General features: G+C 72.4%; 192 protein-coding genes, 1 tRNA gene and 12 pseudogenes (2 of these 205 cut by a window edge). 109 read left to right on the top strand and 96 right to left on the bottom strand.

Going from position 1 to position 225,578, the window contains the following annotated elements:
- Positions 1-1,264: the 3' portion of an NADP-dependent phosphogluconate dehydrogenase gene (gndA, locus tag ACYVMZ_RS09785; protein ID WP_461077689.1), read on the top strand. 176 nt of this gene lie to the left of the window's left edge; only the last 1,264 of its 1,440 coding nucleotides appear in the window; the start codon falls outside the window, past its left edge; it ends in the stop codon at positions 1,262-1,264.
- A 592-nt stretch (positions 1,265-1,856) separates the two neighbouring features.
- Here the strand turns inward: gndA and ACYVMZ_RS09780 are convergent.
- From ACYVMZ_RS09780 to ACYVMZ_RS09765, 4 genes are all read right to left on the bottom strand, one after another.
- Complete coding sequence (locus ACYVMZ_RS09780) at positions 1,857-2,201, bottom strand: GNAT family N-acetyltransferase (RefSeq protein ID WP_461077687.1); 345 nt, start codon at positions 2,199-2,201, stop codon at positions 1,857-1,859.
- Between the two features lie 37 nt (positions 2,202-2,238).
- On the bottom strand, positions 2,239-2,658 hold the full coding sequence (panD, locus tag ACYVMZ_RS09775; protein ID WP_461077685.1) for an aspartate 1-decarboxylase: 420 nt from the start codon (positions 2,656-2,658) through the stop codon (positions 2,239-2,241).
- Positions 2,659-3,025: 367 nt separating this feature from the next.
- Positions 3,026-3,205: a hypothetical protein gene (locus ACYVMZ_RS09770; protein ID WP_461077860.1), complete on the bottom strand. Its 180-nt coding sequence runs from the start codon at positions 3,203-3,205 to the stop codon at positions 3,026-3,028.
- Between the two features lie 132 nt (positions 3,206-3,337).
- Positions 3,338-5,467: a SpoIIE family protein phosphatase gene (locus ACYVMZ_RS09765; protein WP_461077683.1), complete on the bottom strand. Its 2,130-nt coding sequence runs from the start codon at positions 5,465-5,467 to the stop codon at positions 3,338-3,340.
- A gap of 261 nt (positions 5,468-5,728) precedes the next feature.
- Between ACYVMZ_RS09765 and ACYVMZ_RS09760 the strand changes: the two genes are divergently transcribed.
- Positions 5,729-5,962 (top strand): DUF3072 domain-containing protein, encoded by a 234-nt coding sequence (locus tag ACYVMZ_RS09760; protein WP_461077681.1) that lies wholly within the window; start codon positions 5,729-5,731, stop codon positions 5,960-5,962.
- Positions 5,963-6,065: 103 nt separating this feature from the next.
- Complete coding sequence (locus ACYVMZ_RS09755) at positions 6,066-7,760, top strand: RecQ family ATP-dependent DNA helicase (protein WP_461077679.1); 1,695 nt, start codon at positions 6,066-6,068, stop codon at positions 7,758-7,760.
- A gap of 114 nt (positions 7,761-7,874) precedes the next feature.
- On the opposite strand, the gene ACYVMZ_RS09750 is transcribed toward ACYVMZ_RS09755, so the two are convergent.
- Positions 7,875-12,614 carry a TIR domain-containing protein gene (locus tag ACYVMZ_RS09750; protein WP_461077677.1) on the bottom strand — a complete coding sequence of 1,580 codons (4,740 nt, stop codon included), beginning with the start codon at positions 12,612-12,614 and terminating at the stop codon, positions 7,875-7,877.
- Positions 12,615-12,743: 129 nt separating this feature from the next.
- Complete coding sequence (locus ACYVMZ_RS09745; protein ID WP_461077854.1) at positions 12,744-14,645, bottom strand: ABC transporter ATP-binding protein; 1,902 nt, start codon at positions 14,643-14,645, stop codon at positions 12,744-12,746.
- 336 nt (positions 14,646-14,981) lie between these two features.
- On the opposite strand from ACYVMZ_RS09745, the gene ACYVMZ_RS09740 reads away from it, so the two are divergent.
- The gene (locus ACYVMZ_RS09740) at positions 14,982-15,881 is read left to right on the top strand and encodes a lysylphosphatidylglycerol synthase transmembrane domain-containing protein (RefSeq protein WP_461077853.1); all 900 of its coding nucleotides are present in this window, start codon (positions 14,982-14,984) and stop codon (positions 15,879-15,881) included.
- A gap of 323 nt (positions 15,882-16,204) precedes the next feature.
- Here the strand turns inward: ACYVMZ_RS09740 and ACYVMZ_RS09735 are convergent, their stop codons facing one another.
- Positions 16,205-16,927, bottom strand: coding sequence for an SDR family oxidoreductase (locus ACYVMZ_RS09735; RefSeq protein ID WP_461077675.1), 723 nt, complete (start codon positions 16,925-16,927; stop codon positions 16,205-16,207).
- Between the two features lie 125 nt (positions 16,928-17,052).
- Here ACYVMZ_RS09735 and ACYVMZ_RS09730 point away from each other — a divergent pair, with 125 nt between their 5' ends.
- Positions 17,053-17,811: a crotonase/enoyl-CoA hydratase family protein gene (locus ACYVMZ_RS09730; RefSeq protein ID WP_461077673.1), complete on the top strand. Its 759-nt coding sequence runs from the start codon at positions 17,053-17,055 to the stop codon at positions 17,809-17,811.
- A 19-nt stretch (positions 17,812-17,830) separates the two neighbouring features.
- Here the strand turns inward: ACYVMZ_RS09730 and ACYVMZ_RS09725 are convergent.
- From ACYVMZ_RS09725 to ACYVMZ_RS09715, 3 genes and pseudogenes are all read right to left on the bottom strand, one after another.
- Positions 17,831-18,781 (bottom strand): annotated as a pseudogene (locus ACYVMZ_RS09725) (FAD-dependent oxidoreductase); the annotation flags it as partial.
- Positions 18,778-20,217: an FAD-dependent oxidoreductase gene (locus ACYVMZ_RS09720; RefSeq protein ID WP_461077671.1), complete on the bottom strand. Its 1,440-nt coding sequence runs from the start codon at positions 20,215-20,217 to the stop codon at positions 18,778-18,780. The pseudogene ACYVMZ_RS09725 and the gene ACYVMZ_RS09720, both read right to left, overlap by 4 nt.
- Positions 20,214-21,656: an FGGY family carbohydrate kinase gene (locus tag ACYVMZ_RS09715; protein ID WP_461077669.1), complete on the bottom strand. Its 1,443-nt coding sequence runs from the start codon at positions 21,654-21,656 to the stop codon at positions 20,214-20,216. Before ACYVMZ_RS09715 ends, ACYVMZ_RS09720 begins: the two co-directional genes overlap by 4 nt.
- Positions 21,657-21,984: 328 nt before the next feature.
- On the opposite strand from ACYVMZ_RS09715, the gene ACYVMZ_RS09710 reads away from it, so the two are divergent.
- Complete coding sequence (locus ACYVMZ_RS09710; protein ID WP_461077667.1) at positions 21,985-23,082, top strand: mechanosensitive ion channel family protein; 1,098 nt, start codon at positions 21,985-21,987, stop codon at positions 23,080-23,082.
- 15 nt (positions 23,083-23,097) lie between these two features.
- Here ACYVMZ_RS09710 and ACYVMZ_RS09705 read toward each other — a convergent pair whose 3' ends face one another.
- Together ACYVMZ_RS09705 and ACYVMZ_RS09700 are read right to left on the bottom strand one after the other, a co-directional pair.
- Entirely contained in the window at positions 23,098-23,292 is a 195-nt protein-coding gene (locus ACYVMZ_RS09705) for a hypothetical protein (RefSeq protein ID WP_461077859.1), read from the bottom strand.
- Positions 23,269-23,776: pseudogene (locus tag ACYVMZ_RS09700) on the bottom strand (M1 family peptidase); the annotation flags it as partial. The gene ACYVMZ_RS09705 and the pseudogene ACYVMZ_RS09700, both read right to left, overlap by 24 nt.
- A gap of 234 nt (positions 23,777-24,010) precedes the next feature.
- Between ACYVMZ_RS09700 and ACYVMZ_RS09695 the strand changes: the two are divergent.
- The gene (locus ACYVMZ_RS09695; RefSeq protein ID WP_461077665.1) at positions 24,011-26,230 is read left to right on the top strand and encodes an NADP-dependent isocitrate dehydrogenase; all 2,220 of its coding nucleotides are present in this window, start codon (positions 24,011-24,013) and stop codon (positions 26,228-26,230) included.
- A 97-nt stretch (positions 26,231-26,327) separates the two neighbouring features.
- On the opposite strand, the pseudogene ACYVMZ_RS09690 reads toward ACYVMZ_RS09695, so the two are convergent.
- Positions 26,328-26,635: pseudogene (locus ACYVMZ_RS09690) on the bottom strand (DUF5713 family protein).
- 82 nt (positions 26,636-26,717) lie between these two features.
- On the opposite strand from ACYVMZ_RS09690, the gene ACYVMZ_RS09685 reads away from it, so the two are divergent.
- Entirely contained in the window at positions 26,718-27,515 is a 798-nt protein-coding gene (locus ACYVMZ_RS09685; RefSeq protein ID WP_461077663.1) for an N-formylglutamate amidohydrolase, read from the top strand.
- Positions 27,516-27,524: 9 nt separating this feature from the next.
- On the opposite strand, the gene ACYVMZ_RS09680 is transcribed toward ACYVMZ_RS09685, so the two are convergent.
- Genes ACYVMZ_RS09680 through ACYVMZ_RS09670 form a run of 3 tightly spaced genes read right to left on the bottom strand, consistent with a single transcriptional unit; the run spans position 27,525 to position 30,108 of the window.
- Positions 27,525-28,043 (bottom strand): hypothetical protein, encoded by a 519-nt coding sequence (locus tag ACYVMZ_RS09680; protein ID WP_461077661.1) that lies wholly within the window; start codon positions 28,041-28,043, stop codon positions 27,525-27,527.
- Positions 28,040-28,678: an RNA polymerase sigma factor gene (locus ACYVMZ_RS09675; RefSeq protein ID WP_461077659.1), complete on the bottom strand. Its 639-nt coding sequence runs from the start codon at positions 28,676-28,678 to the stop codon at positions 28,040-28,042. Before ACYVMZ_RS09675 ends, ACYVMZ_RS09680 begins: the two co-directional genes overlap by 4 nt.
- Positions 28,675-30,108 carry a S8/S53 family peptidase gene (locus tag ACYVMZ_RS09670; protein ID WP_461077657.1) on the bottom strand — a complete coding sequence of 478 codons (1,434 nt, stop codon included), beginning with the start codon at positions 30,106-30,108 and terminating at the stop codon, positions 28,675-28,677. The genes ACYVMZ_RS09675 and ACYVMZ_RS09670 overlap by 4 nt, the downstream gene beginning before the upstream one ends.
- A gap of 169 nt (positions 30,109-30,277) precedes the next feature.
- On the opposite strand from ACYVMZ_RS09670, the gene ACYVMZ_RS09665 reads away from it, so the two are divergent.
- On the top strand, positions 30,278-32,845 hold the full coding sequence (locus ACYVMZ_RS09665) for a CHAT domain-containing protein (RefSeq protein WP_461077852.1): 2,568 nt from the start codon (positions 30,278-30,280) through the stop codon (positions 32,843-32,845).
- A gap of 36 nt (positions 32,846-32,881) precedes the next feature.
- Here ACYVMZ_RS09665 and ACYVMZ_RS09660 read toward each other — a convergent pair whose 3' ends face one another.
- Positions 32,882-34,681, bottom strand: a complete 1,800-nt coding sequence (locus tag ACYVMZ_RS09660; protein WP_461077655.1) for a LuxR family transcriptional regulator AbsR2 — start codon at positions 34,679-34,681, stop codon at positions 32,882-32,884.
- A 99-nt stretch (positions 34,682-34,780) separates the two neighbouring features.
- Here ACYVMZ_RS09660 and absR1 point away from each other — a divergent pair, with 99 nt between their 5' ends.
- The gene (gene absR1 / locus ACYVMZ_RS09655) at positions 34,781-35,866 is read left to right on the top strand and encodes a beta-glucuronidase AbsR1 (RefSeq protein ID WP_461077653.1); all 1,086 of its coding nucleotides are present in this window, start codon (positions 34,781-34,783) and stop codon (positions 35,864-35,866) included.
- Between the two features lie 157 nt (positions 35,867-36,023).
- Positions 36,024-36,632, top strand: coding sequence for a DUF7691 family protein (locus tag ACYVMZ_RS09650; RefSeq protein WP_461077651.1), 609 nt, complete (start codon positions 36,024-36,026; stop codon positions 36,630-36,632).
- Positions 36,633-37,056: 424 nt separating this feature from the next.
- Here the strand turns inward: ACYVMZ_RS09650 and ACYVMZ_RS09645 are convergent.
- From ACYVMZ_RS09645 to ACYVMZ_RS09635, 3 genes are all read right to left on the bottom strand, one after another.
- Positions 37,057-37,130 (bottom strand) — tRNA-Pro (locus ACYVMZ_RS09645).
- A gap of 362 nt (positions 37,131-37,492) precedes the next feature.
- The gene (locus tag ACYVMZ_RS09640; RefSeq protein WP_461077649.1) at positions 37,493-38,569 is read right to left on the bottom strand and encodes a maleylacetate reductase; all 1,077 of its coding nucleotides are present in this window, start codon (positions 38,567-38,569) and stop codon (positions 37,493-37,495) included.
- Complete coding sequence (locus ACYVMZ_RS09635) at positions 38,566-39,441, bottom strand: dioxygenase family protein (protein ID WP_461077647.1); 876 nt, start codon at positions 39,439-39,441, stop codon at positions 38,566-38,568. The genes ACYVMZ_RS09640 and ACYVMZ_RS09635 overlap by 4 nt, the downstream gene beginning before the upstream one ends.
- A 381-nt stretch (positions 39,442-39,822) precedes the next feature.
- Between ACYVMZ_RS09635 and ACYVMZ_RS09630 the strand changes: the two genes are divergently transcribed.
- On the top strand, positions 39,823-41,985 hold the full coding sequence (locus ACYVMZ_RS09630; RefSeq protein ID WP_461077645.1) for a protein kinase domain-containing protein: 2,163 nt from the start codon (positions 39,823-39,825) through the stop codon (positions 41,983-41,985).
- 8 nt (positions 41,986-41,993) lie between these two features.
- On the opposite strand, the pseudogene ACYVMZ_RS09625 reads toward ACYVMZ_RS09630, so the two are convergent.
- Together ACYVMZ_RS09625 and ACYVMZ_RS09620 are read right to left on the bottom strand one after the other, a co-directional pair.
- Positions 41,994-42,746: pseudogene (locus ACYVMZ_RS09625) on the bottom strand (amidohydrolase family protein); the annotation flags it as partial.
- A 423-nt stretch (positions 42,747-43,169) separates the two neighbouring features.
- Entirely contained in the window at positions 43,170-44,780 is a 1,611-nt protein-coding gene (locus tag ACYVMZ_RS09620) for a flavin monoamine oxidase family protein (protein WP_461077643.1), read from the bottom strand.
- 399 nt (positions 44,781-45,179) lie between these two features.
- Here ACYVMZ_RS09620 and ACYVMZ_RS09615 point away from each other — a divergent pair, with 399 nt between their 5' ends.
- From ACYVMZ_RS09615 to ACYVMZ_RS09605, 3 genes are all read left to right on the top strand, one after another.
- Positions 45,180-46,355, top strand: a complete 1,176-nt coding sequence (locus ACYVMZ_RS09615) for an MFS transporter (RefSeq protein WP_461077851.1) — start codon at positions 45,180-45,182, stop codon at positions 46,353-46,355.
- Between the two features lie 180 nt (positions 46,356-46,535).
- Positions 46,536-47,414: an SDR family oxidoreductase gene (locus ACYVMZ_RS09610; RefSeq protein ID WP_461077641.1), complete on the top strand. Its 879-nt coding sequence runs from the start codon at positions 46,536-46,538 to the stop codon at positions 47,412-47,414.
- 67 nt (positions 47,415-47,481) lie between these two features.
- On the top strand, positions 47,482-48,252 hold the full coding sequence (locus ACYVMZ_RS09605; protein WP_461077639.1) for a maleylpyruvate isomerase family mycothiol-dependent enzyme: 771 nt from the start codon (positions 47,482-47,484) through the stop codon (positions 48,250-48,252).
- Positions 48,253-48,291: 39 nt separating this feature from the next.
- Here ACYVMZ_RS09605 and ACYVMZ_RS09600 read toward each other — a convergent pair whose 3' ends face one another.
- Positions 48,292-48,687 (bottom strand): MarR family winged helix-turn-helix transcriptional regulator, encoded by a 396-nt coding sequence (locus tag ACYVMZ_RS09600; RefSeq protein WP_461077637.1) that lies wholly within the window; start codon positions 48,685-48,687, stop codon positions 48,292-48,294.
- Positions 48,688-48,753: 66 nt separating this feature from the next.
- Here ACYVMZ_RS09600 and ACYVMZ_RS09595 point away from each other — a divergent pair, with 66 nt between their 5' ends.
- Positions 48,754-50,235 carry an MFS transporter gene (locus ACYVMZ_RS09595; protein WP_461077635.1) on the top strand — a complete coding sequence of 494 codons (1,482 nt, stop codon included), beginning with the start codon at positions 48,754-48,756 and terminating at the stop codon, positions 50,233-50,235.
- Between the two features lie 457 nt (positions 50,236-50,692).
- Here the strand turns inward: ACYVMZ_RS09595 and ACYVMZ_RS09590 are convergent, their stop codons facing one another.
- The gene (locus ACYVMZ_RS09590; RefSeq protein WP_461077633.1) at positions 50,693-50,878 is read right to left on the bottom strand and encodes a hypothetical protein; all 186 of its coding nucleotides are present in this window, start codon (positions 50,876-50,878) and stop codon (positions 50,693-50,695) included.
- Between the two features lie 213 nt (positions 50,879-51,091).
- On the opposite strand from ACYVMZ_RS09590, the gene ACYVMZ_RS09585 reads away from it, so the two are divergent.
- The 5 genes and pseudogenes from ACYVMZ_RS09585 to ACYVMZ_RS09565 all read left to right on the top strand — a co-directional run.
- On the top strand, positions 51,092-51,583 hold the full coding sequence (locus tag ACYVMZ_RS09585; RefSeq protein WP_461077631.1) for a DUF2975 domain-containing protein: 492 nt from the start codon (positions 51,092-51,094) through the stop codon (positions 51,581-51,583).
- Positions 51,583-51,825: a helix-turn-helix domain-containing protein gene (locus ACYVMZ_RS09580; RefSeq protein ID WP_461077629.1), complete on the top strand. Its 243-nt coding sequence runs from the start codon at positions 51,583-51,585 to the stop codon at positions 51,823-51,825. Before ACYVMZ_RS09585 ends, ACYVMZ_RS09580 begins: the two co-directional genes overlap by 1 nt.
- Before the next feature lie 23 nt (positions 51,826-51,848).
- Positions 51,849-53,036 (top strand): FAD-dependent oxidoreductase, encoded by a 1,188-nt coding sequence (locus ACYVMZ_RS09575; RefSeq protein WP_461077627.1) that lies wholly within the window; start codon positions 51,849-51,851, stop codon positions 53,034-53,036.
- 29 nt (positions 53,037-53,065) lie between these two features.
- A pseudogene (locus tag ACYVMZ_RS09570) lies at positions 53,066-53,393 on the top strand (NF041680 family putative transposase); the annotation flags it as partial.
- Positions 53,394-53,420: 27 nt separating this feature from the next.
- Positions 53,421-53,549, top strand: a pseudogene (locus ACYVMZ_RS09565) (DUF6332 family protein); the annotation flags it as partial.
- Here the strand turns inward: ACYVMZ_RS09565 and ACYVMZ_RS09560 are convergent.
- Genes ACYVMZ_RS09560 through ACYVMZ_RS09550 form a run of 3 tightly spaced genes read right to left on the bottom strand, consistent with a single transcriptional unit; the run spans position 53,510 to position 55,661 of the window.
- Positions 53,510-54,175, bottom strand: a complete 666-nt coding sequence (locus ACYVMZ_RS09560) for a response regulator transcription factor (protein ID WP_461077625.1) — start codon at positions 54,173-54,175, stop codon at positions 53,510-53,512. The pseudogene ACYVMZ_RS09565 and the gene ACYVMZ_RS09560 sit on opposite strands and share 40 nt — an antisense overlap.
- Positions 54,172-55,413 (bottom strand): sensor histidine kinase, encoded by a 1,242-nt coding sequence (locus ACYVMZ_RS09555; protein WP_461077623.1) that lies wholly within the window; start codon positions 55,411-55,413, stop codon positions 54,172-54,174. Before ACYVMZ_RS09555 ends, ACYVMZ_RS09560 begins: the two co-directional genes overlap by 4 nt.
- Positions 55,414-55,466: 53 nt before the next feature.
- On the bottom strand, positions 55,467-55,661 hold the full coding sequence (locus ACYVMZ_RS09550) for a hypothetical protein (RefSeq protein WP_461077621.1): 195 nt from the start codon (positions 55,659-55,661) through the stop codon (positions 55,467-55,469).
- Between the two features lie 51 nt (positions 55,662-55,712).
- On the opposite strand from ACYVMZ_RS09550, the gene ACYVMZ_RS09545 reads away from it, so the two are divergent.
- Positions 55,713-55,913, top strand: a complete 201-nt coding sequence (locus tag ACYVMZ_RS09545; RefSeq protein WP_461077619.1) for a hypothetical protein — start codon at positions 55,713-55,715, stop codon at positions 55,911-55,913.
- A gap of 11 nt (positions 55,914-55,924) precedes the next feature.
- On the opposite strand, the gene ACYVMZ_RS09540 is transcribed toward ACYVMZ_RS09545, so the two are convergent.
- Complete coding sequence (locus tag ACYVMZ_RS09540) at positions 55,925-56,635, bottom strand: TetR/AcrR family transcriptional regulator (protein WP_461077617.1); 711 nt, start codon at positions 56,633-56,635, stop codon at positions 55,925-55,927.
- Between the two features lie 235 nt (positions 56,636-56,870).
- Between ACYVMZ_RS09540 and ACYVMZ_RS09535 the strand changes: the two genes are divergently transcribed.
- The gene (locus ACYVMZ_RS09535) at positions 56,871-57,320 is read left to right on the top strand and encodes a nitroreductase family deazaflavin-dependent oxidoreductase (protein WP_461077615.1); all 450 of its coding nucleotides are present in this window, start codon (positions 56,871-56,873) and stop codon (positions 57,318-57,320) included.
- Positions 57,321-57,406: 86 nt separating this feature from the next.
- Here ACYVMZ_RS09535 and ACYVMZ_RS09530 read toward each other — a convergent pair whose 3' ends face one another.
- Positions 57,407-58,642, bottom strand: a complete 1,236-nt coding sequence (locus ACYVMZ_RS09530) for a geranylgeranyl reductase family protein (protein WP_461077613.1) — start codon at positions 58,640-58,642, stop codon at positions 57,407-57,409.
- Between the two features lie 234 nt (positions 58,643-58,876).
- On the opposite strand from ACYVMZ_RS09530, the gene ACYVMZ_RS09525 reads away from it, so the two are divergent.
- Both ACYVMZ_RS09525 and ACYVMZ_RS09520 read left to right on the top strand, forming a co-directional pair.
- Positions 58,877-60,232, top strand: coding sequence for a M20/M25/M40 family metallo-hydrolase (locus tag ACYVMZ_RS09525; protein WP_461077611.1), 1,356 nt, complete (start codon positions 58,877-58,879; stop codon positions 60,230-60,232).
- A gap of 64 nt (positions 60,233-60,296) precedes the next feature.
- Positions 60,297-61,007, top strand: a complete 711-nt coding sequence (locus tag ACYVMZ_RS09520) for an MBL fold metallo-hydrolase (protein WP_461077609.1) — start codon at positions 60,297-60,299, stop codon at positions 61,005-61,007.
- Positions 61,008-61,013: 6 nt separating this feature from the next.
- Here ACYVMZ_RS09520 and ACYVMZ_RS09515 read toward each other — a convergent pair whose 3' ends face one another.
- The 8 genes from ACYVMZ_RS09515 to ACYVMZ_RS09480 form a co-directional block, all read right to left on the bottom strand.
- Positions 61,014-62,114, bottom strand: coding sequence for an ABC transporter ATP-binding protein (locus ACYVMZ_RS09515; protein WP_461077607.1), 1,101 nt, complete (start codon positions 62,112-62,114; stop codon positions 61,014-61,016).
- Between the two features lie 26 nt (positions 62,115-62,140).
- Positions 62,141-63,217, bottom strand: a complete 1,077-nt coding sequence (locus ACYVMZ_RS09510; protein ID WP_461077605.1) for an ABC transporter ATP-binding protein — start codon at positions 63,215-63,217, stop codon at positions 62,141-62,143.
- Between the two features lie 27 nt (positions 63,218-63,244).
- Complete coding sequence (locus ACYVMZ_RS09505) at positions 63,245-64,237, bottom strand: ABC transporter permease (protein WP_461077603.1); 993 nt, start codon at positions 64,235-64,237, stop codon at positions 63,245-63,247.
- A gap of 76 nt (positions 64,238-64,313) precedes the next feature.
- The gene (locus ACYVMZ_RS09500) at positions 64,314-65,981 is read right to left on the bottom strand and encodes an ABC transporter substrate-binding protein (RefSeq protein ID WP_461077601.1); all 1,668 of its coding nucleotides are present in this window, start codon (positions 65,979-65,981) and stop codon (positions 64,314-64,316) included.
- A gap of 78 nt (positions 65,982-66,059) precedes the next feature.
- Positions 66,060-67,091, bottom strand: coding sequence for an ABC transporter permease (locus tag ACYVMZ_RS09495; protein ID WP_461077599.1), 1,032 nt, complete (start codon positions 67,089-67,091; stop codon positions 66,060-66,062).
- A gap of 335 nt (positions 67,092-67,426) precedes the next feature.
- On the bottom strand, positions 67,427-68,470 hold the full coding sequence (locus ACYVMZ_RS09490; RefSeq protein WP_461077597.1) for an NUDIX hydrolase: 1,044 nt from the start codon (positions 68,468-68,470) through the stop codon (positions 67,427-67,429).
- 144 nt (positions 68,471-68,614) lie between these two features.
- A complete protein-coding gene (locus tag ACYVMZ_RS09485) occupies positions 68,615-68,830 on the bottom strand; it encodes a hypothetical protein (RefSeq protein WP_461077595.1) in 216 nt (71 codons plus the stop codon).
- Between the two features lie 318 nt (positions 68,831-69,148).
- Positions 69,149-70,102, bottom strand: a complete 954-nt coding sequence (locus tag ACYVMZ_RS09480) for an ROK family protein (protein ID WP_461077593.1) — start codon at positions 70,100-70,102, stop codon at positions 69,149-69,151.
- A gap of 189 nt (positions 70,103-70,291) precedes the next feature.
- Between ACYVMZ_RS09480 and ACYVMZ_RS09475 the strand changes: the two genes are divergently transcribed.
- Together ACYVMZ_RS09475 and ACYVMZ_RS09470 are read left to right on the top strand one after the other, a co-directional pair.
- The gene (locus ACYVMZ_RS09475; RefSeq protein ID WP_461077591.1) at positions 70,292-71,341 is read left to right on the top strand and encodes a LacI family DNA-binding transcriptional regulator; all 1,050 of its coding nucleotides are present in this window, start codon (positions 70,292-70,294) and stop codon (positions 71,339-71,341) included.
- A 7-nt stretch (positions 71,342-71,348) separates the two neighbouring features.
- The gene (locus ACYVMZ_RS09470) at positions 71,349-72,164 is read left to right on the top strand and encodes a hypothetical protein (protein WP_461077589.1); all 816 of its coding nucleotides are present in this window, start codon (positions 71,349-71,351) and stop codon (positions 72,162-72,164) included.
- Between the two features lie 15 nt (positions 72,165-72,179).
- Here ACYVMZ_RS09470 and ACYVMZ_RS09465 read toward each other — a convergent pair whose 3' ends face one another.
- Positions 72,180-73,481, bottom strand: a complete 1,302-nt coding sequence (locus tag ACYVMZ_RS09465) for a DUF6986 family protein (RefSeq protein WP_461077587.1) — start codon at positions 73,479-73,481, stop codon at positions 72,180-72,182.
- 222 nt (positions 73,482-73,703) lie between these two features.
- Here ACYVMZ_RS09465 and ACYVMZ_RS09460 point away from each other — a divergent pair, with 222 nt between their 5' ends.
- Positions 73,704-74,609, top strand: coding sequence for an endonuclease/exonuclease/phosphatase family protein (locus ACYVMZ_RS09460; protein WP_461077585.1), 906 nt, complete (start codon positions 73,704-73,706; stop codon positions 74,607-74,609).
- Positions 74,610-74,666: 57 nt separating this feature from the next.
- Here the strand turns inward: ACYVMZ_RS09460 and ACYVMZ_RS09455 are convergent, their stop codons facing one another.
- From ACYVMZ_RS09455 to ACYVMZ_RS09440, 4 genes are all read right to left on the bottom strand, one after another.
- Positions 74,667-75,629 (bottom strand): electron transfer flavoprotein subunit alpha/FixB family protein, encoded by a 963-nt coding sequence (locus ACYVMZ_RS09455; protein ID WP_461077583.1) that lies wholly within the window; start codon positions 75,627-75,629, stop codon positions 74,667-74,669.
- A 54-nt stretch (positions 75,630-75,683) separates the two neighbouring features.
- Positions 75,684-76,472 carry an electron transfer flavoprotein subunit beta/FixA family protein gene (locus ACYVMZ_RS09450; protein ID WP_461077581.1) on the bottom strand — a complete coding sequence of 263 codons (789 nt, stop codon included), beginning with the start codon at positions 76,470-76,472 and terminating at the stop codon, positions 75,684-75,686.
- 220 nt (positions 76,473-76,692) lie between these two features.
- The gene (locus ACYVMZ_RS09445; protein ID WP_461077579.1) at positions 76,693-77,202 is read right to left on the bottom strand and encodes a flavin reductase family protein; all 510 of its coding nucleotides are present in this window, start codon (positions 77,200-77,202) and stop codon (positions 76,693-76,695) included.
- 130 nt (positions 77,203-77,332) lie between these two features.
- Positions 77,333-77,746 (bottom strand): thioredoxin family protein, encoded by a 414-nt coding sequence (locus ACYVMZ_RS09440; protein WP_461077577.1) that lies wholly within the window; start codon positions 77,744-77,746, stop codon positions 77,333-77,335.
- A 74-nt stretch (positions 77,747-77,820) separates the two neighbouring features.
- Between ACYVMZ_RS09440 and ACYVMZ_RS09435 the strand changes: the two are divergent.
- Positions 77,821-78,235: pseudogene (locus ACYVMZ_RS09435) on the top strand (DUF4395 domain-containing protein).
- Positions 78,236-78,421: 186 nt separating this feature from the next.
- The gene (locus ACYVMZ_RS09430; protein ID WP_461077575.1) at positions 78,422-79,150 is read left to right on the top strand and encodes a lysophospholipid acyltransferase family protein; all 729 of its coding nucleotides are present in this window, start codon (positions 78,422-78,424) and stop codon (positions 79,148-79,150) included.
- Between the two features lie 141 nt (positions 79,151-79,291).
- Here the strand turns inward: ACYVMZ_RS09430 and ACYVMZ_RS09425 are convergent, their stop codons facing one another.
- The 6 genes and pseudogenes from ACYVMZ_RS09425 to ACYVMZ_RS09400 all read right to left on the bottom strand — a co-directional run bounded on the left by ACYVMZ_RS09425 (position 79,292) and on the right by ACYVMZ_RS09400 (position 84,875).
- The gene (locus ACYVMZ_RS09425) at positions 79,292-80,173 is read right to left on the bottom strand and encodes a PhzF family phenazine biosynthesis protein (RefSeq protein WP_461077573.1); all 882 of its coding nucleotides are present in this window, start codon (positions 80,171-80,173) and stop codon (positions 79,292-79,294) included.
- 56 nt (positions 80,174-80,229) lie between these two features.
- Positions 80,230-80,933: pseudogene (locus ACYVMZ_RS09420) on the bottom strand (B3/B4 domain-containing protein).
- Positions 80,934-80,947: 14 nt separating this feature from the next.
- The gene (locus ACYVMZ_RS09415; protein WP_461077571.1) at positions 80,948-81,520 is read right to left on the bottom strand and encodes a transglutaminase domain-containing protein; all 573 of its coding nucleotides are present in this window, start codon (positions 81,518-81,520) and stop codon (positions 80,948-80,950) included.
- 99 nt (positions 81,521-81,619) lie between these two features.
- Positions 81,620-82,690, bottom strand: a complete 1,071-nt coding sequence (locus tag ACYVMZ_RS09410) for a threonine aldolase family protein (protein WP_461077569.1) — start codon at positions 82,688-82,690, stop codon at positions 81,620-81,622.
- Positions 82,687-83,436, bottom strand: a complete 750-nt coding sequence (locus tag ACYVMZ_RS09405) for an SDR family NAD(P)-dependent oxidoreductase (RefSeq protein WP_461077850.1) — start codon at positions 83,434-83,436, stop codon at positions 82,687-82,689. The genes ACYVMZ_RS09410 and ACYVMZ_RS09405 overlap by 4 nt, the downstream gene beginning before the upstream one ends.
- Before the next feature lie 41 nt (positions 83,437-83,477).
- Positions 83,478-84,875 (bottom strand): DUF6421 family protein, encoded by a 1,398-nt coding sequence (locus ACYVMZ_RS09400; RefSeq protein ID WP_461077567.1) that lies wholly within the window; start codon positions 84,873-84,875, stop codon positions 83,478-83,480.
- A 258-nt stretch (positions 84,876-85,133) separates the two neighbouring features.
- On the opposite strand from ACYVMZ_RS09400, the gene ACYVMZ_RS09395 reads away from it, so the two are divergent.
- Positions 85,134-85,832, top strand: a complete 699-nt coding sequence (locus ACYVMZ_RS09395) for a glycerophosphodiester phosphodiesterase (protein WP_461077565.1) — start codon at positions 85,134-85,136, stop codon at positions 85,830-85,832.
- Here ACYVMZ_RS09395 and ACYVMZ_RS09390 read toward each other — a convergent pair whose 3' ends face one another.
- Positions 85,833-86,372 carry a GNAT family N-acetyltransferase gene (locus ACYVMZ_RS09390; RefSeq protein ID WP_461077563.1) on the bottom strand — a complete coding sequence of 180 codons (540 nt, stop codon included), beginning with the start codon at positions 86,370-86,372 and terminating at the stop codon, positions 85,833-85,835.
- Positions 86,373-86,627: 255 nt separating this feature from the next.
- On the opposite strand from ACYVMZ_RS09390, the gene ACYVMZ_RS09385 reads away from it, so the two are divergent.
- Positions 86,628-87,020, top strand: a complete 393-nt coding sequence (locus ACYVMZ_RS09385; protein ID WP_461077561.1) for a VOC family protein — start codon at positions 86,628-86,630, stop codon at positions 87,018-87,020.
- A gap of 109 nt (positions 87,021-87,129) precedes the next feature.
- Here ACYVMZ_RS09385 and ACYVMZ_RS09380 read toward each other — a convergent pair whose 3' ends face one another.
- Positions 87,130-88,044: an N-acetyltransferase gene (locus ACYVMZ_RS09380; RefSeq protein WP_461077559.1), complete on the bottom strand. Its 915-nt coding sequence runs from the start codon at positions 88,042-88,044 to the stop codon at positions 87,130-87,132.
- Positions 88,045-88,211: 167 nt separating this feature from the next.
- Between ACYVMZ_RS09380 and ACYVMZ_RS09375 the strand changes: the two genes are divergently transcribed.
- Together ACYVMZ_RS09375 and ACYVMZ_RS09370 are read left to right on the top strand one after the other, a co-directional pair.
- The gene (locus ACYVMZ_RS09375) at positions 88,212-88,973 is read left to right on the top strand and encodes a VOC family protein (protein ID WP_461077557.1); all 762 of its coding nucleotides are present in this window, start codon (positions 88,212-88,214) and stop codon (positions 88,971-88,973) included.
- A gap of 78 nt (positions 88,974-89,051) precedes the next feature.
- The gene (locus ACYVMZ_RS09370; protein ID WP_461077555.1) at positions 89,052-90,098 is read left to right on the top strand and encodes an aldo/keto reductase; all 1,047 of its coding nucleotides are present in this window, start codon (positions 89,052-89,054) and stop codon (positions 90,096-90,098) included.
- A 21-nt stretch (positions 90,099-90,119) separates the two neighbouring features.
- On the opposite strand, the gene ACYVMZ_RS09365 is transcribed toward ACYVMZ_RS09370, so the two are convergent.
- Together ACYVMZ_RS09365 and ACYVMZ_RS09360 are read right to left on the bottom strand one after the other, a co-directional pair.
- A complete protein-coding gene (locus ACYVMZ_RS09365; RefSeq protein WP_461077553.1) occupies positions 90,120-90,677 on the bottom strand; it encodes a MarR family winged helix-turn-helix transcriptional regulator in 558 nt (185 codons plus the stop codon).
- Complete coding sequence (locus ACYVMZ_RS09360; RefSeq protein ID WP_461077551.1) at positions 90,674-92,407, bottom strand: FUSC family protein; 1,734 nt, start codon at positions 92,405-92,407, stop codon at positions 90,674-90,676. The genes ACYVMZ_RS09365 and ACYVMZ_RS09360 overlap by 4 nt, the downstream gene beginning before the upstream one ends.
- 158 nt (positions 92,408-92,565) lie before the next feature.
- Here ACYVMZ_RS09360 and ACYVMZ_RS09355 point away from each other — a divergent pair, with 158 nt between their 5' ends.
- The 5 genes from ACYVMZ_RS09355 (at position 92,566) to ACYVMZ_RS09335 (ending at position 96,551) form a co-directional block, all read left to right on the top strand.
- Complete coding sequence (locus ACYVMZ_RS09355; protein ID WP_461077549.1) at positions 92,566-93,111, top strand: DUF5134 domain-containing protein; 546 nt, start codon at positions 92,566-92,568, stop codon at positions 93,109-93,111.
- Positions 93,112-93,197: 86 nt separating this feature from the next.
- Positions 93,198-94,130 (top strand): M56 family metallopeptidase, encoded by a 933-nt coding sequence (locus ACYVMZ_RS09350; RefSeq protein WP_461077547.1) that lies wholly within the window; start codon positions 93,198-93,200, stop codon positions 94,128-94,130.
- An 83-nt stretch (positions 94,131-94,213) separates the two neighbouring features.
- Positions 94,214-94,885, top strand: a complete 672-nt coding sequence (locus tag ACYVMZ_RS09345; RefSeq protein ID WP_461077545.1) for a phosphatase PAP2 family protein — start codon at positions 94,214-94,216, stop codon at positions 94,883-94,885.
- A 73-nt stretch (positions 94,886-94,958) separates the two neighbouring features.
- Positions 94,959-95,648 carry an HAD family hydrolase gene (locus ACYVMZ_RS09340; protein WP_461077543.1) on the top strand — a complete coding sequence of 230 codons (690 nt, stop codon included), beginning with the start codon at positions 94,959-94,961 and terminating at the stop codon, positions 95,646-95,648.
- Between the two features lie 216 nt (positions 95,649-95,864).
- Positions 95,865-96,551, top strand: a complete 687-nt coding sequence (locus ACYVMZ_RS09335) for a TetR/AcrR family transcriptional regulator (RefSeq protein ID WP_461077541.1) — start codon at positions 95,865-95,867, stop codon at positions 96,549-96,551.
- Here ACYVMZ_RS09335 and ACYVMZ_RS09330 read toward each other — a convergent pair.
- Positions 96,539-98,041, bottom strand: coding sequence for an LVIVD repeat-containing protein (locus ACYVMZ_RS09330; protein WP_461077539.1), 1,503 nt, complete (start codon positions 98,039-98,041; stop codon positions 96,539-96,541). The genes ACYVMZ_RS09335 and ACYVMZ_RS09330 overlap by 13 nt on opposite strands.
- 191 nt (positions 98,042-98,232) lie before the next feature.
- On the opposite strand from ACYVMZ_RS09330, the gene ACYVMZ_RS09325 reads away from it, so the two are divergent.
- Positions 98,233-98,892, top strand: a complete 660-nt coding sequence (locus tag ACYVMZ_RS09325; RefSeq protein ID WP_461077537.1) for a DUF305 domain-containing protein — start codon at positions 98,233-98,235, stop codon at positions 98,890-98,892.
- Positions 98,893-99,133: 241 nt separating this feature from the next.
- On the opposite strand, the gene ACYVMZ_RS09320 is transcribed toward ACYVMZ_RS09325, so the two are convergent.
- Positions 99,134-99,592, bottom strand: a complete 459-nt coding sequence (locus ACYVMZ_RS09320) for a DUF6214 family protein (RefSeq protein ID WP_461077849.1) — start codon at positions 99,590-99,592, stop codon at positions 99,134-99,136.
- 212 nt (positions 99,593-99,804) lie between these two features.
- Between ACYVMZ_RS09320 and ACYVMZ_RS09315 the strand changes: the two genes are divergently transcribed.
- Both ACYVMZ_RS09315 and ACYVMZ_RS09310 read left to right on the top strand, forming a co-directional pair.
- Complete coding sequence (locus ACYVMZ_RS09315) at positions 99,805-101,151, top strand: FAD-dependent oxidoreductase (RefSeq protein WP_461077535.1); 1,347 nt, start codon at positions 99,805-99,807, stop codon at positions 101,149-101,151.
- Positions 101,152-101,430: 279 nt separating this feature from the next.
- Positions 101,431-102,819: a nucleobase:cation symporter-2 family protein gene (locus ACYVMZ_RS09310; protein WP_461077533.1), complete on the top strand. Its 1,389-nt coding sequence runs from the start codon at positions 101,431-101,433 to the stop codon at positions 102,817-102,819.
- On the opposite strand, the gene ACYVMZ_RS09305 is transcribed toward ACYVMZ_RS09310, so the two are convergent.
- Positions 102,739-103,098 (bottom strand): ArsR/SmtB family transcription factor, encoded by a 360-nt coding sequence (locus ACYVMZ_RS09305; protein WP_461077531.1) that lies wholly within the window; start codon positions 103,096-103,098, stop codon positions 102,739-102,741. The genes ACYVMZ_RS09310 and ACYVMZ_RS09305 overlap by 81 nt on opposite strands.
- 147 nt (positions 103,099-103,245) lie before the next feature.
- Here ACYVMZ_RS09305 and ACYVMZ_RS09300 point away from each other — a divergent pair, with 147 nt between their 5' ends.
- Complete coding sequence (locus ACYVMZ_RS09300; protein ID WP_461077529.1) at positions 103,246-104,325, top strand: NADH:flavin oxidoreductase/NADH oxidase; 1,080 nt, start codon at positions 103,246-103,248, stop codon at positions 104,323-104,325.
- A gap of 21 nt (positions 104,326-104,346) precedes the next feature.
- On the opposite strand, the gene ACYVMZ_RS09295 is transcribed toward ACYVMZ_RS09300, so the two are convergent.
- Positions 104,347-105,615, bottom strand: coding sequence for an extracellular catalytic domain type 1 short-chain-length polyhydroxyalkanoate depolymerase (locus ACYVMZ_RS09295; RefSeq protein ID WP_461077848.1), 1,269 nt, complete (start codon positions 105,613-105,615; stop codon positions 104,347-104,349).
- 95 nt (positions 105,616-105,710) lie between these two features.
- Complete coding sequence (locus ACYVMZ_RS09290) at positions 105,711-106,793, bottom strand: non-reducing end alpha-L-arabinofuranosidase family hydrolase (RefSeq protein WP_461077527.1); 1,083 nt, start codon at positions 106,791-106,793, stop codon at positions 105,711-105,713.
- A gap of 305 nt (positions 106,794-107,098) precedes the next feature.
- Between ACYVMZ_RS09290 and ACYVMZ_RS09285 the strand changes: the two genes are divergently transcribed.
- Positions 107,099-108,076 (top strand): pectate lyase family protein, encoded by a 978-nt coding sequence (locus tag ACYVMZ_RS09285; protein ID WP_461077525.1) that lies wholly within the window; start codon positions 107,099-107,101, stop codon positions 108,074-108,076.
- An 80-nt stretch (positions 108,077-108,156) separates the two neighbouring features.
- Positions 108,157-108,945, top strand: coding sequence for a pectate lyase (locus ACYVMZ_RS09280; protein WP_461077523.1), 789 nt, complete (start codon positions 108,157-108,159; stop codon positions 108,943-108,945).
- Between the two features lie 64 nt (positions 108,946-109,009).
- Here ACYVMZ_RS09280 and ACYVMZ_RS09275 read toward each other — a convergent pair whose 3' ends face one another.
- Positions 109,010-109,768, bottom strand: a complete 759-nt coding sequence (locus tag ACYVMZ_RS09275; RefSeq protein WP_461077521.1) for a PaaX family transcriptional regulator C-terminal domain-containing protein — start codon at positions 109,766-109,768, stop codon at positions 109,010-109,012.
- Between the two features lie 74 nt (positions 109,769-109,842).
- Between ACYVMZ_RS09275 and ACYVMZ_RS09270 the strand changes: the two genes are divergently transcribed.
- Positions 109,843-111,522 carry an acyl-CoA dehydrogenase family protein gene (locus ACYVMZ_RS09270; protein ID WP_461077519.1) on the top strand — a complete coding sequence of 560 codons (1,680 nt, stop codon included), beginning with the start codon at positions 109,843-109,845 and terminating at the stop codon, positions 111,520-111,522.
- 117 nt (positions 111,523-111,639) lie between these two features.
- Complete coding sequence (locus tag ACYVMZ_RS09265; protein WP_461077517.1) at positions 111,640-113,661, top strand: HEAT repeat domain-containing protein; 2,022 nt, start codon at positions 111,640-111,642, stop codon at positions 113,659-113,661.
- Positions 113,662-114,086: 425 nt separating this feature from the next.
- Here ACYVMZ_RS09265 and ACYVMZ_RS09260 read toward each other — a convergent pair.
- Positions 114,087-114,352, bottom strand: a pseudogene (locus ACYVMZ_RS09260) (hypothetical protein).
- 274 nt (positions 114,353-114,626) lie between these two features.
- Here ACYVMZ_RS09260 and ACYVMZ_RS09255 point away from each other — a divergent pair.
- The 4 genes from ACYVMZ_RS09255 to ACYVMZ_RS09240 all read left to right on the top strand — a co-directional run bounded on the left by ACYVMZ_RS09255 (position 114,627) and on the right by ACYVMZ_RS09240 (position 118,632).
- The gene (locus ACYVMZ_RS09255; RefSeq protein ID WP_461077515.1) at positions 114,627-115,724 is read left to right on the top strand and encodes a WD40/YVTN/BNR-like repeat-containing protein; all 1,098 of its coding nucleotides are present in this window, start codon (positions 114,627-114,629) and stop codon (positions 115,722-115,724) included.
- A gap of 73 nt (positions 115,725-115,797) precedes the next feature.
- Entirely contained in the window at positions 115,798-116,475 is a 678-nt protein-coding gene (locus ACYVMZ_RS09250) for a uracil-DNA glycosylase (RefSeq protein ID WP_461077513.1), read from the top strand.
- A 24-nt stretch (positions 116,476-116,499) separates the two neighbouring features.
- Positions 116,500-117,573: an N-acetylglucosamine kinase gene (locus tag ACYVMZ_RS09245; RefSeq protein WP_461077511.1), complete on the top strand. Its 1,074-nt coding sequence runs from the start codon at positions 116,500-116,502 to the stop codon at positions 117,571-117,573.
- A 135-nt stretch (positions 117,574-117,708) separates the two neighbouring features.
- On the top strand, positions 117,709-118,632 hold the full coding sequence (locus tag ACYVMZ_RS09240) for a sirohydrochlorin chelatase (protein ID WP_461077509.1): 924 nt from the start codon (positions 117,709-117,711) through the stop codon (positions 118,630-118,632).
- Between the two features lie 98 nt (positions 118,633-118,730).
- Here the strand turns inward: ACYVMZ_RS09240 and ACYVMZ_RS09235 are convergent, their stop codons facing one another.
- On the bottom strand, positions 118,731-119,759 hold the full coding sequence (locus ACYVMZ_RS09235) for a lactonase family protein (protein WP_461077507.1): 1,029 nt from the start codon (positions 119,757-119,759) through the stop codon (positions 118,731-118,733).
- An 87-nt stretch (positions 119,760-119,846) separates the two neighbouring features.
- Positions 119,847-121,337 (bottom strand): FUSC family protein, encoded by a 1,491-nt coding sequence (locus tag ACYVMZ_RS09230; RefSeq protein WP_461077505.1) that lies wholly within the window; start codon positions 121,335-121,337, stop codon positions 119,847-119,849.
- A gap of 301 nt (positions 121,338-121,638) precedes the next feature.
- Here ACYVMZ_RS09230 and ACYVMZ_RS09225 point away from each other — a divergent pair, with 301 nt between their 5' ends.
- The 4 genes from ACYVMZ_RS09225 to ACYVMZ_RS09210 all read left to right on the top strand — a co-directional run bounded on the left by ACYVMZ_RS09225 (position 121,639) and on the right by ACYVMZ_RS09210 (position 126,954).
- Positions 121,639-122,115 carry an Lrp/AsnC family transcriptional regulator gene (locus ACYVMZ_RS09225; protein ID WP_461077847.1) on the top strand — a complete coding sequence of 159 codons (477 nt, stop codon included), beginning with the start codon at positions 121,639-121,641 and terminating at the stop codon, positions 122,113-122,115.
- Positions 122,116-122,161: 46 nt separating this feature from the next.
- The gene (locus ACYVMZ_RS09220) at positions 122,162-122,857 is read left to right on the top strand and encodes an HAD family hydrolase (RefSeq protein WP_461077503.1); all 696 of its coding nucleotides are present in this window, start codon (positions 122,162-122,164) and stop codon (positions 122,855-122,857) included.
- Positions 122,858-123,193: 336 nt separating this feature from the next.
- Positions 123,194-126,031 carry a beta-L-arabinofuranosidase domain-containing protein gene (locus ACYVMZ_RS09215; RefSeq protein ID WP_461077501.1) on the top strand — a complete coding sequence of 946 codons (2,838 nt, stop codon included), beginning with the start codon at positions 123,194-123,196 and terminating at the stop codon, positions 126,029-126,031.
- Positions 126,032-126,195: 164 nt separating this feature from the next.
- Positions 126,196-126,954, top strand: coding sequence for a DUF4142 domain-containing protein (locus ACYVMZ_RS09210; protein WP_461077499.1), 759 nt, complete (start codon positions 126,196-126,198; stop codon positions 126,952-126,954).
- Positions 126,955-127,000: 46 nt separating this feature from the next.
- On the opposite strand, the gene ACYVMZ_RS09205 is transcribed toward ACYVMZ_RS09210, so the two are convergent.
- Positions 127,001-127,756 carry a LysR family substrate-binding domain-containing protein gene (locus ACYVMZ_RS09205; protein WP_461077497.1) on the bottom strand — a complete coding sequence of 252 codons (756 nt, stop codon included), beginning with the start codon at positions 127,754-127,756 and terminating at the stop codon, positions 127,001-127,003.
- Between the two features lie 82 nt (positions 127,757-127,838).
- Between ACYVMZ_RS09205 and ACYVMZ_RS09200 the strand changes: the two genes are divergently transcribed.
- From ACYVMZ_RS09200 to ACYVMZ_RS09165, 8 genes are all read left to right on the top strand, one after another.
- The gene (locus ACYVMZ_RS09200; RefSeq protein ID WP_461077495.1) at positions 127,839-128,231 is read left to right on the top strand and encodes a DUF5997 family protein; all 393 of its coding nucleotides are present in this window, start codon (positions 127,839-127,841) and stop codon (positions 128,229-128,231) included.
- A gap of 220 nt (positions 128,232-128,451) precedes the next feature.
- Positions 128,452-128,754 (top strand): hypothetical protein, encoded by a 303-nt coding sequence (locus ACYVMZ_RS09195; protein WP_461077493.1) that lies wholly within the window; start codon positions 128,452-128,454, stop codon positions 128,752-128,754.
- Positions 128,755-128,843: 89 nt separating this feature from the next.
- Entirely contained in the window at positions 128,844-129,155 is a 312-nt protein-coding gene (locus tag ACYVMZ_RS09190; protein WP_461077491.1) for an ArsR/SmtB family transcription factor, read from the top strand.
- A gap of 233 nt (positions 129,156-129,388) precedes the next feature.
- The gene (locus ACYVMZ_RS09185) at positions 129,389-129,877 is read left to right on the top strand and encodes a hypothetical protein (protein WP_461077489.1); all 489 of its coding nucleotides are present in this window, start codon (positions 129,389-129,391) and stop codon (positions 129,875-129,877) included.
- A gap of 184 nt (positions 129,878-130,061) precedes the next feature.
- Positions 130,062-131,291: an AfsR/SARP family transcriptional regulator gene (locus ACYVMZ_RS09180; protein WP_461077487.1), complete on the top strand. Its 1,230-nt coding sequence runs from the start codon at positions 130,062-130,064 to the stop codon at positions 131,289-131,291.
- 122 nt (positions 131,292-131,413) lie between these two features.
- Positions 131,414-132,931 (top strand): aldehyde dehydrogenase, encoded by a 1,518-nt coding sequence (gene adh / locus ACYVMZ_RS09175; protein ID WP_461077485.1) that lies wholly within the window; start codon positions 131,414-131,416, stop codon positions 132,929-132,931.
- Positions 132,931-133,335 carry a DUF779 domain-containing protein gene (locus ACYVMZ_RS09170; RefSeq protein ID WP_461077483.1) on the top strand — a complete coding sequence of 135 codons (405 nt, stop codon included), beginning with the start codon at positions 132,931-132,933 and terminating at the stop codon, positions 133,333-133,335. The genes adh and ACYVMZ_RS09170 overlap by 1 nt, the downstream gene beginning before the upstream one ends.
- A 37-nt stretch (positions 133,336-133,372) precedes the next feature.
- Positions 133,373-133,846: an SRPBCC domain-containing protein gene (locus tag ACYVMZ_RS09165; RefSeq protein WP_461077481.1), complete on the top strand. Its 474-nt coding sequence runs from the start codon at positions 133,373-133,375 to the stop codon at positions 133,844-133,846.
- A gap of 84 nt (positions 133,847-133,930) precedes the next feature.
- Here the strand turns inward: ACYVMZ_RS09165 and ACYVMZ_RS09160 are convergent, their stop codons facing one another.
- Positions 133,931-134,539: a chorismate mutase gene (locus ACYVMZ_RS09160; protein WP_461077479.1), complete on the bottom strand. Its 609-nt coding sequence runs from the start codon at positions 134,537-134,539 to the stop codon at positions 133,931-133,933.
- Positions 134,540-134,652: 113 nt separating this feature from the next.
- Positions 134,653-135,156 (bottom strand): hypothetical protein, encoded by a 504-nt coding sequence (locus ACYVMZ_RS09155; RefSeq protein ID WP_461077477.1) that lies wholly within the window; start codon positions 135,154-135,156, stop codon positions 134,653-134,655.
- Between the two features lie 210 nt (positions 135,157-135,366).
- Here ACYVMZ_RS09155 and ACYVMZ_RS09150 point away from each other — a divergent pair, with 210 nt between their 5' ends.
- The 12 genes from ACYVMZ_RS09150 to ACYVMZ_RS09095 all read left to right on the top strand — a co-directional run bounded on the left by ACYVMZ_RS09150 (position 135,367) and on the right by ACYVMZ_RS09095 (position 156,140).
- Positions 135,367-135,510 carry a hypothetical protein gene (locus tag ACYVMZ_RS09150; protein ID WP_461077475.1) on the top strand — a complete coding sequence of 48 codons (144 nt, stop codon included), beginning with the start codon at positions 135,367-135,369 and terminating at the stop codon, positions 135,508-135,510.
- A gap of 260 nt (positions 135,511-135,770) precedes the next feature.
- Positions 135,771-138,686 (top strand): glycosyl hydrolase 115 family protein, encoded by a 2,916-nt coding sequence (locus ACYVMZ_RS09145; RefSeq protein ID WP_461077846.1) that lies wholly within the window; start codon positions 135,771-135,773, stop codon positions 138,684-138,686.
- 421 nt (positions 138,687-139,107) lie between these two features.
- Positions 139,108-140,592: a cytochrome P450 gene (locus ACYVMZ_RS09140; RefSeq protein WP_461077473.1), complete on the top strand. Its 1,485-nt coding sequence runs from the start codon at positions 139,108-139,110 to the stop codon at positions 140,590-140,592.
- Positions 140,576-141,583, top strand: coding sequence for a (-)-alpha-amorphene synthase (locus ACYVMZ_RS09135; protein ID WP_461077471.1), 1,008 nt, complete (start codon positions 140,576-140,578; stop codon positions 141,581-141,583). Before ACYVMZ_RS09140 ends, ACYVMZ_RS09135 begins: the two co-directional genes overlap by 17 nt.
- 234 nt (positions 141,584-141,817) lie before the next feature.
- Positions 141,818-144,727, top strand: a complete 2,910-nt coding sequence (locus ACYVMZ_RS09130; protein ID WP_461077469.1) for an ATP-binding protein — start codon at positions 141,818-141,820, stop codon at positions 144,725-144,727.
- A 188-nt stretch (positions 144,728-144,915) separates the two neighbouring features.
- Entirely contained in the window at positions 144,916-145,284 is a 369-nt protein-coding gene (locus ACYVMZ_RS09125; RefSeq protein WP_461077467.1) for a VOC family protein, read from the top strand.
- A 230-nt stretch (positions 145,285-145,514) separates the two neighbouring features.
- Complete coding sequence (locus ACYVMZ_RS09120; protein WP_461077465.1) at positions 145,515-147,089, top strand: acyl-CoA carboxylase subunit beta; 1,575 nt, start codon at positions 145,515-145,517, stop codon at positions 147,087-147,089.
- Between the two features lie 71 nt (positions 147,090-147,160).
- The gene (locus ACYVMZ_RS09115; protein WP_461077463.1) at positions 147,161-148,909 is read left to right on the top strand and encodes a fatty acyl-AMP ligase; all 1,749 of its coding nucleotides are present in this window, start codon (positions 147,161-147,163) and stop codon (positions 148,907-148,909) included.
- Positions 148,906-152,847: a beta-ketoacyl synthase N-terminal-like domain-containing protein gene (locus tag ACYVMZ_RS09110; RefSeq protein WP_461077461.1), complete on the top strand. Its 3,942-nt coding sequence runs from the start codon at positions 148,906-148,908 to the stop codon at positions 152,845-152,847. Before ACYVMZ_RS09115 ends, ACYVMZ_RS09110 begins: the two co-directional genes overlap by 4 nt.
- A 228-nt stretch (positions 152,848-153,075) precedes the next feature.
- Complete coding sequence (locus ACYVMZ_RS09105; protein ID WP_461077459.1) at positions 153,076-154,020, top strand: alpha/beta hydrolase; 945 nt, start codon at positions 153,076-153,078, stop codon at positions 154,018-154,020.
- A 122-nt stretch (positions 154,021-154,142) separates the two neighbouring features.
- On the top strand, positions 154,143-155,363 hold the full coding sequence (locus ACYVMZ_RS09100; RefSeq protein ID WP_461077457.1) for a PucR family transcriptional regulator: 1,221 nt from the start codon (positions 154,143-154,145) through the stop codon (positions 155,361-155,363).
- A 135-nt stretch (positions 155,364-155,498) separates the two neighbouring features.
- On the top strand, positions 155,499-156,140 hold the full coding sequence (locus tag ACYVMZ_RS09095; RefSeq protein ID WP_461077455.1) for a cutinase family protein: 642 nt from the start codon (positions 155,499-155,501) through the stop codon (positions 156,138-156,140).
- Positions 156,141-156,203: 63 nt separating this feature from the next.
- Here ACYVMZ_RS09095 and ACYVMZ_RS09090 read toward each other — a convergent pair whose 3' ends face one another.
- The gene (locus ACYVMZ_RS09090) at positions 156,204-157,922 is read right to left on the bottom strand and encodes a hypothetical protein (RefSeq protein WP_461077845.1); all 1,719 of its coding nucleotides are present in this window, start codon (positions 157,920-157,922) and stop codon (positions 156,204-156,206) included.
- Positions 157,923-158,380: 458 nt separating this feature from the next.
- On the opposite strand from ACYVMZ_RS09090, the gene ACYVMZ_RS09085 reads away from it, so the two are divergent.
- The gene (locus tag ACYVMZ_RS09085; RefSeq protein WP_461077453.1) at positions 158,381-160,015 is read left to right on the top strand and encodes a cellulase family glycosylhydrolase; all 1,635 of its coding nucleotides are present in this window, start codon (positions 158,381-158,383) and stop codon (positions 160,013-160,015) included.
- Between the two features lie 80 nt (positions 160,016-160,095).
- On the opposite strand, the gene ACYVMZ_RS09080 is transcribed toward ACYVMZ_RS09085, so the two are convergent.
- A complete protein-coding gene (locus ACYVMZ_RS09080) occupies positions 160,096-161,577 on the bottom strand; it encodes an MFS transporter (RefSeq protein WP_461077844.1) in 1,482 nt (493 codons plus the stop codon).
- Positions 161,578-161,927: 350 nt separating this feature from the next.
- On the opposite strand from ACYVMZ_RS09080, the gene ACYVMZ_RS09075 reads away from it, so the two are divergent.
- A complete protein-coding gene (locus ACYVMZ_RS09075; protein WP_461077451.1) occupies positions 161,928-162,935 on the top strand; it encodes a trypsin-like serine peptidase in 1,008 nt (335 codons plus the stop codon).
- A 66-nt stretch (positions 162,936-163,001) separates the two neighbouring features.
- Here ACYVMZ_RS09075 and ACYVMZ_RS09070 read toward each other — a convergent pair whose 3' ends face one another.
- The 3 genes from ACYVMZ_RS09070 to ACYVMZ_RS09060 all read right to left on the bottom strand — a co-directional run bounded on the left by ACYVMZ_RS09070 (position 163,002) and on the right by ACYVMZ_RS09060 (position 166,224).
- Complete coding sequence (locus ACYVMZ_RS09070) at positions 163,002-164,195, bottom strand: esterase-like activity of phytase family protein (RefSeq protein WP_461077449.1); 1,194 nt, start codon at positions 164,193-164,195, stop codon at positions 163,002-163,004.
- Positions 164,196-164,286: 91 nt separating this feature from the next.
- Entirely contained in the window at positions 164,287-165,687 is a 1,401-nt protein-coding gene (locus tag ACYVMZ_RS09065) for a cytochrome P450 (RefSeq protein WP_461077447.1), read from the bottom strand.
- 114 nt (positions 165,688-165,801) lie between these two features.
- A complete protein-coding gene (locus ACYVMZ_RS09060; RefSeq protein WP_461077445.1) occupies positions 165,802-166,224 on the bottom strand; it encodes a YjbQ family protein in 423 nt (140 codons plus the stop codon).
- A 122-nt stretch (positions 166,225-166,346) separates the two neighbouring features.
- Here ACYVMZ_RS09060 and ACYVMZ_RS09055 point away from each other — a divergent pair, with 122 nt between their 5' ends.
- From ACYVMZ_RS09055 to ACYVMZ_RS09035, 5 genes and pseudogenes are all read left to right on the top strand, one after another.
- Positions 166,347-166,430: a putative leader peptide gene (locus tag ACYVMZ_RS09055; RefSeq protein WP_313884353.1), complete on the top strand. Its 84-nt coding sequence runs from the start codon at positions 166,347-166,349 to the stop codon at positions 166,428-166,430.
- A gap of 173 nt (positions 166,431-166,603) precedes the next feature.
- Positions 166,604-167,592: pseudogene (locus ACYVMZ_RS09050) on the top strand (ABC transporter permease).
- Positions 167,565-168,336: pseudogene (locus ACYVMZ_RS09045) on the top strand (ABC transporter ATP-binding protein). The pseudogenes ACYVMZ_RS09050 and ACYVMZ_RS09045 overlap by 28 nt, the downstream one beginning before the upstream one ends.
- A gap of 52 nt (positions 168,337-168,388) precedes the next feature.
- Entirely contained in the window at positions 168,389-169,414 is a 1,026-nt protein-coding gene (locus tag ACYVMZ_RS09040) for an ABC transporter substrate-binding protein (protein WP_461077443.1), read from the top strand.
- Between the two features lie 53 nt (positions 169,415-169,467).
- Positions 169,468-170,586, top strand: coding sequence for an NAD(P)-binding domain-containing protein (locus ACYVMZ_RS09035; protein WP_461077441.1), 1,119 nt, complete (start codon positions 169,468-169,470; stop codon positions 170,584-170,586).
- 12 nt (positions 170,587-170,598) lie between these two features.
- Here the strand turns inward: ACYVMZ_RS09035 and mltG are convergent, their stop codons facing one another.
- Positions 170,599-171,456 (bottom strand): endolytic transglycosylase MltG, encoded by an 858-nt coding sequence (gene mltG, locus ACYVMZ_RS09030; protein WP_461077439.1) that lies wholly within the window; start codon positions 171,454-171,456, stop codon positions 170,599-170,601.
- 43 nt (positions 171,457-171,499) lie between these two features.
- On the bottom strand, positions 171,500-173,428 hold the full coding sequence (locus tag ACYVMZ_RS09025; protein ID WP_461077436.1) for an ABC transporter ATP-binding protein: 1,929 nt from the start codon (positions 173,426-173,428) through the stop codon (positions 171,500-171,502).
- Positions 173,429-173,534: 106 nt separating this feature from the next.
- On the opposite strand from ACYVMZ_RS09025, the gene ACYVMZ_RS09020 reads away from it, so the two are divergent.
- Positions 173,535-174,032, top strand: coding sequence for a MarR family winged helix-turn-helix transcriptional regulator (locus ACYVMZ_RS09020; RefSeq protein WP_461077434.1), 498 nt, complete (start codon positions 173,535-173,537; stop codon positions 174,030-174,032).
- A gap of 84 nt (positions 174,033-174,116) precedes the next feature.
- Here ACYVMZ_RS09020 and ACYVMZ_RS09015 read toward each other — a convergent pair whose 3' ends face one another.
- Together ACYVMZ_RS09015 and ACYVMZ_RS09010 are read right to left on the bottom strand one after the other, a co-directional pair.
- Positions 174,117-175,487: a cation:dicarboxylate symporter family transporter gene (locus ACYVMZ_RS09015; protein ID WP_461077432.1), complete on the bottom strand. Its 1,371-nt coding sequence runs from the start codon at positions 175,485-175,487 to the stop codon at positions 174,117-174,119.
- A gap of 170 nt (positions 175,488-175,657) precedes the next feature.
- A pseudogene (locus tag ACYVMZ_RS09010) lies at positions 175,658-175,864 on the bottom strand (peptide-N4-asparagine amidase); the annotation flags it as partial.
- A 157-nt stretch (positions 175,865-176,021) separates the two neighbouring features.
- Between ACYVMZ_RS09010 and ACYVMZ_RS09005 the strand changes: the two are divergent.
- Complete coding sequence (locus ACYVMZ_RS09005; RefSeq protein ID WP_461077430.1) at positions 176,022-176,144, top strand: hypothetical protein; 123 nt, start codon at positions 176,022-176,024, stop codon at positions 176,142-176,144.
- A gap of 35 nt (positions 176,145-176,179) precedes the next feature.
- Positions 176,180-176,824 (top strand): DUF4253 domain-containing protein, encoded by a 645-nt coding sequence (locus ACYVMZ_RS09000; protein WP_461077428.1) that lies wholly within the window; start codon positions 176,180-176,182, stop codon positions 176,822-176,824.
- Between the two features lie 12 nt (positions 176,825-176,836).
- Here ACYVMZ_RS09000 and ACYVMZ_RS08995 read toward each other — a convergent pair whose 3' ends face one another.
- Positions 176,837-177,511, bottom strand: coding sequence for a L,D-transpeptidase family protein (locus ACYVMZ_RS08995; RefSeq protein WP_461077426.1), 675 nt, complete (start codon positions 177,509-177,511; stop codon positions 176,837-176,839).
- Between the two features lie 470 nt (positions 177,512-177,981).
- Here ACYVMZ_RS08995 and ACYVMZ_RS08990 point away from each other — a divergent pair, with 470 nt between their 5' ends.
- The 4 genes from ACYVMZ_RS08990 to ACYVMZ_RS08975 all read left to right on the top strand — a co-directional run bounded on the left by ACYVMZ_RS08990 (position 177,982) and on the right by ACYVMZ_RS08975 (position 182,919).
- Complete coding sequence (locus ACYVMZ_RS08990; protein WP_461077424.1) at positions 177,982-179,784, top strand: ABC transporter ATP-binding protein; 1,803 nt, start codon at positions 177,982-177,984, stop codon at positions 179,782-179,784.
- On the top strand, positions 179,781-181,562 hold the full coding sequence (locus ACYVMZ_RS08985; RefSeq protein WP_461077422.1) for an ABC transporter ATP-binding protein: 1,782 nt from the start codon (positions 179,781-179,783) through the stop codon (positions 181,560-181,562). The genes ACYVMZ_RS08990 and ACYVMZ_RS08985 overlap by 4 nt, the downstream gene beginning before the upstream one ends.
- Positions 181,563-182,139: 577 nt before the next feature.
- Entirely contained in the window at positions 182,140-182,610 is a 471-nt protein-coding gene (locus ACYVMZ_RS08980; RefSeq protein ID WP_461077420.1) for a DUF5709 domain-containing protein, read from the top strand.
- Positions 182,611-182,661: 51 nt separating this feature from the next.
- On the top strand, positions 182,662-182,919 hold the full coding sequence (locus tag ACYVMZ_RS08975; RefSeq protein WP_461077418.1) for a type B 50S ribosomal protein L31: 258 nt from the start codon (positions 182,662-182,664) through the stop codon (positions 182,917-182,919).
- 17 nt (positions 182,920-182,936) lie between these two features.
- Here ACYVMZ_RS08975 and ACYVMZ_RS08970 read toward each other — a convergent pair whose 3' ends face one another.
- Complete coding sequence (locus ACYVMZ_RS08970; protein ID WP_461077416.1) at positions 182,937-183,731, bottom strand: metal-dependent hydrolase; 795 nt, start codon at positions 183,729-183,731, stop codon at positions 182,937-182,939.
- Between the two features lie 145 nt (positions 183,732-183,876).
- Here ACYVMZ_RS08970 and ACYVMZ_RS08965 point away from each other — a divergent pair, with 145 nt between their 5' ends.
- Both ACYVMZ_RS08965 and ACYVMZ_RS08960 read left to right on the top strand, forming a co-directional pair.
- Positions 183,877-186,390 carry a DEAD/DEAH box helicase gene (locus ACYVMZ_RS08965; protein ID WP_461077414.1) on the top strand — a complete coding sequence of 838 codons (2,514 nt, stop codon included), beginning with the start codon at positions 183,877-183,879 and terminating at the stop codon, positions 186,388-186,390.
- Between the two features lie 37 nt (positions 186,391-186,427).
- Positions 186,428-187,294 (top strand): acyl-CoA thioesterase, encoded by an 867-nt coding sequence (locus ACYVMZ_RS08960; protein WP_461077412.1) that lies wholly within the window; start codon positions 186,428-186,430, stop codon positions 187,292-187,294.
- 1 nt (position 187,295) lies between these two features.
- On the opposite strand, the gene ACYVMZ_RS08955 is transcribed toward ACYVMZ_RS08960, so the two are convergent.
- Positions 187,296-188,177, bottom strand: coding sequence for a DUF6397 family protein (locus tag ACYVMZ_RS08955; RefSeq protein ID WP_461077410.1), 882 nt, complete (start codon positions 188,175-188,177; stop codon positions 187,296-187,298).
- A gap of 126 nt (positions 188,178-188,303) precedes the next feature.
- Positions 188,304-188,717 (bottom strand): roadblock/LC7 domain-containing protein, encoded by a 414-nt coding sequence (locus ACYVMZ_RS08950; protein ID WP_461077408.1) that lies wholly within the window; start codon positions 188,715-188,717, stop codon positions 188,304-188,306.
- A gap of 104 nt (positions 188,718-188,821) precedes the next feature.
- Between ACYVMZ_RS08950 and ACYVMZ_RS08945 the strand changes: the two genes are divergently transcribed.
- Positions 188,822-189,250 carry a PPOX class F420-dependent oxidoreductase gene (locus ACYVMZ_RS08945; protein ID WP_461077406.1) on the top strand — a complete coding sequence of 143 codons (429 nt, stop codon included), beginning with the start codon at positions 188,822-188,824 and terminating at the stop codon, positions 189,248-189,250.
- Between the two features lie 34 nt (positions 189,251-189,284).
- Here the strand turns inward: ACYVMZ_RS08945 and ACYVMZ_RS08940 are convergent, their stop codons facing one another.
- The 5 genes from ACYVMZ_RS08940 to ACYVMZ_RS08920 all read right to left on the bottom strand — a co-directional run bounded on the left by ACYVMZ_RS08940 (position 189,285) and on the right by ACYVMZ_RS08920 (position 194,297).
- Positions 189,285-189,890, bottom strand: coding sequence for a GTP-binding protein (locus ACYVMZ_RS08940; RefSeq protein ID WP_461077404.1), 606 nt, complete (start codon positions 189,888-189,890; stop codon positions 189,285-189,287).
- A 111-nt stretch (positions 189,891-190,001) separates the two neighbouring features.
- A complete protein-coding gene (locus ACYVMZ_RS08935) occupies positions 190,002-190,412 on the bottom strand; it encodes a DUF742 domain-containing protein (RefSeq protein ID WP_461077402.1) in 411 nt (136 codons plus the stop codon).
- A 22-nt stretch (positions 190,413-190,434) separates the two neighbouring features.
- Complete coding sequence (locus tag ACYVMZ_RS08930) at positions 190,435-190,872, bottom strand: roadblock/LC7 domain-containing protein (protein WP_461077400.1); 438 nt, start codon at positions 190,870-190,872, stop codon at positions 190,435-190,437.
- The gene (locus ACYVMZ_RS08925) at positions 190,869-193,403 is read right to left on the bottom strand and encodes a sensor histidine kinase (RefSeq protein ID WP_461077398.1); all 2,535 of its coding nucleotides are present in this window, start codon (positions 193,401-193,403) and stop codon (positions 190,869-190,871) included. The genes ACYVMZ_RS08930 and ACYVMZ_RS08925 overlap by 4 nt, the downstream gene beginning before the upstream one ends.
- Positions 193,404-193,523: 120 nt before the next feature.
- Positions 193,524-194,297 (bottom strand): MHYT domain-containing protein, encoded by a 774-nt coding sequence (locus tag ACYVMZ_RS08920; RefSeq protein ID WP_461077396.1) that lies wholly within the window; start codon positions 194,295-194,297, stop codon positions 193,524-193,526.
- Between the two features lie 173 nt (positions 194,298-194,470).
- On the opposite strand from ACYVMZ_RS08920, the gene ACYVMZ_RS08915 reads away from it, so the two are divergent.
- Positions 194,471-195,070: a class I SAM-dependent methyltransferase gene (locus ACYVMZ_RS08915; RefSeq protein WP_461077394.1), complete on the top strand. Its 600-nt coding sequence runs from the start codon at positions 194,471-194,473 to the stop codon at positions 195,068-195,070.
- Between the two features lie 148 nt (positions 195,071-195,218).
- Here ACYVMZ_RS08915 and ACYVMZ_RS08910 read toward each other — a convergent pair whose 3' ends face one another.
- Positions 195,219-196,115, bottom strand: coding sequence for an oxygenase MpaB family protein (locus ACYVMZ_RS08910; protein WP_461077392.1), 897 nt, complete (start codon positions 196,113-196,115; stop codon positions 195,219-195,221).
- A 100-nt stretch (positions 196,116-196,215) separates the two neighbouring features.
- On the opposite strand from ACYVMZ_RS08910, the gene ACYVMZ_RS08905 reads away from it, so the two are divergent.
- From ACYVMZ_RS08905 to ACYVMZ_RS08890, 4 genes are all read left to right on the top strand, one after another.
- Positions 196,216-196,512 carry a hypothetical protein gene (locus ACYVMZ_RS08905; protein ID WP_461077390.1) on the top strand — a complete coding sequence of 99 codons (297 nt, stop codon included), beginning with the start codon at positions 196,216-196,218 and terminating at the stop codon, positions 196,510-196,512.
- A gap of 158 nt (positions 196,513-196,670) precedes the next feature.
- Complete coding sequence (locus ACYVMZ_RS08900; RefSeq protein WP_461077388.1) at positions 196,671-197,687, top strand: hypothetical protein; 1,017 nt, start codon at positions 196,671-196,673, stop codon at positions 197,685-197,687.
- 90 nt (positions 197,688-197,777) lie between these two features.
- A complete protein-coding gene (locus tag ACYVMZ_RS08895; RefSeq protein WP_461077386.1) occupies positions 197,778-198,455 on the top strand; it encodes a hypothetical protein in 678 nt (225 codons plus the stop codon).
- Between the two features lie 542 nt (positions 198,456-198,997).
- Positions 198,998-200,389, top strand: coding sequence for a tannase/feruloyl esterase family alpha/beta hydrolase (locus tag ACYVMZ_RS08890; RefSeq protein WP_461077384.1), 1,392 nt, complete (start codon positions 198,998-199,000; stop codon positions 200,387-200,389).
- Between the two features lie 28 nt (positions 200,390-200,417).
- On the opposite strand, the gene ACYVMZ_RS08885 is transcribed toward ACYVMZ_RS08890, so the two are convergent.
- Positions 200,418-200,600 (bottom strand): hypothetical protein, encoded by a 183-nt coding sequence (locus tag ACYVMZ_RS08885; RefSeq protein ID WP_461077382.1) that lies wholly within the window; start codon positions 200,598-200,600, stop codon positions 200,418-200,420.
- Between the two features lie 267 nt (positions 200,601-200,867).
- Here ACYVMZ_RS08885 and ACYVMZ_RS08880 point away from each other — a divergent pair, with 267 nt between their 5' ends.
- Together ACYVMZ_RS08880 and ACYVMZ_RS08875 are read left to right on the top strand one after the other, a co-directional pair.
- On the top strand, positions 200,868-203,747 hold the full coding sequence (locus ACYVMZ_RS08880) for a DEAD/DEAH box helicase (RefSeq protein WP_461077380.1): 2,880 nt from the start codon (positions 200,868-200,870) through the stop codon (positions 203,745-203,747).
- A complete protein-coding gene (locus ACYVMZ_RS08875; protein ID WP_461077378.1) occupies positions 203,728-205,014 on the top strand; it encodes an SWIM zinc finger family protein in 1,287 nt (428 codons plus the stop codon). Before ACYVMZ_RS08880 ends, ACYVMZ_RS08875 begins: the two co-directional genes overlap by 20 nt.
- A 119-nt stretch (positions 205,015-205,133) precedes the next feature.
- Here the strand turns inward: ACYVMZ_RS08875 and ACYVMZ_RS08870 are convergent, their stop codons facing one another.
- The 3 genes from ACYVMZ_RS08870 to xylA all read right to left on the bottom strand — a co-directional run bounded on the left by ACYVMZ_RS08870 (position 205,134) and on the right by xylA (position 207,337).
- On the bottom strand, positions 205,134-205,547 hold the full coding sequence (locus ACYVMZ_RS08870; RefSeq protein WP_461077376.1) for an NUDIX hydrolase: 414 nt from the start codon (positions 205,545-205,547) through the stop codon (positions 205,134-205,136).
- Between the two features lie 42 nt (positions 205,548-205,589).
- The gene (locus ACYVMZ_RS08865) at positions 205,590-206,021 is read right to left on the bottom strand and encodes a hypothetical protein (protein ID WP_461077374.1); all 432 of its coding nucleotides are present in this window, start codon (positions 206,019-206,021) and stop codon (positions 205,590-205,592) included.
- Positions 206,022-206,170: 149 nt separating this feature from the next.
- Positions 206,171-207,337, bottom strand: coding sequence for a xylose isomerase (xylA, locus tag ACYVMZ_RS08860; RefSeq protein WP_461077372.1), 1,167 nt, complete (start codon positions 207,335-207,337; stop codon positions 206,171-206,173).
- Between the two features lie 159 nt (positions 207,338-207,496).
- On the opposite strand from xylA, the gene xylB reads away from it, so the two are divergent.
- Together xylB and ACYVMZ_RS08850 are read left to right on the top strand one after the other, a co-directional pair.
- Positions 207,497-208,942 (top strand): xylulokinase, encoded by a 1,446-nt coding sequence (xylB, locus tag ACYVMZ_RS08855; RefSeq protein WP_461077370.1) that lies wholly within the window; start codon positions 207,497-207,499, stop codon positions 208,940-208,942.
- Positions 208,943-209,032: 90 nt separating this feature from the next.
- Positions 209,033-210,241 carry an ROK family protein gene (locus tag ACYVMZ_RS08850; RefSeq protein WP_461077368.1) on the top strand — a complete coding sequence of 403 codons (1,209 nt, stop codon included), beginning with the start codon at positions 209,033-209,035 and terminating at the stop codon, positions 210,239-210,241.
- 76 nt (positions 210,242-210,317) lie between these two features.
- Here the strand turns inward: ACYVMZ_RS08850 and ACYVMZ_RS08845 are convergent, their stop codons facing one another.
- Positions 210,318-210,689 (bottom strand): DUF4180 domain-containing protein, encoded by a 372-nt coding sequence (locus ACYVMZ_RS08845; protein ID WP_461077366.1) that lies wholly within the window; start codon positions 210,687-210,689, stop codon positions 210,318-210,320.
- Between the two features lie 114 nt (positions 210,690-210,803).
- Here ACYVMZ_RS08845 and ACYVMZ_RS08840 point away from each other — a divergent pair, with 114 nt between their 5' ends.
- From ACYVMZ_RS08840 to ACYVMZ_RS08830, 3 genes are all read left to right on the top strand, one after another.
- A complete protein-coding gene (locus ACYVMZ_RS08840; RefSeq protein ID WP_461077364.1) occupies positions 210,804-211,199 on the top strand; it encodes a luciferase domain-containing protein in 396 nt (131 codons plus the stop codon).
- Between the two features lie 128 nt (positions 211,200-211,327).
- On the top strand, positions 211,328-212,434 hold the full coding sequence (locus tag ACYVMZ_RS08835; RefSeq protein WP_461077842.1) for a bifunctional class I SAM-dependent methyltransferase/NUDIX hydrolase: 1,107 nt from the start codon (positions 211,328-211,330) through the stop codon (positions 212,432-212,434).
- Between the two features lie 249 nt (positions 212,435-212,683).
- Positions 212,684-213,880, top strand: a complete 1,197-nt coding sequence (locus ACYVMZ_RS08830; protein WP_461077840.1) for a phosphodiester glycosidase family protein — start codon at positions 212,684-212,686, stop codon at positions 213,878-213,880.
- 22 nt (positions 213,881-213,902) lie between these two features.
- Here the strand turns inward: ACYVMZ_RS08830 and ACYVMZ_RS08825 are convergent, their stop codons facing one another.
- The 6 genes from ACYVMZ_RS08825 to ACYVMZ_RS08800 all read right to left on the bottom strand — a co-directional run bounded on the left by ACYVMZ_RS08825 (position 213,903) and on the right by ACYVMZ_RS08800 (position 219,139).
- Positions 213,903-214,097: a hypothetical protein gene (locus tag ACYVMZ_RS08825; protein ID WP_461077362.1), complete on the bottom strand. Its 195-nt coding sequence runs from the start codon at positions 214,095-214,097 to the stop codon at positions 213,903-213,905.
- A gap of 111 nt (positions 214,098-214,208) precedes the next feature.
- A complete protein-coding gene (locus ACYVMZ_RS08820; RefSeq protein WP_461077360.1) occupies positions 214,209-215,072 on the bottom strand; it encodes a phosphatidylinositol-specific phospholipase C/glycerophosphodiester phosphodiesterase family protein in 864 nt (287 codons plus the stop codon).
- A 174-nt stretch (positions 215,073-215,246) separates the two neighbouring features.
- Complete coding sequence (locus ACYVMZ_RS08815; protein WP_461077358.1) at positions 215,247-216,320, bottom strand: acyl-CoA dehydrogenase family protein; 1,074 nt, start codon at positions 216,318-216,320, stop codon at positions 215,247-215,249.
- A complete protein-coding gene (locus ACYVMZ_RS08810; protein ID WP_461077356.1) occupies positions 216,317-217,498 on the bottom strand; it encodes an acyl-CoA dehydrogenase family protein in 1,182 nt (393 codons plus the stop codon). The genes ACYVMZ_RS08815 and ACYVMZ_RS08810 overlap by 4 nt, the downstream gene beginning before the upstream one ends.
- Positions 217,495-218,460, bottom strand: a complete 966-nt coding sequence (locus ACYVMZ_RS08805) for an NADPH:quinone oxidoreductase family protein (protein ID WP_461077354.1) — start codon at positions 218,458-218,460, stop codon at positions 217,495-217,497. Before ACYVMZ_RS08805 ends, ACYVMZ_RS08810 begins: the two co-directional genes overlap by 4 nt.
- A gap of 106 nt (positions 218,461-218,566) precedes the next feature.
- Positions 218,567-219,139: a helix-turn-helix domain-containing protein gene (locus ACYVMZ_RS08800; RefSeq protein ID WP_461077352.1), complete on the bottom strand. Its 573-nt coding sequence runs from the start codon at positions 219,137-219,139 to the stop codon at positions 218,567-218,569.
- A gap of 91 nt (positions 219,140-219,230) precedes the next feature.
- On the opposite strand from ACYVMZ_RS08800, the gene ACYVMZ_RS08795 reads away from it, so the two are divergent.
- From ACYVMZ_RS08795 to ACYVMZ_RS08775, 5 genes are all read left to right on the top strand, one after another.
- Positions 219,231-220,238: an NAD(P)/FAD-dependent oxidoreductase gene (locus ACYVMZ_RS08795; RefSeq protein ID WP_461077350.1), complete on the top strand. Its 1,008-nt coding sequence runs from the start codon at positions 219,231-219,233 to the stop codon at positions 220,236-220,238.
- A 29-nt stretch (positions 220,239-220,267) separates the two neighbouring features.
- Positions 220,268-221,806 (top strand): ATP-dependent DNA ligase, encoded by a 1,539-nt coding sequence (locus tag ACYVMZ_RS08790; protein WP_461077348.1) that lies wholly within the window; start codon positions 220,268-220,270, stop codon positions 221,804-221,806.
- Positions 221,803-222,267: an NUDIX domain-containing protein gene (locus ACYVMZ_RS08785; RefSeq protein WP_461077346.1), complete on the top strand. Its 465-nt coding sequence runs from the start codon at positions 221,803-221,805 to the stop codon at positions 222,265-222,267. Before ACYVMZ_RS08790 ends, ACYVMZ_RS08785 begins: the two co-directional genes overlap by 4 nt.
- Positions 222,268-222,343: 76 nt before the next feature.
- A complete protein-coding gene (locus ACYVMZ_RS08780; RefSeq protein WP_461077344.1) occupies positions 222,344-223,729 on the top strand; it encodes an NADP-dependent succinic semialdehyde dehydrogenase in 1,386 nt (461 codons plus the stop codon).
- 25 nt (positions 223,730-223,754) lie between these two features.
- On the top strand, positions 223,755-223,991 hold the full coding sequence (locus ACYVMZ_RS08775; RefSeq protein ID WP_365670205.1) for a DUF6213 family protein: 237 nt from the start codon (positions 223,755-223,757) through the stop codon (positions 223,989-223,991).
- A gap of 329 nt (positions 223,992-224,320) precedes the next feature.
- Here the strand turns inward: ACYVMZ_RS08775 and ACYVMZ_RS08770 are convergent, their stop codons facing one another.
- Together ACYVMZ_RS08770 and ACYVMZ_RS08765 are read right to left on the bottom strand one after the other, a co-directional pair.
- Positions 224,321-224,746, bottom strand: a complete 426-nt coding sequence (locus ACYVMZ_RS08770) for a thiaminase II/PqqC family protein (RefSeq protein WP_461077341.1) — start codon at positions 224,744-224,746, stop codon at positions 224,321-224,323.
- 59 nt (positions 224,747-224,805) lie between these two features.
- On the bottom strand, positions 224,806-225,578 hold the 3' portion of the coding sequence (locus ACYVMZ_RS08765; RefSeq protein ID WP_461077339.1) for an acyl-CoA dehydrogenase family protein. The gene runs 454 nt beyond the window's last position; only the last 773 of its 1,227 coding nucleotides appear in the window; its start codon lies beyond the right edge, outside the window; its stop codon occupies positions 224,806-224,808.

Below are 225,578 nucleotides of genomic sequence, written 5' to 3'. Positions count from 1 at the left end.
CAAGGAGTTCGTGGCGGCGCTGGAGCGGCCGCGGCGCCTGGTGATCATGGTGAAGGCCGGTGAGCCGACCGATGCGGTGATCCAGGAGTTCGCCCCGCTGCTGGAGCCCGGTGACATGATCATCGACGGTGGCAACGCGCACTTCGCGGACACCCGGCGCCGGGAGCGCGAGCTGCGCGAGCAGGGCATCCACTTCGTCGGCACCGGCATCTCCGGCGGCGAGGAGGGCGCGCTGCACGGGCCGAGCATCATGCCGGGTGGCTCGAAGGAGTCGTACGAGTCGCTGGGCCCGATGCTGGAGAAGATCTCCGCGAAGGCGGTCGACGGTGCGCCCTGTGTGACCCATGTCGGTCCCGACGGCGCCGGGCACTTCGTGAAGATGGTGCACAACGGTATCGAGTACGCCGACATGCAGCTGATCGGTGAGGCGTACCAGCTGTTGCGCGACGTCGCCGGGTACACCCCCGCGGAGATCGCCGAGATCTTCCGCACCTGGAACACCGGCCGCCTCGACTCGTACCTGATCGAGATCACGGCCGAGGTGCTGTCGCACGTGGACGCGGCGACGGGCAAGCCGTTCGTGGACGTGGTGGTCGACCAGGCGGAGCAGAAGGGCACCGGCCGCTGGACGGTTCAGATCGCGCTGGACCTGGGCGTGCCGGTGTCCGGCATCGCGGAGGCGGTCTTCGCGCGCTCGCTGTCCGGTCACGCGGCGCTGCGGGAGGCCTCGCGGGGGCTGGCCGGGCCCAAGGCCCTGCCCTTGGCCGAGCCCGAGGCGGCCGCGTTCGCCGACCGGGTGGAGCAGGCGCTGTACGCGTCGAAGATCGTGTCGTACACGCAGGGCTTCCACGAGATCGCGGCGGGCAGCGAGGAGTACGGCTGGGACATCGACCTCGGTGCCGTCTCCGCGATCTGGCGTGGCGGCTGCATCATCCGCGCGGCCTTCCTGGACCGCATCCGCGCCGCGTACGACGCCCGGCCGGACCTGCCGAGCCTGCTGTCCGACGAGACGTTCGCGCAGGAGATCGCGGCCGCCCAGGACGACTGGCGCGAGGTTCTGATCGCCGCGACCCGCCAGGGCGTGCCGACCCCCGGTTTCGCCGCGGCCCTCGCCTACTACGACGCCCTGCGCGCCGAGCGGCTGCCCGCCGCGCTCACCCAGGGCCAGCGGGACTTCTTCGGGGCGCACACGTACCGGCGGACGGACCGGGACGGTTCGTTCCACACGCTGTGGGGCGGGGACCGGTCCGAGGTGTCCGCGTAACGGCTGCCGCCGCCGGGAGACGCGACAGGGGGCGGTGGGCGACCGGTGTGGTCGCCCACCGCCCCCTTGTGGCGCAGGGTTTGTCGTGCGGGTGCTGTGGTGCACGGGGCTGTGGTGCAGGGTCGCCGCCCGTCGTCACGGAGATGTGCCGAGGCGCGTCGGCGCTCAGGACAGCGGAGGCCCCGGCTCGGGGTTCGGTACCGGCTCCGGTCCCGGGGGGATCGGGGACGGGTCGGGTCCCGGGACGGGACGCGGGCCCGGAGGCGGCTCCGGGCTCGGCGGCGCCGGGGGCGTCGGCTGCGGAGCGGGGGGCGGCTCCGGGGGCGAGACCGGATCGGGGTACGGCTGCGGGTCCTTGGGGTCCGGGCCCGGCGTCGGCCCCGGCGGCACGGGGTCGGGATACGGATTCGTCATGACGGATGTCCTCCAGCCAGTCGGTCGACTCCGGCTCTGGACTACTCCCCCGCCTACCCGGCCACCGCCTCTCCAGTCACTCGCCCGCAGGACGGCGAGGGACCCAGGTGGACCTACCGGACACGCGCTGCCGACGCCCCGCTGTCGGCCCCCGGCCCGGGGCCGAGAGCCTGCTGCGTCAGAACCGCCCCGGATGCGCCGCGAGCCACTCCTTCGCCGCTCCCAGCAGCTCCGGAGCAGCCGCCGGGGCCTGCTCCGGGTGCCGTTCGGCCCACTTCGCGACGTACGGGCACAGCGGGGCGACCGCGCTGTGCTCACGGCCGGCGAGGGCGTACAGCTCGCGCGCCAGGGAGCCCGCGATGCCCTTCCCCTCGTGGGCCGGTTCGACGACGGTGTGCACGGGGACGAGAGCGCGCTCGGGGGATTCGAGGACGAAGTACTCGATGCGGCCGGTCACTTCCCCGTCTGCCACCGCCTCCAGACGGCCCGCCGCCCGGTCGTCGCGGATCTCGATGTCGCTCATGGGCACGCTCCTGGTCGGTCCGTCCGTGGTACGTCGGTCAGGCCGTGACGGCCTGCGGGCTGCGCCGCTGGTCCGAACCCGGCACCGGCTCGGACGGGTCGGCGCCCAGAGCCACGATGCGGTTGGCGTGGTCCACGTGCACGACCCGCGGCTCCAGGGCCCGCGCCTCGGCGTCGGTCACCTGAGCGTAGCTGATGATGATCACCAGGTCGCCGGGGTGGACGAGATGGGCGGCAGCCCCGTTGATCCCGATCACGCCCGAGCCGCGCTCGCCCTCGATGACGTACGTCTCCAGCCGGGCGCCGTTGGTGATGTCCACGATGTGCACGAGTTCGCCGGGCAGCAGGTCGGCGGCGTCGAGCAGGTCGGCGTCGATGGTCACCGATCCCACGTAGTGCAGGTCGGCCTGGGTGACGGTGGCGCGGTGGATCTTGGACTTGAACATGGTGCGCAGCATGGAGGCTCCCGGATCTAAGCTCCCTGCCTGCGTGTGTACAGGTCAAGGGCTGTTTCCTTACCTTGCTCGCCAGGCCGCGTCCGGGGGCTCGCCCGCTCCCCCGGCAGTTGGTGCCACGGCGACGGCAACCAGCCTACGCACCGGCCCGCGCCGGCCTCGGTGACTTTCACCACTGCGGTCGTGCAGGCTCGCGTGGTCGTCGGCGCCACGGTCGTCGGTCTCCTCGTTGGGAGATCACTCGGTGCCGCGCGTGAGGGCGATGGCCAGGCATGGGATGTGGGGCGTTTTGGTCCTCAGCGGGACGCTGGGCGCCGAAGTTCGCTGATCTTCATCAGGCGGGCGAGGACAAGATGGGCCGCGGCCAGGGTCAGCGTTCCCGCAGCGAGGGAGACGGCGGTGGGCCGGCGGTGACCTCGGCGAGGTGGGCGACGCGTTTGGCGAAGACGACCATGGCGGTGATGGAGACGACGACGAGCCGATGGCGCCGGTCCTGCCGGATGCCCGCGCAGGCGCTCGGCGTGACACAGGGTGGGCGATTCGCCGCCACGGCGCGCGATCCGCACCGCGACGGTGCAGCGCCCGACGATCGGCCTGGCGGCTGTGGACCATTCCGAGCGGAGGCCCGGCGCGCCCGCCGACCTCATCGAGTACTCCGTCGAGTACTCCGCGGCTGTGCAGGTCAAGGGCTGTTTCCTGAGCCTGCTCGGTGCAGCAGGAGGAGTGCGATGTCGTCCGCGCGCTGCCCGGTGGTGGCCAGCTTGCCGAGCAGGTCGTCGATGAGCCGGTCCAGGTCCCGGTCGTCGGCGTGGGCGAGATGGTGGGCGAGCCGGGTGATGGAGTCGTCGAGGTCGACCCCTGGTGTCTCGATGAGGCCGTCGGTGTAGAAGGCGAGCATCAGGCCGGGGGTGAGCGGGATCTCGGTCAGGGGGTAGACGGCGTCGGGGTCGATTCCCAGAAGCGGTCCGGGCGGGACGACGACGGGCCGGGTGTCGCGGTCGGGGAGACGCAGGAGGGGCGGCGGGTGGCCGGCGCTGGCCAGGGTCACGCGTCCGCGGGCGAAGTCGAGGTGGGCGTACAGGCAGCTGGTGAACAGGTCGGGGCCGAGGTCGATGAGGAGCCGGTTGGTTCTGGAAAGGACCTGGTCGGGGGCCGTGCCGAGGGTGGCGTGGGCGTGCACGGCCGTACGGACCTGCCCCATCAGGGCTGCGGCGGCGACGTTGTGGCCCTGCACGTCGCCGATGACGGCCGCGGCGGCGGTGTCGCCGAGCCGGATCAGGTCGTAGAAGTCTCCGCCGATGTCCATGCCCCGGGTGGCGGGCAGATAGCGGGCGGCGACCCGCAGGCCGGTGACCGTGGGCAGGGTGCGGGGCAGCAGTGCCTGCTGGAGGCCATGGGCGAGCTGGTGTTTGGTGTCGTACAGGCGGGCGCGGTCGAGGGCCTGGGCGATGAGCCCGGCGAGTGACGTCATGACGGCACGTTCCTCGGCCGGGAACGTCCGGGGGGTGTCGTAGGACAGGACGCAGCAGCCCACGGGCCGGCCGGAGACGATCAGGGGCAGGAAGGCCCAGGCCTGTTTGCCGCTGACCAGCGGGGCCTCGGGGTAGGTGCGCCGCATCTCCTCCGGGTCGGAGAAGAACGCGGGGATGCCGCTGGAGAGGGCGCGCCCGGCCGGGGTGAAGGTGGTGTCGAGGGGCAGGCCGTCGAGACGCTCGATGGTGTCGGGGGCGTAGCCGCGGTGGCCGGTGATCCTGAGCCGCCCGGCGTCGGCGGTGGACAGGACCAGTCCCTGGGCGCCGAAGGCGGGCATGATCTGGTCGGCGATCAGGTCGATGACGTCCTGCACGCCGACGACCTCGGTCAGCGCGGCGGCCAGGTGCGTGAGCTGGTACAGCTGACCGGCCCGGGCCGGTGTGGCGGCGCGCGGGGACCGGTGGGGCGCCGGTACGGGCGGGGGCTGTGCACCGGTGCGCACGATACGGACGCTGATGCCGCTGGCGTCCGGGTAGAGGTGGAAGTCCAGCCACTGGTCCGGCGGGCGGCACGCGGTGAAGGCGACGGGCTCGCGGCTGATCACCGCGGCACGGTAACGGTCCTCGTAGGTGGGGTCGTCGAGCCAGCGCAGGGACTGCCACGGCAGGGTGCCCAGCAGCTGACCGGCGTCGCGGCCCAGCAGGTCGCAGGCACCGGCGCTGACATAGGTGATGCGTCCCTCCAGGTCCAGGGCGCAGCTGCCGCCGGGCAGGCGCTCGGCGAAGTCGGCGGCGGCCATCGCCGGGCCCGTGGGTCGGCGGCCGGTTTCGGCGGGCAGGACGCGAGGCCGATCGCCGTGTGCCGGGGACCGGCGCTGCTCGACGGCTTCCTCGAGCAGCCGGGCCAGACGCCGGCAACTGGACGCGATGTGGCCCTTCTCCCGCTGGGTCATGTACGGCGGACGGGTGGCCGGCCACATCAGCATCAGGGCCCCCCACCGGCGGGCGCCGGTGACCGGCGCGGCAACCAGCGCCAACGGGTAGGGCAGCGCCATCGCGGTGCGCGGATAGGAGCGGGCCATCTCCTCCTGACTGCCGACCCACACCATGCGGTCCTCGCGGACCGCGACGGCCACGGGGGCGGGAGCGGTGATCGGGACCCTCGCCCACGGTGCGGCGAGCTCGGCCGGCGCCCCGCACAACACGTCCAGACGCAACAGTTGCTCGTCCGGTGTGAGCAGGTACAGAGCGCCGATGGACGCGCCGGTGCGGCGGACGGTCTCCGCGAACGCGCCGTCCAGTTCGTCGGCATCCGTGGCCGGGTCACCCGTGCTGGTCACGAGGCACCTCCAGCATCGCCGGGGCGTATCCGGAGGGCCGCGGGCGGCCCTCCGCTCCCCTCGGGCTCCCGAATACGCCCGCCCGCCGCACGTACCCGGCCTCGCCCATATGGACGTTACGCCCTCATGGAGCGGTCGGCACGCCGTTGCGCCCAGGCGGTACCGGTTCCCCGTCGCGCCTGCGCGGCATCGAGCCCGGCGTCCCCGACACCGGAGGTCTCCGCGCGGAGACGACCGGGGAAACGGGGGTAGTCGGACCCCATGAGTGAAACGAATCCGGCCAAGGACGTGGCGGACTGGGCGACCGGGGACGAACCGGCCACCGGCCCGCAGCTGAGTTACCTGCACACCCTGGCCCGTGAAGCGGGCGAGGAGGTCCCGCAGCACCTGACGAAGGCGGAGGCGTCGCGGATGATCGACCGCTTGCAGCAGGCTTCGCCCCGCACGGGAGGGGCGCGAGCACCGGGAGACGAGGCGGCCGGCGGCGGCGCCTGACCGGCGTGCCGAAGGCCGCCGAAGGCAGCAGAGCCCGAGGCAGAAGAGCGAAGAGGCAAAAGAGCCGAAGAGGCGGACGAGCCGACGGCAGAAGAGAGGCGCCATGTCGCGGGAGAGTGACCTCGGCGTCGCGGACCGCCTGGCGCGGACCGCCGCCGACGTGTTCGGCTGGCGGGAGCTGCGGCCGGGCCAGCTGACCGCGATGGAAGCGGTCATGGCGGGCCGCGACACCCTGGTGGTCATGCCGACCGGCGCGGGGAAGTCTGCGGTGTACCAGGTGGCCGGGCTGTCGCTGCCCGGTCCCACCGTCGTCGTCTCCCCGCTGATCGCCCTGCAACGGGACCAGATCGCCGGCCTGCTCAGCCACAGCGCCCCGGACGCCGTCGCGGTCAACTCGGCGCAGCCGGCCGGGGAAACGGAGGCCGCCTGGGCGGCGGTGCAGCACGGCGACGCCGAGTATCTGTTCCTCTCCCCCGAGCAGCTGACGAAGGACGAGGTGGTCGGGCGCCTCGCCCGGGCCGCGCCGTCGTTGTTCGTGGTGGACGAAGCACAGTGCGTGGCCGCCTGGGGGCACGACTTCCGTCCCGACTACCTGCGCCTGGCCCAGGTGGTGCAGCGGGTGGGCAGACCGACGGTCCTCGCCCTGACGGCCACGGCCGCTCCCCCGGTGCGGGAGGAGATCGTGCAGCGGCTGGGCATGGCGGACCCCACGCTGGTGGTGGCCGGTTTCGACCGGCCGAACATCGCCCTGGAGGTGCGCCGTTTCACGCGCGACGCGGACAAGCGCCGGGCGGTGGTGGAGCGGGCCGCCGCGGAGCCCAAGCCCGGCATCGTCTACGCCGCCACCCGCCGGGACGCCGAGGACTACGCGGCCGAGCTCGCCGGGCTGGGCCTGCGCGCCGTGGCCTACCACGCCGGGCTGGCCGCCGGTGAGCGCTCCCGGGTGCACGACGCCTTCCTGGCCGGTGAGGCCGACGTGGTGGTCGCCACCTCCGCCTTCGGCATGGGCATCGACAAGGAAAACGTACGGTTCGTGCTCCACGCTTCCGTGCCCGGTTCCCTCGACGCCTACTACCAGGAGATCGGCCGTGCGGGCCGCGACGGCGCGCCCGCGGTCGCGGTCCTCCACTACCGGCCGCAGGACAGCGGGCTCCAGCGTCTCTTCGCCGCCCGCGCGCCCGACGAGGAGACCCTCGGCGAGGTCGCCGAGCAGATCGAGGAACACGACGGCCCCGTCGCGTTGGACGACGTCAGCGAGCGCACGAACCTCTCGCACCGCCGCGTGACGGCCGCCGCCAACCTCCTGGAGCAGGCGGAAGCCGTACGCATCGACGCCGACGGGGAGGTGCGCTCCGTTCCCGACGTGACGGCGGAGGACGCCACCGCGCGGGCGACGGAGGCGGCGGAGACCCGAAGGAGGCTGGAACGGTCCCGGCTTGAGATGGTGCTGGCGTACGCCGAGACCACGGGGTGCCGGCGCCGCTTTCTGCTCGGCTACTTCGGTGAGCCCTACGACGCGCCGTGCGGCACCTGCGACGTGTGCGCACCGGCCTCGGCCGGCGGCACGGTCGTCGAGGGAGTGGGAGACACCGGTGACGCCCGGCCGGCGCATCCGGCGGCCGCCTCGTACCCGGTGGGCAGTCAGGTGCGGCACAGCGAGTGGGGCGACGGCACGGTCATGAGCGAGGAGGGCGACCGGATCACCGTCCTGTTCGACTCCATGGGATACCGGACGCTGTCCCTGGCCGCGATCGCCGAGAAAGGGCTGCTCACAACGCGCATGGAGCCCACCGGCTGACGGCTGCGCCCAGGACCGGGCGGCGATCTTTGTCCGCAGGACGCTCGTGGCCGCCTGCGGCGGACACACGATCGGCTCGTCCACGGCGGCGATCCGTCATGTGGCCGGCCCCGCTCACTCGTCCGCCCGTTGGAGCTCGCGCGCGGCGACGTTCCCCGCCGCGGCCAGCGCGTCGACGATGACGTCGTAGTGCTTGCGCGCCTGTCCGTCCAGCCGGCCCGACTCGCGCACCGAGCGCAGCCATTCGACGAGGAGGTAGCTGCCACGGACCACCTGACCGCCTTGCGGAACAGCCAGGTTGCGGACCCAGGTGAGACCGGGAGAGAGCTGGTCGTCGACGGGAGAGGCGCGAAGGAGCCCGATGAGGTCGTCGACGGCGTCCGCATCGCCGACCGCTGCGGGAAGCCACCGTTCGATGGCAGGCGCGAGGTGCCCCGCGGTCAGCCAGTCTTCGCGAGCGTCCTGTGCCGTCCGGTCGGCGTGGCTGTCGAAGTGGACCGGTGCCGGGGCCGGTACGAGCGCTCCGAGGGCGCGGGTGGCTCGATGGGAAGGCCTGCGCGACTCTCGCGGCTCCTCGGAGAGCTCCAGCACCGTCTCCATGAGCACGGGCCAGACGTCGCGCAGGCGGGTGCGGCGCTCCGTGTCGTACGTGGCGGCCGTGCGCGCTCCCCGCAGCAGCGCTCCTGCGGTCGCGCTCACGCCGCCGAGGCCGACCACCGCCTCGGTCAGGAGGCCGGGGCCGGTTCGGGTGGCGGCCAGGAGCGCGTCGGCGACGAGCAGGGTCTCCTCTTCCCGCACCGTGTACATCTCCCGCTCCCAGTGGAGCGCGGTACGGACGTAGGCGTCCAGCAGCACGCCCCGCAGTGCCGCGGCATCCGAGGCGACGCAGCACGTGCTCGCCGCCGCGTCCACCGTGGCGACGAGCGCGGGCACGATGCGGTGGAGCATCAGGTCGGAGGCGTCCAGTGTCGGCAGGACGGTGAGGGGATCGCCCTCGATGGGCACGTAGTCGCGTCGTCCCGCGCTGTCCCACGGGCCCATGACGATGTCGCGGACGCCCTGCTCCACGGCCTGCCAGGCGAGCCGGTGCCGGCACGTCGCCTGGTCCGGGCCGCACGGTGCCGTCCACACCGCGCGCAGGGCGCGGGCCGTGATCCGGCGGACCTCGTGGGAGGCCGTCAGGGAGGCGGACAGCGCGGCTGCCACGACGCCCGGCTCGACGGCATCCCGCCCCGCCCACCTGCCGCCGTGCGTGAAGGAGGGCAGCAGCAGGAACGGGAGGGCCGAGGCGGCGGAACGGTCCGCGCCCATGCTGAAGAGCGTGTCCTCGTCGAGGTCCCGTCCGTCACAGGGCACCGCCGCGCAGGCGACGACGGTCCGTACGGCCCACTCCACCTGGTCGTCTTCGATTCCGGGAACGGGGATGTCCGCGCCGGTCGTGCGGACGACCGCGGCTGCCACCGCACCAGCGGCGTCGACGTGCTGGTGGGTCGCACCGCTCGGCGGGTCGTGCAGCAGTTCCACCGCCGTTCGCACGTCGTCGGCCAGCGACTCCGGCTTCACCCGTGGAGCAGCGTCGACGAACGGTGGCGTCGGACCGAGGCAGTAGCTGCTCTGCAACCCGTACATCGTGCTCGTGCGGGTCAGGTCACGACGTGTCCCGTCCAGTTCCGCCGCCAACTCCGGTGGCTCGGCGTAGGTGGCGGCGACGTCCGTGCCCGCGCGTACGAGGCTGTAGTTCCCGGCGTCCAGGTTCGCGGCCCGGATCCTGGCCTCGAGCACGGGTCGGCCCGAGGCGTCCTTCGGGCCTGCCTCCAGGAGCCGGGTGCCCACCGTGCGCAGTCGCTCGGCCGCCGTGTCGTCGCCGGTGGCCGCCGCTCTGGTGACCAGGAGCGCGGCCACGTCGCGGAACGTCGCCCTGCGCAGCGGGAGTCCCCTCAGCTCCGCGTCGTCCCGGACGACCAGGAGCCCCGTCAATTCCCGCGTGGCACGAAGATTCTCGAACTCCCACAGCTCCGGCACGGCCAGGAAGTCGTCCAGTTCGTCGGTCACGTCGTCCAGGTGCCGGACGAGGAAGCCGATGACGACGCCCACCGCCGCGAGGCTGTGTGCCCGGCGCAGCAGGCACAGGGCGGTGTCGCGCAGCGGCAGGCCGGCCGCGTGCAGTTGGTCCGCCATGCGTTCCCACGCCAGCAGCGCGCTCGTGCACGGCGCCGGACTCGTGCCCGCGTCCCGGTACCAGCCGTACACCTGTGCGGTTCCCGCGTAGCGGCGTGGCCCGAGTCCCAGCAGGTCCAGCTCGAGTCCCTCGACGACCGGCTCCGAGGGCGTGCCGCCCCGTCGTGCCGCTCGTCGCTCCGCCTCGGCGGTCGCGGCATGGTCCAGCAAGGTGTTGACGACGGTCAGGCCCAGCGCCGGTTCGAGCCGCAGCAGCGCCCAGAAGGGGCCGTAGTACCACGCCGATCTCGGTTCTCCGACTCGCCAGCCGCCCTGGTGGTCACGGACGAGCTCGGCGCCGAGCGCCGCGTTCCCGGCCCGCTTCTTCTTTTTCTTTCCTCCGATGTAGTAGGCGAGGGCCAGTTCGGCCAGCAGCCGGGGAACGGCGGTGCCCAGCGACAGAACGGCGCCGGGGTTCTCCACGACCGGTTGCAGGGCTCTGGGCCTGTGCTCCGCGATCCGGCGCAGCAGCGCGTGCGTCCGTTCGTCGCCGTCGGGGCCCAGCGTGGCCAGCATCTCCAGGTACGTCCGGTCGTCCGTGCCCTCGTCGCGCCCGAGGAGGTACTCGCGCACGTCCCGGCGCACCTCACGCGTGACCGGGTCGTCGTCCGCGTCGGTGTCGCCCGCGAGGCCGCCCAGCCAGCTCAGGACGATCCTGTCGGCCTGCTCGGGAATGTCACCGGGCAGGCCGCGCACGGTCCCGTGCTGTCGCACCAGCCACGCCACCAGAGGCTCCAGCAGGATGGGGTCGGCGGCGCCGGAGGCGGCGAGGCGCTGCTCGGCGACCCGCAACAGCTGCGCCAGAAACCGACCGCGGTCCTGAAGGAGCAGGTCCGTCACCGCGCGGAGCGTCGACTCGGCGGCTCCCGTCGACAACACGGCCTCCCACGGCACGTCCGCCCAGCGGGCGCCGTGGCCGTCGGCGAGTTCGCCGAAGAACCGCAGCAGTTCGGTCAGCGCACCGTCCGCACGGCCGCCGTCCACCGCGGCCAGTCTCGCCTGGCATGCCACCGTCGCGGCACGTACCGCCCAGCGCGGCGCGTCGGCCGCTGCCAGCGTGGCGAATCCGTCGGTGAGCAGCAGACGCGCGGTGGCGAAGTCCCGTACGACATCGTTGGAGAAGCTCTCTCGGCTGCGCCAGGAGGCACCCGGCCCCAGCGGCAGCAGCAGCCCGTCCGACCGCAGGGAGGGCAGCGCGGTGGCGTCGGCCGTGCCCGGGTTCCTTCCTGGGCACAGTTCCTCACGGGCCAGGTGGAGCAGGGCCTGTTCGCGTGCGTCCGGCGCGGGACCGCCCGGAACGTACTGCTCCTGGCGCCGGACCCAGCCCCGCCAGCAGGCGTCGAACACGTCCGCCTCGGACGGGGCGCCGTCGCGCAGGGCGGCGAGCATGTCCCCGCGCAGTGCCAGCCCGACCAGACCGACCCGGCGCAGCAGCCAGCGGGACCGTCGCTCCCGCAGCCGGGCGAGGGGCGGGATGTCGTGCAGCAGCCGCTCGACGTCGGTGTCCGTCAGCGGTTCGATCCGCGTGGTGTCCGGCGCGGCGCCGGCGACCGCCCCGAGCGCGTCCTCGACCAGGTCCAGGGCGTCATCGCGAGCGACGGCGACGACACCGAGCCCCGCGTTGTGCGCGGCGTCGGCCAGCGCCAGCAGCCGGTCCCGGGCACCTTCCTGGACCGCTTCCGCGCCGTCGAGCACCAGCAAGCGCGTGTCGGCAGCGGGCAGGGACGCGAAAAGACGCGCCAGCGGTACGCCGACGGCGGTGTCCAGTGCGGGCAGTGGGGGCTGCACATCGCGCAGACTGAGCGCCACGACCTGCGCACCGCTCTCCCGGAGCAGGTCGACGGCCTGGAGACACAGCACCGACTTGCCCACGCTCGGCTCTCCGTGGACGACGAGGGTGCCCGCCTTGCCGGCGGTCTCGGTCATGGCGTCCGCCAGGCTTCGGCATGCCGCCGAGCGATCGACCGTGACCCGCGTCGGTCCGTCCTGGTGCCGTACGTGCAACTCGCGAGGTGTCCGCAGATTGAGTTGCCGCTCGAAGTTGCCGAGGGCCGGGTGAGCGACGTCCGCGTCCGGGGCCGGCTCGGGGGCCACGGCCGTGTCCGGGGCACCTCTGTCGTCGTCATCGCGCGGCGCGAACACGGGGATCGGCCCCAGAGGCGGCTCGATCTCGTAGGGCTGGCCGGTGAGGTAGCGCAGCAGCGTCTCGGCTCCGGCGGTGGTGAGCGGATCCACGGCGTAGTGGGTGACCGCGCGGCCTCCCATGAAGGAGGGGAGCTCGTCGGTGCTGCGGCCCGGAAGGATCACCGGCAGGATGCGCCGGAACCAGTCGTTGGGACGCGTCAGGATCTCGGCCCGCAGCAGCCGGGCCTCCCAGCCGACTCCCTCGCCCCTGCCGGGCACCTCGTTGCCCTCGGCGCGCCGCTTGTATGCGGGAGATGCGACGACCAGCACGAAGTCCGCCTGCTCGTACTCCCGTTGCATCCACAGGGTCCAGTCCTGTGGCACTTCGGCGGCGGGTCTGTCCAGCTTCGCCTCGATGCCGTTGTCCCGCAACAGCCGCCACAGCGCGCGGACTTTCTCGGTGTGAGCGCTGTCGTCGTGCGCGTAGGAGATGAAGACCCGTGGTCCGGTCACGCTCCGGGCCTCCTCGCCTCCGCCTTGCGTCACGCCCGCCAAGGCTAATGCGTCCGGACGGCAGGCCGGCCGGCAGGCCGGTTGCCCGGTCGCCCGGCCGGCCGCGCAGGGCGGGTGGGCCCTCGGCGGCTAGGCCGCCGCTTCCTCCACCGGCGCCATCCGAGTAGCCCCGTTGTGCTGCCGTTCGAACTGCGTCCGGTACAGCTCCGCGTACCGGCCGCCCGCCGCCAGCAGTTCCTCGTGCCGGCCGCGTTCCGCGACGCGCCCGCCCTCGATCACCAGGATCTGGTCCGCCGCCCGGACCGTGGAGAGCCGGTGGGCGATCACGATTGCCGTCCTGCCTTCCAGGGCCTCCGTGAGGGCCTCCTGGACGGCGGCTTCCGAGGTGTTGTCGAGGTGGGCCGTCGCCTCGTCGAGGATGACGACGCGCTGGCGGGCCAGCAGCAGGCGGGCGATGGTCATGCGCTGGCGTTCGCCGCCGGAGAGGCGGTAGCCGCGTTCGCCGACGACGGTGTCGAGGCCGTCGGGCAGGGACCGTACGAGGTCGTCGAGGCGGGCGCGGCGCAGAGCGTCCCACAGCTCCTCCTCGGTCGCCGCGGGGCGGGCCAGCAGGAGGTTCGCGCGGACCGTGTCGTGGAAGAGGTGGCCGTCCTGGGTGACCATGCCGAGCGTGTCGCGCAGAGAGGCCGCGGTCAGGTCGCGGACGTCCACGCCGCCGACGCGTACGGCGCCCGCGTCGACATCGTACAGGCGCGGCAGCAGCTGCGCGATGGTCGACTTGCCCGCGCCGGACGAGCCGACCAGGGCGACGGTCTGGCCCGGTTCGGCGCGGAAGGAGATGCCGTGCAGGACCTCGGTGCCGCCCCGCGTGTCCAGGGCGGCGACCTCCTCCAGGGAGGCCAGGGAGACCTTGTCGGCGGACGGGTAGCCGAAGCGGACGTCCTCGAACTCGACCGGCACCGGGCCGTCGGGGACCTTCCGCGCGTCCGGCTTCTCCTGGATGAGTGGCTCGAGGTCGAGCACCTCGAAGACCCGCTCGAAGCTGACCAGGGCGCTCATCACCTCCACCCGCGCCCCGGCGAGCGCGGTCAGCGGCGCGTACAGGCGGGTCAGGAGCAGGGCCAGGGACACGACCGCGCCCGGTTCCAGGGCGCCGCGCAGGGCGAAGTAGCCGCCGAGGCCGTAGACCAGGGCGAGGGCCAGGGCGGAGACCAGGGTGAGCGCGGTGATGAACGCGGCCTGGGCCGTGGCCGTGCGGACGCCGATGTCCGCGACGCGGCGGGCTCGTTCGGCGAACTCCTGCGACTCCTCCTCCGGGCGGCCGAAGAGCTTGATCAGCGTGGCGCCGGGCGCGGAGAACCGCTCCGTCATCCGCGTGCCCATGGCCGCGTTGAGCGCCGCCGCTTCCCGCTGCATACGGGCCATACGGCTGCCCATGCGCCGGGCGGGGATCACGAACACCGGGAGCAGCACCAGCGCGAGCAGCGTGATCTGCCAGGACAGGGTGAGCATGACGGCGAGGGTGAGCAGCAGCGTGACCAGGTTGCTGACCACTCCGGACAGGGTGTTGGCGAACGCCCGCTGCGCGCCGATGACGTCGTTGTTGAGCCGGGAGACCAGTGCTCCCGTACGAGTGCGTGTGAAGAACGCGACCGGCATCCGCTGGACATGATCGAACACGGCCGTCCGCAGATCGAGGATCAGCCCCTCCCCCAGCCTCGCCGACAGCCTCCTGGCGGCGATGCCCAGTACCGCCTCCGCGACCGCGATGAGAGCGATCAGCAGGGCCAGCCGTACGACCGTGGCCTCGTCGCCGTCCGACACGATCGCGTCCACGACACGTCCGGCCAGGACCGGGGTCGCGACGGCGAGCAGCGCGGTCACCACCCCGAGCAGCACGAACACGGCGATGCGGCGGCGGTGCGGGCGGGCGAAGGCGCCGATGCGGCGCAGTGTCGCGCGGGCGAAGGGGCGGCGCTCCTGCTGGGCGGTCATGACACTGTGCAGCTGTGTCCACGCTGTGGTCTCCATACTCATGAGACCGAACGTAGAACCTCAAGCATTATTGAGGTCAATGTCGTCCATGCCGGTTCCCCGAAATCCCGCGCAAAGGCCCCGATGACCCTCCCTCCCCAGCCGCTCCCCGCGCGTAAGGCGCCGTCCCCGCGTCCGCAACCCGCCGTTGGCGCGGTGCGGACACCCTCTGAGGGTGTGACAGCGGTACAACTCCCCGATCTCTCCCCGCATCTCTCATCGGACCTCTCCCCGCATCTCTCATCGGCCCCCTCCCCAGATCTCTCCCCGGATCTCTCATCGGGACGATTCCCCCGTCGCGTCCCGGTCCGCCGCATCCGCCAGGTCCTGTGTCTGCTGCCGCTCCTGCTCGTCACCGTGGTCGCGGTGCAGCACCGGTCGGTGCTGGCCGAGGGCTTCGCGCACCTCGGCACCGCCCAGTGGCCCTGGCTGCTGGCCGCCGTCGGCGCCACCTGTCTGACGTGGGTGGCAGCCGCCTGCACCCGGCAGGGCGCGGTGGTCGAGCCGCTGCCCAAACGGCGGCTGCTGGCCACGCAGTTCGCGGCCGGCGCGGCCAACCACCTGCTGCCGACGGGCCTGGGCGCGAGCGCCGTCAACCTGCGGTTCATGACGGTGTGCGGGCTGCCGCTCGCCCGCTCCTCTGCGGCCCTCGCGCTGTACCTGCTGGCGGAGAGCATCGGCCGGCTGGCCCTGCTCGGCGCGCTGCTCCTCGCGTTCCCCCACGCGCTGCGGCTCGGCACCCTGCTGCCGGAGGGAGCTTTCGGCCCGCTGCTGATCGCCGTCTGCGCGGCGCTGGTGGTCGCGGCGGGCGTGCTGGGCCTGGTACGGCGGGTGCGCTCGGCCGTCGTCTCCTTCCTGCGTACGGCGTTCGGCGAGGCGCGCTCGGTGCACACGCGGCCCGCCCGGGCGCTCGCCCTGTGGGGCGGCTCCCTCGCCTTCCCGGCCCTGCAGGCCACCGGACTCGTGCTGGTGGGGCAGGCGCTGGGGCTGTCGGTGCCGCCCGCGCACATGGCGCTCGCCTACCTCGCGGCGACGGTCGCCGTCGCGCTCGTGCCCACTCCGGGCGGGCTCGGTTCGGTGGAGGCGGCGCTGGTCGTGGCGCTGGTGGCGGCGGGCGGCCCGGCCGCCGTGGCCACGGCGGTGGTGCTGGCCTACCGGATCATCACGGTCTGGCTGCCGCTGCTGCCGGGCGCGTTGACGCTGGGCGCGCTGGTGCGGCTGAAGGTGCTCTGACCCGCCCGTGCCCCGGCCGTGACCGGCGCTGACCGGCCCGACGGGTCACGGCCGCGCCCCGGCCATGTCCCGCGCGTGATGGCCCTCGACGGGCCGGCCGTCCCGAGCCCCGACCGGCTGACCGCCAGACCGGCTCCACCGGCGATGCCCCCACCAGCCACCCGCGCCAGCCCCACCAGCCCCATGGCCCGATGAGGCCCCACCCGAGCCCGAACGGCCCGACGCCCCACCGCCTCACCGGCCAACCGCCCACGTCCTCACCGGCCCAACCGCCCCACGGCCTAACCGCCCCACGGCCCCTTCCTGCCCACCGGCCCAACCGGTCACCAAGGCACCGGCTTCCCGTCCCGGAAGAATCCCCCGGTCGGCCCGTCGTCCGGCAGGGTGGCCGCCCAGACGACCCCGGCGGCGCCCTCGGCGACGGGCCGGCCGCCGCCGCCCATGTCGGTGGCGGTCCAGCCCGGGCAGACCGCGTTGACGAGGACGCGATCCCGGCGCAGCTCGCCCGCGAGGAGCCGGGTGAGGGCGTTGAGCGCGGCCTTGGAGACGCTGTAGGCGGGGGTGCCGCCGGTCATGCCCTGCAGGGAGCCGCCCTCGCTGCTGACGTTGACCAGCCGCGGGTGCGGGCTGCGGCGCAGCAGCGGCAGCAGGGCCTGCGTCACCCGCCAGGCACCGAACAGGTTCGTCTCCATCGCCCGCCGGACCTCGTCGAGGTCGGCCGAACGGGCCCTGGCCCAGGTGTCGTACAGGATCGCGGCGTTGTTGACGAGCACGTCGGTGCGGCCCAGGTGCCGGGTGACCCAGTCGGCCATGGCGGTCACGCTCGCGTCGTCGGCGACGTCCAGCTGCACGGCCGTGACGCGTACGCCGCCGGGGTCGAGTCGGGCGGCCGCGGCGCGGCCCTTGGCGAGGTCGCGGGAGCCGAGGACGACGCGGTGTCCCCGGTCGGCGAGCTGCCGGGCCACCTCGTACCCGATGCCGCGGTTGGCTCCGGTCACCACCGCGACGGGCGGCGCCTGCGGATCACGCGTGGGTTCGACTGCCATGGGACGCTCCTGATCACGGGGCCGCCTGCCGGATCAGCCTCGCACACGGCCAACCGCCCTGCGCCCCGCCCGCGGTGACCCGCCGGTAGGGTTCTGGGGAGCCGACCACCGAAAGGGGCTGTCTCGTGCCGGTCCGCGTCGAGCGTCAGGGCCACGTCACCACGGTCGTCCTGTCCCGCCCCGAGGTGCGCAACGCGGTGGACGGCCCGACCGCCGCCGAACTCACCGCCGCCTTCCGGGAGTTCGAGGCGGACGAGGAGGCGCGGGTGGCGGTGCTGTGGGGTGAGGGCGGCACGTTCTGCGCGGGCGCCGACCTCAAGGCCCTCGGCACCGAGCGAGGCAACCGGGTCGCGGAGGACGGCGACGGTCCGATGGGGCCGACCCGGATGCGGCTGTCCAAGCCGGTGATCGCCGCGGTGGCCGGGCACGCCGTGACCGGGGGTCTGGAACTGGCGCTGTGGTGCGATCTGCGGGTCGCCGAGGAGGACGCCGTGTTCGGGGTGTTCTGCCGCCGCTGGGGCGTACCGCTGATCGACGGCGGCACGGTACGGCTGCCCCGGCTGATCGGCAAGAGCCGCGCCCTGGACATGATCCTCACGGGACGGCCGGTCCCGGCCCGGGAGGCGATGGGGCTCGCCAACCGGGTGGTGCCCACCGGCCGCGCCCGCGCCGAGGCCGAGGACCTTGCCGCCGCGATCGCCCGGTTCCCGCAGTCCTGCCTGCGCGGCGACCGCGCCTCCGTCCTCGACCAGGAGGGCCTGGACGAGACGGCCGCGCTGCGCGGCGAACTCCGGCACGGCACGGGTGCGCCGGCCGAGAGCCTGGAGGGCGCCGCCCGGTTCGCCTCCGGCGCGGGGCGGCACGGGTCGTTCACGGACGTGTGAGGAGTCACCGGGAGGCGTGCCAGGGGGCTCCCGCGAGCCACTGCCGGACGGCGGGGGCCACACGCGCGCCGTCGCGGGCCGCCGCCACCGCACGCTGCCCGGGGTGCAGTACTCCGCCGACGGCGAAGACCCCCGGCCGCGAAGTGCGCCGGGCACCGTCGACGGCGGGGCAGCGCGTCGCCGGGTCCAGGGCGAGGGCGCCTCGCCGGGCCAGTTCGTGGTCGGGCACGAAGTCACCGGTGAAGACGACGGTGTCGCACGGCAGCGTGCCCGTACGGCCGCCGCGGTGGCGTACCCGGACACCCGACAGCCGCCCGTGGCCGAGGAGTCCGGTGACGGTGGTGTCGGTGAGCAGCGGGACGCGGCGGCGGAGCCGGGCGTCCAGGGCACGGGCGGACGTCATCCGGGGCCGGGGCAGGTCGGTGACCATGGCGACGGCCTCGGCGCCCGCGTTCCGTACGGTGTTCAGGGCCGCGTACGAGACGTCCTCGGCGCCGACGATCAACGACCGGGTGCCGATGTGCTGCCCGTAGAGGTGGACCGCCTGCTGGAGTTCGCCGCTGGTGTACACCCCGGCGGGCCGGGTGCCGGGCACCAGGCGGGCCGCGCGGGGGCGTTCGCGGGCGCCGGTGGCCAGGACGACCGCTCCCGCCTCGATCGTCTCCGGTCCCTGTGAGCTGACGGTGGCGAGCGCGAGCGGGGCGACCCAGTCGAGGACGGTCACCCCGGTCCGTACGACCGCCCCGGCGCCGGTCGCCGCGTCGGCGAGCAGACGGGCGTACGCGGGTCCCGTCCGCGGACGCGGCCAGGTGCCGAAGCCGCCGTGCGCGCAGTACCGGGGCACTCCGCCCGGCCGCCGCTCCCGTTCCAGCACCTCGACGCGGCCCGCGCCGGCGGCGGCCAGGCGGGCGGCGGCGGCCAGCCCGGCGGGCCCCGCGCCGACCACGAGGACGTCGACCCTGCGTGTCATGACCGCTCTCCTTCGTCGTCCTGGCGTGCGCCGGCCCGAGCCTCCTCGAACAGCGCCCGCACCGCGGCCCCGCAGAAGAAGCCCTGGCAGCGGCCCGCCCGGGCCCGGGTGCGGCGGCGCAGTCCCTCCAGGCTGCGGGGCGGGATCGTACCGGCGAGGGCGTCGCGGATCTCGCCGCGGGAGACGCGTTCGCAGTGGCAGACGAGGGTGCCGTAGGCCGGGTCGGCGGCGATGAGGTCGGGCCGCTGGTACGGGCGCGGGGCGGCCTCGCCGAGGTTGGGCATGCGCACCGGCGTCAACTCCTTGTCGGGCCCCGCGTCGAGTCCGGCGTCGGCGAGCAGCTCCATGACGTGCGCGGCGATGGTGAGGGAGGCGGTCAGGCCGGTGGAGCGGATGCCGCCGACGGTGACGTACCTCTGCGCGGGGTGGGCGCGGACGCGGTAGTCGTCGTGCTCGGTGGCGGCACGCAGCCCGGCGTAGACGGCGGTGACCTCCTCCTCGAGCAGCGCGGGCAGGATACGGCGGCCCTCCTCCCGCAGCCGGGCCAGGCCCTCGGCGGTCGACGCGGTGGCGGACTTGTCGTCCTGGTCCTCGGCGGTGGGGCCGAGCAGGACGTTGCCGTACACGGTGGGGGCGACCAGGACGCCCTTGCCGAGGGCGGTGGGGACGGGCAGCAGGATGTGGCGGACCAGGTCGCGGGCGGGTTTGTCGTACACGATGAGCTGGCCGCGGCGCGGGGTGACGGTGAAGTCGGCGTGGCCGAGCAGCCGGTCGAGGGTGTCGGCGTGCAGTCCGGCGGCGTTGACGAGCCAGCGGGCGCGGAGGGTGCCCCGGCCGGTGGTGAGATGGTGCAGGTCGCCATGTCGACCTGTCGCCCGCACCGGGGCGTTGAGGTGCAGGTCGACGCCGTGCAGGACCGCCTGGGTGGCGTACGCCAGGGTCGTCGTCCAGGGGCAGACGATGCTCTCGCCGGGCACGTGCAGGGCGCCGAGCGCGCCGGGTCCGAGGTGGGGTTCGCGCGTGTACAGCTCGGCGGGCCCGAGGAGACACGTGGCGTGGTACGCGTTGCGCTCGGCCTTCTCGGCGAGGCGGGGCAGGACGGCGAGCTGTTCCTCGTCCCAGGCGACGAGCAGCGCCCCGACGGGTTCCACCGGGATGCCGGACTCGGCGGCGTACGCGGCGAGGAGCCGCGCGCCCTCGCGGACGAGCCGCGCCTCCAGCGAGCCGGGAATCGCGTCGAAGCCGGTGTGCAGGATCGCGGTGTTGGCCTTCGAGGTGCCCTGGCCTACGTCGTCCTGTGCCTCGACGAGCGCCACCCGCAGCCGGGGATGGTGGGCGAGTCGGCGGGCGATCGCGCAGCCGACGACTCCGGCACCGACGACCGCCACGTCGTACGGCTGCCCCGGCGGCAGCGGCCCGTCCGCGGTGACCGTCATGCGGATGCCGTCCGGTCGAGCAGGGCGGTGACCGCGCAACGGAAGGCGGCCCGGCGCTCGGCGGCCTCGTCGGGGCCGATGCGCGGTGTGTAGACGGCCGCGGGTTCTCCGTCCGGCAGCACCTCGGCCACGGTGAGCCGCGGCTCGGCGCCCAGGCGGGCCAGCGCGCCGGCGCCGAGCGCCGTGGCGTCGGGCAGCGCGGACACCTCGACCGGGTGTTGCAGCAGGTCGGCCTGGGTCTGCATGAGCAGGGCCGAGCGGGTGAGGCCACCGTCGACGCGCATCACGGACAGGGGCGTTCCCAGGTCGGCCGCGACCGCGTCGGCCAGCTCGGCCACCTGCGCGGCCAGGCCCTCGCACAGGGCGCGCACCACGTGCCCGGGCGTGGTGTCGAGGCCGAGGCCGGTGAGCGAGCCGCGTACGTCGCCGCGCCACCAGGGGGCGGCGAGCCCGGCCAGCGCCGGTACGAAGGTGACGCCACCGCTGTCGGCCACGGTGCCGCCCACCCGGTCGAGGTCGGCGGCGCCCTCGATGACGCCGAGGTCGGTGAGCCACCGTACGGCGGAGGCGGCCGTGTACACCTGCCCGTCGAGGCAGTAGCCGGTGCGTCCGCCGAGCCGCCAGGCGACGCAGCTGACCAGGCCGGAGGTGGCGCGCCGGGGTGTGCCACCGGTGTGGGCGAGCAGGAACGCGCCGGTGCCGTAGGTGCACTTGGCGCCGCCGGCTGCGGTGACGCGCTGGGCGAACAGGGCGGCCTGCTGGTCGACGACGAGGCCGGTGAGCGGGATCTCGGGGCCGAAGGCGGTGGTGGTGCCGACGGGTGTGGCGTTGTCGACGACGTCGGGGAGCCCTTCGCCGGACAGGCCGTACAGGTCCAGGGCGCGCGGTGACCACTCGGCGCGGTCGAGGTCGAGGAGTTGGGTGCGGCCGGCGGTCGCGGCGTCGGTGACGTAGGCGCCGGTGAGGCGGTGGACCAGCCAGGCGTCGGAGGTGGTGACGACTCCGGCGCGGGTGAGGTGCCGTCGGATCCAGGCCATTTTGGGCGCGGCGAAGTACGGGTCGAGGGGCAGACCGGTCAGGTGCCGTAACTCGTCGGCGTGCGGGGCGAGTTCGGCGCACACGCTCTCGGCGCGGCGGTCCTGCCAGACCAGCGCGTCGGTCAGCGGACGGCCGGTGTCCGGGTCCCAGGCGAGCACGGTCTCGCCCTGGTTGGCCAGTCCCAGCGCGACGACGGGTTCGCCCGCCTCGGCGAGGGCCTGTCGCCCGGCGTCGACCACCGAGCGGTACAGCTCCTGCGGGTCGACCTCCACGAGGCCGCCGGGCAGATGGCGAGGGCGTACGGCCGCGAATCCGGTGCCGAGGACACCGCGCCCGGGACAGATCACCAGGGCCTTGGTGCCGGATGTGCCCTGGTCGACGGCGAGCACCGGCCCCGTCATGCTTTCCCCTCCCGTCGGCGGCGGCGATCCTCCATGGTCCTCCGGGTCCTCCGGGTCCTCCGAGGTCGTCAACGACCTCGACGATCATCGGTGATCACCGCGCGCCAGCCTGCCGCCGGGCCGCACACGCCGTCAAGCGCCCCCGGGCGACCGGGACGTGACGAACTCCTGTGCCGGATGCGGCAGGATGAACGACCGTGCCGGCCGCGGGTCAGGTGGGCCGGTACGTCGGAACATCCCGGAATCGAGCAGGTGACGACGTGACACGACTTCACATCCGGTTGTCGGCGAAGTATTGCGCCGCGGTATGTGTGCCCGGAGGTGACCGGTGAATCGAGCGCTCACCGTGGACGACCTGGTCCTCGCCGGAATCGCCCTGGCGGCGGGCCTGCTGGCGGCGTTTCTGCTGCGCATGCTGCTGCGCTGGCTGGGCAAGCACGCCGACCGCACCCGCTGGAGCGGGGACGACGTGATCGTGGACGCGCTGCGGACCGTGGTGCCGTGGGCGGCGGTCGCGGGCGGCGCGGCGGGCGCGGCGGCGGCGCTGCCGCTGACGAAGACGGTGCAGCACCACACCAACCAGGTGCTGACCGTGCTGCTCATCTTCGTCGTGACCGTGTCGGCGGCCCGCGTGGTGGCGGGCCTGGTGCGGACGGTCACCCAGTCCCGCTCCGGCGTCGCCGGATCGGCGACGATCTTCGTCAACATCACCCGGGTCCTGGTCCTGGCGATCGGCTTCCTGGTGGTGCTCCAGACGCTGGGCATCTCGATAGCGCCGATGCTCACCGCCCTCGGTGTCGGCGGTCTGGCCGTCGCCCTGGCCCTGCAGGACACGCTCGCGAACCTCTTCGCGGGCATCCACATCCTCGCCTCCAAGACGGTGCAGCCCGGTGACTACATCCAGCTGAGCAGCGGCGAGGAGGGCTACGTCGAGGACATCAACTGGCGGCAGACGACGGTCCGCAACCTCTCCAACAACCTCGTCGTGATCCCCAACGGGCAGCTCGCGAAGACGAACATGACCAACTTCATGCGTCCCGAGCAGCAGTTGACCATCCTCGTCCAGGTGGGGGTCGCGTACGACAGCGACCTGGAGCACGTGGAACGGGTGACGACGGAGGTCGTCGCCGAGGTGATGACCGAGATCACCGGGGCGGTCCCGGACCACGAACCGGCGGTGCGCTTCCACACCTTCGGCGACTCCCGCATCGGCTTCACGGTCATCCTGGGCGTCGGCGAGTTCAGCGACCAGTACCGGATCAAGCACGAGTTCATCAAGCGCCTGCACAGGCGGTTCCGCGAGGAGGGCATCCGCATCCCGGCGCCGGCCCGGCGCGTGGCGCTGGAGCAGGGCGCGGTGGTGATCCCGCAGCAGCGCGGCGCACAGAGCGAGCCGGGCGACGTGGCTCCCGCCCGGCTCGACTGACCCGCCGCTCGGCCGTCAGAGCGTCGCCGAGTTGTCGTGGTAGTGGCCGTCCCTCCGGCTGTGCGGAGCGGCGAGGGACGGCTTCACCGGGTTCACCGTCCAGTCCGGGTGACCGGGCATCCGCGGTGTCTTCGTGCCGTACAGCCACTCCCGCAGGAAGCCGGTCAGGTCCTGGCCGGAGACCTCGGCCGAGTCCGGCTGGCAGCACACCGCGAAGCCGTCGGGCCGACCCAGCCGGTGTGCGGCAGGGCGCGGCGCGGGTCGGCCGAGTACGCCACGCACACCGTGACCCGGGTCTTCGCCGGGAGTGTGCGGGCGGGCGTGATCCGCAGCTTCTCGCCGGCCTGCTCGAAGGCGGCGGGGTGGCCGCCGACCCGCACGGAGCGTATGTCCAGGCCGAGGGCGTCGAGGGAGAAGCGGGTCAGGGCCTGGGTGGTGCTGACGGTCAAGGTCGCGGTGGCGTCGACGAGCCGGGTCGTGGCGTCGTAGGCGAGGTCGAGGTGGTGGGCCGAGACGCGGTAGCCGTCGTGCCGAGGTCCGGGAAAACGGGGTCGCCGAGGGTCTCGGGGCCCGGGGAGCCGTCCGTCTTCGTCGCCTTGCCCTGCGCCGCCTGGGCCGGGACTGCGGTGGTCAGGGACGCCGCCGTGCCGATCAGGGCGGCCGCCGGGGCCGTCACGCTGGTGCGATATCTCATGGTCCGCTTCCGCGCGGCCGGCCGGGTGGTCAGGCCCGGCCGTCGCGTGAAGTGAGTGATCTCACTTCCATGACGGAAAGATCGAGGTGGCCGGTTGCCTCGCGTTCCGAGCCGATCCAGGCCGAATCCCTGCCGCATCCCTGCCGAAAGTCGGTGCGGACCCCTGTCGAGACGAGGTCGATCACGAGATATCTTGATGTCGAGCAATGTTGCAGACGTGGAGCGGAGCACCCGGTGACTGACTCGACCATCATCTATACGCACACTGACGAGGCCCCGGCCCTGGCAACGTATTCCTTCCTGCCGGTGGTCCAGGCGTACGCCTCGCAGGCGGGTGTCGCTGTGGAGACGCGCGACATCTCGCTGGCCGGGCGCATCATCGCCGTGTTCCCGGAGTACCTGACCGAGGAGCAGCGCATCCCGGACGCCCTGTCCGAGCTGGGCGAGCTGGCCAAGACGCCCGCCGCCAACATCATCAAGCTGCCGAACATCTCGGCGTCCATCCCGCAGCTCAAGGCCGCCATCGCCGAGCTGCAGGGCCAGGGCTACGCGCTGCCGGACTACCCGGACGACCCGAAGACCGACGAGGAGCGCGAGATCCGCGCCCGCTACGACAAGGTCAAGGGCTCCGCGGTGAACCCGGTGCTGCGTGAGGGCAACTCGGACCGCCGTGCCCCGGCCTCCGTGAAGAACTACGCCAAGACCCACCCGCACCGCATGGGCGCCTGGACGCCGGAATCCAAGACGAACGTGGCGACCATGGGCGTCGACGACTTCCGCTCCACCGAGAAGTCCGTGGTGATCGCCGAGGACGGCGCGCTGAGGATCGAGCTCGTCGGCGACGACGGCTCCACCACCGTGCTGCGCGAGTCCGTACCCGTTCTCAAGGGCGAGGTCGTCGACGCCTCCGTGATGCGCGTCGCCGCGCTGCGCGAGTTCCTGACCGCGCAGGTCGCGCGCGCCAAGCAGGAGGGCGTGCTGTTCTCCGTGCACCTGAAGGCCACGATGATGAAGGTCTCCGACCCGATCATCTTCGGCCACGTGCTGCGGGCCTTCTTCCCGAAGACCTTCGCGAAGTACGGCGACAAGCTCGCCGAGGCCGGCCTGACCCCGAACGACGGTCTGGGCGGCATCTACAAGGGCCTGGAGAACCTGCCCGAGGGCGCCGAGATCAAGGCCTCCTTCGACGCCGAGCTCGCCGAGGGCCCGGACCTGGCCATGGTCGACTCCGACAAGGGCATCACCAACCTGCACGTCCCCTCGGACGTCATCGTCGACGCCTCCATGCCGGCCATGATCCGCACCTCCGGCCACATGTGGGGCCCGGACGGCCAGGAGCACGACACCATCGCGGTCATCCCGGACTCCTCCTACGCGGGCGTCTACCAGGCCGTGATCGACGACTGCCGCGCCAACGGCGCCTACGACCCGGCCACCATGGGCTCCGTGCCGAACGTCGGCCTCATGGCGCAGAAGGCCGAGGAGTACGGCAGCCACGACAAGACCTTCGAGATCCCGACCACGGGCACCGTCCGCCTGGTCGACGGCAACGGCACCGTCCTGATCGAGCAGACCGTCTCGGCCGGCGACATCTTCCGTGCCTGCCAGACCAAGGACGACCCGATCCGCGACTGGGTGAAGCTGGCCGTCACCCGCGCCCGTGCCACCGGCGACCCGGCGGTGTTCTGGCTGGACGAGACCCGCGCCCACGACGCCAACCTGATCGCCAAGGTCAAGCAGTACCTGCCGGAGCACGACACCGAGGGCCTGGACATCCGCATCCTGTCCCCCGTCGAGGCGGCCAAGCTGTCGGTGGAGCGCATCCGCCGCGGCGAGAACACCATCTCCGTCACCGGCAACGTGCTGCGTGACTACCTGACCGACCTGTTCCCGATCCTGGAGCTGGGCACCAGCGCCAAGATGCTGTCGGTCGTCCCGCTGATGGCGGGCGGCGGCCTGTTCGAGACGGGCGCCGGCGGCAGCGCGCCGAAGCACGTCCAGCAGCTGGTCAAGGAGAACTACCTGCGCTGGGACTCCCTGGGTGAGTTCTTCGCCCTGGTGCCGTCCTTCGAGCAGTACGCGAAGGTCACGGGCAACGCCCGCGCCCAGGTCCTGGCCGACACCCTCGACCGGGCCACGGCGACCTTCCTCAACGAGGACAAGTCCCCGACCCGTCGCGTCGGCGGCATCGACAACCGCGGCAGCCACTTCTACCTGTCCCTGTACTGGGCGCAGGAGCTGGCCAGGCAGACCGACGACGCCGAGCTGGCCAAGGCCTTCCAGCCGCTCGCCGAGACGCTCGCCGCCAACGAGCAGGAGATCGTCGACGAGCTGATCGCCGTGCAGGGCAAGCCGGTCGACATCGGCGGCTACTACCAGCCCGACCCGGCGAAGGCCGCCGCGGTCATGCGTCCCTCCGCCACGTGGAACGAGGCGCTGGCGTCCCTGAGCTGACGCGAGCATCCTGAGGACGGACGGCTCATCCCGTCTCCGCCCCGGCCGGCGCACCGCCCGGCCGGGGCGGAGCCGTTGTCGGCCCCGCCCGGTTGTCTCACCACTCCCGGGTGGCGATCAGCTCCTCCACGTCCGCGTCCGCGAAGCCGTAGGCCTGTGCGACGAACCAGAAGTCCTCGGCGATCTCCTCGCGGGCCACGGTCTCGATCTCGCTGCCGGCCGCCTCGAACTCGGCCTCCAGGTCGTTGAACTCCTCGGTCGCGGACTGGGTGAGGACGTACAGCGCGGCCAGGTCGGCGGGGCCGTCGGCCTCGATGCGCTCGCACAGCCGCAGCAGGATGTCCCGGCCCCGGTCCACCACCTGGGAAACGGATGTGCGGTCACCTGCTGGTTACTGATGGGCATGTGGCTCCCCCGCCCTTCCCGGTGCTCGATGTGGCACCTTGATCATGCATCACGCCACTGACAACGCCCCGGGAGCCGCCCCATGACCCCTGCCGCACCGTCCTTCGAGCTGCTGCCCGGCGCCGACGACTCGCCGGTGATCCTGCATGTGCCGCACTCGGCGCGGGAGATACCGGCCGAGGTGCGGGCCGGGATCGTGCTCGACGACCATGCGCTGGAGCGGGAGCTGGACCACATCACCGACGCGCACACGGCCGAGATCGCCGAGGTGGCGGCCGAGGCGGCGGGGGCCACGCCCTGGCGGTTCGTCAACCGGCTGTCGCGGCTGGTCGTCGACCCGGAGCGGTTTCCGGACGAGCGGGAGGAGATGCTGGCCGTCGGGATGGGCGCGGTGTACACGCGGACCACGCACCGCACCGTCCTGCGCCCCGACGGCTTCGACCCCGAGCCGCTGATCGAGCGGTACTTCCGGCCCTACGCGCGGGCGATGACGCAGGCCGTGGCGGACCGGCTGGCGGCCACCGGGCGGGCCGTCGTCGTCGACGTGCACTCGTATCCCAGCGCCCGGCTGCCGTACGAGCTGCACGGCGAGGGGCCGCGGCCGCCGGTCTGTCTGGGCACGGACTCCTTCCACACGCCGCCCGAGCTGCTCGCCGCGGCACGGGAGGCCTTCGCCGCCTGCGGGGAGACCGGGCTGGACAGCCCGTTCAGCGGGGCCTATGTGCCGCTGGAGTTCTACGGGACGCAGCCGCGGGTCGGCGCGCTGATGGTGGAGATCCGCCGGGACACGTACATGACCGAGCCGGGCGGGCCCGCGGGGCCCGGGCTCTCCCGGCTCGGTGCGGCGCTGGCGTCCCTGGTCGACGCCGTCTCCCGCTGATCCCGGCCGTCAGGCGCGCAGCCACTCCGTCACGACCACCTCCCCACCGGTCCGCAGCCGCAGGGCGAACGGGCCGGAGGGCGGGCTGTCGCCGGTGAAACGCCCCAGGTCGTCGGCGGTGAGCGGCGCACCCGCGTGGGGGCCGCTGAGCACCTCGATACGGGCCGGGCCCGGCGGCAGTACCTGCCCCATCAGGCCCTGCGCGGTCACCTCGACGTCGACGGTCACCTCGCCCGCGCGGAAGGTCAGCATCCGCGGCGCGTCCGTCGCCCCCCGGACCGGGATAGCGTCGACCAGCGAGTCGAAGGTCAGCTCGGCGACACGGGCGTCGAGGTCGTGCAGCGCGTACGCCTCGACGGCGATCTGCTGCAGCTGGGCCGGCAGCGGGTCCAGCACGGCGGCGGCCTGCCGGAGCTCCTCCTCCAGCAGATCGGCGTCGAAGTCCCCGTCGTCGTAGGGCGTTTCGTCGAAGGCGTCGTCACCGGGGACGTCGCCGCTCGTGTCGTTCATGTCGTTCATGCCGCTCATACCGTCCCCCGTGCCTCGAGCCGGGCGCGCAGCCTGCGCAGACAGCGCTGGCGCAGCGGCCCGATGCTGCCCACCGCGATACCGACCGCGGCGGAGACCTCCTGGTAGCTGGGCGGCGGTGAGGCCATCAGTACGCGCAGCAACTGCCTGCACCGCTCGCCCAGTTCCTCGAACTCCTGCCACAGCCGCCTGACGCGCTCGCTCTGGGCGGCCGCCTCCTCCGAGTCGAGCAGCGACTGTTCCGGCGTACCGTCCTCGCTGACCCGGTCGAGGAGTTGCGGATCGTCCGTGAGGGTCAGCCGCCTCGCGTTCTTGAGCACCTTCAGGCACTCGTTGCGTGCCGTGCTCGCCAGCCACGACCCCGTCTTGTCCGGCTCGCGGATCCGCCCGAGATGCTGGGCGAAGCGGAACCACACGGTCTGGTAGACCTCGTGCGCGTCGGCCTCCGAGAGCCGGTGGCCGCGCACGACCGACCACACCAGCGGGCTCAGCCCTTCCACCAGCGCTTTCCAGGCCGCCGCGTCCCCGTCGGCGGCGGATTGGACGAGTGCGCCGACATCACTACGATCCACGGTCCCACCCCTCGTGTACGGCACGTCATCGTACGCCGTGGAGGGGGCGGCTTCGGTCCTCATGCCCCGGGAGACGGCAGCTCGACGGGGACCGGGCGCCAGGTGGGCGGGCGCAGCGCCGGTACGTGCGCCCCGCGCACCTCCACCAGGTCGGTGTGCTCCGCGAGCAGCCGGCGCCGGGCCGCGCGCGGGTCGGCCTCCTTGTGCGCCGTCATGTGGGCGGCGACCATGCCGGCGACGACCGGGGTGGCGAAGGAGGTGCCGCTCCACTGCGCGTACCCCTCGAACATCACCTGGTCCGGCTTGGCGGCGGCGTCCGCGTCGCTCAGCACACCCGTGTGCCGGGGGTGCCGGCAGGTGCAGGCGTAGGTGAAGTCGTACCGGCAGGCGTCGTAGGTGGAGTGCTGGTACACGTACGGCACCGGTGTGTCGAAGCCGGTGAGGGCGCTGGTGAGGCGCTCGCCGGGGGCGTAGACCTTGACCCAGGGGCCGTGGTTGCTGAAGCAGGCGCCGAACTCGCCGTCGCTGCGCAGCGCTCCGACCGAGAGCACGCTGTGCTCGTAGCCGGGCAGGTCGGCGTAGGCGGCGGGCCAGAAGGGGCTGGCGCTGCCGTTGTTGCCGGCCGCGGCGACGAGCAGGGTGCGCTGCCGGCGCAGCTCCGCCATGAAGGCGTCCATGCCGAGCAGGCCGTCGGTGCGGCCGTTGCTGGTGCCCGCGGAGAGGCTGATGACGTCGGGCCAGCCGTGCCGGTCGACGGCCTCGAAGAGCTTCGCGCCGAACTCGGACTCGAGGATGGCGCCGACGTCGTTGAGGGTACCCAGCACGGTGACATCGGTGTTGGGGGCGACGGCCGTGACGATCCCGGCGATGAACGTGCCGTGTCCGACGTACTGCTTGAGCATGCCGTTCGCATCGGTCTCCTCGACCGCGAAGTCGCCTTCGACGTTGGCGAGTTGGGGGCAGGAGTGGCAGTCGTGCAGGAGGCCGGTGTCGATGACCAGGACGCCGACCGCGGTCTCGGGGTCGTGGCGGGCCCCGTCCGGCGAGGGGTTGGTGCCCTCGGTGCGTGGGGCGGGCACGGGCTCGTCGCCGGGGCAGGCGTTGACCGGGGCGATGTGCACCACGTGGTTCCGGCTGACCAGTCGGCGGCTCGCCCGGTCCTCCCGCTCCCGCACGGCCCGCAGCGCGTGCGCGACGGTCGGGTCGCCCAGCGCGCCGCCCTCGCCGGGGTCGCCGACCTGGATCCGGGTGACGCCCGTGCGGTTGGTCTCGGGGCTCGTCCGGCGCACCCGGTCCTGGTTCAGGTCGGGTGCCGCCGTGAAGTAGGCCCGTACGGTGTCCTCGACCATGCGGGCGTCCTCGCCGTCGCGGACGAGGACGACGCCCTTCTCATAGAGGAAATCGGCGGAGTCGTCGGGCCCCATGGCCAGGGGAACGTCCGGCATCGAGCGCTGGATGTGGTCGAACTGCTCCCGGAATCGCTGTGGTGCCATGCGTGTCCTCCCGTTGATGACCACGGTCGTCGAGCAGAGCCGCGGCGGTCGCTTATCAGAGCCGCGAGGCGGTCGTTTGATACAGCGCCACACCTGTGTGGTCGGTTCCGGGGCCACTACCATCCGTGGGGTGACAGCGGGAAGCGACTCGGTTCTCGAACTGCTGCCGATGGTGTTCGCCGCCCCGGGCGAGGCTCTGGCGAGGGCACAGGAGGTGCTCGATGCCGATCCCGCACCGCTGCACGCCTCCGTCGCGCACCAGGTCATCGGCATCTGGCAGCGGGACTTCGGCGACCTGCGGCTCGCCCTGACGCATCTGCGGCGGGCCCGGGACCTCGCGGCGCGCGCGGAGTCGGCCGACCGGGAGGCGGACGTCCTGGCCACCCTCGGTGTGGCGCTGGTGCACGCGGGCCGCACCCGGCAGGGCCTGGCCGCCTTCGAGCGGGGCGTCGCGCGGGGCGGCGGCCACACCCGGGCGCGGGTGCTGTTCCGGCGGGCGTACGTCTGGTGGGTGCTGGGCCATCACCGGGAGGCGCTGGAGGACGTACGGCGGGCGATCCCCGTGCTGCGGCAGGCGGACGACGTGATCTGGACGGCGCGGGCGTTGACCCTGCGCGCCACCGTGCATCTGGCGCTCGGCGCGGTGGAGCGGGCGGAGGCCGACTTCGCGGCGGCCGAGGCGCTGTGGGACACCACCGGCCAGGAGCACGACAAGGCCGACGCGGTGGAGAGCCGGGGGCTGGCCGCGTTCCGCTCCGGGGACATCCCGGCGGCGCTGAAGCTGCTCGACGAGGCCGAGGCGCGCTACGCCGAGCTCGGCACGCCGACGTTCATGCTCAACATCCGCCGCTGCGAGGTGCTGATGGCGGCCGGGCTGGCCCCCGAGGCGCTGGCCGAGGCGGATACGGCGATCAAGGTGCTCGACGGGATCGGCGGCCAGTCCACCCGCAAGGCGGAGCTGCTGCTGGCCGCCGCGCGGGCCGCCCGGCCGGCGGGCGATCCGCACACGGCGATCGCCCGTGCGGCCCTGGCCGTGCGGCTGTTCGCCGGGCAGCGGCGCACCTGGTGGGAGACGCACGCCCGGCTGGTGCTGATCGAGGCGCGGCACGCGGCCGGGCGCGCCTCGGGCCGGCTGGTCGCGGACGCCGCGGCGGTGGCGGAGAAGCTGGCCTCCTTCGGTGCGCCCGCCGCGCCGGAGGCGTCGCTGCTGGCGGGGCGGATCGCGCTGGGCCTGGGCTGGACGGCGGACGCGGAGCGGCATCTGGCCGTCGCCGCCCGCAGCAGGCGCGGCGGGCCGCCGCTGGCCCGGATGACGGGCTGGGCGGCACAGGCGCTGCGGGCGCAGGCAGCCGGTTCCACCCGGGGTGTCCTGGAAGCCTGCCGGCGCGGCCTCGACGTGCTCGACGACCACCGGGTGACGCTGGGCGCCTCGGAGCTCAGGGCCCGCGCCACCGAGCAGGGCGCGGAACTGGCCGCGCTGGCCCAGCGGGCGAGCCTCGCCTCGGGCGGACCGCGGCGGCTGCTGGGGTGGAGCGAGCGCTGGCGGGCCACCGTGCTGTCCGCGCCGCCCACCCGGCCGCCGGCCGACCCGGCGCTGCTCAGCGGCCTGACCGCGTTCCGGGAGATCGCGGCGCGTGCGGAGGCCGCCCGGATGGAGGGCCGTCCGGTGCCGGCGCTGGAGCGTGAACAGCGGCGCCTGGAGCGGGAGATCCGCTCCCGGACCCTGCACATGCGCGGTGACGCGCCCGGCGGCGGGGGCGGGTTCGACGTCGGCAGGCTGCTGGAGCGGCTGGGCGACGAGGTACGGCTGGTGGAACTCGCCGTGCTCGACGGGCGAGTGCAGGTGCTGCTGTGCGGGCAGGGGCGGGTGCGGCGGTTCGAGGCCGGGCTGCTCGCCGAGGCGGAGACGGAGGCCGAGCATGTGCAGGCCGGGCTGCGGCGGCTGGCCCACCCGGGGGCCGAGGCCCGGCTTCCGCTGGTGGAGGCCGCGGGCCGTCGTCTGGAGGAGCTGCTGCTCGGACCGGCCGCGGCGCGGCTGGGCGGCGGCCCGGTGGTGGTCGTACCGCCGGGGCGGCTGCACCGGGTGCCGTGGGCGCTGCTGCCGTCGCTGCGGGAGCGGGTGCTCAGCGTGTCGCCGTCGGCGAGCAGTTGGCTGCGCGCCCGGGAGACCGCGCCGCCGCCGGACGGCCGCCATGTGCTGGTGCGCGGGCCGGGCCTGGCGACCGGCGGCGCGGAGGTGCCCGAACTGGCCGACCGGTACGGCTGCGCGACTGTGCTGGAGCACGACGAGGCGCGGGTGCCGCGCGTGCTGGAGGAGCTGGACGGGGCCGCGCTGGCGCACATCGCCGCGCACGGCACGTTCCGCGCGGACAGCCCGCTGTTCTCCTCGCTGCGGATGGCCGACGGCCCGATCGTCGTCCACGACTTCGAGCGCCTGGACCGCAGCCCGTACCGGATCATCCTGTCCTGCTGTGACACGGCCCGGTTCGCCTCGGTCGGCGCCGACGAACTGCTCGGCCTGGTCACCGCGCTGCTGCCGCTCGGCACGGCGGGCGTGGTGGCGTGCAGCGCCCCCGTCAACGACGCGGCGGTGGTGCCGCTGATGCTCGCGCTGCACAAGGGGCTGAGCGCGGGCCTGTCCCTGGCGGAGGCGCTGCGCGACGCCCGGGCCGCCCTGCCGGGCGACGCGCTGCACCAGGCCACCGGGTGGGCGTTCTCGGCGTTCGGGGCGGCCTGACCCGTCCCCTGCGCGGGTCAGGCCGCCCCGAAGTCTTCAGGCCGGTTGCGCGTCCGGCAGTGCCGTCAGCCAGGGCAGGGCGCCGCGGTCGCCGGCGCCGAGCCGGGCGTACGCGCCGTACAGGTGGTTGCCGACGGTGCGGATCGACAGGGTGAGGCGTTCGGCGATCTCCCGGTTGCTCAGGCCCGCTGCCGCGAGGGTGACGATCTGCCGCTGGCGGGCGGTGAGTTCGCCGAGGACCAGCCCGGACAGCGCCGGGGTGCGGGCGCCCTGGCAACGCCGGGCGAGGGCGACGGCACGCGTGCGTGAGGTGCGGGCGGCGTGCGGGTCGCGGTGCGCGCGGACGGCCTGGGCGTGGGCCTCGGCGGCGAACAGCAGGAAGCCGCGTCGCTCCAGTTCTTCGGCCGCCCGGTCCAGGGCGGGGCCGTCGGCGCGGGTCAGCGCGTCGGCGTGCTCGGCGAACACGCCGGAGAGCCGGTCGATGACCTTCTCGGGGGCGCCGAGGCGTACGGCGGCATAGGGGTCGTCGGCGACCGCCTCCAGGGCGCCGTCCACGTCACCGCGTGCGGCCGCCGCCCACACGGCCGCCGCCGGGCTCCCCGCCGTCGTCACGTCCCCCGACTGGGCGGCGGCGAGGGCGAGTTCGGCCCGGCAGGACGGATCGCCCGCGGCCTCCCGCAGCCCCTCCCGTGCCCATGCGGCGGCCTCCCGCACCTCCCCGCGCAGCCGCGCGAACCGGGCGCGCAGGGCCGCGTACCCCGGCGGCACCGGCGCGCCCTCCGCCACGAGCCACTCCCCCACGGGAGCCGGCATCGCCCGTACGTCGGCTTCCTCGATGCGCCGGGTCAGCGCGGTCGCCTCGGCGTCGAGGGCCGGTCCGCACTCCTGCGGGGTGCGGGCCAGCCGTCGGGCGCGCAGACGGCCGGCCGCGGCCCGCAGGACCGGGCCGTGCAGCGGGTGGGCGAGGCGGGCGGCGGTGGGGGTGGCCGCCGGCCGGACGGAGCCGGGGTCGTCGACGCGGACCAGGCCGTCCGCCTCCAGGCGTTCCAGGGCCAGGGCGTCGAGGTCGTCCAGGCCGAGCGGCAGGGGTTCGGCGAAGGCGAGGCGGTCGAGCGTCTCGCGCTCCTCGGGGCGGTTCCGGGCCAGGACGGCCGCGGCGCGCTCGCGGACGGTCGCGGTCAGCGGCACCGGGCCACGCCAGGCCCACTCGTCGGTGTCCGGGACCCGGGTGAGCAGGCCATGCTCCCGCACCGCGCCCACCAGTTCGCGCAGCAGCCGCAGGTCGCCCTGGGACAGGCGGTGCAGCCGGTTCACGGTGAGGGGTTCCAGGCCGGAGAGCAGGTGCGCGGTGTCCTGCCGGGGCAGCGGTTCCAGCGCGAGGCGCGGCAGCAGCTCCCCGGTCCACAGCCGGGAGATCGCGTCGGGCACCGGGGCGCCGTCCGTGGCGACGACCAGCAGGCGGGTGCGGCCGTGCACGGCGAGCTGGTGGACCAGGACGGCCGAGGCGTCGTCGAGCAGGTGCGCGTCGTCGACCAGCAGCAGCCGTACGCCGGACAGCAGCTGGACCGCGCGGTGCAGGGTGACGGTCTCGGGCAGCAGGTGGGCGAACGCGGCGAAGGCGATCTGCCGGGTCTGCGGGGTTCCCGCCGCCCGGGCGCAGCCGGTGCCGCGCACGGCCTCGGTGACCAGGCGGGTCTTGCCGCAGCCGGCCGGGCCGGTGACCACGAGGCCGGGGCGTCCGGCGGCCAGGGACCGGCGGACCAGTTCCCGTTCGTCCTCGCGCCCGGTGAACGGCCAGGGCAGCTCCAGCGTCGTCGCGTCCCGTTCGTAAGTCATCACGACAACAGGAGTCGGCATACTCACTCCTGATACAGGGCGACTTGAGTAGACCCCGACTCAGGCGCCCGTACGCGGCCGGAGGGCAACCTGAGGCCCATGACCGCACGCTACTGCTCCCTCGCGCGGCAGCCGGCGCCCGTCTTCGCACCGGGGCTGGCCGCCGAGCGGCTCAGCGCACTCATGGGCGGGCGGCGCATGTGGGTCAACGGCACCGTTGTGCACTACTACTTCTTCGACGACGACAGCGACGGGTCGGTCATCCCCGTGCCGGGGACCGGGCAGCTGCGCCGGGTGTCGTGGGCGGGCGCCCCGGAGCAGCGGGACGTGGTGCGCGGGTGCTTCCTTCAGTGGCAGGGCCTCGGTGTCGGCGTGACGTTCACCGAGGTCGACGACCGCTCGGAGGCCGAGCTGCGCATCGGGTTCCAGTTCGGCGACGGCTCCTGGTCGACGGTGGGCAGGGACGCCCTGCGGGTCGGCCAGAACGACCGCACCATGAACTTCGGCTGGGACCTGACCGCGCCCGGGGAGCGCGGGACGGCCCTGCACGAGATCGGGCACGCGCTCGGCATGCTGCACGAGCACCAGAGCCCGTTCGCCGGTATCCACTGGGACGACGAGGCCGTGTACGCCGACCTGGCGGGCCCGCCGAACTTCTGGGACCGGGAGACGACGTTCCACAACATCCTGCGCAAGCTGGACCCGCGCGAGGTCAACGGCTCGGTCTGGGATCCGCAGTCGATCATGGAGTATCCGTTCGCGTCGGGGCTGATCCTGGAGCCGGAGCAGTTCCGGGCGGGCGTCCGCCCGCCGGGCACCCTCTCGGCCCTGGACAAGGAGTTCGCGCTGCGCTGGTACCCGTCGACCGGTACGCCCCGGCCGCCGGCGCTGGTGCCGTTCCGCTCGGTGCCGCTCCGGCTCGGCCCGGGCGAGCAGGCCGACTTCACCGTCGAGCCGACCAAGACCCGCGAGTACACCGTGGGCACCTTCGGCGACAGCGACACAGTCGTCGTGGTCTTCGAGGAACGGGACGGCGAGCCCCGCTACCTCGCCGGGCAGGACGACGGGGGCACCCCGCACAACGCCACGATCAGGGCCCGACTCGTCAGGGGCCGCCGCTACTTCGTCCGGGTGCGCCTGTACTCCGCCTGGGGTTCGGGTGAGACGGCGGTCATGTGCTGGTGACAGCACGGACCCGCCGCACGCGGACGCATGGACCACTGTCCGGCGCCGGGGGAGCGGTCGGGGACGTCACCCTTCGGGGGAGGGTGACGTCCCCGACCACGCCACAGCGCGCTTCGCGGCAGGCCGCGTTGTCAGTGGCGGCCGATAAGTTCGGGGCATGAGTTCCTCACTGAGCGTGTATCTGCTGGACGTCGCCGCCACCCGCGCCCTGGTCGGATCCGGTGACGAGCAGCTTCTCCAGGTCATCCGCGACACCTTCGGCGACCAACTGGCCCACGACGACGACTACTTCCGCCACGAGATCGAGCAGGGCGCGCCCACGGCGTACGAGGCGCTGCGGGCCGTCGTGCACGGCGGGCCGTTCAGCGAGGACAAGGACCACGCCTTCCAGTACGGCTACGCCTACAAGCGGCTGTGCGAACTGACCGGCTCCTTCCTGCCCAACGACCGTTTCACCCCGCACCGGGGCGACTGGCTGTCGGTGGTCGACGAGGGGCTGCGGGCGTTGCGCATCACGGCGGTGTCCGTGGCGGACTTCGGCTACGACGGCCTGCCCGAGCCCCTGCCGTACACGCACACCCCGGGCTGCGGCGCGTGGACGCCGGAGGAGATAGCGCGGGCGCTGGAACAGTTCGAGGCGACGAAGGCGGCGAACCACGCCCCGCCGCTGGAGCCGGAGGTGGTGGAGGCCGTGATGCAGTGTCTCGACTGGATGCGCTACGCCGAGGCGCGGCCCGGTTTCGGGGTCATCGGTTTCCGTTCCTGAGGCTCAGGGGGCGCCGGCAGGTGTCTGCCCATAGCGCTCGGGCAAGGCTTCCGCCACCGGCGTGGCGACGCGGCGGGCCGCGCCGAAGCGATCGCCTACGGCCGGTCGGTGGGGACGCCCGAGCACCAACTGGACTGGCCGAAGTGACCGGTTGAGGCCCGGGCCGACGGGCAGGTGCGCTCGGCGGATGAGGGGCAGGCGGACGACCGCCGGAGTGGGGGTGGCGGGTGGCCGTACGGGTGGTCGCACCGGCCAGACCCCTGCGAACGCCTACGGCAGATGGCTCAAGACACGCGCACCAGGTCCACAGCAGCCCCGCCACGGCCAACAGGCCGATCCCGAAGCCCGTATTCGAGTGGCCCGGAACGGACGAGGGCCGTTCCGGACTGCTCCGGTACGGCCCCTGCCCTGCTCTCTTCACCGGTCGGGACGACAGGATTTGAACCTGCGACCCCTTGACCCCCAGTCAAGTGCGCTACCAAGCTGCGCCACGTCCCGGTGCGCCGCACACGGTCGGCCCGTGTGATCGCGCAGGTCAAGCCTACCTCACACGGAGACCTGACCGACATCTGGCCACCTTTGCCTAAGGGCCGAGGGCGTGCGCTACGCCGACCGGCTGCGGGAGGCGGGCTCGCTCGTCGAGCACCATGACGTGCGCGGGGCCGACCACGGCTACGACGGCTCGGACGACGCGCGGGCCCGTGAGGTCTACGGCCTGACCGCCCGTTCCCGCTCGCCCGCGCCATGTCGCCGTGCAGGATCGCCTGCCGCAGCTGTGCGAGCGCGTGCCGCCTGGCCTGCTCTCCGGTGCTCGGACGGGCTCCCGCACGGCAGGACTCAGGAGGGCTGTGCCATGAAGCTCAGCGGCTGGACGGTGCCGTGCCCTCGTACGCCGCCCTCAGCAGGGCCAGGACACCGTCCACGGTGACCCTGCGCGGGTTGGCGTAGGCATTGCCCGCCGTCTGGGCGGCCGCCGTCGCCAAGTCCCCCTCCGACAGGCCGAGTCGGGCCAGGGAGCGGGGTGCGCCCAGGCGGCCGGTCAGCTCCCACAGGGCGAGTGCGGGGTCGTCCGCCTCGAGGGCACGGGCCAGCCGCGTGAGCGCCTCGGGTGCGGCCGGGGCGTTGTAGGCGAGGCTGTACGGCAGGAGCACGGTGTGGGTCTCCGCATGGGGCAGGCCGTAGGTGCCGCCCAGGACGTGGCACAGCTTGTGGTGCAGGCCCATGGTGGTGGCGCCCAGGCAGGTGCCGCACAGCCAGGCCCCGTACAGGGCGCGGCCGCGCGCGGCCAGGGACTCCGGGTCGGTGGCCACCTCGGGCAGCGCCCGCACCATGGCCCGTACGCCCTCCTCGGCCATCAGGCCGACCAGGGGTGAGGTGTCGGGGGCGTACAGCGCCTCGACGGCGTGCGCGACGGCGTTGACGCCGCTGGTGACGGAGAGCGCCACCGGGAGGGAAAGGGTCAGCTCGGGGTCGTAGACGACACTGCGCGGCAGGACCGACAGGTCGCGGCCGGTGCGTTTGACGCCGTGCTCGGTCAGGCCCCAGACGGGGGTCATCTCCGAGCCGGAGTACGTCGTCGGCACAGCGATCAGCGGCAGACGCGTGCGCAGGGCGACCGCCTTGCCCAGCCCGATGGACGAGCCGCCGCCCACCGCCACGCACCCGTCGGCGCCCGCCGCGCGCGCCACCTCCACGGTCCGGTCGGCGACCTCCACGGGCACCTGCGTACGCGCCTCGGCGTGCAGGCCCGCGCAGGCCGGTCCCAGCGCGTCGGCGACGGCCCGCGCCGGGTCCGCGCCGTGGCTGCCGGACACCACCAACAGCCGCCGCAGCCCCAGCCGCTCGGCCTCGCCGGGCGTAGCGGAGATGGCGGCACCGGGCCGGAAGACGACCCGGGTGGGCAGCGCCTCGTAGGAGAAGTCGAGGACGTCCGTCATGAGCGCTCCAGTACGAGGTCGAAGCGGGCATACCGGAAGGGGTTCGGAACGCCGAACTCCCGGGCCCGCGCGGGATCATCGGTGTACGCGAAGTCCTGGACCAGGCTCTCCCTGACCGCGAACACCGCGTCGGAGTCCAGATACTCGCCGCCCGCCACGAAGACATGGGTGGTGACCGGGAGGTGTCCCTCGGCCGACACGATGAAGTGGATGTGGGCGGGACGGTAGGGGTGACGGCCGGTGGCCTTCAGCAGCGTACCGACCGGGCCGTCGACCGGGATCGGGTACGGGCTGGGCACACACGTGCGGAACCAGAACCGGCCCTCGGCGTCCGCCGTGAACAGGCCCCGCCCGTTGCCCGGCGGCTGGACCCGCGGCTGCTGCACGTCGTAGAAGCCCTCACCGTTCGCCTGCCACACGTCCACCACCGCGCCCGGCAGCGGGGCACCGTCGTCCGACAGCACCCGGCCGTCGACCACACACGGCTCCCCGCCACCCACCAGATCGATGCTCGCGCCCAAGTCACGCACGGGCGACTCGGTCATGTGGAACGGGCCGAGGACCGTCGACTCCGTGGCACCGGGGGCGGCCTCGCCCTGGAGCTCCTCGATCAGCATCGACAGCCCCAGTACGTCCGACAGCAGGATGAACTCCTGCCGGGTGTCGGTGCAGGCCTGCCCGGTCTCCGTCAGGAAACCGATCGCCCGCTCCCACTCCTCGCGCGTCAGCCGCGTCTCGCGTGCGAAGGCGTGCAGGTGGCGGACCAGGGCGGTGAGCAGCTCCCGCAGCCGCGGGTCGGCCGTGCCGCGCAGGCTGCGCACGACCTCGTCGGTGACCGTGGTGCCTGTGGTGTCGGTGGCGTCGGTGGTCATGCCGGCTCCCTCACTCGTGCGGGCCTCGCGCGTGTCCGAGGATCCGCCGCCGTAGGTCCTCCGGCAAGGACGCCGCGACGGAGTGTCGGCACGCCGCACGCTCGGTCGTCTCCCTGACCGAGTACCCCCTCGCGGCTGCGAGCAGCCCGTCCGCCTCGCCGCGCCTCCGGCGGCCACCACCGGCCACGAAGGCCCCCGGCCCGCCCCGGCCGGGGGCGCCGGGGAGGGAGCGCGCCGTCGGCCGCCTGTCGACGGGCTCTGCCGCCCGTGCCCCGGTCGTTCACCGGAACGGGTCACGTGACCGGCCGCTAGAGTGAGCGGTCCGGGTCGCAAGGGTCCGGAACGGAACCGTCCGGGCCGGAACCGGTGGAGGTAGACGCGGTGACCCTGCGCGAGAACGATCCGCGGTCCGTCGGCGGGTACCGGATCGAATCGCAGATCGGGACGGGCGGCATGGGCGTCGTCTACCTCGGCAGGTCCCCGTCGGGGCGGGCCGTCGCGGTCAAGGTCGTGCACACGAGGTACGCGGACAACGCCGAGTTCCGGGCCAGGTTCCGGCAGGAGATCGCTGCCGCGCGCCGGGTCAGCGGTGCGTTCACCGCGCCGGTCGTGGACGCCGACCCGGACGCGGAACGGCCCTGGATGGCCAGCGCGTTCGTCCCCGGTCGCACGCTGGCTGAGCGGGTCGCCGAGTCGGGTCCCCTGGACTGGCCCGCGCTGCGCCGGCTCGGCACCGAACTCGCCGAGGCGCTGCGGGAGATCCACCGCGTGGGGGTCGTCCACCGCGACCTCAAGCCCAGCAACGTGCTCCTGCTGGAGGGCGGAGGCGACGACGGGGCGGTACGCGTCATCGACTTCGGCATCTCGCGCGCGGCCACCAGTGAGGTCCGTACCCAGACCGGCATGGTGATGGGCTCGCCGCCGTTCATGGCGCCGGAGCAGTTCAGCCGCCCGCGCGAGGTCGGGCCCGCCGTCGATGTGTTCTCGCTGGCCGCGGTGCTGGTGTACGCGGCCACCGGGCGCAGCCCTTTCGAGGCGGAGAACGCCTATCTCGCCGCGTACAACACCGTGCACAACGAGCCCGAACTGGGCGAACTGCCGGACGCGCTGCGTCCGTTGGTGTCGGCCTGCCTGGCGAAGGACCCGGTGGACCGGCCGACGTCGGGCGAGGTGCTGGACGCCCTGGCCGGGCTGCCGGCGGAGCTGTCCGGTGAGGGGGGCGACGAGGCGCCCGGTGACGAGCCCTCCCAGCCGGGGACCGTGCCGTCGGGGACGGCCACGCTGACGTCATCCGAACAGACCGGGCAGAAGCGGCGCAGGAGGAGGCTGTGGGCCGCCCTCGTCGGCGCCGTCCTCCTCGGCACGGCGGGCGCGGCCGCGGCGGCCCTGCTGGGCGACGCCCCGGCGAGCACGGTCGGCGAGAGCGACCGGGCCGCCCCGCAGTCGACGCCCCGTGGTGCGGTGCCGCCGGGCTGGAAGCCGTGGCACAACGCGCTGGAGCCGGACAAGGACGATCCGTTCGCCATGGGCACGGCGTGCACACCGGACGCGCTCGGCGTCTTCTGCTCCTCCACGCGGGTCGCCCTGATGCGGCTGAGCCCCGCGACGGGCCGGGTGGACTGGACGAAACCCATGAGCGAGAAGGAGGTCGACGGCTTCTCGCTGGGTGAGCCCGTCGTCCACGACGGTGTGGTGTACGTCGACAGCGCCGACCGCTCCGAGGGAGTGGACGCCTTCGACGGCAGGACCGGCAGGCGGCTGTGGCATCTGGACGGTCCGGTGGGCGAGTTCACGTACCTGAGCGGCGTCCTGCTGGTACGGCTGGACGCGCACCAGCCGTCCGACACCGCCCGCTATACGGCGCACGAGCCGCGCACCGGTGAGGAGCTGTGGCGGCGCCGGCTGACCTCCGCCTCACCGGCCTCTTTCCACGCGGGACCGGAGGGGACGCTCTACGCCGATCTGCGCGGCGGCTCCGGCGGCATAGCCCGCCTCGACGCGCGCACCGGCAGGACGCTGGGCGGTGTCGAGGCACCCGAGGGTGATCTGTGGCTCGCCACGGTCCACGACGGCACGGCGTACTACGCGCGCTGGGAGAACGACACCGGGGTGTCCGCCGCCTTCTTCATCCAGGACCTCGACACGGGGAAGACCCGCCGTGTCGACTTCCCCTGGAGCGTGCAGCCGGAGGCGCCGCCGCTGGTGCACGGCGACACCATGTACCTCTTCGACCACGGCAACGAGACCCTGCTCGCCCTCGATCTGAAGCGCGGGAAGCCGCTGTGGACCAGCTCGCGCGAACTGCGCGTCTTCAGTGAACCGGCCGTCCACGACGGCCGGTTGTACGTCACCATGCCCGACACCAGCATCCTCGCCCTCGATCCCCGCACCGGCAAGGAGATCGGGCGCACCGCCCCGTCCTTCGACACGGAGGGCCGCTCCTTCGAGGAGCTCACGCCGAGTCCGGTGCCGCCACTGCGGGTGGGCGGGGTGCTGTACGGGGTCAGCGGGCCGGGGGTCTTCTCGGTGACCGACGTCTCCTGAGCGGCTGCTCAGCCCCCGCTCTGGGGATCGCAGCACCCCTCGCGCCGCATGTGACGGCTGACCTCCAGCCAGTCCTCGGCCGAGGCGGACCGCCGGGAGTCGTAGCGCCGCGCGGTGTCGGACCCGAAGGCGTCGACCAGCTCGGCCTGCTCGACGAGGACGCCGCCGCGGAGGACCGCCGCCGTGCGGATGAGGGTGTCGAAGTCGCTGAACGGGTCGCCGTCCACGATCGTGAGATCGGCGAGCTTGCCCGCCTCCGCCGTGCCCAGGCCGGCGTCGGCACCGAAGACCCGCGCGGGCAGCAGGGTGGCGGTCCGCAGCGTCTCAGCCGGTGACAGGCCGGCGCGGTGCAGCGCGCGCAGGGCCAGATGCAGGTGCAGCCCGACCGGGACGAGCGGTTGGTCCGTGCCGAGCGCGACCAGTCCGCCGCCCGCGAGGATCCGCCGGTAGATGGTCATCTCCTGGTCCAGGGCGGCCAGTTGGGTGCCGGTGGGCGGCTGCCCGGCCTGCTGGCGTACGAGCGCGGTGTCCCACGGGGGCATGAGCGCGGTGACACGCGGGTCGTCCGCGAGCCCGGGGTCCGCGCCCAGCAGGGCAAGCGCCGTGAAGGGGGTGGCGACGAGGTGGAAACCGCCCTTGGTGTAGATCTCCTCGACGTCCTGGTAGGCACGCCCCGTGGCGGAGGTCGCGTGCCCGAACTCCAGCCGTTGCGTGGCCTGCAGGTGGGTGGTCAGGTCCTGGCCCAGTTGCACGCCCGGGGTGCCAGCCCGCGTAGTCGGCGCTCTGCGCGCCGGGCGGCTTCATCATCGTGATGACGTCGGCCGGGGTGAGTCCCGCGGCCTCCAGGTTGGTCTTGATGGCGCGCAGTACGACGAGGGCCTGCGCCTCGGTGACCGTGACGCCCTGGGCGCCCTCGGTGTGCGACGGGTCGGTGTAGCGCTCCGGAGTTCCTTCCGGCGCCGAGGAGTTGAGGGCGGAGGGCCCGAGGCCGCTGCTCTGGTACAGGCCCACTTCCCCGCCGGTCGCCACGCCGCTCGCGATGGCCGGGTTGGACTGCCCGTCGGGCAGCATGACGCGCACTTCCTTCGGGCCGGGCCACCAGCCCCTGGCGTCGGCGAGCGCGGTGCCGCCCGTGAGGAGCGAGGCGGTCAGGGCCGTACCGATGACCATCTTCGTACGCCGGTTCATGCGGCCATCACCCTCTCGTGGATGTCGGTCACGACCTTGCGGGCCGAGGTGAACGCGCCGTGCTGCCAGGCGATGACGTGGCTGAGCCAGTCCCCGGCGAAGTACACGTGCCCGGCGGGCTGGTTGAGGAGCTTGTACTCCGGGCCGCTCTGCGAGGGCCAGCTCACCCAGCCGCCCTCGATGTACGGGGTGCGGTGCCAGGCCACGCTGAAGGAGTGGGCGAGCTCGGTGCGGTACTTCTCGCCGTGGATCCTCACACCTCGGCTCACCGCCCGCGCGACCCGCTCCTCGTGCGGCAGGGCGCTGTAGGCGAGGGCGTTCGCGCCGAAGTTGTAGTAGCCGATGAGGGTGCCGCGGCGGCCCAAGTGGCCGTAGGACGGATACCAGATGGTGGCCAGGTCCGTGTCGGTGGGCGTGATGCCGCCGTAGATCTGTTCGTCGGTCTCCCACCAGCGGCTGCGGTACTCCAGACCCATCTTGCCGACGGGTGCCGCGACCGCGTACTTCAGTGCGGCGGTGACGTCCGCACCGAGGTTGTGCTTCATGCGCGCCATGACCATGGGGGGTACGGCCGCGACGACGAAGTCCGCCCGTTGGGTGCGCGTACGCCCCCCGGCGTCCTTGTAGGCGACCTCGGCGCCGTCCGGCAGGTCCCTGACTTCCAGCACCTGTGCGCCGTACGTGACCCGGTCCCGGCCGACCGCCTCGGCCAGGGCGTACGGGATGGCGTCCATGCCGCCGACCGGCTGGAACATGAGCATGGCCTGGTCGTAGCCGAACTCGAAGGAGAAGCGCTGCCCGACGCCGCTGGCGATGACGTCCGACAGCGAGGGGACCGGCCCCAGCACCGTGCCCTCCTCGAAAGCGGCGCCCGGCTCGACGGAGTAGCCGCGCCGGTCGGTGCCGGTGTAGGCGTAACCGTCCGCCTTGCCCTTGATGGCGCCGAAGTTCCGCAGAAAGGCGATGAGCCTCTCCTTGTCGGCGGCGGTGAGTTCCGCGTCCAGGGCACCCTGGTCGGTGGCCTTGGCGAGCAGTTCGGAGACGTACCCGTGGACGTCGGCCTTCGCGGTGCGCCAGCGGATCGGCTGCCCCGCGAGGGCGGCGCTGCTCTCGTGGTAGATGTACGCGTTGGCGTTCTGGTTGGTGAACACCTCGACGGGGACGCCCAGTTCGCGGCAGTACTCGAGCGTCACGTGCGACTGGGGCAGCCGGGCGGGCCCCGCGTTCATGTACTGGCCCTTGGAGAAGGACGCGGTCTGTTCCCGCCCGTCCAGATCGATCAGGGACGTTCCGCCGCGCACGGTCCAGTTGCGGCCGCCGGGCCGGTCCTGCGCCTCCAGGATCCGGCAGTCATAGCCTGCCTTGCCGAGCTCGTACGCGGTGGCCAGGCCGGCGATTCCACCGCCGAGCACCAGGACCTTCCTGGCACCGCGCCCGCTGAGCGTGAAGTCGCTCTCGCTCGGCGCCCGGTACTGCGCTGCCCGTACGTCCGGCACGGGTGCGACGCCCAGCGCGCCCATCGCCGAGTAGAGCACTCCCGCGCCGCCCGCGATCCCGACGGACCGCAGGAAGTCACGCCGAGATGCAGAGGATCTCTCCGCAGCCATCCACTCCTCCTCGCTCGCGCGCCCGTGTCCCGGACGCGACGTCCGATCAACCCGGTCACGTGGGGGGCGAGTTGCTGATGAGACCGAAGGTGCGAGATGAGCCTCCGTCAGGAGTGTTACGCCGCCATGCCGATGACGTATCCGTGGCATGAGCATGTTGGCGGGGAGCGGGGGGTCATGGGGCGGGGGTGAGCATGGCGGCTGTGGCGGGGCGAGCATGGCGGCGGGCGTGAGCATGACGGCGGGGGACGCCCGCGACCCGGCCGGCAGCTTCCCGCCGCGCCCGGCATCCGCCGGGCCGACCGGACCGCGAACAGGCGCGACCCTCTTGCCCCGGCCGCGCCACCTGCCTAGCCTGACTTTGTGCCGCTAATAAACAAATCCCGCCCGCACAACGCCGTGCCGGGCAATGGCGACGACCTCACCCGCCTCCGTATCGCCCTGACCACCTTCTTCGCCCTCGACGGCTTCGTCTTCGCCGGCTGGGTCGTGCGCATCCCCGCCATCAAGGAGCAGACGGGCGCCTCAGCCAGCGCCCTGGGCCTCGCCCTCCTCGGCGTCTCCGCCGGAGCCGTCGTCACGATGATCCTCACCGGCCGCCTCTGCCGCCGCTACGGCAACTACCAGGTCACCGTCGTCTGCGCCGTCCTGCTCTGCCTCAGCGTCACCCTCCCGCCGCTCACCCACTCGGCCCTGTCCCTCGGCGCCGTCCTGCTCCTGTTCGGCGCCGCCTACGGCGGCATCAACGTCGCCTTCAACAGCGCCGCCGTGGAGCTGGTGGCCGCGCTGCGGCGGCCGGTGATGCCGAGCTTCCACGCGGCCTTCAGCCTGGGCGGCATGATCGGTGCGGGGCTCGGCGGGCTCGTCGCGGGCTCGCTCTCCCCCACCCGGCACCTGCTCGGGCTCGCCGTCGTCGGGCTGCTGGTGACCGCCGTCGCGGGGCGCGCGCTCCTGCGGTGCGAGCCGCCCGTACCGCCGGACCGGGTACGGACCGAGACCGGGGCCGGTGCCCCGCGCCGACTGGACGGCCGTACCCGCGGACTCGTGATCGTCTTCGGGCTGATCGCCCTGTGCACGGCGTACGGCGAGGGCGCGCTGGCCGACTGGGGCGCCCTGCACCTCGAACAGGACCTCGGCGCCTCGCCGGGGGCAGCGGCTGCCGGTTACTCCTGCTTCGCACTGGCCATGACGGTGGGGCGGCTGACCGGCACGACACTCCTCGAACGGCTCGGCCGGACCCGGACCGTGGTCGCGGGCGGCGCCACCGCGGCCACCGGCATGCTGCTCGGGTCGCTCGCCCCCTCCCTGTGGGCGGCGCTGCTCGGCTACGCGGTCGCGGGGCTGGGCCTCGCCAATCTCTTCCCGGTGGCCGTCGAGCGCGCGGGGACGCTCGCCGGTCCCAGCGGGGTCGCCACCGCCTCCACACTCGGTTACGGCGGCATGCTCCTCGGGCCGCCCGCGATCGGGTTCATGGCGGACTGGTTCAGCCTGCCGACGGCGCTCACCAGCGTGGCGGTGCTCGCGGCGGTCGCGGCGGTCATCGGGTTCGCGACGCGCCGCGCGGCCGGGGGCTGACGGCGCCCCTGTCCCTCGGGTGTCCGCCCGTTCGAGGCAGCGGCGCACAAGCGCCGGGGTGCCGCGACCGAGCCGTACCCGAACGGCCTGATCGGCTTCGCGCCGCCGGGGTACTCGATCCCACGCCCGTCGAGCACCGGGCGCAATACCGGTCGCACCCACGGACCAGGAGGAAGACCCGTGACCGAGCAGCCGAACCCCACCGAGCAGCACCCGACCCCCGAGTTCCCGTCCCAGGACCAGCCGCACCCCGGCTGGACCGGCCCCATGGACCCGCCCCCGGACCACGGCGAGGAGTCGTACCGGGGCAGCGGCCGGCTGGCGGACCGCAAGGCCGTGATCACCGGTGGGGACTCCGGGATCGGGCGGGCGGTCGCGCTGGCCTTCGCCCGTGAGGGGGCCGACGTGCTCTTCACACACCTGGACGGCGAGAAGGACGAGGCCGCCGAGACCGCCCGCCTGGTCGAGGAAGCCGGCCGGCGTGCCGTGCCCGTCTCGTGCGACATCCGGGAGGAGGAGAACTGCCGGGCGCTGGTCGAGCGGGCCGTGGCGGAGTTCGGGCGGATCGACGTCCTGGTGAACAACGCGGCCTACCAGATGTCGCAGCCCGAGGGCATCGAGGCCATCTCCACCGAGCAGTTCGACCGGGTGATGCGCACCAACCTGTACGGCATGTTCTGGCTGTGCAAGTTCGCCCTGCCGCACATCCCGGAGGGCGGCAGCATCATCAATTCGACCTCGGTGCAGGCGTACAAGCCCAGTCCGCACCTGCTGGACTACGCGACGACGAAGGGCGCCATCGTCACCTTCACCCAGGGGCTGGCGCAGATGCTGATCGGGCAGGGCATCCGTGTCAACGCGGTGGCGCCGGGCCCGGTGTGGACGCCGCTGATCCCGGCGACCATGCCGGACACACAGGAGTTCGGCAAGCAGGCGCCGATCGGGCGGCCCGCGCAGCCGGCCGAGATGGCTCCCGCGTACGTCTTCCTCGCCTCCCCGGAGGCGTCCTACATCACCGCCGAGATCGTCAACGCGACGGGCGGGACCCCGCTGCCGTAGGGCTCCGGCGTCCGGCCCTCGAAAGCACGTTGCTCTGGAGTGCGCTCCATACGGCAGACTCGGCGCCATGGACACCGCCCAGTTCCTGGAAATCCTGGACAAAGAGGGCCAGTTGCTGGCCGAGGCCGCCGAGCAGGCCGGAGTGGACGCCGAGGTGCCGACGTGCCCCGGCTGGCAGGTGCGCGACCTGCTGCGGCACACCGGCGTGGTGCACCGCTGGGCCGCCGCGTTCGTCGCCGAAGGGCACACCGAGGGCCGACCGATGGGCGAACCCCCGGACCTGGACGGGGCCGACCTGGTGGCGTGGTACCGCGACAGCCACCGCCGTCTCGTCGGCACACTGACCGGCGCGCCGCCCGACGTCGAGTGCTTCACGTTCCTGCCCGGTTCGCCCTCAGCCCTGGCCTTCTGGGCCCGCCGTCAGGCACACGAGACCGCCGTGCACCGCTTCGACGCGGAGGCGGCGCGCGGCGGCAGTCCGGACGCCGTGGCCACGGACTTCGCGGCGAACTTCGCGGTGGACTTCGCGGTGGACGGCATCGACGAACTGCTGCGCGGCTTCCACGCCCGCCCCAAGAGCCGGGTCCGCACGGCCGGGCCGCGCGTCCTGCGGGTGCGCGCCGAGAGCGTCGACGGCGACGCGGACGCGGTGTGGACCGTACGGCTGTCCCAGGAGCCGCCCGTGGCCACGCGGGACGCCTCCGGGCACGCCGAGTGCGAACTGGCCGGTCCGGCCGGGCAGTTGTATCTGGCGCTGTGGAACCGAGTGCCGGTGCCGACGGTGACGGGCGATCCCGCGCTGGCCGCGCTGTGGCGGGAGGCCTCGGGCGTCATCTGAGATCCGGCCGTCGGCTGAGGTCCGGCGTGGACGACCGGATCAGCCGTCCGCGAGCGTCCGCGCCAGTACCGCGCGCTGCACGGGCAGCACCTCACCGTGCAGCGCGCGCCCTTTCGCCGTGAGGGCGACCTTCACGCCCCGCCGGTCCTCCGGGCACATGCGGCGCTCGACCAGCCCGTCCTTCTCCAGGCGGGCGATGAGCCGCGACAGCGCGCTCTGGCTGAGGTGGACGCGTTCGGAGATCTCCTGGACGCGGTAGGCGGCGGCGCAGTCCGGCGCCGTGCCCTCGGCCAGGACGTCGAGCACCTCGAAGTCGCTGGCGCACAGGCCGTGCCCGCTCAGCGCGCGGTCGAGTTCGCACTGCGTACGCGCGTGCAGCGCCAGGATGTCGCGCCACTGTTCCACGAGCGCCTGCTCGGCCTGCTTCGCCGTCATGGGCCGCACCGTAGCAGAGAAAACATGCGGTTGCATCTCATGCATGCGCATGTAGTCTCTCGGTCCATGACCTCTCCGCTCACCACCCCCGCGTCCGACGGACGCTGGACTCCCCGGCTGTGGGGCACCCTGCTGGTGCTCTGCGCCGCGATGTTCCTGGACGCCCTGGACGTGTCGATGGTCGGCGTGGCACTGCCGTCGATCGGTGCCGACCTTGGCCTGTCCACCTCGGCGCTGCAATGGATCGTCAGCGGCTACATCCTGGGCTACGGCGGCCTGCTCCTGCTCGGCGGGCGCGCCGCCGACCTGCTGGGCCGGCGCCAGGTCTTCCTGGTGGCCCTGGCCGTGTTCGCGGTCGCCTCGCTGCTCGGCGGGCTCGTCGACTCGGGCCCGCTGCTGATCGCAAGCCGCTTCATCAAGGGCCTGAGCGCGGCCTTCACGGCGCCCGCCGGCCTGTCCATCATCACCACGACGTTCCCCGAGGGCCCGCTGCGCAACCGGGCGCTGGCCATCTACACCACCTGCGGGGCCGCCGGCTACTCGATGGGACTGGTGTTCTCCGGCCTGCTCACGGAAGCCAGCTGGCGGCTCACGATGCTGCTGCCCGCTCCCGTCGCCCTGATCGCCCTGCTGGCCGGCCTGAAGCTGCTGCCGCGCACGGCGCGCGAGCGCGGCGCCGGTGGCTACGACATCCCCGGCGCCGTCCTCGGCACCGCCTCGATGCTGCTGCTCGTCTTCACCGTCGTCCAGGCGCCCGAGATCGGCTGGGGCTCGGCCCGTACGATCCTGTCCTTCGCCGCGGTCGTCGTCCTGCTGGCGGCCTTCGTGGCCGTCGAGCGGCGCAGCGCCAGCCCGCTGGTCCGGCTCGGGGTACTGCGCTCCGGCCCCCAAGTGCGGGCGCAGGTGGGCGCGTTGACGTTCGTCGGCAGCTATATAGGGTTCCAGTTCCTGGTCACCCTGTACATGCAGCAGCTGCTGGGCTGGTCGGCGCTGCACACGGCGCTGGCCTTCCTGCCGGCGGGCGCGCTGGTGGCGCTGTCCGCGACCAAGGTCGGGGCCGTCATCGACCGGTTCGGCACGGCGCGGCTGATCGTGCTCGGCTTCGCCCTGATGGTGACCGGCTACGTGCTGTTCCTGCGCATCGACCTGAACCCGGTCTACGCGGCGGTGATCCTGCCGACGATGCTGCTGGTCGGCGCGGGCTTCGCGCTGACGTTCCCCTCCCTCAACGTCCAGGCCACCAACGGCGTGGACGAGCACGAGCAGGGCATGGTCTCCGGCCTGCTCAACACCTCGGTGCAGGTGGGCGGCGCGATCTTCCTGGCCGTGGTGACGGCCGTGGTGACCGCGAACGCCCCGGAGAAAGCGACTCCGCAGGCCGTCCTCGACAGCTACCGGCCCGGGCTGGTGGTCGTGGCGTTGATCGCCGTCGCCGGTCTGCTGATCAGCCTCACGGGGCTGCGGGGCCGTCGGCCGCGGCCGTCCGTGATCGTCGCCAAGTCCACCGTGGCGGAGGCGGAAGCGGAGCCCGTGGCGGTCCGCGACTAGGGTCTGCCGGGAAAGTGCTGGTCACAGCCACTCGTCGAGGACTGCGACCAGCACGGCCGCCTCGTAGCGGACAGCGAGCTTGATGCCACGGTCCGGTGGCGCTTGAGCCGATTGATCCCGCACTCGACGGCATGCCGCTCGCGGTAGTCGGTCTGGTCGGACTTTGGCGGTCGACCGCCCTGGGAGCCAAGCTTCTGGCGGTTGCGGATGCGTCAGCCGGGACCGGAATGGCCGCCTCGATTCCGCGTCTTCGCAGGTAGGCACGGTTGCGGCGGGAGTCGTACGCCTTGTCGGCCCGCACCCGGTCCGGTCGCCGGCGGGCCGCGCGGGACCGATCCGCGGCCCCCGGATCGCCTCCAGGACCGGCTCGAACTGCGGGGAATCGCCTCGCTGCCCGGCCGTGATCAGCACCGGCAGAGGTTTCTGCCCCTGCTCGACAGCGAGGGAATGCTGGTCGTCAGCCCGCCTGAGGAACGTGCGAGACCGTGGTCGGCCGGCTGACGAGCCGGCTGTCCGGGTCGAAGTCGTCCCGGAAGGGGAGGTCGTTCTGGTCCGGCGAGAGGGCCAGCGATCGGCAGCGCTGCCACGAGCGCAGGATCGACGTGCGCACGTCCTCGACCGGTTCGCCCTGCAGAAACCGCACACGGGAACGGGCGGGCCCCCACTGCCGTGGCGAGCCCGGAGACGGTGCGACCGAGCCGGACCGAACGCCGGCGTACAGGCCGAACCCGCACTCCGAGGGTCCACGACTCCGCCCGACCTTCTACGGCTCCGCGCACTGCCACCACAGGGCCGCCTTGCGTGCGTCTATCGAATCTCGATAGATTCCCATCGTGTTTCGATCGAGGGAGCAATGATGGGAAAGCTGACCGTGCTCGCGTTGCGCGCCGTGCTCGTGGCACTGCTCGCCGGCTCGGTGTTCGTCCAGACGGTGATGGTGGCGCTGCTGGCCGACGACTTGGACGACAGCGTCCTCGCGGACCGACACGTCCCGATCCTGGTGATCGTGGTCCTGGGCATCGTGACGGTCCAGGTCGTCCTGGTCTGCGTATGGCAACTGGTGACGATGGTGCGACGCGGAACCGTGTTCTCCCACGCCGCGTTCCGCTACGTGCACCTCGTGATCGGCGCTTTCGTCGCGGCCGCGCTGCTGGTGTTCGCGCTCGGAGTGGTGCTCGCGCCCGGCGAGGCCGTGGCCCCGGGCATCGTGCTCCTTCTGGGCGGTGTCTCCCTGGCTGTCTTCGGCGTCGCCCTCATCGTGCTCGTGCTGCGGATGCTGCTCGCCCAGGCTGTCGCGCGCGACGTGGAGGCGGCACGGATGCGGGCCGAGCTGGAAGAGGTGATCTGATGCCGATCGTCGTCGACATCGACGTGATGCTGGCCAGGCGGAAGATGTCCGTGGGCGAGCTCGCCGAACGCGTCGGCATCACACCCGCCAACCTGGCAGTACTCAAGAACGGCCGCGCCAAGGCGGTGCGTTTCACCACGCTGGCCGCGCTCTGCGAGGCACTCGACTGCCAGCCGGGCGACCTGCTGCGCTGGGAGGCCGAGCAGCCGACGGACGGGCCCGCACACGCAGGTCACCGATGAACGAGGCCCCCGGGGAGCAGACCATGAAGACAGCCGGCACCGCCCACAGCGTCCCGGTCACGGCCAGTACCGACGTCCTGGTGGTCGGCGCCGGACTCGCCGGCCTGCACACCGCCACCCTTCTCGCCCGCGCAGGCCACGACGTGCTTCTGGTCGACCGGCGAGCCAGTCTGGCCAGCGCGATCCGCACGACCGGAATCTTCGTGCGGAAGACACTCGACGACTTTCCACTGCCCGCCGAGCATCTCGGACCCCCGATTCGACGAGTGGTGCTCTACCCCCCTGGCCTGCGCCGCCCGGTCAGCCTGGTCAGTGCCCGCGACGAGTACCGGGTGGGCGACATGGCCCCGCTCTACACAGCGGCGGCGGCCACCGCCGTCGACGCCGGAGTGCGGACGGCGCTGGGCACGCGCTACACCGGCCGTCAGGGCGACACCTTTCACCTGGTGGGTCGTGACGGGCCGATGACGGTCCGGGCACGCTTCGTCGTCGGCGCCGACGGAGCCCGCTCAACGGTCGCCCGCGACCTCGACCTCGACCGCAACCAGCACCTGTTGGTGGGGGCCGAGGAGGTCTTCACTCTCCCCGGCGACGACGAGCCGCCGACCTTCCACTGCGTCCTGGACCCCACGCTCGCCCCCGGCTACCTGGCCTGGGTGGTCAACGACGGGCAGCACGCCCATCTCGGTGTGGCGGGCTATGCCGACCGCTTCCCGGCCGGACTGCGCCAGGCCCTGCAGCGCTTCAGTGCCTCAGCACCCGGACTGTCCGGCGTGGAGCGTCCCGAGGTGGTGGAACGGCGCGGAGGCCCGATACCCGTCGGTGGCGTACTGCGCCGGATCAACTGCGCGGACGGGCTTTTGGTGGGCGACGCTGCGGGTGCGGTCTCACCGCTCACCGCCGGCGGCCTGGACCCCTGCCTGCGGCTGTCGGAACACGCGGCCGCGGTCCTCGACGACGCGCTGCGGTCCGGGAAACCGGACGTGTTGGCCCACTACGACGGAGCCTCGCTGCGCACTCGCTTCCAAGGACGGCTCATGCTGCGCAGGGGGCTGGCCCACGTCCGCACACCAACCATGGCAGCGGCGGCCTTCACCCTGCTGCGCACGCCGCTCGGCCGGGCCGCAGCCGGCCGCATCCTCTTCGGCGACAGGTCCTTCCCCGACGCACACGTGGGCGAGCATGGGATGGCCCCTGCCCGCCGCGTCTGACGCGGATGGGATCGCGCCAACGCCCCACTCTGTCCAAGCAGACACTTGGGTGGACCAGTCCCGGCTTCGCAGCTCAGAGGCGGGACCGGTGGACGTGCTGGTGATCGCTTGCCTATGCCCAGCTCCGGCTCGCCCGGCCACTGGCCACCGACCTCCGGCGTCCCTGGGACAAGCCGACCGAGCCGAACAGGCTTGCACCCGCCCGTGTTCGCAGGGGTTCAGGAACCTGTGCACGAAGACCGGCTCTCCGGCCGGGGCACCGAAACCGTCTCGTCCGGGCCCGGCCGGCCAGCGGGTTCGAAGAACTGCCGCCCAGCCCACCATAAGAAGGGCACGAAACCGCGCCGCACTGGATAGACGTGTCGGCTTGTCATCGACACCGGGCTCGCGGCCGTGCTGTTCGCCGCCCGCGTCGTCAACGTGCTCGTACGGTTCCGGAACCAGGACGCGAAGGGCAGCGCCCTGCCGCCTGTTCAGCCCAGCCAGCCCGGCCGCACCAGCCCCGACTCGTAGGCCAGCACGACCAGTTGGGCCCGGTCCCGGGCGCCCAGCTTCACCATCGTGCGGCTGACGTGGGTCTTCGCGGTGAGCGGGCTGACGACGAGGCGGCGGGCGATCTCCTCGTTGGACAGGCCGATGCCGACCAGGGCCATCACCTCCCGTTCCCGGTCGGTGAGTTGGGCCAGGGCGTCGGCGGCCGCCGGTTCCTTGGAGCGGGCCGCGAACTCGGCGATCAGGCGGCGGGTCACGCCGGGCGACAACAGGGCGTCGCCGGCGACCACCGCCCGTACGGCGCGCAGGAGTTCGTCCGGCTCGGTGTCCTTGACCAGGAAGCCGGAGGCGCCGGAGCGGATCGCCTCGAAGACGTACTCGTCGAGCTCAAAGGTGGTGAGCATGACCACCTTCACGTCCTTCAGCTCGGTGTCCTCGGTGATGCGGCGGGTCGCGGCCAGGCCGTCCAGCCGGGGCATCCGGATGTCCATCAGGACGACGTCGGGCCGCAGTTCGCGGATGCGGCGCAGCGCCTCCTCGCCGTCGGAGGCCTCCCCGGCCGCCTCGATGTCCGGCTGCGCGTCGAGCAGCGCCTTGAATCCGGCCCGGACCAGTGACTGGTCGTCGGCGAGCAGTACGCGGATCACCGTTCGTCCTCCTTGAGCTCGGCGGATGCCGTCAGCGGCAGGACGGCGCGCACGCGGAAGCCGCCGTCGGGGCGCGGGCCCGCCTCGATGGTGCCGCCCAGCGCGGCGGCCCGCTCCCGCATTCCGGCCAGCCCGTTGCCGCTGCCGCCCGCGTCGGCACCGGTCGCGGGCCCGTCGTCGTCGACGCACAGCCGCAGCGCACCGCCGTCGTGGTCGAGGTGCACGCGCGCGTGCCGCGACCGCGAGTGCCGTACGACGTTGGTGAGGGCCTCCTGGACGATGCGGAAGGCGGCGAGGTCCGTACCGGGGGCGAGGCGGGGCGGCTTCCCGTGGACTTCGACCGTGAGGCCCGCGCTCGCCGCCTGCTCCACCAGTTCCGGCAGCCGGTCCAGCCCGGGAGCCGGCGCGCGCGGCGCGTCACCGGGCGCACGGAGCGTGTCCAGCACCTGGCGCACCCCGCCGAGCGCCTCCTTGCTCTTGGCCTTGATGGTGGTGAGCGCCGTACGGGCCTGCTCGGGGTCGGTGTCCAGAAGCGCGAGGCCCACCCCCGCCTGCACATTGATCACGGAGATGCTGTGCGCGAGCACGTCGTGCAGCTCGCGCGCGATCCTCAGCCGCTCCTCGTCGGCGCGCCGCCGCGCCGCCTGCGCACGCTCGGCCCGCTCCCGCGCCCACTGCTCCCGCCGGGTCCGGGCCAGTTCCGACACCGCCACGATCGCCACGCCCCAGGCGACGACCACGATCTCGGTCCCCCAGGAGGCGGCCGAGTCCCCCGACGGCGGCAGCCACCGGTACAGCCAGTGCGCCACCAGCACGTGCCCGGCCCACAGCATGCCGAGCGCAGTCCAGGCGGCTTTGCGGTGCCCTGCCACGATGGCGCTGAAGAAGCCCAGGGCGACGGCCAGGAACACCGGCCCGTACGGGTATCCGGCGCCCAGGTAGAGCATGGCGGCACCCGCCGTGCCGAACGCGACGGCCACCGGATACCGCTGCCGCCACAGCAGCAGGACCGCCGCCGCGAGCAGCAGCAGACGCGCGAAGGGGTCCAGGGCGGCCCGTTCGCCCTCCTGTTCCTGGGCCGCGAAGTGCGAGCCGACCAGCACGAAGACGGTGATGAGCACGGTGGAGCGCCAGGGCCACCGCGGGCCCTGCTCCTCGTCGCCCCAGCGGTTCCACCACGGGGGCCCGTGCCGCCACCACATCGGCGGGCCGCCGCCGCGCAGACGCTGCTCCTCCATGACGGCCACGCTAGACGCCGCGGCCCCCGGGCGGCGTCACCCGCGCGTGGTGATCACACGTACTCCCGCTGAAGTACGTCCGCGACCTGCGTCTCCTTCACTCGCAGGCGCCGCAGCCGCCGCGGCGCCCACCAGTTCGCGCGCCCCGCGAGCCGCGTCGTCACCGGCAGCAGCACGACCCGGATGAGGGTGGCGTCGACGAGGATCGTCAGGGCGGTACCGATGCCGAGTTCCTTGAGGAAGACCACACCTCCGGTGGCGTACGACAGAAGGACAGCGCGAGGATCCCGGCCGCGGCGGTGATCAGCGGAACGCTGCGCCGGATGCCCTTCGGTACGACGGCCAGCCGCACGCGTTCCGTCGGGTGCCGTCAGCCGGTCCTGGCCGGGCGGGCCGGTGCGCCGGCCGTCCTGATGGGCGCCCTCGGCTGCGTCGACCTGGCCGGGGTGCTGCGGCAGGACCCGCAGCTGCCGGGAGTGCCGTCGGTGCCGGTGGCCTGAGAAGCCGGGGCCTACCTGGCCGCCCCCTCCTGCGGATACACCAGCCCCACCCCTTGGGCGAGTTGGTCCACCGCGTGCCGGAAGAACGTCTCGCGGTCCTCCACGACCCGGTTGAACTGCCCGAACACCTCGAAGCCGACGAGCCCGAACAGCTGGGCCCAGGCGGCGACGAGTGCCGTCACCGTCTCGGGCGGGAGGTCGGGGGCGAGGTCGGCGGCCATGCGCTCGGCCTCGGGGCGGAGCTCGGCGGGCAGTCGGGGCTTGGCCAGGCCGAGACCCTGGTAGGCGTCGCGGGCGATGCCGATGAGGAGCCGGCCGACCCGGGCGGCGGCCGGGACGGTGGTCTCGGGGGCGGTGTAGCCCGGGACGGGTGATCCGTAGATGAGCCCGTACTCGTGCGGGTGGCCGAGCGCCCAGCCGCGCACGGCCTCGCACACCGCGGTCCAGCGCTGCCTGGGCCCGGCGTCGACGGCCGCGTCGTGCGCCGCCTCGGCGGTCTCGCCGAGGGAGTCGTAGGCGTCGATGATGAGTGCGGTCAGCAGGTCGTCACGGCTGGGGAAGTAACGGTACAGCGCGGACGAGGCCATGCCGAGCTCGCGGGCCACGGCCCGCAGGGACAGCTTGGCCGCGCCTTCCGCCGCGAGCTGTCTGCGGGCCTCGTGCTTGATGGCCGCGGTGACTTCGATCCTGGCCCGGGCACGGGCGCCGTGTGCGGTGCTCATGCCGGGCAGTGTCCCATGAAAGCAGAGCGGTGCACACAAAGCAGAGCGATGCACATAACGGTGAGCGGTGCACACGCCGGTAAGCAGTGCACAGATAAGAGAGCGCTAACCGAGAGCGAGAGCAGTGCTCTTGCTTTGGATCACCGAACTCGTGCAGACTGCTCATCAAGCAAGTGAGAGCAGTGCTCACAAACGAGAGCACAGCTCTCACGCAAATAAGTCCTGGGGGTCCCACATGTCCACGCACGTCCAGAAGCCCGGCTGGTTCACCCGCAACGTCTTCAACCGCACGGTGGCCTGGCTGGCCCGCCGAGGCGTCAGCATCTGGGGCTCCCGGGTCCTGGCCGTCCGCGGCCGCAAGAGCGGCCAGTGGCGCACCACCCCCGTGAATCTGCTGACCGTGGACGGACGGCATTACCTGGTCGCCCCGCGCGGCCACCTCCAGTGGACCCACAACATGCGCGCGGCCGGCGGCGGCGAGTTGCGCCTCGGCAAGCGCGTGGACGTGTTCCGCGCGACCGAGGTCGCCGACGACGACAAGCCGCCCCTCCTGCGCGCCTACCTCAAGCGCTGGAAGGCCGAGGTCGGGGTCTTCTTCAACGGCGTCGGCCCCGACTCCCCCGAGGCCGAGCTGCGCCGCATCGCCCCCGACCACCCGGTCTTCCTGATCACGATCACGAACTGAGCGCCACAAAATGCGTGCGGAACCGGGCGTCACACACTGCGCGCGGACGAACCGAGCGCCAGGAACCGCGCATCAGCTACTCGGCGTCACGACCCGAGTTCCCCCTCCGCCGGAGTGCGGCGGTCCAGCGCGGTCAGGGCGCGCTGGGCCAGCGGATGGGTGCGGACGATCTCGCCCAGCGAGGTCGAGCCCCGCGTGATGTCCTTGAAGGCCTTCCACGCCGGCCGGAAGCCGGTCAGGGCCGCGTGGAACAGCCCGGGGCGGCGCTCGAACACCGCCAGCATCCGCTTGCCGACGCTCATCTCGATGCCGAGGCCCGCCTTGACGGCGAACGCGTAGTTCAGGGCCTGCCGGCGCGTGTCCACGGCGTCGTGTGCCTCGGCGATCCGCACCGCCCACTCCCCCGCGAGCCGCCCCGACCGCAGCGCGAAGGAAATGCCCTCGCGCGTCCACGGCTCCAGCAGCCCCGCCGCGTCCCCGCACACCAGTACCCGCCCGCGGGACAGCGGCGAGTCGTCGGCACGGCACCGGGTCAAGTGGCCCGAGGAGATGCTGGGCTCGAACCCGGCGAGGCCGAGCCGGCCGATGAACTCCTCCAAGTACCGCTTGGTCGCGGCACCTTCGCCCCGCGCCGAGATCACACCGACCGTCAGCGTGTCGCCCTTGGGGAAGACCCAGCCGTAACTGCCGGGCATCGGGCCCCAGTCGATGAGCACCCGCCCCTTCCAGTCCTCGGCGACCGTCTCCGGAACCGGGATCTCCGCCTCCAGGCCGAGGTCCACCTGGTCGACCTTCACCCCGACGTGTGCTCCTATGCGGCTGGCGCTGCCGTCCGCGCCGACCACCGCCCGGGCGAGCACCACCTCGCCGCCCTGCAGGACGACGGCGACCGTACGCCGGTCCGGTACGGCCGAGCCGTGCTGCTCGACCCGCTGGACGGTGACGCCGGTGCGCAGCTCGGCGCCCGCCTTCAGCGCGTGCTCCACGAGCTGCTGGTCGAACTCGGGCCGGTTGATCAGCCCGAACAGCATCTGCTTGGAGCGGCGGGTGCGGGAGAAGCGGCCGTTGTGGGAGAACGTCACCGCGTGCACGCGGTCCTTCAGCGGCAGCTCGAAGCCGGGCGGGAGCGCGTCGCGCGAAGGGCCGATGATGCCGCCGCCGCACGTCTTGTAGCGGGGCAGCTCGGCCTTCTCCAGCAGCAGCACGCGCCGCCCCGCGACCGCCGCCGCGTAGGCGGCCGACGCCCCCGCGGGTCCCGCGCCCACCACGACGACGTCCCACACCTGCCGCACGTCGTCCGCCGAAGAGTTCTCGCTGCTCACGATGGTCTACTGCTCCCGATCAAGCCGCCTGCCTCCCCCACGCTCCCGGCTTCGCCCGAGCGGGGGGTACCCCCATCTGTCTCCCGCATCCTACGGCGACGATCTCCGCAGGCCGCTGTGGGAGGATCGGCGGCGTGGGACGCCCCATACGCCGGGAACGCGCCCACGCCGCACGATCGTCTCGTACACAGAAGTACGCAGAAGTACAACGTCGCACCTACAAGGAGCGTGCCCATGTCGTCGAATCCGGTCGCCGCGACCGTCGCCTCACTGATGCCGAGGGCGAAGGCGGAGCTCACCGAACTGGTGGCCTTCAAGTCGGTGGCGGACTTCGACCAGTTCCCGAGGAGCGAGAGCGAGGCCGCCGCGCGCTGGATCGTGGACGCGCTCACCGCCGAGGGCTTCGAGGACGTGGCCCTGCTCGACACTCCCGACGGCACGCAGTCGGTGTACGGCCACCTGCCCGGCCCGGCGGGTGCGAAGACCGTGCTGCTCTACGCCCACTACGACGTGCAGCCGCCGCTGGACGAGGCCGGCTGGACCACCCCGCCGTTCGAGCTGACCGAGCGCGACGGCCGCTGGTACGGGCGCGGGGCCGCCGACTGCAAGGGCGGCCTGATCATGCACCTGCTCGCGCTGCGCGCGCTGAAGGCGAACGGCGGCATACCCGTGCACGTCAAGGTGATCGCCGAGGGCTCGGAGGAGCAGGGCACGGGCGGCCTCGAGCGATACGCCGAGGCGCACCCCGAGCTTCTGGAGGCCGACACGATCGTCATCGGCGACGCGGGCAACTTCCGGGTCGGCCTGCCGACGGTCACGTCCACCCTGCGCGGTATGACCCTGGTCCGTGTCCGCGTCGACACGCTCGAAGGCAACCTGCACTCGGGCCAGTTCGGCGGCGCGGCCCCCGACGCGCTGGCCGCCCTCATCCGCGTCCTGGACTCGCTGCGCGCCGAGGACGGTTCGACGACCGTCGACGGGCTCACCACCGACAGCCGGTGGGAGGGGCTGCAGTACGACGAGGAGCAGTTCCGGAAGGACGCGAAGGTACTCGACGGGGTCGGGCTGATCGGCTCCGGCACGGTCGCCGACCGGATCTGGGCGCGCCCGGCCGTCACGGTCCTCGGCATCGACTGCCCGCCGGTCGTCGGCGCCACCCCGTCCGTGCAGGCGAGCGCCCGCGCGCTGATCAGCCTCAGGGTGCCGCCGGGTGTGGACGCGGCCGAGGCGACCAAGCTGCTCCAGGCGCACCTGGAGGCGCACACGCCGTGGGGTGCGCGGGTGAGCACCGAGCAGATCGGCCAGGGCCAGGCGTTCCGCGCCGACACCACCAGCCCGGCGTACCAGGCCATGGCCGACGCGATGGCGGTGGCGTACCCGGGTCAGGAGATGCAGTACGCCGGCCAGGGCGGCTCCATCCCGCTGTGCAACACGCTCGCCGCCCTCTACCCGCACGCGGAGATCCTGCTGATCGGCCTGAGCGAGCCGGAGGCCCAGATCCACGCGGTGAACGAGAGCGTGTCCCCCGAGGAGCTGGAGCGGCTGTCGGTGGCGGAGGCACTGTTCCTGCGCAACTACGCGGCGAGCTGAGCTCGCGCTCTGCCCTCGGCTAAGGGCCCGTGCCTGAGGGTGGGGGAGCTTCTACGGTCGTCCCATGGACGTCATCCAGCTGCTCCCCCGCCTTCACCTGCTGCGCTTCCCGGTCGGCCAGGCCTACCTCTGGCGGGACGGTGACGACCTGTCGCTGATCGACGCCGGGCCGAAGGGGTCCGGTGCGCCGATCGCCGAGGTCGTGACCGCGCTCGGCCGGGATCCCCGGGCAGTACGGCGGATCGTGCTCACCCACTTCCACGAGGACCACGCGGGCGGGGCGGCCGAGTTCGCGGCCCTCAGCGGTGCCGAGGTGCTGGCGCACCGCCTGGAGGCGCCCGTCGTACGGGGTGAGGTCCCCGGCCCGCCACCGGTGTTCGAGGACTGGGAGCGCCCCCTGCACGAGGCGGCGGTGAGGCTTCTGCCGCCGGGCGGGTACGCGCGGCCGCCGCAGGTGACGGAGGTGTCGGACGGCGACGTCCTCGACGTGGGCGGCGGCGCGCACGTCGTCCATGTCCCGGGGCACACGTACGGCAGCATCGCGCTGCATCTCCCCGGGCACGCGGTGCTGTTCACCGGTGACACGGTCGCCGCGTCACCCGTCGACGGAGCGGTGATGCCGGGGGTGTTCAACCTCGACCGCTCTCAGGTCCTCGCCGGCTGCCGCCGGCTGGCCGCGCTCGATGCGGAGGTGGCCTGTTTCGGCCACGGCGATCCGGTGGTCGGGCAGGCCTCGGCGGCGCTTCGGAAGGCACTGGACGCGATGGCTCACTGACCGCCGTCAGGAGCCCAGCGCCGGGTCGAGAACGATGTCCTCGCCGCGTGCGTCGACCGTGGGCTCCTCGGGAAAGTGGCAGGCCGTCAGATGCCCTTCGGGGCTGCCCTCGAGACGCACCAGCGGCGGCCCCTCGGCGGCGCACCGGTCCTGGGCCTTCCAGCAGCGGGTGCGGAAGCGGCAGCCGGAGGGCGGGTCGATCGGGGAGGGCACGTCCCCGGCCAGCCGGATGCGCTCCCGCCGCTCCGTCGCCTCCGGGTCGGCCTCGGGGACGGCGGACAGCAACGCGTGCGTGTAGGGGTGCCGCGGCCGGGTGTAGAGGGTCTCGCGGTCGGCGACCTCGACGATCTTCCCCAGGTACATGACCGCGACGCGCTCGGAGAAGTGCCGTACGACGGCGAGGTCGTGCGCGATGAACACGAAGGCGATGCCGAACTCCCGCTGGAGGTCCTGGAGGAGGTTGACGACCTGGGCCTGGATGGAGACGTCCAGCGCGGAGACCGGTTCGTCGGCCACGATGAGCTTGGGCCGCAGGGCGAGGGCGCGGGCGATGCCGATGCGCTGGCGCTGGCCGCCGGAGAACTCGTTCGGGTAGCGGTTGTAGTGCTCGGGGTTGAGGCCCACGGTCTCCAGCAACTCCTGGGCACGCTTCTTGTGGCCCTGGGGAGGGTCGATGCCGTTGAGTTTCATCGGCGTCTCGATGATCGTGCCGACCGTGTGCCTGGGGTTCAGCGAGGAGTACGGGTCCTGGAAGATCATCTGGAGGTTCCGGCGGGCCTGCCGCATGCTCGCCGGAGGCCGGCGGGTGATGTCCTCGCCGTCGAACACGATGCTGCCGGCCGTCGGCTCCAGCAGCCGGGTGACCAGGCGGCCCGTGGTCGACTTGCCGCAGCCGGACTCGCCGACCAGGCCGAGTGACTGGCCGGCCCCGACGGAGAAGTCGATGCCGTCGACGGCGTGCACGGCCCCGATCCGGCGCTGGAAGACGATGCCCTGCCGGATGGGGAAGTGCTTGCGCAGAGCGCGGACTTCGAGGAGGTTCTCGCCGTCCGGTGGCTGGGTGTCACGGGCCGCGGTCTGCTCGGTGCTGGGGCGGGTGGTGGTCACGGCATGCTCCTGTTCGTCCGCCGCCGTCACTGCGCGGCCCGGGCGGGTCCCCGGCCGTGGATTTCTTGCTTGGCCTCTTCGGTGAGATGGCAGGCGGCGATGTGCCGGCCGGTGCCGGGAATGGCCCGCAGTTCGGGGCGCTCCACCGTGCAACGGCCTTCCGGGACCCAGCCCTTGTAGGCGCAGCGGGGATGGAAGGCGCAGCCGCCCGGGAGGTTGATCAGGCTCGGCGGGGTGCCGGGGATCGGGTTCAGCCGTACGCCGACGTCGCCGGTGAGGTGCGGCATCGACTGCAACAGGCCCCAGGTGTAGGGGTGTTGCGGCTGCTTCAGCACCTGGTGCTTGCTGCCGTACTCGATCCGGCGGCCGCCGTACATCACCAGGATGTCGTCGGCGACGTCGGCGACCACGCCGAGGTCGTGGGTGATGATGACGACGGCGGAGCCGAACTCTTCCTGGAGGTCGCGGATCAGGTCCAGGATCTGCGCCTGGACGGTGACGTCCAGGGCGGTGGTGGGTTCGTCGGCGATGAGCAGGGCGGGGTCGCAGACCAGGGACATGGCGATCATGGCGCGTTGCCGCATGCCGCCGGAGAACTGGTGGGGGTAGTCCTTCGCCCGGCGCTCGGGCTGCGGGATGCCGACCCGCTTGAGCATCTCCACGGCTCGGTCCCTTGCCTCCTGCTTGGAGACCTTGTGGTGCACCCGGTAGGCCTCGGCGATCTGGGCGCCGACGGTGAAGAAGGGATGCAGTGCGGACAGCGGGTCCTGGAAGATCATCGAGACGGTTCTGCCGCGCAGGGCGCGCATCTCGTGCTCGGGCAGGGCGACGAGTTCCTTCCCCTCCAGCCAGATCTCGCCGGAGACCTGGGCGCGGGTGCCCTTGTGCAGCCCGAGCAGGGCCAGCGAGGTCACCGACTTGCCGGAGCCGGACTCGCCGACGATGCCGAGGGTCTCCCCCTTCTCCAGGGTGAAGGACACGCCGTCGACGGACCGGACGAGGCCGTCCTCGGTCGGGAAGTGCACCCGCAGGTCCCGTACGTCGAGGAAGGAGGAGGACACGGGCGCGAGGTCCGCGGACTGCGGGGAGGTCTGCACAGACACGGAGTGTTCCTAAGGACGAAGGAGAGCTCAGGCGAGGCGGACGCGCGGGTCGACGAGGCCGTACACCAGGTCCACGACGACGTTGGCGAGGACGACGAAGGTCGCGGCGAAGAGCGTGGTGCCGAGGATGACCGGCAGGTCGGAGTTCTGTACGGAGTCCACGGCCAGCTTGCCGATGCCGTTGATGCCGAACACCGACTCGGTGATGACGGCGGAGCCGCCGATGAGCGAGCCGACGTCCATGCCGAAGATGGTGATGATCGGGGTGATCGCGGCCCGCAGCCCGTGCTTGAGGACGACCGTGCCGGCGGGGAGGCCCTTGGCCCGGGCGGTGCGCATGTAGTCCTCGGCGAAGACGTCCAGCATGGAGGAGCGGGTGAGCCGGGTGTACATCGCGAGGTAGACGACGACCAGGGTGGCCCAGGGCAGGAGCAGCCCCTGGAACCAGGCGGCCGGGTCCTGGGTGATCGGCGTGTAGCCGGAGGCGGGCAGGATCTGCCACTTGTCGACGAACAGGTACAGCAGGAGCAGGCCGACGAAGTAGATCTGCACGGAGACGCCGACCAGCGCCAGCCCGACGGCTGCCTTGTCGGCGGCCCTGCCCCTGCGGACCGCGGCCACCGTCCCGAGGCCGACGCCCAGGATCAGGAAGGCCACCGCCGCACCGAGGCCGAGGGACAGGTCGGCCGGGAAGTCGCCCAGCAGGGTGGTCAGGACGGGCGTGTCGGTCTGGAAGGAGACACCGAGGCAGGGCGCGCCGCAGTGGATGCGCACGCTCTGGTCGCCGTAGTCGCGGCCGGCGAACAGGCCCTTGAAGAACTCCCAGAACTGCGTCAGGAGGCTCTGGTCGAGGCCCAGCGCGTGCCTGATCTCCGCCAGCCGGGAGGGGGAACAGGTCTTTCCGCAGGCCAGGAGAGCGGGGTTGGACGGCAGCGCGAAGAAGATGACGAAGGTGATGACGGTGATCACCAGCAGGATCACGGCCGCTGCCAGCAGGCGTCGGATGAGGTAACGAAGCATGGGGTGCGGGGACCTGACGTGAGTGGGGCGCCCGCCGGCGGCCGGGACCGCCGACGGGCCTCAGGAGAGGGATGCGTCAGTGCTTGACGTAGGCGTGCACCAGGCTGGGCTCGGCCATGATCGTGTCGTCGATGACACCGCCGACCCTGGAGCCGCCCAGGTCGCTGAAGTTCATGTACATCAGCGGGACCACGGCGGCGTCCTTCAGGATCTGCTCGTCCAGGTCGCCGTAGGCGACGTTGCGCTGCTTGATGTCGGTCATCTTGCCGATCTTGTCGATCTGCGCGTTGACCTTCGGGTCGTCGAGGTACGACAGGTCGTTGTTGGACTGCGGCAGCTTCTTGATCTGCCGTCCGTCGAAGAGGGTGGGCAGCACGGTGGAGGCGTTCGGCCAGTCCGCGATCCAGTCGCCCCAGGTCAGGTCGTACTGGTTCTTGACGTTGCTCACGGTGCTGAAGTAGTTCGACTTGTCGATCGGTGAGATGTTCACCGTGATGCCGATCTTGGCGAGCGCGGTCTTCACGGCGTCGGCGAAGTGCTCCTGGGTGGGCACGTTCTCCACGGCCAGCGACATGGTGGGCTTCGGGTTGCCGGCCTGCTTCATCAGGGCCTTGGCCTTGGTGAGGTCACCGGCGGGGTTGCTGCCGTACAGGTTGAAGTTCTTGTGGCCGTCGATGCCGGGGGCCAGCATCGTGGTCGCGTAGTCGCCGTAGGCCGCACCGCCGAAGGCGCCCCGGGCGGTGGTCTTGTCGACGGCGTACTCGATGGCCTGGCGGACCCTGATGTCCTTGACGCGGCCGGTGTTGATCGCCATGTAGTTGATGCCCGGCGCCGGGATCTTGTAGTAACGCGACTTCAGGGACGGGTCGTTGGCGATCGTCGTCAGGTCGGAGCCGGCGATCGGCGTCTGGGTGATCGAGGTCTGGGCGGTGCCGGCGTCGGACTTGATCTGCTGGTCGATGGCGGACTGGTCCTGCCCGAACTTCGCGTCGATCTCATCGACGTTCTGCTCGCGGATCGGGTCGTTCGACTGGCTCCAGTACTTGTTCCTGACCAGGACCAATTCCTTGCCCTTGGTGTACGACTTGATCATGTAGGGCCCGTCGGACCAGACGTGCGTGTCGTACGTCGAGCCGGTGTCGTGGGCCTTGGGCACCGCCGACCACCCGGTCATCGCCGTCGTCTCGTTGAAGTCGGCGACCGCCTGGTTGAGATGGAAGACGATCGTGTACTGGTCCGGCGTCTGGATCGAACCGAGCTGCTGTCCCTTGTAGGGGCCCTTGTACGAGTCGCCGCCGACCAGCCACTGGCTCGCGTACGGCGGGCCGCCGTTGATGTCCGGGGAGAAGAACCGCTCGACGCCGTACTTGACGTCCTGCGCGGTGACCTGAGTGCCGTCCTGCCACTTGATCCCGTGGCGCAGGTGGAAGGTCCACACCGTGTCGCCCTTGCTGGGCGTTCCCGTGTCGGTGGCCAGGTCGCCGACCAGCTCGGGCTTGGCGCCCGTCTCGTCCCATCCGGTCAGGGTGCGGACGAGTTCGTAGTCCATGCTCGATCCCTCGGTCGTGTAGGTCCGCTGGGGGTCGATGTGGTCGTAGTCCGAGTCGTTGAGGACCGTCAGCGTGCCGCCCTTGGCCGGGGAGCCGCCGGAGGTGGCACTGGAGGAACCTCCGCATGCGGTGGCCCCCAGGGCGATCGCCACGGCGGATGCCGTGAGGGCGAGCGTGCGCGTTCTGCGCGTCATTGAGCGAGCTCCGTTCTGATAAGGGCCCGGTGGCCGTTCATGGGGCCCGGGCCGACACTCGGGGAGGGGGGTGGCGGGTCAGCCGCGGCGGGCGCGGGGATCGAGGGCGTCCCGTACGCCGTCCCCGAGGAGGTTGAGCGCCAGCACCAGGACGAGGAGCAGGACACCGGGCACGAACAGGTACATCGGGTCCTGCAGGAAGTACTGGGAGGCGTCCGACAGCAGGGCGCCCCAGTCCGGGTTGGGCGGGATGACGCCGACGCCCAGGTACGACAGGGCCGCCTCGGTGGTGATGTTCTGCGGGACGGCGAGCGCGAAGGAGATCAGCACCGGCGCCCACAGGTTGGGCAGCAACTGCCGGAAGAGGATGTGCCGGCGGCCGGCGCTCATCAGCCGGGCCGCGTCGACGAACTCCCGCTCGCGCAGGGACAGTACCTGTCCGCGCACCAGGCGCGCGGTATAGGCCCAGGCGAACACCGTGATGTTGAGGACCAGGACCAGCAGCCGGAGATTCTCGTCGGTGCCGCCGTGGCTGTCGGTCTGCAGCGCGTTCTGGATCACCGGGGTGAGGGCGATGATGAACAGCAGCTGCGGGAACGCCAGCATCACATCCATCACCCGGGACAGCAGGGAGTCGGCCCAGCCGCCGAAGTAGCCGGCCGCGAGCCCCGCCACGACACCGACCGTCGTGGACAGCACGGCCGAGGCGAAGCCGACGAAGAGCGAAGTGCGCAGGCCGTAGACGATGCGGCCGAACAGGTCGTAGCCCGTGCCCGGTTCGACCCCCAGCAGGTGGGTGAGGCTGATACCGCCGAGTGCGCCGTGGGGGAAGTTGCCCGTGTCCGGGTTGATCGCCTTGTTGTCGGGGGTGATCGGCCCCCAGCCGGTGATCGCGGTGAGCACCGGCGCGAGCAGCGCGATCACGACGAACAGGACGGTGGTCACCAGCGCGGCCAGGGTGACCTTGTCGCGCCTGATGCGCTGCCAGGCCATCCGGGCCGGTGATCTGCCGGCGACGACCGTGCCGCCGGGACCGGGGTCCTGCGCCGACGCGTCGGCAACGAGCGTCGCGCCGCTGCCGGTCGCGACCGGCGGGAGTTGCGTGGTCATCGTACGGACATCCCGTATCTGCCCCTGGAGAAAGGAATTGGGCGGCGGCCGTAGCGGTCGCCGTGAGACTCTGCGGACTTTCGCAATGCCGCGCGAGTCCGGTCAAGGCGAGCCAGGGGCAGAAAAGGGATTGTTTGCGCTCGTGGCGGAGTGTTGACGAGAACGGGGTGCGTGATTAGCCACCACGTGATTTGCCGCAGGATATTTCTTGGGGAGCGCTTAGCGTATCCGCGGCGAGGGTTGCCTCTTGCCGTTCTCTCGGAATTCCCCGCGCCGGGTAAAGCCAAGTACGGCTCCCGGTCAGAAAAAGACTTCGTACGGCACCTGACCGGGCGTCAGCCGACCGGTTTCCCGGCCTCCAGATAGAGCGCCGCCCCGCGTTCCCGGGCCCGCAGCGCCCAGCGCAGCCGCTCGTAGCGCACCGGAGGCAGCAGGTCGGCGGCCTCGGCCTCGGTGACGAAGCGCCAGTCGCGCAGCTCAGGTCCGGGCAGCAGCAGCCGTCCGGCCTCGGCGGCGTCGAGGCGGCCGCCGTCGAAGAGCAGGCGCAGGCCGCCGAAACCGGGCGGTGCGGGCGGTTCCCAGTCGACGACGAGCAGACTCGGTACGTCGTCGAGCTGGATCCCGGTCTCCTCGGCGACCTCGCGCACCCCGGCCCGCGCGGGCGCCTCACCGGGCTCGACGACGCCGCCGGGGAACTCCCAGCCGGCCTTGTAGGTGGGGTCGACGAGCAGCACCCGGTCCTGCTCGTCGAAGAGGAGGACACCGGCGGCGAGCGTCTCGGCGGTGGGCTCGGGCGTCTGCACGATGTCGCAGACGGGCACGGAGCCGTTGCCGACCGCCTCGGCGATCCGGGCGGCGGTCTCGTACGGGGTGAGGGCGCTGGTGTCGATGGGGTGGGCGTCGGCGGTGAGCCAGGAGGCGAGGGCGGCGTGGTACGGCTCGATGTGGTCGTACGACCACTGCCGTATCCGTATCTCCCCGTCGGGGAGGTCGGGTGGGACCTCCCGGCCGGCTATTCGCTCACGCAGGATCGTTTCGGCCGGTGCCAGGAGGATGTGGCGGACGGGGATGCGGCGCGCGGCGAGGCCGCCGAAGATCTCGTCCCGGTACTCCTGGCGCAGCAGGGTCATGGGGACCACGAGGGTCCCGCCGAGTTCGGCGAGCATCGCGGCCGCCGTGTCGATCACGAGACGACGCCAGATCGGCAGGCCCTGGTAGTCGCCGACCTCGGCGAGGTGCTTGGGTGGCAGCAGGTACTGGAGCGCTCCACCGATGACCTCGGGGTCGAAGAGCGTGCTGTTCGGGATCAGTTCGATCAGTTCCCGTGCAGTGGTGGTCTTCCCCGCACCGAACGCACCGTTGATCCAGACGACGGTCACAGGTCCCCCTCTTCTGTTGGCCCTCTGTGGCTTGCCCGCTCCACCCTGCCACGGAAACCAGCCCCAGTTGAGGGCGCATGACAACGGCGCCGGCGCCCCCTGCCCCGGGGGCGCCGGCGCCGCGTGGCCCGGCCGTCGGGTCCCTCAGCCGTCCTTGCCCGGCTTGGCACCGTCCTTGGCCGACGTGCCGTCGTCCAGCGCCAGGCCGTCCTCGGCGTGGACGGTCTTGTCGAGGGTGCCGAGGGCGTCGTCGGCGCTGAGGGTGCCGATCCCCTCGCCGAGGGCGTGGGACGGGGTGACCGCCGCGACGACGAAGCCGGTGGCGAGGGAGGCGATGGCGAGCATGCTGCGCTTCTTCATGCCTGACACAACTGCGGGAACGGGTCAGGGGTCACGGACTTGTCCCACCATCAGGAGGGCGGATGGACGATGGTGACGGCCACATCCGTGTCGAGGCAACGGCCCTGCACGGCGGCGGCGGTGTCCGCGATGTCCTGGCGGCCACGTCCGGCTCTCGCCCCAGATCGCGGACGGGTGACCGGCAGGCGTCCTCCGCCTGCGCAGGCCCCCGGCCCCGGCCCTTGGAAGAGGCCCGGCGAGGCCTCGGTCCCTTCGCCCCCGGAAGAGGCCCCTCGGCCCGGAAGAACGTTCCTGCAGTCGCCGCGGCAGCCCGTGGTCTCACACTGCCGCCGCAGCCGCGTCCGCCCGCTTCGCGAGCGCTGCCGCCGCCGCGCCCACCAGGCCCGCGTCGGTGCCCATCTGGGCCGGGGTCACGGTCAGGCGCTGGACGAACGACAGGGTCGCGTAGTCGGTGAGGGCCTTGCGCAGGGGCGTGAAGAGGATGTCGCCCGCCTTGCCCACTCCCCCGCCGATCACGGCGATGTCGACCTCGACGAGGGTCGCGGTGGCCGCGATGCCGGCGGCCAGGGCCTGCGCGGCGCGTTCGAAGGAGGCCACGGCGACCGGGTCGCCGGCCCGGGCCGCGGCGGCCACCGCGGCGGCGGAGGTGTCGCCGTCCGGGCCGGGCTGCCAGCCGTTCTCCAGGGCACGCCGGGCGATGTTGGGTCCGCTGGCGATGCGCTCCACGCAGCCACGCGCACCGCACGGACAGGGGTCGCCGTCGAGGTCCACGCTGATGTGACCGATGTGACCGGCGTTGCCGGTGGGGCCAGGGTGCAGTCGGCCGTTGAGGACCAGACCGCCGCCGACACCCGTGGAGACGACCATGCACAGCGCGTTGTCGTGGCCGCGGGCGGCGCCCTGCCAGTGCTCCGCGGCGGTGATCGCCACACCGTCGCCGATCAGCTCCGCGGGCAGGTCACCGGCGGTGGCACGGACCCGTGCGACGAGCGGGTAGTCGCGCCAGCCGGGCACGTTCACCGGGGACACCGTGCCGGCGGAGGCGTCCACGGGGCCGGCGCTGCCGATACCGAGGGCGTGCACACGGTCCCACAGCGGCGAGCCGGTCAGCTCGCGGAGCACCTCCTCGACGGCCCGCATCACGGTGTCGCCGTCCTCCCGGGCGGGCGTCGGGCGCTGCGCGCGGACCAGGATCGTGCCGTGGCCGTCGACCAGCGCTCCGGCGATCTTGGTGCCGCCGATGTCGAGCGCGGCCACGAGGTCGGTGTGCATCAGTGTCGATTCTCCCCGTCAACCTTGGAAAAGGGCTGGCCGGTCCAGCGGTGGGGACGTGGGCCGGAGACTGTGGGGACAGTCTCCCCTGGGTGTGACAACGTTGTCCAGGCCCTATGCTCGACGCCACATCCTCATACAAGACCATGGATCGCGCCTACCCCGCCGACGACGACAGGACACCGCATCGTGCCCGAGACCGCACGCCGAGCAGACCGCCTCTCCGCAACGCGATACGGCAACCGTCCGACCATGAAGGACGTGGCGGCCCGTGCCGGGGTCGGCCTCAAGACCGTCTCCCGTGTCGTCAACGGGGAGCCCGGCGTCACGCCGGAGACGGAACGGCGCGTCCAGGAGGCCATCGACGCCCTCGGTTTCCGCCGCAACGACAGCGCACGGGTGCTGCGCAAGGGCCGTACGGCGAGCATCGGACTGGTCCTGGAGGATCTCGCCGACCCGTTCTACGGGCCGCTCAGCCGCTCCGTGGAGGAGGTGGCCCGCGCCCACGGCGCCCTGCTGATCAACGGCTCCAGCGCGGAGGACCCGGACCGCGAGCAGGAACTGGTGCTGGCGCTGTGCGCGCGCCGTGTGGACGGGCTGGTGGTGATCCCGGCCGGTGACGACCACCGGTACCTGGAGCCGGAGCTCAAGGCGGGGGTGGCCACGGTGTTCGTGGACCGGCCGGCCGGGAAGATCGACGCCGACGTCGTCCTCTCGGACAACTACGGCGGCGCCCGCGGCGGGGTCGCCCACCTGATCGCCCACGGGCACCGCCGGATCGGGTTCATCGGCGACATGCCCCGCATCCACACCGCGGCCGAGCGGCTGCGCGGCTACCGGGCCGCCATGGAGGACGCGGGCATACCGGTGGACGACTCCTGGATGTCCCTGGGCGTCACCGACCCCGAGCGGGTGCGCCGGGCGGCCGAGGAGATGCTCCGCGGCCCGCACCCGGTCACCGCGATCTTCGCGGGCAACAACCGGGTGACGGTCACCGTGATCCGGGTGCTCGCCGAGCAGACCCGCCGTGTCGCCCTCGTCGGCTTCGACGACATCGAGCTCGCCGACCTGCTCCAGCCGGGGGTCACGGTCGTCGCCCAGGACGCGGCGGCCCTCGGCCGTACCGCCGCCGAGCGCCTGTTCCGCCAGCTGGACGGCGACCTGGTCGCCCCGGAGCGCATCGAGCTGCCGACCCGGCTGATCACCCGCGGCTCGGGCGAGCTGCCGCCGGCGGACTGAGCGGCCCGTGGAGGAGCGCACCCTTCGGGCACTCGGCCTGGCCGAGGCGCCGCGTGAGCATCCGCTGCTGTATCCGGGCGCCTGGCCCGAGGAGTCCGGGCTCCTCGCCGGGGACCGGCTGCTGCCCCTGGACCGCCTGGTGCACGAGGACCGCGTCCCCGTCCTCGCCATCGGCTCCAACGCCTGCCCGGGCCAACTGCGGCACAAGATGGACCAGTTCGGGATCACCTCCCCGGTCCCGATGGTGCGGACCCGGGTGACGGGCGTCGACGTGGGCGTCTCCGCGCACGTGAGCCGCATGGGGTACGTGTCGGCGTCGCCGGTCGACGCGCCCGGAAACCTACGGGAGTTGTTCGTCCTCTGGCTCGACGCCGAACAACTCGCGGTGATCGACGCGAGCGAGGGCGTGCCGCTGCCGGCCGGGAACTACCACCGGGCCTGGCTGCCCGCGCCCGACGTACGGATCGAACTCGCGGACGGCACCACGCTGCCCGGGGCGTACGCGTACGTCAACCGGCACGGCGTCCTGCACGACGGCACCGGCACCCCCCGCATCCACCCTGGCCAGCGGGCGCTGCTCACCGAACTCCTGGTGGAACTGCCGCGTCTGCGGGAGCTGTTCGGTGTCACGCCCGAGCAGTTCTGCGCGCGGGCGCGCTCCGACCGGCGGCTGTGCGAGCGGGGCACGCGGCTGTTCGTCCAGGAGAAGCTGGTCACGGCCTCCGCTCTGGAGCGGTACGCGGCGGCCACGGCGGTCTCCGCGGGCTCTCAGCGGACCGGGAGCCCGGGGACCGGTGCGTCGTTGTCGCCGCTCTGGAGGTAGCCTGTCGCGCGCTCGTCAGGCGGAAGCCGTCAGATCACCCCGCCGCGGTGCCGCGAAAGCCTCCAGGTCGGCGCGCGTCAGACCGCTGAGCCGGGCGACCTCGGCGATGTCGAGGGCGCCGCAGTCCAGACCGCGCAGCAGGTAGCCGCTGAGGGCCTTGGCGGTGGCGGGCTCGTCCATGACGTCGCCGCCGGTGCGGTTGGCGTAGCGGGCGAGGCGGCCGGCGGCCTGTTGGAAGCCCTCGCGGTAGAAGGCGAAGACGGCGGCGTAGCGCGTGGGGATGTGGCCGGGGTGCATGTCCCAGCCCTGGTAGTAGGCGCGGGCGAGGGCCCGGCGGGTGAGGCCGTAGTGCAGCCGCCAGGCGGCGTGGACCTTCTCGGCCGGGCCCACGGGCAGGACGTTGGTGGAGCCGTCCGACACCCTCACGCCCGTCCCCGCCGCCGCGACCTGGATGATCGCCTTGGCGTGGTCGGCGGCCGGGTGGTCGCTGGCCTGGTAGGCGGCGGAGACGCCGAGGCAGGCGCTGTAGTCGAAGGTGCCGTAGTGCAGGCCCGTGGCGCGGCCCTGCGAGGCCTGGATCATGCGGGCGACCGTCGCCGTGCCGTCGGCGGCGAGGATGGCCTGGCTGGTCTCGATCTGGATCTCGAAGCCGATCCGGCCGGGCTCGAGGCCGTGCGCCTTCTCGAATGCCTCCAGCAGCCGCACCATGGCGGTGACCTGCTCGGGGTACGTCACCTTCGGCAGGGTGAGGACCAGGCCGTCGGGCAGGCCGCCGGCCTCCATCAGGCCGGTGAGGAAGATGTCGAGGGTGCGGATGCCGCGGTCGCGTACCGGCGCCTCCATGCACTTCATGCGGATGCCCATGTACGGCGCCGCCGTGCCCTCGGCGTACGCCTCGGCGATCAGGCGGGCCGCGCGGGCGGCGGTCTTGTCCTCCTCGGCGTCGGGGCGGTTGCCGTAGCCGTCCTCGAAGTCGACGCGCAGGTCCTCGATCGGCTCACGCTCCAGCTTGGCGCGCACGCGCGCGTACACGGGCTCGGCGAGCTCGTCGGACAGTCCAAGGACGGCGGCGAACGAGGCCGCGTCCGGGGCGTGTTCGTCGAGGAGGGCGAGGGCCTTCTCACCCCAGGAGCGGATCGTGTCGGCGGCGAAGGCGTCGCCGGGGACGTAGACGGTGTGGACGGGCTGGCGGGTGCCGGGGTCTCCGGGATAGCGGCGCTCCAGTTCGGCGTCGACGGGCGCGAGGGAGGCGCTGATCTCCTCGCTGACGGCGCCCGCGAGGCTCGTCGCCACCTTCTCCTGCTGGCCCTGACCCATCCCACACCCTCCATTTTCCGCTCTACGGAATCAACAATCCGTAGAGCGAAGTTATCGGGCGACCTTCCCGCTGGTCAACACCGTCTTACGTCGCGATCCACTCCCCCATCTCGGCATGTTCACGTCCATCTGGCACTGTTTCACACGGAAGCACGCACAACTCCACACCGCCCTCGTACGACTCGCCCCGGAAGCCGCCACAGCCCCACAGAAGGAGCTCCTGTGCCGAACCACAGCCGGGTCACGCGCCGCCTGGGACTCCAGTCCGCGTTAGCGGCCGCGGTCGCCCTGCCGCTCTCCAGTACAGCACTCTCCTCCGCGCCCGCCTCGGCGGAGGAACACCTCAGCGGCCCGCTGGAGGTCATGTCGTTCAACCTGCGCTTCGCGAGCTCGGCCGAACCGAACAGCTGGGCCGCCCGCAGGCCGGTGATGCGCGACCTGCTGCGCCGCGAGCGCCCCCATGTCATCGGCACCCAGGAGGGCCTCTACCAGCAGCTGCGCGACATCGAGGCCGACCTCGGCGCGCACTACGACTGGATCGGCACCGGGCGTGCGGGCGGCAGCCGTGACGAGTTCATGGCGATCTTCTACGACACCCGCCGGCTCGCCCCGCTGGAGTACGACCACTACTGGCTCTCCGACACGCCGAACGTGATCGGCTCCAACACCTGGGGCAACGCCTCGATCCGCATGGTCACCTGGGTCCGCTTCCGCGATCTGCGCGACGGCGACCGGGAATTCTCCGTCCTCAACACCCACCTCGACAACGCCAGCCAGTACGCACGCGCGCGTGCCGCCTCGCTGATCGCGCAGCGGATCGCCGGGCTCGACCGGTCGCTGCCGCTCGTCGTGACGGGCGACTTCAATGTCGCGGCACACCAGAACCCCGTCTACGACACCATGCTGGGCGCGGGTCTGGTCGACACCTGGGACGCGGCCGCCGAGCGGAGCGAGCTGTACGGGACGTTCCACGGCTACAAGCCGCTGATGCCCGGCGGCGCCCGTATCGACTGGATCCTCGCCACGCCGGGCGTGACGGTGCACCGGGCGTCGATCAACACGTTCGCGGTGAACGGGCAGTTCCCGAGCGATCACCTGCCGGTGCAGGCGGCGCTGAGTCTGCGGTAGCGCGAGGCCCCCGTGACCGGTGCCGGTCACGGGGGCCTCGTACAGCTCTGGAGCCGATCAGCCCTTGCGGGTCTTGATCTCCTCGGTCAGCTGCGGGACGACGTCGAACAGGTCGCCGACGACGCCGTAGTCGACCAGGTCGAAGATCGGGGCCTCGGGGTCCTTGTTGATGGCCACGATGGTCTTCGAGGTCTGCATACCGGCCCGGTGCTGGATCGCGCCGGAGATGCCGGAGGCGATGTACAGCTGCGGCGAGACGCTCTTGCCGGTCTGGCCGACCTGGTTGGTGTGCGGGTACCAGCCCGCGTCGACGGCGGCACGCGAGGCACCGACGGCCGCGCCGAGGGAGTCGGCGAGCGCCTCGATGATCGCGAAGTTCTCCGCGCCGTTCACGCCACGGCCACCGGAGACCACGATCGCGGCCTCGGTCAGCTCCGGACGGCCCGTCGACTCACGCGGCGTACGGCCGGTGATCTTCGTGCCGGTCGCCTTCTCGGAGAAGGTCACGTTCAGGGCCTCGACCGCACCGGCGGCCGGAGCCGCCTCGACCGCCGCGCTGTTCGGCTTGACGGTGATGACCGGGGTGCCCTTGGTGACACGGGACTTGGTGGTGAAGGACGCGGCGAACACCGACTGCGTGGCCACCGGGCCCTCGTCGCCGGCCTCCAGGTCGACGGCGTCGGTGATGATGCCGGAGCCGATGCGCAGCGCCAGGCGCGCGGCGATCTCCTTGCCCTCGGCGGAGGACGGCACCAGCACGGCGGCCGGGGAGACCTGCTCGTAGGCGGCCTGCAGGGCGTCCACCTTCGGGACGACCAGGTACTCGGCGTACTCGGACGCCTCGTGGGTGAGGACCTTGACCGCGCCGTGCTCGGCGAGCGTGGCGGCGGTGTCGGCGGCACCCTTGCCGAGGGCGACGGCGACGGGCGCGCCGATGCGGCGGGCCAGGGTCAACAGCTCCAGGGTGGGCTTGCGGACGGCACCGTCCACGTGGTCGACGTAGACGAGAACTTCAGCCATGGGATTGCTCTCCTGCGGATTGCGAAGTCTGAGGGGCGGTAAGGGTGTTGAGCCTTAGATGAACTTCTGGCTCGCGAGGAACTCAGCGAGCTGCTTGCCGCCCTCGCCCTCGTCCTTGACGATCGTGCCGGCCGTGCGGGCCGGGCGCTCGGCCACGGCGTCGACCTTGGTGTAGGCACCCTCGAGACCGACCTCCTCGGCCTCGATGTCCAGGTCGGACAGGTCCCAGGACTCCACCGGCTTCTTCTTGGCCGCCATGATGCCCTTGAAGGACGGGTAACGCGCCTCGCCCGACTGGTCGGTGACGGACACGACCGCCGGCAGGGAGGCCTCGAGCTGCTCGGAGGCGGCGTCGCCGTCGCGGCGGCCCTTGACCGTGCCGTCCTCGACGGAGACCTCGGAGAGCAGGGTGACCTGCGGGACGCCCAGCCGCTCGGCGACCAGCGCCGGTACGACGCCCATGGTGCCGTCGGTGGAAGCCATGCCGGAGATGACCAGGTCGTAGCCGGCCTTCTCGATGGCCTTGGCCAGGACCAGGGAGGTGCCGATGGCGTCGGTGCCGTGCAGGTCGTCGTCCTCGACGTGGATGGCCTTGTCGGCGCCCATGGACAGCGCCTTGCGCAGCGCGTCCTTGGCGTCCTCGGGGCCCACCGTCAGGACGGTGATCTCCACGTCGTCGTCGGAGTTCTCGGAGATCTGCAGCGCCTGCTCGACCGCGTACTCGTCCAGCTCGGAGAGCAGACCGTCCACGTCGTCCCGGTCGACGGTCAGGTCATCGGCGAAGTGCCGGTCGCCAGTGGCGTCGGGCACGTACTTCACAGTGACAACGATCCTCAAGCTCACGCCGGCTCTCCTACTGCATCGTCATTTCTCGGCTGCCTGCCTGCAGGCAGCATAGGCGCCTCAAGCGGCCCATCCCGGTCGGGGCGACCCACGCTCCGAGCGAAATATTACTCGTCAGTACATCCAGTTCCTGCCCGCTAAGCAAGCGCTTTGAACTGTGACCTTCGCAACGCAGCGTAACCGGAACTCGACGGCCGCGCAGCAGGGGATCGCACGGGAATCAGTCACGCAGGCCGTTGAAGCGGCCCTGGTGATACAGCAGGGGCCGGCCGGTGCCGGTGGGTTCGCCGAGGAGGACCTCGGCGAGCACGATGCGGTGGTCTCCGGCGGGCACGCGCGCGACGACGCGGCACACCATCCAGGCCAGGACGCCGTCGAGCACGGGGACGCCCTCGGGTCCCTCGCGCCAGGCGGTGGAGGCGCCGAAGCGGTCGGCGCCGCTGCGGGCGAAGGTGGCGGCCAGCTCCTGCTGGTGCTCGCCGAGGATGTGGACGCCGACGTGGTCGGTCATCGCTATCGCCGGCCAGCTGGAGCCGCCGGTGCCGATGCCGAACGAGATCATCGGGGGCTCGGCGGAGACGGAGGTGAGGGAGGTGGCCGTGAAGCCGACCGGGCCGGCGGCGCCCCGGGCGGTGATCACCGCGACGCCCGCCGCATGCCGCCTGAAGACGGAGCGCAGCAGGTCGGGCGTGGCGACCCTGGGAGTGGCGAGGTCGGGCGTGGCCGTCATCGAGGCGTCCTGAGTTCGTGCCCGGGGAGAAGGAAGTCCGAAGGCATGCCGGTCAGGCTGACGATAAGTGGTAGGCGCAGTCAAGTTGGTTCCGGGATGTGGGAGATGGTTCACGGCCGCGTCACGTCCCTCACACCGCTTCCCCCAGGGCGGCGATCACGTCGGCCTTCCGCGGCTGGCCGGTGGCGCGCCGTACGACGCGGCCGTCGGCGTCGAGGACCAGCACGGTGGGGGTCTTGAGGATGTCCAGCCGTCGTACGAGGTCCAGGTGGGCCTCGGCGTCGATCTCGACGTGCGTCACGCCCGGGACCAGCCCGGCGACCTCGCCGAGGATCCGCCGGGTCGCCCGGCAGGGCGCGCAGAAGGCGCTGGAGAACTGCACGAGGGTGGCGCGCTCGCCGAGGTCCGTGCCGAGCTCGGCCGCGCCGAGCCGCTTTCCGTCGTCCCGCCCGCGCACCCGTACTCTCCCGTTCCGCCGCCGTTGCAGCACTCCGTAGGCGCTCGCCGCCGCGAGCACCAGGACGCACACCACCAGTCCGGTCATCACCTCCTTCCAGCGTTCACGAGACCGCAAAGATTCCCGCCCCCCACGGGGTGCCGCTGGGGAACCCTTGCGTCCTGGACATCGATGTGAGGGGGCCGCGCTTCGGGGCGGCCGTGACGACCGTGGTCCTGGGCGGTCGTCCTGGTCACGGGAAGCGCGTGGCTGCCGGCGTGGCAGACCCTGGCGTTCGCGCTGGGCGCGGCGGGCGGAGTGATCCCGCCGTACGGCCGGCTGTTCCGGAAGGCCGTACGTCCCCGGCTCGGGCCGCCGACCGGGTTCGAGGCGCCCGAACCGCCGCGGTTCGCCCAGGCGGTCGGGCTGCTCTTCGCCGGCCTCGGCCTGGTCGGCTACACGCTGGGGCCCGAATGGCTGGCGCTCGCCGCGACCGGGGCCGCGCTCGCGGCGGCCTTCCTGAACGCGGTGTTCGGGTACTGCCTGGGGTGCGAACTGTACCTGCCGGTACGGCGGATGACGGTGCGCACGGAGTAACGGCGAGGCAAAACCCCGAGGTGGTCACAGGTTCGACGTGACGAGAATCTCGCCATTGACGGGCACGAGGACTGGCTACCCGGCCGTTCTTCGGGCACGATCTGCGACAAGCCGAAAACCTACGGCTGCGTAACTTTCGGACTGGGAATTCCTTCCCAGGCGGAGAAGGAAGGGTCCAACCCGCCCATGGCAGAACTCGTCTACCGTCCCGTCGTCGGTCTGGCCCGCACCTTGTTCAAGGTGTGGGACCTCAAGATCGACTGCAAGGGTTCGGAGAACATCCCGCGCTCGGGCGGCGCCGTGTTGGTGAGCAACCACATCAGCTATCTGGACTTCGTCTTCAACGGCCTGGCGGCGCTGCCGCAGAGACGACTTGTTCGTTTCATGGCGAAGGAGTCCGTCTTCCGGCACAAGATCTCCGGGCCGCTCATGCGAAGCATGAAGCACATCCCCGTGGACCGTAAGCAGGGGGAGGCGGCGTACGCGCACGCGCTGGACTCGCTCAGGTCGGGCGAGATCGTCGGGGTCTTCCCGGAGGCGACGATCTCGCAGTCGTTCACGCTGAAGAGCTTCAAGTCGGGCGCCGCGCGCATGGCCCAGGAGGCGGGCGTGCCGCTGATCCCGATGGCGGTGTGGGGCACGCAGCGACTGTGGACCAAGGGCCACCCGCGCAACTTCAAGCGCAGCCACATCCCCGTCACCATCCGGGTCGGCGAGGCGATCGAGGCCTCCCGCGACAAGTACGCCGGAGCCGTCACCCGGCAGCTGCGCGAGCGGGTGCAGGAGCTGCTGGAGGCGGCGCAGCGCGCCTACCCGGTACGGCCCACGGGCCCGGACGACACGTGGTGGATGCCGGCGCACCTGGGCGGCACCGCCCCTACGCCGGAGCAGGTGCGCGCGGCCGAGGCGCACTGACGCCCCGGCCCCGTACCCGCGGCCGGCCCGGCTCCGACGTGCCTGTATCCGGCCGGAGTTCGGTCGTGACCGGCTCGGACACGCGCCTGCGGGCCGAAGGCACCGCGCACCGTGGCGGAATGCCCTGGTGGGTCCCCTCGCTCAGGGAATCGGCACCGCCGTGCCGCTCACCCGGACGCGGGGGTCGGTGGCGCGCAGTTCCACCGTGAGGGTCGACGGGCGGCCCAGGTCGTGGCCCTGGTGGAGGGTCAGTCGGGCGTCCGGGGTGACGGTCCCGATTTCGCGCAGGTACGCGCCGAAGGCCGCGGCGGCCGCGCCGGTGGCGGGGTCCTCCACCACACCGCCCACCGGGAATGGGTTGCGTACGTGGAAGACCGTCTCGGACTCACGCCACACGAGCTGAACGGTGGTCAGGTCGAGGCGGCCCATCAGGCGCAGCAGCCGCTCGAAGTCGTAGTCGAGGTCGGCGAGGCGTGCGCGGCCGGCCGCCGCGAGCACGAGATGGCGGGCACCGGCGTAGGCGATGCGGGGCGGCAGGGCCGGGTCCAGTTCGGTGGACTGCCAGTCGAGGGCGGCCAGCGCCTCGGCCACATCGGCGTCCTCGGCCCCGGTGACATAGGGCTCGACGCTGGTGAGGGTCGCGCGCAGGGCGCCGGTGCCTTCCGCCGTGACCGACACCGGGACGGGCCCGGCCGGGGTGTGGAAGAGCAGGTCACCCGGTCCGATCCGCTCCGCGAGGGCGACGGCGGTCGCGACCGTGGCGTGGCCGCAGAACGGCACCTCGGCCTTGGGGCTGAAGTAGCGGACCGTGAAGACCCGGCCTGGCTCACCGCCCTGGTGCTCCGGCGGGACGGTCAGGAAGGCCGTCTCCGAGTAGCCGATCTCCGCGGCGACGGCCAGCATCGCGTCGTCGTCGAGCCCGCTCGCGTCGAGCACGACACCGGCCGGGTTGCCACCGGCCGGGTCGTGGGAGAAGGCCGTGTAGCGCAGGACACGGGCTGTCGTCTGGCTGGTCGTCGTCATATCGGCTGCAACGCGGCGCGGGTACGCGATGTTCCCTCCGCCGGACCGCCTGTCCTTCACGCCCGAGGCGGGACCGGGGCGTGCACGGTGATCCGCGCGCCCGGGCTGAACTTCACAGCAGCTCGGCCAGTTCGGCGGCCGCCGCCTCGACATCGGCGACCGGCATCGGCGCCATGCTCTCCAGCAGGAAGATGCCGGAGGTCGTCCGCTCGGTCAGCCGGGTGCGCGGGCCCTGGCGCCAGTTCCAGCGACGGCAGGTCACGCCCGCGTCGTCGCGCCAGACCACCTCCCCGGCGTCGGGGTGTTCGACGGCCTCCGCACCGCCGGCGACGGTCACGAAGTCCTCCTCGCCCGTGGCACGGACCAGGCGCATCCCGCCCTGGATGCGGTCGATGTCCTCGCCGCCGACGGGGATCAGGTGGGCGACGCTGACGGCGTTGTAGAGGTCGACGAGGAGGTTGATGCGGGGCAGGCCCGCCTCCGACAGGGCCCGCTTCGCCAGCGCCTCCGCCGAGTTGCGGGTGCGGGACGGCTTCGAGCCGAACGCCGTGTAGACCTCGCGCCACGCGGCCATGTGCGGATCCTCGTGCGGGGGGCGCCCGTCCAGGCGCACGGCGAGCCGGCGGGCGGCGTCGTCGAGGAGCGCTGAACTGGCGTCGTTGCTGGGGCCGTTGACCAAGTCGTGCGCCTCGATGGCCACGTGCGTGAAGCCGGGCGCGAGGGCGCATACCTCGTCGGACACGGTCAGCGTGAGAGGCATGGTCCGCCTTGCCTCTAAAGAGCGGTCGGGAGCGTCCGCCACAGGGACGGCCGGTCGGGCGCGGCCTTGAGGACGCCCAGCACGACCGGATGAGGTACAGCATACAGGACTGGATAGTCCATCTGGTTGGACTCCGGGTCGGGAACGAAGGCCAGCCGCTCGCCGTCCAGGGAGAACTGGGCGTCCACTCCGGGTTTGTTGCCCCGGGGATCCTGCCGGTGCCAGGCGCCGTTGAAGCGGACGGCGACCAGACCGTGGACGGCTTCGAACTTCTGGTAGCACAGCGCGGTCGGGATGTCCTCGGCCCGCAGCAGCGCGGCCAGCGCGTGGGCCTTGGCGTAGCAGATGCCGGTGCCCTGTTCCAGGACGTCGGAGGCGCGCCAGGTGACGCGCGGATCGCCGGAGTCCTGCGAGTGCGGGATGGTGTCGCGTACGAACTCGAACGCTGCTCGCGCATACTCATACGAGTCGGCGGCCCCACGGGCGAGCCGGGCAGCCGTCTCGCGGACCAGGGGGTGATGGTGGTCGATCGTCTCGTCGGCGGCCAAGTAGGCGGAAAGGTCAGGGGTTTCCTGGATCAGCTGCATGCGCGCAGAGCATAGGTATGCGCCCGACCGAGAGTCAATGCATTTTCGATCGAGCGCATATCTATGCAGCCATCCTCGGCGGACCGTCAGCCGGACCCGTCAGCGGGCCATCTCCTCCTTCAGGGCCGCCACGAACGTGTCGACGTCCTCTTCTGTGGTGTCGAAGGAGCACATCCAGCGGACGTCTCCCGCGGCCTCGTCCCAGAAGTAGAAGCGGAACCGCTTCTGCAGGCGCTCGCTCACGTCGTGCGGCAGGCGCGCGAAGACCGCGTTGGCCTGCACCGGGTGGAGGATCTCCACGCCGTGCACGGCCCGCACGCCCTCGGCGAGACGCTGGGCCATCTCGTTGGCGTGGCGGGCGTTGCGCAGCCACAGGTCCTTGGCGAACAGGGCCTCCAGCTGCACCGACACGAAGCGCATCTTGGAGGCGAGCTGCATGGACAGCTTGCGCAGGTGCTTCAGGTGGCTGACGGCGTCCTGGTTGATGACGACGACGGCTTCGCCGAACAGGGCGCCGTTCTTCGTGCCGCCCAGGGAGAGGAGGTCGACGCCGGCCGCGTTGGTGAACGCCCGCAGCGGGACGTTCAGGGTGGCGGCGGCGTTGGCCAGCCGGGAGCCGTCGAGGTGCACCTTCATGCCGCGCGCGTGCGCGTGCTCGCAGATGGCCCGGATCTCGTCCGGCGTGTAGACGGTGCCCAGCTCGGTGGCCTGGGCGATCGAGACGACCTGCGGCATCGCGCGGTGCTCGTCGTCCCAGCCGTACGCCTGCCGGTCGATCAGCTCGGGCGTGAGCTTGCCGTCGGGCGTCGGCACGGTGAGCAGCTTCAGGCCGCCGACCCGCTCGGGTGCCCCGCACTCGTCGACGTGGATGTGCGCGCTCTCGGCGCAGATCACCGCGCCCCAGCGGTCGGTGACCGCCTGGAGGGCGACGACGTTGGCGCCGGTCCCGTTGAACACCGGGAACGCCTCGGCGGTGGCGCCGAAGTGGCTGCGTATGACGCGCTGCAGGTTCTCGGTGTACGCGTCTTCGCCGTACGCGACCTGGTGCCCGCCGTTGGCCAGGGCCAGGGCGGCGAGCACCTCCGGGTGGGCCCCGGCGTAGTTGTCACTGGCGAAACCGCGGACCTCCGGGTCGTGATGGCGACGCGCGTCGGTCTTCGGGGGATTCACGGCTTCTCGGTCAGCCACAGACGGTTTCCGTTCACTTCCGCGGCGGGCTTCTCCCAGACTCCGGCGACGGCCTCGGCGAGGTCCTTGACGTCCGTGAAGCCCGCGAACTTCGCGTTGGGGCGCTCGGCGCGCATCGCCTCGTGCACCAACGCCTTCACGACCAGGATGACAGCCGCGGAGGTCGGTCCGTCAGGACCACCGGCCTTGCGGAAGTAGTCGGCCATGGCCAGGGTCCACGCCTCGGCGGCGGCCTTGGCGGCGGCGTACGCGGCGTTGCCCGCCGTCGGCTTGCTCGCGCCCGCCGCGCTGATCAGGACGTACCGGCCGCGGTCGCTGCGCTGCAGCGCCTCGTGGAAGGCGAGGGAGGTGTGCTGCACGGTGCGCACCAGCAGCATCTCCAGGAACTCCCAGTCGTCGAGGCTGGTCCTGGTGAAGGTCTCGCTGCCGCGCCAGCCGCCGACGAGGTGGACCAGGCCGTCGACCCGGCCGAACTCCTTCTCGGTGCGCGCGGCCCAGTCACGGGTGGCCTGCAGGTCGAGCAGGTCGACCGTCTCGCCGGTGACGGTCGCGCCGCCCTGCGCGTAGCGTGCCGCGTCGACGGCCTCCGACAGCCGCTCCGGGTCGTTGTCCGCGCCGACGACGGTCGCACCCGCTTCCGCGAGCCTGAGCAGCGCCGCCCGCCCGGCGGGTCCGCCCGCACCGGCCACCGCGATCACCGCACCGCTGAGCGCCCCGTTCCCCGCCATGATCTTCGCCTCCTGCGCAGTGTTGCCGGTGTCGCGGTCGCTCACGCGGCGACCCGCTCGGCGCTGTCCGCCGTGATGCCCTTGGTGGAGGCGATCACGTTCTTCAGCTTCTTCGACAGTGCCTCATAGAACATGCTCAACGGAAACTCGTCCGGAAGCACGTCATCGACGAGTTTCCGCGGCGGCTGCGTCAGATCCAGGGCGTCGGGGCCCTTGGCCCACTTGGAGCCCGGGTGCGGGGCGAGGTAGGTGGAGACCAGCTCGTAGCCCGCGAACCAGTGGACCAGCTTCGGCCGGTCGATGCCCTCGCGGTACAGCTTCTCGATCTCGGCGCACAGCTGGTTGGTGACCTGCGGGGCGCGCTGCCAGTCGATGAACAGCTTGTTGTCGGTCCAGCGGACGACGTCGTGCTTGTGCAGGTAGGCGAAGAGCAGCTGGCCGCCGAGGCCGTCGTAGTTGCGCACCCGCTCGCCGGTGACCGGGAAGCGGAACATGCGGTCGAACAGCACCGCGACCTGGACGTCACGGGCCTGCGGGACGCCGTCCTTCTCCAGCTTCACGGCCTCCTTGAAGGCGGTGAGGTCGCAGCGCAGCTCCTCCAGGCCGTACATCCAGAACGGCTGGCGCTGCTTGATCATGAACGGGTCGAACGGCAGGTCGCCGTGGCTGTGGGTGCGGTCGTGGACCATGTCCCACAGCACGAAGGCCTCTTCGCAGCGCTTCTGGTCGTGAACCATGGCGGCGACGTCCTCGGGCAGCTCCAGGCCCAGGATGTCGACGGCGGCGGCGGTCACGCGGCGGAAGCGGGCGGCCTCGCGGTCGCAGAAGATGCCGCCCCAGCTGAACCGCTCGGGGGCCTCGCGCACGGCGATGGTCTCGGGGAACAGGACGGCGGAGTTGGTGTCGTAGCCGGCCGTGAAGTCCTCGAACTTGATGCCGCAGAACAGCGGGTTGTCGTAGCGGGTGCGCTCCAGCTCGGCCAGCCAGTCGGGCCAGACCATGCGCAGCACGACCGCCTCGAGGTTGCGGTCGGGGTTGCCGTTCTGCGTGTACATCGGGAAGACGACCAGGTGCTGCAGGCCGTCCTTGCGGTTCCGGGCCGGCTGGAAGGCCAGCAGCGAGTCGAGGAAGTCGGGCACCTCGAAGCCGTCGTCGGCCCAGCGGCGCAGGTCCTTGACGAGGGCCTCGTGGTAGGCGCGGTCGTGCGGCAGCAGCGGGGAGAGCTCCTCGACGGCGTCGGCGACCTGGCGCACCGCCAGCTCGGCGTCGGCGGGGTCGGGGGCGCCCTCGGCGTCGAAGTCGATCGATCCGTCCTTGGCCTGCCATGGCCGGATCCGCTCCACGGCATCCTTGAGCACGGGCCACGCAGGGTGGTCCACCACCCTGGTCGCCGGAGGAACCTGCTCCTCCGCACCCACCTGCACAAGAATTTCCGTCATGTCCCACCCTCCACTGGAGAACCTCGCGTAAGAAGACCGTATACATACGAGGTTTCTCCCAGCAAGAGGATCTTTGAGAAATTATCCTGCGCAGCCCCCGCCTTCACCGCACTTTTTCCTGCCGGACACCGGATCGGCCGTGGCTACGCCAAACGGGCCACACTCTCTACGGCCGCCGCGGGCGCGGACGATACGGTCCACAGGGGCCGCGAGACCGCGGCCCGCCCATCGCCGCCGTCGACGGAAGCGAGTCGTGTCGTGAACCTCCTCACCATCGGTCACCGCGGAGTCATGGGTGTCGAACCCGAGAACACCCTCCGGTCCTTCGTCGCCGCGCAGGAGGCGGGTCTCGACGCCATCGAGCTCGATCTGCACCTGAGCAAGGACGGCGCCCTCGTCGTCATGCACGACACCGACGTGGACCGGACGACCGACGGCAGCGGGCCGATCGCCGAGAAGACCCTCGCGGAGTTGCGCGCCCTGGACGCGGGTCGCGGCGAGCGGGTCCCGGTGTTCGAGGAGGTCCTGGACGCCGTTCAGGCGCCGCTGCAGGCCGAGATCAAGGACGTGGCCGCCGCGCGGGCCCTGGCCGAGGTCATGCGGGAGCGGGATCTGGCCGGCCGGGTCGAGGTGTCCTCGTTCCACGACGAGGCGATCGCCGAGATCGCCCGGCTGGTGCCCGGCGTCCGCACCGCGCTGATCGCCAGCCGGTACGGCCTGGACATCGTGGAGCGCGCCGTCGACGCCGGTGCCGCCACGGTCTGCCTGAACATCCGGCGGCTGTCCCTGGAGGTCGTGGAGCACGCCCGCAGGGCGGACCTGAGGATCATCGGCTGGGTGGTGAACACGCAGGAGCACCTGCGGCTGGTGCGGGCCTTCGAGCTGGACGGCGCGACCACGGACTACCCGGAGATCAAGTCCCAGGCCGCTGCACGGCCCGGTGACACGCCTCCGTGATCAGACGAGTTCCTTGACCAGCAGCTCGAACCGCAGGTCGTCGCGCTGCGGGATGCCGAAGCGCTCGTCGCCGTACGGGAACGGGGTCGTCCGTCCGGTGCGGCGGTAGCCGCGGCGCTCGTACCAGGCGATGAGGTCGTCGCGGACGGAGATCACGGTCATGTGCATCTCCGTCACGCCCCAGGTCTCGCGGGCCTGCCGCTCCGCCTCCGCCAGGACGATCTTGCCGAGGCCGCCGCCCTGGAGGGTGGGGCTGACCGCGAACATGCCGAAGTAGGCGTGGGCACCGCGGTGTTCGAGCTGGCAGCAGGCGACGATCCGGCCGTCCTGTGCCACCGCCAGCAGGCGGCTGTCGGGCGACTTGATCACCTCCAGCACACCTTCCGGGTCGGTCCGCTGCCCCTGGAGGATGTCCGCCTCGGTGGTCCACCCGGCCCGGCTGGAGTCCCCTCGGTACGCCGACTCGATCAGCGCGACCAGTTCGTCCACGTCGGCGTCGGTGGCGTCGCGGAAGGTCAGTCCGGTGGCGGCGGTCTCCATGGGCGTACGTCTCCGTTTCCTGGCGTGCTGCTCGGCTCGGGCAGGGACGAGCGTAACCCTGCCACTAGGCCCTGTCGTCGAACTCCCGTCGTCCGCCCAAGGGCGGGCTCCGCGGCGTCAGGTGCGTGCTCTCGGCGTGCCGGGCCCTGGCCCACGTACTGGATGTACTTGGGCCGGGGCCCGGTGCGGCGAGAGTGCGTGCATGGCGTCGCGGAGCAGGCGGGAGTTCGACGACAGGGCCTAGGCTCCGGGTGCATGGTGCATGTACTCAGCAGCCGGATCCTGCTCCGCCCCACCGATCCCGAGCGCTCCCGCGCCTTCTACGGCGAGCAGCTGGGCCTCGCCGTGTACCGCGAGTTCGGTACGGGCCCGGAGCGCGGCACGGTCTACTTCCTCGGCGGCGGCTTCCTGGAGGTGTCGGGCCGGTCGGAGTCGGCGGCCTCCCCTGCCGTGCGGCTGTGGCTGCAGGTCGCGGACGTGACCGCCGCGCACGAGGAACTGCGGGCGAAGGGCGTCGAGATCGTACGGCCACCGGTCCGGGAGCCGTGGGGGCTGGTCGAGATGTGGATCGCGGATCCGGACGGGACGCCGATCGTGCTGGTGGAGGTACCGGCGGATCATCCGCTGCGGTATCGGCCCGGGATCTGAAAGGACGGACACCCCGGAGTCTGAAACGGCGGACACCCGGGGTCTGAGAGGGCGGACACCCGGGGATCTGAAGGGTGGGGTACGGGACCCACCGGCCGTCTGCACCGCGTCACCCGGGTCGGTGCTCCCAGCTCCGGTCGGTCCGGGTCAGTTCGCCGAAGCCCGCGCCGGTCAGGTGGTCGAGCATCGTGCGGTCGGTCTCCGGCTCGTAGGCGACGAGGCGGTCGACGCCGCACAGGCGGAGCCAGTCGGCGGCCTGGGCCAGGAGCCGGTGTTCCAGGCCGGTGCCGTACTGAGCCGGGTCGATGTGCAGGTTGCCGATGTCGGCGAGGCCGGCGGCGCGCACATGGCGTTCGGGGCGTTCCAGCGCGGTGTCGACTTCGATGAAGCCGAGGGCGCGGCCGTCGGCGTACGCCGTGAAGCGGGTGCCGCACTCCCCCAGCGTGCGCTCGACCGTGACGCCCGGCGGGAGGGGCTGCTGCGGCAGGTCGGCGACCCGGGCGATCAGGATCACCTCCGTGTCCCCGGCGTGCCGGAAGCCCGCGCGGTGGTAGGCGGCGCGGACGTGGGGCCAGTTGTGGGGCAGGCCGTAGAGGACCGGGGCGGGCAGGTCGCCGGAGGCGTACCCGGCGCGGACGTTCCAGCGGGCGAGCTGGGCCAGGCAGGCCGACATCAGCAGGTCGGCGGCCTCCTGGGAGTCGGGCCAGAAGGACGCCGGCGGATGGCACACGAACCAGCCGATCTCGCCGATGTTCCGATACGACTCCCCGACCTCGGCGTCGGCCCGGTAGCGCAGCAGGTGGGCCGCGGCGACGACGTACCGGCGCTGCTCGGCGACCAGGGTGACCCGCTCGGCCACCCACGGGTCGGTGATGAACTCGCCGGGCCGGCGTTCTAGGTCGCTGAGGACGGTGTTGACGGAGACGGAGACACCGGGGACGACGGCGGCGACATGCATGTTGACCAGGTCGGTGAGCTGGTCGCGGTCGTCGCGGCGGAAGGGACGCACCGTGAGCGCGGACATGCGGGACCTCCGGGCAGGCTGAAGGACTGCGGGGGCCGCCACGCGGTGCGGTACGGGGCGAGGGTACGCGGGGACGGGTGTGACGCACCAGTGGGTTTCGCCGGATGGCCGGGTACCCGGGCCGCGGCTTAGCGTGCTGGAGGAGACCGCTCTTCGGAAGGATCGCCATGAAGCCCGACATGCCGGTGACCGGCGGGCCCTGCTGGGCCGAGCTGCAGACCAGTGACCTGGAGGCGGCCAAGCGGTTCTACACACGGCTGTTCGGCTGGCGGCCGGAGCCGGGCGCCGGCCCGGAGGCGAGCGGCTACACCATCGCGCGCCTCGGGGACGCGGCGGTCGCCGGGCTGACGCCGCTGGACCAGGAGGAGCGGCCCGTCGCGTGGAACGTGTCCTTCGCCGTGACCGACGCGGACGCCGCCGCCCAGAAGGTGACGGCGGCCGGCGGGACGGTCCTGACCGCTCCCGTGGACGTGTTCGACATGGGCCGCTTCGTGGTGGCCGTCGATCCGACCGGCGCCGTCTTCCAGCTGTGGCAGGCCCGGGCCTTCCCGGGCGCCGGGCTGTTCAGCGCGCCGGGCTCGCTGGGCTGGGTCGAACTGCTGACCCGTGCACCGGAAGAGGCCGTTGCCTTTTACACGTCGGTGTTCGGCTGGAGCGCCACCGCCTCGGAGCGCTACACCCGGTGGGGCGTCGACGGCGCGGACTTCGGCGGCATGGTGACGATGGGCGACAAGTTCCCGCACGACGTGCCCGCGCACTGGCTGCCGTACTTCGCCGTGGCGGACGTCGACGCCACGACCGCCGTGGTTCAAAGGCACGGCACTGTCCTGATGGTGCCCACCTCCGTGCCCGGCGGGCCGCGCCTCGCGGTGCTGCGGGACCCGCAGGGTGCGATGTTCGGCGTCTACCGGGCGGGTGACGAGGCTTGAGGCGGGGCCACGGCTTGCGTTGCAGTGCGCTCCAGCCCCTAGCGTCGTTCGCACGACCAGCCCGAAGGGGAGAGAACCGTGCGTTACACACTGTTCGGCAAGACCGGTCTGCGCGTGAGCGAGCTGAGCCTCGGCGCCATGACCATGGGCGACGACCGGGGCTGGGGCGCCGGCAAGGAGACCAGCGCGCGGATCCTCGACGCCTACGCGGAGGCGGGCGGCAACTTCATCGACACCGCCAACAACTACACCGGCGGCAGCTCGGAGCGGATCCTCGGGGAGCTGCTCAAGGGGCGACGCGACAGGTTCGTGCTGGCCAGCAAGTACACCTGCGGGATCCGGGAAGGTGACGTCAACGCGGCGGGCAACCACCGCAAGAACCTGGTGCAGTCGGTGGAGGCGAGCCTGGAGCGGCTGAGCACCGACCGGCTGGACGTGCTGTGGGTGCACGCCCGGGACAACTTCACCCCCGTCGAGGAGGTCATGCGGGCCCTCGACGACCTCGTCCGGACCGGCAAGGTGCTGTACGTCGGCGTCTCCGACTGGCCGGCGTGGGAGATCGCCCAGGCCAACACCCTCGCGGAGCTGCGGGGATGGACCGCCTTCACCGGTTCGCAGCTGCGGTACAACCTGCTGGAGCGCACGCCGGAGCGTGAACTGCTGCCGCAGGCGCGGGCGTTCGACCTGGCGGTGCTGGCGTGGGCGCCTCTGGCGGCCGGGAAGCTCACCGGCAAGTACCGGCGGGGCGATTCCGGACGGCTCGGCTCGGGCGAGGAGGACCCGCGTGAGGAGGCGGTGATCAGCACCGTCCTGGAGATCGCCGAGCAGGGCGGCTGGAGCCCGGCCCAGGTGGCGCTGGCCTGGCTGCTGGCCCGGCCCGGCAACGCCGTCCCGATCATCGCGGCCACCAAGGAGAGCCAGCTCGCCGACAACCTCGGGAGCGTCGACGTCCGCCTCGACGCCGACGCCCTCGCCCGCCTCGACGAGGTGAGCGCGGTGCCGCTCGGCTTCCCGCACGACTTCCTCCGGGACCCGGCCGTCACCCGGAACGTCTACGGCGACCGCTGGGCGGACATCGACGACCGCCGCTCCACCCACCGCCGCACGGCGCACGACGTGCTCTGAGCAGGCCCGGCCTCCGGTGGCTCAGGTCCGCGGCGCGCCCAGGCGCCCCTCCAGCTGGCCCAGCAACTCGCCGAGCAGCGCGGCGAGTTCACCCAGCTCGGGGGCTTCCATTCCGGACAGTACGGCGGTCTCGTAGGCGAGTTGCTCGGGCAGGATGCCGTCGACGAGGTCACGTCCGGCGTCGGTGAGGCGGACGTGGGCGACGCGGCGGTCGCGGCTGTCGCCGCGGCGCTCCACCAGGCCGCGCTCGGTCAGCTGCTTGAGGCGTTTGGTGACGGCGGCGCCCGAGGAGAACGTCTCGCGGGCCAGCTCACTGGGGGTCAGCTCGTGTCCGGTGCGGCGCAGCGCGCCAAGCAGGTCGTACTCGGGGCGGGTCAGACCCGCGCGGCGCAGGGGGGCGTCCTCGGCCTGCTGGAGCAGGGCGGCGCAGCGGTTGATCCGGCCGATGATCTCCATGGGGCCGGTGTCGAGGTCGGGGTGGACGGCCCGCCACTGCCGTACGACGGCGGCGACGGTGTCCCCCCTCCGCGTGCCCGCCGTCTCGTCGTCGCTCGCCGACCGCCCCTCGGGTGCCGTCATGGCCGTACGTCCTCCGTTCTCGTGTCCGCGCCCTGGTCCGGGAGCAGTCCCTGGCGTTCCGGGAGCAGTCCCTGGCGTCGTACCGTCGCGGCGAGCGTACGGTGTCCGGACTGCTCGGCGAGCACGACCCGCTCCTGGGGCAGGGCGCGTTGCCACCACTCGCCGGCCGCGGCGTCGGCGGTGGCACGCAGATCGACCAGCGCGGCGGCGAGCCCGCGGCGGGCGGATTCCAGGGCCGCCGGTGCGGGATCCGGTGCGGCGAGGAGACGGGCGGCGTGTTCGCGGGCGCGGTCGGCGGCGGCCAGCGCCCGCTCGACGCGGTCGCCCGCCCGCCGGTCGGTGACGGCGACGGCGGCGAGGAAGCCGGCCAGGGCACCGACGAGGGTGTCGGCGACCCGCTCGGTGATCAGCAGACCGGGTTCCTGGGGTCCGGCGAACTCGGTGATGAGCAGCGCCATCGGGGTCACACAGACGCTGCCGAGCCAGTAGTTGCGGCTGATCAGCGCCTCGGCCCCGAAGTTGAAGGCGAGGCAGCACAGGACGAGGGCCGCCTGGCCGAGGTGGGCGAGCGGGGCGACGGCGGCGAACAGCAGGACCCCGGCGAGGTTGCCGACCACGCGCTGGACGGCCCTTCCCCAGGTGAGGGTGAGGTTGGCCTGGTAGAGCGCGGCCGCGGTGACCAGCGCCCAGTAGGGGCGGCCGATGCCGACAGCCAGCGAGGCGTACCCGGCGAGGGCGCAGCCGAGCGCGGTCCGCACGGCCAGCGGCGTCAGCGGGCCGAGCCTCGCCCACAGCGGGCTGGGCGGGGTGTCGAGTTCGGCGTCGGCGCCGAGGAGTTCGTCTCTGGCCAGGAGTTCCTCGGAGGCCCCCCGACGTCCCTCGCCCTCCGGGACGGGTCCGGTGCCGCGCAGCGCCTCGGCGCACGCGCGCAGGTGCCCCGCGTCCGCCTCCGCGGGCGCGGCGAGCGCGATCTCCGCGCGGACGACGAGCCGTTCGAGGGCGTGCCGGGTCGAGGAGCGGGCGCCCCTCGGCGGCGCCGACAGCAGCGCCTGCCAGGCGGCGTGCACGGCGGCGAAGGCGGTGGCCCGGGCCCGGGCATGGCCGTCGCCGGTGCCGCCCGTCTCGGCGTACGCGGCGGCGGCGTTCAGGGCGTGGGCGGTGGCCCGGCGCTCCGGGCCGTGCGGGCGCAGCAGACCCGGCGCCATGCAGACCAGCCAGGCCCAGGCCCCCGCCATCACGCCCAGCGCCAGGTGACCGGGGACCTGGCCGAGGCTCTGCGGTGCGAACAGCGCGGCGGAGCTGACGAAGGTGAGGACCACGTTGCCCGGCGGGCCGATGCGGGTGGCGTCGCACAGCACCTTCTGCGCGGCGGCCAGGACCGCGCCGACGGTGACCAGCACGGCCGCGCTGCCGGTGAGCGACGCCGCGACCAGGGCGATGGCGAGGCCGCCGAGCATGCCGAGGATCACCCACACGAGGGCACGGGCCCGGGCGGCGTACGGGCGGTTGTGGGCATACAGCGCGCACAGGGATCCGGCCATCGTGTACATCGCCAGGTCGAGCCGACCGAGCGCCAGCAGGGTCAGGTTGGGCGGGGCGACCGCGGCGACCACGCTCAGGGCGGGCTTGAACCAGATGCCGGAGGGCCGGCCGACGCGCAGCACACCGGCCAGCGGGAGGCGCCGGGTGCGCGGGGCGGTGGGGGTCGGGGTGAGGGTCGTACTGGTCATGACCTCCCACCTTAACAGGTGTTTTACTTGTAAACGATCCGCCTTGACCTGGCGTGCTACCCCCACGCTCCCCGTGTACACCGTTGCGCTCGCGTGCGCGCCGCCGGGCCCGGGCATCCCTTGACCGACCGTGGAGCGGGTCGAGCGGGGAGGTGCGTGTGCACGGACCGGCATCGTCCGGCTGGCTGCTGGTCGCGCTGTGCGCGGCGACCGGCGCGTACTGCCTGCTGCGGATGCGCAGCAGCGTCGAGGAGCAGCGCCGCGCCGCGGGCGGTGAGGCGCTCATGGGGTTCGGCATGGCCGTGATGGCCGTGCCCGCCGCGGTGTTCACCCCGCCGGAGTGGGCCTGGCCCCTCTACGCGGTGGTGTTCGGCGCGGCGGCGGTGCACGCGCTGTGGGCGGCGCGGACGCACGCGCACCACCTGCACCATCTGGTGGGGGCCACCGCCATGGTCTACATGGCGGTGGTGATAGGCGGCTCCCCCACGCACGGGCACGGGGGCTCCGGGGCCCCTCTCCTGACCGGGGCGCTGCTGCTGTACTTCGCCGGGTACGTGCTGCTGACCGGCGTGCGGCTGGTGCCCGTCGCCGCCGTGCCCGGGGGCGGTGGCGCGGCCGCGGGGTGGGGCGACCGGCCGGAGCTGGCGCGGGCCTGCCGGCTGTCCATGGGGATCGCGATGGTGGCGATGCTGCTGACGCTGTGAGCCGGGTCCGCACGGGACCGTTGCCTGCGTCACTTTGCCGCGGCGGGCCGTACCCCCGAGCGGCGCCGCGCTCATAGGCTGCACGCATGATGCTCCCCGCGGCACTGTTGCTGCTCGGCGCCCTGATCGCCGTCGTCGCTCCCCGGCTGCTCGCCCGGGCCGACTGGCCGGATCGTGAACCGGTGGTGGCCCTGTGGGTGTGGCAGTGCGTGATCGCGGCCGTGCTGCTGTGCTGCGCGCTGTCGATGACGCTCAGCGCGGCGGCCGCCTGGCGGGCGGTGGGCGGGCATGTGTTCGCGACGGCGCCGAGCCCGGTGGTGGAGGCCTACGCGCTCGGTACGGCCGGTCCCTGGGCGGCGACGACCGCGGTCGCGCTGGCGTGCGGCGGCCTGTGGAGTGCGGCGATGCTGGTCCGGGAGGTCGTACGGGCGCGCGCCCGGCGCCGGCGTCGGCGGGCCGAACTCCTGCTGCGGGCCCCGCTGCTGCCCGGCGAGGCGTCCGGGAACCGGCTCGTCGTGCTGGAGGGCGAGCGGCCCGACGCCTGGTGGCTGCCCGGCTCACCGCCCCGACTGGTCGTCACCACGGCCGCGCTGCGCCGGTTGAAGGGCCGGCAGCTGGACTCCGTGCTCGCCCACGAGCAGGGGCACGCGCAGGCACGGCACCACTGGCTGCTGCACTGCTCGGCCGCGCTGGCGGGCGGATTCCCGCAGGTTCCGGTGTTCGCCGCGTTCCGCGACGAGATGCACCGGCTGGTCGAACTCGCCGCCGACGACATGGCCTCCCGCCGCTTCGGCCGGCTGACCACCGCCCTCGCCCTGGTGGAACTCAACGAGCACCGTGGGGTGTTCGGCCCGTGCCCGGCCCCTGAGGCGCAGGTTCCGCAGCGGGTGCACCGGCTGCTGACTCCCCCGGACCGGCTTCCGGCGGCCCGGCGGCTGCGGCTGACGGCGGCGGCCGCGCTGGTGCCGGTGATTCCGCTGCTGGTGGCGTTCGTACCGGGGCTGCGGGCACTGGGATAGAAGTCGCAATCCGCCGACTGAGGTTCGGCCGAACACCGACCCGGGATTGGATCCCGCTCCCACGCATCGGCGAGGATCGCACCATGCACACCCAGACCGTCGAGTCCCCACCTCGTCCATCCACGCACCGCACGGTCGCCCGTTCCGCCGGGATCCTCGCGCTGTGCTCCACGCTGCTGCTGGCCCTGGTCGCCGCGCAGTGGCGCCCATTGATCTCGCTGGACGGCGACGTCTCCCGCACCACGCACCGCTGGGCGGTCGACGAACCCGGACTGACCCGGACCTGCCGGATCCTGACGGACTGGGTGTGGGACCCCTGGACGATGCGTCTGCTGTGCGCGGCGGTCGCGGTGTGGCTGGCGTGGCGATACGCGGCCCGCTGGACGGCGCTGTGGCTGGTGGTGACCTGTGCGCTGGGCACACTGGTGCAGCAGACGCTGAAGGCGGCGGTGGGCCGCTCGCGCCCGGTCTTCCCCGACCCCGTCGACTCCGCCCACTACGCGGCGTTCCCGTCCGGCCACGCCATGACCGCCACGGTCGTGTGCGGCCTGCTGCTGTGGCTCCTGCACCGCCACGGCGTCACCCGCGCCCTGTGGCGCACGGCCGTGGCCCTAACCGTGATCTCGGTGGTCGGCGTCGGTCTGACCCGCGTGTGGCTCGGCGTCCACTGGCCGACGGACGTCGTCGGCGGCTGGCTGCTGGGCGCCCTCGTGGTGGCCCTGGCGGTCTGGGTCCACCGGCTCCGGCAGCCGTGAGCACACCGGGGCGGGTCCACGGCTGTGCGGGGCCGACGGCCGCGGGGGCGGTGGCGCCTCGTACGATCCCGGCATGACCGCCGTGCTGTTCGACTTCTCCGGGACCCTCTTCCGTATCGAGTCCGCCGAGTCCTGGCTGCGCGGAGTGCTGGCCGAGGCCGGAATGGATCTTCCCGAACCGGAGGTGCGGGCGGCGGCCGAGGCGCTGGAGACGGCCGGGGCGCTACCGGGCGGCGCGCAGCCCGTGGAGCTGCCGGAGGAACTCGCCGATCTGTGGCGGGTCCGGGACAGCAGCGCCGAACTTCACCGGGCCGCTTACACCGGCGCAGCCCGCCGGGTCCCGCTGCCCGACCCGGCGCTCTACGACGCGCTGTACGACCGCCACATGAGGCCGGCCGCGTGGGCCCCCTACCCGGACGCCCCCGAGGTGCTCCGCACGCTGCGGGAGCGGGGTGTGCCCGTCGGGGTGGTCAGCAACATCGGCTGGGATCTGCGCCCCGTCTTCCGCGAACACGGCCTGGACGCCTACGTCGACGTGTACGTCCTGTCGTACGAGCACGGTATCCAAAAGCCCGACCCGCGGCTGTTCGCGACGGCCTGCGAGGCGCTCGGCGCCGATCCGCGCAGGACGCTGATGGTCGGTGACGACCGGCGCGCGGACGGCGGCGCGGCGGCCCTGGGCTGCGGGGTCCACGTCGTGGACCATCTGCCGGTGACCGACCGGCCGGACGGGCTGCGGCCGGTGCTGGACCTGGTGGGCTGACCCGGCCCCCGCCCGCTGGGGGAAAACCGCCCGCACGGGAAGCAGCCCCGGGCCGCTGTCGAGGTAGCCCGAGGCTACTGCCCGGGCTGCATCCGTCCGCCTCGGACGATCCCCCGCGTCGCCCGAGGCGGACGGCAGCCCGGAGCAGGCCGCGCGGGCCTGGCCGGACGCGATGAGTATAGTTGGCTGGCAGCCAGCCAACGCAGGAGTTACAGCATGTCCCCGCGCAGCGCCTCGGTCAATGAAGAGTTGCGGAGGCGTTCCAAGGAGCGGCTCCTGCAGGCGGCCGTCGAGTTGGTGAGCGAGCGCGGGTACGAGGCGACGACGCTCGGCGACATCGCCGACCGGGCGGGCTCGGCGCGCGGCCTGGTGTCGTACTACTTCCCGGGCAAACGCCAGCTCGTGCAGTCCGCCGTGCACCGGCTGATGCACCGCACACTTCAGGAGGCGCTGGAGCGCGAGCCGCACACCGAGGACGGCCGGGAGCGGATGGCGCGGGCCATCGACGCGATCCTGGGCCTGGCCCGGGACCGGCCCGTGCTGATGCGCCAGCACATGGCCGGGCTGCTGCAGGGCGAGGGGTTCATGCCGTGCCCCGAGCAGCGGCGCCTGGCCGAGTTGCTGCGGGACACCGTCGCCCGGCACGGCTCGTGCGACGTCGACAGCGCCTATCCGATGCTGCGCGCGCTGCTGATGGGCGCCGTGTACGCGGCGCTGGTGCCGGGGGTGCCGATGCCCGTTCCGGTGCTGCGGGCCGAGTTGTTCAAGCGCTACCGGCTCGACTGGGAGATGGGTGCCCCGCCGGGCGCCGAGGCGCCCGGCGGGACGTGCGACACGGATCTGTCGCGGTTCTTCGCGACCGGGTCCGCACCGGGGTGCGGGCCGGAGGGTCAGTCGAAGTAGTCCGGCTGCGTCTGCACGTTGAGCTCACGCAGGTGGACCCACCGGGCCGGGTCCGTGCGCCGGTCGTTGATCTTCAGGACGTCGAAGCCCTTGGCGATGTCGTTCGAGTAGATGTAGCCGTTGTAGTAGTACGCCGACCAGGAGCCGCCGGTGACGATCTTGTCGGTGGTCAGCGGACCGCGCTCGAAGTAGGCGATCTCCTTGGGCTTCGAGGAGTCGGTGAAGTCCCAGACGGAGACGCCGCCCTGGTACCAGGCCTGGACCATGAGGTCCTTGCCCTTGACCGGGATCAGCGAGCCGTTGTGGGCCACACAGTTCTCGGTGGCCGCCTGGTGGCGGGGGATCTTGAAGTAGCTGCGGAAGACGAGCTTGCGCTGGTCGCCCTTGCCGACGATGTCGTAGATGCCGTCCGCGCCGCGGTTCGGGCCGATCTCCGCGTTGCAGGTGGCGCCGCCGCCACCGCCCAGCTCGTCGGTGAACACGACCTTGTTCGCCTTCTGGTTGAAGGTCGCCGAGTGCCAGAACGCGAAGTTCACGTTGTCCTGCACCTGGTCGATGACCTTCGGGTGCTCCGGGTCCTTGATGGAGAACAGGATGCCGTCGCCCATGCAGGCGCCGGCGGCCAGGTCCTGCGAGGGCAGCACCGTGATGTCGTGGCAGCCGGTGGTCTTGGAGACACCCGGGTTGGTGGGCGCGCCGGGGTTGCCACCGCCGTCCGGGCCCTCACCGGGGAACAGCACCGGGAAGCCGACGACCGCCGCCTTCTCGGGGGCGTGGCGCGGCACCTTGATGACGGAGATGCCGTCGTGCGGCGGCTGGCAGTCGGGGTAGGCGGCGTTCGGCGAGTACGAGGAGACGTAGATGTAGACGTTCCGGCGCTCGGGCACCAGCGTGTGGGTGTGCGAGCCGCAGGCGGTCTCGACGGCGGCGACGTACTTCGGGTTCCGCTTGTCGCTGATGTCGAAGACCTTCATGCCCTCCCACGAGGACTTCTCGGTCGCGGGCTGCGTGGTGCTGTTGCAACTGCTGTCGCTGCGCGAGGAGTCGGTGGACAGGAACAGCAGGTTCCCGGAGACGGAGACGTCGTTCTGCGAGCCGGGGCACAGCACCTGGGCGACCGTCTTCGGTGCCTTCGGGTTGCTGATGTCGAAGATGCGGAAGCCGTCGTAGTTGCCGGCGAAGGCGTACTTGCCCTGGAAGGCCAGGTCCGAATTGGTGCCGGGCAGCGCGTCCTTGGGGATGTTCGTGACGTGCTCGATGTTGGCGGAGTGGACGATCTCGTCCTGGGCGGGTATGTCGCCGCTCTCGATGGCCTCCCTCGCCTCGGCCTGCGCGCTCTTGGAGACCTCCTTGGGCTTGGCCGGAGCGTCCCCGGGGTCGGGGATCGCGGCGGCCGGGGCGGCGGTGAGGAGCGCGGCGAGCAGCCCGGTGGCGGCTGCGGCAACTCCCAGGCGTCTGCGCCGCGTTCGGGGGTCATTCAACAGGATCACTGTTTCCTCCCTCTGTTCCGTTCACCTCGGAACGGTTCACGCATCCCGAAGTATTGTCTTGACCATGCACATTCCAACAGAGGGCAACCGACACGCAATGAAGTTTTCCGATCAGTAACGCGCGGAAGCGTGCTAGGACTTCATCCACACCCACAAGGTGTCCATCAACCCGCCTGCCCCAGGAGGTCGTAGTGCTCTTCCGCCGTACGTCCCGCGCGCCGCTCGTCGCGACCGGTCTGACCGCCCTGGCCGTGCTCGGACTTGGCGCGTGTGATTCCGGTTCTGACGCGAAGTCGGCTGCGGAGAGCGGGCCTTCGGTCATCGCCCCGGGCAGACCCGGCGAGGACAACCGGACCCTGTCCGCCCAGGACGCCGCCCGGCAGCGCGCGGAGGACGACTCCCCCAACTCGGCGGACGTCTCCTACGCGCGCATGATGATCGAGCACCACGCCCAGGCCCTGGTGATGACCGAACTGGCCCCGCAGCGCGCCGCGTCGACGAAGGTCAAGCGGCTCGCCGAGCGGATCGCCGCGGCCCAGGAGCCCGAAATCAAGGCCATGAAGGGCTGGTTGAAGGAGCACGGCAAGAGCGAGAAGGGTGACGGACACGGGCACGACCATGCCGCGATGCCCGGGATGGCGACCGAGGCCCAGCTGAAGAAGCTGCGCGCGGCGGACGGGAAGGCCTTCGACGAGCTCTTCCTCACGTTGATGATCACCCACCATCAGGGCGCGATCACCATGGCCACGGATGTGAAGGGGCAGGGTAACAACATCCGGATCGAGGAGATGGCTGACGACGTGATCGCCCAGCAGACGAGCGAGATCACGCGGATGCGGGACATGCTGTGACGGGACGCGCCGCAGGCGTCACGGCGCCGGGGCGGTAGTGTCACCGGCGCAGGTGCGGCAGGCGTCACCCGACGCAGAGCCGGCAGGGACGCTTTCAGCGCCGGGCGCGGCAGGCATGTTCAGCGCCGGGCGCGGCGCGGTGTCACCGGCGCAGGGACGGCAGACACGCTCAGCGCCAGGCCAGCAGGCTTCACCGGCGCAGAGCCAGCAGGCGTCACCCCCGAAGAACCGGCAGGCGCGCTCAGCGCCGGGCGCGGCGCGGTGTCAGGAAGCCCGCGTCCCGTGCCTGCCCGATCAGCCTGAGCGCCTTGCGGCGGCTGTGCCCGGTCGCGGACATCACCGCGAGGACCGGGTCCACACCCTCCTCCTGGGCCGCGCGGTACTCCTGCGCCACCTGCCACCGCCCGGCCGCACCGCGCGGCCACGCCGGCCGGGCGCGGCGCGATCCACCCCCCTCGCCGTCCGGCCCGTCCCCCACACCGCATCCCTCGAAGAGCGGTCCCTCGATCCAGTCGGCGAGGACCGCCAGGTCGTCCAGGGACAGCGCCGGCTGGGCCCTGACGTCCTCGACCAGGACGCACCCCGCGCACTCCACGGCGAGCAGGTCGATCCGGGCGCCGTCCGTGAACACCAGCCGCACCTCGAACCACCGCGCCACGCTCCCGTCCTCCCGCACCTCCCACGCGGGCCGCACGGACACCGAGCCGTCGGCCGGAGAGCGATCGGAAAGATGAAGGAAGGATGCTTCTAGCACACACGCAACGTAACCGCATGATCACATTCCATACGAACGGACACGCCCTGCCCCAACGGCGCACAACACCCTGTCAGCGGAGCTCCGGCGGTGCGATGCTGGAAGCGTCAGCGATCTCCTGACGATCCCTCGGGATCCCTCGGGTAAGGAGTTCCGCCGTGCTGCGAGTCGCCGTCGTAGGCTCCGGGCCGAGCGGTTGCTACGCCGCCCAGAGCCTTGTCCAGCAGGACTCCGAGGTGCGCGTCGACGTCCTGGACCGGCTGCCGTGCCCGTACGGCCTGGTCCGCTACGGCGTGGCACCGGACCACGAGAAGATCAAGTCGCTGCAGAACAACCTGCGCACCGTCCTGGAGCACGACCGGGTGCGGTTCCTCGGCGGTGTCCAGGTCGGCGGCCCCGGCGGGGTGCCGACGGCCCGGCTGCGGGAGCTGTACCACGCGGTGGTGTACTGCGTGGGCGCCGCCACCGACCGGCACCTCGGGATCCCCGGCGAGGACCTGCCGGGCAGCTGGTCGGCGACCGAGTTCGTGTCCTGGTACAGCGCGCATCCCGACGCGGTCGACGACGGTTTCCTGCTCGGCGCGCGGTCGGCCGTGGTCATCGGCGTGGGCAATGTGGCCGTGGACGTCACCCGGATGCTGGCGCGGGGACTGGCCGAGCTGAGTCCGACGGACATGCCGCAGGCCGCCCTCACCGCGCTGGCGGCCAGCCGGGTGACGGACATCCACATGGTGGGCCGGCGCGGTCCGTCCCAGGCCCGTTTCACCACCAAGGAGCTGCGTGAGCTCGGCACCCTGCCGGGCACCGACGTCGTCGCGGACCCGGCGGATCTGGCGCTGGATCCGGCGTACGAGGACCCCTCCGCGCTGCCCGCGACGCAGCGCCGCAACGTGGAGGTGGTGCGCGGCTGGGCCGAGGCGCCCCCGGCGGGCGGTCCGCGGCGGATCCGGCTGCGGTTCTTCCTGCGCCCGGTCGAAGTGCTCGCCGAGGCCGGGCGCGTGGGCGCGGTGCGGTTCGAGCGGACGGTGCCGGACGGGCGTGGAGGCGTCACGGGCACCGGACGGTTCGAGGACATCGAGGCGCAGCTGGTGCTGCGGTCGGTGGGTTATCGCGGGGTGCCGCTGGAGGGGCTGCCGTTTGACGCGGGCAGCGGCACGGTGCCGCACCTGGCCGGGCGGGTCCTGCGCGAGGGCGTCGTCACGCCGGGCGAGTACGTGGCGGGCTGGATCAAGCGCGGCCCGACGGGTGTCATCGGCACCAACCGGCCGTGCGCGAAGGAGACGGTGCTGTCCCTGCTGGAGGACGCTCCGGTCCTGGAACGCAAGGACGTCCCCGAGGACCCGCTCGTGGTACTGCGTGCCGAGGGGGTCGAGCCGGTGGAGTGGTCCGGGTGGCAGGCGATCGAGCGGGCCGAGGCGGAGCTCGGGGCCTCGCTCGGGCGGAGTGTCGTCAAGCTGCCCGACTGGGAGTCGCTGCTGACGGCGGCGCGGACGGCGGGTCCGTAGCGGAGCAGACGGCGGGTCCGTAGCGGAGCGGACCGCACGACCGTAGCGGAGCGGACCGCACGACCGTAGCGGAGCGGATCGCACGGCCGTGGCGGAGCGGATCGCACGGCCGTAGCGGAGCGGACCGACAGGGCCGTAGCAGGGTCGGGCGCGTCCGGGTGGGCATGACACACAGCGGCAACATCCCGGCAATCAACAAACTGTTCAAGCCGCTTACGGTCTCGTGCTGTCCGGGTGTTCCCCCCGGATTTCCCCGCCCACCGCCGCTCAGGAGCGCCCATGGCCACGACCGCACCCGTGCATCCCGTCGACGAGATCCCACCCGTACGGCACCTGGCCGCCTTCGGTCTGCAGCACGTGCTGGCGATGTACGCGGGCGCGGTGGCGGTGCCGCTGATCGTGGGCGGTGCGATGAAGCTGCCGCCCGCGGACCTGGCGTATCTGATCACCGCCGACCTGCTGGTGTGCGGCATTGCGACCCTGATCCAGTGCATCGGTTTCTGGCGCTTCGGCGTACGGCTGCCGATCATGCAGGGCTGTACGTTCGCGGCCGTGTCGCCGATGGTGCTCATCGGGACGACGGGCGGCGGACTGCCCGCGATCTACGGCTCGGTGATCGTCGCGGGGCTCGCGATCGTGCTGCTGGCGCCGGTCTTCGGCAGGCTGCTGCGCTTCTTCCCGCCGCTGGTCACGGGCACCGTCATCCTGATCATCGGTGTCTCGCTGCTGCCGGTGGCCGGCAACTGGGCCGCGGGCGGCGTCGGCGCGCCGGACTTCGGGGAGCCGAAGAACCTGGCGCTGGCGGCGTTCGTGCTCGCGGTGGTGCTGGGGGTGCAGCGGTTCGCGCCGGCCTTCCTGAGCCGGATCGCCGTGCTGGTCGGCATCGTCGTGGGGCTGGCGGTCGCGGTGCCGTTCGGGTTCACGGACTTCAGCGGGGTCGGTGACGCGGACTGGGTCGGGATCAGCACGCCGTTCCACTTCGGCGCGCCCACCTTCGAGGCGTCCGCGATCGTCTCGATGCTGGTGGTGGCGCTGGTGTGCATGACGGAGACGACCGGTGACTTCATCGCCGTCGGCGAGCTGACCGGCCGCAAGGTCGAGCCGCGTTCCCTCGCGGACGGCCTGCGCGCCGACGGCCTGTCCACCGTCCTCGGCGGCGTCTTCAACACCTTCCCGTACACGGCGTACGCCCAGAACGTGGGCCTGGTCGGCATGACCCGGGTGCGCAGCCGCTGGGTGGTGGCCGCGGCGGGCGGCATCCTCGTTCTGCTCGGTCTGCTGCCCAAGCTGGGCGCGGTGGTGGCGGCGATCCCGGCGCCGGTGCTGGGCGGCGCGGGCCTGGTGATGTTCGGGACGGTGGCCGCGAGCGGCCTGCGTACCCTGGCCCAGGTCGACTTCAGGGGCAACCACAACCTGACGGTGGTGGCGGTCTCGGTGGCCGTGGGCATGCTGCCGGTCGGGGTGCCGACGGTCTACGAGAAGTTCCCGGACTGGTTCCAGACGGTGATGCACAGCGGCATCAGTGCGGGCTGCCTGACGGCGATCGTACTGAACCTGCTCTTCAACCACCTTCCCGCACGGGCCGGTTCAGTCGGTTCCGACCCGGGCGGCCTGCCGGGCGGCGGCGGCGAGGAGGGCGTCCAGAAGTCCCGGGAAGAGGTCGTCTAGGTCATCCCGGCGCAGGCCGTTCATCTTGGCCGTGCCCCGGTAGACCTGCCGGATCACGCCGCTCTCGCGCAGCACCCGGAAGTGGTGCGTGGTGGTGGACTTGGTGACCGGCAGGTCGAAGTGCGAACACGACAGCTCGTCGCTGCCGGCGGCGAGCTCGCGCACGATCCGCAGCCGCATGGGGTCGGAGAGCGCGTGCAGCACCTCTTCCAGCCGGATCTCCTCGCGCGCCGGGTGCGGCAGTGCACGGCTGCTGGTGGCGGGGGCGTCGGTGGTCACGGCGGCGGCTCCACATTCGTCCGGGAGCTCTCATTGTACGAGGGTTCTCGAATTTCTTGTACGAGAGGCATCGTAGTTTGACATCCCCCGTACTACGATGGCTACCGTACTACTCGACCCACCGCTGCCGTGACGAATGGAGTCGCCGTGAGTGCGCTCTTCGAGCCCTTCACCCTGCGTGATGTGACGATCCCGAACCGGGTGTGGATGCCTCCCATGTGCCAGTACTCGGCCGCGCCCGAGGGGCCGGACGCCGGAGCCCCCACCGACTGGCACTTCGCGCACTACGCCGCCCGCGCGACCGGCGGCACGGGCCTGATCATCGTGGAGGCCACCGCCGTGTCACCGGAGGGCCGCATCTCCCCCTACGACCTCGGCATCTGGAACGACACCCAGGTCGAGGCGTTCCGCCGGATCACGCGCTTCCTCACCGCGCAGGGCACGGTTCCCGCCGTCCAGCTCGCCCACGCCGGCCGCAAGGCGTCGACCGACCGGCCCTGGAAGGGCGGCGCGCCGGTCGGGCCGGAGGCGCACGGCTGGCAGCCGGTGGCGCCCAGTCCGCTCGCGTTCGACGAGCGGCACCCGGTCCCGACCGAGCTGACCGTGAATCAGATACACGAGGTCGTCGGCCAGTTCGCGGCCGCCGCCCGCCGGGCCCTCGCCGCCGGTTTCGAGATCGCCGAGATCCACGGCGCCCACGGCTACCTGATCAACGAGTTCCTCTCCCCGCACTCCAACCACCGCACCGACGCCTACGGCGGCTCGTACGAGAACCGCACCCGCTTCGCCCTCGAAGTCGTCGACGCCGTACGGGAGGTGTGGCCGGACGACAAGCCGCTGTTCTTCCGCGTCTCGGCGACGGAGTGGCTTCAGGACGACGGCTGGACGCCGGACGACACCGTCCGCTTCGCCGCCGAGCTGAAGGCCCACGGCGTCGACCTCCTCGACGTCTCCACCGGCGGCAACGCCTCCGGCGTGCGCATCCCGGCCGGCCCCGGCTACCAGGTGCCCTTCGCGGCCCGCGTGAAGGCGGAGACGACCATGCCGGTCGCCGCGGTGGGACTGATCACCGAGGCCGGACAGGCGGAGAAGATCCTCGCCAACGGTGAGGCGGACGCGGTCCTGCTGGGCCGCGAACTGCTCCGCAACCCGTCCTGGGCCCGGCTCGCGGCACGGGAACTCGGGGCCGAGGTGCGGGTGCCGGATCAGTACCACCGCTCGGTGTGACCCGACTCCCGCACCCCCGCGTCAACCAGTGGTGCAGGCCGTCCCATTGAGCGTGAACGCGGTCGGAACCGCGCTGTTGCCTCCGTGGTTCGCCTGGTAGCCGACGCTCACGCTCGCGCCCGGCGCGATCGTGCCGTTGTACGAGACGTTCGTGGCGGTCACCGCGCCGGAGGACGGGCTGTACGTGGCGCCCCAGCCGCCGGTGATGGTCTGGCCCGCCGGCAGGGTGAAGCCGAGCTTCCACCCGTTGATCGCCGTCGTGCCCGTGTTGGTGAGGGTGACGGACGCGGTCAGGCCGGTGTTCCAGGCGCTGCTGGTGACCGTCACCTTGCAGGCACCCGGCTGAGGCTGGGGCGCCGGGCCCGAGCCGTTCAGGCCGAAGAAGGTCAGGACGCGCTCGGCCATGCCCCAGGCGTACAGGTTGTGGCCGACGCCCTGGAGGCTGATGGCCTCGACGGGGGCCCGGTCACCGGTGCCGCCGTAGCGGGTACGGGTCCAGCCGGACTGGGGTGAGTCGGTGGCGGCCGGGGTCTGACTCACGCCGTGCACGTTCGTCCACTGCTTGATCTGCTCCCCGAAGTTGGGATAGCGCAGGACGTCGTCCTCGGTGCCGTGCCAGGTCTGCATCCGGGGACGGGGGCCGGTGTAGCCGGGGTAGGAGTTCCGGACCAGGTCGCCCCACTGCTGCGGGGTACGGGTCACGGTGCCGTTCGCGCAGGCGCTGTTCCACTCGGAGCCGTCGGTGGTGGCGAAGCAGCCGAACGGCACGCCCGCGAAGGCGGCGCCCGCCGCGAACACGTCCGGGTAGTTGCCCAGCAGGACGTTGGTCATCATCGCGCCGGAGGAGATGCCGGTGGCGAAGATCCTGGAGGTGTCGGCGTCGTACGTGCGCACCACCCAGTCGACCATGGACTTGATGCCGACCGGGTCGCTGCCGCCGCCCCGGCGCAGCGCCTGCGGCGAGGACACGTCGAAGCACTTGCTGGACCGGGTGACCGACGGGTAGACGACGATGAAGCCGTAGCGGTCGGCCAGCGCGGCGTACTCGGTGCCGTTGTACATCGCCGGGCCGGAGCCCGTGCAGTAGTGCACGGCGACCACGACCGCCGGGTTCGGGGTGACGCTGTCCGGCACATACAGGTACATCTGCAGGTTGCTGGGGTTGGTGCCGAAGCCGGTGACCTCGGTGAGCGTCGCGGTGGGTGCCTGGGTGCGTGCGGCGGCCGGGGGTGCGGTCAGGGCCACCGACGCCAGTAACGGCACCAGGGCGGCGAGCAGCGCGAGGAGCATCGTCCGCAGCGGTCTTCTCGCCGGACAGTGGGGGGTGATGGGCACGTCCTTGTCCCTTTCTGGTCGCGGTTCGGGGGACGTGGATCGGGGGGCGTTCAGCAGGCGGAGTTCGTCTGGGTCAGCAGGCCCAGCCGCCAGGGGAGTTGGGAGTAGTCGCCGCTCGCTGCGGGGTCCATGCCCTGGTAGAGGAACCTCAGCCGGCACGGGTCGATGGTGAGGGTCTGGTCGACGCCGTCGCGGATCATCTCGCCGTGGCTGAAGTCCTTGGTCCAGGCCGGCTGGCCCGCTGCGAAGGTGACGTTGCCGGAACGGATGAAGGGGTTCGCCTCGGTGTCGGCCAGCGGTGTCCAGGTGCCGCCGAGACTGTCGGCCGTCCAGGCCCGGAAGTAGCGCCGCCAGTCGGACTGCGTGGCCAGGGCCTCCACCAGCATCAGGTACCTGCCGCTGTCGCCGAGGCGGTAGACGTTGCCCGCCTCGAAGAGGTCGAAGCGGTTGGGCTCGGTGAGTACGATCGTGGTCTCGCGGAAGCCGCCGGGGAACTCCGCGACCGTGGTCCGGGAGCGGTACTGGTGGCCGTTGCCGTCCGAGAAGAACAGGTAGCAGTCCTTCTGGTCGCAGATCACCCAGAAGTCCAGCCAGCTGCCGTTGCCCTTGTTCTCCGTGACGATCGGGGGCTCGCTGCCGAAGAAGTACTGCGGCGCGCTCCAACTGCCGGGCTTGCTCGGGTCGGTGGTGGTGGAGAAGGCCGGCGGCCCGGTCTGGTAGACCATGTACCACTTCTTCTGCGGCGCGAAGTAGAACACCTGGGGCGCGGCCGCGTAGCGGTCGCCGATGTTCGGGTTGGTGTCGAGGAAGGTCTGCGGTGCTGAGGCCGCCTGGGACCAGTCGGCGAAACTGGTGTGCGCCAGGCTCCACCGCCCGGCGGTGTCGGCGGTCGTGGCGTAGACGTGCCAGCGGTTCTTGTACCGGAAGACCGTCGGGTCCTTCACCGAGACGATCGGGTGGGCCGCGTCCGGCTTGGGGCTGATGAGCGGGCCCGTCGAGGACCAGCTGAAGGAGCCGGGCAGCGGGCCCGCCCGGTCGGACTGCGCGGGGCCGGCGGCCGCAGGCCCCGGCGCCAGGGCCGAAGCGCCGATGGTCACCAGCATGAACACCAGTCCGCTGACGAACGTACGCATGCGCGGAGTCCTCATCGACCCGCCCTCTCGTGGAAGGGAAGCGTCCGATCGCATGCATGGTGACATGGACATGGTCTTCATGGAAGCGCTCCCACACAACGCGTCCGCCGCCACCAGGGCTGGCCGAATGTGTTCTGCGCGAAGCGTTGACTAGAAAGCGCTTGCCCCCTACGTTCCGTTCAGCAGGCTGACCGGTCCGAGCCGCTCCGGGCCCGAATGGTCGCCATGCCACCGCGCGGTGTTCAACATGACACACATCGATCACATATACGTACGTACAAGCCCTCCCGAAGGGACGTACCCGCATGCGCACCATCCCCCCACGTACACGAGCGCAAAGATCCGCACCGGTGGCCGTGGCGGCCGCGCTCGCCACGGCGGCGGTCCTCGCCGTCCCCCAGTCGGCCGGGGCCGCCGAGACCTCGCCGGTCGGGTTCGGCGCGGGCACGACCGGCGGCGGCAGCGCCTCGGCGGTCACCGTCTCCTCCCTGGCCGCCTTCAAGTCGGCGGTGGCCGGCAACGCGGCCAAGGTCGTCCGGGTCAACGGCCTGATCTCGCTGAGCGGTCAGGTCGACGTCGGGTCCAACACCACGGTCCTGGGCGTCGGTTCGTCCTCCGGGTTCACCGGGGGCGGGCTGCGACTGAAGAGGGTGACGAACGTCGTCATCCGCAACCTGAACATCAGCAAGCCGGTCGCACCCGCCGACGGCATCACCGTCGAGGCGTCCACCAAGGTGTGGATCGACCACAACTCCTTCTCGGCCGACCGCGACCACGACAAGGACCACTACGACGGCCTGCTGGACATCAACCACGGCGCGGACCACGTCACGGTGTCGTGGAACACCTTCAAGAACCACTTCAAGGGCTCGCTCGTCGGCCACAGCGACAACAACGCGAGCGAGGACACCGGTCACCTGAAGGTGACGTACCACCACAACCACTTCAGCAACGTCTACTCGCGCATCCCCAGCCTGCGTTTCGGCACCGGGCACTTCTACAACAACTACGTGGAAGGCGCCGACACCGCGTGCCACTCGCGCATGGGCGCCCAGATGCTGGTCGAGAACAACGTCTTCCGCTCGACGAAGATCGCGGTCACCACGAACCGCAGCAGTGACGTCGACGGATACGCCAACCTGCGCGGCAACGATCTCGGTGGAGCCGCGACCGAGATCTCGCGGGTCGGCAGCTTCACGAGCCCGCCCTACGGCTACACCGCCGAGCCCGCCTCGTCCGTCGTCTCCTCGGTGACGTCCGGCGCGGGCGCAGGGAAGCTCTGACACCCCCACCACAGAAGAAACCCCACCGAGAAACCCCCACCACAGAAGAAACCCCCCACCACGACAGAAGGAATCGGAACATGACTTCTGCGACACGACCGCGCGCCCGCAGGCGTGCGCTGACCGGCGCGCTGGCCACCCTCGGCCTGTCGATTGGCATGATCATGACCACCGGTGCGTCCTCGGCGAGTGCCGCCACCTGGCCGACCCCGAACGGCAGCGAGCCGGTCTCCTCCACCATCTCGGTCTCCGGCACCAAGGACTACGGGATGAAGAGGCTGTACGGCACCGGGAACCTGGCCGGTGACGGCCAGGAGGAGGGCCAGGACCCGATCCTCCGGCTCGCGGACGGCGCGGTGCTGAAGAACGTCATCCTCGGCGCCCCGGCCGCCGACGGCATCCACTGCCAGGGCAGCTGCACGCTGCAGAACGTCTGGTGGGAGGACGTCGGCGAGGACGCCGCCACCTTCCGGGGCGGCACCGGCGCGACGTACCACGTCATCGGCGGCGGCGCCAAGAAGGCGGCCGACAAGGTCTTCCAGCACAACGGCGGCGGCACGGTCAACATCTCCAACTTCGCCGTGCAGGAGTTCAAGACCCTGTACCGCTCCTGCGGTGACTGCTCCACGCAGTACACCCGCAAGGTCAACCTCAACACCATCGACGTGACCGGGACGGGCACCACGGCGCGGCTCGTCGGCATCAACGTCAACCGCAACGACGTGGCGACGCTGCGCGGCATCACGATCCGCAACGACGCGAGCCGCAAGGTCGTCCCCTGCCAGAAGTACAACAACAACACGGCCGTCGGAACCGGCCCCGACAGCACGAACTGCCTGTACTCCAGCTCGGACATCACCTACAGGTAATCCCCCCCACGGTGAAGGCGGCCGTACGAGGCGTTCCCACTCGGCGCTTCGTACGGCCGCCGCGTCATGCCCGGCGCACGCGCGCGCGTACCTCCCCGACCAGCTCCCGCTGGTAGTCCGTGTACGCGGCACGCAGCTCGGCGCCCGGCCAGTCGGCGGGCAGGAGCTCCGGGGGCAGGACGGGGTCGGCCAGCAGATGCCGTACGACGGCCGCGAAGGCGGTGAGGCGGTCGGCGGGGCGGTGGGCGCGGGCGATGTGGGCGAGCAGGGCCCGGGCCGTGGCCGCCCAGGCGTCCAGAGGCCACAGGTTCGCGGCCAGTTCCCGGGCGGGGTGCCCGGGGCGGGCCGTGTACTGCTGGGCCACCTCGTCGAGGTCGGCGGGGAGCGGGCGGCGCAGGTTGGCGGGGCGGAGCCAGACGCCCTCGCGGAGTTCGGCGAGCCGCAGGGCGATCAGCCGGGTGCGCAGGTCGGCGCGTTCGGCGGGGCCGCGTCCGGTCGCGGTGATCACGACCATCTCCCAGTCGCCGCCCCACGCGCGCGTGCGCGGGTGCACCGCCTCGTCCTGGCGGTGCTGGCGCTCCAGCAACCGGTCGCTGAGGCGGTAGCCGGTGCCGGTGCGCCGCAGATCCCCGGCGGCGACCATCCGGCTGAGCGCGGCCCGCAGGGTGGATCCGCCGACGTCGAAGCCCTCCACGAGCCGCACGAGCTCCTTCACCGGCAGCTCGGGGGGATGCGTTCCGAGCAGCAGACTCAGCACGACCGACCGCGCCGACAGCGGGCGCAGCGCGAGCTCGCCGGGCCGGGCGGGGACGTTCGTGGGCATGGTCACGTACTGTACGCGGCGAGGATCGTGTTGCACGATTGCTGCGATCGCAGTCAGAGTGCAACACTCGGGGTATGGTCCCGACACTCATGGACGACCGGCAGACGTACGGCGGACACCCCACGCACGAGGTCACCAACCAGCCCCCTCCCCTGAGCCCGTACGACGCCTCCGACGACCCGGCCCTGCTGGAGGGGCTGCGGCGCGAGGGTGCCGGGTGGGCCGAGGAGGATCTGAGGCGGCTCGGCAGGCGGGCGGGCAGCGTCCAGGCGCAGGAGTGGGCCGAACAGGCCAACCGCCATGAGCCGGAGCTGCGCACGCACGACCGGTACGGCCACCGCGTCGACGAGGTGGAGTTCCACCCGAGCTGGCACCACCTGATGCGCACGGCCGTCACCGAGGGGCTGGCCGCCGCGCCCTGGGCGGACGAGAGGCCCGGCGCCCATGTCGCCCGGACCGCTTGCGGCCTGGTGTGGGGGCACACCGAGGCCGGGCACGGCTGCCCGACGTCCATGACGTACGCCGCCGTCCCCGCGCTGCGCAAGGAGCCCGGGCTCGCGAAGATCTACGAGCCCCTGCTGACCAGCCGGCAGTACGACCCTGGCCTGAAGGTGCCCTCCGAGAAGCGCGGCCTGCTGGCGGGCATGGGGATGACCGAGAAGCAGGGCGGCTCCGACGTCCGGACGAACACCACCGCCGCCACACCCACCGCCGAACCGGGCGTGTACACCCTGCGCGGCCACAAGTGGTTCACGTCGGCGCCGATGTGCGACGTGTTCCTGGTCCTGGCACAGGCGCCCGGCGGGCTGTCCTGCTTTCTGGTGCCGCGTGTCCTGCCCGACGGCACCCGCAACACCTTCCGCATCCAGCGGCTGAAGGACAAGCTGGGTAACCGGTCCAACGCCTCCTGCGAGCCCGAGTTCGACGGGACCCTCGCCTGGCTGGTCGGCCCCGAGGGGAAGGGCGTCAAGACCATCATCGAGATGGTCAACTGCACGCGTCTGGACTGCGTGATGATGTCGGCCGCGCTGATGCGCAAGACGCTCGTCGAGGCGGGGCACCACGCGCGGCACCGCAGCGCGTTCGGCGCGCGGCTGGCCGACCAGCCGCTGATGCGCAACGTTCTGGCCGATCTGGCGCTGGAGTCCGAGGCCGCCACGATCCTCACCCTGCGGCTGGCCGGCGCCGCGGACCGGGCGGTGCGCGGAGACGCCGAGAACGGCGCCGAGCACGCGTTCCGCCGGATCGCCACCGCCGTCGGCAAGTACTGGGTCACCAAGCGGGGCCCGGCCTTCACCGCGGAGGCGCTGGAGTGCCTGGGCGGCAACGGCTACGTCGAGGAGTCGGGCATGCCCCGCCACTACCGCGAGGCTCCCCTGCTGTCGATCTGGGAGGGCTCGGGGAACGTCAACGCCCTCGACGTACTGCGGGCGTTGAGCCGGGAGCCGGCGGTCGCGGAGGCCCTGTTCGCCGAACTCGCCCTGGCCCAGGGGGCGGACGCCCGGCTGGACGCGGCCGTGACGCGACTCAGGAACCGGCTGACGGAGGGCTCGCAGGCCGGTGCGCGCCGGCTGGTGGAGCTGATGGCCCTCACCCTCCAGGCGTCCCTCCTGGTCCGGCACGCGCCCGCCGCCGTCGCCGACGCGTTCTGCGCGACCCGGCTGGGCGGCGACTGGGGGTACGCGTTCGGGACGCTGCCCGACGCGGCCGATCTGGGCGCGATCCTCGAACGGGCCCTCCCCGGCGGGGGCTGACAGCGCCGCCAAGCCACCGTGCGCACAGTTCGCGCACAGTCATCTCCCGATTCCGCTTCGTTGTCAGTGCCGTGGTGCAGACTCCCGGTCAGTTGGTACTCGCCTGGGGAGGACAACGTGCTTACGGGGATCGACGAGGTCGACTGGGCCTCGCTGCGGCATGCGTACGGCAGTGCGGAGGACGTGCCCGGATTACTGCGGGGACTGGCCTCCGCCGACCCCGTCGAGCGGGAGACCGCGCTCGACGGGATGTACGGCGCCGTGTACCACCAGGGAGACGTGTACGACGCGACGCTCGCCTGTGTTCCGTTTCTCCTCGCGCTCGCCGTCCGCGAGGAGGTCCGGGACCGGGCGGGCATCGTGGAGCTCCTCGTCGGCATCGGCGGGGAGCTCGGTGAGGACGGGGCAACGGGTGAGGCGCGTGCGCTCGCCGCGCGGGCCGGGGCCGCGGTGCGGGCGGGCGGTGAGGTGTTCGCCCGGCTGACGGGGGACGCGGACGCCGACGTACGGCGGGCGGCACCGGGCGCGCTCGTGCGGTTCCTCGACGAACCGGCCCGTGTGCTCGGCCTGTTACGGGAGCGGCTCATGGTGGAGCGGGACGACCGGGTCCTGCTCGCCCTGATCGAGAGCCTGGGCCTGTTCGCCCGCCGGCACCCCGGGCACGCGGCCGCGGCGCTGGACCTGCTGACGGCGCAGAGCGCGCCGCCGTACGGTCCCGGACTGCGGCTCGCCGCGCTGGGCCAGCTCGCGGTCTGCGCTCCCGAGCGGCTTCCGGCCGACCTGGTGCCGGAAGTCGTACGGCTGCTGCGGGACAGGTCCAAGCAGCGCACCGGCGCTCCGCCCGAGCCGGATCGGCCCGGCACGGACACGCTCGTCGGGCGGCTGCGGCGCCTGCGCCCCTCGGACGAGGAGGGCTCGCAGCTGCTGCGCACTCTCCACACCGCGCTCGACGGCCGGGTGGCCGACCGGATCGCCCTGCTGTGCGGGCAGTTGACCTGCCCGGACCCGATCGACCGGTGCAACGCCGTATGGATGTCGGCGGGGCTCTTCCGCGAGTGGCGTGCCGACTTCACGCGGCCCGTCGCCCTGATCGGCGCCCAACTGGGCGGCGGAGAGGGCCGGTTGCGCGACGCCGCGGTGTCGGTCCTGGTGGATCTCTTCGAGCTGGCCGCCCCGGCCGCCGACCACCTCCACGCCCTGGTGACCGACCGCCGTGATGTGTGGACACGTCACTGGGAGCGCGGGGCGCCGACGCTGGGCGGCCCGCTGAAGGCGCTGGCCAGGGCCGGGGACCCCCGGGCGGTACCGGTCCTGGCCCAGGTGCTGGCGGGCCCCGTCGTACCCGACGACCTGGGGCGGGTCGTGCCCCATCTGGGCCGGGCCGCCGCGCCGCTCGCGCCCGCGTTGCGGCACCGGCTCGCCGTGGTCGCGATCGACTCCCCCGAGACGCACGAGCGTGCCGTCCCGCTGCTCGGCGCGCTCGCGGCGCTGGGCGACGTCGCGTCCGTACCGGCGGTGCTGCGGCTGCTGCACGGCATGCCGGAGGGGCTCCGCCTGCGGGATTCCGTCGTGGCGTCGGCGGTGCGGGCCCTCGGCGCGTTCGGCGCCGGCGCGCGCGAGGCGATACCGGTGCTGCGGGATCTGCTGGTGGCCGAGTGCGCCGTCGCGGCCGCGGACGCGCTGTGGTCGGTGGAGGGGGACGCGGAGGCCGTACTGCCCGTCCTGCTCCGGGAGATGGCGGACGAGCGCGGGCGCCGTCGCGCGGCGGCGGCCGAGGGGCTGGGGCGGCTGGGGAGGGCGGCCCGTCCCGCGCTGCCCGGGCTGCGCCGGCTGGCCGGCTCGCACGACGCGTGGGAGCGGACAGCGGCCGCGTGCGCGGTGTGGCGCATCACCGGGGAGCCGGAACCGGTCCTGGAGGTGCTGCGCTCCGCCTGGACGGAGCACGCGCCCACGCGCGCCCCCATCGCCGCGTGCGTGGCGGCCATGGGGCCGTCGGGAGCGCCTTTGCACGATCTGCTCCGGCCGGAACTCGCCGCTCCGCGGCGGCATCTGGCGGGTTCCGGCGGATTCGGGAGCCATGACGTCCATGAGGACGAGCGGCTGTTGCGGTGGTGCCGGGAGGGGGTGGCGGGGGGTTAGGGGCGCGACTGTTGGTGGGGACGGGGGCTGTGTGTGTGTGGGGGGCGGTGCGTGGCGGCCCGTGTGCGGGGAGCCCATGTACCGGGGGCCCGTGCGCGGGGACCCGTGCGCAGGGAGCCCATGTGCAGAGGCCCGTCCGCGAAGGCCCGTGTGCGGGGAGCCCATGTGCAGAGGCCCGTACACGGAGGCCCGTGCGCAGGCAGCCCATGTGTGGGAGCCCCATGTGCCCGAGACCGGTGCGCGGGAAGCCCATATGTGGAGGCCCGTACGCGGAGAGCCCATGTGCGGGGAGCCCATGAGGTGCGGCTCCCCTGGCACGCGGGGCCCACGGCCGGCGCAGCGTTTCTCACACGCCTGCGGACCGCGGGTTGCCCCCAGGGTGTGGGGGCACCCGTCGCGGCGGCTCGCGTCCGCGGCCCGCGCCGTCAGCCCGTCGTGCGGCTCCACAGAGGGCCGAAGCGTGCCCACTCGATGTCCCACTGTTCCATGCGGCGGTACTCCAGCCGGCCGCGTACGGCTCGCCCGGCGGCGAAGGGCACGGCCGCGGCGCCGACCCCGGCGAGGGCGCCGATCAGCCAGGCGCGCACACCCAGGCGCCGAGCACCACCCAGGCCTCCGCCTTGTCGGCGCGGCGCCTGAGCGGGTTGCGCCGCCAGCGCCACAGCCACACCTTCGGACCACGTAACGCCATCGAAGGCATCCTCCTCATGAGCGCACACCATCCCGTCCGCCCTCCCATACGCGGGCGGGCCCGTGGAACGCTCATGGCACGTATCCCGGCTCGACGGTCGCACGAGTCCCGCGCCCGCGCGGGTCTCTTCACGAAACAGACCCCGAGACCTCCGTGCCCCGGTCGGCGACACCGCTCTGACCTGCGGCGCGACCGCTTCCGGGGGTGACTGTCAGTGGTGGGGTGCAAACTGGCCGGTGTCTGAGACGAGGACGTCGACGAAGACGTCGCGGAGGTGATCGGCATGACCGAGGTACTGCTCGCCGTGGGCACCCGTAAAGGCCTGTTCATCGGGCGCCGGAGGGGCGGTGGCCCCTGGGAGTTCGACGAGAGTCCTTACTTCAACGCACAGGCCGTGTACTCGGTCGCCCTCGACACCCGCGGCACCACCCCGCGGCTGCTGGCCGGCGGCGACAGCGCGCACTGGGGCCCGTCCGTGTTCCACTCCGACGACCTGGGCCGCACGTGGACGGAACCGGCCCGGCCGGCCGTCAAGTTCCCGAAGGACACGAGGGCTTCGCTGGAGCGGGTGTGGCAGCTGCACCCGGCCGCCGCGGAGCCGGACGTGGTGTACGCGGGCACGGAACCGGCCGCGCTGTACCGGTCGGAGGACCGCGGGGAGACCTTCGAACTGATCCGCCCCCTGTGGGAGCACCCCACGCGCTCGAAGTGGGTGCCGGGCGGTGGCGGCGAGGGCCTGCACACGGTGCTCACCGACCAGCGGGACCCGAAGGCCGTCACGGTCGCCGTCTCGACCGCGGGCGTGTTCCGCACCACCGACGGCGGCGCGAGCTGGACACCCTCCAACTCTGGTGTCTCCGCGGTGTTCCTGCCGGACCCGAACCCGGAGTTCGGCCAGTGCGTGCACAAGATCGCACGGGACGCGGCCAACCCGGACCGGCTGTATCTGCAGAACCACTGGGGTGTCTACCGCAGCGACGACGCGGGCGCGCACTGGACCGACATCGGCGAGGGCCTGCCGTCCACGTTCGGCTTCGCGGCGGCGACCCATCCGCGCCGCGGGGACACGGCGTACGTGTTCCCCATCAACGCCGACGCGGACCGGGTGCCGGCCGACCGGCGCTGCCGGGTCTTCCGCACGGCGGACGCGGGCAAGACCTGGGAGCCGCTGACGAGAGGACTGCCGCAGGAGGACCACTACGGCACGGTGCTGCGCGACGCGATGTGCACCGACGACGCCGACCCGGCGGGCGTCTACTTCGGCAACCGCAACGGCGAGGTGTTCGCGTCGGCCGACGACGGCGACAGCTGGCAGCTGCTGGCGTCGCATCTGCCGGACGTGCTGTGCGTGCGGGCGGCGGTGGTCGGTTGAGGCACACGGAGGTACGGTCCGGCCTTGGCCACCGGTTGATCGCCGCTGCCTGTACGGCAGTAGGGTGACGCCCGTGGCACCACGACCCTTGCATGAAATCGTCGAAGCGGGCTGGGCGAAGGCCCTGGAACCGGTGGCCGAACGGATCGCCGCGATGGGGGACTTCCTGCGCGCGGAGATCGCCGCGGGGCGCACCTACCTCCCGGCCGGGCCGAACGTCCTGCGGGCCTTCCAGCAGCCCTTCGACGACGTACGCGTCCTGATCGTCGGACAGGACCCGTACCCGACCCCGGGGCACGCGGTGGGGCTGTCGTTCTCGGTCGCGCCCGATGTGCGGCCGCTGCCCGGCAGCCTCATCAACATCTTCCGGGAGCTGAACGCGGACCTGGGCCTGCCCCAGCCGTCCAGCGGCGATCTCACGCCGTGGACCGAACAGGGGGTGCTGCTGCTCAACAGGGCGCTCACCACGGCCCCGCGCAAGCCCGGCGCGCACCGGGGCAAGGGCTGGGAGGAGGTCACCGAGCAGGCGATCCGGGCGCTGGCCGCGCGCGGCAAGCCGCTGGTGTCCATCCTGTGGGGCCGCGACGCCCGCAACCTGCGCCCGCTGCTCGGCGACCTGCCCGCCGTGGAGTCCGCCCACCCCTCCCCCATGTCCGCCGACCGCGGCTTCTTCGGCTCGCGCCCGTTCAGCCGCGCCAACGACCTGCTGATCCGGCAGGGCGGCCAGCCGGTGGACTGGCGTCTGCCATGAGGCGTCTGCCATGAGGCGTCTGCCATGACCGGGGCGGGCGCCGAGGGCGGCTCCGGTTTCGTCGCCGTGGACTCGGGCGGCTCCGGTCTGCGGGTCGTCGTCGGAGCCGTCGGGCGCGGCCCGCTGGCCCGCAGCGCCTCACCGGAGCCCGTCCGCACCGGCCCGCGGGGGATCGAGCCCGGTCATCTGCTGGAGCAACTGGTGCCCATGGCGCGGGCGTTGGCGGCCGAGGCGGGGGTGGCGCGGCTGGACACTGTCGTGGTGGGTGCCGCCGGGCTCGCCACGCTGGGCGACGCGCTGCGCGCCGAACTGCCGGGCGCCCTGGCCCGCGACCTGGGTGTGCGGCGGCTCGCGCTGGTCGCCGACGCCGTCACCGCGTACGTCGGTGCGCTCGGGGCACGGCCCGGTGCCGTGATCGCCGCGGGTACGGGCCTGATCGCGATCGGCACGGACCTGACCGGATGGCGGCGCGCGGACGGCTGGGGCCATCTGCTGGGCGACTGCGGCGGCGGTGCCTGGATCGGGCGGGCCGGGCTGGAGGCCGCGTTGCGCGCCCACGACGGGCGGAAGGGCGGCTCGGCCCTGCTGCTGGCCCGCGCCGAGGAGCAGTTCGGGCCGGTGCCCGGGTTGCCCGGCAAGCTGTATCCGCGCTCCGACCGCCCCGCCGTCCTCGCCTCCTTCGCACCCCAGGTGGCCGCCTGCGCGGAAAGCGACCCGGTCGCGGCGGGCATCCTGCGCGCCGCCGCCCGGCACATGGCCGACTCGGCGGCCGCCGTCTGCCCGCCCGTGGGCGAGCCGGGCGTGGCCGTCACCGGCGGCCTGCTCAAGGTGGGCGACGCGCTCGCCGTACCCCTGGACGAGGAGTTGGCGAAGCTGCTGCCGCACGCCCGGCGGGTGGCGGCCGAGGGTGATCCGCTGGACGGCTCGGTGCGCATCGCGACGGATCTGGCGGCCGGTGCGCTCACCCTGCCGGGTGACGCGACGATGCTGCGCGTGATCACCCCACAGGCGACGGAGACCGCGGCGGAGACTGCGGCGAAGACCTCGGTCGAGCGCTCGGTCGAGGCCTCGGGTGATCACCGTACTGATCACCTTTGATCCGTACGTACTGATCACCTTTGACCCGTACGTCACTCCATCCGTACGTCACTCATCAGACAAATCCGGACGGATACCGCTCACCTGCACCCTCCCCGAACAGAGGAACCCAGGAAGCCAGTAACATGCGGCGCCATGAGCTCCCCCACTGGGCCCGCGTCCGGCCTGCCAGTACGAATGCCGCGACCCCGCCAGCCCGGACGGCACCGCCGTCCCGAACCGCTGGTGGCTCCCGAGGGCGCGCCCGCGCTCGTCCTCGCGGTGCCGGGCACGCCCAGTAGCGCCACGCGCAGCCTCGCCGAGGAGGTCGTGAGCATCGCCCGCTCCGAGCTGCCCGGCCTGGACGCGCGCATCGGGTACCTCGACGGGGACGACACCGAGTTCCCCACCCTCCAGGCCGTGCTCGCGCGCGCCGCCCAGGAGCGCACCGCCCGCTACGAGCAGGCCCGCGCCGCCGGCATGGACGTGAGGGAGCCCGACGGCCCCGTCGCCGTCGTCGTACCGCTGCTCGCCGGTCCGGACAGCGCGCTGCTGCGCCAGGTCCGCCAGGCCGTGATGGACAGCCGGGTGGCCGCCGAGCTGACCGATGTGCTCGGTCCGCACCCGCTGCTCGCCGAGGCGCTGCACGTGCGTCTGTCGGAGGCCGGTCTGGCCCGTGCCGACCGGGCCCGTCTGTTCACCGTGGCGACGGCCGCGGACGGCATCATCCTGGCCTCGGTGGGCGGTGACGAGGCCGTGCAGGCGGCCGGGATCACCGGCATGCTGCTCGCCGCGCGCCTCGCGGTGCCGGTGATGGCGGCGGCCCTGGACCAGGAGGGCTCGATCTCCTCCGTCGCCGAGCAGCTGCGGTCCGCGGGCTCGCAGCAGCTGGCGCTCGCCCCCTACCTGATCGGTCCGGAGATCGACCCGGGTCTGATCGAGGAGGCCGCCAAGGAGGCGGGCTGTTCCGCCTCGGAGGCGCTCGGCCCGTACCCGGCGATCGGCAAGCTGGCCCTGGCGAAGTACACGACCGCGCTGGGCATCGCCCCGCAGCAGCCGCAGGGCGCGCCGGTCCGCTGACGCGCCGGCGCATCGGCAGGTACGACCGAAAGGGCCCGCTTCCCGCGAGGGAACGGGCCCTTCGCCATGTCCGGGGGAGCCGGCGGGCCTGTGTCGCCTCAGCCGATCACCACGCAGGACGCGGCGGCCACCGCGATCGAGCCGCCGCGGCGCGGCACCCCCGTTCGCTGGTCGACGGCGAACCAGGTCACGTCTCCGGAGCGCTCGTTCGCGGCGTACAGGAAGCCGTCCGCCTCGGTGAGCGCGCGCGGCCAGCGGCCCCCGCAGGGCACCGTCGTGACCAGCCGCAGCTCCTCCCCCTCGACGGCGAACACGGACAGCACGTCCTCGCCACGGGTGGCGGTCCACACGAAGCGGCCGTCGGGCGAGGCGACGACGCCCGACGGGTAGGCGTCGCCGGCCGGTCCGCCGGGCAGGACGGGCGTTTCGGCGAGCGGCTTCAGCGAGCCGTCGGCGGCGTCCCAGCGGCAGACGGTGACGGTGGGGGTGAGTTCGTTGACGACGTACGCGTACGAGCCGTCCGGGTGGAAGGCCAGGTGGCGCGGTCCCGAACCGGGGCGCAGGGCGATCTCCCGGTGCGGTCGGAGGCCGCCGTCGCTCAGGGTGCACACCCGCACCGAGTCGGTGCCGAGGTCGACGCTGACGACCCAGCGGCCGCTCGGGTCGGGCTGCACCTGATGGGCGTGCGGCCCCTGCTGGCGTGGTGTGTGCGGTCCCGAGCCGGTGTGCCGGAGCACGCCGGACGCGGACCGGGCGAGGGTGCCGTCGGCGCGGACGGGGACGGCGGTGACGCTGCCGGAGCCGTAGTTGGCGGTCAGGACGTGTCCGGCGAACACGCTGAGGTGGGTCGGCCCGCTGCCGCCGACCGGGACCGGCGGCCCGGCCGGTTCCGGCCGGGCCGTCGTCACCCGGTACGCGGCCACCGTGCCCTCGGCCGTCTCGCTGACCGCGTAGAGCGTGGCCCCGTCGGGCGACAGGGCCAGGTACCCGGGGTCGGGCACGCCGTTCACGCTGCTCAGGGCGGTCAGCGCGCCGGTGTCGGCGGTGACGGCCGCCGTCACGATCCCGGGGCCGCCGGCCGCCGTGAACGAACCGATGAACGCCCGCCGCCTGTCGCCCTGTGCCACCGCTGTCCCCTCTCGCCCGGTGCCGTCGGGGCCGACGGTAGCAGGAAGGTCTAGACCAGGGGTCCGCCTTGGAGGAGTTCCCCCGGATCAGGCCCCGACCAGCGGCGATCCCGGCGGCGTGCGCAGCGGCTGGGCGAGTTCGGCGAGGGCCCGCTCCAGGCCGTGCAGATGGGCCAGTGCCGGTTCCGCCACGGTCGGCCGGTCCTCCTGGAGGGCCACGGATCCGCCGCTGGTGAGCGCCTCCACCGCGGCCTCCACGCGCCAGCAGGCGGCGGCCAGGCGGGCGTCGTGGGAGGCCTCCGGGTCGGCGGCGACGGCGACGAGACCGCGGATCTCGCGGGCACAGTCGTCGAGGAGGGCGAGCACGCGACGGGCGCGCCGCTTGCGGCCCAGCATCGGGTTGAGCGGGTGCACCAGCGGGGCGACGGAGAGCCGTACGCGGCCGAGCAGCTGCTCCAGTTCGGCCACGCGCGGGCTGGGGTCGGCGTCCGCGACGCCTGCCAGGCGGGCGGCCGTCTCGGCGGTGCAGGCGTGGACGCAGCGCAGCGCCCGCTGGATCCAGGCGTCGGTGACGCTGTGCGTGGTCACGGGCAGGACGAAGAGCACGGCCAGTGCGGCGCCGAGCGCCCCGACGCCGGTCTCCACGAGCCGCAGCGCGAGCAGCCCGGGGCTGAGGACGCCGAGGAGGCCGTAGAGCAGCCCGGCGAGCATGGTGACGCAGAGCATCATCCAGGTGTAGGACACGGCGGCCGTGTAGAAGATGCCGAAGACGCAGACGGCGACGAGCGCGGCCGTGGGGACCGGGGCGCCCTGGACGGGGAGGGCGACGAGCAGGCCGAGGCCGATGCCGATGACCGTGCCGAGCAGCCGGCGGAAACCGCGGACCAGGGTCTCGCCGCGCGAGGTGGTGTTGACGAAGATCCACCAGGTGGCGCCGACGGCCCAGTACCAGCGCTCCCCGGACACCAGCTGGCCCACGACGAGGGCGAAGCCCGCGCCGGCGGTCGCCTGGATCGCCTGGCGGGTGGTCACGCGGGCCAGGCCGGTGCCGCCGGGCGGGGCGGGCACGGGGGCCGGGGGCAGGCGGCGCTCGTAGCACCACAGCCCGAACCGCACCACGGAGGCGGCGAGCACGGACAGCAGGACGGAGGCGTACAGCTCGGGCAGCTGGTCCGTGGTCGCGTGCAGGAACTGCGCCACGAAGAAGGTCATGAACGCGAACACGCCGAGGCTGTGCCCGCGCGGACCCCAGCGGCGGGCGTACACGCCGGCGCCGACCACCGCGAGGAAGGTGAGGTCGCGTGCCACGGGGTGGTCGTGCAGTTCGGCGGCGGCGGCGAGCACGGGCAGCCCGACGACGGGCAGCAGGGCGGTGGTGACGGCCTGGCCGCGCACCGTGGGGTCGGTGACGGTGAACAGGGCGAGCAGCGCGGCGAGGCCGCCGGTGACGGCGCCCGCGAGGGAGTGTCCGGCGAGGCCACAGACCACGACGGCCAGCCCGATGCCGAGCACGGCCCGCGCGGCGAAGCGCAGCCGTACGCGGCCCGGGTCCGGAGCCACGAACACCCTCTTCAGCACTGATTACCGCCCCCTTCGCACACGGGCAGGACACCGGCCGGAGACCGGCGGAACACTGGCAGGACACTGGCATGGAAAAGGCGCCGCGGGATCCGCAGCGCCATCGACGCATCCATATCAGCATCTCTACCACCACTGGCTCAAGAGGCCTCTTCCTTACTGGTCCATTGGCACAGTGGTGGCAGCTCGGAGGGACGCACGGGAGGGCCAACGGCCGACCACCGGTGGCCCACCGGCTCCGCCGCCCATTGAGCCATTGGTACAGTCACAGGTGATCACCACGGACGAGGGGGAGGGCCCGATGGCCGTCGACGAGCTCGACACCCGCATCCTGCGGCTGCTGCTGGAGCAGCCGCGCACCAGCGTGCGCGAGTACGCCCGCATCCTCGGCGTCGCCCGCGGCACGCTGCAGGCCCGCCTCGACCGCCTGGAACGCGAGGGCGTGATCACGGGCACGGGGCCGACCCTCTCCCCCGCCGCGCTCGGCCACCCGGTGCAGGCCTTCGTGCACATCGAGGTCACCCAGGGGCATCTGGACGACGTGGGAGACGCCCTCGCCCGGGTGCCGGAGATCGTCGAGGCCTTCTCGATCACCGGCGGCGGCGATCTGCTGACCCGGGTCGTGGCGCGGGACAACGCGCACCTGGAGGACGTGATCCAGAAACTGATCAGTCTGCCCGGCGTCGTACGCACCCGCACCGAGGTGGCCCTGCGCGAACGCGTCCCGTACCGGCTGCTGCCGCTGGTGGAGTCGATCGGGCGGTCGGCACGGAAGTGAGCCCGGGTGTCCGGGCGTTGACGAGTACCTCGGCATCCTGGACCCCATGAGCACACTCGGCGGCATCTCGGTCGTCTTCGATCTCGACGGAACGCTCGTGGACAGCGAGCCGAACTACTACGAAGCCGGCCGGCAGACCCTCGCCGAGCACGGCGTCCCGGACTTCACCTGGGCGGATCACGAGCGGTACGTCGGCATCAGCACGCAGGAGACGGTCACGGACTGGAAGCGGCGGTACGGCCTGCGGGCTTCCGTGGAGGAGCTGCTCACCGCGAAGAACCGCCGTTACCTGGAGCTGGCCCGCAGCTCCACGCGCGCGTACCCCCAGATGCGGAAGTTCGTCGAGCTCCTGGCGAGCGAGGGCGTCCCCATGGCCGTGGCCTCGGGGTCCTCGCCCGAGGCCATCGCGGCGGTCCTGGCCGGCACGGGACTGGACGCGTATCTGCACACCGTGGTCTCCGCCGACGAGGTCGCGTACGGCAAGCCCGCTCCCGACGTCTTCCTGGAGGCGGCCCGCCGGCTCGGCGCGGCCCCGCACGACTGCGTGGTGATGGAGGACGCCGCCCCGGGCGCCGCCGCCGCGCACGCGGCCGGGATGCGCTGCATCGCGCTCCCGTACGTCGCCGCGCAGGCCGACGCCCCGGAGTTCGCGACCGCCGACCTGCTGCTGCGGGGCGGTCAGGGGGAGTTCACGGCGCGGGCGGCGTACGACTGGCTGGTGCGGTCGGTTCCGGCTGCCTGACGTCACCCATGCCCCCCTCTCCCGAACGCACCCGCGCGTTCGAAGCACGGGCCGCGGAGCTGTACGAGCACGGCAAGGCGGTCAACGCGCCGCGGCACTGGAGATCGACGCGGTGATCGACCCGGCCGAGTCGCGGGCGTGGATCACGGCGGCGCTGGACGAATGCCCCGAAGTGCGGCCGGGGTACCGCCCGTTCGTGGACACCTGCTAGCCCGGGCGCCCACGCCGAACGGCCGGAACCGAACGCTCCCGACCCGTTGACGCTCACCCGCCCCCTCCCTATCGTCTGGTCGGTCGACCGTACGGCGTTCGCCATTTCGAACATGAGGAGCACACATGGCACCGCCCCTCTCCAGACGAACCCTTCTCCATGCCGCGGCGCTCGCCGCCGCCGCACCCTCGCTCTCACTCGCGGCGGGCGGTCGCGCACTCGCCGCACCGGGGGTCGCCGGCGCATCCGGGGCCGCCGCCGCGTCCGAGGTACCGTCCGCCTGGACCGTGCGGCCCTTCGGGCTGGAGGACGTGAGCCTCGGCCGCGGTCTCTTCGCCGACAAGCGGCAGTGGATGCTGGATCACGCCCGCGGTTATGACGTGAACCGGCTGCTCCAGGTGTTCCGCGCCAACGCGGGGCTCCCGACGGGCGGCGCGGTCGCGCCCGGCGGGTGGGAGGGGCTGGACGGTGAGGCCAACGGCAATCTGCGGGGGCACTACACCGGGCACTTCCTGACCATGCTGGCGCAGGCCTACCGCGGCACCAAGGAGCAGGTGCTCGCGGACCGGATCCGGACGATGGTCGGGGCGCTGACCGAGGTGCGTGAGGCGCTGCGGCGCGATCCGGCCGTGCTGAGTGCCGACGGGAGGTTCGGCGCCGCCGCGGAGAACGTGCGCGGATCCTACCAGTACGTCGATCTGCCGGCCGCCGTGCTCGGCGGGGCCTCCGCGCTCACCCTGTCCGCCTGGGTGAAGCCCACCCATGACGCCAACTGGGCCCGGATCCTCGACTTCGGCAACGACACCACCCGTTACCTGTATCTCGCCGCCCGCAACGCGAACGGGGTGCCACGCTTCGCCATCACCACCTCCGGACCCGGCGGCGAGCAGGGCCTCAACGGCACGGCGCCGCTGCCGCTGAACCAGTGGAGCCACCTGGCGGTGACGATCGCCGGCGGCACCGGCACCCTGTACGTCAACGGCACGGCGGTGGCCCGGAACGCGTCGATGACGCTGACCCCGGCGGCCCTCGGCACGCTGAGGAACAACTGGCTGGGCCGCTCCAACTTCTCCGGCGACCCGGTCTTCGCGGGCGCCTTCGAGGAGGTCAACGTCTTCTCGCGCGCCCTGACCGCCGCCGAGATCGCGCAGTTGCAGAACGCCCGCGCCGCCGACACCCCCGCGGGGCGCGGCGACCTCGCCTCGTACGCCTTCGACGAGACCAGCGGCGGAACCTTCGCGGACGCCTCCGGCCGCGGCCTCACCGCCACCCTGCGGCGCACCTGGGGCGGGCCCAGCCACCCCGGGTTCCTCGCGGCGTACCCGGAGACGCAGTTCATCGAGCTGGAGTCGCGGACCACTCCCGACTACACCAAGGTGTGGGCGCCGTACTACACGGCGCACAAGATCCTGCGCGGCCTGCTCGACGCCCACCTCGCCACCGGAGACGAGCGGGCGCTGGACCTCGCGTCCGGCATGTGCGACTGGATGTACTCCCGGCTGTCCAAGCTGCCCGACGCCACCCTCCAGCGGATGTGGGGGATCTTCTCCAGCGGCGAGTTCGGCGGCATCGTCGAGGCCATCTGCGATCTGCACACGATCACCGGGAAGGCCGAACACCTCGCGCTGGCCAAGCTGTTCGACCTCGACAGGCTCATCGACGCCTGCGCCGCGAACACCGACATCCTCGACGGTCTGCACGCCAACCAGCACATCCCGATCTTCACGGGATACGTGCGGCTGTACGACGAGACGGGCGAGGAGCGCTACCTCACCGCCGCGAAGAACTTCTGGGGCATGGTCGTACCGCACCGCATGTACGGCATCGGCGGCACCAGCACCCAGGAGTTCTGGAAGGCCCGGGACGTGATCGCCGGCACGATCAGCGCAACGACCGCCGAGACGTGCTGTGCGTACAACATGCTCAAGCTGAGCCGGACCCTGTTCTTCCACGAGCAGGACCCGAAGTACATGGACTACTACGAGCGGGCTCTGTACAACCAGGTGCTCGGCTCGAAGCAGGACAAGCCGGACGCGGAGAAGCCGCTCGTCACGTACTTCATCGGCCTGACGCCCGGTCATGTCCGGGACTACACGCCCAAGCAGGGCACGACCTGCTGCGAGGGCACCGGCATGGAGAGCGCCACCAAGTACCAGGACTCGGTGTACTTCGCGAAGGCCGACGGCAGCGCCCTGTACGTCAACCTCTACAGCCCGTCCACCCTGACCTGGGCGGAGAAGGGCGTCACGGTCACCCAGACCACCGGCTATCCCAGGCAGCAGGGCAGCACGCTCACCTTCGGCGGTAGCCGTGGCTCCTTCACGCTGCGGCTACGCGTGCCGTCGTGGGCGACCGCCGGATTCCGCGTGACCGTCAACGGGCGGACGGTGTCGGGGACTGCGAAGCCGGGGACCTACTTCGGCGTGTCCCGGACGTGGCGGGCCGGCGACACCGTACGGGTCACCATGCCGTTCCGGCTGCGGGTGGAGAAGGCCCTCGACGATCCGTCCCTGCAGACCCTGTTCTACGGGCCGGTGAACCTGGTCGGCCGGAACTCGGCCACCGAGTACCTGAAGGTCGGTCTCTACCGCAACGCCGGTCTCTCCGGCGATCTGCTGCCCTCCCTCACGCCCGTGCCCGGCAAGCCGCTCCACTACACGCTGGACGGGACCGAGTGGGCGCCGTTCTTCGAGGGGACCGAGGATCCGACGCACGCCTACTTCCGGCGCTCGGAGCCGAAGGTGGTCTTCGGCGGCAGGGACTCCGGCGTCGCCAACCCCGCGAAGGCGGACGGCACCACGCTCCTGGACGAGATCTGGGCCGGGGCGCCGTTCGACGGCAAGGGCGCGCTGGTGGCGCGGGTGCGGTCCACCGTGGACGCGTGGGTGTCCGACGGGCTGCTGAGCCGGGCCGACGGCGACAGGGTGGTGAGTACGGCGCTGGCGGCGTCATACGCGCCCTGATGCGAGGGACGTAGGTCACACGGAGCCGGTGCCGTACGGGCTTGACCTGCCGTACGGCACCGGCGATCGGGGGTGTGCGCGAAATTTCTTGCCGCGACGGTGATTGGCTCGCGATTCTCATCCGTACTTCCTGGCGTTGGGCCGTTCATATCCCAGGAGGCACGATGCGCATCTCGCGCAGCACGGTCGGAACCGCGTTCGTGGGCGGTGCGATGATCCTCACCCTCACCGCGCTCGCCTACCCCAGCATGCTGGGCGTGGAGAACGCGGCGACCAACCAGGACCGCATCATCGCCAACACCCGGTACGGTCCGCTGACCGAGGCGGACCGCGACTTCGTGGTCAGGGTGCGCGCGGCCGGGTTGTGGGAGTACCCGCTGGGCAACCTGGTGCTGCAGCGGGGTACGACGCCGGCGATGAAGGAGGCGGGCGAGCATCTGATCGTCGGTCACGGCCGACTCGACGAGACCTGCCGCAGGGTCTCCCAGGAGTTGGGCATCACCCTGCCCAACGAGCCGTCGCCGCAGCAGCAGCAGTTCGTGGCGACGGCGGAGGGCACCACCGGCAAGGAGTTCGACTCCACGGCTGTGAGCATCATGCGCGTCGCGCACGGTGGGATCTTCCCGACGGTTGCCAAGATCCGGGCGACCACCCGGAACAGCCTCGTGCGGGAGCTCGCCGACCAGACCAACGACACCGTGCTCGACCACATCTCGGTCCTGGAGAAGACCGGTATGGTCAACTACGAGCAGGTCAGCTTCCAGATAACCGCCCCGGCCAAGCTGCCCAAGGACCAGACGACGCCGCCTCCTCCGCAGCCGGGTGCGCCGGTCCGGGTGCTGGAAATCCCCAAGGAGCTGGAGGATCTGCAGACTGTCGCCCCGAATCCGTCCTATGGGCAGCCGTCCCCCTCGGCCGGCTGAGCCGGCACCAGGTCGGCGGGGGCCCGTGCTCCGGCGGGCCCCGAGCCTACGAACGGCGGCGGGGCCTACCACGCTTGGGGGCCCCGGACCGGCGCCCCGCCCCCTTGCCGGTCTGCTTGCGCCGCACGCCGGCCGTCTCGGCCTGCTTGTCCTTCGGCTGGGGCGGGGGCTGCCTGCGGCCCCGTGTGCTGTTGACGGTCCGGCCACGGACGATGCCGATGAAGTCCTCCACCAGGTCCGTCGTCGCGTCCTGCGGCCAGGCCAGCGCCACACCGGACTCCGGGGCGTCTGTGAGGGGCCGGTACGTGAGGTCCTTGCGGTGGTGCAGGCGGGCCAGGGACAGGGGTACGACGAGCACACCGATGCCGGCCGCGACCAGTTCGACGGCGTCGGACGTGGTGGCGGGACGTTCGAAGGCGGGCCGGCCCGGAAGCCGCTCCCAGTCGAGGACGTCGTCGAGGGGGTGCAACACGATGTCGTCGGCCAGGTCCTCGGGGGACACCTCGTCGACCGCCGTGACGAGATGGTCCTTCGGGACCACGACGACCGTCTGCTCGGTGTAGAGGGGGATCGCGCTCAGGACGGCCTTGTCGACCGGCAGCCGGACGAGGCCCGCGTCGGCGCCGCCGCCCAGCAGGACGTCGCTCGCGGTGGCGGCGGGCACCTGCTCCAGGGTCAGCGGGACGTCGGGCAGCCGCTCGTTCCAGATGCGCACCCACTTGTCGGGTGTCACCCCGGGGACGTACGCGAGCCGGAACGAAGGCGGTACCTCCGGGGACGGGGTTGCTTCCGAGCCTGTCACCTGGCCAGGTTACCGGCCGTGTTCCCGGGCCGGTGCCCGGCCGTGGTCGGCGCTCGGGCACACGCTCGATACCCTGGACGCCATGAAGTCGCACCAGAGCACCCAGACGATGAAGCCCGCGACCGCGGCGAAGAAGCTGGGTGTGTACCTCGAGGCCACACCCGCCGAGTTCCGGGAGGGTGTCGTCTCGCGCGCCGAGCTGAACGCGCTCCAGGCCGATCCGCCCGAGTGGCTGCGCGAGCTGCGGCGCAACGGACCGCACCCCCGGCCGGTGGTCGCGGCGAAGCTGGGCGTCTCCATCGCGGGTCTCGCCCGCGGCGGCATCACCGAGCCCCTCACCACGGAGCAGATCGAGGCGCTGAAGCGGGAACGTCCCGAGTGGCTGCAGCGGGAGCAGGCCACGCAGGCGGAGGTCCGCAAGGAGGCCGCCCGCATCAAGCAGAAGAACGCCGAGCGCGCTGCAGGAGGCTCCTGACCGGGGCGGGCCGCACGCCCCCTGACCCGCTCGCCCCCAGCCCCACCGGACAACACCGGTCGGGGCCTTTTTCTTGTCCGGCAGGGAGACGGCCCACCCTTGCCCACGCTTGGCCCGCGCAAGGCTGCGATACATGCAGGAATAGCTATATGTTAATGTCGCCATGGGTTGCCCGACGGGACAGACGCGGGCAGCAGCACGCCACCAGCAAGGAGCCCCCATGACCACCGCGACCGAGCACCGCACCCACGAGGACCACACCCACACCCACGGCGAGGGCTGCGGCCACGTCGCCTTCCCGCACCGCGACCACACCGACTACGCCCACGACGGCCACATCCACCGGGTGCACGAGGGTCACGTCGACGAGTGCGCCGGCGACGGACACGCCGTCCACGAGGAGCACGACCACCAGCACGGTGAGGGCTGCGGCCACGTCGCCGTACCGCACGACGACCACACCGACTACGTGCACGACGGCCACCGCCACGCCGCCCACGACGGGCACTGGGACGACCACTGACGCCACACCCACGGCGGCCCGGCGCCGGACCGGGCGGGCGATGCCGCGCACCTCGACTGGAAATCATTGTCATATGCTAATGTGTGCATATGACGATGACTTCCCCCTCCCCCGCCGATGAACCGGCCCCGGACCTGCAGGCCGCCAGCGATCTGCTGCGCGCCCTGGCCTCGCCCGTACGGCTGGGCATCGTGCGCGAACTGTCCGGCGGCGGGAAGTACGTCCACGAGCTGGTGAGCGCGCTGGGCGTGAGCCAGCCGCTGGTCTCCCAGCACCTGAGGGTGCTGCGCACCTCCCGGATCGTCACGGCCCGGCGCCAGGCCCGTGAAACGCGGTACAGCCTCACCGACGACCACATCGCGCACATCGTCCTGGACGCCATCCGGCACGCCCAGGAGTAGTGCCCGCGCGCGGCACGACCCCCTCGACGGCCGTCCGGCTCCCGCCGGGCGGCCGTGGCCGTTCACGGGCCGTCGCGCATCTGCCGTAAACGCCAGACCGCGCCACCCCTTCCGGCGCATAGAAGTATCTACCAGCATGGCTGTGCCGGGCCGGCGCGCGGATGTCCGCAGGACCGTCGGCTCGTGTCCAGTACGCGCCCGTCGGGGCGCGGCCGACCGTGCCTGGGGGGACCATGCCGAGCGTCATGTGGAAGCAAGCCGTCGAGTGGCTCGCCGCGGCCGCCGCGGATCCCCAGGAGTGCAAGCGCGAGTGGGACCACGGCACGGGCACCGTGCTGCTGGAGGCCGGACGGTTCTGGGACGTGCTGACGGTTCCCGACCGCCTGGGCCTGCTCGCCCTGGACATCCTGTGGCACGACCCGCTCAAGGTGCCCGGGCCCACGCTGGTGGACCGAGTGGCCGGCAGGGTGGGTTTCTTCCTGCCGGCCGACCCGGTCAGCGAGTGGGTCGGGTGCGGAGTGCGGCACGTCGGCCGGGGCGCCTGGGTCGCCGTACCGCCGCCGTACCGGCCCGCCGGGCGTCTGGAGTGGCTCGTTCCGCCGGACGGGGCCGGCACGCTGCACACTCCCGCCGCACTTGAAGCGGCCCTTCGGGAGGCGACCAGCACACTCGCCGTCCTGGCGCCGGTCAGCGCGCGGCAGGCGGGGCAGGACAGTTGGTGAGGGGGGACTCAGGCCCTGAGCGGAAAGCCCGGGCACACCGTCGCTGTCGGCCGGAGCGGGGAGCGCGGGCCGGCGATCGCCCGCATCGGGAGCGGACACACGGTGGTGTCCGGCGACCCGGTCGGCCACACTGACGTCATCGCGAACACGAGCCGGTTGCCCCCGTTCGACGACAGGGGAGGACATGTCACAGCGCACCGACCTCCGTCAGCGCAGGGCCGTGCTGGAGCACGAGTGGTCCCGCTGGGTGCCGCGGTTGAAGACCTCGGGCGGGAATCCGGTCGGCAGTCAGGCGCTGCGGCGTGAGGTGACGGAGTCCTGGGCGCGTTCGCTGAGCAGCGTGGATCCCGGCCGGGACAGTGCCCCGGTCTCCGACGGCGGCCTGGTGCACCACCGGTGGACCAGCTCGCCGCTGCGGGGGCCGGTCGCCGACCTGGCCGGCGAACTGCACAGCATCGCCGACGACGCCGGGTTCGTCACCGCGGTCACCGACGAGTCCGGCACGATCCTGTGGACGTGCGGCGGGCCGACCATGCGCCGCCGGGCCGAACGCGTCAACTTCGCGCCGGGCGGCCGCTGGGACGAACAGGCCATGGGCACCAACGCGCTCTCCCTCGCGCTGCGCACCGGCCGCCCCAGCTTCGTCTTCTCGGCCGAACACCTGGTGTCGGCCCTGCACGGCTGGGTCTGCTACTGCGCCCCCATCCACGCCCCGGACGGCCGCGTGCTCGGCGTCCTGGACCTGTCCACCACCTGGGACCGCTCGCATCCCCTGGCCATGTCCACCGTGCGCACCCTGGTGTCCGCCATCGAGACCCGCCTCGCCAGGGAACGGCCCCAGCCACACGCCCCCAACGTCCGGTTGACCTGCCTCGGCGCCGAACAGGCCGTACGCGACGGGCAGCACCTGCCTCTGCGCCCCCGCCAGGTGGAGATCCTCACCCTGCTCGCCCTCGAACCGGACGGCTTCGCACCGGACCGGCTGCGCGACGCCCTGTACGGCGAGCGGCCGGTGACCGCCTCCACGTTCAAGGCGGAGATCTCCCATCTGCGCCGCGCCCTCGGCGGCGGCATCGCGCCCCGCCGCTACGCGCTGACCGTCCCCGTCTCCTGCGACGCCGTCGACGTGCTGCGCGCCCTGGAGAACGGCGACGCCGAGACCGCGCTGCGCCTGTACCGCGGCCCGCTGCTCCCCCGCTCCGAGGCGCCGGGCGTCGAGGAGTGGCGCATCCGTCTCGAAGTGGCCGTGCGGGAGGCGGTGCTGGCCAGTACGCGCCCGGAGCACGCCCTGCGCTACGGCGAGCGGGCCCCGTACGACGCGGAGGTGCACGAACACGCGCTGCGCCTGCTCGGCCCCGGCGACACCCGCCGCGCGATCGCCGCCGGCCGGCTCACCACGGCCCTGCGCGACTGATCCGCCCGACGGCCGGCCGGCCGCACCAACCTCGCGCCAACCTCCCGGTCCCACAGTGAAGTCCAGCCCGACGGCACAGGCCGTCGGAGGACCGCACTCGCTCCACACCGAGGAGAGCCGCCATGGTGTACGCGCAGCCCGGCACGGACGGCAGCATCGTCAGCTTCGCCCGCCGCTACGACAACTTCATCGACGGTGACTGGGTCGCCCCCGTGGAGGGCCGGTACTTCGACAACCCGACGCCGGTGACCGGGGAGGTCTTCTGCGAGGTCGCCCGTTCGTCCGCGGCGGACATCGACCTGGCCCTGGACGCCGCCCACCGGGCGGCCGACCGGTGGGGCCGTACCTCCACCACCGAACGCGCCAACATCCTCAACAGGATCGCGGACCGCATCGAGCAGAACCTGGAGAAGATCGCCGTCGCCGAGACGTGGGAGAACGGCAAGCCGGTGCGCGAGACGCTGGCCGCCGACATCCCGCTGGCCGTGGACCACTTCCGCTACTTCGCCGGGGTGGTGCGCGCCCAGGAGGGCAGCATCGCCGAGCTCGACGCCGACACCGTCGCCTACCACTTCCACGAGCCGCTGGGTGTGGTGGGCCAGATCATCCCGTGGAACTTCCCGATCCTGATGGCCGCCTGGAAGCTGGCGCCCGCGCTGGCCGCCGGCAACTGCGTGGTCATCAAACCGGCCGAGCAGACCCCGGTCAGCCTTCTCTACGTCATCGACCTGATCGCCGACCTGCTCCCGCCGGGCGTGCTCAACGTCGTCAACGGCTTCGGCGTCGAGGCGGGCAAGCCGCTCGCGTCCAGCCCGCGCGTGGCCAAGGTGGCGTTCACGGGCGAGACGACGACCGGGCGCCTGATCATGCAGTACGCGAGCGAGAACATCATCCCCGTCACGCTGGAGCTGGGCGGCAAGAGCCCGAACATCTTCCTGCCCGACGTCATGGCCGCCGACGACGACTTCCTGGACAAGGCGGTCGAGGGCTTCGTGATGTTCGCGCTGAACCAGGGCGAGGTGTGCACCTGCCCGTCGCGCGCCCTGATCCACTCCTCGATCTACGACGAGTTCATGGCCCGCTGCGTCGAGCGCACCAGGGCGATCGTCGGCGGTGACCCGCTGGACCCGGCGACCATGATCGGCGCTCAGGCCAGCAACGACCAGTACGAGAAGATCCTCTCCTACCTCGACATCGGCAAGAAGGAGGGCGCCGAACTCGTCACCGGCGGCAACCCGCGCAGCGTCCCCGGCCTGGAGGGCGGCTACTACATCGAGCCGACCATCTTCCGCGGCACCAACGACATGCGGATCTTCCAGGAGGAGATCTTCGGCCCGGTGGTGTCGGTGACGACGTACGACTCGGTCGACGAGGCCCTGAAGATCGCCAACGACACACTGTACGGCCTCGGCGCCGGCGTGTGGACCCGGGACGGCAACACCGCCTACCGCCTGGGACGCGAGATCAAGGCGGGCCGGGTGTGGACCAACTGCTACCACGCCTACCCGGCGCACGCGGCGTTCGGTGGCTACAAGAAGTCCGGCATCGGCCGCGAGACCCACAAGATGATGCTGGATCACTACCAGCAGACGAAGAACCTGCTGGTCAGCTACTCCGCCAAGAAGCTCGGGTTCTTCTGATGGGCACCCGCGCCGGGCGCGTCGCACTGACGCCCGCCGCCGAGGACCTGGTGCGGCACCTGACCCGGGCGCACGGGCCGGTGATGTTCCATCAGTCCGGCGGCTGCTGCGACGGCAGCGCCCCCATGTGCTATCCGCGCGGCGAGTTCCGGGTCGGCGCCTCGGACGTCCTGCTCGGGCACGTGGCCGGTGACACGCCGTTCTGGATGAGCGCGGACCAGTACGCGTACTGGTCGCACACCCACCTCACCGTCGACGTGGTCCCCGGCCGGGGCAGCGGCTTCTCACTGGAGGCCCCGGAGGGCGTCCGCTTCCTGCTCCGCTCCCGCCTGCTCACCGAGGAGGAACTGCGGCGCATCACGGCGGAGCCGGCGCTGCCGACCGGGGCGGACGTGACGGAATGACCCGGTGGCCGGAGCACCTGCGTCCTAGGCTGGGTTCATGTACACGACGCAGGTCTCCGGTCACGTCGACGCACCCCGTTCGGCGGTCTACCGGGCGCTGGTGAGCGCGGAGGCGATCGCACAGTGGCGGGTGCCGCCCGGCATGAGGAGCCAGGTGCACGAGTTCGACGCCCGGGAGGGAGGCCTCTTCCGTGTCTCGCTCACGTACGACGCACCGACCGGGGCCGGCAAGTCGGCCGCGCACACCGACACCTACCACGGCCACTTCGCCAGGCTCGTGCCGGACGAGCAGGTGGTGGAGGTGCTGGAGTTCGAGAGCCCGGACCCGGCGTTGCACGGCACGATGACCATGACGACCACGCTCACCGACACCGACGGCGGCGGCACGGACGTCCTCGTCGTCCACGAGGGCGTCCCCGACGCCGTGCCCGCCGCCGACAACGAGACGGGCACGCGTCTGGCGCTGGCGAACCTCGCGCGGTTCGTGGAGGCGGGCGAACGGTCCGCCTGAACGGCCGGCGCCCGTGCGTCCTGCTCAGCCTCAAGGGCGAGCAGGTCCCCGACCGGAGCTGCGCCCTGCTGGCAGCAGAGTCTCTTACGCGTCGGCGCACACCGACGGCAGCGCCCGTACGAGGCCCGCCGCGCGCAGGGCGTCCAGCCGGTGCGCGTACGCGGAGCGCACGGCGGACGTGGCCAGCCGGGCCTCACAGGAGGGTACGGTGCGCAGCGCCTGTGTGGTCTTCAGCTCGGTCAGCAGTTGTGTGGTGATGCGGTCGAGCTGCGGGCGGACCTCCTTCACCAGGTCCGGGCGCTGGGTGGGGCGCTCGTCGGGGTGGGCGTCCCAGCGGGCGTACAGGCCGCGCTGCACCAGCTTGTTGGCCTCGATCTGGTCGCGGAACACGGCGGCCACCGCGTCGGGGTCGAGGCCGAGGGCGGTGGCCCGGGTGCGGACGTCGTCGAGGATCTGCCGCTCGCGCACCGGGTCGTCGATCGGCGTGTCCGTGCCGTACTTGGCGGCGGCGACCTTGTCGGCCAGCAGCAGCCGCTGGGTGAGCAGTTCGGTCATCGGCGTGAACGCGTGGGCGGCGGCCGTGTGCGGTGCGGGGGCCGCGGGCCGGGCGGCGGCCGGCGTCACGCCGCCGAGGGCGACGGCGGCCGCGGCGCAGACGACGGTGAGGGCGGACCGGAGGCGTCGAGGGCGCACGGGGTGTCCTTCCATGGGGGGCGGCGGTCGGCGCCGGAGCCCGTCGGTCCCGCGCCGGGGATCAACGTACCGACGGCACACGCGACGTGTGGCTCCGGGGCCGCGCGAGCGGGTCAGAGCGGATCCGTTCCGGTATACGGGTTCCCGGGCTCTCCAAGGTCCCAGAACAGTCCCGCCACGATGCGCAGCCCCTCGCGGGCGACCGGCGCCAACAGGTGTTCGTGGGGGGCGTGTTGGGCGCAGGACGGGTGGGAGTGCGGGAGCCATATGGTGGGCAGGCCGAGGGTGTCGGCGAAGGCGTCGTTGGGGAGGGCGCCGCCGAGGTTCGGCAGGACGGCCGGTTCCTTGCCGGTGGTGCGGCGCACGGAGTCCACGGCCCATGTCACCCACGGGTCGTCGGGGCTCAGCCGGGTCGCGGGTACGGCCTGCAGCAGTTCGACGTCGGCCATGGGCAGGCCGTGTGCGTCGAGGTGGGCGTGGACGACGCGTTCGAGGTCCCGCCAGTCGGTGCCGACGACGAAACGCAGCTGGACGTCGGCGTGCGCGGTGCCCGGGATGGCGCCGACGGGTTGGGCGACGGGGCGCACGCCCGGCACGAACACGTCCTGCTGGACCACGTCCCGCCCCGCACCGCACTGCTCGCGGGCTGCTCATGGCGGGCGCGACGTAGGCACGGCCCAGCCATGTGACGCACGCCTGTGACGCACGCCTGTGACGCACGCCTGTGACGCTTGCATCGCGACGCCCGTGTGACGCATGTCATTGAGGACGTAGAGGCACATATGCGCACACTGTGGAACGACAGCCCCTCACAGAGAACCGATCCCATGAGTCAGCACGTTCACGTCCGCCTCCGTGACGGCATCGCCGTGTCGGAAGACGGCGAGCTGGTCGAGCACTCCCGCTGCCGCTGCGGGGCCACCTGGACCAGGACCTACCGCGCCGACGAGGGCGAGCCCGGCCAGGAGTAGGCCCCGCACATCGCACCGCCGGGGATCTGGACGGCCCTGCGGGGGCTCCTTTAAGGTGCCGCGAGTAAGCGCTTTCTAGCCTGCCCATGCCAAGCTCGCGCCATTCCGCTTCCGCCTGCTGAGGGTCTGGCGCGGAAAGGTAGTGCCGCGTGCCGCACACCGAGCCGCACAGTCCCCGCACCCAGCCGCACAGCTCCCGCGCCGAGCCGCACAGCCCGTCGCCCTCCTCCCCATGGACCCGCAAGGCGTTCTTACGGGGCATGGCGGCCGTCGGCGCCGCCCCGCTGCTCCCCGGCGTCCTGCCCACGACCGCCCAGGCCGCTCCCGCGCACCGGCCGGACTTCCCTATGGTGCGCGGCGGCACCGCCGTCGACCTGTTCGTGGACCCGGCGGACGACCCCGCCGTGCTCCGCGCCGCCGCTGACCTCCAGGCCGACGTGGAGCGCGTCAGCGGGGTCCGGCCCCGCCTGCTGCACACCCTGCCGGAGCGGGCCGCGCACCTGGTCCTGGTCGGCACCATCGGCGCGAGCCCGGTCATCGACCGGCTGATCGCCCGAAGACGCCTCGACGTCTCCGGAGTGAAGGGCCGCTGGGAGGCGTCGGTGACGCAGGTCGTGGACCGCCCGCTGCCCGGCGTCGACCGCGCCCTGGTGATCGCCGGCAGCGACCGGCGCGGCACCGTCTACGGCGTCTACGACACCTCGGAACGCATCGGCGTCTCCCCCTGGCACTGGTGGGCGGACGTACCGGTCGAGCGCCGCGACACCGTCACGGTCCCGGCGGGCCCCGTCAAGCGGTACGAACCCTCCGTCCGCTACCGGGGCGTCTTCATCAACGACGAGCAGAACCTGACCACGTGGTCCCGCCGTACCCAGGAGCCCGACAAGAACATCGGCCCCCGGACGTACGAGCGGATCTTCGAGCTGCTGCTCCGCCTCAAGGCCAACTACCTGTGGCCCGCGATGCATCCGTACTCCGACTTCTTCAACAAGCACCGCGAGAACCCGGAGCTGGCCGACCGGTACGGCATCGTCGTCGGCTCCAGCCATCCCGAGGCGCTGCTGCGCAACGGCGTGCACGAGTGGCAGCCCTGGGCCGAGGAACACAAGAACGCGGACGGCAGCCTCCCGTTGTACGACTACACCGTGAACCCGGCCGTCATCTCCGACTACTGGCGGGCCCGGGCGCGGCAGAACGCCGGCTACGAGAGCAGTTGGACGCTCGGCATGCGCGGCCTGCACGACAGCGCGCTGGAGACGCGGTACGCCACCACGATCCCGGAGAAGGTGGCGGTGATGAACGACATCATCGCGGACCAGCGCAGGATCCTCACCGAGGAGGTCGGCGCCGCCGCCACGCCGCAGATCTTCATCCCGTACAAGGAGGTCCTGGAGCTGTACAACGCGGGCGTCCGGGTCCCCGACGACGTCACGCTGATCTGGCCGGACGACAACCACGGCAACATGCGCCAGCTGCCGGACGAGGCGGAGCGGCGGCGCACCGGCGGCAACGGCATCTACTACCACCTCTCCTACTGGGGCCGCCCCAGGAGCTACCTGTGGCTGGACACCACGCAGCTCGCCAAGGTGTGGCAGGAACTTCGCCGGGTGTACGAGCACCGGGCCGACCGGATGTGGATCTTCAACGTCGGTGACATCAAGTCGATCGAGACCGGCCTGTCCTTCTGCATGGACATGGCCTGGAACGTGGACCGCTGGGGCCCTGCGAACGTCGAGGAGTTCCTCGTGGAGTGGGCCGGGCGCCAGTTCGGCCTACGGCACGGCCCGGAGATCGCCGCGATCCGTACGAAGTACTACCGTCTGGCGGCCGAGCGGCGCCCGGAGTTCATCGACCGCGGCGTCTTCTCGACCGTCCACCACGGCGACGAGGCGGGCCGTCGCATGGCCGCCTACGCTCGCCTGCTGGAACGGGTCCGGACGCTCGGCGCCAAACTGCCCGACGCCTACCGGGACGCCTTCTACGAGCTGGTCGAATACCCCGTCCACGGCGCCTACTTGATGAACCTGAAGTACTACTGGGCGGACCGCAACGCCCTCGCGGTCCGTCAGGGGCGCGGGGCCGGGGCGAACCGTTTCGCGGATCTGGCGGAGGCGGCCCACGCCGAGGAGCAGGCGATCACCAGGCGGTACAACACGGAGATCGCGGGCGGGAAATGGGACGGAATCGTCAACCCGTACCCTTCCCAGATCCCGAAGGCGCCGGGCCGCCCGAGCGTCACGAGGGTGCCCCGGCAGGAGACTTCAGGGCTGGGCGTGGCGGCGGAGGGGAACGAGACGGGAGCAGACCGGCCGCTGTCCTTCTCCTCCTACACCCGCGACCGCCGCTTCGTCGACGTCTTCAACACCGGCTTCCTGCCGCTGGAGTGGCGTGCCGAGGCGAGCCATCCCTGGGTCCGGCTGAGCGCGGCGGGCGGCCACCTCACCGAGCAGACCCGCCTGTGGGTGGAGATCGACTGGGTGCGAACCCCCGAGGGCACGCACGAACCGTCGGTGACCTTCACCGGTGCCGGACGGAGCGTCGAGGTGCCGTTGAGGGTCGCCGTCGACGCGGAGCGGGCGCGTCAGCGGGCTCGCGGGTTCGTCGAGGCCCACGGCTACGTCTCGATCGACGCCGCACACTTCGACGGCCAGGTGCCGCGCGGCGGGGCCCGCTGGCGGGTCGTGCGGGGGCTGGGGCGTCGTACGGCCGCCGTGGAGGCGGTGCCGGTGACCGCGGCGCCGATCACCGGGGACTTCGCCGCTCGCGCGCCGGAGTTGCGCTACCGGGTGCGGTTCAGCAGCACCGGCACCTTCCCGGTGACCGTCTTCCGGCTGCCCTCCCTGGACGAGCGTGGCACCCGCAGGCTGGCCGTCGCCCTCGACGACCAGCCGGTCACCGTCCTGTCGGGTCAGGCCGTCGCCACCGGGAACCGGGGCGACGCCTGGGCCCGCAACGTCGAGGAGGGCATCGAGAAGCTGACCGCCACGGTGACCGTGACGGAGCCGGGTGAGCACGTCCTGCGGCTGTTCATGGCCGACCCCGCGATCGCCGTGGACCAGATCGTCATCGACACGGGTGGCCTGCCCGCCAGTCATCTCGCGCCACCGGAGAGCTACCACCGCGTCTTCAATCCCGACCCCGCCGTCGCACCGCGGGTGGAGGCACCGGACCAGTAGGCCGGGTCATCCTTCAGTCGCCGGGCCGGACGCCGTACCGCGGCGTCCGCCCGGCCCTGGGCCGGTACGAGCGTCGCCGACCGGCCGTACGCGGCACGTGGCCTCCATGTCCATGCCAGGCACAAACACAACTGTCGTGTTCTCCAAGACGGGAACACGGATTTCACCGTGCATTTTGTCACCACCGCCCGGATTCACATCGCGACGCGGGAAAACGCTCAGAACAGCAGAAAAGCAACGATCAGCCGGGTGCACGCAGCAACCTTGATGCGCTCGACGCCCCTCCGTGCATCCGTGCGCCCCTATGGAAAAAGGATTCCGCGAGCCGTCGGCAGATTCCACTGGGCAGGACATGAGGCGAGCATCAAGTCGGTGCGACGGCACGGAAATCCCGTGTGCCAACTGAGGCAGGTGGTATTCGATGAGCGGCTCCGTTCCCGGACCGGCCCGAGACTGGACAGTGGGCACTGCTCCAGGCATATTCCCATTCATCGGCCACGGTATCGACTTGGTCCGTCGGCCGCTGGCCTTTCTTAATTCTTTGCCCGCGCACGGAGATCTGGTCGAGATTCGCCTGGGTCCCCAGCGTGCCTGGATGGCGTGTCACCCGGAGTTGGTGCACCAGGTGCTCAGGGACCCGCGCACGTTCGACAAGGGTGGCCCGCTCTACGACAGGCTGCGGATGTTGCTGGGGGACGGCGTCGGCACGTGCCGCCATCAGGATCACCGACGCCAGCGCAGGCTGCTCCAACCCGAGTTCCGCAAGGCCCGCGTCGCCGAGCAGGTGGCACTGATGGGCGAGGAAGTGGAGTCGGCGTGCCGCGCGTGGCGGGCCGGGCAGGTGGTCGACATCAGCGCCACCATGCTGGACCTGTCGACACGCGTGGTCAGCCGCGTCCTCTTCTCCGACTCCCTCGACGCCGCGACGGCCGCCGAGATGCGCAGGTGCCTGGCCACCGTGGTCCGCGGCATGTTCATCCGGACGGTGATGCCGGTCGACGCCCTGTTCCGTCTTCCCACGCCCGCGAACCGGCGTTACCAGCACGCTTCCGACCGCCTGCGCGCGATCGTCGAGGCGGCCATCGCCGAGCGCCGAGGAGGCACACCCCACGACGACCGGGACGACCTGCTGGGGACCCTGCTGGCGGCCGCGCGGGGCGACGGCGGGGGGACGGCGATCACCGACAGGGAAGTCCACGGCCAGGTGATCACGCTGATGTTCGCCGGAGCCGAGAGCACCTCCCTGTGCCTGTCCTCCGCCCTGGAGCTCCTGGGACGGCATCCCGACGAGGAAGCGCGCCTGCACTCCGAAGTCGACGCCGTGCTCGCCGGAGGGCGGCCGCCCGGCCCCGACGCGCTGCCGCGCCTCGTCCACACCCGGTGCGTACTCACCGAGACCCTTCGCCACCGCCCGCCCGGCTGGCTCTTCACCCGCGTCACCACGAAGGGGACGGAGCTGGCCGGGCACCGTCTCCCGCAGGGCGCCACCGTCATGTTCAGCCCGTACCTCCTGCATCACGACCCCGCCTGGTTCCCCGACCCCGACCGCTTCCTCCCCGACCGCTGGCTGCCGGGGCAGGCCGTCGCCGTCCCGCCCGGAGCGATGATTCCGTTCGGTGCGGGCAGCCGGAAATGCATCGGAGAGACACTCGCCCTGGCGGAGGCCACGGTGGCCGTCGCGTTCATCGCCCGCCACTGGCGGCTGCGCCATCTGCCCGGCTACGCCGAACGGCTGCGCCCCGCGGCGTCGTTGGGGCCGAGAGGATTGATGATGGTCAGCGAACCGCGAGCGGGGCGGCCGGTGGGCACACCTCCTCGGGAAGGTTCCCGCGTACCCCGGACAACCGTCGTACCCGTCGTCCACAACTCCCGAACGGCAGGTGGCAACGATGTCCAGGACGGATGAGGAAATCGCGCTCGCCGCGCAGGACGGAATTCCGGCCGTCAACCTGAGGGAACTGATCGACGCGAACCTCTACATGCCCTTCCCGTTCCGGAGCAACCCCCACGCGTCCGAAGCGGCGGCAGGTGTCGAGAAATGGCTGAGCGCATGGGGGCTGACCGATGACCCGGCAGTCGCGGCCATGATCTCCTGTACGCGCCCCGCCGAACTCGCGGCCTTCAACAGTCCGACCATGGATTCCGGGCTCCTCCAGATCATGGCCAACCAGATCGCCTACCAGTTCGTCTTCGACGACCGGGCGGAGGACGTCGGCCGACGGTCGCCCGGCCGGCTGCTGCCCATGCTGAGCGAGAGCGTCGGGATCCTGCGGGACGGCCAACCGCCCGCCACCCCGCTCGGGGCGGCCCTGGCCGACCTGCATCGACAGGTCCAGGAGCGGTGCACCCCCGCCCAGGCCGCACGATGGGCCTGGAACAGCCGTGAGTACGTGCACGGCCTGCTGTACGAAGCGGTGGCCCAGACCGACCCCGCCCCTGTGGGAAGCGGGCTGTGCCGGTCCATACGTTCCCTCATCGCGGGCGTCGAGCCGTTCTATCCACTGTGCGAGGCCGCGCAGCCGTGCGAACTGACCCCGGAGGAGCTCCATCATCCCGTCATGCGCCGCCTGAGCCGGCTGTCGGCCGACGCGGCGGTGTGGATTCCCGACCTCTTCTCCGCGGTGAAGGAGCAGCGGGCGGGCGGCCTGATCAACCTGGCCCTCGCCTACCAGCGGGCGCACGAGTGCCCCCTGCCGGTGGCCGTCACGCTGGCCATACGGCACATCAACAGCACGATCCGCGAGTTCGAGGAGCTCTACGGTGAGATCAGGCCGCAGTTGAGCCCGTCCGGCGTCGGCTACGTGGAGGGCATGGCCGGCTGGATCCGCGGTTGCTACTTCTGGTCCCGTACCGTGCCGCGGTACGCGGACACGATGGCGGCACCCGCCGTGCTCTGATTCCGCTGCTTCCTCTGCTTCCGCTGTTTCCTCTGCCCCGACCGGTCGCCCGCGCAGAGGTTCCGAGAGGGGCGGAAACAGAGCAGGCTACCCGAAGGGTTGAGACTCGAAGCGCTCCTGCGGAAAATTCACCCTCCGTGTCGACCTCCTGTTCCGACCCGGCCAAGGGGGTGTGCAGCAGCGCGTACGCTCGCCCCGTCCGGCGGGGAGCAACGACAGGAAGCGGTAGACCACATGGCCCATGGGCTGCGGCAACCGATCACCGAACACCGGCCTCTACTCGAACGCGACGACGAACTCCAGGCCGTCGACCGCGCGTTGTCGGAGCTCCGTGACGCCGTCGACGGCGTGCCCCGGGAACCGCGTGGCGGGCTGCTCGCCTTCACCGGTGAGGGCGGGCTGGGCAAGACGACACTGATCGCGGCGGCGCGCGCCCGCGCCGCCGCACTCGGGTTCACGGTGTTCTCGGGCAAGGGCGGTGAGACCGAGCAGGGGCTGGCGTTCCGCGTCGTGCGCCAGGTCATGCAGCCCGCCCTGGCCAGGATGAGCGAGACGGAGCGCCGGGACTTCCTGGGCAGCTGGTACGACATCGTCGGCGCCGCGCTCGGTCTGGAGGCGACGGATCCCGCTCGGATGCCGGACCCGACCGGAGTGCGCGACGGCCTCGACTGGGTCATGACGCGCCTGACGATGATGAACGTGCCTCTCGTTCTGCTCCTGGACGACCTGCACTGGGCCGATGCCGAATCCCTTGACTGGCTCGCCTCCTTCGCGCCCCGGGTCGCGGACCTGCCGCTCCTGATCGTCGTCGCCTACCGGCCCGGCGAACTCCCGCCCGACGCGACCTCTTTCCGCACGCTCGTCGAACGCCACGAGCAGCGCCCGCACCTGCTGTCTCCGCTCGGCGAGGCCGGTGTGGCGCGGATCATCAGGAACGAAGTGGGTGAGGAAGCCGAGGACGCGTTCTGCGGGGAGTGCTGGACGGTCACCGGCGGAAGCCCGTTCGAGGCCGTCGAACTGGCCATCAGGCTGCGTGAGCGGCAGGTGAAGGGCACCCAGGACGACCTGCCCCTGATGCGGGACCTCGCCGCGGCGGTCAAGGGCCCCGGACTGATCGAGCGCCTCAACCGGCTCGGCACGAGCACCGTCCGCTTCGCGTGGGCCGGTGCCGTCCTGGGTGGGCCCTTCTCACCGGAGGTTGCCGCCGACCTCGCGGTGGTCGGCAGCGAGGAGGCCGCCGAGGCGACGGAGAAGCTGCGCGCCTGCCGCATCCTCGCGGACGGCGGCAGGCCCGGGGGCAGCCTGGAGTTCGTCCACCCGCTGATCGCCACGACGATCTACCGCGCCGTCCCTTCGGCCCTGCGGGTGGGCATGCACAACGCGGCCGCCTACCATGCCCAGGCGGTCGGGCCCGACCCCACCGCTGCCGCCCGGCACCTGCTGGAGGTTCCCTGCGACGGCCGGCCCGAGGCGGTCGCGTGCCTGCGTGCCGCCGCGCGCGAGTACCTCCGCGCCGGGGCCCCGGAGGCCGCCCGGCGCGTGCTGACCCGAGCGCTGCGGGAACCGCCGCCCGCGGAGGACCGCGCCGCCCTTCTCCACGAACTCGCCTGCTCGACCTTCCTGATCGAGCCCACGGCCACGGTCAGCTATCTCCGGGAGGCGCTGACGGAGCCCGGAATCGACCCCGACCTGCGCGCCTCCATCGTCTACCGGCTGACCCAGGCGCTGGCCCACACCGACCGGCTCACCGAGGCCGCGACCGTGGCCGCCGACGAGGCGCGGAGGGCCACGAATGCGCGCGTCAAACTGCGCATGCAGGCCGATCACTTCGTATGGAGCGCGTTTCGCGCCGACGAGCCCGACCTGTCCGCCCGCTCACGCCGGCTGGCGCGGCTGGCCGACAAGCTGACCGGCCGCGGCCTGGAGGAGCGCTACATCCTCGGTCTGCGGGCGTGGGACGCCCTCGTGCGCGGCGAGCCGCGGCGGACCGCCCTCGGGTATGCCGAGGACGCCCTGCGCGGAGGGATGAGCTGGACCGACGAGAACCGCGGCTTCGAGGTGCCCGTCGCGGTCGCCCTGCTGTTCATGTACTGCGACCAGCCGTGGCGGGCCGAAGAACTGTTCGCCGCGGGGATGGCCGAGTGCGAGCACATGGGGTGGCGCGGCTCCCATCTGGCGCAGGGCCAGACGCTGCTGGGCTACATCCGGTACCGCCGCGGCTGCCTCCCCGAGGCGGAAGAGCTCGTCCGGGCAGGGCTGGACACCGCCGAGCGCGTCGAAGGCGCGGTGCCCGCCCAGTGGTTCGCCATCGGCATTCTCATCCAGATCCTGCTGGCCCGTGGGCGGACCGCCGAGGCGCGCCAGCTCGCCGACACCCACCACTACGGCGGCGTGGTCCCGAACGCCGTCATCTTCCCCGATCCCCGCACGGTGTACGCCGAACTGCTCCTTGCGGAGGGGCGACTCGCGGACGCGGCGCGCCTGTTGTCCGAGGTCGGGAAGTGGCTGGAGGCACGGGACTGGCGCAACCCCGCATGGTGCCCCTGGCGGCTGAAACTGGCCTCGGCACTCGCCCGCACCGCCCCTGACCAAGCGGTCCACCATGCCCAGGACGCCGTCGAGCGGGCCCGGGACTTCGGTGCGGCGTCCGCGATCGGGCAGGCGCTCCACACGCTGGCCAAGGTGACCGGCGGACCGACGGCCCTCGACCTGTACGCGGAGGCCGTCGACCACCTGGAACGCTCCCCGGCCGCCTACGAGCTGGCCCGTGCGCTGGTCGGCCACGGCGTCGCGCTCACCCGGAACGGCAAGCTGCAGGAGGCCGCCGACCGCCTCTACCAGGGCCTGGAAGGCGCCGTCCACTGCGGTGCCGAGGCCCTGGCCACCCGGGCGCGGGAGGAACTGTCCGCGGCCGGGCTGCGGCCGCTGCCCCTGCGCTACGCGCAGACGGACACGCTCACCGTGCCGGAACGCAAGGCCGCCGAACTGACCACCCAGGGCCACCCGACGGCCGTGATCGCCAAGGAACTGCACCTCACCGAACAAGGCGTGCGGCAGCTGCTCTCCTCCGTGTACCGCAAGATCGGCACGGATGCCGCCGGTCTCGCCGCAGCCCTGGAGACCTTCCCCGGCCCCCGGCCGTGACCCGCGCCTGACGTTTCCGCCATCTTGAAGTGGCTGGTCAGCGGGGTGGCGTGACCTTGTTTCGGGGTGCTCGTGCTGGTCGTGGGCGGCAGTCTGTGTTGGAGATCGTCCGGCGGGTGGTTGTGCCGATGAGTTCACCGGCCTCGAACGGTCTACCCAGCGACACGACGGTTCTCGACAGGAGTGCCATGTCCACCATCCAGCCAGTGATCTTGACTGCCGACCAGGACGTTCTGCTCGGCTTCTACACGGAATTGTTCGGCGCTGAGGAGATCTTCCGGGTGCCGGCGGAAGGCCCGGCCTTCTACCTCGGCTTGCGCATCGGCGACACCGACCTCGGGCTGGTGGCCAAGGCGAACCCGGGGACTGGGGCGGCGTCGCGGATCCTGCTCAGCATCGGCGTCGACGACGTCGACGAGACGCTCGGCCGGGTGGCGGCGCTGGGCGGCTCGGTCCGCGGCGGCCCCAACGACATGCCGTGGGGACAGCGCGTCGCCCACATCCAGGACCCCGACGGCAACCCGGTGAACCTCACTCAGCCGATCCCGGTCCGGTGACGCTGGTCCAGGGGCATGTGCTGATCGTGGGCTACCTGCCTGGCAGCAGCAGCCGTGGCCCACGACTGTCTTCGCCGGCGTGAGCGCTTGACTTCTCAGCCCCCTGAGCTGTCTTGTCACACGGGGATGAAACCTCTTACCGGAGGACTCAATTCCCCCACACAGAACGACGATCCGCCCAGCCTCCCGCCGCCTCACTGCCATATTCGACAGCCACTGCGGAGGTGGTTGTGAGCACAGAGGCGACGACATCCGGCCCGGGCCAAGCGGCGGCGCGCGCACCCGGCGGTACTACGCACCGCATCACCGATCTGGCGCACCGTCAGGAGCAGGCACTCGTCCCGGGCGGGCCGCGCCGGCGCGGCGAGTTCGGGGCCCGGGAGCGGATCGAGCGGCTGCTGGACAAGGACTCCTTCACGGAGACCGGGCAGTTCGTGCGGGCCCGGCCCACCGGGGACGGTGCCCGCCGACCCTACGGCGACGGGGTGGTCACCGGTCACGGCACGATCGACGGCCGCCAGGTGTGCGTGTTCGCCCAGGATTCCACGGTGTTCGGCGGCAGCATGGGCGAGGCCTTCGGGGAGAAGACCGTCGCGTTGATGGATCTGGCGCTGAAGACCGGCTGCCCGGTGATCGGGCTCAACGACTCCGGCGGCGCCCGTATCCAGGAGGGCGTGGCCTCGCTCGCCCTCTACGCGGAGCTGGTGCGCCGCAATGTGCAGGCGTCCGGGGTGGTCCCGCAGATCTCGGCCGTCCTGGGGCCGTGTGCGGGCGGGGCCGCGTACTCGCCGGCGATCACCGACTTCACGGTGATGGTGGACGGCGCCTCGCACATGTTCGTCACGGGGCCGGACGTCATCGAGGCGGTCACCGGTGAGCGCACCACCGCCGAGGAGCTGGGCGGCGCCCGTACCAGCAACGCCGTCAACGGCAACGCGCACTTCCTGGCCGCCGACGAGGAGGACGCCCTCGACACCGTACGCGACCTGCTGTCGTACCTCCCGGCGAACAACCTGGAGCGGCCCCCGGAGTACCTCCCGGGGCACGCGCCCGCCGGGGACCTCCTCGACACGGTCGTGCCGGACCGGCTCGAGCAGGCCTACGACATGCGGGAGATCCTGTGCGCGGTGGTCGACGACGGTGAACTGCTCGAAGTGCAGGCACTGTTCGCTTCGAACATCATCTGTGCGCTGGCCCGAGTCGAGGGCCGTTCGGTCGGGGTCGTCGCGAACCAGCCCCTGCACGCGGCCGGTGTCCTGGACATCGACGCCTCGGAGAAGGCGGCGCGGTTCGTGCGGTTCTGCGACGCTTTCGGGATCCCGCTGCTGACGTTCGCGGACGTGCCGGGCTATCTGTCCGGTGTTCGCCAGGAGCGGGGCGGGATCATCCGGCGCGGGGCCAAGCTGCTGTACGCGTACGCCGAGGCGACCGTGCCCAAGGTGACGGTGGTGGTGCGCAAGGCGTACGGCGGCGGGTACGCGGTGATGGGTTCCAAGCACCTGGGCGCCGACGTCAACCTGGCCTGGCCCACCGCCCGGATCGCCGTCATGGGTGCCGAGGGCGCCGTCGGTGTCCTGCACCGGCGGGAACTGGCCGCCGCCGACGATCCCGAGGCGCTGCGCGCCCAGTTGGTCGCCGCGTACGAGAGCACCCATGGCACGCCCTACCTCGCCGCCGAACGCGGCTATGTCGACGCAGTGATCGCGCCACGCGACACCCGCGCGCACATCTGCCGCGCCCTGCGCGCGCTGCGCGGCAAACGCGCGCCGATGCCGGAGCGCCGGCACGGCAACATCCCGCTCTGATCCGCACGAGCCGAGAAACCACCCGGCCCGCAGGGCCGTCAGCCGATCCGCGACGTGAGGAGTCACGCCAGATGGACAGCCGTCGTCCCCCGCTCGCGCCCGCGTGCCGGACTCTGCCGGAGTATGTGCGGCACTGGGCCGGCACCGCCCCGGACCGCCGGGCGTTCACCTTCGTCGAGCATCCCGCACCGCACTCGCGCGGCGTCCACCGGACCCTGACCTGGCGGCGCCTGGACGTGCGGATGCGGGCGCTGGCCGCCCGGCTCGCCCAGGAGGCCGGGCCGGGTGCGCGGGTGGCGCTGCTGTGCCCGCAGGGCACGGAGTACGTCACCGCGTTCCTCGCGGCGCTGGCCGCCGGGCTGGTGGCCGTACCGCTGTATCCGCCCGGCCTGCCCGGGCACGAGGACCGGCTCACGGGCGTGCTGGCCGACGCGTCTGCCGAGGTCGTCGTGACCACGAGCCGGGCCCTGCCCGAGGTGCGGGCTCTGTGCGACCGAGTGCCGGTCGTGGTCGCCGACCAGGTGCCCGACGACGACGCCCGTGACTGGCGGCCGGTGGCACCGGAGGCCGGGGCGACCGCGTATCTGCAGTACACGTCCGGTTCGACCCGCGCCCCGGCGGGCGTGGAGATCAGCCATGCCAACGTCGTGGCGAACGCCCGTCAGGCGCTGACCGCGTACGGTGCCGACGCGCATCCGGTGACGTGCGTGGGCTGGCTGCCGCTCTACCACGACATGGGGCTGGTGCTCAGCGTCGCCGCTCCCGTCGTGCGCGGGCTGCTGTCGGTGCTCATGGAGCCGGCGGCGTTCCTGCACGAGCCGGTGCGGTGGCTGCGGCTGCTGGGCGCGCATCCGCGGGCGGTGAGCGCGGCGCCCAACTTCGCGTACGACTACTGCGCCTCCGCCGTCACCGGCGAGCAGAAGGCGGACCTCCGGCTCGACGGGGTGGTCGCGCTGATCAACGGCAGCGAGCCGGTGCGCCCCGGCACGGCCGACCGCTTCCACGCCGCCTTCGCCGAGCAGGGCCTCGCCCCGGAGGCTCACTGCCCGTCGTACGGGCTGGCCGAGGCCACGGTGTTCGTCAGCGCCGCCCGGCCCGGTGAGCCGTTGCGCCGGTTCGCCCTCGACCGTGACGCGCTCGCCGCCGGGAAGGCCCTGCCCGCGCGGCCGGACGATCCCCGGGCCGTGCTGCTGGCGGGCTGCGGCAGCCCGGCGGGGCAGCGGGTGCGGATCGCCGACCCCGTGACCCGCACCGCCCTGTCCGAGGGGGAGGTCGGTGAGATCTGGGTGCAGGGGCCGAACGTCGGCCGTGGTTACTGGAACCGGGAGCAGGAGAGCGGGCGGGTCTTCGGGGCGGCGTTCGCCAACGCCGAGTCTGTTCAAGGTAGTTGGCTGCGTACCGGTGATCTGGGGACGGTGCTGGAGGGGCAGCTCGTCGTCACCGGGCGGCTGAAGGACCTCATCATCGTCGACGGCCGTAACCACTACCCGCAGGACGTCGAGGCCACGGCCCAGGACGCGCATCCGGCCGTGCGCCGGGACCGGCTCGCCGCGTTCGCCGTGCCCGGCGCGGCGGGCGAGCGCGTGGTGGTCGTGGCCGAGCACGTGCGGACCGCGCGCCTCGCCGACCTCGATGTGCCCGGTGTGGTGCGTGCCGTGCGCGGTGCCGTCTCGGCGCGGCACGGGCTGCGGCTCGCCGACGTGCTGCTCGTGCCACCGGGCACGGTGCCCCGTACGTCCAGCGGAAAGGTGTCGCGGGCGCTGACCCGGGCGCGGTACCTGGAGGGGGCGTACGCGCAGACGGCGGGGGCCGGGCAGTGACGGCCGCGGACGCGGGTGCGCTGCGCCGGCTGATCGCCGAGCGGGTGGCCGCATGGAACGGCACGGCGCCGCAGGACGTTCCGATGGACCGGCCGCTCGCGGACCTCGGCATGTCCTCGCGAGACGCGGTCGCCCTGGCCGGGGAGCTGTCCCGGGCCACGGGGCGGGAGCTGCCGGCGACGCTGCTGTGGGAGGCGCCGACCGGCGAGGCGCTGGTGGCGCGGCTGTGCGGGACGGCGGCGGGGCCCGTCTCCGTACCGGTGGCCCGGCCGTCCGGGGAGCCGGTCGCGGTGGTCGGGGTCGGCTGCCGGCTGCCCGGCGGGGTGCACGGTCCGGCCGACTACTGGCGGCTGCTGACCGAGGGCGTCGACGCGATCCGGCGGGTCCCGGAGGACCGGTGGCGCGACTTCACCCCGTTCCCGCCCGCCGACGCGCTCCCGTACGGCGGCTATCTCGACGACATCGCCGGGTTCGACGCGGAGTTCTTCGGCATCAGCCCGCGCGAGGCGGCGGTGATGGACCCGCAGCAGCGGGTCCTGCTGGAGGTCGTCCATGAGGCGCTCGACCACGCCGCCGTCCCGGCCGTGTCCCTGGCGGGTACCGCGACCGGAGTCTTCGTCGGTGTCTCCGCTCCCGAGTACGGGCAGCTCACCGGCGCCGACCCGGGCGCGGTCGACCCGTGGGCCCCGGCCGGTGCGGCCCTGAGTGTCACCGCGGGACGGCTGTCGTACGTCCTGGACGCTCGCGGGCCGAGCCTGGCCGTGGACACCGCCTGCTCGTCCTCGCTGGTGGCCGTGCACCAGGCCTGCGTGAGCCTGCGGAGCGGCGAGTGCGACACGGCGATCGCCGCCGGGGTCAATCTGCTGCTGTCCCCGGCCGTCACGGTCGCCTTCCGGCGGGCGGGAGCGCTCGCGCCGGACGGGCGGTGCAAGCCGTTCTCGGGGACGGCCGACGGCATCGGACGGGGGGAGGGGTGCGCGCTCGTCCTGCTGAAGCGGCTCTCGGACGCCGAGCGGGACGGCGACCGCGTCCTGGCGGTGATCCGCGCCACCGCCGTCAACTCCGACGGCCGCTCGAACGGCCTCCTGGCCCCCAACCCCGCAGCGCAGCAAGCCCTGTTGGAGACCGTTTACGCGCGGGCCGGGCTCACCGCGGCGCACCTCGACTACGTGGAGGCGCACGGCACCGGCACTCCGCTCGGCGACCCGATCGAGGCGGGCGCGCTGGGTGCGGTGCTGGGCCCAGGCCGTGACCCGGACCAGCCGTTGCTGCTGGGCTCGGTCAAGGGCAACCTCGGCCATCTGGAGGCCGCCGCCGGCATCGCCGGGCTGGTGAAGACGGTGCTCGCCCTGCACCACGATCTCATCCCGCCGTCCCTGCACGGCGCGGACGGTGCCGCGCTGCCCGACGCCCGGCTGCGGCTGGTGACCGAGCCCGAGCCGTGGCCCCGCTACGGCGGTACGGCCACCGCCGGGGTCTCCGGGTTCGGCTTCGGCGGCACCAACGCCCATGCGGTGCTGGAGGAATGGCGGCCCACTGTGGTCCCGCCCCGCCCGGCCGGGGAGCACGCCGCCCGTCTCTACCTCCTCTCCGACGCCGACGCGGAGCGGGTCCGCGACACCGCGGCCCGGCTCGCCGACTGGCTGCCCGCGAGCTCCGCGCACGTCGCCGACGTGGCGCGCACGCTCGCCGGACGCACCGGACGCGGCCCCGTACGGGCCGCCGTCGTCGCCGGTGACCGGGCCGAACTGGCCGACGTGCTCGGGGCCTTGGCGTCCGGGCGCCCGGACGCGCGGGTCCTGACCGGTGACCGTGACCGGGTCGGCCGTGGCACGGTGTGGGTGTTCTCCGGGTACGGCAGCCAGTGGCCCGGCATGGGGCGCCGGCTGCTGGCCGAGGAACCCGCGTTCGCCGCCGCCGTGGAGAAACTCGACCCGCAGCTCGCCGCGGAGTGCGGCGGGCTCTCCCTGTACGACCACCTGGCGTCCGGGGCCGCACTCGATCGGCTGGAGGTCTCCCAACCGGTGCTGTTCGGCGTACAGGTGGCGCTGGCCGAGCTGTGGCGCTCGTACGGCATCGAGCCCGCCGCCGTGATCGGCCACTCCATGGGCGAGGTGGCCGCGGCCGTGTGCGCGGGCGCCCTGGACGTGGCGGACGGGGCGCGGATCATCGCCGTACGGGCCCGGCTGCTGAGCGGGTTGCGCGGCGGCGCGATGGCCGTCGTCGACCTGGACGACTCCGAACTGGACGTCGTGGAACGGGACTTCCCGGGTGTGCACGTGGCCGTCCACTCCTCGCCCCGGCAGAAGGTCGTCACCGGTCAGGAGGCGGCCGTGGCCCGGCTCGTGGCGCGGCTGGAGCGGGAGGGGCGGGCGGCCCGGGCCATGCGGGTGGTGGGCGCCGGGCACTCGCCGCAGGTCGACGCGCTGCTGCCGGAGCTGACCGCCGCGTTGTCCGACGTGCGGGGCCGGTCGCCGCGTGTCCCCGTCTACTCCACGGTCCTGGACGACCCGCGCGGCGACTCGGTGTTCGACGCCGCGCACTGGGCGGCCAACCTGCGGCGGCCGGTGCGCCTGGACCGGGCCGTCGCGGCGGCCTCCGCAGACGGGCACACGGCGTTCGTCGAGATCTCGCCCCACCCGGTGCTGACGGGAGCCGTCGCCGACACCGCGCCCGGCGCCCTCGCCATCGGCACGCTGCGCCGGGGCGCGGACGGATCCGCCGCGTTCGCCGCGCAGGTGGGCGCCCTGTACGCGGCGGGGCAGCGGCTGCCTCTGCCGCCCGGCCGGGTCGTCGACCTGCCCGGGCCGCGCTGGCGGCACGTCCGGTACTGGTGGACGGACCGCCGGACGGCCACCGAACCCGATCAGCGTCCTGTCGACCAGGAGACAGCGCCGGACGACGGCTCGGTCCTCGCCCGGCTGACCCACCACATCGCCGCCGTCACCGGGCACCCGCCCGCCCGTATCACTCCCGCCACCCCGCTCGCAGGCCTCGGCCTGGACTCCCTGATGGCCGTGCGCATCCGGACGGCCGTGGAGCGCGAGTTCGGGATCGAGCTGCCCCTGAGGGACCTGTTCGCCGCGGCCACCGTCGAAGAGGCTGCCGGCCATGTCCAACGGGCGCTGTCCCCGCTGCGGGTGCTGCGCGCCACCGGGTCCCGGCCCCCGCTGTTCCTCGTCCACGCCGCCGGCGGACCGACCGCCGTCTACCGGGCGCTCGCCGAACGGCTCGGGGACGAGCAGCCGGTGTTCGGTCTGGAGCGGATCGAGGAGGCCCGCACGGTGCCGGAGAAGGCGCGGCGCTACGCCGAGGCCATCGCGGCCGCGCACCCCGACGGGCCCTGCCTGCTCGGCGGTTGGTCCTTCGGCGGGTTCGTCGCCCAGGAGACCGCCCGGCAGCTGACGGCCGCCGGGCGGAGCGTGGAGCTGGTGGTGCTCATCGACTCCGTACGGCCCCTGCCGCAGCCCGGGCGGACGGAGGCCGACCGGATCCGGGCCCACTTCACGGGCTTCGCCCGGCACGTCGCCGACACCTACGGGATCGAGCTGGACCTGCCGTACGAGGAACTGATCGCGGCGGAAGACGACCGCGACCGGATCGACACCGTGCTGACCGCACTGCGGGAGGCCGCCGACGTGCCGCCCGCGGCGCTGGAGCACCAGCGCGCCTCCTACCTGGACCTGCGGATCGGCGAGGCGCACCGTCCGGGCCGGCACGACGGCCGGGTGGTCCTGTACCGGGCCACCGAGCCCGCCCCGCACACCGTGCGGGATCCGGCGTACGAGCGGGACGACGAGGCGCTGGGCTGGGACGAGGTGTGCCCGCGTCTGGAGGTGGTGCCGGTGCCCGGTCATCATCTGTCGCTGCTCGACCCGCCGTACGTCGACGAGATCGCCGCCCATCTCGGCCGGGTGCTCGCCGAGCGGGCCCCTTGACGCCGGCCGTCTCGGCCGGGTGCTCGCCGAACGGGCCTCTTGAGGCCACCCGTCCTGGCCGGGTGCTCACCGGCCGAACCCGCTCACCGACCGAACCCCCTGAAGCCACCCGTCCTGGCCGGGTGCTCACCGGCCGAACCCGCTCACCGACCGAACCCCCTGAAGCCACCCGTCCTGGCCGGGTGCTCACCGACCGAACCCCCTGAACCGAAGCCCCGAGGAGCCGCCATGCCCGACCGCCCCACCGGAGTGCCCCGGCGTACCGTCGCGAAGGCGACGGCCGCCGCCTCTGCGGCCGTCCTGTTCGGCGCCGCGACCGCGACCGGCCGCGCCCGGGCGGCCACCCGGCTCGGACCGCGCACCCTGGACGTGTCCGTCCCCTCCGCCGCGCTCGGCCGCAGCGCTCCAGTACGGCTGATCCTCCCCGCGGGCTTCGACCGGCAGCCCGGGCGGACGTACCCCGTGCTGTATCTGCTGCACGGCGCCCACGACGACTACACGTCCTGGACGCGGGAGACGGACATCGAGGCCTTCACCGAGGGCCGTGACCTGATCGTGGCGATGCCGGACGCGGGTCCCACCGGCATCCCGAGCGTCTGGCGGGGCGGGCCCGACTACGAGACGTTCCAGTTGGAGGAGGTCCCGGCGCTGCTCGCCCGCGAGTACCGGGCCTCCGGTGCCCGGGCCGTCGCCGGGGTCTCCACGGGCGGCTACGGGGCGATGGCGCACGCGGCCCGCCACCCGGGCGCGTTCACCGCCGCGGCCTCCTACAGTGGGATCCTCGACACCACCGCGCCCGGTGTGCCGACGATCGTGAACGCCATCGTGGCCCGCGAGAGCCTGCCGGCCGGGTCCCTGTGGGGCCATCCGCTGCTGAACTTCCTGACCTGGCGGGAGTTCAACCCACGCGCGCGTGCCGAGGGGCTGCGCGGCACCGCCCTGTACGTCTCCCAGGGCAGCGGACTGGCCGGCGGCAGCGGCGATCTGCTGCCCGAGGCGCTGGAGAGCGCCCTGTGGCCCTCCGCGCACGCCTTCACGGACGCGCTCGCGCGGCTGCGCACCCCGGTCACCACCCACTTCTACCCGGGAGGAGGACACGACTGGTCCTACTGGAAGCGGGAGTTCACCGCCTCGTGGCCGGTGCTCGCCCGTGCGCTGGGCGTGCCCCGGTGACCTCGGTGCCGTCGGGGCACGGAACGGAGCGGAGGGGTCGTCCGTCCAACACAGGACATCCCACTCGCCCCACTGGTAACAGTGCGCGGGTGAGCCGCTTCCGGGTGAAAGGAGTGTCCGTGATGGCTGTTCCCGCCCCGCGTCCCGTGCCGGACGATGCAGGGGCCACGCCCATACCGTTAGAGCTGGCCGAGTTGCTGCGTGCCCAACTGGAGGCCGTGGCCGACGAGGTGGAGGAGGAGGTCCGCCGCCAGGTTCCCGAGTACGCGCGGCCCGCGGACGCGACCTACGGCAGGAACCTGCGGGCCGGGGTGGTGCAGGCCCTGACCCTGTTCGTCGACCACATCGCCGATCCGCGCGACGACGGGAGCGCGATCGCCGCGACGTACTACCAACTCGGGCGCGGCGAGGCCGAGGAGGGACGCAGTCTGGACGCGCTGCAGTCGGCGCTGCGCGTGGGCGGGCTGCACGCCTGGCGGCTGATGGGCCGTACGGCGGAGGAGCTCGGGCTGGACTCGACGATGGTGGCCGCGCTGGGCGAGCTCGCGTTCCGGACCGTGCACGAGGTCGCGGAGGCGGCGGCGGCCGGGTACGCCGAGGCACAGCTGCGCAGCACGGAGGAGCTGGAGCGGCGCCGTAGGCGTCTGCTCGGCCTGCTGCTCGGCGAGGGGCCGGTGTCCTTGGAGGCCGTGCAGGATCTGGCGCACAGCGCACGGTGGACGGTGCCGCGGCAGGTCGCCGTCGTCGCGCTGGCGGCCGCCGCGGACCGGCGCGAGGAGGACCGGCCGCTGGCGGCGGCGGGCGCGCTGGTGGACATGGAGTCCCGGCCGCCGCGCATGCTGGTGCCCGACCCGGACAGCTCCGGCCGTTTCGGCGGCCGGGCGTTCACGCTCGCGCTGCGCGGCCGGCCCGCCGCGATCGGGCCGACGGTTCCGCTCACCGAGGCGGCGCAGTCGCTGCGCTGGGCGACCCGGGCGCTGGGGCTGATGGGCCGTGGGATTCTCCCCCGCCAGGGCGTGGTGCGGTGCGCCGACCATCTGTCGACCCTGCTGCTGTACAGCGACGAGCCGCTGCTGGGCCGGCTCCGGGCACGGGCACTCGCCCCGCTCGACAGCGTCTCGGCGGGGCAGCGTGCCCGGCTCACCGAGACGTTGCTGGCGTGGCTGCTCAGCGGCAGCAACGTGCCGGACGTCGCCACCCGTCTGCACGTCCACCCGCAGACCGTCCGCTACCGCCTGCGCCAGCTGGAGAAGCTCTTCGGCGACGCCCTGCACGATCCCGATACCCGCCTCGACCTCATTCTCGCGTTGCGGGCCGAGGCACTGCGCACACCGGAGAACTGACTCCGACATTCACCCGGCGACAAAAACTCGCGACATTTCCATAATCCCGTCCATAACACCTGGCCGAGTCAACGGAATACGTTCGGGCCGTCCTTTTTCGCAGGCGTAACACGCGCCTCACACGCGGAGGATTCCATGCGTATTCGTTTGTGCCTCGCCGTGCTTTCGCTGGCCGGCGGGGCCGGACTCGCCACTCTTTCGGCACCCACGGCCTCGGCCGCTCCCTGCACGGACGTCGAAGTCGTCTCGGCGCGAGGCACGTTCGAGCCGGGCCGGCTCGGCCTGATCGTCGGCGACCCGGTGTATTCCGAGCTGCAGAAGAAACTGGCGGGCAAGAGTCTGTCCAGCTATGCGGTGGACTATCCCGCGAACCTTTCCCCCACCTCGGCCGCACGGGGCAACTCGGATCTGGTGAACCACGTCAAGAGCCAGGCCGCGTCGTGCCCGAACCAGAGGTTCATTCTCGTCGGCTATTCGCAGGGCGCGAATGTCGTCGACAACTCGATCGGCATCAGCAGTGCGGGCGCGGTGGTCGGCAGCCCGATCGTGGCCACCCTGCCCGCGTCGGTCGAGCCGAAGGTCGCCGCGGTGCTGCTGTTCGGCAACCCGATCCGGGCCCTCGGAAAGAGCGTCACCGGCACGTACCAGAGCCGCACCTTCGACGTCTGCGCGAAGGGCGACCCCGTCTGCGAGCGCGGCGGGGGCGACACGCTGGCACACCTCGGCTACTCGGATGACGCCGACGAGGCGGCCGCGTTCGCCGTGGGCAAGGTCTGATCCGTAGCCGCAGGCGCGGCAGAGGCCCGGGAGGAGATCCTCCCGGGCCCTGTCCTTGGACGGCTAGCGCGGGGTCGCGGCGAACCGCGCGAGGTGGGTGGAGACGGGCTCGGGCCGGCCGTCGTTCTGCACGGGCGCCGCGGTCAGCACGTCGAGGTGCTGGTAGCCGTCGGCGACCACCGGGTTCAGGTCAGCGGGGACGCGGCCCGCCAGCAGTCCCTCGCCCGCGAGCACGGTGAGGGTCGGGTTGGCGGTCAGTCCGCCGGGATGCACGACGAGCTTCTTCACCTGCGGCGAGGTGGCCAGCTGGAGGTCCGTGACCAGCTTGGTCGGGAAGTACTGCTCGGTGAAGTCCAGCGGCTGCTCGGCGAGGCTGCGGGCCAGCTGCCGGATGTCGGTGACCTCCTTGCCGGCGTTCGTGAACGGCGTGCCGTCGGCCGACCGGTACCCGGGGTCGTCGGGGTCGCCGACCCGGTCGTAGTTCCGCCAGGTGTACAGCGGCCCGTGCGGGCGGTCCGGGATGGCCTTGTACTCCGTGCCGAAGAGCCCAGCCTGCTGGGAACTGCCGTTGGCGACGGGGAAGTTCTTGTCGGCGATGGGCCCGCCGTCGAAGAAGCCGACGCTGGTCTGCAGGAACGCCAGGGGTACGGAGTGGTCGTCCAGCAGCGCGCCGAGCATCGCCGCGTTGGTGAGCCGGAAGTCCTTCACCGCGGGTGAGCCGGTGAGGAAGGTGGCGGTGTCCTCGGAGAACAGGAACCGGTTGGTGGCCTCGATGTTGAGGTTGGCGGGCAGACGGCGGGGCAGGTCGGCCTCGGCGTCCGGGTCCTGGAGGGCACCGAGTCCGGCGATGGCGAGCAGCGTCATGGTCTCGGGGTTGAGCAGCACGGGCGCGGACAGCGCACGCGGCAGCACCCCGCTGTCGAGCCCGGCCTGGATGGCGCCGTGACCGAGGCCGATGTCGGGCAGGTTGGTGTCGTCCGGGATGCTGCCGTTCAGATCGGCCAGTGAGGTGGAGACGGTGGTGTCGAGGGCGAAGTAGCCGGCGCACTGGTTGTGTCCGGCGTCCTGGGTGGTGGTGCGGTTCCCGTCGAAGTCGGCGGTGGCGAAGTACCCGGTGATCACCCCGCCCAGCGAGTGCCCGCCGCACAGCACCTTCCGCTTGCGCAGCCCCTGGTCGGGCAGCTCGGCGGCGAGCAGGTCGTACTGGTCGCGCACCGTCTGCTCGATGCCGAGCTTCGCCATCCACCTCAACTGCCCGTTGCCGACGTAGCCGTCGAAGGTGCGGCCGTCGACCTCCTTGCCGCGGTAGTAGTAGTCGACGGCCGTGTGCTGGTCGCCGGAGGCGATGCCGGTGCGGTCCTCCAGGCAGTTGGAGCGCCGGTCCAGCGCCCAGAACTCGATGTGCAGGCCCTGCTCGGCGGCCCGTGCCACGGTGTTGCGGGCGACGCTGTCGAAGGCCCCGGCGCCCTCCAGGATGCCCGGCTGGGCGACGAGGATCCGGTCCGCGTCGGCCGAGGCCTGCGGCCCTCCGGCGGCGCGGTAGCGCAGATACGACAGCCAGTCGCACGCGGCCGGACGGGGCCCGGCCTCCTTCGGCAGCGGCACCTTCACCCGCACCACCGACTCGCGCACTCCGGCGACCGGGGACGTCGACCCCACCGGCGTCTCGGTTCGCGGCCCGTCCGCCAGGGCGTCCGGCGCCGCGGCCGTGAGCGTCCCGGCGGTCAGCAGCACCGCCAGAGCGGCGCTGCGCCATGTACGTCCTCTCCTGCTGCGATTCATGTCCATGCCACGGACGGTAGGGCTGCGTCCGGTGTGTGCTCAGGGAGTACTGACGGGAACTCAGGTTCCAGGGAAGGCATTTGTCACCAGCGCACAGTGCCGCAGCGCCAGCACCTCGGCTCGAGACGGCCGTGGCCCCCCGTCTGACAGACGGACGCCACCTGCACCTCCTTGAACACCCCGCCCCGACGTCTTGACGCGCAAATGACAACGATGGCTTGATGTCCATGGGAGCGCTCCCATCTCATCCGGGGAAGGGAACACCTCGGGCTCACCCAGACCTGGAACGGCACACACACCACGGCCGCCGACGGCACGTTCACTGACGCGGCGTGGACGGCAGCCGCGCCCCGGCGCGAGCGCCACGTCCGGCTTCCTCGCCGACGGCAGTCGGCGGCGACCGTCGGCCGCAGGTCGACGGCAGCCGCCTCCTGACACCCACCTCTTCTGGAGCCGCCATGAGATCCCGTACCGCCACCGTCCCACGCCGGGCCGCCGTAGCGTCCGCCCTCCTGGGACTGCTGCTCTCCCTGCTGGCCGTCGGCACCCCGGCCCACGCGGCGCCCACCGGCTTCCGCATCGAGAACGGGCGTCTGCTGGAGGCGTCCGGGAACGACTTCGTGATGCGCGGCGTCAACCACGCCCACACCTGGTACCCGGACCGCATCAGCTCTCTCGCCCACATCAAGGCCAAGGGCGCCAACACCGTCCGGGTGGTCCTCTCCAGCGGTGACCGCTGGACCCGCAACGACACCGCTGACGTGGCGAACGTCGTCGCCCAGTGCAAGCGGAACCGGCTGATCTGCGTGCTGGAGGTGCACGACACCACGGGCTACGGCGAGCAGAGCGGAGCCGTCACCCTCTCCCGTGCCGCGGACTACTGGATCAGCGTGCAGAGCGCCCTGACGGGCCAGGAGGACTACGTCATCGTCAACATCGGCAACGAACCGTACGGCAACACCGGTTACGCGAACTGGACGGCCGACACCAAGGCGGCCATCCAGAAGCTGCGCACCGCGGGTTTCGACCACACGATCATGGTCGACGCGCCCAACTGGGGCCAGGACTGGGCGTTCACCATGCGTGACAACGCGGCGTCGGTGTTCGCCGCCGACCCGGACGCCAACACGATCTTCTCCATCCACATGTACGGCGTCTTCGACACCGCCGCCGAGGTCAGCGACTACCTGAACCGCTTCGTCGCCGCGGAACTGCCCATCGTCGTGGGCGAGTTCGGGCACGACCACTCCGACGGCAACCCCGACGAGGACACCATCCTGGCCGTGACCCGGCAGCTCGGACTCGGTTACCTCGGCTGGTCCTGGAGCGGCAACGGCGGCGGGGTCGAGTACCTGGACATGGTCACGAACTTCGACCCGAACCGGCTGACCTCGTGGGGCCGGCGGATCTTCGACGGCGCGAACGGCATCGCGGCCACGTCCGAGGAGGCCGACATCTACTCCTCCGGCGGAGGCGACACCACTCCCCCGACCGCCCCCGGCACCCCGACCGCCTCCGCGGTGACCTCCTCGTCCGTCACCCTGACCTGGGCCGCCGCGACGGACGCGACCGGCGTCACCGGCTATGACGTCGTCCGCGTCGGCGGCGGTACCGAGACGGTCGCCACCACGACGACCGGCACCTCCGCCACCCTCACCGGCCTCGCCCCGGCCACCTCGTACACCTTCGCCGTCTACGCCCGCGACGCCGCCGGCAACCGCTCGCAGCGCTCCGGCACGGTGACGGTCACGACCGCGCCCGGCGGCTCGTCGGCGGTCTGCGGCGTCCGCTACCGGGTGACGAACGAGTGGACCGGCGGCTTCCAGGGCGAGATCGTCCTGCGCAACACCGGCAGCTCGGCGATCAACGGCTGGACGCTGCGCTGGACCTTCCCCGACAGCCAGCGCATCACCAACCTGTGGGGCGGCACGGCGACGCAGAGCGGCTCCGAGGTCACCGTCACCTCCGCCTCGTACACCGCGGCCGTCCCCGCGTCGGGCTCCGTCACCCTCGGCTTCACGGCCACCAAGGGGGCCGCGAACCCAGGCCCCACCGCCTTCACCCTCAATGGCGCGAGCTGCACCGTGAGTTGATTCCCGCGCGGGCGCGGTCGCCCCGGAGGGACGGCAGACGCAGTTCCTCCGGGGCAACGCGCCCGCGATGCACTGGAACTTCAGACCGGGCCGGGCCCCGCCCCGCCCTGGAGGCGTTCCAGGTCGGAGGGGCGGACCTGGATGGCGACGACGGCGATCAGCGCGGCGAGGACGGTGAAGATCGCCGCCATGACGAAGGCGGCCGAGACCCCGGCGGTGAGGACCTCGTCGGCCCAGCGTCCCGGGAGCTGCCCGGTGCGTTCGAAGCGCAGCCGCTCGGCCGGGCTCGCCTGCGCCAGGAACCGCGGGATCTGCTGCGCGGCCTCGTTGATGCTGGCCGTGCCGAACATGGTGACCAGGATGGACAGTCCGAGGGAGCCGCCGACCTGCTGGGTGGCGTTGAGGAGCCCGGAGGCCGCGCCGGTCTCCCGGGGGGAGACGTTGGAGAGTGCCATCAGGGTCAGCGAGACGAACTCCATGCCCATGCCCAGGCTGAAGACGAGCATCGGGCCGAGGACGCTGCCCGCGTAGGTGGAGTGCACGTCGGTGAGGGTGAGCCAGGCCAGGCCGCTCGCCGCCAGGATCGCGCCCACCACCATGAAGGGTTTGGGGCCGTACACGGGCAGGAAACGCGCGGCCAGCCCGGCGCCGATCGCGATGACCGCGCTGACCGGCAGGAAGGCGAGCCCGGCCTGCAGCGGGCTGAAGTCCAGCACGTTCTGCACGAAGAGCGTGAGGAAGAAGAACATGCCGAAGATCGCGGCGGCCAGGCACAGCATGATGCCGTACGTGCCCGCGCGGTTGCGGTCGGCGAACATGTGCAGCGGCGTGATCGGCTGCCGGGAGCGCCGCTCGACCAGGACGAACAGCACGAGGATGACGGCGGCCCCGGCGAACGAGGCCAGCGTGAGCGCGTCCCGCCAGCCGTCCTGCGCGGCCCTGATGAACCCGTACACCAGCAGCACCATGCCGATGGTGGAGGTCAGCGCGCCGGTGATGTCGAAGTGGCCCGGGTGGCGTTCGGACTCCCTGATCCAGCGGGGTGTGGCGAGGGCGATGAGCAGCCCGATGGGGACGTTGACGAACAGCACCCACCGCCAGTTCAGCCACTCCACGAGCACCCCGCCCGCGAGCAGCCCGATCGCGCCGCCGCCCGCCGAGACCGCGGCGAACACCCCGAACGCCCGGTTGCGCTCGGGCCCTTCCCGGAAGGTCGTGCTGACCAGGGACAGGGCGGTCGGGGAGGCGATGGCCCCGCCGACGCCCTGCAGGGCGCGGGCGGCGAGGAGTTGGCCGGCGTTCTGGGCGAACCCGCCCAGCAGAGAGGCGAGCACGAAGAGCAGCACGCCGAAGATGAAGACGCGGCGTCTGCCGAGGATGTCGCCGGCTCTGCCGCCGAGCAGCAGCAGGCCGCCGAAGGTGAGGGTGTAGGCGTTGACCACCCAGGACAGGCTGGTGGTGGAGAAGTCGAGCGAGCGCTGGATGTGCGGCAGCGCGATGTTCACGATGGTGATGTCCAGCACCACCATCAGCTGACAGGACGCGATGACCAGCAGCGCCATCGCGTTTCCACCACCGCCGGTTTCCGGGGCGGTGGTCTGCGGTGCGGACGTCGGCTGTGGTCTGCGGCTCATGGCACGTCGCCCTCTCGGGAGGCCACCGTTCGACCGTACGCCCGCCTCGTACGCGTCACCACTCGATCAACCCACGACGCGCGCCGCGCCCGGCGCTCGTCGTGAAGAGGTGTCGCCCGCGAAGAGATGGTGTGCCTTTTCGGTCGTCGTTCTGACGTGCACCTGTCCAATTGCGGTTTCCGGTGTCACGCTGCCTTCCGGACTGCGCGCAGTAACACCCCTGCTTGCCCGGGCGGATGGTCCCCACCGCCCGGTTCCCCACCGCAGAAGGAGACCGCGTGATAGGCAGCCTCCGCAGACGTCGCTCCTCCGACGGCACCCGCGCTCGCCGCTCCGTGCTCGGCGCTCTGGCCGGTGTCGCCGCCCTGCTGGCCACCGGTGTCGCCGCGGTGCCGGCGAGCGCCGCCGGCCCGGCACCGGGAGCGGTGACGCTCTCGGCGCAGGAACGCGCCCGTGACTTCTGGACCCCGGAGCGGATGCGCCGGGCCACTCCGCTCGACGTCCTGACCGTCGACCGCTCCGACGTCAGGGCGTCGGTCCCGCGCAAGGGCGTCAAGACCGTCATCGCGCCCAGTGCGCCGGCCTCACCCGTCGGGACCCTGGCGTTTCCCCAGCGCGGCGGCCCCTGGACCGGGGGCGGCGCCGTGGTGAAGACCGCGGGGCGGGTGTTCTTCACCTACCAGGGCCGCACCGCGTCCTGCTCCGGCAACGCCGTCACCAGCGCCAACAAGAGCACCGTGATGACCGCGGGCCACTGCGTGAAGCTGGAGGGGTCCTGGCACACCAACTGGGTGTTCGTCCCGGGCTACCACGACGGGCAGGCGCCGTACGGCCGATGGGCGGCGGCCAGGACGCTGGCCACACCGCAGTGGACTGCCAGTGAGGACATCAACTACGACATCGGCGCGGCCGTGGTCGCCCCGCTGGACGGCAGGCGGCTCACCGATGTCGTCGGCGGCCAGGGTCTGGCCTTCAACACCGGCTACAACAAGGCGATGTACGCCTTCGGCTTCCCCGCCGCCGCGCCGTACGACGGCGAGAAGTTCATCTACTGCAGCGGCACCACCTACCGGGACTTCCTGCTGTCCAGCGACCACGGACTGACCTGCGACATGACCGGCGGCTCCAGCGGAGGCCCCTGGTTCACGCAGTTCGACGAGGCCACCGGCACGGGGCTGCAGTCCTCGGTGAACAGCTTCAAGTACACCTTCCTGCCGACCGCCATGTACGGCCCGTACTTCGGAGCGGACGCGCAGAACCTGTACCGGACGGCCCAATCGTCCTGAGCCGCCGGCCTGTCCGGCGCGGGCCGCGCGGGAGCCGAACGGCTGCCGCGCGGCCCGCGCACGCCGTCAGCGGAAGGCGCGCCGGTCCGCGTGCAGCGGGGAGGTGAGCCGGATGGTGATGAACTCGTTGTCGTCCGGCCTGCCCGGCGTGCGGCCCGAGGAGAACGGGAAGTTGTTGTCGTTCAGGACCGCCAGCGTCCGGTCGTCGAGGAGCGTCACGTCCTCGATCGTCTGGAACGGGAAACGGAAGGTCTCGCCGGATCCGCCGAGGCCCTTGGGGTCGGCGAGGTCCAGCAGGTCGGCGACCAGGGTCTTGTCCACCCGTCCGTCGCCGTCACGGTCACGCAGGTCGGCCAGGTAGATCCGCTTGAACCTGGCGGTGTCGCCCTGGCCGCCGTCGCGCTCGATGACCAGGAAACGGTGGCGGTCGACGGCGATGGCGTCACCGATGGCGTGCGCGGGCGACTCCAGGCGGTAGACGAACCGCTTCCCGGTGTACGTGCCCCGGCGCAGGTCGAACTCGCTGAACCGCAGGTCGCCGGGTGTGTCGCCGTTCACCGTGCCTTCGAGGAGCGGGTAGAGGCGACGGCCGTCGACGGAGCGGACGAGACCCTCGAAGCCCTTGCTGCTGCCCAGACTGGGCTGCCCGCCGTTCAGGTACGGGTTCTCCGGCGCCCGCACCCCGTCCAGCGGTATCGGCGCCTCCAGCAGACGGCCGGCCGGCGAGAAGTGCAGCAGGAACGGGCCGAACTCGTCTCCCATCCAGTACGTGCCGTCGTACGACCGCACGATCGACTCGACGTCGAAGTCGGCGCCGGTCAGCACCCGGTCGGACCGCGTGAGCGGGAACGGCAGGCGGTGGTCGGGGTCGCTGAGGTGGAACCCGCCCAGCACGCGGATCTTCCCGCTGGACGTGTCCGGCTCGACGCGGTGCACGCGCAGCAGGAAGTCGGCGCTGTTGGCCTTGTTGCCGTAGCCGTTGTCCGACAGCACGTCGAAGGTGCCGTCACGCCGGTTGATCACACCGCTGAAGCCCTGGACCGGCTGGTGGGCGAACGGCGGCGTGATCCCGTTGAACGGGCCCGCCCCGATGGCCGAGCCGGAGGGCCGGCTGCCGGGCACGAACGTCTCGGCGGGTAGGGACGCGAAGCCGGTCAGCGTGGCCCGGCCGAAGTCCTGGTGGTCCCGGTCGGCCGCCGCGGGCGAGGCGAGGCCGACGGTCAGCGCCACGGCACCGGCCATGATCGAAAGTCTTCTCATGGCGCGCACCGTAAGGGCACCGCATGACGGATGCCCGAACGCGAGGCGACCGGCCGGTTCGCGCGGCAGCCCGTGCGTTTCCGGCCCGGGGTCAGCGGCCGGACCGGATCAGGCCCGTCAGATAGCGCCACAGCGACGAGCGCTGCCGGGCGGTGGAGTCCGGCACCACCGTCTCGGCCGTCTCCGGTTCCGGCTCGCCTGCAGGCGACTGCTCGAGTGCCGGGGCGAGCTCGTAGCGTACGGGCAGCGAGCGCAGGCCTCGCATGAACGGCGAGGAACGCCACGGCAGTTGGTCGGCCGGGAGGGCGAGGTCCAGATGGGAGAACCGCTCGAACAGGCGGCCCACACCGACCGCGGCGACCGTCGAGGCGAGCTCGCGCGCCGGGCACTGGCGGCTGCCCGCCCCCCAGGACAGGTGCGCCCGGGTGCTGATCGTGCTGCTCGTCGCCACGTGGTCGGCGAAGAGCGGGTCGGCGTGCGCGGCGGCGGAGGAGACCCACACCGGGTCGCCCGCGCGGATCGTGTAGTTGCCGAGCGGGGTGTCCTGGGCCGCGAACCGCGGGACGAAGTTCACCAGCGGCGGCTTGCGCATGACCACCCGGTTCATGGTCTCGCGGACCATCCCGGCGGACAGGCTGGACCGCACGCCGCCCTCACCGGAGATGACCTCGACCACGGTGTTGGAGATGAGGATGCCGACGTGGTCGGAGGTCATGCCCAGCAGCATGAACAGCTCACGGGCCAGCTCGTCGAGCGAGAGGTCGGGGTGTGCGGCCAGCAAGTAGGAGGGGAAGTCCTCCCCCGGCTCCCTCAGCTTCACCGCCGCCAGTTCCGCCAGGGTCGCCAGCAGCCGCTCCAGTGCGGGCTCCGCGTCCGGGCCCGCGTCCAGGACCCGCCACATGTCCATCAGCGCGTCGTCGCCCTGGGAACCGGGGAAGCCGAGCAGGTGACTTGCCACCATCAGCGGAAGCGGCCGGGAGAACTGCGCGGACAGGTCCGCCACGCCCGTGCCGCCGCCCTGCCCCAGCAAGGTGATCAGATCGTCGGCGTAGGCGGTGACGGCCGCCTTCAGCCGCTTCGCCTGCGGGTGGCCGGGGTCCTGGAACGGCTTGAGAGCCGCGTCCCACGCCGTCCGCAGCGTCCGGTATCCGGGGCCGCCCTGGATCAGCACGTGGTTGACCTCGAGGGACGGGCCGAGCGGCCAGTCGGCCGGCACCCTGCCCTCCGAGCGGGCCCGCCAGTTCTCCAGCCCCTTCGGCCACCCTTCGTCGTCCTGGAGCACCTGGAGCGCCTCGCGGTAGCCGAGGACCAGCCAGGCGGGAACCCCCAGCAGATCGACCGGTGCGACCGGGCCGTGCTGCTGCCTGAGCCGCTCGTACACGAGCGAGGGACGGGTCTCGTAGTCCCGGGTCAGCAGCGGCTGAAGTGTCATCGTCTCCAACCGGGTGTCGTCCAGGTCCACGGATCCGCCATCACCCCTCAGGGATTCCATCGTCTTGCGCCCTCCGACACTCCGCGTACCGGCCCACCACCGGTCGGTAGCCGGAACCGGTGGGACCCTACCTCAGGCGGCACTTGAGGCCGAACGACGGGTGGCCTGCCTCGCTCAGCCCAGGAAGCTCAACCGCACCTTGCGCTCGGGGTTGTCCCGGTTCGTGTCCACCAGGCACACCGACTGCCACGTCCCCAGCTCCAGCCGTCCGCCGACCACCGGGAGGGTCGCGTGCGGGGGCACGAAGGCCGGGAGGACGTGGTCGCGGCCGTGGCCCGGGCTGCCGTGGCGGTGCTGCCAGCGGTCGTCGGCGGGCAGCAGGGTGTGCAGGGCGGCCAACAGGTCGTCGTCGCTGCCCGCGCCCGTCTCGATGACGGCGATGCCGGCCGTGGCGTGCGGGACGAAGATGTTGAGGAGGCCGTCGCGGCCGGCCGCCGCCTCCCGCAGGAAGGACTCGCAGTCGCGCGTGAGGTCGACGACCCTCTCCGTGGAACCGGTGGTGACGTTCAGAACTCGCGTGGTGAAGGCATCGGACATGCCCCCATCCTGACGCACCCACCGGATTCCGGCCGGGAGCGCCCGCCCGGACCGTGAAACGGGGGTCCACTTCGCGAGACGCCCGTTGACCGTGCACGGTCCATCTGGCTACGTTCAGGCGCATGTTGCGTTCAGCCCTGCTCACCACGCGCGGTCACATCGACCTGCTGCGGGTGGCCTCCGCCGCGTGTCGCCGCGGCCGCTGACGCCCTTCCCCACCTCATCTCTTTCTTCTCGCGCCTACGCCAGGCCGTCCCGCACCTCTGACCGATCCGGTCGTCATCGATTCCGGTCGTAGCGGTGGGTGCGGCGCCGAGGCGTAAGCACCCGCGCCCTCTGCCGGTATCCCCCTGCCGCTCTCCCCTGCCGTGGAGCACTCATGCGCTTCAGCAGCCACGCCCCGCCTGGCTCCCATGAGCCGGATATTTCGCCTATAGGGGCATCTGTCGCCCCGAAAGTCGACGCATCCAGCACTTCGAAGACCGACGCATCCAGCACCGCGAAGGCCGACACATCCGACGCCTCCAAGGCCGACGCCTCCTCCGTACCCTCCTCGCCCCCCTCGCTCGCACTCCATCCCCTCGTCCCCGCCTCCTCACGGCGCGCCCGCGTGCCCCGCTGGCTGCGCCGTACGACCGGTCCGGTGCTGCTGCTGGCGTTGTGGCAACTCCTCAGCGCCACGGGCGTGCTGACCGCCGACGTGCTCGCCTCGCCGGGGCGTATCGCCCAGGTCGCCGCGGATCTGGCCGCGGACGGCTCCCTGCCCTCCGCCATGGGCACCTCGCTCCGGCGTGTCGCGGCCGGGCTGCTGCTGGGCCTGGTCGTCGGCACCGGACTCGCCCTGCTGTCGGGCCTGTTCAGGATCGGTGAGGATCTCGTGGACGCGCCGCTGCAGATGCTGCGGACCGTGCCGTTCGTGGGCCTCATCCCGCTGTTCATCATCTGGTTCGGCATCGGCGAGGCCCCGAAGGTCGCCATCATCACGCTCGGTGTGACCTTCCCGCTCTACCTCAACGTCTACGCCGGATCCGCGGCGTGGACGCCCAGTTGATCGAGGCCGGGGAGTCGCTGGGCCTGTCGCGGTGGGGGCTCGTACGGCACGTCGTCCTGCCGGGGGCGCTGCCCGGGGCCATGACCGGGCTGCGCTACTCCCTCGGCATCGCCTGGCTCGCCCTCGTCTTCGCCGAACAGGTCAACGCGGACTCCGGCATCGGGTTCCTCATGGTGCAGGCGCGGGACTTCCTGCGGACCGACGTGATCGTGGTCTGCCTGATCGTCTACGCCTTCCTCGGCCTGCTGGCCGACTTCGTCGTCCGCTCCCTCGAAAGGCTGCTGCTGCAATGGCGACCGACATTCACCGGCCGGTGACGGCCCACGCGGTCCGAGTCGAGGGGCTGACCCGCTCCTTCGACGGCCGTGCGGTCATCGACCGTCTCCGACTGGACATCCGGCCCGGCGAGTTCGTCGCCCTGCTCGGCCGCAGCGGCTGCGGCAAGTCCACGCTGCTGCGCATTCTCGCCGGGCTCGACCGCGACATCGAGGGCACGGTGCTGGTGCCGCGCCGCAAGGCCGTCGCCTTCCAGGCGCCGCGGCTGATGCCGTGGAAGAAGGTGTGGCGCAACGTGCTGCTCGGCCTGCCGGGCAAGCCCGCACGTGCCGTCGCCGACCGGGCTCTGGAAGAGGTCGGGCTCGGTCACCGCTCCGACGCCTGGCCCAAGACCCTCTCCGGCGGCGAGGCGCAGCGCGCCTCCCTGGCCCGCGCCCTGGTGCGGGAGCCCGATCTGCTGCTGCTCGACGAGCCTCCCCCACTGCCCTGAACGGGCGTGGGAGGTGCCCCCAGGCGCGCTCGACGCGCTCACCCGCATCAAGGCCCAGCGGCTGGTGGGCGAGTTGTGGCAGCGCCGGGGCTGCGCCGTGCTCCTCGTCACCCACGACGTAGAGGAGGCCGTGCTGCTCGCCGACCGGGTTCTGGTGATGGACGGCGGGGTCATCGCCCACGAGCAGCGCGTCGACCTCGACCGGCCCCGCGACATCACCGACCCGCGTTTCGCCGAGCTGCGCGCCGGCCTCCTGGAACGCCTGGGCGTCGAGACCGCCGCCGAAGCCGCCTGAACTCCCACCACCTGAACTCCCACCACCCTCAGTGCACAAGAACGGATCCACCATGCGACGACGCCTCGTCCCCGCCGCCTTGCTCCTCCCCCTGGCCCTGCTCCTGTCCGCCTGCGGCGGCAACTCGGCGGCCTCGGCGGGCGGAGACACCGATGGCAGTGGTTCTCTCACCCTCCACGTCGGTGACCAGAAGGGCGGTTCGGAGGCCATCCTGCGGGCCGCCGGTGAGCTCGAGAACCTCGACTACCAGATCAAGTGGTCCACCTTCACCTCCGGCCCACCGCTCCTGGAAGCGGTCGACGCGGGCGCCGTCGACATCGGCGGTGTCGGCAACACTCCGCCGGTCTTCGCGGCCGGCGCGGACTCCAAGATCTCGGTGGTGGCCGCCTGGCACGGCACGTCCAAGGGCGACACCATCCTCGTACCGAACGACTCGAAGCTGGCCGGGCCCCAGGACCTCAAAGGCAAGTCGGTGGCCGTCGCGCAGGGTTCCTCCGCCCACTATCAGCTGGTCGCCTCCCTGAAGAAGGCCGGGCTGAGCCTGAGCGACATCAAGGTCAAGTACCTCCAGCCGGCCGACGCACTGGCCGCGTTCACCTCAGGCCAGGTGGACGCGTGGGCGGTGTGGGACCCGTACACCTCGCAGGTCCTCAACGCCGAGCAGGGCCGCGTCCTCACGACCGGCGACGGCGTGACCAACGGGCTCACCTTCCAGGTGGCGGCGCCGAGCGCGCTCAAGGACAAGAAGAAGACCGCCGCCATCAAGGACTACCTGGCGCGGCTGCGGCGCGCCTACACCTGGGTGTACGACCACGAGGAGGAGTGGGCGAAGGTCTGGGCGAAGGACACCGGGCTGCCCGCCGACGTGGCGCTGGCCGCGGTGCGGCGCACCTACACCACCCGGATCGCGGTCGCGGTCGACAAGCCGCTCATCGCCTCCGAGCAGGAGATCGCCGACACCTTCACCCAGCTGAAGCTCATCCCGCGCAAGGTCGACTTCGCCGGCTTCACGGATGCGCGGTTCAACGGCGATCTCCCGCCGTCGACCACCTCGCCCCGCCCGTCGGAAGGCTCCTAGTAGGCCGCTGGTCACGCGGGAAGATCCACGCCCCCGGGACCGTTGGTAGAAATGTGAACAACACGCGTGAGGTCGATGTAGTCGTCATAGGTGCTGGTCAGGCCGGGCTGGCCGGCGCCTACCACCTGCGGCGCACCGGCTACGAGCCGGACCGCGACTTCGTGGTGCTGGACCACTCCCCCGGCCCGGGCGGCGCCTGGCAGTTCCGGTGGCCGTCGCTGACGTACGGCAAGGTGCACGGGATGCACTCCCTGCCCGGCATGGAGCTCACGGACGCCGATCCGGCCCGGCCGTCCGCCGAGGTGATCGCCGAGTACTTCACCGCCTACGAGCGGACCTTCGACCTGCGGGTACGGCGGCCCGTGGACGTACGGGCCGTGCGCGAGGGCCCTGCGGGGCGGCTGCTCGTCGAGAAGTCGGCCGGTGCCTGGGCGACGCGGGCGCTGATCAACGCGACCGGTACCTGGGACCGGCCGTTCTGGCCGCGCTATCCGGGTCAGGAGACCTTCCGCGGGCGGCAGCTGCACACCGCGCAGTACGCCGGGCCCGAGGAGTTCGCCGGGCAGCGGGTCGTGGTGGTGGGCGGTGGCGCGTCCGGCACGCAGCATCTGCTGGAGATCGCCCCGTACGCGGCGGCCACCACATGGGTGACCCGGCGGCCGCCGGTCTTCCGCGAGGGCCCCTTCGACGAGGACGCGGGCCGGGCCGCCGTCGCGCTCGTCGAGGAGCGGGTGCGGCAGGGCCTGCCGCCGAAGAGTGTCGTCTCCGTCACGGGGCTGCCGCTGAACGACGCCATCCGGCAGGGCATCGCGGACGGCGTCCTGGACCGGCAGCCCATGTTCGACCGGATCACACCGACCGGGGTGGAGTGGCGACGGGACTCCCCCCTGCCCGGACGGAGCCGGGAGCTTGGCGGAGGGCGGCACGTGGAGGCCGACGTCATCCTGTGGGCCACGGGATTCCGGGCCGCCATCGACCATCTCGCCCCGCTGCGGCTGCGCGAGCCGGGCGGCGGGATCCGGGTCGAGGGGACGCGGGCGGTGGCCGATCCGCGGATCCACCTCGTCGGTTACGGGCCGTCCGCCAGCACCATCGGCGCCAACCGGGCCGGCCGCGCGGCCGTACGGGACATCAGGCGGCTGCCGGCCGAGGAGCCGGCCGTCGCCGCGTGACGCCCCGCCGGGTCACCGCGCCGACTGCGCCTTCTTCTGCCGGGTGTTGAACTCGGCGACATTGCGCTGGTGTTCCGCGTAGTCGGCGGTGAAACGCGTGTCGCCCGGCTTCACCGTGACGAAGTACAGCCAGTCGCCCGGAGGCGGGTTGATCGCGGCGTGCACCGCGTCCTCACCGGGGTTCGCGATGGGCGTGGGCGGCAGCCCCATGCGCTGGTACGAGTTGTAGGGGCTGTCGATCCCTGTGTCGCTCGCGGTGGTCTTCAGGGTGGAGCGGTTGAGGGCGTAGTTGATGGTGGAGTCCATCTGCAGCGGCATGCCGCGCTCCAGGCGGTTGAAGATCACTCGGGCCACCTTGCCCATGTCGGCCTTGGTGGCCGCCTCCGCCTGGACGATGCTCGCGATGGTGACCGCCTGGTAGACGTTCATCGCGTTGCGTTGCGCGCCCGCGGCGATCGGGGCGCCGTTGAACTTCTTGTTGGCGGTGTCGACCATGGACGCCAGCAGCCGCTCCGGCGTCGCCTTCTCGTCGAGCGGATACGTCGCCGGGTAGAGGTAGCCCTCGGGATTGCCCTCGGCGTCGTTCGGCAGCTTCAGCCCGGCCTTCGCGAGGGACTTCTTCGTGGTGCCCGGCGGCAGGGCGAGGGCCTTGTCGACGGCCTCGTAGACCTGGCTCGCGCGCCAGCCCTCCGGGATGACGAGGGTGGCGGGCTTGGTCTCCTCCTCGCCGCCCAGGGTCAGCAGCGGCACCGCCACGGCGGTGCCGGCCACGACGGCCCCGGTCGCGATGAGGGCCAGGCGGCCCCTGCGCGTCAGTCGGATCGTGCTGCTCGTGCTCCTCGTGCTCCGTGGCGGAGTGTTCGTCTGCATGCGGGCACGGTAACCCGCATATCGCCACAAACCCGGCATATCTTCATCTTGTCGGCGTGAGTTGGGCGTCCCGGCGTACGAGGGCCGCATAACGCCCGCCCCGTTCCAACAGCTCCTCGTGCGTGCCCCGTTCGACCGCGCGCCCGGAGTCGAGGACCACGATCTGGTCGGCACTCCGAATGGTGGACAGCCGGTGGGCGATGGTCAGGGTGGTGCGGTTGGCCGACAGGGCGTCGATGGCCTCCTGGACGGCGGCCTCGGTACGGGTGTCCAGGGCGCTGGTGGCCTCGTCGAGGATGAGGACCGGCGGGTCGCGCAGGATGGTGCGGGCGATGGCCAGGCGCTGCTTCTCGCCGCCGGAGAAGCGGTGGCCGCGCTCGCCGACGACCGTGTCGTAGCCGTCCGGCAGGGACGCGATGTGGTCGTGGATCTGGGCCGCCTTCGCCGCCGCGTACAGCTCCTCGTCGGTGGCGTCGGGCTTGGCGAAGCGCAGGTTCTCGGCGACCGTGGCGTGGAAGAGGTACGTCTCCTGCGAGACGACGCCGACCGCGCGGGCGAGGGTGTCGAAGTCGAGGTCGCGGACGTCGACCCCGTCGAGAGTGACGCGGCCGCCCGTCACGTCGTACAGCCGCGGCACGAGATAGCCGAGCGTGGACTTGCCGGCGCCGGTCGGGCCGACGACCGCGAGGCTGCCGCCGGCGGGGACGGTGAGGTCGATGCCGTCGAGGACGGGGGTGTCCCTGCCTTCCTTGCCGCCCTTGCCGCCCTTGTCGTTCTCGTCGCCCTGTTCCCTGTTGTCGTTCTTGTCGTTCTTGTCGTTCTTGTCGTTCGCGTCGGCCTTGTCGCCCTCGCCGCCGTCGGCGTCCGTGTCGTCGTAGCGGAAGGTGACGTTCTCGAAGCGGATCTCGCCCTTGATGCGGTCGAGGCGGACCGGCTTGTCACGCTCGGTGATGTCGATCGGCAGGTCCAGGTACTCGAAGATGCGCTGGAAGAGCGCCAGCGAGGTCTGGATCTGGACGCCGGTCGACAGCAGGCTCACGGCCGGGCGGAACAGGCCCTGCTGGAGCGAGACGAAGGCGACGATCGTGCCGATGGAGGCCTGCGGGCCGCCGAACTGCAGGGCCATGCCGGCGGTCCAGTAGATGACGGCGGGCAGGGCGGCCATGACGATCGTGATGACGGCCATGCGCCAGCGGCCGGCCATGTTGGACCGCACCTCCAGGTCGACCAGGCGCTCGGACTCCTCGGCGAAGGACCGCGTGAGCGAGTCGGAGCGGCCCATCGTGCGGCCGAGCAGGATGCCGCTGACGGACAGCGACTCGGTGACCGTGGCGGCCATCGCGGCCATCTGCTTCTGACGCTGGGTGGTGATCTTCTTGCGTTCGTCGCCGACCCGGCGGCTGATCCAGACGAACACGGGCAGCAGGAGCAGCGAGACGACGGTCAGACGCCAGTCGAGGGCGATCATCGCGACGATCGTGGCGATCACGCTGGTGGCGTTGGAGACGAGCGAGGTCGCGGTGGAGGTGACGGTGGCCTGCATACCGCCGATGTCGTTGGCGATGCGGGACTGGACCTCGCCGGTACGCGTGCGCGTGAAGAAGGCGAGCGACATGCGCTGCAGCCGGCCGTAGACGGCGGTGCGCAGATCGTGCATGACGCGCTGGCCGACCGTCGTGGAGATCAGGGTCTGCAGCACCCCGAAGACGCTGGTGAGGACAGCGCTGAGGATCATGCCGAGGGCGAGCAGGGTGAGCAGGCCCGTCCGCCCTTCGGGGATGGCGACATCCAGGATCGCCTTCAGCAGGAAGGGCGTGGCGACCGAGACCAGCGACGCGGCACCGACGAGCAGGCCCACGATCGCGAGACGGCCCCGGTAGGGGCGGAAGAGCCGCAGGATGCGGCGCACCTGCCGAGGTTGCTCCGCGGAGTCGGCGGGTGGGATCCAGGCGGGTTCGTGATCGGGATGCATGGGCTCCTACGGGAGGTGAGGGGACGCGATGACTGCCAGAGCCTGGCGGAGCCTAGCTCATAGTTACCTATACTCACAATGAACGGCATCCTGATATTGTTCCCGCATGACCACGCCCGACCCCGACGGCCCGCTCGCCGAGCAGTTGCTGCGGCTCACCCGCCGGGTGCACCGCATCCAGAAGCGCCATCTGGAGCGACGCGAGCTCGGTATCACCCCGGCCCAGTCCCGGCTGCTGCGCACGCTCGCGCACTACGGCTCGCCGCCCCGCATGGCCGATCTGGCCGAGCGCCTGGAAGTCGTGCCCCGGGCCGTGACCACGCTGGTGGACGCGCTGGAGGCGGGCGGCACGGTGCGCCGGGTCCCGGATCCGACCAACCGGCGGGTGATCCGGATCGAGCTCACGGACGACGGGCGCAAGGTCCTGGAGGAACTGCGCGCGGCGCGTCGGTCCGCGGCGGAGGAGATCCTGGCGCCCCTGACGGACGAGCAGCGCAAGGTGCTGGGCGGGCTGCTGGACACCCTGGTCGACGGGACGGCCGCGCCGGACTGCGCGCTGATCGACGGAACGACTGCACCGGACGGCACGTATCCGCCCGCATGACGACGCGCCGCGGCCCCGCTCCTGCACGGGGAGCGGGGCCGCGGCACGTGCTTTCCGGGTCGACCGACCTCGGGACTTTCCTGGTCAACCGACCTCGGGAGCGGGTTCCTTGGTCTTCTGGGCGGGGACCTCCACCGGTGGAGCCTCATCGGGCAGGGCAGCCCCGGCCTCCCCGTCGAGCACCTTCTTCGCCCGTACGGTGTCCAGCGCGCCCTCCCAGCGGGACACCGCGAACACGGCGACGCAGTTGCCGAGCAGGTTGGTGACGACGCGCATCGAGTCCATGAAGCGGTCCACACCGAGCAGCAGGGCGACGGCTCCGGCGGGAATGGCCCCCAGGGAGGACGCGGTCGCGGACAGCGCGAGGAACGCCGAACCGGGGATGCCCGCCATGCCCTTGCTGGTCAGCATCAGCACCAGGACCACGGTGATCTGCTGGCCGAGGCTGAGGTCGACGCCGACGGCCTGGGCGATGAACAGCGTGCCGATGGACAGGTAGAGCGAGGCGCCGTCGAGGTTGAAGGAGTAGCCCGTGGGCAGGACCAGGCCCACGGCGTCGTCGCGGGCGCCGGCCCGGCGCAGCTTCTGCATCACGCGCGGCATGACGGACTCGGTGGAGGCGGTGCCGAGCGCGAGCAGCATCTCCTCGCGGATGTAGCGCAGGAACTTCCACAGGCTGATTCCGGTGACCACCCGGAGCGCGACGGCGAGCAGCACGACGAAGAACGCGGCGGCCGCGTAGCACAGCACGATGAGCTTGGCGTACGTCTCCATCACGCCCAGCCCGTACTGACCCACCAGGTGGGCCATCGCGCCGAACACGGCGAGCGGCGCCAGCCGCATGATGAACCCGACGATCGCGAAGACGACCTCCTGGGCCTGCTCGATCGCGGGCAGGACCTTCGGCACCTTGGTGTGCCCGAGGTGGAGCAGGGCGGCGCCCACCAGGCAGGCCAGGATGAGCACTTGGAGCAGTTCGTTCTCGGCGAAGGCGCCGATGAAACTCTGCGGCAGCGCATTGAGGACGAACTCGGTCGTCGACGGCAGCGCCCCGCCGCCCGTCTTCTCGTCCACCGCCGCGGCGTCGAGCGTGGCCGGGTCGACGTTCATGCCGTTGCCGGGTCCGACGACGTTGGCGGCGACGAGACCGATGAGCAGGGCGGCCGTGGAGGCGACCTCGAACCAGATCAGGGCCTTGACCCCGATCCGGCCGAACGCCTTGAGGTCACCGGCCTTGGCGATGCCGACGACGACCACACAGAAGACGAGCGGTGAGATCACCGTCTTGATGAGCCGGGTGAATCCGTCGCCGAGCGGCTGGAAGGCCGTGGCCGCGTCCGGCCACAGCGTTCCGACGACGCTGCCGAGCACGAGCGCGCAGGCGACCTGCGCGAAGAGTGAGGTACGCAGTATGCGTGCGACGCGTCCCGGCGGGGACGGTACGGACGGCGGCACGGGCACTCCTTGGGGAAACGGCGGCACGCGCAGAAGCCGGGGAGAACTTCTGCGATACGGAATGCGACTTCCGTGCCGATCACTCTGGGGGTGTCGTTGATCCCTTGGGAGACTTGCGTGTTGCGGTCCTGTAAATCACCCGCCGAGTGGCGCGCCGCACGCCGACCGGCTCAACAGCCGCCGCGGGCCCGCGTGAGCACTCCCTGCACGGTCGTCAGGGTGCGGTCGTAGCAGCCGTACGAGCCGGAGAGCCGGTGGCGCTCGCTCCTCGTGCAAACCGCGTGCCGCTGGTCGCGCGGCACGTTCACCGTGTAGGTGGCGTCGACCGTGCAGGTGTCGTCGAGCCGTGACCACGCGGTGCGCCGCCCGTCGCGCGATGTTGTCCGTCACCGAGCGGCCGACGGTGGTGTGACGCGGCCGTGCGAGGTGTCGACGTATCCGGCGAGGGGATCCGGCACTCCCGCGCGATGACGGCTCGGCTGCCCGGCGTCGGGCTCGTGCCCCGCTGTCAGACCTCGCCGGTACCTTGGCCGCATGGCGATGACGATCTCCGGGCTGCAGCAGCTCTGCGCCGAGCAGGGGCTCACTCTGCCCGCCCTGCACCAGGGCGCCGACGCCCTCGACGGAACACCGGTGTACGTCGGCCAGGTCAAGTAACCGACGCCTTCCGGCTCTGGAGCGACCTGCGGGCGGTGCAGGGCAGCGCCGGCTGGTGGCCCGTGCTGGCCGGACGACCCGAGCTGATGGACAACGTCTTCGTCGGCCTGCGACCGGAGTTCGCACCGGCGCGAGGAGGGACCGACGAGCCACCGCCGGTCGGACGCGAGCTGCTGGCCCGCTGGGCCCGGGAGGCCGAGCACCACCTGCGCGCCCCGGCCGACCGGACCCCGGCCGGCGGCGACCCCTTCGACGTGCCGGTCCGGCGCCTCGCCGCCCACGTGGCGGCCGAGACGGACCTCGACCTCGTCGGCGGCACCCACATCTCGGCCATCCGCCAGGAGCACACCGTGCTGTGCCTTGTGCAGGCCACGCACGGCTACGACGTCCCCGCCCTGCTGAACTGGTGGGGTGCCTGCAACTACGGCATCACGGGCACCGAACACCGGGCGGTGCTACGCCACTTCCACGAACGCTACGGCGCCGAACTGGTCACTCTGGAGGACCAGGTCATCGAGCTCCTGGTCACCCGGCGGCCGCGCACACCGGAGGACGTCGCCACGGCCGCGCTGGAGCACTACGCCTACTGCCCGGACATCGTCGACCAGGGCACCGGAAGCATCGAGGAGCTGGCCGCGACCCAACTGCGGGCCGGTAGCTGGTACTTCTGGTGGGACTAGGCACCGTGCCGGTCAGCCCCTCAGCTCCGCCCTGTCCCCCATCACCACGACGGGATGCCGGCCCGGGTCGAGCGTGCGCAGCAGGTACACCATCGCCGCCTCGGACAGGCTGACACAGGCCGACGTACCGCTGCCGTGGTCCATGTGGAGCCAGATGCCGCCGCCCTTCTTCTGGCCCTCGGGGCGGGTCGGGTCGTTCGGCGGAGTGCCCTTGACGCGGTTGTAGTCGAGGGCGATGACGTAGTTGAAGTCGTGCCAGTACGACTTGGCCCACCAGCGTGGCGCCGCGAAGGCGGCAGACCGTGTGTACGGCAGCTTCGCACCCGGGTCCGGCAGCACGCCGCCCGCGTCGCTGAGGGTGAACACGCCGACGGGGCTGCGGTTGTCGCCCTCGTGATGGTCGGTGGTCCAGCCTCTCTTGCCGTTGTGCGCCGGCCAGCTGCGGGTGCGGTGCCAGGTGGTGCCGTGCTTCGTGTACAGCACGACGGTGGAGTCCGCCGAGTTCCGGCCGGCGCCGTAGACCGCGACGACCTGGCGCGAATCGGCCGGGATCCGGCGCTGCAACCGGTCCCCCACGCCGGGGATGCGCGTCGGGTCGGCGGCCGATGGACGGGTGGGCGGCGCGTCGGCCCCGACTCCGGCCTTGGGACCGCCGTGTTCGCTGCCTCCACACCCCGTCAGAAACATCAGAGCCGTCAGAGCGGTCAGGGCTGTCAGAACCGTCCGGGCTGTTCGAGCTGTCCGGGCCGTCCGGGCTGTTCGAGCTGCCTGGGCCGTCCGGGCTGTTCGAGCTGCCTGGGCCGTCCGGGCTGTTCGAGCTGCCTGGGCCGTCCGGGCTGTTCGAGCTGTCTGGGCCGTCCGGGCTGTATGGACTGTCGGGACTGTATGGATTGTCAGCCGGGAAGCGACGGCCGCCGTCGCGGCCCTCGCAGGCCGTGTGCCACCACTCATCGCTCCATGCTCGCACCGCGTTCCCGACGACCGGGTGACGGACGTCAGCCGCTTCCGTGCGGTCGGACGGAAAACCGTTTGCGTTCCACCACGTTCCGACGCGAACCTGTCACGGCTTGTTGCACCCGTCCGCGGTCGACACCGCTCCTCTCCCCACCTCTCCTCCGCCTCCCCACTCGACCCCTGACCCGAGCCACTGGGACGTCATGCAGATTCAAGACCTTCCGTACCCCGACCCTGGTGTGCCGGACGCGCGCTCAGGTCCCCGATTCCTGTGGTGGCTCTTCCGGAATCAGCTGGGCGGACAGCTCAAGTCGCTGGCCTGGGGACTGCTGCACTTCGCCGCCGTCTCCGCCCTGCCGTTCTGCGTCGGCCTCGCCATCCAGGCCGTCGTCGACCGCTCCGGCGAACGGCTCGCCCTGACGGGCGGACTGCTGGCGCTGTGCGCCGCCGCCATCGCGCTCGGCGACACCTTCCTGCACCGCACCGCCGTCACCAACTGGATCACCGCGGCCGCCCGCGTCCAGCAGCTGCTGGCCCGCCAGGCCGCCCGGCTGGGGTCGGCGCTGACCCGGCGCGTCGCGGCCGGTGAGGTCGTGGCCGTCTCCACGGGCGACGTCGAGAAGATCGGCTGGTTCGTGGAGGCGCTGTCCCGGTTCACCGCCGCAGCCGTCACCGTGGTGCTGGTCTGCGTCGGCCTGGTCGTCTACGAGCCCGCGCTCGGCACGGTCGTCGCCCTCGGCCTGCCCGTCGTGGCCCTCGCGGTGCTGCCGCTGCTGCCCCGCGCGACCCGGCGCGCCGACATCCAGCGGGAGAAGGCCGGACGCGCCACCGAACTGGCCTCGGACACCGTCGCCGGCCTGCGCGTGCTGCGCGGCATCGGCGGCGAGGAACTCTTCCTCGACCGCTACCGCCACGCCTCGCAGGAGGTACGCCACGCGGCCGTGCGCAGCGCCCGGATGTGGGCCCTGATCTCCGCCATCCAGGTGCTGCTGCCGGGCCTGCTGCTGATCGTGATCGTCTGGTACGGCGTGCATCTGGCCGGTCAGGGCCGGGTCACCGTCGGCGAACTGGTCACCGTCTACAGCTCGGTGATGATCCTGACCTATCCGCTGCGCCACTTCGAAGAGATCGCCATGGCCTACTCGTTCTCCCGGCCCTCGGCCAAGCGGGCCGCGGGTGTGCTGGCGCTGGAGCGGGCCACCGACAGCGCGGGATCACGCGCGGCCGACCTGCCCTCCGGAGACCTGTACGACCCGGCCACGGGTCTGCTCGCGCCCGCCGGCCGGCTCACCGCCGTGGTCTGCGGCGACCCGGACGCGGCGGGACGGCTCGCAGAGCGGCTGGGCGGGCATCCCGCGGAGGAGGGCACCTCGGTGCTGCTGGGCGGCGTACCGCTCGACGAACTGCCGCTGGACGCCGCCCGGACCGCCGTCCTCGTGCAGGACAAGGACCCGGTGCTGCTGTCCGGCTCACTGCGCGAGCTGCTCGACGTGCCCGCCTCGGGCGACGTGGAGGCGCGGGAGGCACTGGCGGCCGCGCAGTGCGACGACGTGCTGGCGGCGCTGGCGCAGGGCTCCGTGGACGCCGACGACCCGATGGACGCCCGCATCACCGAACGCGGCCGGTCGCTGTCCGGCGGCCAGCGCCAGCGTCTCGCACTGGCCCGGTCGCTGATCACCGACCCGGAGGTGCTCGTCCTGGACGAGCCGACCTCGGCCGTCGACTCGCACACCGAGGCACGCATCGCCCAAGGCGTGCGGGACCTGCGCGCGGGTCGCACGACCGTGGTGTTCACCTCCTCCCCGCTGCTGCTGGACCGCGCGGACCGGGTCGTGTTCCTGCACGACGGCGAGGTCGCGGCGGTCGGCATCCACCGCGAACTGCTGCACACCGAGTCCCGGTACCGGGCGGTGGTGACGCGCGAGACCGACGACGAGGCCGCGTTCGGCGAACCGGCCGCGCTCAGCGACGTACTGGAACTGGAAGAGATCGAGGAGACAGCATGATCGGCGTGGCGCCACCGGCGTACGACCCGGCGGCCCCGACGACGGCCAGCACGCTGCCCGTCGGTGCCCCCGCGACCGTCCGCGCCTACGTGGCCGAACTGCTGCGCCGGCACCGCCGGGCCTTCCTCCTCCTGGTCACCGTCAACACGGTGGCCGTCGTCGCCTCGATGGCGGGGCCCTACCTGCTGGGCGGACTCGTCGAGCGGGTGTCGGACGGGGCGCGGGAGCTGCATCTGGAGCTCACGGCGGGGCTGTTCGTCGCCGCGCTGGTCGTTCAGGCCGGGTTCGTACGCCAGGTGCGGCTGCGCGGCGCGATGCTCGGCGAGCGGATGCTGGCCGATCTGCGCGAGGACTTCCTCGTACGGTCGGTCGGGCTGCCGCCGGGTGTGCTGGAGCGGGCCGGGACGGGCGACCTGCTGTCGCGGATCACCACGGACATCGACCGGCTCGGCAACGCGATGCGCGAGGCCGTGCCCCAGCTGGCGATCGGGGTGGTGTGGGCCGGGCTGCTGCTGGGCGGCCTGGTCGTCACGGCGCCACCGCTGGCGCCCGCGGTGCTGCTCGCCGTGCCGCTGCTGGTGACCGGCTGCCGCTGGTACTTCCGGCGGGCGCCCTCGGCATACCGCTCGGAGGCAGCCGGGTACGCCTCCGTGGCCGCCGCGCTCGCCGAGACCGTCGACGCCGGCCGCACCATCGAGGCCCACCGCCTCGGCGACCGCCGGATCGCCCTGTCGGAGCGCCGTATCAAGGAGTGGACGGCCTGGGAGCGCTACACGCTCTGGCTGCGGTCGGTGCTCTTCCCCGTCATCAACGTCACCCACGTGACGGTGCTCGGCTCGGTCCTGATGATCGGCGGCGTGTTCGTACTGCAGGGCTGGATCGGCGTCGGCCAGCTGACGACGGGCGCGCTGATCGCGCAGATGCTGGTCGACCCGGTGGGCCTGATCCTGCGCTGGTACGACGAGCTGCAGGTGGCCCAGGTGTCGCTGGCCCGGCTGGTCGGCGTCCGGGACATCGAGCCGGACGCCGGTGACCCCGGGCTGTCCCCCGACGGGCGCCATGTGCAGGCGGACCGGGTGCACTTCGGCTACCTCGAAGGCGTGGACGTGCTGCGCAAGGTGTCCCTGGAGGTCGCGCCCGGCACCCGGCTGGCGCTGGTCGGCCCCTCCGGCGCGGGCAAGTCCACGCTGGGCCGGCTGCTCGCCGGGATCTACGCGCCCCGGGCCGGCCGGGTCACCCTGGGCAGCGCCGAGCTGGCCCGGATGACCGCGGAACGGGTCCGCTCCCACGTGGCCCTGGTCAACCAGGAGCACCACGTCTTCGTGGGCTCCCTGCGCGACAACCTCCGCCTCGCCCGCACCGACGCCACCGATGCCGAGCTGTGGGCGGCGCTGGGCGCGGTCGACGCGGGCGACTGGGCCCGGGCGCTCGACGACGGCCTGGACACCGAGGTCGGCTCGGGCGGAGCGGCGCTCACTCCGGCCCAGGCCCAGCAGATCGCACTGGCCCGCCTGGTGCTGGCCGACCCGCACACGCTGGTCCTGGACGAGGCGACCTCGCTGCTCGACCCGCGGGCCGCCCGCCACCTGGAGCGGTCCCTGGCCCGGGTCCTCGACGGCCGCACGGTCGTCGCCATCGCCCACCGCCTGCACACCGCCCACGACGCGGACGTCATCGCCGTCGTCGAGAACGGCCGCATCAGCGAGCTGGGCAGCCACGACGAGCTGGTCACGGCGGGCGGGGCGTACGCGGCGCTGTGGCGGTCGTGGCACGGGTGAGGACAGCGACAGAAGCGGCCCTTGCCCGGGCAGTCCGAGCGGGCTCGTCCCGGGCAGCTTGAGCAGCCCCGTCCCGAGCAGCCTCGTCCTGGGCTGCCCGAGCAGGCTCGTCCCGGGCAGCTTGAGCAGCCCCGTCCCGAGCAGCCGGAGCAGCCCCGTCCCGAGCAGCCGGAGCAGCCTCGTGCCGGGCTGCCCGGGGAAGCCTGCCCCCGGCGTGCGGGGCAGGCTCGCTCCGCACTGCCAGTGCGCAGGGAACTGGTTCGGCGGCCCCGGTGCGGGCGACCGGGGCGACCGGGCCGTGGTCGGCTGCCGGACCCTCCCACGGTGACGGTGGGGGCCGGTCGGGCTGCCGACCCGGCGCCGGCCGGACACTGCCGGGGATACGGCGTGGTGTCCGCACCCGACGCGTGCCGTTGCGCGGTCCCGAAGCGGGGTGGAAGTCTGGAGTCAGGCACCGGCTCGGGGAACGCCCGGAAACCCTGCGGTTCGGCAACGGGTGGCGCCTGTGCCCCGTGCAGCGGCGGCCCGGTACGGGTCGCGGTGACAACGGGCCCGTCCCCACCCCCTGGAGGTAGCCGTGAACAACGCCGACGGATGGGGAGACGACGTCTACCAGCCCGATGGATCCGAGCAAAAAGAGGACACGGGAGTGCTCGACGCCGAGGACACCCTGGAATACGACGGCGTCGACGATCCCCTCGACCGGGGCTGGTCCCCTCCGGAGCGGCCCTGGGCCGTGGAGCACATCGGCGTGACGGCGGCGGAGCGCCGGCAGGGCGAGACGCTGGACCAGCGGCTCGCCGAGGAGCTCCCGGACCCCACCGTGCCGGACGGCGACGGCCTCGGCGACTGCGCGGGCACCGATGGGGAACTCCTGGACAACGAGGTCGGGGCCGCCCGCTCCGGCCGTCTCGTCGCACCCGACGAGGGCGTGCACGAGGACGAGGAGCCCGCGCTCGTCGCCAGGGACGTCGGCATCGACGGCGCGGCAGCCTCCGCCGAGGAGGCCGCGGTACACATCGTCGACGAGGAGTCCCTGCCCGGCTGACCCCGCCCTTCGCCTGCAGCCGCCCCGCCCCGAGCCGCCCGAGGAGCATCCATGCAGCAGGACAAGCACCCCGACTACCACCCCGTCGTCTTCCGCGACCGCGCCGCCGGATACGCGTTCCTGACCCGGTCCACCGCGACCAGCGACCAGACCATCGAGTGGGACGACGGCGAGACCTACCCGGTCGTGGACGTGGAGATCTCCTCGGAGAGCCACCCGTTCTACACGGGCAAGGCCCGCACGGTGGACTCGGAGGGCCGCGTGGCCCGCTTCGAGCGGCGCTACGGCGGCGGGCAGGCCACGAGCTGAGGAGGCGGGCCCGTCCCTCAGATGATGTTCAGCGCCGCCGCGCAGCCCACTCCGCCCAGCAGCATGAACGCCGGCATCATCACCTTCAGCTCGACCCAGCTGCCCGCCCGGAACCGCATGACCTTCGGCGGACCCACCGGGTACCAGCGCTTGCGGCCCACCGGGATCGGCCACAGGATCGGGCAGCCGGAGACGGTCAGCGCGTCCCCGATGTCGTGCACCAGCGCACCCAGCACGACCGGCAGCCCCAGCCACAGGTACTCCTGGCCCGGCGCCGTGAACAGCCAGTCCGAGCCGTTGCCCGGCTTGTCCAGCACACCCGCGACGATCCACGCGGTCGCCGCGGCCAGCAGCCACACCAGGACATCGCTGCCGGAGCCGCGGGTCGCCCGCCACAGCAGGCCCTCGATGGCCAGCACCATGTGCACGAAGAGGATCGCCAGCACCCCCCAGCGGTCGCCTGTGATCGCCAGGACCGAGGTGCCCGCGCCGATCAGGACGGCCCACAGCCAGGTGTGCGTGAGTGTGCGGTGCCCGCCGGAGCGACGCGGGTCGCCCTGCTTCTTCGTCGCCTTGTAGACGGCGTACGACAGCTTGTCGACGATCTCGCACAGCCAGCGCGACAGCGGTCCGAAGGCCCGCGAGATGGTGGCCGCCTTGTGGTCGAGGTCCGGGGCGAGCGCGGCGCCGGCGCAGATCAGGGCACCGGACAGCAGGACCGGCCAGGGCATCGTATGCCCGGTCGCGGCGGCCGCCGCACCGACGCCGAGCCAGGCAGCGGCGCCCGACAGTGAGTGTGCTGGTCCCATCATCGCCGTTGCCCGCCCCATTCCTCGTGTGCCGCTGTCCAGTTGACCGGGTGCGTTGACGCTCCGTCGGCGACACAGCGTAGCGTTCGCGATCTTCGGGCCGGCAGCCGATTCCCGCATCAGGGAGGCGGCCAGGCAAGATGGGGGCGTGACCCTCATCGATCAGCTGCCGCCGACCGCCGACCCCGACGCCCTGTACGAAGCCTTCGAGTCGTGGTCCGGGGAGCGCGGGCTCACGCTCTACCCCCACCAGGAGGAGGCGCTGATCGAGGTGGTCTCCGGGGCGAACGTGATCGTGTCGACGCCCACCGGGTCCGGCAAGAGCATGATCGCCGCGGGTGCCCACTTCGCCGCGCTGGCCCGCGACGAGGTCACCTTCTACACGGCGCCGATCAAGGCGCTGGTGTCGGAGAAGTTCTTCGAGCTGTGCAAGCTCTTCGGCACCGAGAACGTCGGCATGCTCACCGGCGACGCGTCCGTCAACGCCGACGCCCCCGTGATCTGCTGCACCGCCGAGGTGCTGGCGTCGATCGCGCTGCGTGACGGCAAGAACGCGGACGTCGGCCAGGTCGTGATGGACGAGTTCCATTTCTACGCGGAGCCGGACCGCGGCTGGGCCTGGCAGATCCCCCTGCTGGAACTGCCGCAGGCGCAGTTCATCCTGATGTCGGCGACGCTCGGCGACGTCTCCTTCTTCGAGAAGGACCTCACCCGCCGCACCGGCCGCCCCACGGCGGTGGTGCGCTCGGCGACCCGGCCCGTGCCGCTCTCCTACGAGTACCGCTACACCCCGCTGACGGAGACGCTCACCGACCTGCTGGAGACCCGGCAGGCGCCGGTCTACATCGTGCACTTCACGCAGGCGCAGGCCGTGGAGCGGGCGCAGGCGCTGATGAGCATCAACATGTGCACGCGCGAGGAGAAGGACCAGATCGCCGAGCTGATCGGCAACTTCCGCTTCACCACCAAGTTCGGCCGCAACCTCTCCCGCTACGTCCGGCACGGCATCGGCGTCCACCACGCCGGCATGCTGCCCAAGTACCGGCGCCTGGTGGAGAAGCTCGCGCAGGCCGGCCTGCTGAAGGTCATCTGCGGCACGGACACGCTCGGCGTCGGCGTGAACGTCCCCATCCGCACGGTGCTGTTCACCGCCCTGACCAAGTACGACGGCAACCGGGTGCGCACGCTGCGGGCGCGCGAGTTCCACCAGATCGCGGGCCGTGCCGGACGGGCCGGATTCGACACGGAGGGGTTCGTCGTCGCGCAGGCCCCCGAGCACGTCATCGAGAACGAGAAGGCACTGGCCAAGGCGGGCGACGACCCGAAGAAGCGGCGGAAGGTCGTCCGCAAGAAGGCGCCCGAGGGCTTCGTCGGGTGGACGGAGAAGACCTTCGAGAAGCTCATCGAGTCCGAGCCCGAGCCGCTGACGTCCCGCTTCCGCGTGACGCACACGATGCTGCTGTCGGTGATCGCCCGGCCCGGCAACGCCTTCGAGGCGATGCGCCGCCTGCTGGAGGACAACCACGAGCCGCGCAAGCAGCAGCTGCGGCACATCCGGCGGGCCATCGCCATCTACCGCTCGCTGCTGGACGGCGGCATCGTCGAGAAGCTCGACGCACCGAACGCCGATGGCCGCATCGTCCGCCTGACGGTCGACCTCCAGCAGGACTTCGCGCTGAACCAGCCCCTGTCGACCTTCGCGCTGGCCGCGTTCGAGCTGCTGGACCCCGAGTCGCCGTCGTACGCCCTGGACATGGTGTCCGTCGTGGAGTCCACGCTGGACGACCCGCGGCAGATCCTCGCCGCCCAGCAGAACAAGGCCCGCGGCGAGGCCGTGGCCGCGATGAAGGCGGACGGCGTCGAGTACGAGGAGCGCATGGAGCGCCTCCAGGACATCACGTACCCGAAGCCCCTGGAGGAGCTGCTCTTTCACGCCTACGACACGTACCGCAAGAGCCACCCGTGGGTCGGCGACCATCCGCTGTCGCCGAAGTCCGTGGTCCGCGACATGTACGAACGGGCGCTGACCTTCACGGAGTTGGTGTCCTTCTACGAGCTGGCCCGCACCGAGGGCATCGTCCTGCGCTACCTCGCCAGCGCCTACAAGGCCCTCGACCACAACATCCCCGACGACCTCAAGTCCGAGGATCTCCAGGACCTGATCGAGTGGCTCGGCGAGATGGTGCGCCAGGTCGACTCCAGTCTGCTGGACGAGTGGGAGCAGCTCGCCAACCCGGAGGAGATGACCGCCGAGGAGGCCCAGGAGAAGGCCGACGAGGTCAAGCCGGTCACCACCAACGCGCGCGCCTTCCGGGTCCTGGTCCGCAACGCCATGTTCCGCCGCGTCGAACTCGCCGCCCTGGACCAGGTCGAGGAGCTGGGCGAGCTGGACGCCGAGTCGGGCTGGGACGCCGACGCGTGGGGCGAGGCGATGGACAAGTACTGGGAGGAGTACGACGACCTCGGCACCGGCCCCGACGCGCGCGGCCCGAAGCTGCTCGTCATCAAGGAGGAGCCGGAGAACGGCCTGTGGCGCGTCCGCCAGATCTTCGACGACCCGAACGGCGATCACGACTGGGGCATCAGCGCGGAGGTCGACCTGGCCGCCTCCGACGCGGAGGGCCGCGCGGTCGTCCGTGTCACCGATGTCGGCCAGCTGTGAGCAGTCGCCCGACCGTGAGCACAGGAGAATCCCACCCATGACGAATCCGGCCGAGAGGCTCGTCGACCTGCTCGACCTGGAGCAGATCGAGGTCAACATCTTCCGGGGCCGCAGCCCGCAGGAGTCCCTCCAGCGGGTCTTCGGCGGCCAGGTGGCGGGCCAGGCGCTGGTCGCCGCCGGGCGCACCACCGAGGGCGACCGCCCGGTGCACTCGCTGCACGCGTACTTCCTGCGCCCGGGCCGGCCGGGTGTGCCGATCGTGTACCAGGTCGAGCGGGTCCGGGACGGGCGGTCGTTCACCACCCGCCGGGTCACCGCCGTGCAGCAGGGCCGCACGATCTTCAATCTCACCGCCTCCTTTCACAAGCCTGAGCAGGGGAGCTTCGAGCACCAGCTGCCGCCGGCCCGCAAGGTCCCGGACCCGGAGTCCCTGCCGACGGTCACGGACGAGATCCGGGAGCATCTGGGCGCTCTGCCCGAGCAGTTGGAGCGGATGGCCCGCCGTCAGCCCTTCGACATCCGCTATGTGGACCGGCTGCGCTGGACCGCCGAGGAGGTCAAGGACGCCGAGCCGCGCAGCGCCGTGTGGATGCGCGCGGTGGGCCCGCTGGGCGACGACCCGCTCGTGCACACCTGCGCCCTGACCTACGCCAGTGACATGACCCTGCTGGACGCGGTCCGTATCCCGGTGGAGCCGCTGTGGGGCCCGCGGGGCTTCGACATGGCGTCGCTGGATCACGCCATGTGGTTCCACCGGCCGTTCCGCGCGGACGAGTGGTTCCTGTACGACCAGGAGTCACCGATCGCGACGGGCGGGCGGGGTCTGGCCCGCGGGCGCATCTACGACCTGGAGGGACGGCTGCTCGTGTCCGTCGTCCAGGAGGGGCTCTTCAGGGCCCTGTAGGTCAGGAGCCGCCGCGCCGCAGCCAGCCCAGCAGGCCACGCGGGCGCGGCAGTTCCTCCGGTGGGTGTCCGCCCTCTTCCGGCAGCGGTGGCGGCAGGGCCGGCTTCGGTACCGGCCGGAGTGCCCGGGCCCCCTCCACCGTCCGTGCCAGATCGGAGCGGAGCCAGGCGGTCTCGTCGGGTTCGCATGCCGTCATGAGCGTCTCGGCGAGCTCCGCGGCGGGCGAGCCGGGCGCCCCGTGCACCGGAAGCCGGGGCCGGAGCCGGTCCAGCTGGGCCCGCTCGTACGGATCCTCGACGACTTCCGCCACCTCGCCAGGATCGAGCAGACAAGCCACCGCCGCCGCCTGCGCCCAGGGGTCGTCCCCGGCCTGCTGCAGCAGGAACCCGAGGTGACGTACCCGCCAGTTGCGCGGCCGCAGGTCCAGCCCCTCCTCCAACAGCTCCCGCAGCCCCGGCGACATGCGCCCCTTCCGCAGGGGCGCGTTGCTCTCGTCGGCCGCGAACTGCCGTAGTTCCTCGGCCAGATACAGCCAGACCACGGCCCGGTAGCGGTTGAGGTAGAACTTCACGGGCACGATCCGGCCCAGGCGCGCCAGGCGTGTGAACCTGGTGGGCGTCACGCCCGCGAGCAGCGCGCCTTCCTTGGTGCCCACGGCCCTCACGCGGTCGCGCAGCGCCTCGGGCAGGCCGTCCTGGGCACGCAGCCGGTCGAGCTCGGCGCGGGCGACCCGTCGGCCTCCGCCCCCTTCGTCGGGAACGGTCCGGATGAGTCCGAGGTTCACGGCGAGGTCGAACTCACCCCGCTTGAGGCCCAGTTCCCGGGCAGCGCGGCTGGGCGCGCAGGGACGGCGGTCGGATTCCGTGATGATGTTGCCGGACATGGTCGGTCTCCCCCGTGGAGTACGTGGCTCGCGCTGTCCGCGTCGGCCTGGAAAAAACCGTAGCCGCTTCGGCGGATCTCGTGGCGAGCCTGTGGATAACTCCACGAGGGGCGACAAAGTCCCAGTTCAGAGGTCTACGGGTGGGGTCCGTTCGGGCTGTCGGGCGTCCACGTCGAGATGCTCGCCGACCCGGTTGACCAGAAGCGTCATCTCGTACGCGATCTGCCCGATGTCGGCCTCGGCGCCGCTGAGGACGCACAGACAGCTGCTGGTGCCGGCGGCGGTGACGAAGAGCACCGCGTCGTCGAACTCGACCATCGTCTGGCGCACCCTGCCCGCGCCGAAGTGCCGTCCCGAGCCCTTGGCCAGGCTGTGCAGTCCGGACGAGACGGCGGCCAGGTGCTCGGCGTCCTCGCGTCGCAGTCCCGTACTCGCCCCCGTCACCAGACCGTCGTTGGACAGGACCAGAGCGTGCCGCACATGTTCGACGCGCTCGGTGAGGTCGTCCAGCAGCCAGCCAAGTCCCTGGTTCTGCGTCATGGTTGCGGTCTCCCCGTTTTCTCCCCGTACGTGTCTCCTCCTGGCCGGAGGATCTCCACGCCAGCCTTCCCCACGACCGCAGCGCGGGCAAGGAGGATGGAGGCATGGCACAGAAGATGACCGAAGCGGAATGGCGGGAGTTCGTCTCGTACGGCACCCGCACCGGAAAGCTCGCCACCGTCCGCGCCGACGGCAGTCCGCACGTGACGCCGATCTGGTTCGTACTCGACGGGGACGAGGTGGTGTTCAACACCGGCAAGGAGAGCGTGAAGGGCCGCAATCTGGCCCGCGACGGCCGGGTCGCGCTGTGCGTGGACGACGACCGGCCGCCGTTCGGCTTCGTGATACTGCACGGCCGCGCCCGGATCTCGGAGGATCTCGACGAGCTGCGGCACTGGGCCGGCCGTATCGGGGCCCGGTACATGGGCGAGGACCGCGCCGAGGAGTTCGGCGCCCGCAACGGCGTTCCCGGCGAACTCCTCGTCCGGGTCACGATCGACAAGGTCCTCACCGAGAAGGGCGTCGCGGACTGAGGCCAGGGCCCGCGCTCGTCCAGCTCATCCCAGCTCATCCCACCGAGTCGAGCAGCCGGGCGGTGTGCATCCGCCCGGCGTACTCGACGAGCCGGACCAGGACCTCCTTCCCGGAGTCGCGGTCGCGGGCGTCGCACAGCACGACGGGCGTTCCCCGGTCGAGGTCGAGGGCGCGGGAGACGTCCTGGGCGCCGTGCCGCCGGGCGCCCGAGAAGCAGTTCACGGCCACCACGAACGGGATGCGGCGGTGCTCGAAGAAGTCCACCGCGGGGAAGCAGTCCTCCAGGCGCCGCGTGTCGGCGAGGACCACCGCGCCGAGCGCCCCTTGCGCCAACTCGTCCCACAAGAACCAGAAACGGTCCTGACCGGGCGTGCCGAAGAGGTAGAGGGACAGACCGGACCGGATGGTGATGCGTCCGAAGTCCATGGCGACGGTCGTCGTGACCTTGTGGTCCACGCCGTCGGTGTCGTCCACCAACTGTCCGGCCTCGCTGAGCAGTTCCTCGGTGCGCAGCGGACGGATCTCGCTGACCGCGCCCACCAGGGTGGTCTTGCCCACGCCGAACCCGCCGGCGACCAGGATCTTCAACGCCAGGGCGGCCGTGTCGCCGCCTGTGGCATCGGGGTGCTCGGAGACCATCGATCACTTCTCTCGGGAGGGCCGGCATCGCCCGGCGTCGGGAGGCGTGTGCCGCGGCGCGTCGACGCGTCCGCGCGCGGCATGCCTGCGTGTGTGCTTCAAAACGGCCATCTACAGTGCCCGCAATCCCGCGATCACCTCGTGCAGAATCCGTTCGTCGGGCAGCTGTGCGGGCGGCACGGGTCGGCTGACGATGACGCTGCCGAGTTCCAGGAGGTCGCCGAGGAGCACCCGGACCACGCCCACGGGAAGATCCGCGCCGGCGGCGAGTTCGGCGACCGACTGGGTCTCCGTGCGGCACAGGTCGAGCAGGGCCCGGTGTTCCGGCCCGAGCGCGGCGTCGTCGACGCCGGGCGCGCCCGGGTCCAGGGTGACGAGGGCGATCAGGTCGAAGCGGACCCCGGTGGGGCCGGGCCGCGTGCGGCCGCCCGTCATGGCGTAGGGGCGGACGAGGGGTCCGGCCTCGTGGTCGTACCACTGGCTGCCCTGCTCGCGCGGGGTGCCCGTCATGTCCTCGGTCATCTGCGCGGACCGCCCTTTCGCGTCATCCGGCGGCGTGCGGTCGCGCGCCGAGGCGAGGCGCCGTGTACAGGTGCTCGCCGACGCGTTTGACCAGCCGTGCCATCTCGTAGGCCACCAACCCGATGTCGGCGGTGACGGCGGTGAGCACGGCGAGGCAGGAGCCGTCGCCGGCGGCGGCCACGAACAGGAAGCCGTCGTCCATCTCCACCATGGTCTGGCGTACGCCGCCGATCCCGAAGTGCCGGCCGGCGCCCTTGGCCAGGCTGTGGAAGCCGGAGGCGACCGCGGCGAGGTGTTCGGCGTCCTCGCGGCGCAGGTCGCTCGAAGCGCCCACGGCGAGCCCATCGTTGGACAGCACCACGGCGTGCCGTACTTCGCGCACGCGAAGCACCAGATCGTCCAGCAGCCAGTCGAGTTCACCGGACCGCCGGGCGGCGTTCGTGCTCGGGTCCTGGATCATGCGGGGTCTCCTTCGCTGCCGTCGCTGCCCGCCGCGGGGCAGGATGGACCCACCCCGGGATGCTTAGTGGTCCCGCGGCCGGGTTGCCTGCCGCCACCGCGCGCCCAGCCGTCGCGGTACGCCGCCATGCGGTCCCGTACGAGTTCGGGCGTGCGCTCGTCGTCGCCGTGGGGCGCGGACGCCTGCGGCGGCTCCTCGGGGCGGCCGTCCCGCAGCTGAGGGGCGAGGCTGGCCTGTCGTACGCGGCGCGGGAGGTCGTCGGAGCCCTCGGGCTCCTGCTCCGGGCGGTGCAGGCGCAAGGTGGCGACTCCTTGGGGTGGGTTCTGGCCGGCGGTCTCGGCCACGGCCGGTACGGGGGCCACCAGGGCGCGCCGGTCGGCCGGTGCGGGGACGGCCTCCTGGTACGGGTCGTCGCCGGGCACGCGCGCGTACGCGCGCTCCTCGGGCTGCCGCGCCTGGGTCGCCTCGCTGGGGGAACGTTCCGCCGTGCCGCTGTGCAGCAGGGCGGTGGGCAGCAGGACGACCGCGGTGGTGCCGCCGTACGGCGAGGTCCTCAGGTGCACCTTGATGCCGTGCCGGGCGGCGAGCCGGCTGACCACGAACAGGCCGAGCCGGTCGCTGTCGAACAGGTCGAGCGCCTCGGACTGGGCGATGCGCCGGTTGGCCTCGGCGAGGGTGTCCTTGCCCATGCCCAGGCCGCGGTCCTCGACCTCGAGGGCGTAGCCGTTGCCGACGGGTTCGCCGGTGACGCGCACGCGCGTGTGCGGGGGTGAGAACTGAGCGGCGTTCTCGATGAGTTCGGCCAGCAGGTGGGTGAGGTCGGCGACGGACGCGCCGATGACGGAGGCCTCGGGGAGCTGCCGTACCTCCACGCGCGCGTAGTCCTCGACCTCGGAGACGGCCGCGCGGACCACGTTCGTCAGGGGGACGGGCCTGCGCCAGGCGCGGCCGGGTGCCGCTCCGGAGAGGATGATCAGGCTCTCCGCGTGGCGGCGCATGCGGGTGGTGAGGTGGTCGAGCCGGAAGAGGTCGCTGAGTTCGTTCGGGTCGTCGGAACGGCGTTCCATGCTGTCGAGGAGGCTGAGCTGGCGGTGGACCAGGATCTGGCTGCGGCGGGCGAGGTTGACGAAGACCCCGGAGATGCCGCTGGCGAGTTCGGCGCGCTCCACGGCGGCCCGCAGCGCGGCGCGGTGCACGGTGCCCAGGGCTTCGGCGACCTGGCCGGTCTCGTCCTCCGCGGGCGGTCCGGGCGGGGCCTCGGCCCGCACGTCGATCTCCTCGCCGGCGCGCAGTTTCCGCATGGCCTCGGGGAGTTTGCGCCGGGCGATCTCCAGGGCGTCATTGCGCAGGCTCACCAGCTCGACGACGAGGCCGCGCCCGATGCGGACGGAGATGACGAGCGAGGCGGCGACGGCTGCGAGGCCGAGGAGGACCGCGGCGCTGGCCGGGGTGAGCAGTCCACGGGTGAACGGGTCGGCCCGGTCGGCGACGCCGCGTCCCGCCTCGTCCTCGATGGTCCGCATGCCGTTGTGCACGCGCGTGTGCGCCGTCGCCCAGGTGTCCTCGGGAACCGCGTCGACCGCACGGGCGCCCGGTCCGGCGGCGAGGACCTTGTCCTCGACGGCGCTCAGGGTGTCGTAGGCGCCGCTGTCGGCGAGGGCGGTCCAGGCGGCGCGTTCGGTGCCGCGCAGGTCCGCGGCGGCGGACTCGGTGAGCGTGCGGCGCAGGTCGACCGCGCCGGTGAAGAGACGCAGCCGCTCGCCGGTGAGGCCTCCGGCCAGACGGGCACTGGCCAGAACCGCGTCTTCCTGGGACAGCGCCTCGCCCGCGCGGGAGAACTCGAGGAGCACGCGCGCGTCGGAGCCGAGATCGGCGTCCTGGAGGCCGGCGAGGGCGCCGACCGCGCCGAAGGCCGTCGCGATGGTCCTGGTGTACCGGCCGTACGTCTCTTCCCAGCCCACGCGCCGGTCGAGCACCGCGGTCCGCAGCGTGCGCAGCTGCTCGGCTCCGTCGACGAAGGTCTGGAGGCGCCCGGACACCGGGGCGGGCAGTTCCTCGCCGTCGGCGACGGTGTGGTCTTCGCCGAGCCGCAGTTTCGCGACGGCCCGGTCGGTGCGCTGAGCGAGCTTCTTCAGGTCGTCGGGCCGTACGGCGGACGGGTCGGTCGCGTGACGCACCGCGGCCGCGCGCTCGGCCTGCAGGGCGGCGACGGCGGCAAGGACGGGGGCACGGACCTCGGCGTCCACACGCTGCACCTGCCGCAGCCGGGAGATGTCCTGGGCGGTGGTGACGGTGGCGTACGCCCACAGGGCCAGCAGGGAGACGACCGGCACCATGAGCAGGCAGACGATCTTGGCGCGCACGGTGCGGGGGCGGATACGCCGTCCCCACGCGCGCGTGGGTGCCTCGCTCGCGCCGGCTTCCGGGCGCCCTTCGTGGGCCGGCGGCCCGGCATGCGCACGGCGGCCCCGCACGGGAGGCCGGGGCGCCGCCTCGGCGGCGGTGGTGGGGGTCCTACGGGGTGTACGCATGGACTCCTCGCTCGGGAAGGGTTCGGGGCCGTGCCGTCCAGGGGTTCCGGTTTCGGTTCCGGGGCTCACCGTCCGGGGGCTGGGGGCCGTACCGTCCGGGCCGGGACACGCGGGCCGCGGCTAGTGGACGGCGCTCTCGACCGTCAGCTGGGCGAAGGCGGCTTCCGCGCGCTCCCCCGCCGTCGGCGAGAGCGCGACGAAGGCCGAGGTCAGGAAGAGATAGGACCCGAGGCCGACGGCGAGGGGGAAGATGAACTGCATCGCCGTGGCCCCGGGCAGGACCTCGCCGGAGGGGGTGACGTCCACGCTCACCGCGAACATCCCGGTGTAGTGCATGCTGCTGACCGCCGCGCCCATGATCAGGGACGCGACGGTGACGGCGACGGGCGACTTGATGTTGAGTGCCGCCCACAGGGCCGCCGTCGCCGCGACGACGGCGATCAGCACGGAGAGCCCGACGAGCAGCGGGTCGTAGCGCACGTCGCCGTGCAGGCGCACGGCGGCCATGCCGAGGTAGTGCATGCTCGCGACGCCGAGCCCGGTGGTCAGTCCGCCGAGCAGCAGCGCCCGGCCCCGGTCGCGGCTGTAGCCGACGGCGAAGACGCCGGCACAGACGACGAGCATGGCCACCAGCAGGCTCACGAGGGTGAGCGGCACGTCGTAGCGGATGTCGGTGCCGCTGACGCTGAAGCCGAGCATGGCCACGAAGTGCATGGTCCAGATGCCGGTGCCGATCGCCGAGGCGGCGGTGACCAGCCAGTTGCGGCGCGAGCGACCGGTGGCGCCGAGCGCGCGGACGGTGCAGCGCAGCCCGAGGGCGGCGCCGGTGCAGGCCATCACGTACGACAGCACGGGGGTCAGCCACCCCAGGGCGGCGTGGTCCAGGTGTCCCATGGCCCCGGGACGCTAGTCCCGACTCGGGCGCACAATGGGGGCGCATTTCGAAAGGTGTTGCAATATGACGCAGATCGGCACCGGAACGACCGGGTCACGCTCGAACATGCGCACCACGGTGTCCGCCGAACGTGTGCCTGCGTCCTTCGTGCCGGTGAGGGATCATGCGGAGCATGAGCGACGACCACACACGTGTGCAGGAGTTCTTCACCGCCCGGGCGGCCGACTGGGACAGCCGGTTCCCCGACGACGGCCCGGTCTACGCGGCCGCGGTCGCCGAGCTGGGGCTGCGCGAGGGCGACCGCGTGCTCGACGCGGGGTGCGGCACCGGACGTGCCCTGCCGCCGCTGCGGGCGGCCGTGGGGCCCTCGGGAGTGGTCGTGGGGGCCGATCTGACCCCGGCCATGCTGGAGGAGGCCGTACAAGCCGGACGGGACCGTGACGGGCGGCTGCTGCTCGCCGACGTGGCGGCGCTGCCGCTGCGGTCCGGGTCGCTGGACGCGGTGTTCGCGGCGGGCCTCATCGCGCATCTGCCGCATCCGGCCGAGAATCTGCGGGAGTTGGCGCGTGTGGTGCGCCCCGGCGGCGTGCTGGCCCTGTTCCACCCGATCGGCAGGGCGGCGCTCGCGGCACGCCACGGCCGCCAGCTCACTCCGGACGATCTGCGCGCCGAGCCCAATCTGCGTCCCTTGCTGGCCGGTTCCGGGTGGCGCATGACGTCGTACGTCGATGAGGACACCCGCTTCCTGGCGCTGGCGGTCCGCGAGGACTGAGCCCTCACACGATCGCCCTCACACGATCGCCTCCCACACACGATCGCCTCCCACACACGATCGCCCCCACACGATCGCCCCACACACACGGTCGCCCCGCGCGTGCCACGCCCCGGCCGAGCTCACCCGGCTGCGGGACACCCTCGCCTCACTCGACGCCTGAGGCGTCGATGTGCCGTACGGGGCAACCCCGGACACCCGGGACCGGGCGGGTGCCCAGATCCGCCACCTGGTAGCCGTTCGGGTAGCTCTTGATCTCCCAGTTCTGCCGCGCGAAGTGCGGGGCGCGCCGCGGCGGCAGGAGGCGGACGACCCGTCCCCGCAGCCGTACCGCGTGGCGCACGCACGCGCGCGTGGTGGCGCCCGGCGGGGTGTACCGGAAGGCGCGCAGGAGCGGGTCGTCGAGCAGGGCGAGCGTCGCGGTGCGCAGCACGGGCGCGAGGGGGCGCGGGTACCAGGAGGCCATCAGGGCGAGCGTGGCGTCCGAGACCCGCCGCGCGTCCTCGTCCCAGGCGAAATGGGCCTCCTCGTAGGCGTCGAGGCAGGCCTCGAAATCCTCGTAGGTCTCGGGGATGTCCTTGATGCCCATGTGGCGCCCCAAGGTGCGGTAGTGGACCGTGCTCGCGACGATCTCGTGACGGGACATCCGGCGCCATCCGTAGGCGTCGATCCATCGTTTGGGCATCACGACGAACGTGCAGAGCACGTAGCGCATGTCGTCGTCGCCGATGTCGTAGCTGCGGTGCATCTGGTTGATGCGGCGTATCGCGGTACGGCCCTGGTCGCTGCCGAAGCCGTGCTCGACGATGGCGTCCAGCAGCAGCGAGGTGTCGTCGTATCGCTTCTGCGTCCGGTCCGTGAGCTCCGCCGTCTCGGCGAGGAGCCGGCCGATGCTCGGGACGGCGTAGGTGCGGTAGAGGGCCAGCTCCAGCGACCGGGTGAAGTCCCAGGGGAACTCGTAGGCCGCGCTGAGCCGGTAGATCTCCGTGGCCTGCCGGTACGGGTCCATGCGCCGGATCTGTGCCAGCCGCGCGAAGCGCTTCACAACGCCGTCCCCCTTCTGCCGCCGGAGCTCCAACTCTACGTTGGCTCCCAGGAGATGAACGGTCGGCCGGGGCACATCACACAGGGGGAAGGCGGTCAGCATGTGGGACAGGGTCCGCAAGTCCGGCGTGAGACTTCGCAATGCCATGCGCACGGAGACGAACACCCGCCGGGACGAACGTCCGCACAATCTTTTCGAGGCCGCGGCGGCCTATGTCTCGGCGTGCGCCGAGAACGACCAGGAGCGGATCGACGAGGCGGCGGGCTGGGTGTCGCCGGAGGCGCTGTCGTTCGGGGTGAACGAGCTGGCCTGCCGGGCCGTCATCGCGCTCGCGCGAGAACGCGGCGAGTCGCCGCGGACCGTGGCTCGAGCGCTGCTGGGCCTGCCGGCCGCCTGAGCGGGGGCGGCCTCGCCGCGACGCACCCGTCGACGGACGGCCGATTCGCCCCACCGAGTCGGAAAACGGCAGCTCCGGGTGTGCTTGCGAGGTCGTGACAACCTGCTTCCGCTCGCACTAGGGTGCGCGCCGTTGGACGAACCGATGGGGAGGCTGGGATGGCCGGGACGGACGAGGGCGCCGTCGCCGCCGCGGACGACGCGCTCTATGTGCTCACGGCGGTACTGCTGACGCCGGCGAAGTTCCCGAGTGTGCTGGGCGACGACTATCCGGAGGCGTGCGCGGCGCTCGGCCTCCCCCCGCTCGCCGACGGGTACGGGCTGGTGCTCGGCCAGGACGGCGACGGCGCCCGCTGGACCGTCGTCATCGACGACGTCTCGCTGGTCGCCGTCGCGATCGCGTCCTGGGACTGCGGCATGGAGTACGACCTGTCGCCCGACGAGCGCACGGTCGTCGCCGCCCTGCCCGGCTGGCCCCTCGCGGTCGCCGTCGCCGCCCCGAACGTGCCCGCGCCGCACGACCCCGATCCCGAGGACGCCGGCCGGCCCCCGTTGTCGCCGCCGGACACCACCACATGGGGGCCGGCCCAGCGGCGCCTGGGGGCCGACGAGATCGCGCTGCAGTGGGCGCTGTGGCGGGAGCAGGTGGACGACTCCGAGTTCGTGAGGGAGGGTGCCGCGGCCGAGGCGGCGAACGGCGCGGACAGGTCCGAGGCGAGCCGTGCGGACGGGACGGGTCCGAGCCGTGCGGACGGGACGGGGGCGAACGATGCCGACCGGACCGGGACGGACGGTGCCGAGGGTGCCCACCGGACCGAGGCGAACGGTGCCGACGCGGCCGGGGCGAACGGGACGGTCACAGCTGGAGCGAGCGGTGCGGGCGGGCCCGCGGAGGGCGCGCGGAAGGGCCACAACGGCATTCGGCGCGTGCTCGCGGAGGCCCGCGCCTACCTCGACACTCCGCCGCCCCTGGGACGGGTCCGGTCGTCCTTCGCGACGGGTGACGCGCGGACCCTGCGCGCCGACGGTCCCGGCTGGTCGCTCGTGGCCAGGACCGACGACATCGCGTTCGTGCTGCTCGACGAGGAACCCGGCGAAGTCCTGCCGGTGGGCCGGGGCCCGGAGCTGCCGGGTCTCCTGGAGGCCCTCGACAAGATGGCCGTACGCCCCAGTTGAGCCCGCGCGGGTGTACCGCCTCGGCCGCGGCGTTGAGCGGCCCGGGTCCGGGTCGACGAGGAGCGCACCCATCGCGGCGTCCGGGTCGGAGTGGGCGCGCAGGGCGACGAGTTCGGCGCGCCACGGCTCGGTCCAGTCGGCGGCACGGCCACCGGCGCCCACCAGGAGCAACGCGAACAGGCCGGACGCGCCGGTTCCGCGGGCGCGCAGGGTGCGCGCCGTGGGCGGCGCGGCGGCACGCACGCGTGTCCTGCTGAAGTCCACGGGCACGTGGTGGGGCTGCGGGAAGCGTCCCGGGCCCGCCTCGCACAGCCGCACCAGCCGGTCCCACCGGCGCTGCTCGTGTCTGCCGTGCCGCAGCGAGTCCACGGCGCCCTCCCAGCTCAGGCGCGCCGCGTCGGCGTGCAGGCCGGCGAAGTCCAGGGTGTCGGCGAGCGCGTCCAGGCCGGGGAGCGCCTGCCGGATCGTCTCGGACGGTCGTACGGCTTCCGTGCAGCCGTGCAGCCTGCGCAGTGCGTCGACGCGGACCTGCGGGTCACGCGCGTGTGTGCGCTCCGCCAGGGCCGTGAAGGCGCCTCGCACGATCGACTCGGTGGCCGGTCCGGGCGGGAGCCCGCGAACTGGCGCGCCGCCGCGTGCCACACCGCGCGGGGGCGTTCCGGGGCCACCACAGCGTCGGCCAGCAGGCTCATCGCCTCGGTCGAGGCCGGGTTCAGCCAGGACGGCAGCGCCTGGCACGCGGTGACCACGGTGTCCTCGTCGGTGTGAGCGACCAGCCGCGTCGGGAAGGCCGTGTACGCCTCCCCGCTCGGCGTCGGACACCGGCCGCACGCGCGCGTGCACCACGGCGTCACGGACGGCGGGTTCGTGCGCCGCGCGCAGGAAGCGGTCGGCCACGCCGGGACGGCCGACTTCCGGCAGGAGCCCGCGGGCCAGCACGGCCCGTACGTCGGGATGCTGGCGGGGTACGTCCCAGGCGGCGAGCAGCGCCTCGAAGGCGTGCTCCCCGGGGAGGCCATCAGCGCTCACCGTGGAGTCGCTGGGCCTCCTTTCCACACGTCATGCCCGCCGTGGTGGTGTTCGGCTGCTCCTCTGCGCAAACGATTTGGAGACGGCGGACCCCGACCTCCCTGGCAGGCCCTGCGCTTTACGCCCTACGGCTGTCTTGTCCGCCCATATCGGCAGGGCACTGCATGTGGTGCCAACCCATGGATGGCGCGCGAGCAGGCCCTCACCATGGGGCAGCCCGCGGCTTCACGCCCCTCCCTCTCCCCGCTCCCTCGCTCCTCGTCAGAACTGGAGGCCTCGCCATGCGCCCGTCCCGTGCTGTTCCGTTTCTTGCCGCCGCCCTCACCGCAGCGGCCCTCACCGGTCCGACACCCGCCGAGGCCAGAACGGTCGGCGACGGCCACTGCGCACGACAGCAGCGTGTGCACGTGCCGGGCGCGGCCTTTCAGCGCAGCGTCTGTCTGCCCGATCTGACCACCGCGGGGCTCGCCGGCACCCCGTACACGGACATGGCCGACCAGGCCGGGCTGACCGCGAGGGCCACCCGCACGCCGTCCGGAGTTCCCGGTGTGCAGATCGACGGCTACTTCCCGGACTCCTCCCGCTTCAACACCACGCACGGCTGGCGGCACGACGCGCAGTTCGTGATCCGGCTGCCGGACCGCTGGAACGGCGGGCTCGTCGTCACGGGAGCGCCCGGCGCACGCAAGCAGTACGCGACCGACAAGGCGATCTCCGACCAGGTGCTGGCCCAGGGCTACGCGTACGCCGCGACCGACAAGGGCAACAACGGCGCCGACTTCTACCGCGACGGGACCAGCCCCGGTGACGCCGTCGCGGAGTGGAACGCGCGGACGACACAGCTCACCCGGGCGGCCCGGCGCGCGGTGGCCCAGCGCTACGGGCACGACCCGCGCCGTACGTACATCACCGGCATCTCCAACGGCGGCTATCTCACGCGCTGGCAGCTGGAGAACCACCCGGAGCTGTACGACGGCGGCGTGGACTGGGAGGGCGCGCTGTGGACCGCCGACGGCCCGAACCTGCTCACCTCCCTGCCTACGGCGGTGGCAAGGATGTTCGGCACGGCACGGGACGAGGACCTGTACGCGGCGGGCTTCGCGCGCGGCTCCGAGTTCCTGTGGCCGTACCACGAGAAGGCCTACTGGGGTCTCACGCAGAAGATCTACCGGGCCGAGTTCGACCCGGCGTACGACCGCGGATGCCCGGGCTCCTCGGCCGGAGGCACCCTGGAGCAGATCCTGGCGCCGTGTCCCGCCGACGCCGCGTACGACTACGCCTCACGTCCCGCGTCCGTGCACCGTGCCGTGGCCAGGGTGGCACTGACCGGGCGCATCGGCAGGCCGCTGATCACGCTGCACGGCGACCTGGACGCGCTGCTGCCCAAGGCCGCGGACTCCGACGTGTACGCCCGCATGGTCGACGCGCACGGGCGCGGGCCGCTGCACCGGTACTACACGATCCAGGGCGGCACGCACGTCGACGGTCTGTACGACAGCCATCCGGACCGGCTGCGTCCGATCCTGCCCTGCTACCGGTCGGCGTTCGACGCCCTGACCGCGTGGGTGGAGCGAGGGGTGCGGCCGCCCGCGGACCGGATGGTGAGCAGGCCCGCGGACGGCGATGTGGTCGGCTCCTGCGCGCTGGACGGTTCGGCCGCGTCGGAGCGTTAGCACCCAGACCCTGTCCGCCGGACCGGCGCTAGCGACCGAGCTCCTTGCGGGTGACGCGGCGCAGCCTGCGCCGCTGTGACGGGTCGAGCGTGAGATACGCGGCGGCCGGGACTCCCAGGATGATCAGGAGCGCGGCCCACCAGGGCAGCCAGATCCACAGGATGAGCCCGGCCGCCACGCCGCCTGCGGCGATCTTGGCGTTCTTCGACATGAGTGTCGCCTCCTTCGCGGCCATTGCCGCTCTCTGTCGTGAAAACGGGCCCGCGCTCCCGGCGGTTCCGGACCGCGACCCTGAGACGACCCTGAGGTACATCCCCGAGGTACCCCTGAGAGTCCGGCGCCGGCTCCGCCATGACCGCATACCGTCGCATCTAGATGGTGACTCGGATCACAGCTCAGGCATACCCGGCAGACCCAGCGGTGTTGTACCCTCGGCGATTCCGACTCGCTAGTCAAATTTGAGGAATACGCCATTCCTGTGCAGACGTCTCCCTCGCCCACGCCCTCCGAGATCTCCGAACTGGCCAGTTGCTGTGCCGTGTTCCTCCCCGGTGACCCGGCCCGTACCGGCAGCGTCGCCTTCTGGCGGCCGGACGGCGCGGCTCCTTCGGACGTGGCGTCGGCGTCCGTCGCGGACCTGACCGTCGTCCTGCCCGGTGACGGCGGGGTCGAGGCCGTGAGTGTGCCCGCCCTGCGGTTGCCGGTGCGTACGGCCCTGCCGGTCCTCACGCGCGCGCGTGCCCATCCGTACGGCCATCGGGCCGCCGTGTTCTGGGGCGCGGCCGCCGTGCACGCCCTGCATCTCCTGGCGCGCGGCCTGCTGCTGCCCGGCCTGTCCCCGGACGACCACGACGCCTGGCGGGCGGGCCCGCTGGGCGCGCAGGACGTCGAGGCCGTGCGCCGCCTCGCCGCCGCGATGCCGCCCGAGGCGCACGCCGTGCCGGTGGACGGCGCCGAGCCGCTGCGGCTGCCCGACCCGGAGCGGCTGCTGCGCGCCTTCCTGGACGCGGTCGCCGACACACTGCCCCGCTCCCCTGCCGCCCCGCTGGTGACGGGCGGCCCGGCCTACGCGGCTCCCGAACCACAGCGCCTGCCGGAGCAGCGCGCCTGGGCCGCCGACATCGCCGCGGGCCACGACGCGGGCGTACGGTTGTCGCTGCGGATCGAGGCGCACGGCCTGACGGCCGCGGCGCCCGACGAGGCGGATGTGGCGTTCCGGGCCGTACTCCAGGTGCACAGCGTGCGGGATCCGGCGCTCGTGGCGGACGCCGCCGAGGTGTGGGCCGGCGACTCGGGCGCGGTGTTCGGATCGCGCGCGCGGATGGACGCCCTCCTCGCCCTGCACCGCGCGGCCCGGGCCTGGCCCCCGCTCACGCCCCTGCTGTCGGCGGCCGTGCCGGACGCGGTCGAACTCGCCGACGAGGAGATCACCGAGCTCCTCGGTGCGGGCGCCCGGGCGCTGGCCGGCGCCGGAATCGACGTGCACTGGCCGAAGGAACTGACCCGCGGCCTGACCACGCGCGCGGAGGTCGGTCCTCCCGACGACGAACCGGGGCCCGGCGCGGCGGACTCCTCGACGATGCCGTCGTTCCTGTCCGCCGACGCGCTGCTCGCCTTCAGCTGGTGGTTCGCGCTCGGCGACCAGCGGCTCACGCGCGAGGAGCTGGACCGGCTCGCCGAGGCCAACCGCCCCGTCGTACGGCTGCGCGACCAGTGGGTCCTGATCGACCCTCAGGAGGTACGGCGCGCCCGGGAGCGGCAGGACCACAAGGTCACCCCCGTCGACGCGCTCGGCGCGGCGCTGACGGGCTCGGTGGAGGTCGACGGCCGCCGGGTCGAGGTACGGCCCACCGGGTGGCTGGCGGCGCTGCGGGAGCGCCTTGCGGACCCCGAGGGGCAGGAGCCGGTCGAGCAGCCCGCGGCCCTGGCGGCCACGCTGCGGGACTACCAGCGGCGCGGCCTGAACTGGCTGTCCGGCATGACCTCCCTGGGCCTCGGCTGCTGCCTCGCCGACGACATGGGACTCGGCAAGACCATCACGCTCATCGCGCTGCATCTGCACCGGCAGACCGACCCCTCCTCCGCCGGGCCCACCCTCGTGGTCTGTCCGACGTCCCTGATGGGCAACTGGCAGCGGGAGATCGAGAGGTTCGCGCCCGGCACGCGCGTGCGCCGCTTCCACGGTGCGCGGCGCAGCCTGGACGACCTGGCCGACGGGGAGTTCGTGCTCACCACGTACGGCACGATGCGCCTGGACACGGACCGGCTCGCCGGAGTCCCCTGGGGCATGGTCGTGGCGGACGAGGCCCAGCACGTGAAGAACCCGTACTCCTCGACGGCACGGCAGCTGCGTTCCATCGGCGCACGCGCACGCGTGGCGCTCACCGGCACCCCGGTGGAGAACAACCTGTCGGAGCTGTGGGCGATCCTCGACTGGACGACACCCGGGCTGCTGGGCCGGCTCGGCACCTTCCGCAGACGGTACGCGGAGGCCGTCGAGGGCGGTCAGGACCCGGCCGCCGCGGACCGCCTGGCCCGGCTCGTACGGCCGTTCCTGCTGCGCCGCCGCAAGTCGGACCCGGGCATCGCACCCGAGCTGCCGCCGAAGACGGAGACCGACCACGCCGTGTCGCTCACCACCGAGCAGACGGGCCTGTACGAGGCCGTGGTGCGCGAGGCCCTCGCCGAGATCTCCGGCGCCGGCAGCATGGCGCGACGCGGACTGATCGTGAAGCTGCTGACCGGGCTGAAGCAGATCTGCAACCACCCGGCGCAGTTCCTCAAGGAGGAACAGCCGGTGATCGCCGGGCGCTCGGGGAAGCTGGACCTGCTGGACGAGCTGCTCGACACCATCCTCGCCGAGAAGGCGGGCGTCCTGGTCTTCACGCAGTACGTCCAGATGGCCCGGCTCCTCGAACGGCACCTGGCCGCCCGCGGCGTGCCCACGCAGTTCCTGCACGGCGGCACGCCGGTCGCCGAGCGCGAGGCGATGGTGCGGCGGTTCCAGGACGGCGCGGTCCCGGTCTTCCTGCTGTCCCTGAAGGCGGCGGGCACCGGGCTGAACCTGACCCGGGCCGAGCACGTCGTGCACTACGACCGCTGGTGGAATCCCGCCGTCGAGGCGCAGGCCACCGACCGCGCGTACCGCATCGGCCAGACCCGGCCCGTGCAGGTGCACCGGATCGTCGCCGAGGGGACGATCGAGGACCGCATCGCCGAACTGCTCACCCGGAAGCGGGAGTTGGCCGACGCGGTACTGGGCTCCGGCGAGGCGGCCCTCACGGAGCTGACGGACGCGGAGCTGGCGGATCTGGTGGAGCTGCGAGGGGGGGACTGTGATGAGCCGGTACGACCATGACGAGGCCGACACGGAGCGCACGTTCGCGGCGCTGCCGCCCGCGCGGGGGCGTGGCTTCGCGCAGACGTGGTGGGGGCAGGCCTGGCTGAAGGCCCTGGAGGACACGGCACTGGACTCCGGGCAGCTCAGGGCGGGACGCGGGCTGGCCCGCGCCGGAGCGGTCGGCGCGGTCACGGTCCGCCCGGGGCGCATCACGGCGGTCGTGACGGACCGCGGCCGTGCGGCGCACCGGGCCGACGTGCTGCTGGAGGAGCTGTCCGGCGCCCAGTGGGACCGCTTCGTCGACATGGCCGTCGAGCGCGCCGGGCACGTCGCGGCGCTGCTGGACCGGGAGATGCCGCCCCACCTCGTCGAGGACGCGGAGGGCGCCGGTGTCGACCTGCTGCCGGGCCTGGGTGACCTGGAGCCGGAGTGCGACTGCGGTGCCTGGGACCACTGCGGGCACACGGCGGCGCTCTGCTACCAGATGGCGCGGCTGCTGGACCAGGACCCGTTCGTCCTGCTCCTGATGCGGGGCCGCGGCGAACGCGCCGTACTGGAGGCCCTGCAGACGCGCACGAACCCGTCCGCCGAGGAATCCTCCCGGCCGGAGGGTATGGAAGCGGCCGAGGCGTACGCGGCCGGCGACATCCTGCCGCCGCTGCCCGCCCTGCCCGGGCTGCCCCAGGAACCCGGTCTGCCGCCGTCCCTGGACATCGAGGCCGCGCCCGCGCCCGGGATCGACCCGGCCGCCCTGGAGTTCCTGGCCGCCCGGACCGCCGCACAGGCCCACCGCCTGCTCGCACAGGCTCTCCGGGACGACCACACGGAGCACCCGGTGGAGGCGGAGCTGCCGCTCGCCCAGGACGCTGTGCGGCTGGCCTCAGGTGATCCGGAACGGGCTGTGACGGATCGGCTCGCCGAGGGGTCGGGGCGCGACCGGGAGGAGCTGGCCGTGGCCGTGCGCGCGTGGCGGCACGGGGGTACGGCCGCGCTGTCCGTGCTCGACGAGGAGTGGACGCCGGAGGGCGAAGAGCTCGCACGCGCGCGTGCCGCTCTGGAGTCGGCCTGGGACGAGGACGAACGGCCGTCGCTGCGGGCGCGCGGCAACCGGTGGACCGTCGTGGGCGCCGTCGGCCAGCTACGGCTGGGACGCGACGGCCGTTGGTGGCCGTACCGCAAGGAGCGCGGGCGTTGGGTGCCGGCGGGAGGCGCCGCGCAGGACCCGGCGACGGCACTCGCCTCGGCGGAGCGCCGGACCGCGGACGAGGCCGGTACCGGCGCGTGACGGACAGGGCCACCACGGCCCGCAGACCGCCGTGCTGGTGTGTGACGGGACAGCGGCCACCACGGCCCGCAGACCGCCGTTCCCACGCGCGCGTGGCCGCATGGCAGCACCCTCTGCTGCTATGCGGCCAGCAGGCCGCCCTCCCGCAGCAACGGCAGCACATGGTCCCTGAGGGCCGGCGAGAGCCGGACGTCCCGCTCGTTCCCCGAAATCCAGCGCATGCCCGCCAGTTCGGCGGCGGGCCGGGGGTCCTGGTCGATGTGTGCCTCGAACACCGTCAGTTTCATGGGGACCCGCTCGAGAGCCGCCACGGCCTCCACCTCGGCCAGCAGCCGCGGCTCCAGCGGCCGCACTCCCAGCTCCTCGTCGAGCTCGCGGAACAGCACCTCCAGCGGCTGCTCACCCGCGTCGGGCTTGCCACCCGGCAGGTAGAAGACCTCGGGAGCGGCCTTCTTGCTCACCACCAGCAGGCGTCCCTCCCGCACGATCGCTGCCGCCACGACGACCAGCGATTCCCGGTCGTTGTCTGTCATACGCGTCATTCTGACGGCGTCCGATGCCGCGAGCGGAACCGGTCAGGGCAGCAGATCGCTCGGCAGGGACGGCAGGAGCGATTCGAGGTCGCTCGGTACACCGCTCGGCACTTCGGTCGGGAATCCCGACGGCAACCGGCTCGGCAGCCCGCTGGGCACCTCGACCGGGAGGCTCCGGGACGGGCGGGGCGGCCCGCTCGTGCTCGCGCCGCTCTCGGCGGGCGTCTCCTTCCCCGGCGCGTCGTCACTCCCCGAGGAGGCCATCACCACCACGGCGGAGACGGCCACGGCCGCCACCAGAACGGCGAGCAGCACGAACAGCGGATTCCGGCGCCTGCGCGGGCCGGGCCCCTCCCCCGGATCCCGCGGCTGGGACGGCGCCCCGTCACCGTACGAGGACGCGGGCGGTCCGAAGCCGCCGCCCGGAGGCGGCGCGTCGTTCGGCGGACCGGGCGGCTGGGACGGCATGGCCATACCGACAAGGGTCGCCCCGAGCCACCGCAACGAGTGAGCTCCGCACGGAAGTTGATACGGACTCATGGCATGGATCGCATGATTCCGGCGTATTCCGTACGGAGCTCACTCAACTCCGCTCACCAAAGGCATGCACGCGCGCGTGCGGGTCAGCCCCGCGCCCCCAGCAGATGATCCATGGCGAGCTGGTCGAGGCGCTCGAAGGCCATGCCCCGCGCGGCGGCGGCCTCCACGTCGAACTCCTCGAACGCCGAGCGGTCGGCGAGCAGCGCCTGGAGCCCGTCCGCGGCCGTGGGCTCGGCCAGCTCGTCCAGCCGGGCCGCGCGCAGCGCCTCCCGCACCTCCGGGTCGGCGCGGAAGGCCGCCGCCCGCTCCTTGAGGATCAGGTAGTTGCGCATGCAGCCGGCGGCCGAGGCCCACACCCCGTCCAGGTCCTCGGTGCGCGGCGGCTTGAAGTCGAAGTGCCGCGGACCGGCGTACCCGGCGGACTCCAGCAGGTCGACCAGCCAGAACGCGGCGCGCAGGTCACCGGCGCCGAAGCGCAGGTCCTGGTCGTACTTGATGCCGGACTGGCCGTTGAGGTCGATGTGGAACAGCTTGCCCGCCCACAGTGCCTGCGCGATGCCGTGCGGGAAGTTCAGCCCCGCCATCTGCTCGTGCCCGACCTCCGGGTTGACGCCGTACAGCTCCGGGCGCTCCAGGCGCTCGATGAACGCCAGCGCGTGCCCGACCGTGGGCAGCAGGATGTCGCCGCGCGGCTCGTTCGGCTTCGGCTCGATCGCGAACCGCAGGTCGTAGCCCTGGGACGTGACGTACTCGCCCAGCAGGTCGAAGGCCTCCTTCATCCGCTCCAGCGCCACCCGCACGTCCTTGGCCGCTCCGGACTCGGCGCCCTCCCGGCCACCCCAGGCGACGTACACCTGGGCGCCCAGCTCGACCGCGAGGTCGATGTTGCGGATCGTCTTGCGCAGGGCGTAGCGGCGCACGTCGCGGTCGTTGGCGGTGAACGCGCCCTCCTTGAACACCGGATGGGTGAACAGGTTGGTGGTGGCCATCGGCACCTTCATGCCGGTGGCGTCCAGCGCCTGCCGGAACCGCTTGATGTGCGCCTCGCGCTCGCTGTCGCTCGACCCGAAGGGGATCAGGTCGTCGTCGTGGAAGGTCACTCCGTAGGCGCCCAGCTCGGCCAGGCGCTGCACCGTCTCGACCGGGTCCAGGGCACGCCGCGTGGCGTCGCCGAAGGGATCCCGGCCCTGCCAGCCGACGGTCCACAGGCCGAAGGTGAACCTGTCCTCGGGGGTGGGCTGGTAGCTCATGCCGCGGCTCCTCGCTCGCTGAGACTATTTCGTCATGGCGATTTACAAATTAGTATGCGAGCGCATCCCTGGGAAGAGACAACATGTCCCCGAAGACGGTGAAACCCGTGAGATTCCCGGGACCACATCCCGCTGAGCCGCGGAAGAGGGAGAAACCCGATGTCAGCAGCCGAGGGTCCGCTCGTCGTCGGCGTGGACTCGTCCACGCAGTCCACCAAGGCGCTGGTCGTCGACGCGGCCACCGGCCGGGTCGTGGCGAGCGGTCAGGCTCCGCACACCGTGTCCTCCGGGGCGGGTCGCGAGAGCGATCCGCGCCAGTGGTGGGACGCGCTGTGCGAGGCCCTGCGCCAGTGCGGGGAGGCGGCGCACGAGGCCGCCGCGGTCGCGGTCGGCGGGCAGCAGCACGGTCTGGTCACCCTGGACGACCGGGGGGAGCCGGTCCGCCCGGCGCTGCTGTGGAACGACGTGCGTTCGGCGCCGCAGGCCCGCCGCCTGACCGAGGAGCTGGGCGGCGCGAAGTTCTGGGCCGAGCGCACCGGACTCGTCCCGGCCGCCTCCTTCACGGTCACGAAGTGGGCGTGGCTGGCGGAGAACGAGCCGGAGGCGGTCCGCGCCACCAGGGCCGTACGCCTCCCCCACGACTACCTCACCGAGCGGCTCACCGGGCAGGGCACGACCGACCGCGGCGACGCGTCCGGGACGGGCTGGTGGGCGTCGGGGACGGAGTCGTACGACGCGGAGATCCTCGCGCACGTGGGGCTCGACCCCGCCCTGCTGCCCCGCGTGGTCCGGCCCGGCGAGGTGGCGGGCACCGTGCGCGACAGCCACGACCTGCCGTTCTCCAAGGGCACCCTGGTCGCGCCGGGCACCGGCGACAACGCCGCCGCGGCGCTCGGCCTCGGGCTGCGCCCCGGCATGCCGGTGATGAGCCTCGGCACGTCGGGCACGGTGTACGCGGTGTCGCAGCGGCGGCCCGCCGACCCGACCGGCACCGTGGCCGGTTTCGCCGACGCCCGCGGCGACTGGCTGCCGCTGGCCTGCACCCTGAACTGCACCCTCGCCGTGGACCGCGTCGCCACCCTCCTCGGCCTGGACCGCGAGGCCGTCGAACCCGGCACCACCGCGACCCTCCTGCCCTACCTGGACGGTGAACGCACCCCGAACCTCCCGAACGCCTCCGGCCTGCTGCACGGCCTGCGCCACGACACGACACCCGGCCAACTGCTGCAGGCCGCCTACGACGGCGCCGTCCACTCCCTCCTCGGCGCCCTCGACCTGGTCCTCGACGCCGACGCGGACCCCTCGGCGCCCCTGCTGCTGATCGGCGGCGGCGCCCGGGGCACGGCCTGGCAGCAGACCGTACGACGGCTGTCGGGGCGGCCGGTCCAGGTGCCCGAGGCCAGGGAACTGGTCGCGCTCGGTGCGGCGGCCCAGGCGGCCGGTCTGCTGACCGGGGAGGACCCGGCGGCGGTCGCCCGGCGCTGGAACACGGCCGCGGGGCCGGTGCTGGAGACGGTGGAACGGGACGAGGAGACACTGGCCAGGATCGCCGGGGTACTCTCCGACGCGGCCCCGCTGCTGGACCGGCGCACGGACACGCACTGACGGGCACGCGCGTGTGGGGGTGCCCCCCGTCCGGCGCCCCCGGCACACCGACCAAGAGCAAGCAAGGACCGACCAAGGACTGACGAAGGCATGACCGCACCCCTGCACGAGGCCCACCCCGCCGGTCCCGGGCGTGCCACGCCCGACACCCAGCAGGGCATGCGCCGCCGCAACCTCGCCCGGGTGATGCACGCCGTCAGCGCCGAGGGGCCACTGTCGCGGGCCGCCGTCGCCTCGCGCATCGGGCTGACCCGGGCGGCGGTGTCCACCCTCGTCGACGAGCTGATCCGTTCGGGGCTGCTGGAGGAGCTGGGCCCCGAGCGGCCCGGCCGGGTGGGCCGCCCCGGGTCGGCGCTCGCCGTCAGCGGGCGCGGTCCCGCCGGGATCGGCGCGGAGGTCGGTGTCGACCACCTCGCGGTGTGCGCGGTCGACCTGCGCGGTCAGGTGCGGTCGCGGGCCGTGCGGCACGGGGCGAACCGGGGACGCGCCCCCGAACCGGTGATCGAGGAGCTGACCGGGCTGATACGCCGGGTGGTCGCCGAGGCGGAGGGCGAGGGCCTGTGGCCTGCGGGGCTGGCCGTGGCCGTACCCGGTCTGGTGGCGCGCGACGGCCGGACCGTCGTACGCGCTCCGAACCTCGACTGGCACGACACGGACCTCGGCGACCTGCTTCCGGATCGGTTCCCGCTGACCGTGGACAACGAGGCCAACTTCGGCGCGCTCGCCGAACTCTGGCTGGAAGAGGGCACTCCGCGCGACTTCCTGCATGTGTCGGCGGAGATCGGCATCGGCGCCGCGGTGGTGGTGGACGGGGGGCTGCTGCGCGGGACGCGCGGGTTCGCGGGCGAGTTGGGGCATGTGCCGGTCCGTCCGGACGGGCCGGAGTGCGCGTGCGGCGGACGCGGGTGTCTGGAGCAGTACGCCGGTGAGGAGGCGGTGCTGCGCGCGGCCGGCCTGGAGCCGGGCGAGGACCGTGTCGGGCTGCTCGCCGGACGCGCCGAGGCGGGCGACGAGGCCGTACGCCGTGCCCTGCGCGACGCGGGCGAGGCCCTCGGCATCGCCCTGACCGGGGCGGTCAATCTGCTGGACCCCGAGAGCGTGGTGCTGGGCGGGGAACTGTCCGGGCTGGCTCCGTGGCTGCTGCCGTCGCTGCGGGACGAACTGGCCCGGCGTACGGCGGGACCGGTCTGTCCCGTGACCGTGTCGCGGCTGGGGCCGCAGGGGCCGCTGCTGGGGGCGGCGCACGCGGTGGTGCGGGCGGTGCTGGACGATCCGGCGGCGGTGGCCGAGCGGGCCTGAACCCGGGCCGCCGCAGACCGCGACCGCTCAGCGCCGCAAGGGGCTCCAAGCGGGCTGCGAAACGCGCTGCAGCGGGCTACAACCGCGCGAGCTTCTCGTCGAGTTCGTCCTGGGAGTTCACGAACCACACCTGGTTGCCGCGGTTCGCCTCGCGTACGAAGTCCCGCAGGGCATCGCTCCCGGCCACGCGGGACGCGATGTCGCCCACGATCAGGAGCCGGAGGCGGTAGTTGACGAACTTCTGCACGACCTCACCGGCCACGCCGGACCGCAGCGAGAAGAAGTCGTCCGCGACCCGCTCCACCGGCACGACCACCACCTCGGCGTCACATCCCATGGCCTCGCCGATCAGGTCGAGTGCGGTGTCGCCACCGCTCAACCGCCGCCCGTCCTTGTCGCACACGAGGACGGAAGTGCCGTTCGGCGTCACGAGTCCACTGGATGTCATGACGTGATCCTGGAGAGGGACCACCAGCGCCATAGAGGGATTCCAGACCTCACGTCCCGGTTACAAATCCCTCAACCGGCGGTTGCGGCGCGGTGAGCGGGCGACGATGAGGACATGACTCTGGCCCAGCACGCCATGGACCGACTCACGGCCTGGCCCGACCTCGCGGCGGGTCCCGCCAGTTGCGGTACCGGGCGGGCGCTGCGCAGCGCCCGCGCCGAGATCGTCCACTTCCACTCGGAGCGGGACGTGGACCTCCATCTCACCCGCCGGGCCATCCAGCGCTTCCACTACGACCTCGTCGGTTCGAGCGCGATCCATCTGGTGCCCGGCTCGTGCTGGGTGACCGTCCACCTCGACTGCGAGGCGGACGTCGACCTGCTGCTGAGCCTGGTGAGCATCGCCCTCAAGGCCCACCAGACATGGCCCTCCCCCGGGGAACCACCGCTCGGCGGATGCAACTTCCACCGGGTGACGGTGCTGCCGCGCAACGCCGCCGCGGAGGGTTGAGCCGCGCCTTGACACCGCACACCGCCGAACCGTACGACGCGAGCCCGCACGGCGGGGCCGCCGCACCGGAAGCCGCCGACGCCGCCGCGTGGCAGGCATACGGGACCCACCACCTGCGGCGCGGCACGGTGCTGCCCGAGGTGGAACGGATCGACTGGGGCCCCGGCGACACCGGGCCGGGCACGGAAGTCCTCGGGGAGGTGTCGGGCCGGCGCGTGCTGGATCTCGGGTGCGGTCCGGGCCGGCACGCCGCCCATCTGGTCCGCGCCCACGGCGCGCTGGTGGACGCGGTCGACGCCTCGCCGAGCCAGTACGCACGCGCCCGCGCCCGCTACGGTTCGCTGCCCGGACTGCGGCTGGTCCTGGCCGACGCGGTCGAGCACCTGCGGACGGCACAGCCGTACGACGTCGTCTACTCCGTCAACGCCGTCCCGTACATCGACCCTTATCGCCTGCTGCCCGCCCTCGCCGCCGCGCTGAAGCCCGGCGGGAGGCTGTGCTTCACGGTGCTGCACACCAACTCCGGCGGCGACGGCCCCTCCTCCACGGTCACCGCACGGCCCGAGATCCTCCGGCCGGCGGGCGGGGCCGACGTCACCGTCCGGATGTGGGTGCTCACGCCGGAACTCTGGACGGAGCTGCTCACCGAGCACGGCCTGCGGGTCGAGCACGTCGACGTCCTCGACGCGCCGCAGGCGGACGGCCACGCCTCCTACCGGCTCTTCAGGGTCACCCGCCCCGCCCGGGTCTCCTCCCGCCCGCGCACGCCACGACCTCCCGCCGCCCATGCCACGCTCGGGGTCGGCGCCATCCTGCACGGGCCCCGGGGCCTGCTGCTGGGCCGCCACCGCCACGGAACCTGGGAACTGCCCGGCGGGACGGTGGAGCCCGGCGAGTCGTCGGCGGAGGCGGTCGTACGCGAACTCGCGGAGGAGACCGGGCTCGTGGCGCGACCATCCGACGTCCGCCTGCTGGGCACGCTGCTCGACGACGCCGGAGGTGTCGTACGGGTGACCGTGGCCGCCCGGGTCACCGCCTGGCACGGCGAGCCGGCCGAGCAGCCCGGTGAGAGCGTCGGACGCTGGCGGTGGTTCCCGCTGGACCGGCTGCCGGAGCAGCTGTTCGTGTGCAGCGCCCAGGCCCTCACCGCCTGGCGGCCCGGCCTCCCGATCGACCGCGCACCGGCCCACTTCACCCCGTACGCCACGGGAACGGAGCCGACGACGGGCCCGTGACCCCGATCCGGCTTCCATGGCATCCAACGGGGTGCGTTTTCTCACCCGTTCCCGTGCAGCCGGCGCTCGGCCACGCCCTCGGCCCCGGCCGTCTGGTGCACTTCCCCTGAGCCTTGGAACAGTTGACGGGACATCAGGGGGCACACTGTGACGCGTCATAGACAGCGGTTCGGAGCAGGCAGAGGAACAGCAGGACGAACAGACAGACGAACAGGCAGAGGGACAGGCAGCAGAGGACCAAGAACGGTACTGACGGTTCTCCTGGCACTCGGCACGCTGGCCTGCGCGGCCCTGGCGGGGGCGGCGTCGGCCGGTGCCGCGCAGGAGGCCGTCACCATCGCCCCGGGTGTCAGGTACGAGGAGTTCGACGTCCCGGCGGCCCAAGGGGTGGCGCACGCGCACGTGCTGACCGTCGATCTCGGCGACCCGCGCGTCCGGGTCGAGCTGCTGCATCCGGGAGCGGTGGCCGCGCGGGCGCCCGTCTCGCGGATGGCCGACGCCCTGGGGGCCGTCGCGGGCGTCAACGGGGACTTCTTCAACATCACCGAGACCCAGCACCCGGGTGTCGAGGCGACCGGCGCGAGCGTGGGTCCGGCGATCGCACGCGGCCGGGCGCTGAAGGCTGCCGTGCCGAACGGCCAGCGGTTCGGCCCCGCGCTGCCGCCCGGCACGACCACGGAGGACGTGATCGGCGTGGGTGTCGACCGGCGGGCCCGGCTGGACCGCCTGGCCCTCGACGGCTCGATCCATACGCCCGAGGAGCGGCTGCCGCTCGGCGGGCTCAACCAGTACGCGCTGCCGGTGGGTTCCATCGGCGCGTTCACCGCGCGGTGGGGCAGCGCCTCCCGGGTGCGCGCCACCTGCGGCACGGACACGGACCGGGCCGCGCCGTGCAGCACGGACACCCACGAGGTGACGATCCGCGGCGGCCGGGTCGTGTCGACGGCCGACACACCGGGCAGCGGCCCCATCGCCCCGGGGACCACCGTGCTGGTCGGCCGGGAGGCGGGCGCCCAGCAGTTGCGGAAGTTCTTCACGGGCCAGCCGGTGACGGTACGGCACCGGCTGGTGGCCGCCGCGTCCCGGATCCCGTACCGCTTCGCCCTCGGTGGCTATCCGGTCCTCACCGGTGGGCGGCCGCTGCCCGGCCTCGACGGCAGGGCCTCGGCCGTGCGCACCGCCGCCGGCATCGCGGACGGCGGACGGCGCCTGCTGCTGTTCGCGCTGGACGGCGCGCCCGCGTACCGCAGCGGCCTGACAATCGCCGAAGTCGCCGAGGCGATGCGGCGGTTGGGCTCGGTCGACGCGTTCAGCCTGGACGGCGGCGGGTCGACGACACTCGTCGCCCGCGAGCCGGGGGCGGCCACGGTCTCCGTACGCAACCACCCCAGCGGCGGCGCGGAACGCGCCGTCCCGAACGGCATCGGGGTCTTCTCGAAGCCGTGACCCGGTCCCGAAGGGGTGACGCTCAGGGCCGCAGACTGCCGACGATGTCTGCCGTCGCCGAGAGGCCGCTGTGGATCGTGGGGGCGATGCTCGTGCTGGCCAGGTAGAAGCCGAGCAGCAGGCAGACCAGCGCGTGGGAGAACTTCAGCCCGCCGTTGCGTACGAAGATCACCGCCAGGATCGCGAGCAGCAGCACCACAGAGATGGAAATCGCCATCGTCAACCTCCTCCGCCACGCCGCACGTCCCATTCACGGCGTTCGGCCGCAAGTGTGGCGTAGCGGAGGGTTCGTCCGGGCGGCTGACCTGTCCGCCGAACGTGTGGTGTCTTACGTCGTCGGGTGGGCGTCCAGGAAGGCCTCCAGCCCGGCGAGGTCGTCGGTGTTGAGGTGGTCGACGTCCGCGGCGAGCAGTTCGGTCCACAGTGCGTCGCGGGCGGGCCCGGCCGCGTCCGGGGTGGCCCAGAACCGCACCCGCTGCCCGCGCGCGTGGGCGGCCCCGACGATGCCCCGCAGCTTCTCCCGCTCGGCGTCCGGGAACGCGCCCTCGCCCCGCCAGGTGAAGTTCAGCGTCCAGTTGTCGCTGATCAGCGGGATGAAGGAGGCCGGTGCCGGGCCGCCGAGGTCGGCGAGGCGGCCGTCGTAGAAGGCACGCCGGACGGTCTGCGCCGCCATGGGCTCGCGGGCCGCCCGGTCGCCGGAGATCACGGCGGTGACGGGGCCGGGGGAGACGCGGCCGTGGGCGTACGTCGTGAACAGGTGCCGGTAGCGCCGGAGGTGGCGGTCGAGTTCGAGGTACGTGGAGGCGCCCTCGGTCTTGATGTCGATGAGGAGCTGCAGCGGCCTGCGGTGACCGCGGTACACGGAACCGTGGTTGGCCTTCACGCGGGCGGCGAGCGGGTCGAGGTAGAGGGATTCGAGGGTGCGCGCCGGGTCGAGGTCCTCCGGGTCGTGGGCGACGAGGAGTTGGCCGCCGACGAGGAAGATGTCGGCCTCGACGCTGCCGAAGCGGTGGTCGAGGGCGTCGAGGAGGGGACGCGGGTGCTCGTAGTCATTGTGGGCGTGGGCGCGCCACAACGGGCGCGGGCGGTGCTTGTGTTCGCCGGCCAGCGTGCGGGTGGCGGGCAGGGCGACGGTGCCCGCGAGGGCGGCGCCGAAAGTGGTGAGGGCTCTGCGACGGGTGGTGAGGGCCATGCGCTGCCTCCCTGGGAGTGCCGTAGGGGACCCCAGTGAGTATGTGGGCCACAGTCCCTGAAAGGGCCTGCACATGACAGGAGTTGGCCGGACTGCCGCTGTGTGTTCACCGCCCCCGTGGCGGGCACACGAAAAAGCCCGCCCCACGTGGGGCGGGCTTTTCCTGGATGAACGTCAGGGTGCGCGCAGGTCGACCAGTTCGGCCAGTGCCTCCCGGTGCGCGCCGGCCGTGCCGTACGCGATCGAGTCGGCCTTCGCCCGCTTCAGGTACAGATGGACGGGGTGCTCCCAGGTCATGCCGATGCCGCCGTGCAGTTGCAGCGCCTCCTCGGCGGCGCGGACGGCGACGGGGGCCGCGTAGGCCTGGGCGACGGTGACCGCCACGTCGATGTCCTCGCCCGTGGCCAGGGCGTCGGCCGCGTTGCGGGCGGCGGCCCGGAGGTTGACGACCTCCAGCCACAGCTGGGCGAGCCGGTGCTTGAGCGCCTGGAAGCCGCCGACGGGCCGGTTGAACTGCTTGCGTTCCTTCAGGTAGCGGACCGTCTCCGTCAGCGCCCAGTCGGCGAGCCCGAGTTGCTCGGAGGCGAGCAGCCCGGCCCCGGCGCGCAGAGCCCGTCGCACGGCGGGTTCGGCGGCGCCCAGCCGGTGTCCGGCGGCCCCGTCGAGGACGACCTCGGCGACGGGCCGGGTCAGGTCGAGGGAGGTCTGCGGCGTGACGGTGACGGCGTCGGCCCGTACCGCGTACAGCCCGCCGTCGTCCGCCGGGACGAGGAGCACGTCGGCGACGGCCGCGTCCGCGATGCCGGTCAACTCGCCGTGCAGGGTGCCGTTGTCCAGCCGTACGGTCGGGAAGGCGGCACCTGGAGCCAGGTGCAGTCCGACCGCGAGGGCGCCGATGGTCCGCCCGGCGGCCAGCTCGGCGAGCAGGTCGTCCGCCCCGCAGGCCAGCAGGGCTTCGGTGGCGACGACGGCGCTGGTCAGATACGGCACGGGGGCGACGGCCCGCCCCAGCTCCTCCAGGACGACGGCCGCCTCGCGGTGGGTGGCGCCCTGGCCGCCCTGGGCCTCGGGCACCAGGAGACCGGCGAGACCCATGCCGTCGGCGAGCGCCTTCCACGCCTCCCGGTCGTGCGGCGTGTCGGACTCGGCGCGGGCGATGAGGCCCGGTGCGTCGCAGTGGTCGGTGAGCAGGTCCCGGACGGCGGCGCGCAGCGCCTCTTCCTCCTCCGAGTAGAGAAGATCGGTCATCGGGCGAGGTCCTTCCAGGCGACGTCCTTGTCGGTGCGCGGCTCGGCGGGCAGGCCCAGGACCCGCTCGGCGACGATGTTCAGCAGGACCTCACTGGTCCCGCCCTCGATGCTGTTGCCCTTGGAGCGCAGGTAGCGGTAGCCGGCCTCGCGGCCGGTGAAGTCGACGAGCTCCGGGCGGCGCATGGTCCAGTCGTCGTACAACAGGCCCTCCTCACCGAGGAGTTCCACCTCCAGGCCGCTGATCTCCTGGTTGAGGCGGGCGAAGGCGAGCTTCATGCCGGCGCCCTCGGGGCCCGGCTGGCCCGCGACCAGCTGCTGGCGCAGGCGTTCGCCGGTGAGGCGGGCGACCTCGGCCTCGACCCACAGCTTGAGCAGGCGCTGGTGCAGGTCGTGGGTGCGCGACTCCGGGCGCTCGCGCCAGGTCTTGGAGACCGGGCCGATCATGCCGCCCTCACGGGGCAGCCGCATGCCGCCGATGGCGACGCGTTCGTTGTTCAGCGTGGTCTGCGCGACCCGCCAGCCGTCGCCGACCTCGCCGAGGCGGCGGGAGTCGGGGATGCGGACGTCGGTGAGGAACACCTCGTTGAACTCGGCCTCACCGGTGATCTGCCGCAATGGCCGCACCTCGACGCCCGGGTCGGTCATGTCGCAGATGAAGTACGTGATGCCCCGGTGCTTGGGCACGTCCGGGTCGGTGCGGGCGATGAGGATCGCCCAGCGGGCCACATGAGCGCTGGACGTCCACACCTTCTGCCCGTTGACCACCCAGTCGTCGCCCTCCCGGACGGCCCGGGTGCCGAGCGCGGCGAGGTCGGACCCGGCACCCGGCTCGCTGAACAGCTGGCACCAGACCTCCTCCCCGGTCCACAGCGGCCTCAGATACCGCCGCTTCTGCTCCTCCGTACCGAATTGCAGGATGGTCGGCGCGGCCATCCCGAGCCCGATCCCGATGCGCCGCGGGTCGTTGTCGGGCGCTCCGGAGGCCTCCAGCTCGGCGTCCACGACGGCCTGGAGGGAGCGGGGAGCACCGAGCCCGCCGAGGCCCTCCGGGTAGTGGACCCAGGCCAGTCCCGCGTCGAAGCGGGCCCGGAGGAAGTCCAGGCGGTCCGTCCGAGCGGGCGGGTGCGCGGCCAGCAACTCCTGCGTACGGCGGCGCAGTTCGGCGGCGTCGGTCATGCTGCCTCCTCCATCACGACGGCGATCCGGCCGGTGGTCACCCCGTCGGCGACCTTCTGCACGGCCGCCGCGGCCCCGCTCAGCGGCACGCGCTCGCTCACCAGCGGCTTGATCGCGCCCCGGGCGGCCAGCTCGGTGAGCTGCTCGTGGCAGTGCTGGACCAGCTTGGGGTTCTTGGTGTTGTACAGGCCCCAGTGCAGGCCGAGGATCGAGTAGTTCTTGACCAGGGCGTGGTTGAGGCCCGGGCTGGGGATGGTCCCGCTGGCGAAGCCCACGACCACGATCCTGCCCTCGAAGGCGACGACCTTGGCGGACTGGGCGTAGGCCTCGCCGCCGACGGGGTCGTAGATCACGTCGGCGCCCCGGCCGCCGGTGGCCTCCTTCACGGCCGCGACGACGTCCTCGGCGCGCCGGTCGATCACCACGTCACAGCCCAGCTCCCGGGCGACGGCGGCCTTGTCGGCACCGCCCACGACACCGATGACGGTCGCGCCCGCGGCCTTGCCGAGCTGCACGGCCGCGCTGCCGACCCCTCCTGCGGCAGCGTGGACGAGCAGCGTCTCCCCGGCCTCCAGACCGGCCCGGCGGTGCAGGCCGAACCAGCCCGTCTGGTAGCCGATGTGCAGCGCGGCGGCCTCGGCCTCGTCCAGCGTGTCCGGAGCGGGCAGCAGGGCGGCGGCGTCCGCGACGGCGTACTCCGCGAAACCGCCGTGGGGCAGCGCCGGGTTGGCGATCACCCGGCGGCCGTCCTCGGTCTCGCCGCAGATCTCCACACCCGGCGTGAACGGCAGCGGCGGCCTGACCTGGTACTGGCCCCGGCACAGCAGCGCGTCCGGGAAGTTGATGTTCGCGGCGCGCACCCTGAGCAGGACCTGGCCGTCGCCGGGGGTGGGCGGCTCGACGTCGTCGAGGCGCATCACCTCACTCGGCTCGCCGTTCTCGTGCACCTGCCATGCCTGCATGCGGAGCCTCCACGGGACTGCGTCGTCTGACCGGGGTCCACCGCATACTAAGCGGTCGCTTGCTCATGAGGGAACAGTCTTGCCCCTGAGGGAACAGTCGCGTAGGTCACGTGCGCGCGGGCTTCGCGCGGACGTGCATCCGCTCCCCCTGCGGCCCGAACAGGCTCAGGAACTCCACCGGCCCCTCCCCCGTCGACCCGAACCAGTGCGGCACCCGCGTGTCGAACTCGGCGGCCTCCCCGGCGGTGAGCACCACATCGTGGTCGCCGAGCACCAGCCGCAGCTTCCCGGACAGCACGTACAGCCACTCGTAGCCCTCGTGGGTGCGCGGGTCGGGCTCGACCGTCCGCTGGGGCTCGACCATCTTGTAGGCCTGGAGCCCGCCCGGCTGCCGGGTCAGCGGATACAGCGTCCGCCCGTCGCGCACGATGGGCTTGGCCCGTACGCGCGGATCACCGACCGGGGGCGCGCCGACCAGTTCGTCCAACGGCACCTGGTGGGCCTGCGCGATCGGCAGCAGCAGCTCCAGGCTGGGCTTGCGCAGGCCGGACTCCAGCCGCGACAGGGTGCTGACGGAGATGCCGGTCGCCTCGGACAGGGCGGCCAGGGTCACCTCGCGTTCCTTGCGGACCCTGCGCAGCCGGGGGCCGACGCCTGAGAGAACCTCGTCCGTGGTCATGGACGCATTGTGCGGGACACCTTGCGGAATCGGCAAAGACATTTGTCAATCCGGCAGTGCTCGGGCGACCGTCTCAGTGGAGGTGGTCACCATGACTGAAAGCACCGATAGCACCGAGAACACCGAGAGCACCGAGAAGACGGGGAACACCGGGAACGTCGAGAAGACGGAGACGACCGACAAGTACGAAGTCGTCGTCATCGGAGGCGGCGCGGCGGGCCTGTCCGCGGCGCTGCTCCTGGGCCGGGCCCGGCGCCGCACGCTCGTCGTCGACGCGGGCGAGCCGCGCAACGCGCCCTCGGCCCACATGCAGGGGTATCTGTCCCGGGACGGCATGTCGCCGGCGGAGTTCCTGGCCGTCGGGCGGGAGGAGATCGCCCGGTACGGTGTCGAGCTGGTCCGGGACCGGGTGGTGGACGTCAGCCAGGGCTTCGTCGTGACGCTGGCCAGCGGGCGGACCGTGCACGCCCGCAGGCTGGTCGTCGCCACCGGCCTGAAGGACGAGCTGCCGTCGGTCCCCGGGGTCGCCGAGCGCTTCGGCCGGGACGTGCTGCACTGCCCGTTCTGCCACGGCTGGGAGGTCCGCGACGAGCCCTTCGGGGTGCTCGCGTCGAGCCCGCTGAGCGTGCACCAGGCCCTGATCGTGTCGCAGTGGTCGAAGGACGTGCGGTTCTTCCTGCACACGGTCGCCGAGGACGAGCTCTCGGACCAGGACCTGCGCCGCCTCGCCGCGGCGGGGGTCGACGTGGTGCCCGGCGAGGTCGCCGGGCTGGTGGTCGAGGAGGACCGGCTCACCGGGGTCCGCCTCGCGGACGGCACGACCCACGCCCGCTCGGTGCTGTACGTCGGTCCGCGCCCCGTCCCGCAGACCGGCCTGCTGGAGCGCCTGGGCGCCGAACTGCGCGAGACGCCCTTCGGCGCGTATCCCGTGGTCGACCAGACGGGGCTGACGACCGTGCCCGGCGTGTGGGCCGCGGGCAACGCCATCGGGTTCGCCGAGCAGGTCGTGCACGCGGCGAGCGGGGGCTACCGGGCGTCGGCCGCCATCGTCGGGGACCTGCTGATGGCCGACCTCGACGCGGCCGTGCAGGAGGTGTAGAGCCGCCCACCGAGGTGCACCATGGCTGCATGCTGCTGCACCGGCTCGCCCGTGTGTCCCAGGAGGTCGCCGCCACCTCGGCGCGGTCCCGGAAGATCGCCCTGCTCGCCGAGTTGTTCCGGGACGCGGAGGCGGACGACGTGCCGATCGTCATCCCGTACCTGGCGGGACGGCTGCCGCAGGGGCGGCTCGGCGTCGGCTGGAAGGTGCTCAGCCGCCCCGTCGCCCCGGCCGCCGAGCCGACCCTGACCGTGCGCGGGGTCGACGCCCGCCTCACGGAGCTCGGCAAGGTGTCCGGCCCCGGCTCGCAGGCCGAACGGTCCCGGCTGGTCGGGCAGTTGATGGGCGCGGCCACCGAGGACGAGCAGCGGTTCCTGCGCGGGCTGCTCACCGGCGAGGTCCGGCAGGGCGCCCTGGACGCCGTCGCGGTCGAGGGGCTGGCCGAGGCGACGGGCGCGCCCCCGGCCGACGTGCGGCGGGCGGTGATGCTGGCGGGTTCCCTGCAGACGGTGGCCGAGGCCCTGCTCACGGACGGGCCCGTCGCCCTGGACCGCTTCCGTCTCACCGTCGGCCGCCCGGTGCTGCCGATGCTGGCGCACAGCGCCTCCTCGGTCGCCGAGGCCGTCGGCAAGCTCGGCGCCTGCGCGGTCGAGGAGAAGCTGGACGGCATCCGCGTCCAGGTCCACCGGGACGGCGACACCGTACGGATCCACACCCGCACCCTCGACGACATCACCGACCGCCTGCCCGAAGTGACGTCGGCGGCGCTGGAGTTGCGGGGCGAGCGGTTCATCCTGGACGGCGAGGTGATCTCCTTCGACGCAGAGGGGCGGCCCCGCTCGTTCCAGGAGACGGCCGGCCGGGTCGGCTCGCGCGTGGACGTCGCCACGGCCGCGCGGACGGTCCCCGTCTCCCCCGTCTTCTTCGACGCGCTGTCCGTCGACGGCCGCGACCTGCTCGACCTGCCGTTCGCCGAGCGGCACGCGGAGCTGGCCCGGCTGGTCCCGGAGCCGATGCGGGTGCGGCGCACGGTGGTGAACGGCCCGGAGGACGTCGACAAAGCCCAGGAGTTCCTCACCGAGACGCTCGAGCGCGGCCACGAAGGTGTCGTCGTCAAGGCGCTCGAAGCCCCCTACAGCGCGGGCCGGCGCGGCGCGTCCTGGCTGAAGGTCAAGCCCGTCCACACGCTCGACCTGGTGGTCCTGGCCGCCGAGTGGGGCCACGGCCGCCGCACCGGCAAGCTCTCCAACCTCCACCTCGGCGCCCGCACCGCCGACGGCGGCTTCGCCATGCTCGGCAAGACCTTCAAGGGCATGACCGACGCGATGCTGGCCTGGCAGACCGAGCGCCTGCGGGAGCTGGCGGTGGAGGACAACGGCTGGGTGGTGACCGTACGCCCCGAACTGGTCGTGGAGATCGCCTACGACGGTCTGCAGCGGTCCACCCGCTACCCGGCCGGCGTCACCCTCCGCTTCGCCCGCGTGGTCCGCTACCGCGAGGACAAGCGCCCCGAGGAGGCGGACACGGTGGAGACACTGCTGGCGGCGCACCCGGAGGTGCGGCCGTGAAAGGCAGGCGGAGCGCCGGTCTGCTGTTGTTCCGGCATGCCGATCACGGCCTGGAGGTGTTGCTCGGCCATATGGGCGGCCCGTTCTTCGCGCGGCGCGACGCCGGGGCGTGGACCGTGCCCAAGGGCGAGTACGACCCCGGCGAGTCCGCCTGGCAGGCCGCGCGCCGCGAGTTCCAGGAGGAGCTGGGGCTGCCGCCGCCGGCCGGGGAGGCCGTACCGCTGGGCGAGGTCCGGCAGACCAACGGCAAGATCGTCACGGCCTGGGCGATCGAGTCCGACCTCGACCCGGCGACGATCGCCCCGGGCACCTTCCGGATGGAGTGGCCCCCGAAGTCGGGACAGATCCAGGAGTTCCCCGAGCTGGACCGCGTGGAGTGGTTCGGCCTGGACCGGGCCCGCGAGGTGATCGTCAAGGCGCAGGCGGCGTTTCTCGACCGCCTGGCGGAGCACTCGCCCTGAGCAGACGTACTCGCGTTGCGGTCCCCTCCGCCGCGCGGGAAGGTCGAAGCACAGCCCGCTCTCAGGGAGGTCAGCCATGCCCATCGCAACGGTGAACCCGGCGAACGGCGAGACGCTCAAGACGTACGAGGCCATGGGCGAGGAGGAGATCGCGCGCCGGCTCCAGCTCGCGGAGGCCACGTTCCGCACCTACCGGACGACGAGCTTCAACGAGCGCGCCCGGCTGATGCACAGGGCAGCCGACCTCCTCGAGGAGGACCAGCGGGACATCGCCCGCGTCCTGACGACCGAGATGGGCAAGCCGATCAAGCAGGCCCGCGCCGAGGCCGCGAAGTGCGCCAAGGCGATGCGCTGGTACGCCGACCACGCCGGGGAACTGCTCGCCGACGAGGAGCCCGCCGCCTCCGACGTGAAGGACTCCGGCGCCTCCCGCGTCCGGGTCCGCTACCGGCCGCTCGGCCCGATCCTCGCCGTGATGCCGTGGAACTTCCCGCTGTGGCAGGTGGTCCGGTTCGCCGCGCCCGCGCTGATGGCGGGCAACGTGGGCCTGCTCAAGCACGCCTCGAACGTCCCGCAGACCGCCCTGTACCTGGAGGACCTGTTCCACCGGGCGGGCTTCACCGAGGGCTGCTTCCAGACCCTGCTCATCGGCTCGGCGCAGGTCGACGACATCCTGCGCGACGAACGGGTCAAGGCCGCCACGCTCACCGGCAGCGAGCCCGCGGGCCGCGCGGTCGCCTCCACCGCCGGCGAGATGATCAAGAAGACGGTGCTGGAGCTGGGCGGCAGCGACCCGTTCATCGTGATGCCGTCCGCCGACCTCGACCGGGCCGCCGAGGTCGCGGTGAACGCGCGGTGCCAGAACACCGGGCAGTCGTGCATCGCCGCCAAGCGGTTCATCGTGCACACGGACGTGTACGACGCCTTCGCCGAGCGGTTCGTGCAGGGCATGAAGGCCCTGAAGATCGGCGATCCGATGGACGAGGACACGGAGATCGGGCCGCTGTCCAGCGAGCGGGGCCGCGACGACCTGGTGGAGCTGGTCGACGACGCGGTGCGCGGCGGCGCGCGTGTGCTGTGCGGGGGCGAGCGCCCGGACCGGCCCGGCTGGTACTACCCGCCGACCGTCCTCGCCGGCATCACCCGCGAGATGCGCATCCACCGGGAGGAGGCGTTCGGGCCGGTCGCCACGCTGTACCGGGCGGCGGATGCGGACGAGGCCGTGCTGATCGCCAACGACTCGCCCTTCGGGCTGAGTTCCAACGTCTGGACGCGTGACGAGAGCGATGTCGACCGCTTCGTACGGGATCTCGAGGCGGGCGGCGTGTACGTCAACGGGATGACCGCCTCCCATCCGGCGTTCCCGTTCGGCGGGGTGAAGCGGTCCGGGTTCGGGCGTGAGCTGTCCGGGCACGGAATCCGGGAGTTCTGCAACATCACCACGGTTTGGCACGGTGCGTGAGCGCCGCGCGGCTACCATCGCGTCTGTGAACCGCGAAGTGACTCTGCCTCTGATCGTCGACGACCGCGGGACCTTGCAGGTGGCTGCGGCGGACGTCAGCAAGCTGCTGCGGACGGTGGGTGGACGATGGCTGCGTCTTGTGGAGGCCGGGGAGGAAGGGCTCGACGAGGACACGGTGGCCGCGTTGACCATTGAGCTGGCGAAGCTGGCCGATCGGATCGATGTGGCGTGTATCGCGCACAGCAGTGGGGGTGCGCCGTAGGGGGTGCGGCTGTGTGCCGTCTGCGGGTTGTGAGTGGTTGATCGCGCCCACGCGGCGGAGCCGCACCTTGGTCCAGCCCCGCGCCCCTAAGAGGTCGGCCGCCCCAGCGCCGACCAGAACATCGCCTCGTAGGTCTGCAGCAAGCGGCCGTAGTGGTGGGCGTGGTGCTCGTTCAGCCGGTCCCCGTCCAGGCCCGCCTGCACCGCGGCCGTCGCCTTCTGGTCCAGCTCGGGGGACGGCTCCGCGAAGAAGTCGAAGAAGCCGCACGCCTCGTCGGAGAAGTCGTAGTGGCTTCGCAGAGCGTCCGCGATCGTCGCGCAATAGCCGCCTCAGGCCGAGAAGTTGGCGGTCAGGGCCAGTACGGCGTCGGGTGGTTCGGCGTTGAGGGCCAGCCAGGCGACGTAGGCGGGGTAGGCCTGGCAGCCCGGGAGTGGGGTGTACGCGGTCGCCTGCTCCTCGGTCACGGCGCAGGCCTCCGCGAACGTCCTCAGCCGCTCGGCGGCCAGCGTCTCGCCCTCGGCGAGTGCCGTGAAGAAGGCGGCGGACGCCGGGTCGGTGACGGCCGAGCGCTGCGCCAGGTGCAGGAACGAGCGGAGGTCCGCGGCGATCACCCACCGCTGCTCGAGCGCGAGCGCGGCGAGCGTGTCGCGGCTCGCCGCGCCCCGCGCGATCAGGGGGACCAGGGGGTTGGCCCGCGGGTCCGGGGCCAGTTTCCCGGTGCTCGTCTCCAGAAGTTCGCGGGCCGTACGCGTCATCGCGTCCTCCGTCGGTTACCAACGGGCGCGCCGCGCCCCCTGCCGCGCCCCCTGCGGCGCTACCGAATCGGCATACCCGAAAGCGTCCGCGCGATCACCAGGCGCTGGATCTCGCTCGTGCCCTCGAAGATCGTGTAGATCGCGGCGTCGCGGTGCATGCGCTCCACCGGGTACTCCCGGGTGTAGCCGTTGCCGCCGAGGATCTGGATCGCCTGGGCCGTGACCTTCTTCGCCGTCTCGCTCGCGAAGAGCTTGGACATCGAGCCCTCGGCCGCCGTGAACGGCCTGCCGCTGATCGCCATCCAGGAGGCGCGCCAGACGAGCAGGCGGGCGGCGTCGATCTGGGTGCGCATGTCGGCGAGCTGGAAGGCCACCCCCTGGTTGTCGATGATCGGCCGGCCGAACTGCTCCCGCGTCCTGGCGTAGTCGAGGGCGACCTCGTACGCCGCCCGGGCCGTGCCGACCGCCATGGCGCCGACCGCCGGGCGGGAGGCCTCGAACGTGGCCATCGCGGCGTTCTTGACGCGCTCGCCGCCCTTCTTCGCCCTCTCGCGGGCGCGGGCCAGGCGCTCGTCCAGCTTCTCCTTGCCGCCGAGCAGGCAGGAGCCGGGCACGCGCACGTTGTCCAGAATCACCTCGGCGGTGTGCGAGGCGCGGATACCGTGCTTCTTGAACTTCTGCCCCTGCGACAGTCCCGGCGTGTTCGGCGGGACGATGAAGGAGGCGTGGCCCTTGGAGCCGAGCTCGGGGTCGACGACCGCGACCACGACGTGCACGTTGGCGATACCGCCGTTGGTCGCCCAGGTCTTCGTGCCGTTGATCACCCACTCGT

This window comes from Streptomyces deserti, assembly GCF_054782695.1.
The sequence above is the reverse complement of the archived record's forward strand: the minus strand, read 5'-3'. Positions and strand labels throughout refer to the sequence as shown.

What these genes read in the sequence shown, in the direction of transcription:
- ACYVMZ_RS09780 (WP_461077687.1), bottom strand. Translation starts at nt 2,201, where the DNA reads ATGAGCGACATCGAGATCCGCGACGACCGGGCGGCGGGCCGTCTGGAG.
- panD (WP_461077685.1), bottom strand. Translation starts at nt 2,658, where the DNA reads ATGCTGCGCACCATGTTCAAGTCCAAGATCCACCGCGCCACCGTCACC.
- ACYVMZ_RS09760 (WP_461077681.1), top strand. Translation starts at nt 5,729, where the DNA reads ATGAGTGAAACGAATCCGGCCAAGGACGTGGCGGACTGGGCGACCGGG.
- ACYVMZ_RS09755 (WP_461077679.1), top strand. Translation starts at nt 6,066, where the DNA reads ATGTCGCGGGAGAGTGACCTCGGCGTCGCGGACCGCCTGGCGCGGACC.
- ACYVMZ_RS09745 (WP_461077854.1), bottom strand. Translation starts at nt 14,645, where the DNA reads ATGGAGACCACAGCGTGGACACAGCTGCACAGTGTCATGACCGCCCAG.
- ACYVMZ_RS09735 (WP_461077675.1), bottom strand. Translation starts at nt 16,927, where the DNA reads ATGGCAGTCGAACCCACGCGTGATCCGCAGGCGCCGCCCGTCGCGGTG.
- ACYVMZ_RS09720 (WP_461077671.1), bottom strand. Translation starts at nt 20,217, where the DNA reads ATGACGGTCACCGCGGACGGGCCGCTGCCGCCGGGGCAGCCGTACGAC.
- ACYVMZ_RS09715 (WP_461077669.1), bottom strand. Translation starts at nt 21,656, where the DNA reads ATGACGGGGCCGGTGCTCGCCGTCGACCAGGGCACATCCGGCACCAAG.
- ACYVMZ_RS09685 (WP_461077663.1), top strand. Translation starts at nt 26,718, where the DNA reads ATGACCCCTGCCGCACCGTCCTTCGAGCTGCTGCCCGGCGCCGACGAC.
- ACYVMZ_RS09680 (WP_461077661.1), bottom strand. Translation starts at nt 28,043, where the DNA reads ATGAGCGGCATGAACGACATGAACGACACGAGCGGCGACGTCCCCGGT.
- ACYVMZ_RS09675 (WP_461077659.1), bottom strand. Translation starts at nt 28,678, where the DNA reads ATGAGGACCGAAGCCGCCCCCTCCACGGCGTACGATGACGTGCCGTAC.
- ACYVMZ_RS09670 (WP_461077657.1), bottom strand. Translation starts at nt 30,108, where the DNA reads ATGGCACCACAGCGATTCCGGGAGCAGTTCGACCACATCCAGCGCTCG.
- ACYVMZ_RS09665 (WP_461077852.1), top strand. Translation starts at nt 30,278, where the DNA reads ATGGTGTTCGCCGCCCCGGGCGAGGCTCTGGCGAGGGCACAGGAGGTG.
- ACYVMZ_RS09660 (WP_461077655.1), bottom strand. Translation starts at nt 34,681, where the DNA reads ATGACTTACGAACGGGACGCGACGACGCTGGAGCTGCCCTGGCCGTTC.
- absR1 (WP_461077653.1), top strand. Translation starts at nt 34,781, where the DNA reads ATGACCGCACGCTACTGCTCCCTCGCGCGGCAGCCGGCGCCCGTCTTC.
- ACYVMZ_RS09650 (WP_461077651.1), top strand. Translation starts at nt 36,024, where the DNA reads ATGAGTTCCTCACTGAGCGTGTATCTGCTGGACGTCGCCGCCACCCGC.
- ACYVMZ_RS09640 (WP_461077649.1), bottom strand. Translation starts at nt 38,569, where the DNA reads ATGACGGACGTCCTCGACTTCTCCTACGAGGCGCTGCCCACCCGGGTC.
- ACYVMZ_RS09635 (WP_461077647.1), bottom strand. Translation starts at nt 39,441, where the DNA reads ATGACCACCGACGCCACCGACACCACAGGCACCACGGTCACCGACGAG.
- ACYVMZ_RS09620 (WP_461077643.1), bottom strand. Translation starts at nt 44,780, where the DNA reads ATGGCTGCGGAGAGATCCTCTGCATCTCGGCGTGACTTCCTGCGGTCC.
- ACYVMZ_RS09605 (WP_461077639.1), top strand. Translation starts at nt 47,482, where the DNA reads ATGGACACCGCCCAGTTCCTGGAAATCCTGGACAAAGAGGGCCAGTTG.
- ACYVMZ_RS09600 (WP_461077637.1), bottom strand. Translation starts at nt 48,687, where the DNA reads ATGACGGCGAAGCAGGCCGAGCAGGCGCTCGTGGAACAGTGGCGCGAC.
- ACYVMZ_RS09595 (WP_461077635.1), top strand. Translation starts at nt 48,754, where the DNA reads ATGACCTCTCCGCTCACCACCCCCGCGTCCGACGGACGCTGGACTCCC.
- ACYVMZ_RS09585 (WP_461077631.1), top strand. Translation starts at nt 51,092, where the DNA reads ATGGGAAAGCTGACCGTGCTCGCGTTGCGCGCCGTGCTCGTGGCACTG.
- ACYVMZ_RS09580 (WP_461077629.1), top strand. Translation starts at nt 51,583, where the DNA reads ATGCCGATCGTCGTCGACATCGACGTGATGCTGGCCAGGCGGAAGATG.
- ACYVMZ_RS09575 (WP_461077627.1), top strand. Translation starts at nt 51,849, where the DNA reads ATGAAGACAGCCGGCACCGCCCACAGCGTCCCGGTCACGGCCAGTACC.
- ACYVMZ_RS09555 (WP_461077623.1), bottom strand. Translation starts at nt 55,413, where the DNA reads ATGGAGGAGCAGCGTCTGCGCGGCGGCGGCCCGCCGATGTGGTGGCGG.
- ACYVMZ_RS09540 (WP_461077617.1), bottom strand. Translation starts at nt 56,635, where the DNA reads ATGAGCACCGCACACGGCGCCCGTGCCCGGGCCAGGATCGAAGTCACC.
- ACYVMZ_RS09535 (WP_461077615.1), top strand. Translation starts at nt 56,871, where the DNA reads ATGTCCACGCACGTCCAGAAGCCCGGCTGGTTCACCCGCAACGTCTTC.
- ACYVMZ_RS09525 (WP_461077611.1), top strand. Translation starts at nt 58,877, where the DNA reads ATGTCGTCGAATCCGGTCGCCGCGACCGTCGCCTCACTGATGCCGAGG.
- ACYVMZ_RS09520 (WP_461077609.1), top strand. Translation starts at nt 60,297, where the DNA reads ATGGACGTCATCCAGCTGCTCCCCCGCCTTCACCTGCTGCGCTTCCCG.
- ACYVMZ_RS09505 (WP_461077603.1), bottom strand. Translation starts at nt 64,237, where the DNA reads ATGCTTCGTTACCTCATCCGACGCCTGCTGGCAGCGGCCGTGATCCTG.
- ACYVMZ_RS09500 (WP_461077601.1), bottom strand. Translation starts at nt 65,981, where the DNA reads ATGACGCGCAGAACGCGCACGCTCGCCCTCACGGCATCCGCCGTGGCG.
- ACYVMZ_RS09495 (WP_461077599.1), bottom strand. Translation starts at nt 67,091, where the DNA reads ATGACCACGCAACTCCCGCCGGTCGCGACCGGCAGCGGCGCGACGCTC.
- ACYVMZ_RS09485 (WP_461077595.1), bottom strand. Translation starts at nt 68,830, where the DNA reads ATGAAGAAGCGCAGCATGCTCGCCATCGCCTCCCTCGCCACCGGCTTC.
- ACYVMZ_RS09480 (WP_461077593.1), bottom strand. Translation starts at nt 70,102, where the DNA reads ATGCACACCGACCTCGTGGCCGCGCTCGACATCGGCGGCACCAAGATC.
- ACYVMZ_RS09465 (WP_461077587.1), bottom strand. Translation starts at nt 73,481, where the DNA reads ATGGGTCAGGGCCAGCAGGAGAAGGTGGCGACGAGCCTCGCGGGCGCC.
- ACYVMZ_RS09455 (WP_461077583.1), bottom strand. Translation starts at nt 75,629, where the DNA reads ATGGCTGAAGTTCTCGTCTACGTCGACCACGTGGACGGTGCCGTCCGC.
- ACYVMZ_RS09445 (WP_461077579.1), bottom strand. Translation starts at nt 77,202, where the DNA reads ATGACGGCCACGCCCGACCTCGCCACTCCCAGGGTCGCCACGCCCGAC.
- ACYVMZ_RS09440 (WP_461077577.1), bottom strand. Translation starts at nt 77,746, where the DNA reads ATGACCGGACTGGTGGTGTGCGTCCTGGTGCTCGCGGCGGCGAGCGCC.
- ACYVMZ_RS09430 (WP_461077575.1), top strand. Translation starts at nt 78,422, where the DNA reads ATGGCAGAACTCGTCTACCGTCCCGTCGTCGGTCTGGCCCGCACCTTG.
- ACYVMZ_RS09425 (WP_461077573.1), bottom strand. Translation starts at nt 80,173, where the DNA reads ATGACGACGACCAGCCAGACGACAGCCCGTGTCCTGCGCTACACGGCC.
- ACYVMZ_RS09415 (WP_461077571.1), bottom strand. Translation starts at nt 81,520, where the DNA reads ATGCAGCTGATCCAGGAAACCCCTGACCTTTCCGCCTACTTGGCCGCC.
- ACYVMZ_RS09405 (WP_461077850.1), bottom strand. Translation starts at nt 83,436, where the DNA reads ATGGCGGGGAACGGGGCGCTCAGCGGTGCGGTGATCGCGGTGGCCGGT.
- ACYVMZ_RS09400 (WP_461077567.1), bottom strand. Translation starts at nt 84,875, where the DNA reads ATGACGGAAATTCTTGTGCAGGTGGGTGCGGAGGAGCAGGTTCCTCCG.
- ACYVMZ_RS09390 (WP_461077563.1), bottom strand. Translation starts at nt 86,372, where the DNA reads ATGGAGACCGCCGCCACCGGACTGACCTTCCGCGACGCCACCGACGCC.
- ACYVMZ_RS09385 (WP_461077561.1), top strand. Translation starts at nt 86,628, where the DNA reads ATGGTGCATGTACTCAGCAGCCGGATCCTGCTCCGCCCCACCGATCCC.
- ACYVMZ_RS09380 (WP_461077559.1), bottom strand. Translation starts at nt 88,044, where the DNA reads ATGTCCGCGCTCACGGTGCGTCCCTTCCGCCGCGACGACCGCGACCAG.
- ACYVMZ_RS09375 (WP_461077557.1), top strand. Translation starts at nt 88,212, where the DNA reads ATGAAGCCCGACATGCCGGTGACCGGCGGGCCCTGCTGGGCCGAGCTG.
- ACYVMZ_RS09365 (WP_461077553.1), bottom strand. Translation starts at nt 90,677, where the DNA reads ATGACGGCACCCGAGGGGCGGTCGGCGAGCGACGACGAGACGGCGGGC.
- ACYVMZ_RS09360 (WP_461077551.1), bottom strand. Translation starts at nt 92,407, where the DNA reads ATGACCAGTACGACCCTCACCCCGACCCCCACCGCCCCGCGCACCCGG.
- ACYVMZ_RS09350 (WP_461077547.1), top strand. Translation starts at nt 93,198, where the DNA reads ATGATGCTCCCCGCGGCACTGTTGCTGCTCGGCGCCCTGATCGCCGTC.
- ACYVMZ_RS09345 (WP_461077545.1), top strand. Translation starts at nt 94,214, where the DNA reads ATGCACACCCAGACCGTCGAGTCCCCACCTCGTCCATCCACGCACCGC.
- ACYVMZ_RS09340 (WP_461077543.1), top strand. Translation starts at nt 94,959, where the DNA reads ATGACCGCCGTGCTGTTCGACTTCTCCGGGACCCTCTTCCGTATCGAG.
- ACYVMZ_RS09335 (WP_461077541.1), top strand. Translation starts at nt 95,865, where the DNA reads ATGTCCCCGCGCAGCGCCTCGGTCAATGAAGAGTTGCGGAGGCGTTCC.
- ACYVMZ_RS09310 (WP_461077533.1), top strand. Translation starts at nt 101,431, where the DNA reads ATGGCCACGACCGCACCCGTGCATCCCGTCGACGAGATCCCACCCGTA.
- ACYVMZ_RS09295 (WP_461077848.1), bottom strand. Translation starts at nt 105,615, where the DNA reads ATGCTCCTCGCGCTGCTCGCCGCCCTGGTGCCGTTACTGGCGTCGGTG.
- ACYVMZ_RS09290 (WP_461077527.1), bottom strand. Translation starts at nt 106,793, where the DNA reads ATGCGTACGTTCGTCAGCGGACTGGTGTTCATGCTGGTGACCATCGGC.
- ACYVMZ_RS09285 (WP_461077525.1), top strand. Translation starts at nt 107,099, where the DNA reads ATGCGCACCATCCCCCCACGTACACGAGCGCAAAGATCCGCACCGGTG.
- ACYVMZ_RS09280 (WP_461077523.1), top strand. Translation starts at nt 108,157, where the DNA reads ATGACTTCTGCGACACGACCGCGCGCCCGCAGGCGTGCGCTGACCGGC.
- ACYVMZ_RS09275 (WP_461077521.1), bottom strand. Translation starts at nt 109,768, where the DNA reads ATGCCCACGAACGTCCCCGCCCGGCCCGGCGAGCTCGCGCTGCGCCCG.
- ACYVMZ_RS09270 (WP_461077519.1), top strand. Translation starts at nt 109,843, where the DNA reads ATGGTCCCGACACTCATGGACGACCGGCAGACGTACGGCGGACACCCC.
- ACYVMZ_RS09245 (WP_461077511.1), top strand. Translation starts at nt 116,500, where the DNA reads ATGACCGGGGCGGGCGCCGAGGGCGGCTCCGGTTTCGTCGCCGTGGAC.
- ACYVMZ_RS09240 (WP_461077509.1), top strand. Translation starts at nt 117,709, where the DNA reads ATGAGCTCCCCCACTGGGCCCGCGTCCGGCCTGCCAGTACGAATGCCG.
- ACYVMZ_RS09225 (WP_461077847.1), top strand. Translation starts at nt 121,639, where the DNA reads ATGGCCGTCGACGAGCTCGACACCCGCATCCTGCGGCTGCTGCTGGAG.
- ACYVMZ_RS09220 (WP_461077503.1), top strand. Translation starts at nt 122,162, where the DNA reads ATGAGCACACTCGGCGGCATCTCGGTCGTCTTCGATCTCGACGGAACG.
- ACYVMZ_RS09215 (WP_461077501.1), top strand. Translation starts at nt 123,194, where the DNA reads ATGGCACCGCCCCTCTCCAGACGAACCCTTCTCCATGCCGCGGCGCTC.
- ACYVMZ_RS09210 (WP_461077499.1), top strand. Translation starts at nt 126,196, where the DNA reads ATGCGCATCTCGCGCAGCACGGTCGGAACCGCGTTCGTGGGCGGTGCG.
- ACYVMZ_RS09200 (WP_461077495.1), top strand. Translation starts at nt 127,839, where the DNA reads ATGAAGTCGCACCAGAGCACCCAGACGATGAAGCCCGCGACCGCGGCG.
- ACYVMZ_RS09195 (WP_461077493.1), top strand. Translation starts at nt 128,452, where the DNA reads ATGACCACCGCGACCGAGCACCGCACCCACGAGGACCACACCCACACC.
- ACYVMZ_RS09190 (WP_461077491.1), top strand. Translation starts at nt 128,844, where the DNA reads ATGACGATGACTTCCCCCTCCCCCGCCGATGAACCGGCCCCGGACCTG.
- ACYVMZ_RS09185 (WP_461077489.1), top strand. Translation starts at nt 129,389, where the DNA reads ATGCCGAGCGTCATGTGGAAGCAAGCCGTCGAGTGGCTCGCCGCGGCC.
- ACYVMZ_RS09180 (WP_461077487.1), top strand. Translation starts at nt 130,062, where the DNA reads ATGTCACAGCGCACCGACCTCCGTCAGCGCAGGGCCGTGCTGGAGCAC.
- adh (WP_461077485.1), top strand. Translation starts at nt 131,414, where the DNA reads ATGGTGTACGCGCAGCCCGGCACGGACGGCAGCATCGTCAGCTTCGCC.
- ACYVMZ_RS09170 (WP_461077483.1), top strand. Translation starts at nt 132,931, where the DNA reads ATGGGCACCCGCGCCGGGCGCGTCGCACTGACGCCCGCCGCCGAGGAC.
- ACYVMZ_RS09165 (WP_461077481.1), top strand. Translation starts at nt 133,373, where the DNA reads ATGTACACGACGCAGGTCTCCGGTCACGTCGACGCACCCCGTTCGGCG.
- ACYVMZ_RS09150 (WP_461077475.1), top strand. Translation starts at nt 135,367, where the DNA reads ATGAGTCAGCACGTTCACGTCCGCCTCCGTGACGGCATCGCCGTGTCG.
- ACYVMZ_RS09145 (WP_461077846.1), top strand. Translation starts at nt 135,771, where the DNA reads ATGGCGGCCGTCGGCGCCGCCCCGCTGCTCCCCGGCGTCCTGCCCACG.
- ACYVMZ_RS09140 (WP_461077473.1), top strand. Translation starts at nt 139,108, where the DNA reads ATGAGCGGCTCCGTTCCCGGACCGGCCCGAGACTGGACAGTGGGCACT.
- ACYVMZ_RS09135 (WP_461077471.1), top strand. Translation starts at nt 140,576, where the DNA reads ATGTCCAGGACGGATGAGGAAATCGCGCTCGCCGCGCAGGACGGAATT.
- ACYVMZ_RS09130 (WP_461077469.1), top strand. Translation starts at nt 141,818, where the DNA reads ATGGCCCATGGGCTGCGGCAACCGATCACCGAACACCGGCCTCTACTC.
- ACYVMZ_RS09125 (WP_461077467.1), top strand. Translation starts at nt 144,916, where the DNA reads ATGTCCACCATCCAGCCAGTGATCTTGACTGCCGACCAGGACGTTCTG.
- ACYVMZ_RS09115 (WP_461077463.1), top strand. Translation starts at nt 147,161, where the DNA reads ATGGACAGCCGTCGTCCCCCGCTCGCGCCCGCGTGCCGGACTCTGCCG.
- ACYVMZ_RS09105 (WP_461077459.1), top strand. Translation starts at nt 153,076, where the DNA reads ATGCCCGACCGCCCCACCGGAGTGCCCCGGCGTACCGTCGCGAAGGCG.
- ACYVMZ_RS09100 (WP_461077457.1), top strand. Translation starts at nt 154,143, where the DNA reads ATGGCTGTTCCCGCCCCGCGTCCCGTGCCGGACGATGCAGGGGCCACG.
- ACYVMZ_RS09095 (WP_461077455.1), top strand. Translation starts at nt 155,499, where the DNA reads ATGCGTATTCGTTTGTGCCTCGCCGTGCTTTCGCTGGCCGGCGGGGCC.
- ACYVMZ_RS09090 (WP_461077845.1), bottom strand. Translation starts at nt 157,922, where the DNA reads ATGAATCGCAGCAGGAGAGGACGTACATGGCGCAGCGCCGCTCTGGCG.
- ACYVMZ_RS09085 (WP_461077453.1), top strand. Translation starts at nt 158,381, where the DNA reads ATGAGATCCCGTACCGCCACCGTCCCACGCCGGGCCGCCGTAGCGTCC.
- ACYVMZ_RS09080 (WP_461077844.1), bottom strand. Translation starts at nt 161,577, where the DNA reads ATGGCGCTGCTGGTCATCGCGTCCTGTCAGCTGATGGTGGTGCTGGAC.
- ACYVMZ_RS09070 (WP_461077449.1), bottom strand. Translation starts at nt 164,195, where the DNA reads ATGAGAAGACTTTCGATCATGGCCGGTGCCGTGGCGCTGACCGTCGGC.
- ACYVMZ_RS09065 (WP_461077447.1), bottom strand. Translation starts at nt 165,687, where the DNA reads ATGGAATCCCTGAGGGGTGATGGCGGATCCGTGGACCTGGACGACACC.
- ACYVMZ_RS09060 (WP_461077445.1), bottom strand. Translation starts at nt 166,224, where the DNA reads ATGTCCGATGCCTTCACCACGCGAGTTCTGAACGTCACCACCGGTTCC.
- ACYVMZ_RS09055 (WP_313884353.1), top strand. Translation starts at nt 166,347, where the DNA reads ATGTTGCGTTCAGCCCTGCTCACCACGCGCGGTCACATCGACCTGCTG.
- ACYVMZ_RS09040 (WP_461077443.1), top strand. Translation starts at nt 168,389, where the DNA reads ATGCGACGACGCCTCGTCCCCGCCGCCTTGCTCCTCCCCCTGGCCCTG.
- mltG (WP_461077439.1), bottom strand. Translation starts at nt 171,456, where the DNA reads ATGCAGACGAACACTCCGCCACGGAGCACGAGGAGCACGAGCAGCACG.
- ACYVMZ_RS09025 (WP_461077436.1), bottom strand. Translation starts at nt 173,428, where the DNA reads ATGCATCCCGATCACGAACCCGCCTGGATCCCACCCGCCGACTCCGCG.
- ACYVMZ_RS09020 (WP_461077434.1), top strand. Translation starts at nt 173,535, where the DNA reads ATGACCACGCCCGACCCCGACGGCCCGCTCGCCGAGCAGTTGCTGCGG.
- ACYVMZ_RS09005 (WP_461077430.1), top strand. Translation starts at nt 176,022, where the DNA reads ATGGCGATGACGATCTCCGGGCTGCAGCAGCTCTGCGCCGAGCAGGGG.
- ACYVMZ_RS08995 (WP_461077426.1), bottom strand. Translation starts at nt 177,511, where the DNA reads ATGTTTCTGACGGGGTGTGGAGGCAGCGAACACGGCGGTCCCAAGGCC.
- ACYVMZ_RS08990 (WP_461077424.1), top strand. Translation starts at nt 177,982, where the DNA reads ATGCAGATTCAAGACCTTCCGTACCCCGACCCTGGTGTGCCGGACGCG.
- ACYVMZ_RS08985 (WP_461077422.1), top strand. Translation starts at nt 179,781, where the DNA reads ATGATCGGCGTGGCGCCACCGGCGTACGACCCGGCGGCCCCGACGACG.
- ACYVMZ_RS08975 (WP_461077418.1), top strand. Translation starts at nt 182,662, where the DNA reads ATGCAGCAGGACAAGCACCCCGACTACCACCCCGTCGTCTTCCGCGAC.
- ACYVMZ_RS08970 (WP_461077416.1), bottom strand. Translation starts at nt 183,731, where the DNA reads ATGATGGGACCAGCACACTCACTGTCGGGCGCCGCTGCCTGGCTCGGC.
- ACYVMZ_RS08960 (WP_461077412.1), top strand. Translation starts at nt 186,428, where the DNA reads ATGACGAATCCGGCCGAGAGGCTCGTCGACCTGCTCGACCTGGAGCAG.
- ACYVMZ_RS08955 (WP_461077410.1), bottom strand. Translation starts at nt 188,177, where the DNA reads ATGTCCGGCAACATCATCACGGAATCCGACCGCCGTCCCTGCGCGCCC.
- ACYVMZ_RS08950 (WP_461077408.1), bottom strand. Translation starts at nt 188,717, where the DNA reads ATGACGCAGAACCAGGGACTTGGCTGGCTGCTGGACGACCTCACCGAG.
- ACYVMZ_RS08945 (WP_461077406.1), top strand. Translation starts at nt 188,822, where the DNA reads ATGGCACAGAAGATGACCGAAGCGGAATGGCGGGAGTTCGTCTCGTAC.
- ACYVMZ_RS08940 (WP_461077404.1), bottom strand. Translation starts at nt 189,890, where the DNA reads ATGGTCTCCGAGCACCCCGATGCCACAGGCGGCGACACGGCCGCCCTG.
- ACYVMZ_RS08935 (WP_461077402.1), bottom strand. Translation starts at nt 190,412, where the DNA reads ATGACCGAGGACATGACGGGCACCCCGCGCGAGCAGGGCAGCCAGTGG.
- ACYVMZ_RS08930 (WP_461077400.1), bottom strand. Translation starts at nt 190,872, where the DNA reads ATGATCCAGGACCCGAGCACGAACGCCGCCCGGCGGTCCGGTGAACTC.
- ACYVMZ_RS08925 (WP_461077398.1), bottom strand. Translation starts at nt 193,403, where the DNA reads ATGCGTACACCCCGTAGGACCCCCACCACCGCCGCCGAGGCGGCGCCC.
- ACYVMZ_RS08920 (WP_461077396.1), bottom strand. Translation starts at nt 194,297, where the DNA reads ATGGGACACCTGGACCACGCCGCCCTGGGGTGGCTGACCCCCGTGCTG.
- ACYVMZ_RS08915 (WP_461077394.1), top strand. Translation starts at nt 194,471, where the DNA reads ATGAGCGACGACCACACACGTGTGCAGGAGTTCTTCACCGCCCGGGCG.
- ACYVMZ_RS08905 (WP_461077390.1), top strand. Translation starts at nt 196,216, where the DNA reads ATGTGGGACAGGGTCCGCAAGTCCGGCGTGAGACTTCGCAATGCCATG.
- ACYVMZ_RS08900 (WP_461077388.1), top strand. Translation starts at nt 196,671, where the DNA reads ATGGCCGGGACGGACGAGGGCGCCGTCGCCGCCGCGGACGACGCGCTC.
- ACYVMZ_RS08890 (WP_461077384.1), top strand. Translation starts at nt 198,998, where the DNA reads ATGCGCCCGTCCCGTGCTGTTCCGTTTCTTGCCGCCGCCCTCACCGCA.
- ACYVMZ_RS08885 (WP_461077382.1), bottom strand. Translation starts at nt 200,600, where the DNA reads ATGTCGAAGAACGCCAAGATCGCCGCAGGCGGCGTGGCGGCCGGGCTC.
- ACYVMZ_RS08875 (WP_461077378.1), top strand. Translation starts at nt 203,728, where the DNA reads ATGAGCCGGTACGACCATGACGAGGCCGACACGGAGCGCACGTTCGCG.
- ACYVMZ_RS08870 (WP_461077376.1), bottom strand. Translation starts at nt 205,547, where the DNA reads ATGACAGACAACGACCGGGAATCGCTGGTCGTCGTGGCGGCAGCGATC.
- ACYVMZ_RS08865 (WP_461077374.1), bottom strand. Translation starts at nt 206,021, where the DNA reads ATGGCCATGCCGTCCCAGCCGCCCGGTCCGCCGAACGACGCGCCGCCT.
- xylA (WP_461077372.1), bottom strand. Translation starts at nt 207,337, where the DNA reads ATGAGCTACCAGCCCACCCCCGAGGACAGGTTCACCTTCGGCCTGTGG.
- xylB (WP_461077370.1), top strand. Translation starts at nt 207,497, where the DNA reads ATGTCAGCAGCCGAGGGTCCGCTCGTCGTCGGCGTGGACTCGTCCACG.
- ACYVMZ_RS08850 (WP_461077368.1), top strand. Translation starts at nt 209,033, where the DNA reads ATGACCGCACCCCTGCACGAGGCCCACCCCGCCGGTCCCGGGCGTGCC.
- ACYVMZ_RS08845 (WP_461077366.1), bottom strand. Translation starts at nt 210,689, where the DNA reads ATGACATCCAGTGGACTCGTGACGCCGAACGGCACTTCCGTCCTCGTG.
- ACYVMZ_RS08840 (WP_461077364.1), top strand. Translation starts at nt 210,804, where the DNA reads ATGACTCTGGCCCAGCACGCCATGGACCGACTCACGGCCTGGCCCGAC.
- ACYVMZ_RS08825 (WP_461077362.1), bottom strand. Translation starts at nt 214,097, where the DNA reads ATGGCGATTTCCATCTCTGTGGTGCTGCTGCTCGCGATCCTGGCGGTG.
- ACYVMZ_RS08820 (WP_461077360.1), bottom strand. Translation starts at nt 215,072, where the DNA reads ATGGCCCTCACCACCCGTCGCAGAGCCCTCACCACTTTCGGCGCCGCC.
- ACYVMZ_RS08815 (WP_461077358.1), bottom strand. Translation starts at nt 216,320, where the DNA reads ATGACCGATCTTCTCTACTCGGAGGAGGAAGAGGCGCTGCGCGCCGCC.
- ACYVMZ_RS08810 (WP_461077356.1), bottom strand. Translation starts at nt 217,498, where the DNA reads ATGACCGACGCCGCCGAACTGCGCCGCCGTACGCAGGAGTTGCTGGCC.
- ACYVMZ_RS08805 (WP_461077354.1), bottom strand. Translation starts at nt 218,460, where the DNA reads ATGCAGGCATGGCAGGTGCACGAGAACGGCGAGCCGAGTGAGGTGATG.
- ACYVMZ_RS08800 (WP_461077352.1), bottom strand. Translation starts at nt 219,139, where the DNA reads ATGACCACGGACGAGGTTCTCTCAGGCGTCGGCCCCCGGCTGCGCAGG.
- ACYVMZ_RS08795 (WP_461077350.1), top strand. Translation starts at nt 219,231, where the DNA reads ATGACTGAAAGCACCGATAGCACCGAGAACACCGAGAGCACCGAGAAG.
- ACYVMZ_RS08790 (WP_461077348.1), top strand. Translation starts at nt 220,268, where the DNA reads ATGCTGCTGCACCGGCTCGCCCGTGTGTCCCAGGAGGTCGCCGCCACC.
- ACYVMZ_RS08780 (WP_461077344.1), top strand. Translation starts at nt 222,344, where the DNA reads ATGCCCATCGCAACGGTGAACCCGGCGAACGGCGAGACGCTCAAGACG.
- ACYVMZ_RS08770 (WP_461077341.1), bottom strand. Translation starts at nt 224,746, where the DNA reads ATGACGCGTACGGCCCGCGAACTTCTGGAGACGAGCACCGGGAAACTG.